The sequence below is a fragment of the Catenovulum sediminis genome (assembly GCF_007289895.1).
Lineage (GTDB): Bacteria > Pseudomonadota > Gammaproteobacteria > Enterobacterales > Alteromonadaceae > Catenovulum > Catenovulum sediminis.
This window is the reverse complement of record NZ_CP041660.1, coordinates 3,460,291-3,690,976: the sequence shown is the minus strand read 5'-3', so window position 1 is coordinate 3,690,976 and position 230,686 is coordinate 3,460,291. Positions and strand designations below refer to the sequence as shown.

Annotated in this window: 194 protein-coding genes, 7 pseudogenes and 2 riboswitches (2 of these 203 running past the window's edge); of the genes and pseudogenes, 130 read left to right on the top strand and 71 right to left on the bottom strand. The window is 39.6% G+C overall.

What is annotated here, in order from left to right; genetic code table 11:
- The 8 genes from rpsP to FNT16_RS15625 all read left to right on the top strand — a co-directional run.
- Positions 1 to 64: the end of a 30S ribosomal protein S16 gene (gene rpsP, locus FNT16_RS15660; RefSeq protein ID WP_143872463.1), read on the top strand. The gene continues 185 nt to the left of window position 1, outside the view; only the last 64 of its 249 coding nucleotides appear in the window; its start codon lies beyond the left edge, outside the window; it ends in the stop codon at positions 62 to 64.
- A 26-nt stretch (positions 65 to 90) separates the two neighbouring features.
- Positions 91 to 621 (top strand): ribosome maturation factor RimM, encoded by a 531-nt coding sequence (gene rimM / locus FNT16_RS15655; RefSeq protein ID WP_143872462.1) that lies wholly within the window; start codon positions 91 to 93, stop codon positions 619 to 621.
- Between the two features lie 3 nt (positions 622 to 624).
- Positions 625 to 1,392 carry a tRNA (guanosine(37)-N1)-methyltransferase TrmD gene (trmD, locus tag FNT16_RS15650; RefSeq protein ID WP_143872461.1) on the top strand — a complete coding sequence of 256 codons (768 nt, stop codon included), beginning with the start codon at positions 625 to 627 and terminating at the stop codon, positions 1,390 to 1,392.
- A gap of 15 nt (positions 1,393 to 1,407) precedes the next feature.
- Entirely contained in the window at positions 1,408 to 1,761 is a 354-nt protein-coding gene (gene rplS / locus FNT16_RS15645) for a 50S ribosomal protein L19 (RefSeq protein ID WP_143872460.1), read from the top strand.
- Between the two features lie 21 nt (positions 1,762 to 1,782).
- Positions 1,783 to 2,415, top strand: coding sequence for a DNA-J related domain-containing protein (locus tag FNT16_RS15640; RefSeq protein ID WP_143872459.1), 633 nt, complete (start codon positions 1,783 to 1,785; stop codon positions 2,413 to 2,415).
- A 113-nt stretch (positions 2,416 to 2,528) separates the two neighbouring features.
- The gene (gene fadD, locus FNT16_RS15635) at positions 2,529 to 4,187 is read left to right on the top strand and encodes a long-chain-fatty-acid--CoA ligase FadD (RefSeq protein WP_143872458.1); all 1,659 of its coding nucleotides are present in this window, start codon (positions 2,529 to 2,531) and stop codon (positions 4,185 to 4,187) included.
- Positions 4,188 to 4,339: 152 nt separating this feature from the next.
- On the top strand, positions 4,340 to 6,292 hold the full coding sequence (locus tag FNT16_RS15630) for a BRCT domain-containing protein (protein ID WP_143872992.1): 1,953 nt from the start codon (positions 4,340 to 4,342) through the stop codon (positions 6,290 to 6,292).
- Positions 6,293 to 6,348: 56 nt separating this feature from the next.
- The gene (locus FNT16_RS15625; protein ID WP_143872457.1) at positions 6,349 to 7,371 is read left to right on the top strand and encodes a GGDEF domain-containing protein; all 1,023 of its coding nucleotides are present in this window, start codon (positions 6,349 to 6,351) and stop codon (positions 7,369 to 7,371) included.
- 3 nt (positions 7,372 to 7,374) lie between these two features.
- Here the strand turns inward: FNT16_RS15625 and FNT16_RS15620 are convergent, their stop codons facing one another.
- Both FNT16_RS15620 and panB read right to left on the bottom strand, forming a co-directional pair.
- Entirely contained in the window at positions 7,375 to 8,148 is a 774-nt protein-coding gene (locus FNT16_RS15620; protein WP_143872456.1) for a YciK family oxidoreductase, read from the bottom strand.
- 23 nt (positions 8,149 to 8,171) lie between these two features.
- Positions 8,172 to 8,924, bottom strand: a complete 753-nt coding sequence (gene panB / locus FNT16_RS15615; protein ID WP_143872455.1) for a 3-methyl-2-oxobutanoate hydroxymethyltransferase — start codon at positions 8,922 to 8,924, stop codon at positions 8,172 to 8,174.
- Between the two features lie 265 nt (positions 8,925 to 9,189).
- Here panB and FNT16_RS15610 point away from each other — a divergent pair, with 265 nt between their 5' ends.
- Complete coding sequence (locus tag FNT16_RS15610; protein WP_143872454.1) at positions 9,190 to 10,374, top strand: BaiN/RdsA family NAD(P)/FAD-dependent oxidoreductase; 1,185 nt, start codon at positions 9,190 to 9,192, stop codon at positions 10,372 to 10,374.
- A gap of 70 nt (positions 10,375 to 10,444) precedes the next feature.
- Complete coding sequence (locus FNT16_RS15605) at positions 10,445 to 10,753, top strand: hypothetical protein (RefSeq protein ID WP_143872453.1); 309 nt, start codon at positions 10,445 to 10,447, stop codon at positions 10,751 to 10,753.
- Positions 10,754 to 10,814: 61 nt separating this feature from the next.
- On the opposite strand, the gene FNT16_RS15600 is transcribed toward FNT16_RS15605, so the two are convergent.
- A complete protein-coding gene (locus FNT16_RS15600; protein WP_143872452.1) occupies positions 10,815 to 11,459 on the bottom strand; it encodes a glutathione S-transferase family protein in 645 nt (214 codons plus the stop codon).
- Between the two features lie 164 nt (positions 11,460 to 11,623).
- Positions 11,624 to 12,088, bottom strand: coding sequence for a VF530 family protein (locus FNT16_RS15595; protein WP_143872451.1), 465 nt, complete (start codon positions 12,086 to 12,088; stop codon positions 11,624 to 11,626).
- Positions 12,089 to 12,190: 102 nt separating this feature from the next.
- On the opposite strand from FNT16_RS15595, the gene FNT16_RS15590 reads away from it, so the two are divergent.
- From FNT16_RS15590 to FNT16_RS15555, 8 genes and pseudogenes are all read left to right on the top strand, one after another.
- Positions 12,191 to 12,541 carry a Fis family transcriptional regulator gene (locus tag FNT16_RS15590; protein WP_143872450.1) on the top strand — a complete coding sequence of 117 codons (351 nt, stop codon included), beginning with the start codon at positions 12,191 to 12,193 and terminating at the stop codon, positions 12,539 to 12,541.
- A 37-nt stretch (positions 12,542 to 12,578) separates the two neighbouring features.
- Positions 12,579 to 13,355, top strand: coding sequence for a molybdate ABC transporter substrate-binding protein (gene modA / locus FNT16_RS15585; RefSeq protein WP_143872449.1), 777 nt, complete (start codon positions 12,579 to 12,581; stop codon positions 13,353 to 13,355).
- Positions 13,355 to 14,050 (top strand): molybdate ABC transporter permease subunit, encoded by a 696-nt coding sequence (gene modB / locus FNT16_RS15580; RefSeq protein WP_143872448.1) that lies wholly within the window; start codon positions 13,355 to 13,357, stop codon positions 14,048 to 14,050. The genes modA and modB overlap by 1 nt, the downstream gene beginning before the upstream one ends.
- Positions 14,051 to 15,193 (top strand): molybdenum ABC transporter ATP-binding protein, encoded by a 1,143-nt coding sequence (gene modC, locus FNT16_RS15575; protein ID WP_143872447.1) that lies wholly within the window; start codon positions 14,051 to 14,053, stop codon positions 15,191 to 15,193.
- A gap of 51 nt (positions 15,194 to 15,244) precedes the next feature.
- Positions 15,245 to 17,521 (top strand): putative bifunctional diguanylate cyclase/phosphodiesterase, encoded by a 2,277-nt coding sequence (locus FNT16_RS15570; protein WP_143872446.1) that lies wholly within the window; start codon positions 15,245 to 15,247, stop codon positions 17,519 to 17,521.
- 97 nt (positions 17,522 to 17,618) lie between these two features.
- A pseudogene (scpB, locus tag FNT16_RS15565) lies at positions 17,619 to 18,181 on the top strand (SMC-Scp complex subunit ScpB).
- Positions 18,182 to 18,215: 34 nt separating this feature from the next.
- Positions 18,216 to 19,091 carry a 23S rRNA pseudouridine(2605) synthase RluB gene (gene rluB / locus FNT16_RS15560; protein ID WP_143872445.1) on the top strand — a complete coding sequence of 292 codons (876 nt, stop codon included), beginning with the start codon at positions 18,216 to 18,218 and terminating at the stop codon, positions 19,089 to 19,091.
- A 28-nt stretch (positions 19,092 to 19,119) separates the two neighbouring features.
- Complete coding sequence (locus FNT16_RS15555) at positions 19,120 to 19,956, top strand: DUF3025 domain-containing protein (RefSeq protein WP_143872444.1); 837 nt, start codon at positions 19,120 to 19,122, stop codon at positions 19,954 to 19,956.
- A 541-nt stretch (positions 19,957 to 20,497) separates the two neighbouring features.
- On the opposite strand, the gene FNT16_RS15550 is transcribed toward FNT16_RS15555, so the two are convergent.
- The 5 genes from FNT16_RS15550 to FNT16_RS15530 all read right to left on the bottom strand — a co-directional run bounded on the left by FNT16_RS15550 (position 20,498) and on the right by FNT16_RS15530 (position 23,425).
- Positions 20,498 to 20,650 (bottom strand): DUF2897 family protein, encoded by a 153-nt coding sequence (locus FNT16_RS15550; RefSeq protein WP_143872443.1) that lies wholly within the window; start codon positions 20,648 to 20,650, stop codon positions 20,498 to 20,500.
- Positions 20,643 to 21,326 carry a M15 family metallopeptidase gene (locus FNT16_RS15545; RefSeq protein WP_143872442.1) on the bottom strand — a complete coding sequence of 228 codons (684 nt, stop codon included), beginning with the start codon at positions 21,324 to 21,326 and terminating at the stop codon, positions 20,643 to 20,645. The genes FNT16_RS15550 and FNT16_RS15545 overlap by 8 nt, the downstream gene beginning before the upstream one ends.
- A gap of 9 nt (positions 21,327 to 21,335) precedes the next feature.
- Complete coding sequence (gene dapE / locus FNT16_RS15540) at positions 21,336 to 22,466, bottom strand: succinyl-diaminopimelate desuccinylase (protein WP_143872441.1); 1,131 nt, start codon at positions 22,464 to 22,466, stop codon at positions 21,336 to 21,338.
- 105 nt (positions 22,467 to 22,571) lie between these two features.
- Positions 22,572 to 22,913, bottom strand: coding sequence for an ArsC family reductase (locus FNT16_RS15535; protein WP_185976613.1), 342 nt, complete (start codon positions 22,911 to 22,913; stop codon positions 22,572 to 22,574).
- Positions 22,910 to 23,425: a PTS glucose transporter subunit IIA gene (locus FNT16_RS15530; protein ID WP_143872440.1), complete on the bottom strand. Its 516-nt coding sequence runs from the start codon at positions 23,423 to 23,425 to the stop codon at positions 22,910 to 22,912. The genes FNT16_RS15535 and FNT16_RS15530 overlap by 4 nt, the downstream gene beginning before the upstream one ends.
- A 795-nt stretch (positions 23,426 to 24,220) precedes the next feature.
- Here FNT16_RS15530 and sohB point away from each other — a divergent pair.
- Positions 24,221 to 25,261, top strand: coding sequence for a protease SohB (gene sohB / locus FNT16_RS15525; protein ID WP_143872439.1), 1,041 nt, complete (start codon positions 24,221 to 24,223; stop codon positions 25,259 to 25,261).
- Between the two features lie 182 nt (positions 25,262 to 25,443).
- Here sohB and FNT16_RS15520 read toward each other — a convergent pair whose 3' ends face one another.
- Both FNT16_RS15520 and FNT16_RS15515 read right to left on the bottom strand, forming a co-directional pair.
- On the bottom strand, positions 25,444 to 25,668 hold the full coding sequence (locus tag FNT16_RS15520; protein WP_143872438.1) for a hypothetical protein: 225 nt from the start codon (positions 25,666 to 25,668) through the stop codon (positions 25,444 to 25,446).
- Positions 25,640 to 26,449, bottom strand: a complete 810-nt coding sequence (locus tag FNT16_RS15515) for a DUF2989 domain-containing protein (RefSeq protein WP_246072247.1) — start codon at positions 26,447 to 26,449, stop codon at positions 25,640 to 25,642. The genes FNT16_RS15520 and FNT16_RS15515 overlap by 29 nt, the downstream gene beginning before the upstream one ends.
- Before the next feature lie 40 nt (positions 26,450 to 26,489).
- Here FNT16_RS15515 and FNT16_RS15510 point away from each other — a divergent pair, with 40 nt between their 5' ends.
- The 6 genes and pseudogenes from FNT16_RS15510 to rmf all read left to right on the top strand — a co-directional run bounded on the left by FNT16_RS15510 (position 26,490) and on the right by rmf (position 33,399).
- Complete coding sequence (locus FNT16_RS15510) at positions 26,490 to 27,002, top strand: redoxin domain-containing protein (protein WP_143872436.1); 513 nt, start codon at positions 26,490 to 26,492, stop codon at positions 27,000 to 27,002.
- 49 nt (positions 27,003 to 27,051) lie between these two features.
- Positions 27,052 to 29,159 (top strand): annotated as a pseudogene (gene rlmKL / locus FNT16_RS15505) (bifunctional 23S rRNA (guanine(2069)-N(7))-methyltransferase RlmK/23S rRNA (guanine(2445)-N(2))-methyltransferase RlmL).
- Entirely contained in the window at positions 29,159 to 29,392 is a 234-nt protein-coding gene (locus FNT16_RS15500) for a glutaredoxin family protein (protein ID WP_143872435.1), read from the top strand. The pseudogene rlmKL and the gene FNT16_RS15500 overlap by 1 nt, the downstream one beginning before the upstream one ends.
- A gap of 1 nt (position 29,393) precedes the next feature.
- Positions 29,394 to 31,304, top strand: a complete 1,911-nt coding sequence (uup, locus tag FNT16_RS15495) for an ATP-binding cassette ATPase Uup (protein WP_143872434.1) — start codon at positions 29,394 to 29,396, stop codon at positions 31,302 to 31,304.
- Positions 31,305 to 31,306: 2 nt separating this feature from the next.
- Positions 31,307 to 33,025 (top strand): DUF3466 family protein, encoded by a 1,719-nt coding sequence (locus FNT16_RS15490; protein WP_246072243.1) that lies wholly within the window; start codon positions 31,307 to 31,309, stop codon positions 33,023 to 33,025.
- Positions 33,026 to 33,223: 198 nt separating this feature from the next.
- Positions 33,224 to 33,399: pseudogene (rmf, locus tag FNT16_RS15485) on the top strand (ribosome modulation factor).
- A 45-nt stretch (positions 33,400 to 33,444) separates the two neighbouring features.
- Here rmf and fabA read toward each other — a convergent pair.
- Both fabA and FNT16_RS15475 read right to left on the bottom strand, forming a co-directional pair.
- Positions 33,445 to 33,957, bottom strand: coding sequence for a 3-hydroxyacyl-[acyl-carrier-protein] dehydratase FabA (gene fabA / locus FNT16_RS15480; protein ID WP_143872433.1), 513 nt, complete (start codon positions 33,955 to 33,957; stop codon positions 33,445 to 33,447).
- An 84-nt stretch (positions 33,958 to 34,041) separates the two neighbouring features.
- Complete coding sequence (locus FNT16_RS15475) at positions 34,042 to 35,646, bottom strand: S16 family serine protease (protein ID WP_143872432.1); 1,605 nt, start codon at positions 35,644 to 35,646, stop codon at positions 34,042 to 34,044.
- A 180-nt stretch (positions 35,647 to 35,826) separates the two neighbouring features.
- Here FNT16_RS15475 and thrS point away from each other — a divergent pair, with 180 nt between their 5' ends.
- The 7 genes from thrS (at position 35,827) to ihfA (ending at position 42,851) form a co-directional block, all read left to right on the top strand.
- On the top strand, positions 35,827 to 37,740 hold the full coding sequence (gene thrS / locus FNT16_RS15470; RefSeq protein ID WP_143872431.1) for a threonine--tRNA ligase: 1,914 nt from the start codon (positions 35,827 to 35,829) through the stop codon (positions 37,738 to 37,740).
- A gap of 20 nt (positions 37,741 to 37,760) precedes the next feature.
- Complete coding sequence (gene infC / locus FNT16_RS15465) at positions 37,761 to 38,300, top strand: translation initiation factor IF-3 (protein WP_143872430.1); 540 nt, start codon at positions 37,761 to 37,763, stop codon at positions 38,298 to 38,300.
- A gap of 75 nt (positions 38,301 to 38,375) precedes the next feature.
- The gene (gene rpmI, locus FNT16_RS15460) at positions 38,376 to 38,573 is read left to right on the top strand and encodes a 50S ribosomal protein L35 (RefSeq protein ID WP_143872429.1); all 198 of its coding nucleotides are present in this window, start codon (positions 38,376 to 38,378) and stop codon (positions 38,571 to 38,573) included.
- Between the two features lie 14 nt (positions 38,574 to 38,587).
- Entirely contained in the window at positions 38,588 to 38,944 is a 357-nt protein-coding gene (rplT, locus tag FNT16_RS15455) for a 50S ribosomal protein L20 (protein WP_143872428.1), read from the top strand.
- A 215-nt stretch (positions 38,945 to 39,159) separates the two neighbouring features.
- Positions 39,160 to 40,140 carry a phenylalanine--tRNA ligase subunit alpha gene (gene pheS / locus FNT16_RS15450; RefSeq protein WP_143872427.1) on the top strand — a complete coding sequence of 327 codons (981 nt, stop codon included), beginning with the start codon at positions 39,160 to 39,162 and terminating at the stop codon, positions 40,138 to 40,140.
- A gap of 18 nt (positions 40,141 to 40,158) precedes the next feature.
- Positions 40,159 to 42,546, top strand: coding sequence for a phenylalanine--tRNA ligase subunit beta (gene pheT / locus FNT16_RS15445; RefSeq protein WP_143872426.1), 2,388 nt, complete (start codon positions 40,159 to 40,161; stop codon positions 42,544 to 42,546).
- A 2-nt stretch (positions 42,547 to 42,548) separates the two neighbouring features.
- Complete coding sequence (ihfA, locus tag FNT16_RS15440) at positions 42,549 to 42,851, top strand: integration host factor subunit alpha (protein WP_143872425.1); 303 nt, start codon at positions 42,549 to 42,551, stop codon at positions 42,849 to 42,851.
- An 82-nt stretch (positions 42,852 to 42,933) separates the two neighbouring features.
- On the opposite strand, the gene asnS is transcribed toward ihfA, so the two are convergent.
- Positions 42,934 to 44,328, bottom strand: a complete 1,395-nt coding sequence (asnS, locus tag FNT16_RS15435; RefSeq protein ID WP_143872424.1) for an asparagine--tRNA ligase — start codon at positions 44,326 to 44,328, stop codon at positions 42,934 to 42,936.
- A gap of 62 nt (positions 44,329 to 44,390) precedes the next feature.
- Here asnS and FNT16_RS15430 point away from each other — a divergent pair, with 62 nt between their 5' ends.
- A complete protein-coding gene (locus tag FNT16_RS15430; protein WP_143872423.1) occupies positions 44,391 to 44,789 on the top strand; it encodes a hypothetical protein in 399 nt (132 codons plus the stop codon).
- Between the two features lie 79 nt (positions 44,790 to 44,868).
- Here the strand turns inward: FNT16_RS15430 and bioA are convergent, their stop codons facing one another.
- Entirely contained in the window at positions 44,869 to 46,140 is a 1,272-nt protein-coding gene (gene bioA, locus FNT16_RS15425; protein ID WP_143872422.1) for an adenosylmethionine--8-amino-7-oxononanoate transaminase, read from the bottom strand.
- Between the two features lie 105 nt (positions 46,141 to 46,245).
- Here bioA and bioB point away from each other — a divergent pair, with 105 nt between their 5' ends.
- From bioB to FNT16_RS15395, 6 genes are all read left to right on the top strand, one after another.
- Positions 46,246 to 47,292 carry a biotin synthase BioB gene (bioB, locus tag FNT16_RS15420; RefSeq protein ID WP_143872421.1) on the top strand — a complete coding sequence of 349 codons (1,047 nt, stop codon included), beginning with the start codon at positions 46,246 to 46,248 and terminating at the stop codon, positions 47,290 to 47,292.
- Positions 47,292 to 48,461 carry an aminotransferase class I/II-fold pyridoxal phosphate-dependent enzyme gene (locus FNT16_RS15415; protein ID WP_143872420.1) on the top strand — a complete coding sequence of 390 codons (1,170 nt, stop codon included), beginning with the start codon at positions 47,292 to 47,294 and terminating at the stop codon, positions 48,459 to 48,461. The genes bioB and FNT16_RS15415 overlap by 1 nt, the downstream gene beginning before the upstream one ends.
- Entirely contained in the window at positions 48,449 to 49,222 is a 774-nt protein-coding gene (locus FNT16_RS15410) for a methyltransferase domain-containing protein (protein ID WP_143872419.1), read from the top strand. The genes FNT16_RS15415 and FNT16_RS15410 overlap by 13 nt, the downstream gene beginning before the upstream one ends.
- A gap of 3 nt (positions 49,223 to 49,225) precedes the next feature.
- Positions 49,226 to 49,909, top strand: coding sequence for a dethiobiotin synthase (gene bioD, locus FNT16_RS15405; protein WP_143872418.1), 684 nt, complete (start codon positions 49,226 to 49,228; stop codon positions 49,907 to 49,909).
- A 170-nt stretch (positions 49,910 to 50,079) separates the two neighbouring features.
- The gene (pgm, locus tag FNT16_RS15400; RefSeq protein WP_143872417.1) at positions 50,080 to 51,723 is read left to right on the top strand and encodes a phosphoglucomutase (alpha-D-glucose-1,6-bisphosphate-dependent); all 1,644 of its coding nucleotides are present in this window, start codon (positions 50,080 to 50,082) and stop codon (positions 51,721 to 51,723) included.
- 235 nt (positions 51,724 to 51,958) lie between these two features.
- Positions 51,959 to 54,502, top strand: a complete 2,544-nt coding sequence (locus FNT16_RS15395; protein WP_143872416.1) for a glycogen/starch/alpha-glucan phosphorylase — start codon at positions 51,959 to 51,961, stop codon at positions 54,500 to 54,502.
- A 5-nt stretch (positions 54,503 to 54,507) separates the two neighbouring features.
- Here FNT16_RS15395 and FNT16_RS15390 read toward each other — a convergent pair whose 3' ends face one another.
- The 7 genes from FNT16_RS15390 to FNT16_RS15360 are packed head-to-tail and all read right to left on the bottom strand — an operon-like array spanning position 54,508 to position 59,286.
- Positions 54,508 to 55,059 (bottom strand): cyclic nucleotide-binding domain-containing protein, encoded by a 552-nt coding sequence (locus FNT16_RS15390; protein WP_143872415.1) that lies wholly within the window; start codon positions 55,057 to 55,059, stop codon positions 54,508 to 54,510.
- Between the two features lie 22 nt (positions 55,060 to 55,081).
- Entirely contained in the window at positions 55,082 to 55,759 is a 678-nt protein-coding gene (locus FNT16_RS15385) for a TIGR01621 family pseudouridine synthase (RefSeq protein ID WP_143872414.1), read from the bottom strand.
- 7 nt (positions 55,760 to 55,766) lie between these two features.
- Complete coding sequence (locus tag FNT16_RS15380) at positions 55,767 to 56,183, bottom strand: DUF2069 domain-containing protein (protein ID WP_143872413.1); 417 nt, start codon at positions 56,181 to 56,183, stop codon at positions 55,767 to 55,769.
- The gene (wrbA, locus tag FNT16_RS15375) at positions 56,180 to 56,767 is read right to left on the bottom strand and encodes an NAD(P)H:quinone oxidoreductase (protein WP_143872412.1); all 588 of its coding nucleotides are present in this window, start codon (positions 56,765 to 56,767) and stop codon (positions 56,180 to 56,182) included. Before wrbA ends, FNT16_RS15380 begins: the two co-directional genes overlap by 4 nt.
- Complete coding sequence (gene arsC / locus FNT16_RS15370) at positions 56,760 to 57,116, bottom strand: arsenate reductase (glutaredoxin) (protein ID WP_143872411.1); 357 nt, start codon at positions 57,114 to 57,116, stop codon at positions 56,760 to 56,762. The genes wrbA and arsC overlap by 8 nt, the downstream gene beginning before the upstream one ends.
- 2 nt (positions 57,117 to 57,118) lie before the next feature.
- Entirely contained in the window at positions 57,119 to 58,579 is a 1,461-nt protein-coding gene (gene bepA / locus FNT16_RS15365) for a beta-barrel assembly-enhancing protease (protein ID WP_143872410.1), read from the bottom strand.
- Between the two features lie 29 nt (positions 58,580 to 58,608).
- Entirely contained in the window at positions 58,609 to 59,286 is a 678-nt protein-coding gene (locus FNT16_RS15360) for a hypothetical protein (protein WP_143872409.1), read from the bottom strand.
- 95 nt (positions 59,287 to 59,381) lie between these two features.
- On the opposite strand from FNT16_RS15360, the gene FNT16_RS15355 reads away from it, so the two are divergent.
- From FNT16_RS15355 to FNT16_RS15305, 12 genes and pseudogenes are all read left to right on the top strand, one after another.
- Positions 59,382 to 59,612 carry a sulfurtransferase TusA family protein gene (locus FNT16_RS15355; protein ID WP_185976612.1) on the top strand — a complete coding sequence of 77 codons (231 nt, stop codon included), beginning with the start codon at positions 59,382 to 59,384 and terminating at the stop codon, positions 59,610 to 59,612.
- 99 nt (positions 59,613 to 59,711) lie between these two features.
- On the top strand, positions 59,712 to 59,978 hold the full coding sequence (locus tag FNT16_RS15350) for a hypothetical protein (RefSeq protein WP_143872407.1): 267 nt from the start codon (positions 59,712 to 59,714) through the stop codon (positions 59,976 to 59,978).
- A gap of 67 nt (positions 59,979 to 60,045) precedes the next feature.
- Positions 60,046 to 61,983, top strand: coding sequence for a DNA repair helicase YoaA (gene yoaA, locus FNT16_RS15345; protein ID WP_143872406.1), 1,938 nt, complete (start codon positions 60,046 to 60,048; stop codon positions 61,981 to 61,983).
- 2 nt (positions 61,984 to 61,985) lie between these two features.
- Entirely contained in the window at positions 61,986 to 62,678 is a 693-nt protein-coding gene (tsaB, locus tag FNT16_RS15340) for a tRNA (adenosine(37)-N6)-threonylcarbamoyltransferase complex dimerization subunit type 1 TsaB (RefSeq protein WP_143872405.1), read from the top strand.
- Between the two features lie 289 nt (positions 62,679 to 62,967).
- Positions 62,968 to 65,055, top strand: coding sequence for an EAL domain-containing response regulator (locus tag FNT16_RS15335; RefSeq protein WP_143872404.1), 2,088 nt, complete (start codon positions 62,968 to 62,970; stop codon positions 65,053 to 65,055).
- A 94-nt stretch (positions 65,056 to 65,149) separates the two neighbouring features.
- Positions 65,150 to 67,840 carry a response regulator gene (locus FNT16_RS15330; RefSeq protein WP_143872403.1) on the top strand — a complete coding sequence of 897 codons (2,691 nt, stop codon included), beginning with the start codon at positions 65,150 to 65,152 and terminating at the stop codon, positions 67,838 to 67,840.
- An 8-nt stretch (positions 67,841 to 67,848) separates the two neighbouring features.
- Positions 67,849 to 68,505, top strand: coding sequence for a M50 family metallopeptidase (locus tag FNT16_RS15325; RefSeq protein WP_143872402.1), 657 nt, complete (start codon positions 67,849 to 67,851; stop codon positions 68,503 to 68,505).
- A complete protein-coding gene (locus FNT16_RS15320; protein WP_143872401.1) occupies positions 68,489 to 69,097 on the top strand; it encodes a Slp family lipoprotein in 609 nt (202 codons plus the stop codon). The genes FNT16_RS15325 and FNT16_RS15320 overlap by 17 nt, the downstream gene beginning before the upstream one ends.
- A 1-nt stretch (position 69,098) precedes the next feature.
- Positions 69,099 to 69,989 carry an alpha/beta fold hydrolase gene (locus FNT16_RS15315; RefSeq protein WP_185976611.1) on the top strand — a complete coding sequence of 297 codons (891 nt, stop codon included), beginning with the start codon at positions 69,099 to 69,101 and terminating at the stop codon, positions 69,987 to 69,989.
- A 145-nt stretch (positions 69,990 to 70,134) separates the two neighbouring features.
- Positions 70,135 to 71,537: pseudogene (locus FNT16_RS20865) on the top strand (hydantoinase/oxoprolinase family protein); the annotation flags it as partial.
- Positions 71,511 to 73,730 (top strand): hydantoinase B/oxoprolinase family protein, encoded by a 2,220-nt coding sequence (locus FNT16_RS20860; RefSeq protein ID WP_246072241.1) that lies wholly within the window; start codon positions 71,511 to 71,513, stop codon positions 73,728 to 73,730. The pseudogene FNT16_RS20865 and the gene FNT16_RS20860, both read left to right, overlap by 27 nt.
- A gap of 15 nt (positions 73,731 to 73,745) precedes the next feature.
- On the top strand, positions 73,746 to 74,456 hold the full coding sequence (locus FNT16_RS15305; protein WP_143872399.1) for a tRNA1(Val) (adenine(37)-N6)-methyltransferase: 711 nt from the start codon (positions 73,746 to 73,748) through the stop codon (positions 74,454 to 74,456).
- 70 nt (positions 74,457 to 74,526) lie between these two features.
- On the opposite strand, the gene FNT16_RS21090 is transcribed toward FNT16_RS15305, so the two are convergent.
- The gene (locus tag FNT16_RS21090; RefSeq protein ID WP_342779143.1) at positions 74,527 to 75,150 is read right to left on the bottom strand and encodes an alpha-amylase family glycosyl hydrolase; all 624 of its coding nucleotides are present in this window, start codon (positions 75,148 to 75,150) and stop codon (positions 74,527 to 74,529) included.
- Between the two features lie 5 nt (positions 75,151 to 75,155).
- Positions 75,156 to 76,247 (bottom strand): alpha-amylase family glycosyl hydrolase, encoded by a 1,092-nt coding sequence (locus FNT16_RS21085; protein WP_342779142.1) that lies wholly within the window; start codon positions 76,245 to 76,247, stop codon positions 75,156 to 75,158.
- Positions 76,248 to 76,581: 334 nt separating this feature from the next.
- Here FNT16_RS21085 and FNT16_RS15295 point away from each other — a divergent pair, with 334 nt between their 5' ends.
- From FNT16_RS15295 to tsaA, 18 genes are all read left to right on the top strand, one after another.
- A complete protein-coding gene (locus FNT16_RS15295; protein ID WP_143872398.1) occupies positions 76,582 to 78,207 on the top strand; it encodes an alpha-amylase family glycosyl hydrolase in 1,626 nt (541 codons plus the stop codon).
- Between the two features lie 201 nt (positions 78,208 to 78,408).
- Positions 78,409 to 79,377, top strand: a complete 969-nt coding sequence (locus FNT16_RS15290; RefSeq protein WP_143872397.1) for a GGDEF domain-containing protein — start codon at positions 78,409 to 78,411, stop codon at positions 79,375 to 79,377.
- A 158-nt stretch (positions 79,378 to 79,535) separates the two neighbouring features.
- Entirely contained in the window at positions 79,536 to 80,042 is a 507-nt protein-coding gene (iscR, locus tag FNT16_RS15285; protein ID WP_143872396.1) for a Fe-S cluster assembly transcriptional regulator IscR, read from the top strand.
- A 36-nt stretch (positions 80,043 to 80,078) separates the two neighbouring features.
- Positions 80,079 to 81,293: an IscS subfamily cysteine desulfurase gene (locus FNT16_RS15280; protein ID WP_143872395.1), complete on the top strand. Its 1,215-nt coding sequence runs from the start codon at positions 80,079 to 80,081 to the stop codon at positions 81,291 to 81,293.
- A gap of 18 nt (positions 81,294 to 81,311) precedes the next feature.
- The gene (iscU, locus tag FNT16_RS15275; protein ID WP_143872394.1) at positions 81,312 to 81,692 is read left to right on the top strand and encodes a Fe-S cluster assembly scaffold IscU; all 381 of its coding nucleotides are present in this window, start codon (positions 81,312 to 81,314) and stop codon (positions 81,690 to 81,692) included.
- 15 nt (positions 81,693 to 81,707) lie between these two features.
- Positions 81,708 to 82,031: an iron-sulfur cluster assembly protein IscA gene (gene iscA, locus FNT16_RS15270; protein ID WP_143872393.1), complete on the top strand. Its 324-nt coding sequence runs from the start codon at positions 81,708 to 81,710 to the stop codon at positions 82,029 to 82,031.
- Between the two features lie 20 nt (positions 82,032 to 82,051).
- Positions 82,052 to 82,570, top strand: a complete 519-nt coding sequence (hscB, locus tag FNT16_RS15265) for a co-chaperone HscB (RefSeq protein WP_143872392.1) — start codon at positions 82,052 to 82,054, stop codon at positions 82,568 to 82,570.
- A gap of 20 nt (positions 82,571 to 82,590) precedes the next feature.
- On the top strand, positions 82,591 to 84,456 hold the full coding sequence (gene hscA, locus FNT16_RS15260; RefSeq protein ID WP_143872391.1) for a Fe-S protein assembly chaperone HscA: 1,866 nt from the start codon (positions 82,591 to 82,593) through the stop codon (positions 84,454 to 84,456).
- A 3-nt stretch (positions 84,457 to 84,459) separates the two neighbouring features.
- A complete protein-coding gene (fdx, locus tag FNT16_RS15255) occupies positions 84,460 to 84,798 on the top strand; it encodes an ISC system 2Fe-2S type ferredoxin (protein WP_143872390.1) in 339 nt (112 codons plus the stop codon).
- Positions 84,799 to 84,899: 101 nt separating this feature from the next.
- On the top strand, positions 84,900 to 85,328 hold the full coding sequence (ndk, locus tag FNT16_RS15250; protein ID WP_143872389.1) for a nucleoside-diphosphate kinase: 429 nt from the start codon (positions 84,900 to 84,902) through the stop codon (positions 85,326 to 85,328).
- Positions 85,329 to 85,418: 90 nt separating this feature from the next.
- Positions 85,419 to 86,543: a dual-specificity RNA methyltransferase RlmN gene (gene rlmN, locus FNT16_RS15245; protein ID WP_143872388.1), complete on the top strand. Its 1,125-nt coding sequence runs from the start codon at positions 85,419 to 85,421 to the stop codon at positions 86,541 to 86,543.
- Positions 86,527 to 87,336: a type IV pilus biogenesis/stability protein PilW gene (gene pilW, locus FNT16_RS15240; protein WP_143872387.1), complete on the top strand. Its 810-nt coding sequence runs from the start codon at positions 86,527 to 86,529 to the stop codon at positions 87,334 to 87,336. Before rlmN ends, pilW begins: the two co-directional genes overlap by 17 nt.
- Positions 87,333 to 87,857, top strand: coding sequence for a helix-turn-helix domain-containing protein (locus tag FNT16_RS15235; RefSeq protein ID WP_143872386.1), 525 nt, complete (start codon positions 87,333 to 87,335; stop codon positions 87,855 to 87,857). Before pilW ends, FNT16_RS15235 begins: the two co-directional genes overlap by 4 nt.
- Complete coding sequence (ispG, locus tag FNT16_RS15230) at positions 87,850 to 88,968, top strand: flavodoxin-dependent (E)-4-hydroxy-3-methylbut-2-enyl-diphosphate synthase (RefSeq protein ID WP_143872385.1); 1,119 nt, start codon at positions 87,850 to 87,852, stop codon at positions 88,966 to 88,968. The genes FNT16_RS15235 and ispG overlap by 8 nt, the downstream gene beginning before the upstream one ends.
- A 101-nt stretch (positions 88,969 to 89,069) precedes the next feature.
- Positions 89,070 to 90,344 carry a histidine--tRNA ligase gene (gene hisS / locus FNT16_RS15225; protein ID WP_143872384.1) on the top strand — a complete coding sequence of 425 codons (1,275 nt, stop codon included), beginning with the start codon at positions 89,070 to 89,072 and terminating at the stop codon, positions 90,342 to 90,344.
- Between the two features lie 10 nt (positions 90,345 to 90,354).
- A complete protein-coding gene (locus FNT16_RS15220; protein ID WP_143872383.1) occupies positions 90,355 to 90,984 on the top strand; it encodes a YfgM family protein in 630 nt (209 codons plus the stop codon).
- The gene (gene bamB / locus FNT16_RS15215) at positions 90,984 to 92,183 is read left to right on the top strand and encodes an outer membrane protein assembly factor BamB (RefSeq protein ID WP_143872382.1); all 1,200 of its coding nucleotides are present in this window, start codon (positions 90,984 to 90,986) and stop codon (positions 92,181 to 92,183) included. The genes FNT16_RS15220 and bamB overlap by 1 nt, the downstream gene beginning before the upstream one ends.
- A gap of 23 nt (positions 92,184 to 92,206) precedes the next feature.
- On the top strand, positions 92,207 to 92,908 hold the full coding sequence (tsaA, locus tag FNT16_RS15210) for a tRNA (N6-threonylcarbamoyladenosine(37)-N6)-methyltransferase TrmO (protein WP_143872381.1): 702 nt from the start codon (positions 92,207 to 92,209) through the stop codon (positions 92,906 to 92,908).
- 2 nt (positions 92,909 to 92,910) lie between these two features.
- Here the strand turns inward: tsaA and FNT16_RS15205 are convergent, their stop codons facing one another.
- Complete coding sequence (locus FNT16_RS15205; protein WP_143872380.1) at positions 92,911 to 93,483, bottom strand: AhpA/YtjB family protein; 573 nt, start codon at positions 93,481 to 93,483, stop codon at positions 92,911 to 92,913.
- 105 nt (positions 93,484 to 93,588) lie between these two features.
- Between FNT16_RS15205 and serB the strand changes: the two genes are divergently transcribed.
- Positions 93,589 to 94,629: a phosphoserine phosphatase SerB gene (serB, locus tag FNT16_RS20855; RefSeq protein ID WP_246072240.1), complete on the top strand. Its 1,041-nt coding sequence runs from the start codon at positions 93,589 to 93,591 to the stop codon at positions 94,627 to 94,629.
- A gap of 34 nt (positions 94,630 to 94,663) precedes the next feature.
- Here serB and FNT16_RS15195 read toward each other — a convergent pair whose 3' ends face one another.
- Positions 94,664 to 97,180: a PilZ domain-containing protein gene (locus FNT16_RS15195; protein ID WP_143872379.1), complete on the bottom strand. Its 2,517-nt coding sequence runs from the start codon at positions 97,178 to 97,180 to the stop codon at positions 94,664 to 94,666.
- A gap of 118 nt (positions 97,181 to 97,298) precedes the next feature.
- Here FNT16_RS15195 and radA point away from each other — a divergent pair, with 118 nt between their 5' ends.
- The gene (radA, locus tag FNT16_RS15190; RefSeq protein ID WP_143872378.1) at positions 97,299 to 98,660 is read left to right on the top strand and encodes a DNA repair protein RadA; all 1,362 of its coding nucleotides are present in this window, start codon (positions 97,299 to 97,301) and stop codon (positions 98,658 to 98,660) included.
- 3 nt (positions 98,661 to 98,663) lie between these two features.
- Here the strand turns inward: radA and FNT16_RS15185 are convergent, their stop codons facing one another.
- The 5 genes from FNT16_RS15185 to FNT16_RS15165 all read right to left on the bottom strand — a co-directional run bounded on the left by FNT16_RS15185 (position 98,664) and on the right by FNT16_RS15165 (position 103,734).
- Positions 98,664 to 98,855: a CPXCG motif-containing cysteine-rich protein gene (locus FNT16_RS15185; RefSeq protein ID WP_143872377.1), complete on the bottom strand. Its 192-nt coding sequence runs from the start codon at positions 98,853 to 98,855 to the stop codon at positions 98,664 to 98,666.
- A gap of 137 nt (positions 98,856 to 98,992) precedes the next feature.
- Positions 98,993 to 99,865, bottom strand: a complete 873-nt coding sequence (locus FNT16_RS15180) for a fructosamine kinase family protein (RefSeq protein WP_143872376.1) — start codon at positions 99,863 to 99,865, stop codon at positions 98,993 to 98,995.
- 47 nt (positions 99,866 to 99,912) lie between these two features.
- Positions 99,913 to 100,296, bottom strand: a complete 384-nt coding sequence (locus tag FNT16_RS15175) for a SufE family protein (RefSeq protein ID WP_143872375.1) — start codon at positions 100,294 to 100,296, stop codon at positions 99,913 to 99,915.
- Positions 100,297 to 101,511, bottom strand: coding sequence for an aminotransferase class V-fold PLP-dependent enzyme (locus FNT16_RS15170; RefSeq protein WP_143872374.1), 1,215 nt, complete (start codon positions 101,509 to 101,511; stop codon positions 100,297 to 100,299).
- 6 nt (positions 101,512 to 101,517) lie between these two features.
- On the bottom strand, positions 101,518 to 103,734 hold the full coding sequence (locus FNT16_RS15165; protein ID WP_143872373.1) for a bifunctional diguanylate cyclase/phosphodiesterase: 2,217 nt from the start codon (positions 103,732 to 103,734) through the stop codon (positions 101,518 to 101,520).
- A gap of 258 nt (positions 103,735 to 103,992) precedes the next feature.
- On the opposite strand from FNT16_RS15165, the gene FNT16_RS15160 reads away from it, so the two are divergent.
- The 8 genes from FNT16_RS15160 (at position 103,993) to FNT16_RS15125 (ending at position 112,997) form a co-directional block, all read left to right on the top strand.
- Positions 103,993 to 104,619 (top strand): TetR/AcrR family transcriptional regulator, encoded by a 627-nt coding sequence (locus tag FNT16_RS15160; RefSeq protein ID WP_143872372.1) that lies wholly within the window; start codon positions 103,993 to 103,995, stop codon positions 104,617 to 104,619.
- 45 nt (positions 104,620 to 104,664) lie between these two features.
- Positions 104,665 to 107,028, top strand: a complete 2,364-nt coding sequence (locus tag FNT16_RS15155) for an acyl-CoA dehydrogenase (RefSeq protein ID WP_143872371.1) — start codon at positions 104,665 to 104,667, stop codon at positions 107,026 to 107,028.
- A gap of 131 nt (positions 107,029 to 107,159) precedes the next feature.
- Positions 107,160 to 108,173, top strand: a complete 1,014-nt coding sequence (gene nagZ / locus FNT16_RS15150) for a beta-N-acetylhexosaminidase (RefSeq protein ID WP_143872370.1) — start codon at positions 107,160 to 107,162, stop codon at positions 108,171 to 108,173.
- A 14-nt stretch (positions 108,174 to 108,187) separates the two neighbouring features.
- A complete protein-coding gene (locus tag FNT16_RS15145; RefSeq protein WP_143872369.1) occupies positions 108,188 to 108,670 on the top strand; it encodes a low molecular weight protein-tyrosine-phosphatase in 483 nt (160 codons plus the stop codon).
- Between the two features lie 75 nt (positions 108,671 to 108,745).
- Positions 108,746 to 110,116, top strand: a complete 1,371-nt coding sequence (locus FNT16_RS15140) for a class II 3-deoxy-7-phosphoheptulonate synthase (RefSeq protein WP_185976610.1) — start codon at positions 108,746 to 108,748, stop codon at positions 110,114 to 110,116.
- A gap of 112 nt (positions 110,117 to 110,228) precedes the next feature.
- Complete coding sequence (locus tag FNT16_RS15135) at positions 110,229 to 111,125, top strand: 6-carboxytetrahydropterin synthase (protein ID WP_143872367.1); 897 nt, start codon at positions 110,229 to 110,231, stop codon at positions 111,123 to 111,125.
- 18 nt (positions 111,126 to 111,143) lie between these two features.
- Positions 111,144 to 112,121 (top strand): M23 family metallopeptidase, encoded by a 978-nt coding sequence (locus FNT16_RS15130; protein WP_143872366.1) that lies wholly within the window; start codon positions 111,144 to 111,146, stop codon positions 112,119 to 112,121.
- A gap of 18 nt (positions 112,122 to 112,139) precedes the next feature.
- Positions 112,140 to 112,997, top strand: a complete 858-nt coding sequence (locus FNT16_RS15125; protein ID WP_342779140.1) for a M23 family metallopeptidase — start codon at positions 112,140 to 112,142, stop codon at positions 112,995 to 112,997.
- A gap of 21 nt (positions 112,998 to 113,018) precedes the next feature.
- Here the strand turns inward: FNT16_RS15125 and FNT16_RS15120 are convergent, their stop codons facing one another.
- The gene (locus tag FNT16_RS15120) at positions 113,019 to 114,845 is read right to left on the bottom strand and encodes a M61 family metallopeptidase (RefSeq protein ID WP_143872365.1); all 1,827 of its coding nucleotides are present in this window, start codon (positions 114,843 to 114,845) and stop codon (positions 113,019 to 113,021) included.
- Between the two features lie 316 nt (positions 114,846 to 115,161).
- Between FNT16_RS15120 and FNT16_RS15115 the strand changes: the two genes are divergently transcribed.
- The gene (locus FNT16_RS15115; protein WP_143872364.1) at positions 115,162 to 116,238 is read left to right on the top strand and encodes an aldose epimerase family protein; all 1,077 of its coding nucleotides are present in this window, start codon (positions 115,162 to 115,164) and stop codon (positions 116,236 to 116,238) included.
- A 54-nt stretch (positions 116,239 to 116,292) separates the two neighbouring features.
- Here the strand turns inward: FNT16_RS15115 and FNT16_RS15110 are convergent, their stop codons facing one another.
- Both FNT16_RS15110 and gshB read right to left on the bottom strand, forming a co-directional pair.
- Positions 116,293 to 116,604: a Dabb family protein gene (locus FNT16_RS15110; RefSeq protein WP_143872363.1), complete on the bottom strand. Its 312-nt coding sequence runs from the start codon at positions 116,602 to 116,604 to the stop codon at positions 116,293 to 116,295.
- 33 nt (positions 116,605 to 116,637) lie between these two features.
- A complete protein-coding gene (gene gshB / locus FNT16_RS15105; RefSeq protein ID WP_143872362.1) occupies positions 116,638 to 117,588 on the bottom strand; it encodes a glutathione synthase in 951 nt (316 codons plus the stop codon).
- Positions 117,589 to 117,775: 187 nt separating this feature from the next.
- Between gshB and FNT16_RS15100 the strand changes: the two genes are divergently transcribed.
- The 3 genes from FNT16_RS15100 to FNT16_RS15090 all read left to right on the top strand — a co-directional run bounded on the left by FNT16_RS15100 (position 117,776) and on the right by FNT16_RS15090 (position 119,568).
- Positions 117,776 to 118,156 carry a hypothetical protein gene (locus FNT16_RS15100; RefSeq protein WP_143872361.1) on the top strand — a complete coding sequence of 127 codons (381 nt, stop codon included), beginning with the start codon at positions 117,776 to 117,778 and terminating at the stop codon, positions 118,154 to 118,156.
- Between the two features lie 68 nt (positions 118,157 to 118,224).
- Positions 118,225 to 118,908: a hypothetical protein gene (locus tag FNT16_RS15095; RefSeq protein WP_143872360.1), complete on the top strand. Its 684-nt coding sequence runs from the start codon at positions 118,225 to 118,227 to the stop codon at positions 118,906 to 118,908.
- 36 nt (positions 118,909 to 118,944) lie between these two features.
- Positions 118,945 to 119,568, top strand: a complete 624-nt coding sequence (locus FNT16_RS15090; RefSeq protein ID WP_143872359.1) for a GNAT family N-acetyltransferase — start codon at positions 118,945 to 118,947, stop codon at positions 119,566 to 119,568.
- Between the two features lie 2 nt (positions 119,569 to 119,570).
- Here FNT16_RS15090 and queC read toward each other — a convergent pair whose 3' ends face one another.
- Entirely contained in the window at positions 119,571 to 120,233 is a 663-nt protein-coding gene (gene queC, locus FNT16_RS15085) for a 7-cyano-7-deazaguanine synthase QueC (protein ID WP_143872358.1), read from the bottom strand.
- 70 nt (positions 120,234 to 120,303) lie between these two features.
- Between queC and queE the strand changes: the two genes are divergently transcribed.
- Both queE and FNT16_RS15075 read left to right on the top strand, forming a co-directional pair.
- Entirely contained in the window at positions 120,304 to 120,969 is a 666-nt protein-coding gene (gene queE, locus FNT16_RS15080) for a 7-carboxy-7-deazaguanine synthase QueE (RefSeq protein WP_143872357.1), read from the top strand.
- Positions 120,970 to 121,200: 231 nt separating this feature from the next.
- Positions 121,201 to 122,106, top strand: a complete 906-nt coding sequence (locus FNT16_RS15075; protein ID WP_143872356.1) for a PhzF family phenazine biosynthesis protein — start codon at positions 121,201 to 121,203, stop codon at positions 122,104 to 122,106.
- A gap of 99 nt (positions 122,107 to 122,205) precedes the next feature.
- On the opposite strand, the gene FNT16_RS15070 is transcribed toward FNT16_RS15075, so the two are convergent.
- Positions 122,206 to 124,566, bottom strand: a complete 2,361-nt coding sequence (locus tag FNT16_RS15070) for a glycoside hydrolase family 2 TIM barrel-domain containing protein (RefSeq protein ID WP_143872355.1) — start codon at positions 124,564 to 124,566, stop codon at positions 122,206 to 122,208.
- A 353-nt stretch (positions 124,567 to 124,919) separates the two neighbouring features.
- Here FNT16_RS15070 and FNT16_RS15065 point away from each other — a divergent pair, with 353 nt between their 5' ends.
- The 13 genes and pseudogenes from FNT16_RS15065 (at position 124,920) to FNT16_RS15000 (ending at position 140,405) form a co-directional block, all read left to right on the top strand.
- Positions 124,920 to 127,679 carry a TonB-dependent receptor gene (locus FNT16_RS15065; RefSeq protein WP_143872354.1) on the top strand — a complete coding sequence of 920 codons (2,760 nt, stop codon included), beginning with the start codon at positions 124,920 to 124,922 and terminating at the stop codon, positions 127,677 to 127,679.
- Positions 127,680 to 127,765: 86 nt separating this feature from the next.
- Positions 127,766 to 130,141 (top strand): glycoside hydrolase family 2 protein, encoded by a 2,376-nt coding sequence (locus FNT16_RS15060; protein ID WP_143872353.1) that lies wholly within the window; start codon positions 127,766 to 127,768, stop codon positions 130,139 to 130,141.
- A gap of 91 nt (positions 130,142 to 130,232) precedes the next feature.
- The gene (locus tag FNT16_RS15055; RefSeq protein WP_143872352.1) at positions 130,233 to 131,255 is read left to right on the top strand and encodes a LacI family DNA-binding transcriptional regulator; all 1,023 of its coding nucleotides are present in this window, start codon (positions 130,233 to 130,235) and stop codon (positions 131,253 to 131,255) included.
- 54 nt (positions 131,256 to 131,309) lie between these two features.
- Positions 131,310 to 131,499, top strand: a riboswitch (cobalamin riboswitch).
- 223 nt (positions 131,500 to 131,722) lie between these two features.
- A pseudogene (locus FNT16_RS15045) lies at positions 131,723 to 132,453 on the top strand (ABC transporter ATP-binding protein); the annotation flags it as partial.
- Entirely contained in the window at positions 132,447 to 133,436 is a 990-nt protein-coding gene (locus tag FNT16_RS15040) for a FecCD family ABC transporter permease (RefSeq protein WP_342779139.1), read from the top strand. The pseudogene FNT16_RS15045 and the gene FNT16_RS15040, both read left to right, overlap by 7 nt.
- Entirely contained in the window at positions 133,433 to 134,533 is a 1,101-nt protein-coding gene (cobT, locus tag FNT16_RS15035; RefSeq protein WP_143872349.1) for a nicotinate-nucleotide--dimethylbenzimidazole phosphoribosyltransferase, read from the top strand. Before FNT16_RS15040 ends, cobT begins: the two co-directional genes overlap by 4 nt.
- Positions 134,533 to 135,327, top strand: coding sequence for an adenosylcobinamide-GDP ribazoletransferase (locus FNT16_RS15030; protein ID WP_143872348.1), 795 nt, complete (start codon positions 134,533 to 134,535; stop codon positions 135,325 to 135,327). Before cobT ends, FNT16_RS15030 begins: the two co-directional genes overlap by 1 nt.
- Complete coding sequence (gene cobU, locus FNT16_RS15025) at positions 135,324 to 135,857, top strand: bifunctional adenosylcobinamide kinase/adenosylcobinamide-phosphate guanylyltransferase (protein ID WP_143872347.1); 534 nt, start codon at positions 135,324 to 135,326, stop codon at positions 135,855 to 135,857. Before FNT16_RS15030 ends, cobU begins: the two co-directional genes overlap by 4 nt.
- Positions 135,850 to 136,506: a histidine phosphatase family protein gene (locus FNT16_RS15020; protein WP_143872346.1), complete on the top strand. Its 657-nt coding sequence runs from the start codon at positions 135,850 to 135,852 to the stop codon at positions 136,504 to 136,506. Before cobU ends, FNT16_RS15020 begins: the two co-directional genes overlap by 8 nt.
- A complete protein-coding gene (locus tag FNT16_RS15015; RefSeq protein ID WP_143872345.1) occupies positions 136,496 to 138,019 on the top strand; it encodes a cobyric acid synthase in 1,524 nt (507 codons plus the stop codon). The genes FNT16_RS15020 and FNT16_RS15015 overlap by 11 nt, the downstream gene beginning before the upstream one ends.
- Positions 138,019 to 138,624 (top strand): cob(I)yrinic acid a,c-diamide adenosyltransferase, encoded by a 606-nt coding sequence (gene cobO, locus FNT16_RS15010; protein WP_143872344.1) that lies wholly within the window; start codon positions 138,019 to 138,021, stop codon positions 138,622 to 138,624. The genes FNT16_RS15015 and cobO overlap by 1 nt, the downstream gene beginning before the upstream one ends.
- A complete protein-coding gene (locus tag FNT16_RS15005; RefSeq protein WP_143872343.1) occupies positions 138,625 to 139,491 on the top strand; it encodes an ABC transporter substrate-binding protein in 867 nt (288 codons plus the stop codon).
- Positions 139,492 to 139,631: 140 nt separating this feature from the next.
- Positions 139,632 to 140,405: a 3-keto-disaccharide hydrolase gene (locus FNT16_RS15000; protein WP_143872342.1), complete on the top strand. Its 774-nt coding sequence runs from the start codon at positions 139,632 to 139,634 to the stop codon at positions 140,403 to 140,405.
- 90 nt (positions 140,406 to 140,495) lie between these two features.
- Here FNT16_RS15000 and FNT16_RS14995 read toward each other — a convergent pair whose 3' ends face one another.
- Both FNT16_RS14995 and FNT16_RS14990 read right to left on the bottom strand, forming a co-directional pair.
- Positions 140,496 to 141,734, bottom strand: a complete 1,239-nt coding sequence (locus FNT16_RS14995) for a cadherin repeat domain-containing protein (RefSeq protein ID WP_143872341.1) — start codon at positions 141,732 to 141,734, stop codon at positions 140,496 to 140,498.
- Positions 141,735 to 143,750, bottom strand: a complete 2,016-nt coding sequence (locus tag FNT16_RS14990) for a TonB-dependent receptor plug domain-containing protein (RefSeq protein WP_143872340.1) — start codon at positions 143,748 to 143,750, stop codon at positions 141,735 to 141,737. It abuts the gene before it with no gap.
- A gap of 28 nt (positions 143,751 to 143,778) precedes the next feature.
- A riboswitch (cobalamin riboswitch) is annotated at positions 143,779 to 143,988 on the bottom strand.
- Positions 143,989 to 144,181: 193 nt separating this feature from the next.
- On the opposite strand from FNT16_RS14990, the gene FNT16_RS14985 reads away from it, so the two are divergent.
- The 5 genes from FNT16_RS14985 (at position 144,182) to FNT16_RS14965 (ending at position 150,721) form a co-directional block, all read left to right on the top strand.
- Positions 144,182 to 145,378, top strand: a complete 1,197-nt coding sequence (locus FNT16_RS14985) for an amino acid aminotransferase (protein ID WP_143872339.1) — start codon at positions 144,182 to 144,184, stop codon at positions 145,376 to 145,378.
- A 90-nt stretch (positions 145,379 to 145,468) separates the two neighbouring features.
- Positions 145,469 to 146,068 carry a hypothetical protein gene (locus FNT16_RS14980; protein ID WP_143872338.1) on the top strand — a complete coding sequence of 200 codons (600 nt, stop codon included), beginning with the start codon at positions 145,469 to 145,471 and terminating at the stop codon, positions 146,066 to 146,068.
- A gap of 144 nt (positions 146,069 to 146,212) precedes the next feature.
- Positions 146,213 to 148,099 carry an alkaline phosphatase PhoX gene (locus FNT16_RS14975; RefSeq protein WP_143872337.1) on the top strand — a complete coding sequence of 629 codons (1,887 nt, stop codon included), beginning with the start codon at positions 146,213 to 146,215 and terminating at the stop codon, positions 148,097 to 148,099.
- 70 nt (positions 148,100 to 148,169) lie between these two features.
- Positions 148,170 to 149,813 (top strand): hypothetical protein, encoded by a 1,644-nt coding sequence (locus FNT16_RS14970; RefSeq protein WP_143872336.1) that lies wholly within the window; start codon positions 148,170 to 148,172, stop codon positions 149,811 to 149,813.
- 218 nt (positions 149,814 to 150,031) lie between these two features.
- The gene (locus tag FNT16_RS14965) at positions 150,032 to 150,721 is read left to right on the top strand and encodes a MauE/DoxX family redox-associated membrane protein (RefSeq protein ID WP_143872335.1); all 690 of its coding nucleotides are present in this window, start codon (positions 150,032 to 150,034) and stop codon (positions 150,719 to 150,721) included.
- 181 nt (positions 150,722 to 150,902) lie between these two features.
- On the opposite strand, the gene yghU is transcribed toward FNT16_RS14965, so the two are convergent.
- Positions 150,903 to 151,763, bottom strand: coding sequence for a glutathione-dependent disulfide-bond oxidoreductase (yghU, locus tag FNT16_RS14960; RefSeq protein WP_143872334.1), 861 nt, complete (start codon positions 151,761 to 151,763; stop codon positions 150,903 to 150,905).
- A 72-nt stretch (positions 151,764 to 151,835) separates the two neighbouring features.
- A complete protein-coding gene (locus tag FNT16_RS14955; RefSeq protein ID WP_143872333.1) occupies positions 151,836 to 152,702 on the bottom strand; it encodes a mechanosensitive ion channel family protein in 867 nt (288 codons plus the stop codon).
- A 301-nt stretch (positions 152,703 to 153,003) separates the two neighbouring features.
- On the opposite strand from FNT16_RS14955, the gene FNT16_RS14950 reads away from it, so the two are divergent.
- The 5 genes from FNT16_RS14950 (at position 153,004) to FNT16_RS14930 (ending at position 164,188) form a co-directional block, all read left to right on the top strand.
- The gene (locus tag FNT16_RS14950; RefSeq protein WP_143872332.1) at positions 153,004 to 153,474 is read left to right on the top strand and encodes a (2Fe-2S)-binding protein; all 471 of its coding nucleotides are present in this window, start codon (positions 153,004 to 153,006) and stop codon (positions 153,472 to 153,474) included.
- Positions 153,474 to 155,720, top strand: a complete 2,247-nt coding sequence (locus tag FNT16_RS14945) for a xanthine dehydrogenase family protein molybdopterin-binding subunit (protein ID WP_143872331.1) — start codon at positions 153,474 to 153,476, stop codon at positions 155,718 to 155,720. The genes FNT16_RS14950 and FNT16_RS14945 overlap by 1 nt, the downstream gene beginning before the upstream one ends.
- A gap of 547 nt (positions 155,721 to 156,267) precedes the next feature.
- Positions 156,268 to 160,155, top strand: coding sequence for a hypothetical protein (locus FNT16_RS14940; protein ID WP_143872330.1), 3,888 nt, complete (start codon positions 156,268 to 156,270; stop codon positions 160,153 to 160,155).
- Positions 160,156 to 160,282: 127 nt separating this feature from the next.
- Positions 160,283 to 161,257, top strand: coding sequence for an XdhC family protein (locus FNT16_RS14935; RefSeq protein ID WP_143872329.1), 975 nt, complete (start codon positions 160,283 to 160,285; stop codon positions 161,255 to 161,257).
- A gap of 75 nt (positions 161,258 to 161,332) precedes the next feature.
- Complete coding sequence (locus FNT16_RS14930; protein ID WP_143872328.1) at positions 161,333 to 164,188, top strand: glycoside hydrolase family 2 protein; 2,856 nt, start codon at positions 161,333 to 161,335, stop codon at positions 164,186 to 164,188.
- A gap of 427 nt (positions 164,189 to 164,615) precedes the next feature.
- Here the strand turns inward: FNT16_RS14930 and FNT16_RS14925 are convergent, their stop codons facing one another.
- From FNT16_RS14925 to FNT16_RS14895, 7 genes are all read right to left on the bottom strand, one after another.
- On the bottom strand, positions 164,616 to 164,918 hold the full coding sequence (locus FNT16_RS14925) for a DUF2845 domain-containing protein (RefSeq protein ID WP_143872327.1): 303 nt from the start codon (positions 164,916 to 164,918) through the stop codon (positions 164,616 to 164,618).
- A gap of 171 nt (positions 164,919 to 165,089) precedes the next feature.
- Positions 165,090 to 165,389 (bottom strand): PilZ domain-containing protein, encoded by a 300-nt coding sequence (locus FNT16_RS14920; protein ID WP_143872326.1) that lies wholly within the window; start codon positions 165,387 to 165,389, stop codon positions 165,090 to 165,092.
- Between the two features lie 121 nt (positions 165,390 to 165,510).
- The gene (gene hrpA, locus FNT16_RS14915) at positions 165,511 to 169,407 is read right to left on the bottom strand and encodes an ATP-dependent RNA helicase HrpA (RefSeq protein WP_246072239.1); all 3,897 of its coding nucleotides are present in this window, start codon (positions 169,405 to 169,407) and stop codon (positions 165,511 to 165,513) included.
- 63 nt (positions 169,408 to 169,470) lie between these two features.
- On the bottom strand, positions 169,471 to 169,890 hold the full coding sequence (locus FNT16_RS14910; RefSeq protein WP_143872324.1) for a CBS domain-containing protein: 420 nt from the start codon (positions 169,888 to 169,890) through the stop codon (positions 169,471 to 169,473).
- A gap of 361 nt (positions 169,891 to 170,251) precedes the next feature.
- Entirely contained in the window at positions 170,252 to 170,701 is a 450-nt protein-coding gene (locus tag FNT16_RS14905; protein WP_143872323.1) for a flavodoxin, read from the bottom strand.
- Positions 170,694 to 171,428 (bottom strand): tRNA pseudouridine(65) synthase TruC, encoded by a 735-nt coding sequence (gene truC, locus FNT16_RS14900; protein ID WP_185976609.1) that lies wholly within the window; start codon positions 171,426 to 171,428, stop codon positions 170,694 to 170,696. The genes FNT16_RS14905 and truC overlap by 8 nt, the downstream gene beginning before the upstream one ends.
- Before the next feature lie 27 nt (positions 171,429 to 171,455).
- Positions 171,456 to 171,776 (bottom strand): YqcC family protein, encoded by a 321-nt coding sequence (locus FNT16_RS14895; protein WP_221935034.1) that lies wholly within the window; start codon positions 171,774 to 171,776, stop codon positions 171,456 to 171,458.
- Between the two features lie 90 nt (positions 171,777 to 171,866).
- On the opposite strand from FNT16_RS14895, the gene FNT16_RS14890 reads away from it, so the two are divergent.
- Genes FNT16_RS14890 through FNT16_RS14880 form a run of 3 tightly spaced genes read left to right on the top strand, consistent with a single transcriptional unit; the run spans position 171,867 to position 173,609 of the window.
- Entirely contained in the window at positions 171,867 to 172,907 is a 1,041-nt protein-coding gene (locus FNT16_RS14890; protein ID WP_143872322.1) for a DUF3549 family protein, read from the top strand.
- Complete coding sequence (locus FNT16_RS14885) at positions 172,891 to 173,202, top strand: DUF3301 domain-containing protein (protein WP_143872321.1); 312 nt, start codon at positions 172,891 to 172,893, stop codon at positions 173,200 to 173,202. The genes FNT16_RS14890 and FNT16_RS14885 overlap by 17 nt, the downstream gene beginning before the upstream one ends.
- Before the next feature lie 20 nt (positions 173,203 to 173,222).
- Complete coding sequence (locus FNT16_RS14880; RefSeq protein WP_143872320.1) at positions 173,223 to 173,609, top strand: hypothetical protein; 387 nt, start codon at positions 173,223 to 173,225, stop codon at positions 173,607 to 173,609.
- Positions 173,610 to 173,611: 2 nt separating this feature from the next.
- Here the strand turns inward: FNT16_RS14880 and msrB are convergent, their stop codons facing one another.
- The 5 genes and pseudogenes from msrB to malQ form a co-directional block, all read right to left on the bottom strand.
- The gene (msrB, locus tag FNT16_RS14875; protein ID WP_143872319.1) at positions 173,612 to 174,004 is read right to left on the bottom strand and encodes a peptide-methionine (R)-S-oxide reductase MsrB; all 393 of its coding nucleotides are present in this window, start codon (positions 174,002 to 174,004) and stop codon (positions 173,612 to 173,614) included.
- The gene (gndA, locus tag FNT16_RS14870; protein WP_143872984.1) at positions 174,004 to 175,530 is read right to left on the bottom strand and encodes an NADP-dependent phosphogluconate dehydrogenase; all 1,527 of its coding nucleotides are present in this window, start codon (positions 175,528 to 175,530) and stop codon (positions 174,004 to 174,006) included. The genes msrB and gndA overlap by 1 nt, the downstream gene beginning before the upstream one ends.
- Before the next feature lie 195 nt (positions 175,531 to 175,725).
- Positions 175,726 to 177,849: a glycogen debranching protein GlgX gene (glgX, locus tag FNT16_RS14865; RefSeq protein WP_143872983.1), complete on the bottom strand. Its 2,124-nt coding sequence runs from the start codon at positions 177,847 to 177,849 to the stop codon at positions 175,726 to 175,728.
- 25 nt (positions 177,850 to 177,874) lie between these two features.
- Positions 177,875 to 180,067: a 1,4-alpha-glucan branching protein GlgB gene (glgB, locus tag FNT16_RS14860; RefSeq protein WP_143872318.1), complete on the bottom strand. Its 2,193-nt coding sequence runs from the start codon at positions 180,065 to 180,067 to the stop codon at positions 177,875 to 177,877.
- 237 nt (positions 180,068 to 180,304) lie between these two features.
- Positions 180,305 to 182,493, bottom strand: a pseudogene (malQ, locus tag FNT16_RS14855) (4-alpha-glucanotransferase).
- A gap of 259 nt (positions 182,494 to 182,752) precedes the next feature.
- Between malQ and gap the strand changes: the two are divergent.
- A complete protein-coding gene (gene gap / locus FNT16_RS14850) occupies positions 182,753 to 183,751 on the top strand; it encodes a type I glyceraldehyde-3-phosphate dehydrogenase (protein ID WP_143872317.1) in 999 nt (332 codons plus the stop codon).
- 117 nt (positions 183,752 to 183,868) lie between these two features.
- Here the strand turns inward: gap and FNT16_RS14845 are convergent, their stop codons facing one another.
- From FNT16_RS14845 to zwf, 5 genes are read right to left on the bottom strand one after another with little or no spacing between them, the layout of a single operon-like run.
- Positions 183,869 to 184,507, bottom strand: a complete 639-nt coding sequence (locus FNT16_RS14845) for a bifunctional 4-hydroxy-2-oxoglutarate aldolase/2-dehydro-3-deoxy-phosphogluconate aldolase (RefSeq protein WP_143872316.1) — start codon at positions 184,505 to 184,507, stop codon at positions 183,869 to 183,871.
- Between the two features lie 17 nt (positions 184,508 to 184,524).
- Complete coding sequence (locus FNT16_RS14840) at positions 184,525 to 185,469, bottom strand: glucokinase (protein ID WP_143872315.1); 945 nt, start codon at positions 185,467 to 185,469, stop codon at positions 184,525 to 184,527.
- Between the two features lie 5 nt (positions 185,470 to 185,474).
- Entirely contained in the window at positions 185,475 to 187,295 is a 1,821-nt protein-coding gene (edd, locus tag FNT16_RS14835; protein ID WP_143872314.1) for a phosphogluconate dehydratase, read from the bottom strand.
- An 18-nt stretch (positions 187,296 to 187,313) separates the two neighbouring features.
- A complete protein-coding gene (gene pgl, locus FNT16_RS14830) occupies positions 187,314 to 188,003 on the bottom strand; it encodes a 6-phosphogluconolactonase (protein ID WP_143872313.1) in 690 nt (229 codons plus the stop codon).
- A 17-nt stretch (positions 188,004 to 188,020) separates the two neighbouring features.
- Entirely contained in the window at positions 188,021 to 189,484 is a 1,464-nt protein-coding gene (gene zwf / locus FNT16_RS14825) for a glucose-6-phosphate dehydrogenase (RefSeq protein WP_143872312.1), read from the bottom strand.
- A 283-nt stretch (positions 189,485 to 189,767) separates the two neighbouring features.
- Here zwf and FNT16_RS14820 point away from each other — a divergent pair, with 283 nt between their 5' ends.
- Complete coding sequence (locus FNT16_RS14820) at positions 189,768 to 190,625, top strand: MurR/RpiR family transcriptional regulator (protein ID WP_143872311.1); 858 nt, start codon at positions 189,768 to 189,770, stop codon at positions 190,623 to 190,625.
- A 105-nt stretch (positions 190,626 to 190,730) separates the two neighbouring features.
- Entirely contained in the window at positions 190,731 to 192,167 is a 1,437-nt protein-coding gene (pyk, locus tag FNT16_RS14815) for a pyruvate kinase (RefSeq protein ID WP_143872310.1), read from the top strand.
- Positions 192,168 to 192,234: 67 nt separating this feature from the next.
- Here pyk and FNT16_RS14810 read toward each other — a convergent pair whose 3' ends face one another.
- The 8 genes and pseudogenes from FNT16_RS14810 to FNT16_RS21160 all read right to left on the bottom strand — a co-directional run bounded on the left by FNT16_RS14810 (position 192,235) and on the right by FNT16_RS21160 (position 200,984).
- The gene (locus FNT16_RS14810; RefSeq protein WP_143872309.1) at positions 192,235 to 192,933 is read right to left on the bottom strand and encodes an alpha/beta hydrolase; all 699 of its coding nucleotides are present in this window, start codon (positions 192,931 to 192,933) and stop codon (positions 192,235 to 192,237) included.
- A 55-nt stretch (positions 192,934 to 192,988) separates the two neighbouring features.
- A complete protein-coding gene (locus FNT16_RS14805; protein WP_246072236.1) occupies positions 192,989 to 194,014 on the bottom strand; it encodes a M14 family zinc carboxypeptidase in 1,026 nt (341 codons plus the stop codon).
- 245 nt (positions 194,015 to 194,259) lie between these two features.
- Positions 194,260 to 195,297, bottom strand: coding sequence for a DUF4340 domain-containing protein (locus tag FNT16_RS14800; protein WP_143872307.1), 1,038 nt, complete (start codon positions 195,295 to 195,297; stop codon positions 194,260 to 194,262).
- 12 nt (positions 195,298 to 195,309) lie between these two features.
- The gene (locus FNT16_RS14795) at positions 195,310 to 197,145 is read right to left on the bottom strand and encodes a GldG family protein (RefSeq protein WP_143872306.1); all 1,836 of its coding nucleotides are present in this window, start codon (positions 197,143 to 197,145) and stop codon (positions 195,310 to 195,312) included.
- A 13-nt stretch (positions 197,146 to 197,158) separates the two neighbouring features.
- Positions 197,159 to 197,887: an ABC transporter permease subunit gene (locus FNT16_RS14790; protein WP_143872305.1), complete on the bottom strand. Its 729-nt coding sequence runs from the start codon at positions 197,885 to 197,887 to the stop codon at positions 197,159 to 197,161.
- Between the two features lie 3 nt (positions 197,888 to 197,890).
- Positions 197,891 to 198,814, bottom strand: a complete 924-nt coding sequence (locus tag FNT16_RS14785; RefSeq protein ID WP_143872304.1) for an ABC transporter ATP-binding protein — start codon at positions 198,812 to 198,814, stop codon at positions 197,891 to 197,893.
- A gap of 190 nt (positions 198,815 to 199,004) precedes the next feature.
- Positions 199,005 to 199,973 carry a sensor domain-containing diguanylate cyclase gene (locus FNT16_RS14780; RefSeq protein ID WP_143872303.1) on the bottom strand — a complete coding sequence of 323 codons (969 nt, stop codon included), beginning with the start codon at positions 199,971 to 199,973 and terminating at the stop codon, positions 199,005 to 199,007.
- A pseudogene (locus FNT16_RS21160) lies at positions 199,973 to 200,984 on the bottom strand (response regulator). The gene FNT16_RS14780 and the pseudogene FNT16_RS21160 overlap by 1 nt, the downstream one beginning before the upstream one ends.
- 227 nt (positions 200,985 to 201,211) lie before the next feature.
- Here FNT16_RS21160 and FNT16_RS14765 point away from each other — a divergent pair.
- From FNT16_RS14765 to FNT16_RS14755, 3 genes are all read left to right on the top strand, one after another.
- Positions 201,212 to 202,174, top strand: coding sequence for an acetylxylan esterase (locus tag FNT16_RS14765; protein WP_143872300.1), 963 nt, complete (start codon positions 201,212 to 201,214; stop codon positions 202,172 to 202,174).
- 19 nt (positions 202,175 to 202,193) lie between these two features.
- Positions 202,194 to 202,922: an esterase family protein gene (locus FNT16_RS14760; protein WP_143872299.1), complete on the top strand. Its 729-nt coding sequence runs from the start codon at positions 202,194 to 202,196 to the stop codon at positions 202,920 to 202,922.
- An 88-nt stretch (positions 202,923 to 203,010) separates the two neighbouring features.
- Positions 203,011 to 203,883: a DUF3014 domain-containing protein gene (locus FNT16_RS14755; protein WP_143872298.1), complete on the top strand. Its 873-nt coding sequence runs from the start codon at positions 203,011 to 203,013 to the stop codon at positions 203,881 to 203,883.
- A gap of 8 nt (positions 203,884 to 203,891) precedes the next feature.
- On the opposite strand, the gene FNT16_RS14750 is transcribed toward FNT16_RS14755, so the two are convergent.
- Positions 203,892 to 204,770: a general secretion pathway protein GspB gene (locus FNT16_RS14750; RefSeq protein WP_143872297.1), complete on the bottom strand. Its 879-nt coding sequence runs from the start codon at positions 204,768 to 204,770 to the stop codon at positions 203,892 to 203,894.
- Positions 204,770 to 206,383, bottom strand: coding sequence for an AAA family ATPase (locus tag FNT16_RS14745; RefSeq protein ID WP_143872296.1), 1,614 nt, complete (start codon positions 206,381 to 206,383; stop codon positions 204,770 to 204,772). The genes FNT16_RS14750 and FNT16_RS14745 overlap by 1 nt, the downstream gene beginning before the upstream one ends.
- A gap of 78 nt (positions 206,384 to 206,461) precedes the next feature.
- Here FNT16_RS14745 and FNT16_RS14740 point away from each other — a divergent pair, with 78 nt between their 5' ends.
- The 11 genes from FNT16_RS14740 (at position 206,462) to FNT16_RS14690 (ending at position 218,656) form a co-directional block, all read left to right on the top strand.
- Positions 206,462 to 207,688, top strand: coding sequence for a multifunctional CCA addition/repair protein (locus FNT16_RS14740; RefSeq protein WP_143872295.1), 1,227 nt, complete (start codon positions 206,462 to 206,464; stop codon positions 207,686 to 207,688).
- Between the two features lie 478 nt (positions 207,689 to 208,166).
- On the top strand, positions 208,167 to 209,318 hold the full coding sequence (locus tag FNT16_RS14735) for a PAS domain-containing sensor histidine kinase (RefSeq protein ID WP_185976608.1): 1,152 nt from the start codon (positions 208,167 to 208,169) through the stop codon (positions 209,316 to 209,318).
- A gap of 356 nt (positions 209,319 to 209,674) precedes the next feature.
- Positions 209,675 to 210,862, top strand: a complete 1,188-nt coding sequence (locus tag FNT16_RS14730) for a hypothetical protein (RefSeq protein WP_143872293.1) — start codon at positions 209,675 to 209,677, stop codon at positions 210,860 to 210,862.
- A 14-nt stretch (positions 210,863 to 210,876) separates the two neighbouring features.
- Positions 210,877 to 212,193: a histidinol dehydrogenase gene (gene hisD, locus FNT16_RS14725; protein ID WP_143872292.1), complete on the top strand. Its 1,317-nt coding sequence runs from the start codon at positions 210,877 to 210,879 to the stop codon at positions 212,191 to 212,193.
- Position 212,194: 1 nt separating this feature from the next.
- The gene (gene hisC, locus FNT16_RS14720; protein WP_143872291.1) at positions 212,195 to 213,268 is read left to right on the top strand and encodes a histidinol-phosphate transaminase; all 1,074 of its coding nucleotides are present in this window, start codon (positions 212,195 to 212,197) and stop codon (positions 213,266 to 213,268) included.
- A gap of 6 nt (positions 213,269 to 213,274) precedes the next feature.
- Positions 213,275 to 214,345, top strand: a complete 1,071-nt coding sequence (gene hisB, locus FNT16_RS14715; RefSeq protein ID WP_143872290.1) for a bifunctional histidinol-phosphatase/imidazoleglycerol-phosphate dehydratase HisB — start codon at positions 213,275 to 213,277, stop codon at positions 214,343 to 214,345.
- The gene (gene hisH, locus FNT16_RS14710; protein ID WP_143872289.1) at positions 214,345 to 214,938 is read left to right on the top strand and encodes an imidazole glycerol phosphate synthase subunit HisH; all 594 of its coding nucleotides are present in this window, start codon (positions 214,345 to 214,347) and stop codon (positions 214,936 to 214,938) included. The genes hisB and hisH overlap by 1 nt, the downstream gene beginning before the upstream one ends.
- Positions 214,935 to 215,672 carry a 1-(5-phosphoribosyl)-5-[(5-phosphoribosylamino)methylideneamino]imidazole-4-carboxamide isomerase gene (hisA, locus tag FNT16_RS14705; RefSeq protein WP_143872288.1) on the top strand — a complete coding sequence of 246 codons (738 nt, stop codon included), beginning with the start codon at positions 214,935 to 214,937 and terminating at the stop codon, positions 215,670 to 215,672. The genes hisH and hisA overlap by 4 nt, the downstream gene beginning before the upstream one ends.
- A complete protein-coding gene (gene hisF / locus FNT16_RS14700; protein ID WP_143872287.1) occupies positions 215,654 to 216,430 on the top strand; it encodes an imidazole glycerol phosphate synthase subunit HisF in 777 nt (258 codons plus the stop codon). Before hisA ends, hisF begins: the two co-directional genes overlap by 19 nt.
- A complete protein-coding gene (hisIE, locus tag FNT16_RS14695; RefSeq protein WP_143872286.1) occupies positions 216,424 to 217,047 on the top strand; it encodes a bifunctional phosphoribosyl-AMP cyclohydrolase/phosphoribosyl-ATP diphosphatase HisIE in 624 nt (207 codons plus the stop codon). Before hisF ends, hisIE begins: the two co-directional genes overlap by 7 nt.
- A gap of 229 nt (positions 217,048 to 217,276) precedes the next feature.
- Positions 217,277 to 218,656, top strand: coding sequence for a glycoside hydrolase family 2 TIM barrel-domain containing protein (locus tag FNT16_RS14690; RefSeq protein ID WP_143872285.1), 1,380 nt, complete (start codon positions 217,277 to 217,279; stop codon positions 218,654 to 218,656).
- A gap of 102 nt (positions 218,657 to 218,758) precedes the next feature.
- Here FNT16_RS14690 and FNT16_RS14685 read toward each other — a convergent pair whose 3' ends face one another.
- Together FNT16_RS14685 and topA are read right to left on the bottom strand one after the other, a co-directional pair.
- Entirely contained in the window at positions 218,759 to 220,417 is a 1,659-nt protein-coding gene (locus FNT16_RS14685; protein ID WP_143872284.1) for a sulfatase-like hydrolase/transferase, read from the bottom strand.
- A 302-nt stretch (positions 220,418 to 220,719) separates the two neighbouring features.
- Positions 220,720 to 223,350 (bottom strand): type I DNA topoisomerase, encoded by a 2,631-nt coding sequence (topA, locus tag FNT16_RS14680; protein WP_143872283.1) that lies wholly within the window; start codon positions 223,348 to 223,350, stop codon positions 220,720 to 220,722.
- Between the two features lie 193 nt (positions 223,351 to 223,543).
- On the opposite strand from topA, the gene FNT16_RS14675 reads away from it, so the two are divergent.
- Positions 223,544 to 224,758 (top strand): N-succinylarginine dihydrolase, encoded by a 1,215-nt coding sequence (locus FNT16_RS14675; RefSeq protein WP_143872282.1) that lies wholly within the window; start codon positions 223,544 to 223,546, stop codon positions 224,756 to 224,758.
- Here the strand turns inward: FNT16_RS14675 and FNT16_RS14670 are convergent.
- Complete coding sequence (locus tag FNT16_RS14670; protein WP_143872281.1) at positions 224,755 to 228,594, bottom strand: Ig-like domain-containing protein; 3,840 nt, start codon at positions 228,592 to 228,594, stop codon at positions 224,755 to 224,757. The genes FNT16_RS14675 and FNT16_RS14670 overlap by 4 nt on opposite strands.
- A gap of 126 nt (positions 228,595 to 228,720) precedes the next feature.
- On the opposite strand from FNT16_RS14670, the gene FNT16_RS14665 reads away from it, so the two are divergent.
- Positions 228,721 to 230,022 (top strand): dicarboxylate/amino acid:cation symporter, encoded by a 1,302-nt coding sequence (locus tag FNT16_RS14665; RefSeq protein ID WP_143872280.1) that lies wholly within the window; start codon positions 228,721 to 228,723, stop codon positions 230,020 to 230,022.
- Positions 230,023 to 230,604: 582 nt separating this feature from the next.
- Here FNT16_RS14665 and FNT16_RS14660 read toward each other — a convergent pair.
- Positions 230,605 to 230,686, bottom strand: partial view of an RsmB/NOP family class I SAM-dependent RNA methyltransferase gene (locus FNT16_RS14660; protein ID WP_143872279.1) — the end only. It continues 1,244 nt past the right edge of the window; the window shows 82 of its 1,326 coding nt (coding positions 1,245-1,326); the start codon falls outside the window, past its right edge; its stop codon occupies positions 230,605 to 230,607.

The window sequence follows — 230,686 nt, the reverse complement described above, 5'->3', positions numbered from 1 at the left end:
TCAAGGTGCACAAACCTCTGATCGTGTAAAAAACTTAATTAAAGACGCACGCGCTGCGGCTTAATATCAGATATTCAGAGATTTTGAAGTATGACTCAACCAGAGAATAAGATTGTTGTAGGTCGCCTAGGTGCGGTTTATGGCGTTAAAGGCTGGTTAAAAGTGTCATCTTTTACTGAAGACCCTGAAAATATCTTCAGCTACAATCCTTGGACTATCGGTCGAGGGAAATTGTGGCAAGAAGCAAAAATTGTCGAGTGGCGTCGACACAATAAAGGACTCATCGTTAAATTAGATAACGTTGATGTTCGAGAGAAAGCCCAATTGCTAACAGGAATGGATATTATTGTCGATTCTGAGCAGTTGCCAGATTTATCTCAAGACGAATTCTATTGGCGTGATTTGGTCGGTTTAAATGTAGTGAATGTCGACGGCTATGATATGGGCGTTGTCAAATCATTGATGGAAACGGGCTCAAATGACGTGTTAGTGGTTAAGGCAAATGCACGTGATGCTTTTGGCATTAGTGAGCGCTTGATACCACTAATAGATAACCAAGTCATCGAATCGATTGATTTGGATAAAAAATTGATCACGGTGCACTGGGACGCGGATTTTTAATCCATGGCTGCATTAAATTGGATTGGGGTGATTACCCTGTTTCCTGAAATGTTTGATGCAGTGAGTCAGTACGGTGTCACCGGACGTGCAGTTAAAAAAGGTATTTTTGAGTTTCAAAGTTGGAATCCTCGTGATTTTACCTTTGATAAGCACCGTACAGTTGATGATAGACCGTATGGTGGTGGTCCGGGTATGCTGATGATGGTTCAACCATTACAAGATGCAATCAGGACTGCAAAAAAGTCTGCAGGTGAGGGTGTTAAAACCATTTATTTGTCGCCTCAAGGTCGAAAACTTGATCAAAAAGGTGCAGCAGAACTTGCTGAAAACTCAAAATTACTCTTGGTGTGTGGCCGATATGAAGGCATTGATGAACGCTTAATTGAAGCGGAAATCGATGAGGAATGGTCAGTTGGTGATTATGTGTTAAGTGGTGGTGAGCTACCTGCAATGACACTGATTGATGCGGTTACGCGTTTGGTTCCGGGCGTACTCGGACATCAAATGTCAGCACAACAAGACTCGTTTCAAAACGGCTTGTTAGACTGCCCACATTATACAAGACCAGAAGTATTAGATGATAAGTCTGTTCCTTCGGTGTTGTTAAGTGGTGATCATAAAAGAATTGAGAAATGGCGAATGCAACAAGCTTTGGGGCGGACTTGGTTAAGACGTCCTGAATTATTAACTAACCTAGCTCTGACTGATGAGCAGCTTGAGTTATTGAAAGCGTTTCAAACTCAATACCGCAAGAACGGCAGTGAACTCTAGGATAAGAAGGTTATTATGAGTAATATCATTTTACAGCTCGAAAAAGAGCAGATGAAACAAGACCTTCCTGCTTTTGCACAAGGTGACACAGTTGTTGTCCATGTAAAAGTAAAAGAAGGTGATCGTGAGCGTTTACAGGCTTACGAAGGTGTAGTAATAGCGAAGAAAAATCGCGGTTTAAATTCATCTTTCACAGTACGTAAGATGTCTGGTGGTGAAGGTGTGGAACGTACGTTCCAAACACATAGCCCATTAGTTGCAAAGATTGATGTTAAGCGTCGTGGTGACGTGCGTCAGGCTAAGTTGTATTACTTACGCAACTTAACTGGTAAAGCTGCACGTATCAAAGAAAAGCTTGCTAAAAAATAATTGGCTGATGAAGGCTCGCAAATGCGGGCCTTTTTCTTATCTGCATTAACTTACCAAATGACGCCTGACGATAAACTAAACCTTTGGTTAGATAAACTTTTTGACGCACTAGAGCTGTTTTTTACTGAACAACCGCAAAGTTGCAGTGAACAAGCGTTGATTAAAATATTACAGCAGCCCCCTTATCAAATAATTCCACAATTTGATTCAAATGACGCCCATCAACTCTTTCAAATTCATTTTGCGCTTTATCACGCCCTGTATCGCCTGAGGCATAAACTGCTTAAAAACAAAAAAGCACAGTTAACTATGGGCTTAGCAAAAATTGATTATCAAATTTACACACAAGCGCCAAGTGGTGTTGTTTTAAAAGATCCACTAGAAGAATATTATCTTGATGTAACGCATTTAACATCCACCTCACAGGCTGATGTAGAGTCGTTGTTGGAGGGTTTTTGGCGTAAATACCAGCAGTATTCGAAAACTGAACTCTATCAAGCTGCGTGTCGCGAGCTGGGAGTTGAAATCAATGCTTCGTATCAACAAAAAAAATCTGCATACAAAGCACAATGCTTGCTTCATCATCCCGATAAAGGCGGTAGTTTACAAAAAATCCAACAGCTTAATGAAGCCTGGCAAATTATTAAAAGCTGATTAAAATTTAAAACAGGTGTTTGATAAATCTGTAACAAGCTGCAATACTCCATTTAAACTTTAAATCGTTATTCATCACATATCACTATAGCTAATTAATTTGTGAGTAGAGCATGGAAAAAATCTGGTTAAAGCAGTATCAAGATGGCGTACCTTCGGAAATTGATGCGGACTATTATTCGAGCTTAATAGAACTCATTTCAGAATCGTGTGAGCGGTTTGCAGACCGAACCGCTTTTATCAATATGGATAAAGGTATTAGCTACCGTGAGTTAGATTATAAAAGTACAGAGTTTGCGTCTTATTTACAAAATCAACTTGGTTTAGGCAAAGGCGATGTTGTTGCTTTAATGATGCCAAACTTGTTGCAATACCCGATTGCTTTATTTGGTGCATTAAAAGCGGGCTGCACAATTGCCAACGTCAACCCTTTATACACCCCACGAGAGCTCAAGCATCAACTCAATGATTCAGGCGCCACGAGTATTGTTATTGTTGCCAATTTTGCGCACACGCTAGAGCAAGTTATTGGCGAAACCAAAGTTAAAAATGTGATTTTAACAGAGCTGGGTGACCAATTAGGTGGACTCAAAGGTTTTGTGGTCAACAAGGTCGTTAAACACATTAAAAAAATGGTGAAGCCTTTCAATTTACCGGGTCATATTCGATTTAACACCGTGTTATCTCAAGGTGAAGCGAACCGCTATGTAAAACCTCAGTTAAGCGGCGACGATCTAGCCTTTTTGCAATATACAGGGGGGACAACAGGGGTTGCAAAAGGAGCAATGTTAACACATAGAAATATGGTCGCTAACTTAATGCAAGCGGGTGCTTGGTTAGATCCTTCTCTTAAATATGGTGAAGAGGTCGTTATAACCGCATTACCCCTTTATCATATATTTGCATTGCTCGCGAATTGTTTTAACTTTATGAAGTATGGTGCAACCAATGTTTTAATCACCAACCCCCGTGATATGCCAGGATTTATTAAAGAGCTAGAAAAATATCAATTCACTGCTTTAACTGGGGTTAATACGCTATTTAACGGCTTATTAAATACCAATGGGTTTTCAGATTTAGATTTTTCTCATTTAAAACTCTCATTGGGCGGTGGAATGGCCGTGCAAAGACCGGTCGCTGAACGCTGGGAGAAAGTAACAGGTACTCGTTTGCTCGAAGCTTACGGTTTAACCGAATGCTCACCTGCAGTGACAATTAATCCGCTTTCATTGGAGCATTATAATGGTTCAATTGGTTTGCCGATACCGTCTACCGAATGTCGTGTCGTGGATGAAGAGGGGAATGAACTTCCAGTTAATACAGCGGGCGAGTTACAGGTTAAAGGCCCTCAGGTGATGAAAGGATACTTTAATCGACCAGAAGCTACGGATGAGGTTATGAAAGGTGAGTGGTTTTGCACCGGAGATATCGCTGAATTTGATGAGCAGGGATACTTTCGCATAGTTGATCGTAAAAAAGACATGATTCTAGTGTCCGGATTTAATGTCTATCCCAACGAAATTGAAGAAGTTGTCGCGATGCACGACAAGGTATTAGAGGTAGCAGCTGTAGGGATGCCTCACGAAAAATGTGGAGAAGTGGTTAAAATATTCGTTGTTAAAAAAGACGACTCGCTTACAGATAGCGAATTGCTGGCGCATTGTAAAACCAATTTAACGGGCTATAAAATGCCAAAATCAGTTGAATTCAGAGACAGTTTACCTAAAACCAATGTTGGTAAAATATTACGTCGCGAATTACGTGATGCGTAAGTGAAGTTTCTAGAGTTCAAAGTTGGTGGCTTCTTTGTATGAGTAAACAAGCAATGAAGCCTTAATCTTTTTAATAATTTAAATTTGAGCCTGCTTAAGCGACGTTTTTAAGTTAAAATTTGCCATTATTAGAAGTAAATAAAGTACATGGCATGTCAGCAGTTAAATTTAATCAACAGCAATTATCCGTTCTTGACGAAGCGGCTTTTCAGCAATCCGCCTCTGAACTTGAATCTTTGTATCAATCAAACAATTTAAGTTTAGATAACCTTCTATTGCTTTTGGAAGTTTCAAATGCATTATATCGTGCAGGTTATCCGGTTATTGACGATCAAAGCTACGATCAATACCTCGATCAGTTAAAAGATAAAGACCCTGTTCATCCATATTTGACCACAGTCGAGCCTGAAGTGGTGGTAGATAGTAAAACGGTTCCGTTGCCACAAAAAATGCTGTCTACCGATAAAGCTTATTCGTTTGAAGAAATTAAAAAATGGTCCGATCGGATTTTAAAAGCCGCCGATGAACTAGATATAGCAGAATCAGAAATTCATGTTCGTGTTACGCCAAAATTAGACGGTTATGCTGCATTTGATGATGGAGAAACTTTATACACTCGTGGTGATGGTGTACGTGGTCAAGATATAACTAGAGCTTTTGCTCGAGGATTACAAGTTGCGAATGATGCTGAGCGTGGTTTAGGTCCAGGCGAAATAGTCATTAAAAAGAGCTATTTTGATGAAGTATTGAGTAAACATTTTGAAAATTCCCGTAATATTCAAGCCGCTATTATTGCTGAGAAAAAAATCGATGCAAATATTCAAAAAGCAATCGATGATGGCGCTTGCGTTTTTTATCCGTTTGCAGCAATAGAAAACTGGACCGGTCATTATCAAACATTACTCAATGATTTTGAAAAAATTGTAGAGAGTATATGGAATGCAGTCGATTTTGACATAGACGGTGTCATTATTGAAACGACAAATGAAGAAATCAAAGCGCATATGGGGGCAACCCGTCATCATCATAGGTGGCAAATTGCATACAAGGTTAACGACGAATCTGCTGAAGTTGAGGTTGTTAAAGTATTACCTCAAACATCACGTACCGGTCGAGTATCGCCGGTTGCTGAATTAATTCCGACTAAATTGAGTGGCGCGACCATTAGCCGTGTAACGGTGCACCACTATAATATGGTGAAAACCAATGGTGTTGGGCCAGGTGCAGTTGTTCAATTAGTGAGAAGTGGTCTGGTTATTCCAAAAATTGAGAAAGTGATCAAAGCGGCAGAGCCTGAACTTCCCGAGAACTGTCCGAGCTGCGGATCTCATGTTATTTGGGAGTCAGACCATTTAATGTGCCCGAATAAAACGGATTGTCCGGCACAAACAGAGAACACCTTGATTCACTTTTTCAAAACACTGGGCAATAACGATGGTTTCGGTCCTAAAGTTATCGAAAAAATAAGCGGCTTTAACATCAAACATATCCACCAAATCTATCAATTAACAACTGAAGACTTTGTAAAATTTGGTTTTGGCGACAAAACATCGCAAAATTTGGTTGATCAACTTAAAGCCAGTCGAGAAATTGAAATTGAAGACTGGCGTTTTCTAGCCGCTTTTGGTGTAAGCCGGTTGGGCGGCGGCAATTGTGAGAAGCTTTTGCAACATCACACGCTAACAGAATTGTTTGATATCTCAGTTGAAGATATGGTTAAAATTGACGGTTTTGCGCAGTTAAGCGCCGAAGCAATCTTTGAAGGATTGGCCAATATTCGGGAAGAGTTTTTTAAAGTATATCAGCTAGGTTTTAATCTAACTCAAACACCTAAACTAAGTGATGCTGGCAACTCTGACTCGCCGGTAGCAGGAAAAACGCTGGTATTTACCGGTACCATGTTACAAGGTTCCAGAGGAGATATGGAAAAGCAAGCTAAAGGCTTAGGTGCAAAAGTTGCTAAATCGGTAACGGGTAAAACGGATTATTTGGTTACGGGTGAGAAAGTAGGAGAGGCAAAGATTAAAGCGGCACAAGAAAAAGGCGTAACGGTTATTTCAGAGGGCGAATACCTTACTTTGATCAATACTGAATCCGGCCTGTAAATATTTAAAGATGGGCTATACTCTTCTGTAGAGAGCACTGATATAGCCCTATCATTATGAACCTCGACCCAATTCATTTACTAGAGCAAATTGTTGATATTACCAATGTTAATGACAGGCTCAGTTTAGATCGCATGATGATTCATGCGATCCATCATGTTGCTTCGTGTGAAGAAATATTTATATATGAAGCAATTCCTTATTTAGATACTTATCAGTTTGTGCGTAGTGAACTAAATGAACATAATAATGATTCACTCGAAGAGCGCGATCTTATTTCTGTAAAAAATGTTGATATCAGTTTAGTACCCGAACTGGAACTTGCTTTTCAGTCACGCAGAGTAGCAGAAGGTGATGAATATAAAATAATTCCTCTGCAATCAAAAAATAAATTATTTGGTTTGTTAGAGATGCGCGGCCAATATAATAAAGCTTACAATGAAAAAGCTCTATTAGGTTTAATCAACATTTACTGTAATTTAGTTGTTTTAATAAATGAAGCAGAAAAAGATAATTTAACCGGTTTATTAAATCGCAAAACCTTAGAAGTTCGGCTACTAGATCTAATCAAACAATCAGCTAATTTAGAAGTCAATACGCCTTTAGATCGCAGAGATACAGGCGCCAGCCGATATTACTGGTTGGCCTTAGTTGACCTAGACCATTTTAAAAGAGTTAACGACAAGTATGGGCATACTTATGGTGATGAAGTGTTAATTATGATTGCCAGTATTATGACGGCTTCATTTCGCAAAGAGGACATTTTATTTAGGTATGGTGGCGAAGAGTTTATTGTGGTTTTAAATGCAACGGATAAAACAAGCGCAACTGAAATTTATGAGCGTTTTAGAACATCGGTAGAGTCTTTTAAATTTCCAGAGGGTATCGCAATGACCGTCAGCATAGGAATGACTCATATTGAAGTTGGGGAACCTCCGGGTTTAGTGGTCGAAAAAGCTGATAAAGCTTTATATTACGCGAAAGAAAATGGTCGTAATCAGTTAGCCGATTATCAGCAGTTGTTAACCCAAGGTTTGATTTCCCCAATTGTTATCAAAAATGATATTGAGTTATTTTAAGCATTATTTCGGCTGAGCATCTAAAGACTGGCCATTCACTTTTTGGCTTTCATCGGACATTAGATAAAGATACACAGGCATAATTTCGTCTGGTTGCTTAAGCTTTTTCTGATCTTCAGCCGGGTAGGCGGTTTGCCTCATCTTAGTTGCAGTTGCACCTGGGTTGATGCAATTAAAACGCATTTTAGTATTGTCATATTCTTCAGCCAATACTTGCATCATGCCCTCAGTTGCAAACTTAGAAATAGCATAAGGGCCCCAAAATGCCCGACCTTTTCTGCCCACCGACGAGCTGGTAAAGATAATAGAAGCAGAATCGGCTTTCTTTAAAACAGGTATTAACGCTTGCATCATAATAAACTGTGCATTTACATTTACTTGCATGACTTCTTCAAGCATTTCTTGTGGAAATTGCTCAAAAGGCATGATGCTGCCTAGTGCACCAGCGTTGTTTAAAACGCCATCCAGTTTACCAAATGTTTGCTCAATGGTTGTTGTCATATCAATGTAATTTTGTTTACTCGCCCCTTTCAAATCTAATGGCACAATGGCAGGCTCGGCAATTGGATAAGTATCGGATAACGCCATGATTTCATCATACACTTTTTCAAGTTTGGCGGTGGTGCGTCCAAGCAAAATTACTTCTGCACCGTGTTTCGCGTAAGCAAGTGCTGCGGCTTTACCAATACCGGCTCCGGCACCTGTCACTAAAATTGTTTTACCTTTTAAACAATCAGGTGCGACTGCAAAGTTTAAAGTTGAGTTTTGATCTGTCATAAAGTTTAAGTATCACTTTTTAATTATTCGGGAAACTGCTTGTTTTCAACTTCGTGTCTAAATTGAGCACAAACTTTAGATATAGTATCTGTGACATGCGCATATTGTTTCGAAAAAGGCGGCCAATAATCACCAATGCCTAACGCATCGTTAATCACTAACACTTGCCCATCTGTATCGCCGCCAGCACCAATACCAATGGTTGGAATAGTCAAAGCGCCGGTGATTTTTAAACCTAATTCAGCCGGTATATGCTCTAAAACTAACATACCAGCACCGGCATTTTGTAATTGAATTGATTCTTGCAAAATCTGTTCGGCTTCTTGTGCATTTTTACCTACTTTTTTAAAGCTGGTTGCCTTTTGTGGGGTTAAGCCTGTATGTGCGACCACTTCAATGCCTTCTGCAACAATGGCTTTTACTGCATCAAAATAAGGGCCTTCCAGTTTTACACTATCTGCACCGGCTGCTACTAATCGTTTAGCATTATTTACCGCATCTTCGATGGTTTCATAGGTAAGATGGGGTAAATCACCAATAATATGCGTATCAGGGGCACCACGACGGACCCCACCAATGTGGTAAACCATATGGTCCATGGTGACATCTCGCGTGCTTGAAAATCCCATTTCAACCATGCCCACAGAGTCACCAACCAATATAATTGGCACGCCGGCTTGTTCAATGCTACGAGCGACAGGGCAGTTATATGCGGTTAGCATACTAATGCGTGTATTGCCTTTTAAAGTTTGTAATTGTTTAAGTGTTTGTTTCATTTTTAATCAACCAATTGGGTTAATTGCAATCGCGCTAGGATACTGCATTTTGACTGTTAAAAAAATCGTTAAGGTTCAGATATCCGCTAATTGAGGCGAACGGTCTCGTATAATGATATCAAGCTTACCGATACTCTAGCTTGGGTTTATTTGAATTTGTAATCGTATGAACGGTAATAAACGTTTATTTTTTATATGGGCTTTTTATTACAAAGTGAAATTATCTTGCTAAAATTCGCACAAATTTTTGATGTGGGAAAAACACTTGAAGCAGTATGATGTTGTGATTATAGGAGCCGGTGCCGCAGGACTAATGTGCGCTGCAACCGCAGGCTATCGCGGAAAAGGCGTCGCGGTATTGGATATGGGTAAAAAACCTGGCCGCAAAATATTAATCAGCGGCGGAGGTCGCTGTAATTTTACCAATGAAAATGCCAAACCGGAAAACTATCTTTGTCGTAATCCTCATTTTGTTAAATCTTGTTTAAGCCGTTATACCCAGCATGATTTTATTGAGTTAGTCGAGCGTCACGGCCTTGCTTATCATCATAAAACCTTAGGCCAATTATTTTGTAATAATAGCGCTCAAGACATTGTTGATATTCTAATGACAGAATGTGATTGGGCCGGCGTTGAGGTCATTTTGCGCAGTGAGGTGCTTAAAGTTACCAACATAGACTCAGGTTATCAGCTCGAAACATCAAATGGCGAGTTTCAGTGCCAGTCTTTAGTGGTGGCCAGTGGTGGCTTAACCATGCCGAAACTCGGGGCGAGCCCGATTGGTTATAAAATTGCTGAGCAATTTGGCTTAAAACTATTTCCAACCACGGCTGCTTTGGTGCCATTTACCTTACATGATCATGATAAGCAACGTTTTGACGGTCTATCTGGCATCAGTATTGATTGTTTGGTGAGCAGCGAAAGCGGACAAAGCTTTCGCGAAAATATTTTATTTACCCACCGCGGTTTATCCGGCCCAGCTATTTTGCAAATATCATCCTACTGGCAAGCTGGGCAGTCGGTAAGCATCAATTTATTACCGGATGAATCGCTGGCTGAACTGATTGAAAGCTGGCGACAAAACAATCCAAAAAAATCACTTAAAAATTGCTTGAGTCAAATTTTACCAAGTCGTTTTATCGATATTTTAACGAATGAACAAGCGATACCCGATAAAGCGGTTAATCAGCTAACGCATACTGAAATTAAACAAATGCATGATTATTTTCACCACTGGACCATTAAACCCAATGGCACTGAAGGTTATCGCACTGCTGAAGTAACTTTAGGTGGGGTTGATACAGATGAGCTTAGCTCGAAAACCTTTGAAGCTAAAAAAGCGCCGGGCTTATTTTTTATTGGCGAAGTGACAGAAGTTACCGGCTGGCTTGGCGGCTATAACTTCCAGTATGCATGGAGCAGTGGCGTTGCATGCGGGCAGGCAGTTTGATTTTGTGTATCTGTAAAACCAAAACCAAAACCAAAACCAAAACCAAAACCAAAACAGTGAATCACCAAACATGAAGAAATTATCAAAGGTTCAAATTAAACAACAAGCGGCTGTGATGTCGGCAGTCACTCAATTAGAAGAACAGGCATTTGTGCAGTTAGATGGTGTAGAGCAGTGTTGGTTTAGTATGGATTATGACGCATTCCCGGGGTCTTTGCTGGTGCGTATGCAGTTTAAAACAGAAGCTGAGTGTGAAGTTGCAACGCCTCAACTATTAAAATGGCAAAAGCGTTTGAGTGCGCGCTTGTTTAAAAAAGGCATCTTGTTAAAAGATATGCATAAACACTTGGTGTTTACGCTAGAAGGGCCGGATGACTGAAATTAACCGTCATCCGTTAAGCGCTTTTTAAAAATAGATCAACAGGTAAAAACTTGTGTCATTAGACTACATAAACGTTTAAATCGAGCTGTTCAACTTCACAGACAGCTTGAACGGATTGTTTTTGTATTAAGTTTTTAAAGTAACGATTCAGGTTTGGCATGGTTAGCGGTGATACTTTAAATTCTTCATGCCCCCACATGACCAGCATTAATAAAAAACAGTCGCATACTGTCATTTTATCACCCACTAAATAGTTTTGTTGGGCCAGCTCATTGTTTAAAATTTCGAACATTGCCATTAAACGTTGTTCTTGTCGCTCAGCAATCGCAGGCGCAGAGGTTGGGGCTGTCGTGTGATTTTTAGGGTAAAAAAGCATATCCATTTCGGTTTGTACTGTACTATTTAAATAAGCCAACCATTGATAACACTTTGCGCGCTCAACAGTCCCAACTTCTGGCATCATCTGTGTTTGTGGCTCTTTATCACATACATATAAACATATGGCCGCACTTTCAAATAGTGCAAGGCTGTTGTCTGTGAGTACCGGGATCCGCCCTGTGGGATTCAATTTTAAAAAGTCAGGTGATTTATGTTCCTTTGCTTCAACGTCTACCAGTTTTAGTTGAAACTCGACACCCATTTCGGCCAATAAAAAATGCGGTGCCATGCTAGACCAGCCAGGTTGATAATATAGTTTATACATATAACTTTCCTTGAAATGTGGGATTTGAATCTATACTCATTGAATCAATTTATCTTGGTACCTGAAGAGTATAGACAAAGATATTGATAGTCCAAAAACTATTGATAATTCAACTTAGCACAGATAGCGAGTTTAAAAAGTGACACAGATACCAAGTTTATGTGTTAACGGTAAGCTGCCCACGGGTCATCCTGATTATGAGTCGCTCTATTTTTACTTTGGCGTTTAGGCTGTCGTTTAGACTGCAAGTCTTTGTTTGCAGGTGCCCGCCCTTGTTTTGGCGGCGGCGCTTCACCTAGTTTTAATTCAACTGGTGATCTGGGTTTTTGGTGTGCGGGTATAATTCGATCTCGTGGTGGCAATGCATAATTTGCATCATCAGGTTTGGGTAGATTTTTAAACTTATATAAATAGAAAATCTCCAGTTTTTCTCGTGCCCAGTCTGTGTTGCGTAAAAATTTAATACTAGAGGCTATACTAGGGTTATTTTTAAAGCATTTAATATTGGTGTACTCAGCTAGAATTTCAAAGCCATAATGGTTTACGAGCTGCTCAATTAACACCTCTAGTTTAAGTCCGTGTAGCGGATTATTTTCGTATATGTTTTGCTTGCAATTTTCTGCAGACATGGCTTGAACCTATATTTTATGAGCACTTATCTAATTATACATGTCTTTTTGACTTAACCTAGCGCTATCCTGCTATCATATGCTTTTCAATAAGGGGGTATCGTGCGTAAAGCGGATAAAAATACTGAAAAACGAATCATCAAACAATTGACGCAAGTGTGTCATTTAGCACAGGCTGATATAGCGGGCTTCGTTTGGCTAACCCACTTAGTTAACTATCAATGTTTTCCGGATAGTTTGCAAATCGTATGTGTGTTTGATACTCAACAACACTTAGAAAATGCACTAAGTGAACAAAAAGAACAAGTTTTAATAAAGTGGATTACTCAATTTTTGTCAGCGGCTGATGTCAATTTAGTTAAGCCTGAAAAACAAATACACTTTGATAGTGAACAAGCATGTCAGTTGCATCATCAAGGCAATTGGCAGCTTAGATTATCCCGTTATCATTAAAAGAACGTTTATCTAGCGAATAAGGTGGTTGATTAAATTGCGATTTAAGATTATTTTTACATTTATATTATTTTTAACGGCCCAAGCGTCGTCTCAACTCTGCGCTCAGCAACTTAATATTGCGGTGGCTTCTAACTTCATCAATGTGATGCAGGAATTAGAGCGCGCATTTATCCTATCAAAAAAGCTGAACCCTCAGAGTGTTCGTGTTTCTTACGCATCTTCCGGTAAGTTATATGCACAAATTAAGCAAGGTGCACCGTTTGATGTTTTTTTATCGGCCGATTCAGATAAACCGCAGAGATTAATTGCAGACAATTTAACAGCAGGTACACAGCCATACCCGTATGCAGTTGGTCGATTGGTTTTATGGCGCTCTAACAATAATCGACAGATCTTGCAAACACCGGTCACTCAGCGCACGTTATTAAATGGTGAATACAATAAACTGGCTATGGCCAACCCAAAACTAGCCCCTTATGGTTTAGCAGCATTGCAAGTGTTAGAAAAATTGAAGCTCGAGCGCAAAACTAAAGCAGATTGGGTAATGGGCGAAAATGTTTCACAAGCCTATCAGTTTGTCGCAACCGGAAATGCTGAATTGGGATTTGTCGCTTTGTCTCAGGTTAAAGCAAGTAAGCAAGCAGAAGAAGCTTATTGGTTGGTACCAGCCTCCATGCATGAACAAATAGCGCAGCACGCTGTGACGTTAAAAAAAGCAAATAATAACCCGTTAGCGCAAGCCTTTATGTTATTTTTAAGCTCACAAACAAGTAAGACGATTATAGAATCGCATGGGTATGAGACAGATTAATGGCTTTTGACGACGCAGATTTAACGGCAATATGGCTCACTTTAAAACTCGCTTCGGTTGTTACTTTTTTGCTTATTATTATCGGTACGCCGTTAGCTTGGTGGTTAGCCAAAACTAAACATTGGCTTAAAGGACCTGTCAGTGCATTAGTCGCATTGCCACTTGTTTTACCGCCCACAGTCATCGGTTTTTATTTGTTACTGGCATTTAGCCCCGACGGGATCATAGGTCAATTAAGCCAGTTATTTGGCGTCTATACCTTAGCCTTTAGTTTTTGGGGGCTGGTCATTGCATCGCTTTTCTATTCTTTACCTTTTGTCGTGCAGCCGATACAAAACGCAATTGAATCTATCGGTGATAGGCCATTAGAGATTGCTGCGACACTAGGCGCCGGTTTCTTTGATCGCTTTTTTACCGTGGTACTGCCACAAGCTAAAGCGGGTTTTATCACTGCTGCAGTATTGGGATTTGCGCATACAGTAGGCGAGTTTGGTGTGATCTTGATGATAGGTGGTAATATTCCTGGTGAAACTCAGGTTGTTTCAGTACAAATATATGAATACGTCGAAGCGCTTGAATATCAAAAAGCTCACTGGCTGTCGGCCAGTATGTTGCTTTTTTCATTTGTTGTATTATTCATCGTTTATTCAACTCAACACAAAAAAGGTATTCGCCTGATAAAAACGGAGCATTAAGTGTTGGATAACCGAGACAATCAAATTAGCTTTACCCTTTCGTTTAATTCACAATTTTGTTTAAGTGTTGATTTGCGATTACCCGCATCAGGTGTGACAGCTATCTATGGCCCGTCAGGGTGTGGTAAAACTAGTTTTTTAAGAGTTGTTGCAGGGTTAGAGCCGTGTCCAGACGCGACCATTATTGTCGGCAATCAAGTATGGCAGCAAGGCACTTGTGTGCTTGCAACGCATAAACGGTCTTTAGCTTATATTTTTCAAGAAAATGCATTGTTAGAGCACCTAAATGCTGAACAAAATCTACAATATGCAATAAAAAGAACAAACAAAAAGCTTAAACCAAATGTTTACCAAGAAGTTATATCTTTGCTGGGGATACAATCAATATTGTCTCAACCGGTTGAGTCTTTATCTGGTGGTGAGCGTCAGCGCGTCGCAATAGCCAGAGCTTTGTTGGTTGAGCCAAAGTTATTATTGATGGACGAGCCATTTTCAGCTTTAGACTTGCAAAGAAAACATGAAATATTGGCCTATTTACTAAAAGTTAAACGTCGATTTAGCACTCCGATTATTTTTGTTAGTCACTCAATAGAAGAAGTTTCTTTGTTGGCCGATTATTTGGTTGTAATGGAGCAGGGGACCGTCGTTAAACAAGGCGCAACCGGTGAATTACTTGCTAAACATGAACTGAGTCGCTATCAGGACGAAGAAATAGGTGTCACTTTACAAGGCTTCGTCAGTGATATCTTACCTGAATGGAAATTGAATAAAATTCAACTTGCAGCGGGTGCTGTGTATCTACCTTTTCAAAACTCGTCTTCAATTGAGCAACCTAGCTACCGACTTGAAATAAATGATGCGGTTAGAGTAAGAATTTTGGCCAAAGACATTAGTGTGTCTTTAAGTTATGCCGAGGATAACAGCATTTTAAACAAATTGGCGGCGCAAGTTCTCGAAATAAAATTAGAAGAGGAGAGTGCGTCAGCATATATTCAGGTGCAGCTTTTGTCTGATAGTGAAAATGTAAATCAACAGGGTGCACAATTAATGGCTAAAATTACCCGATATTCTCTACACAAACTATCTTTAAAAAAAGGTGATCGAGTTTGGGTACAGATAAAGTCTGCTGCTTTGTTATCGTAAATTGCCATAATAAATCGAAAAATAACAAAAATAACAGAATGGAGTGCACGATTGAAAAGCCAAATTAAACAGTTACGAAATAAAGCTAATATTGTTCTTATTCTGTCAATTACAGCGGTATTTTTATTTTCTGGCTATGCCTACCTCACGATCAATCAGCTGCAAAATACGGCGAATCCGCTATTAGAAGAACACACTCCCGCCTTAGTACAAAGCCGTAAAGTAAGTGTGTTGTTAAGCGAGCAGGAAAGCTTGTTGTACAAATACTATGTAACACTCCAAACCCGTTTGTTTACACAGGACTACCAAACACGACGGAGCGAATTGGAAAAGGCGATGGCAGCACTGGCAACCAATTATGCTCAGAAAAACATAATTAATGCGTTGCAAAGCCAGCTCTCAGCTATGGAAAGCGGTGCCGTAAAATTAGATAAAACCTTATCATTGCAAGTGGTTGACTGGGATTTGGCACGCGAGCAATTAGCACAAATTAGTCAGTATCGAAAAAATGCATTGGTAATTTTGAATGCCTTTGAAACCACAGTAAACGACCTGAATACAAAGAGAGATAAAAATATCAGTAGTCTGTTTGGTAAAATGTTAATTCCGGTTTCTGTTTATAGTGCGCTGATATTATTGCTTATTTTAGCTTTTAGAAAATACCTTCAAAAAAGTCTTGAATTAAGTGCCACTAATGAGCGGCTGGCGATGTTCGCTAGCAGAAATCCCAACCCTGTATTGAGTGTCGATTCGCAAGGAGATATTCGCTATGCCAATCCATCAACGTACAGAATGCTTAGGGAAATAGGGTTAGTAGATAAACCGATTCTAATGTTAGCTGACAATTTAACTGAGCAATTGGCATTGGTTAAAAATAAACAGTCTTCAGAAACTTGGTTTAAACACCAAATCAACGGCTATTTTTTAAGTTATCAAATTCATTGGTTAGCAGATTTGGACGCATTTGATATCCAAATTAATAACATCACAGCGCAAAAAAAGTACGAACTACAAATGCATTTTAAAGCACACCATCATGATTCAACGGGTTTGTATAATGCAAGCAAGTTTAATGAAGATTTAGCTGCAACTATTCAACATTCACAGCACTTTTGGTTAATGTTAATCGAGTTACCCGATTATGGAAAAGTTTCCGAAAATCATGGCTTGTCCGGGGCGACTGACTATGTGCTTAATGTTGCGAAAAGTTTATCCAAAGTATTTGAAGATGCGAAACGTGAATTGTTATTGCAATCCAATATTTATCATATTGCTGATGCAAATTTTACAATTATTTTTAATACAGAGCGACAACATTCAAACATATTAGAAAGGGTATCCAATGCGATTAGCAAACGTTTTGAACAAAATATTGCGACTCAACAAGGTTTGATGCAGGTCGCGTTGAAAATTGGGGTAAGCGAGTTTCCACAATGTGGTCAGTCAGTGGAAACGCTGTTGCTACAAGCTAAGCTAGCCCTAGATGCCGCCAATGAATCTGAGCAGATAGCTAAATGTTTTGACAAAGATCTAGGCTTTAAACATGCTAGAAGGTTAGATATTACTCGAAAACTAATATATGCGCTTGAATATCGCCAATTTGAACTTTATTTTCAACCTCAATACGCTATTCATCATAAAAAAATGACCGGGGTTGAAACTTTAGTTCGTTGGTGTGTAGATGGAGCGTTCATATCACCCTCAGAGTTTATTCCGATTGCAGAACAAAATGGTTTAATTTTGCCACTAGGTAGTTGGATTTTGAAGAGCGCCTGCCAGCAGGCTGCAAATTGGCAAAATAACTTACCGCAAAATGCAAAAATTGCAGTTAACATATCGGCTAGACAGTTTTTACAACCCGGTTTTTGTGATGAAGTAGAGCGCGCCCTTCACGATTCAGGTTTAGCACCAGAGAGGCTGGCGTTAGAGATTACCGAAGGGGTAATCACGCAAAACAAGGACCAAGGTATTAAAGTACTACAAAAGCTCAAGTCTATTGGTATTGGTGTCGCGATTGATGATTTCGGTACGGGGTTTTCTTCTTTAGCCTATCTTAAACAAGTTCCGATTGATAAATTAAAAGTTGATCTGTCATTTATTCGCAATATGCAGAGCAATAAAGACGATCAGGCAATTGTAATAACGGTATGTCAATTGGCTAAAAACCTTAATCTAACAGTAATTGCTGAAGGCGTTGAATCAAAAGAGCAGTTAAAAATGCTAGAAACATTTGGCTGTGATGAAATTCAAGGTTATTGGTACAGTAAACCTCTAAGTCAAGCTGATTTTGAAGCCTTTGTGCATGCCGCCCAGTACTCGTTAGATTAATAGAGGGTTCGAATAGCTTAATCATGCAAGGGTTTATTTTAAGTTTGATTATCGGCATAATTCAGCCCACTTCGATAATCACTAAAGTGTATTGAACATGGCAAGAAAAAATAACGACCAACAATATATGCAAATTATAGAAGCCGCAATATTTGTATTTGGTCAGCCTATGACAGTTAAACAACTGGCAGAAACTGTGCTTGCCGAGTTCAAAATATCACAACGGAAAATTACGTCTTTAGTTAAAGAATTACAGCTTAAATATGAAGGCCATGGCATAGAATTAGTTCAGGTTGCTGGCGGCTACCGGTTTCAAACTCGCTCAATGTTTAGCCCATGGGTTAGCTTGTTATGGCAAGAAAAAGCGCCTAGATATTCACGAGCAATGCTCGAAACGTTAGCGCTAATTGCGTATCGCCAACCGATAACTCGGGGGAAATAGAACAAGTGCGAGGTGTTGCGGTCAGCAGTAATATTATTCGTTCGTTGCAAGAGCGCGGTTGGGTAAAGGTGGTTGGACACAAAGAAGTAGCGGGTCGTCCAGCATTATTTGCAACAACAGCATCGTTTTTAGATTATTTTGGGTTACAATGTCTCGAAGACTTGCCGCAGGTAACAGAACAACTGGCCGCGCAAGCTGAAAAATCAACTCTAAATTAATGTCGAAAGACTTAATCAGATTCGGGAGAATCAGATGTCAGAAAAAATTCAAAAAGTACTTGCCCGAGCCGGTAAAGGCTCACGTCGTGAAATGGAACGCGCTATTGCAGAAGGGCGGGTCAGTATTAATGGCAGTATTTGCTCCATCGGTGAACGCGTAACGACTTCGGATGAATTACGTCTGGATGGTCAGGTGGTTAAATTCACACATGCAGATGAAGTGCCTTGTCGTGTATTAATATACAACAAACCTTTGGGTGAAGTGTGCACGCGAAACGACCCTGAAAATCGCAAAACGGTATTTGAGCGTCTACCCGTGTTAAGGCAAGGTCGCTGGGTGGCGGTCGGTCGTTTAGATATTAACACAACAGGCTTGTTAATTTTTACGACAGATGGTGAGTTAGCCAATCAGTTGATGCACCCATCAAATGAAGTGGAGCGTGAATATGCAGTACGCGTGTTTGGTGATGTCACCGATGCCACGATTAACCGACTACGTTCTGGCGTTCAACTTGAAGATGGGCCTGCAAAATTTAATAAAATAAACTTTCAAGGTGGAGAAGGCATTAACCGTTGGTTCCATGTCACCATTAGTGAAGGGCGCAATCGAGAAGTGCGTCGTATATGGGAATCGCAGGAAGTACAGGTCAGTCGTCTATCACGTATTCGCTATGGTGATATTAGTTTACCTAGAACATTGCCAATGGGCGGTTGGGCCGAATTAGAGATAGCAGAAGTAAACTATTTACGTAAACTGGTTGGAATGCGCCCAATTGAAATGAAAAAAGAGATTAGTCGCAATGCCAAGATTAAAAATCTAAAAGCAAACCGTATACGTAAAGCCATTCGTCGAACTGAGCTTAGAGAAAATACCGAAGCACCTAAAAGTCGACGCAGTAAAAAGAAGTAAACGAAAAGACTTTAAATAATCTGTCATTATGAAAAAAAAGTGGTCCGCCGATTTAGACTGGCAAGTAGCGAATTTAACATCCGGAATTTACGGTGATCTAAATCAACTGCTGAATTTGCAAAAATTTACAGAGTTCCCAACAATTGCTCAAAGTAGTGAACTGGTGACCACTTTTAGTACTTTTTTTGCCCAACAAAACTATCAATTGATTGAACAGTTATCTGACGAAGTACTGCAGGGCTTGAGTTACGAAGCGTTTATTTTCCAAAACCATAAAATACCAACGCGAGTTGATAATTGGCACGACTTATTTAATGCTTGTGTATGGGCGCTTTTTAGCAAAAGCAAACAACAAATTAACCATCAACATTATGCAGATATTAGTGAGTTTGGCTTAAAAAAACGAACTAAAAAACGCGATGCGCTTACCTTGTTTGATGAATGTGGCATTGTCATCGCTTACACCAGTGAAGCTGATAAGCATGATTTGCAGTCGCATCTATGGTTACAAAGCTTCTGGCAAAACAGAGCTAAATGGTTTAGCAATATTCGACCATTTGTTTTTGGTCATGCCATCTATGAGATGTGTTTAGCACCTTTTATTGGTTTAACCGCCAAAGCGTATTTTATTAAAGTGAGCGATACTTTTTTTGAGCGATCGACAGTCGAACAATATCAATTGTTAGACAGCCAATTGGCGACTGAAATAGCGAAGCAAGGTACTTTAGACACAAATAAAAACCTTTCACCTTTACCTGTGTTAGGCATACCCACTTGGTGTGAGGATAATCAACAGCAAGCATATTATTTAAATACAGATTACTTCCGACCTAAACCACAGCGCAAAAACAAAACGCTAGCTTAAGATAAAAATAATACAAAGATTCACACGCCCTAGGGTCTGTTGATCTTTGTTTATAATTTGAGCTGAGAGAAAAAATGCTCTTAGGCAAGGCAGAAATAGTGAAGTTTAGTCATCTAAATAAGTTATTTCTAACGCTGCATAAGACCATTTTGGCCTCAGCCCGAAGGGCAATGGCTATTTTAACCCTTAACGGCATTAGAATTCGTTTATTTAGAATGACTAAACCCCACTCATTCTGCTTTGTTAATGATTAAAATAGCCTGTTGCTCAAAAATAATACAAAGATAAACACGCCCTAATGCTGGTATAAAACTTGCCGATAAAATAAGAGAGTAACAGGTGTCATAAAATTGGCGAGGTGGGTTATGGTGAGCGAACAATATTGCAGAAATTTAGAAAAATCACTTTCTGATAAAATGCATACAGTCAGCCGTTTAAAATCAAAGGCCTTTTATTTAAGTTTATTTGCAGCCGCAGGTTGGCTGCTATTTATCATTGCTCATTTAAATAATCTAACAACCTAACGGCTGTTTATGGTTTTTTAATCATCTTTGTCTTTGTCTTGGTCGTAACCTTGTGTGTTTTTAAAATCTTTAGGAATTTTAAATCCTTTACTACTTTTAAGCATTAAAATAGGCCCCAAGACAAATAGAAATGCGACCACGATAATTAAAATAATCATCCAACTAGACATGATAAGGCTCGATATAAGTTGCGTAAAAGTAGTCGAAGTTATTTAAAATAACGTCGGATAATAAAAACGGATTGTTTTGCCAACACCTGATAAGTGTATCAGGTGTTAGCAATTTTTGCGCACTTTGACTGACCTTAACATGGCTAATATGCCAAGGTTCGTATGCAACACCACATTTACCATCCACATGTAAATAAGGGAATGCAAAGCCCAAAGGTTGAGCATGGGCTTGTAACCACTGAAACATCGGATAATTCGGTCCGTTTAGCGTGTATTCATTTTTTATTAACTGTGGCTTATCGTTATTTTTAAAGCCATTTAGATCGTATACATCAAAATCACAGCCCCAGTGATGGCGGCTGCTCCCCGGTATTGCGGAAAAAAAACAGATATGATCAGCCAGTTCAAACGGGCTTAATACTTTGATATCAAGTACTGTGTTGTTGCGATCATAAACTGGACGCCGCCCGTTACACTTTTCATTCCAAATTGATTTTTGCCGCGCAAAGCTTCGAAAACTGCTGGCCAACCTTATGTCGAAGCCCGCTTTAATCGCATTGTTTTGTAACCCTTTAACTGCTTCACAGCTAGCGTGGTGGACAAAATGGTTTGGATATAATTCAACTAAAAGAGCGTCATCTAAGCCTGTGATTTGCTGATCAGTAAATGAATACATAACGAATCGTTAATCTACCAACAAGTTTTCTAAAAGTTTTTCATACATGTCTGTTAAAAGCTCAATATCTTTAATTTTGACACATTCGTTTACTTTATGAATCGTAGCGTTGACTGGACCTAACTCCAAAACTTGAGCACCAGTTGGGGCAATAAAACGGCCATCAGAAGTGCCGCCAGTGGTTAATAACTCGGGTTTGTAATGGACCGTTTCATCTATCGCTTTTACAGCCGCTTCCACTAATGCGCCTTCATCTGTTAGAAAGGGTAAGCCATTATATGTCCAGTCTAGTGTATAATCTAAGCCATGCGCATCTAATATGCCATGCACTCGGGCAACCAATTCATCTGCAGTTACTTCAGTGCTGTAACGGAAATTAAACTGTGCGTTTAATTCACCTGGTACGACATTTGTAGCCCCTGTTCCCGCCTTAATGTTTGAAACCTGAAAACTGGTTGGCGGAAAATAATCGTTGCCTTTATCCCATTGTATTTGTGACAGCTCGGTTAGTGCGGGTGCTGCTAAGTGAACTGGGTTTTTAGCCAAGTGCGGGTAGGCGACATGCCCTTGTATACCTTTTACAACTAAATCGCCACTCAATGATCCCCGGCGGCCATTTTTTATTACATCACCGACTTTGTGTGTACTTGAGGGTTCGCCCACTAAGGCCCAGGTGATTTTTTCATTGCGCGCTTCAAGCGTATCAATGACACGAGTTGTACCATTGATAAATGGGCCTTCTTCATCGCTGGTAATTAAATAAGCAATAGAACCTTTATGATTAGGATGTTTTTTTACAAACCTTTCTGTCGCAATCAGCATTGCTGCTAAACTGCCTTTCATGTCAGCTGTACCACGGCCATGCAAATAACCATCTATTTCAGTCGGTTCAAATGGCGGAGTGTGCCAATCTTTAAGCGGACCAGAGGGGACAACATCCGTATGACCAGCAAAACAAAATACTGGATCAGCATCCCCTTTGCGTGCCCACATATTGGTAGTGTCTTCAAATATCATAGGCTCAATATTAAAGCCTAAATTTTGCAGTTTTTCAGACATCAGTTTTTGACAACCAGCATCTTCTGGTGTTACTGATTCGCGTGAAATTAAATCTTTTAATAGGTTGATGACTTCAGACATGAATGACCTTGCGGAATATATTTAATAAATGAATATGTTATGCGTTCAGTTTAGCATTTTTCTGCTTTCGCTCTGATAACTTTTCTCTTTTTAGCAGCAAATCCGCTAAAATTTAATTTTCCATTCATCCGCTTTAAAACCGACGCTAATTTCACCTTCTTTGTTGACTACGGGCCGCTTAATCATCGAAGGGTAGTTAACCAATAAATCGGCCACATTTTCTTCGTTAACAGAATCTTTAATCGAATCGTCTAGTTTGCGCCAAGTCGTGCCACGTTTGTTTAATAGTGTTTGCCAGTCTATCTGAGTCAACCAGAGATCGACTAAAGATTTATCTAGTCCTTGCTTTTTAAAGTCATGAAATTGAAATTCAATTTGATTTTCATCTAGAAACTTTTTAGCTTTCTTAACTGTATCGCAGTTATTAATACCATATAAGGTGATCATCTACTTTCCTCACTTTCTTGTTGTGAATTTGGTTTGAAGACTTCTATTATTGGGTCGATTTTGGCTTGGGCCAAGCCCTGAAAAAATTTGAATTGATAATTGTCCGGTAAATTAACCAGAGAAATAAAAGACCAAAGAGAATCACAAGCCGCTTGTGTCTTATTCATGTGAAAACTAAAGATAGGTTGTCCACATTCTAACTTTTGTTCCTCGGGGTATAATTTTTTAAAACCGGCTGTCATCATATTTTCCACACCATTGGCAAAACCGAAATGCACCAACAAGCCACTGGTATGTTTGATGCGTAAACAATCAAAAGTTGGGGACATATAAATCAAAGTTCCATCAATCGGGCTGCAAATAACTTCATTTTTCGGTAAGAAGCTGACACCTTTACCATAATGGCCTGCGGCGACTGTAGCGCTTGGGTGCTTTTCAATTGGCCATACTTTACAGTTACTTGGCGCGTAAAGCGTCCAAATTGCTTGTGCATTCGGCTGCTGTTCAATCAAAGTGAAATACCTGTGTTATAAAAATTTGGGATTAGCCTTTAATCTTTTGCATAGAGGGCTATTACATCACAAATTTAGCAAATATAAATAGTGCATCTATGTATAACCGACACTATTTATTATTCACATAGAACTCTCAATTTTAATATGTTTGTGGATAAAAGTACTAATTTTATAGTTTTTTGTTTGTTTTATGCACATCTTAAGGGTGTCTTTTAGCCAGTTATTAGTCGCTGACATGTTGTTTTATAGTCTTCCACAGAAGCTGTAGATAACCTTGTTGAAGACTCAGTGGGTAACCTTTAAGTTATTGATATTTATATAAAATAAAACAGGTTAAAAAGTGTTCAATGATGTCGTTGTGATCACCTTTTGTATGCTTTTTAAACGCATTTTCGTGAGCTTTGCTTCTCTTGTGAATAACTCTTTGATCAAACTTTAGACTTGTTTGATCAAACTTTAATCCTTGTGTGTTTATTGTTCAAGTTGTTTGTTTCGATCCTGTTTTGGGGCCTGTTTTTGTTTTTTGTCTAACTTTATCTTAGGTTATCCACGCAATATGTGGATATCTATGTTAATTGTCTCTGTATTTGTTTTTATGTGACTGAATATAAAGGATTAATTTTTCTGATTATTTTTTGTCTAGTCTTGGATTTTGGCCTGTTTGGAGGGCTATGCTTACCTATTATACTGCTTTGTTGGGGATATCCTTGATAAGGGAATTAAAATACTACTTATCTGAAAACTTATAGTTGTGATAAGCTGCACTAAACTTAGTTTACAGGGTATATGTGTATGCAATTTTTATATGAATACGGTTTATTTTTCGCTAAAACTATCACATTTGTGATAGCCATTATTGCAATAATTGTGGCTGCTGCTGCAGCAAAAAAAGGTAAAGGAAATCGTAAAGGTGAATTAGAAGTGACTAATTTAACCGAACGTTTTAGTGAGTTAAAAGAGTCCATTGAATCTCAATTGTTAGATAAAGACGCGTTAAAACGTAAACAGAAAGCCCTTAAACAACAGGAAAAAAAAGCGGCTAAAGAAAAGAAAAGCAAAGATACAGATGAGCAAGCGGATAGCAAGTTATTTGTTATCGATTTCAAAGGCAGTGTTGATGCCCATGAAGTTGATAATTTACGCGAAGAAGTCTCAGCCATTTTAGCGGTTGCCACAGAAAAAGATGAGGTTCTGCTTCGTCTTGAAAGTGGCGGTGGCGTTGTTCATGGTTATGGTTTAGCCGCCTCTCAACTTGTACGTATTAGAGATAAAAACATACCATTGACAGTTGCGATTGATAAAGTTGCTGCCAGTGGTGGATATATGATGGCTTGTGTCGCGGATAAAATTGTTGCAGCGCCATTTGCTATCGTGGGATCTATAGGGGTGATCGCGCAGTTACCTAATTTCAATAAAGTACTTAAAAAGAATGATATTGAGTTTGAGCAAATCACTGCAGGTGAATTTAAACGAACCTTAACTATTTTTGGCGAGAATACTGATAAAGCGCGTGAGAAATTTAAGAGTGAATTAGAAGAGATTCATAGTTTGTTTGTACAACATATTAGCCAATATCGACAAGATTTGGATGTCGCTAAGGTCGCAACGGGTGAACACTGGATGGGAAGTCAGGCGCAACAATTAGGTTTGGTTGATGAATTGATCACAAGTGATGAATTGATCACTCAGAAGATTGCGAATATGCCGGTTTACCAGGTTAAATATTCCATTGCCAAAAGTTTTTTAGATAAATTGCCAATAGCTGCTGCAAGTAGCATTGAAAGTGTTTTTATGCGCTTAACAGGCAAAATGAATGAGATGAAATTTAAATAGAATTAATGGTGTTTAATGTTGTTTAAAAATGTACTTAAAAACGTCATTGCTATTCTCGTTAAATAGCTTGATTGTAATGATTAGGCAGCATTGAACAAACAGTTAATACATAAAAGAGATGCTTTAACTCATCTCTTTTATGTTTTTGAAACCAAGCTGGTCAGCATAGCTTAATTGCTCGCCTAACGCTCTATTAGTTGCTCTATTAGTTGCTCTATTAGTTGCTCTATTAGTTGCTCTATTAGTTGCTCTATTAGTTGCTCTATTAGTTGCTCTATTAGTTGCTCTATTAGTTGCTCTATTAGTTGCTCTATTAGTTGCTCTATTAGTTGCTCTATTAGTTGCTCTATTAGTTGCTCTATTAGTCGCGCTGTTAGTCTAGCGGCGAGGTGGTGTAAACTCTCCATTTTCAATTGCTGATCCGTAATCATCGGCAATATCATTAAGTTGTGCAATGCTGATACTTTGATTTTTCAATACGGCTCGAAGTGGCGCTAAATCAATATCAGTAACACCAAATTCTTTAGCAAGTTTACCCCAAACATATGCATGTTTATATTTTTCATCTTTAAGATATAAGGTACTGAGCGTTTTTAAAATTTCAGGGTTAACCGGTTTTTCACCATCATACAAGGTTAAAGCGTGATATAACGTATCAATGGTTAAATCTCTATTAAACTTCACATAGTAAGTCGCGAGTTTAAATTGCAACTCAGGTGTTTGTAGAATACCGCTATCGCGCAGCGCTAGAAATCTGCTCATCGCTTGTTCATCGCCATTACGTGACCAATGCCAATACAGCAAATGCGGGTGATTACTGTCTTTCGTCTGATTGGAAAGGCGTTCAAGTTCTTTAACTGAGGTTACAAACCCTCTAACGCGTCCTGTTTGTTTGTCTTTAAGTTTTATATGCTCGATAAATGAAGCTTTTTCGACACAAGTAGAATACGCCTCAAAATCCATGATGAGTTTATAACGAACATCATCGGTAGGATTCTGCATTTCTGCATAGCGACCTAATATCACGTCTTTACGTTCTTGTTTACACCAAGCATCTGTATTAAGGTCTTCACAAATCTGTGGTGTTGACTGACAAACCTCATTCAAACTTAAGCCTGAATCACAGGCAGATACAGCGATTGAAATACTTGTGGCAAATAGCAGGTCTTTTATTTTGAGCCTTCGCAACTGGCTATCCTCAAACATTTTTTATTTAGGATAAACTATATTGACTATAAAAAAAATCGTAAAATGGAGCGCAGAGTTAATAATCTTGATTCTCTTTGTCTGGCTGTTTAGCGAATTTCAGACAAGAAATATGTTGTCTGGCGAAAAGGCATTACCAAACAAACCTCTTGAGTTGGTTAATTTAGATACTCATCAAATAGTGCCCGTTGATTTGTACCAGCACAATAAGAAAACGCTCATCTATTTTTTTGCCCCTTGGTGTAACGTATGTCACCTCAGTATCGAAAATTTGGATACACTATATCTCGAGCATCAGGCTTCGTTAAATATTGTATTAATCGCTCTAAGTTACCAATCCAGCACTGAAGTTGAAGCATTCGTCAAACAACATGATTTAAATGTACCTGTTTACTTGGGCAACGAAGCAATACGGGCTCAGTTTAAAATCACCGGATTTCCCAGTTATTATGTTGTCGATCAAGTCGGCCAGATAACATACGCTAGTGTTGGTTTTACTAGTGAAACTGGAATGAAACTGCGCACTTGGCTGTGATATTTATATATTTCGTATATAATGCCGCCTCAACAATATGAGGTAATAAATGGCCAAGTTTTTAGTCACCACGTCAAAAGGTTTAGAAAATCTAATAGAAGCCGAATTACAAGGTTTTGGTATTACAGATATTAAACTTTCGGTATCTTCTGTTTGGTTTGAAGGTAGCATCGAGCAAGCTTATCGTGTTTGCTACATGTCACGTTTAGCGAATAGAGTTTTATTAGAGTTAGCCAGTGGAGAATGTCGTCACAAACAAGATTTGTATGATATTTGTCAGACTGTAGATTGGCCAATGCAGTTTAATGACCGCTCAACGATTAGCGTTGAATTTAATGGTACGACAGACTCTTTGCGTAACACGCAATTTAGTGGTCAAGTCGTGAAAGATGCGATAGTGGATACCTTTCAGGAGGAAGTCGGACGGCGACCCAATGTAGATAAGAGTGCAGCAGATATTCGTATCCAAGGTCGTTTGATCAAAAAAAATGCGCATATCTTTATCGACTTAAGTGGGGGGTCTTTGCATCAACGCGGTTATCGGTTGCAAGCTGGTAAAGCGCCATTAAAAGAAAATTTAGCAGCGGCTGTGATTATGCGATCTGGCTGGCTAGAGCACTGCGAACGACCTCTAGTCGATTATTTTTGTGGATCAGGCACATTGTTGATTGAAGCCGTGCAAATGGCACAAAAAATTCCCCCCAAATGTATCGACGAGAATGGGGATTTGACGCCTGGTTGGGACACAACGCAAAGTTATTTGAAAGTATCAAAAACGAATATGATCAACTAATTGATAATGACAAAACGCTGAGAGTGTTTGGCTATGATATTAGCAATCGAGAGTTAACGATTGCCAGACAAAATGCCATGGATGCAGGTGTTACTGAACAAATACATTTTGAACGTGCCGATGCAACTCAATTTGCCATAAATCTGAATGCTGAACAAGGGTATGTCGTTTCTAATCCGCCGTATGGTGAGCGTTTAGAAGATGAAATTAAGATTGCTAATCTCTATCTTGATTTTGGGCAAAGCCTTAAAATTAATCATGCAGGTTGGCATTTAACCGTTATTTCTTCAGCGCTTGAACAAATGCGCCAGTTGAAATTAAAAGCGGATAAAAAATACAAAGTAAAAAATGGCGCGTTAGACTGTGTGATTGCAAACTATCAAATAGAAGAAGCTGTTGAAGCTGGTGATCCAAGAGAACGCATCGCAACAGAGTTCCAAAATCGCTTACGCAAAAACCACAAGCAATTCTCAAAACTGGCGAAACAATATCCTACCGAATGTTACCGCGTATATGACGCTGATTTACCCAATTATAACGTCGCCGTTGATATTTATGGCGACCACTTGGTCGTTCAAGAATACGCTGCGCCTAAAGACATACCTTTTGAAAAAACACAGGCAAGATTGAATGACGTGCTGTTAACAGCACCAAAAGTTTTGACTATGGATCCGGCTAAGGTTGCCGTTAAAGTGCGCAAACGACAAAAAGGTAAAGAGCAATATAAAAAAGCGGCACAAACAGAACAGTACATGGTGGTGCAAGAGGCTAACGCGCAGTTTTACGTAAATTTATATGATTACTTAGATACAGGTTTATTTATAGATCATCGGGATATGCGCCTTAAAGTGCAGCAAAATGCAAAAGGAAAAACAGTATTAAATCTATTTGCGTACACTTGTAGTGTAAGTGTACATGCAGCTTTAGGTGGCGCCAGTCAGATCACTTCAGTCGATTTATCTAAAAAATATCTGGAGTGGGGAAAGCGAAATTTTGAATTGAATAATATCAATCCAACATGGCATCCCTTTATTGCGATGGACAGCATAGAGTGGTTACAGCGCAATAAAAACAAATTTGACTTGATATTTATTGACCCACCTAGTTTTTCAAATTCAAAAAAGTTAGACAAAGATTTTGATGTACAAAGAGATCACATTAAGTTGCTGTCTTTAGCACTCGAACATTTAAACCCAGGTGGTCAATTATACTTTTCCAATAATTTAAGAAGTTTTAAATTAGACGAAGAAGCATTACGAGCACTCAATGTAAAATGGCTCGATTTATCTCAACAAACGCTGCCATTTGATTTTAAACGTCGCAGTAATATACGTCAGGTTTGGGCATTGGAAGCGAATGAATAATGAGCGAATTGTTATTATATGGCACAGAGGGTTGCCACCTGTGTGAGTATGCTGAAAAGGTGATTCAAAATGTTGGTTTGGCAGAGCATGTTCGTCATCTAGACATTGCTGAAGATCCGGCACTGGTTGCACAGTTTGGTACGCTTATTCCGGTCATACTTGATAGCTCAAACAATGAATTTTTAAGCTGGCCGTTTGACGAGCAGCAATTGATAAAGTGGTTAGATAATTAGAATGAATTTATACCGTATAACAAATGGCTCTTTGGCTTTTGGTGACCATCCACTGTTAAATAAAGCCGATTTTCACATTAACAGTGGTGAAAAAATTTGTATTTTAGGTCGCAACGGCGCCGGAAAATCGACTTTATTAAAAGTGATTGGTGGTGATATTCAGCTCGATACTGGTGACATTAATTTAAGAGCCAATACGGTTATATCCAGGTTGCCGCAAGATCCACCTAGGGATACACACGGATGCGTGTATGAATATGTTGCACTTGCTTTAGGTGAAGCGGGTAAGGCATTAGCTGAGTTCTACCGACTTAGCCAACAACAAGACGCTGATCTAAATAAACTGGCAGACATTCAAAATAATATTGAAAAACTGGATGCTTGGTCACTCGACCCCAAAATTCAACAGGTCATTTCAAAGTTATCTTTGCAGCCTGATGCTCAATTGAGTGCAATGTCAGGTGGCTGGTTACGTAAAGTCGCACTGGCACAAGCTTTGGTCGTTGAACCGGATATTCTGTTGCTTGACGAGCCCACTAACCACCTAGACTATCAGTCAATTGAATGGTTGGAAAAGTTTTTAATAGAGTATAAAGGCGCGGTTGTTTTTATCAGTCACGATAGGGCATTTGTGCGAAATATTGCAAAACGAATCGTTGATTTAGACAGAGCTAAGTTAATCAGTTTTGAGCGGGGGTACGATCAATACCTGATAGATAAAGCTGAATATTTAAAAATTGAAGAAGAAACAAATAAGAAGTTTGACGATAGACTGGCACAAGAAGAAGTTTGGATTCGGCAAGGTATTAAAGCGCGAAGAACGCGTAATGAAGGTCGGGTCAGGCATTTGCAACAGATGCGTAACGAACGTGCCCAACGTCGTAACGTGCAGGGAACCGCTAATATAAAATTAGAGGAAGAGCGCAAATCCGGCAAGATGGTCGCTGAAATTACAAATTTAACATATTCATTTGAAAATTTAAAAATTGTCGAAGATTTTAATGCGCTTATTATGCGTGGTGACAAAATTGGTTTAATTGGGCCAAACGGTTGTGGTAAATCAACTTTTATTAAGTTAATTATGGGACAAATTGAACCCCATTCAGGTACGGTCAAATTAGGCACTAATTTAGATGTCGTTTATTTTGATCAGTACCGAGCACAACTAGATGAAGAAAAATCAGTCATGGATAATGTTGCTGATGGCAAACAAGACGTTATCTTTAATGGTAAAAGCCGCCATGCATTAGGCTATTTGCAAGATTTTCTATTTTCACCGCAAAGAGCCCGTTCGCCGGTTAAATCCTTATCGGGTGGAGAAAAAAACAGGCTGTTATTAGCCAAGTTATTTTTGCAACCTGCGAACTTATTAATACTGGATGAACCGACCAATGATTTGGACGTTGAAACTTTAGAACTTCTTGAAGAGCTTTTAGATCAATACCAAGGTACATTGTTACTGGTCTCACATGATAGAGAATTTGTTGATAACACTGTAACTTCGAGTTTCTTTTTTCACGGGAATGGGTATATAGAAGAGTTTGTTGGTGGTTACGATTCAATTATACCGACATTGCAAGAAAGAAATGCCAAGTTAGAATCGGCAAAAAGCTCACAAAAAAGTATAGACAGTGAACCAAGTGTAAATAAAACGGTCGAAAAAGCGCAAAATAACAAAACAAAGCTGTCTTACAAGCAAAAACGTTTGCTAGAATCGTTGCCGAAAACTATTGAAGAGCTCGAAGCAAAAATAAATGCTCTGCAAGAAGAGATGAATCAACCAGAATTTTTTACTTCAGCTCAAGAAGCTGTTGATAAAAAATTGAAATCTTTAGCTGAATTTGAAAATCAACTAGAAAATGCATTTGAACAATGGGAAGCGCTTGAAAGTCTGAAAAATGACGCTAACTAATTATGATGAATAAACTTACTAAACTAAGCACAATAATGATTGCTGTGTTGGGCATAAATACAGCTCTGGCCAACACCGTTAATTACCGGATTGAAGTGGTAGCAGCACCGGAAGAGTTTAAAAATAATTTTCCTGTTGATATTAATAATAAAAATGAAGTTGCCAGTGTATTAACGTACCGTTTTAACCACCCAATTGATGTTGACTTATTAGACTTTGATGAACAAGATTTTTCGTTGGCTGCAACCTTGGCTAATTTTGGTGAAGACAATGTGAGTTATCTAGAGTCAGTCCGTCGAGGCCGATTTTCGGCCACTAGCTTGGGGATTGTTTTAAGCTACTTAACAGATGGTTCTATCAGAAGTGATGGACAACACCAACAAGTTGCTTCCATCCGTACAGCATTTTCAGATGAAAATGAAAGTACTGAATTAGCAATAATAGATAAAATCAATAACAATACAGATGAGTTTTATTACCATAACAATGAGCATGTTAGAGCGATTAATGATTTGTCGTGGCTGACAGGGGATACGCAATCCTTTTTACAAGAAACACGAATTGATGGCGAAAACTGGTTAATTCCAAATTATATTCATCGTGGTTTTGTTAAAACAAGCAACAGTGTGATTGAATTGACACCTCCCTATGATGAAGTTTTAGGTGGATTTAGCTATGCAACAGATGTCTCCAATGAAGGCTATATTGTTGGTTATGGCTCGGTTGGTGACACTTTTGCGCTGCAAAATTTAGTCGCTTCTTGTGAAAACAATAACGATGAAACGCCGGAAGAAATTTGCTATTGGCGATTCTTAAATGGCAGTCTTGCTAATCAAACGAGCTATTTTAGATCGCATGCTTTGATGTGGAAAGTTAACTCAAATGGCGAAATAACAGAGACAATTGATTTAGGCATGGCGATTGACGATTCAGAATTGCCGTCTCAAGCGCGCTACGATAGCAAAGCTTACTCTGTTAATAACCTTGGATTGGCCGTAGGTGAAACTGATGTACTGAATATTAATAATAGTGTTCGTACTCAGGCAGCTCTGTTTTATCAAGACAATGTGCAAGTTTTGACGAATCCAAATAGTACTTTGTTTAGCCGAGCGGTGAAGATAAACGACAATAACATTGTTGTGGGGACTGTTTCAGATTCTGCTGGTTTGTCAGCTGTGATAAAAAGTTTCTATTACGATGTCAACTCGAACGCTGTCGATGTCACAATATTAGATGATTTTTTTGTCAGTGCAGAAACTAAAGTTAGAGATATCAACAACAGTAACCAGATTGTAGGTGTAACTGAAGTTGAAGGGCTATCCAGTGGAGCTAAGCCTAAGCATGGATTTATCTATGATTTAGATACAGAAGAAATGCTGGATTTAAACAGTTTGTTGAGTTGTGAAAGTGATTTTAGAATTGTCGATGCGGTGGCAATTAATGATGATGGTGTGATTCTAGCGCATGCATCATTAACACAAAATGCGCGTGACCGGATGGGTGATTTTATAGGCGAAGATTCTAATGGCGATCCTATAACTGAACAAGTTGAGTACACTGTTAAACTGATCCCTGATGCTGAAGGTCAAGTTGCTTGTCAAGCTCCAGCAGGCGAGACTGGCATCAAGCGAAAAGGTGCAACAATGAACGCTTGGTTACTATTTTCCTTCTTTATTACATTTTTGTTTAAAAACATCTTTTCTAATAGAAAATTAGTCTAAGGCGTTCTGCTACAACTGTAAAACCGGAAATCTCTGTTTAGTCAGCCATTTAGGGAACTAAACAGAGTTTTCCGTTTTTTTTTCGTCTATTAAAAATAGGTTGCAATCACAATAATATTTCGCTAATTTGAACTTGAGGTTAACGATTGGTTACACCTCAGATTCATCCAAAAACCAGAACGGATATAGGAAGGCTAAATGAAAAGACAAAAGCGAGATCGTTTAGAACGAGCCCAATCTAAAGGCTACCAAGCAGGTCTAACTGGTAAAGCAAAAGAATGTTGTCCGTATCATGAAAGTGATACGAGAGCTCAATGGCTCGGGGATGGCGAACCGCCGTTGATGACAGAGTTTCGCATTTTGGAGGAAAATAGAAAAAAGCCCTTAAGGGCTTTTTTCTTATCTAGCGTTTCTTTACTTTAGAAAGCTGAAGTATCCTGAAACAAGCCGACTTTCAAATCTTTTGCTTCATAAATTACTTTTCCGTCAACTGCTACACTACCGTCTGCAATACCCATGTATAACTTACGTTTAATGACGCGTTTCATGTCGATACGATAGGTTACTTTTTTCGCAGTGGGTAAAATTTGACCTGTAAACTTAACTTCGCCTACACCAAGAGCACGACCTTTACCCGGACCGCCACACCATCCAAGGAAAAAGCCGACTAATTGCCACATAGCGTCTAATCCTAAACAACCAGGCATCACTGGGTCGCCAGGGAAGTGGCAATCGAAAAACCATAGATCAGGCACGATATCTAATTCAGCTTCAATATATCCTTTGTTAGCAATGCCACCGTCCTCAAAAATTTGAGTGATGCGATCCATCATCAACATATTAGGCGCTGGTAATTGGCTGTTACCTGGTCCAAACAACTCACCACGGCTACAGGCTAATAAATCTTCTTTAGAAAAACTATTTTGTTTCATTTAAGTTCAAATCATATATTTAGGATAAAATTCGGCGCATACTTTAGCGAACAGGTGTTCGCTTAACAAGTCTGAACAGTTAAATTATCGTAAATTTGTGAAAAAACGGAGAAATCGAACAAATATTCCGGCTTTTTCTTCATAATCGGCACTAAATTTTTCCAGTTCAACACGCACTTTATCAAAAAGACCTGTTTGTTCTTCAGTTTCGGCTGGTATACCTGTTAAAATCTCACACGCCTGAGTGACATGATCAATTGCATGAATTTGCAATTTACCTTGCTCTACCGATGCGCAAACTTCACTGGATAAATTAAGATTGGCGATATTGGCTTTCGGGATAATCACGTGGTGCGTTTCAAAAGGCGCTTTTAATTTTGCCAGAGTATGATAACCCTCTATTTTCAAATCAACACCACCAACGGCCAACACATTACCCAACTGATCAATTGCGCCTGTTAAAGCCACATTTTGACGAATTGGAATATTGGCAATAGCAGACAACAAGGCATATAGCTCAGCAAGTGATGCACTGTCACCATCTACCTCATGATAAGATTGCTCAAAGACAACGTTAGAAGAAATAGGTAAAGGTTCATTTTTAGCAAAAACCTGAGAAACAAAGGATGATAGGATCATCATTGCTTTTGCATGAATATTACCACCTAAATCTGATTTGCGCTCAATATCGCTGATGTCGCCTTCACCAATAAAAATGTTTGCTGTGATTCTGGACGGTTCACCAAATTCAGCCAGCGCCGTCTCTACGACTGTTAATCCATTTATCTGACCGACCACCTCTCCAGTAAAATCAACTTTTACTGTGTCATTTCTAATTTGTTCAAAATTAAACAGGCGTGCAGAAGAATGAAAACCGCTGAGATCATGCACCGTCATTTCAACGTCAGCTTGAGTAAAGTTATCTGGCATGCGGCTAAATAATTTTTCTAAAAACATAACGTCGATTGAAAACCAATGTTGATCTTCAATATTTCGAGCTAAAGCCCAAATTATTGCGTCTAATTGAGGTTTGTTTAATGTTTTACCAAACTGCTGACTGATAAATTGATGTAAAGCATTAATGCTAATTTCGTTTACTTCAGCGACATAATCAGCTTCAAAAATATCGTCAAAAGTAAGGCGTGATAAAGCGGGGAGCAAATATTGAATTTGGCACAAAGCATCATAGTTGCCAGTAATGATGACTTTTTTGTCAAAAGATATTGTTTGATGTCGATATTGTTTGTGGGACACTTGGCCAGGTTCTGAAATCAACCATCGTGTATCAAGTTGCCGGTTTAGCAACATTTTTCCAACCAGTTCTAAGGTTGGAAAATCCTGTAATAAGATTGAAGCTGGGATAATGATGGTATTCGCTGTAGCATTAAACAATGCCCCTTTTTTAAAATGCAGTTTACCACCCGGCACACTATGGAAATCGCCAATAATTTTATTCGTAGAAATATGACTCACACTGTAAAAAGGAAGTGTTAACCAAGCCAATAACTTCTCTGGCTCGGCATTGGCGCACAACAGAAAAATGTTTTGATTGTGTTCAGATACACGCTTACAAAAAGCCGTCAGTTGTGGCATCAGACATTCAGTTTGCACCTTATGATCCGTTAGTTTTATTGTTTCTAGACGCGCTAGTATATTAAGCTGCGTCGGGTGCAATACTTTATCATTCATATCTAGATTAATATTCTGTCGAAAAAGGTGGGCTGCAAGTATATACCAGTTATTATAAATTTATACAATTTCGGTGCTTATCTAGTCGACAGAGGCATTCTATCCGAGTATGATCCACGGCCTGATTTTATTGTTGAACAAGTGGCATTTGGTAGGTGTCACCACTGGTAAGGATTTAAGATGCCAATAATAACCCTTCCTGACGGTAGTCAAAGAGAATTCGAACAAGCTGTTACTGTCATGCAAGTTGCAGAATCAATTGGACCGGGCCTAGCAAAAGCAACAATTGCTGGCCGTGTTGATGGGAATCGCGTGGATGCCTGTGATTTAATTGAATCTGATGCAAAATTACAAATTATTACAGCTAAAGATGAAGACGGACTAGAGATTATTCGCCACTCTTGTGCGCATTTGTTAGGCCATGCTATCAAACAAATGTTTCCTAATGTAAAAATGGCAATCGGTCCGACCATTGATAATGGCTTTTACTATGATGTTGATCTAGAACAATCTTTAACTCAAGACGACCTAGACGCGCTGGAAAAACGTATGCTGGCGTTGGCTAAAACCAATTACGCGGTGGTTAAAGAAACCGTTAGCTGGCAACAGGCGCGCGATACATTTGAAAAGCGCGGCGAACCTTACAAAATGGAAATATTAGACCAGAATATTTCTAAAGACGACAGACCCGCATTATATAATCACGAAGAATATATTGATATGTGTCGCGGACCTCATGTTCCTAACATGAAGTTTTGCCAGCATTTTAAGTTAATGAAAGTTGCCGGCGCATATTGGCGTGGTAACTCTGATAACAAAATGCTGCAACGTATATACGGGACAGCGTGGGCTGACAAAAAGCAGTTGAAGTCGTATTTGAATCGTTTAGCCGAAGCTGAAAAGCGCGATCATAGAAAAATTGGTAAAGCATTAGATTTGTTTCATTGGCAAGAAGAAGCACCAGGTATGGTGTTCTGGCATAATGATGGTTGGACAATCTATCGCGAGTTAGAAGATTTCGTACGGGTTAAATTAAGAGAGTATGATTATCAGGAAGTGAAAGGTCCATTAATGATGGATCGTGTATTATGGGAAAAATCAGGTCACTGGGATAAATATGCTGAAAACATGTTTACCACAGAATCTGAAAAACGTGAATACGCGATTAAACCGATGAACTGTCCTGGGCATGTGCAAATATTTAATCAAGGTTTAAAATCCTACCGAGATTTACCGCTGAGAATGGCTGAATTTGGGTGTTGTCACCGTAATGAGCCGTCAGGTGCACTACATGGTTTGATGCGCGTACGTGGTTTTACACAAGACGACGCCCACATATTCTGTACTGAAGAGCAAGTACAAGCAGAAGTGAGTAGTTGTATCAAAATGGTGTATGATACATACAAAACCTTTGGTTTTGATAATATCGCCGTTAAGTTATCAACACGCCCAGAAAAACGCATCGGTGATGATGCGATGTGGGACCGCTCAGAAAAAGCACTAACGGATGCACTACAAGCCAATGATATTGAGTTTGAGCTTCAACCGGGGGAAGGTGCTTTCTATGGCCCTAAGATTGAGTTTACTCTGTATGATTGTTTAGACAGAGCCTGGCAATGTGGTACAGTTCAGCTAGACTTTGCTTTGCCGGAGCGTTTGGGTGCAAGTTATGTATCTGAGAATAACGATCGTAAAGTTCCGGTGATGATACATAGAGCGATTTTAGGATCGGTCGAGCGCTTTATCGGCATTTTGACAGAAGAGTATGCTGGTCATTTTCCGACTTGGTTATCACCAAAACAGGCCGTAATTTTAAATATTACGGATAAACAGTCGGAATATTGCGAAAAAGTTGCTAAAATATTGAACGAAAATGGATTTAGAGCCTTTGCTGACTTGAGAAATGAGAAGATTGGCTTTAAAATCCGCGAGCATACTTTAAAACGTATCCCTTACATGTTAGTTGTAGGTGATAAAGAGTTAGAGAACGGTCAGGTCGCTGTACGTACCCGCAAGGGTGAAGATTTGGGTGTAATGACAATAGAAGAATTTACAGCTCAATTAAAAAGCGACATTGATACAAAGAAATTATAATTTTCGTGGAGGAATGAACCATTAAAGGTGGTAAAAAAGGCCCTGAAGCAGGCAAAGCACGTATAAACGAAGAAATTGATGCTAAAGAAGTGCGCTTAATTGGCGCAGAAGGTGAGCAAGTTGGAGTGGTGAGTCTGCGCGATGCGCAAGACAGAGCAGACGACGCTAAGTTGGATTTAGTCGAAATTAGCCCGAATGCAAACCCACCTGTTTGCCGCGTGATGGACTACGGTAAGTTCCTTTACGAAAAAAGTAAAACTGCTAAAGAGCAGAAGAAGAAGCAAAAACAGGTTCAGGTTAAGGAAGTTAAATTCCGACCTGGAACTGATGTGGGCGACTATCAGGTAAAACTACGCAACCTGACGCGCTTTCTAGAAGACGGTGACAAAGCTAAAGTAACGATACGATTCCGTGGACGTGAAATGGCACACCAAGACATCGGTATTGATATGATGAAACGTATCAAAGACGATTTACAAGACTTGGCAACAGTGGAATCTTTCCCTAACCGAGTTGAAGGTCGTCAGATGATCATGGTGTTGGCACCTATTAAGAAGTAGTAATGGCCTAAAGTGAACAGGCTTTGCCTGTTCCGCCTTGCTGCAGTTTATTAATTGACAATGCGGAGTATCTCAATGTCAAAAATCAAAAGTCATAGAGGCGCAGCTAAGCGCTTCAAAAAAACCGCTTCTGGTGGTTTTAAATGCAAGCAGTCACACTTGCGTCACATTCTGACCAAGAAAAGCTCTAAGCGTAAACGTCACCTTCGTGCGAAAACTCAGGTTCATCAAAATGATGTTCCATTGATCGTTCGCATGTTGCCATACGCATAAGAGGAGACTGAATAATGCCAAGAGTTAAACGTGGTGTAACTGCTCGCGCAGCGCACAAAAAGATTTTAAAACAAGCTAAAGGTTATTACGGTGCACGCAGTCGAGTTTATCGTGTTGCTGCACAAGCTGTAACTAAAGCTGGCCAATACGCATACCGTGACCGTCGTCAACGTAAGCGTCAATTCCGTCAATTGTGGATTGCTCGTATTAACGCAGCATCTCGTCAAAACGGTTTATCTTATAGTCGCTTCATCAATGGTTTGAAAAAAGCCTCTGTTGAAATCGATCGTAAGATTTTGGCTGATATCGCTGTTTATGACAAAGCAACTTTCACAGCATTAGTTGAGAAAGCAAAAGAAGCTTTAGCATAAGCCGATAAGGCATTGTACTAAAAGGGGCGCAAGCCCCTTTTTTGTTTGTTTTGTTTATTTACTTTTTACAGTCCCCTTTGTTGCTCAATCCATTGAAAAAACTTCCTTTCCTTGCAATTTGTTTGTTATTTCTTACTACATTTAAACTAAAAATCGGTTAGAATTATCGGCTTTAATTTTTGAACCAATAGCCACCAATCTGGGGATTATTCTAAATGAATTTAGATGGCATAGTTGCATCAGCTGAAGAAGCTATCGCTGCCGCAAATGATATCATTGCGCTAGATGAAATAAGAGTTCAGTACTTAGGTAAAAAAGGACAATTTACTGAACAAATGAAACAGTTAGGGAAGTTGCCAGCAGAAGAAAAACCAAAAGCAGGACAGGCAATAAACCAAGCAAAACAGCAAGTTCAAGCGCTATTAAATGACAAGAAAGAAGCTTTTTTACAAGCAGAGTTGGATAAAAAACTAAACGAAGAAAAAGTAGATATTACGCTTCCGGGACGACGTGCTGAAGTTGGTGGTTTACATCCGGTTAGTAAAACTATTCAGCGAATAGAATCGTTTTTTACTGAGTTAGGTTTTCAAGTTAGAACCGGACCTGAGGTAGAAGACGACTGGCATAATTTTGATGCTTTAAATATACCGGATAATCATCCGGCACGTGCTGATCATGACACTTTCTATTTTAATCCTAAGTTGGTTTTAAGAACACAAACTTCAGGTGTGCAAATTCGAACGATGGAAACTGAACAGCCACCGTTGAGAATTATCTCTCCGGGGCGTGTATATCGTAATGACTATGATCAAACCCATACACCGATGTTTCACCAGGTAGAAGGTTTGCTGGTTGATGAAAAGGTTAATTTTGCGCAGTTAAAAGGTATATTATTCGACTTTTTACAGAACTTTTTTGAAGAAGAAGTTGAAGTTCGATTTAGACCCTCATTTTTCCCGTTTACTGAACCTTCAGCAGAAGTCGATGTGAAAGGTCAAAATGGCAAATGGTTAGAAGTGCTCGGTTGCGGTATGGTACACCCAAATGTGCTCAAGGCAGTGAACATTGATCCGGAAAAATATAGTGGTTTTGCTTTTGGCATGGGGGTCGAGCGATTAACCATGTTGCGCTATGGCGTATCTGATTTGCGTGCATTTTTCGAAAATGATTTACGTTTTTTAAAACAATTCAAATAAGGTTTATTCGGAGCATTTATGAAGTTTAGTGAATCTTGGTTACGAGAGTGGGTTAACCCGAAAATAAGCCGTAATGAATTGGTAGAACAAATCACAATGGCTGGTTTAGAAGTTGACGCTGTGGAAAATGTAGCAGGGGCGTTTTCTGGGGTGGTTGTTGGCCATGTTGTGGAGTGCGGACCTCACCCTGACGCTGAAAAACTACAAGTAACAAAAATCGATGTTGGACAAGCAGAGTTGTTAGATATCGTATGTGGTGCCAAAAACTGTCGCCAAGGGTTAAAAGTGGCCGTTGCGACTATTGGTGCCGTACTACCAGGTAATTTTAAAATTAAAAAAGCAAAATTACGCGGCGTACCTTCATTTGGTATGTTGTGTTCTGAAGCAGAACTTGGGATGGCAGAAGAGGCACCTGGGATTATGGAGCTTCCATTGGATGCGCCGATCGGTCAGGACATACGTCAGTATTTACAATTAGATGATGTGTCTATCGAAGTCGACTTAACACCTAATCGCGCCGACTGTTTAAGCATTGCTGGCTTAGCAAGAGAGGTCGGCGTTCTGAATAATCATGATATATGTCAACCTGTTATTGAGCCTGTAAAAGCATCTCATCAAGATATTTTGCCGATTGAACTTACAGCTCCTGATGCTTGTGCTAAATATGTTGGTCGGATCATCAAAAATGTGGATGTAACTAAAGCTTCACCGCTATGGTTGGTCGAGAAGTTAAGACGCAGTGGAATTCGCTCAATCGATCCCATTGTCGATGTAACCAATTATGTCATGCTTGAGCTTGGTCAACCTATGCATGCTTTTGATTTAGCCAATGTAAGTGAAAAAATTGCTGTTCGTTATGCGCACGAGCAAGAAAAACTGACTCTATTAGATGGCCAAGAAATCAATTTAACCGCTGATACCTTGGTTATTGCAGACAGTCAAAAAGCGTTGGCTTTAGCCGGAATATTCGGTGGGCTAGATTCTGGAGTATCAGCCAATACGCAAGACATTGTCTTAGAGAGTGCCTTTTTCTCGCCTGACTATATGATGGGTAAAGCACGTGAGTATGGTTTACATACCGACCCTTCACACCGTTTTGAACGTGGCGTGGATGTGAACATCCAATTGTTGGCAATTGAACGAGCAACTCAACTGATTATTGAAATTTGTGGTGGAGAAGTAGGTCCAGCCAATCCGGTCGAATTGCCAACGACCGGTGAAAAGCAAGTTTCGGTTGAACTCCGTAAAGAAAAATTAGATGAGCGTTTGGGGGTTTCCATTGAAACCGCGATCGTACATGAAATGTTGCAACGGTTGGGAATGCAACCAGAGAAAACGGATAAAGGGTGGGTGACTCAGGTTCCATCCTATCGGTTTGATATCTCAATTGAAGTCGATTTAATTGAAGAAGTTGCAAGAATTTACGGTTACAACAATTTACCTACAGTTGCGCCAAGTGGCTATTTAAAAATGTCAGCGCAGCCTGAAAGTGTTAAAACGTTAAATAGCGTTAAAGCGAGTTTAGTTACTTTAGGATATCAAGAGGCTATCACTTATTCATTTGTTGATCCTAAAGTTCAAGCCGCCTTACACCCTGACCTCGAGGGTTTAACCTTACCTCATCCGATATCAGCTGATATGTCAGTAATGCGAGTCTCTTGTTTGCCAGGCTTGTTGTCATCTGTGATTTATAATGCCAACCGGCAACAAAACAGAGTGCGCCTTTTTGAAGCGGGTTTAAAGTTTATTCCAGATGAAAGTGCAGAAAATGGCGTTAAACAAACTCATATCATATCTGGGGTGATCACTGGATTAAAAGCGGGCGAGCATTGGGATATTGATAAATCACCGGTCGATTTTTTCGATATTAAAGGCGATGTCGAAGCGATTTTATCTGAAATTGACGCAACTGCCGAATATGAGTTTAAAATTCAATCGCATAGCGCCTTGCATCCTGGCCAATCTGCTGCTATTTATAAAAATAGTGAATATTTAGGATTTGTTGGGGCAGTGCATCCACAAGTTGCAAAAACGATTGGTTTAAAAACCAAAGCTTTTGTATTTGAATTGCAAACAGACGTTTTACTACAGAGTAAAATAACAACAGCACAAGCAATCTCTAAATATCCTTCAAATCGTCGTGATTTAGCTTTTACAGTTGATAAAGATAGTCAAATTGGGTTAATTTTAAATGAAATTAAAAAAGTTGGCGGAAATCAATTAGTTGAACTAAACTTGTTTGACGTCTATGAAGGAGCTGGCATCGCCGAAGAGAAAAAAAGCTTTGCAGTTTCATTGATAATACAAGACGTAGAAAAAACTTTGGAAGAAAAAGATATCTCAGCGATAACTGATGCAGTTGTTGCTCAACTAAAAGCCAAATTTGGTGCCACATTGAGAGATTAAGTATGGCGTTAACGAAAGCCGAAATAGCAGAACATTTGTTTGAAAAGCTTGGTATGAACAAGCGTGATGCAAAAGACTTGGTTGAAATTTTCTTTGAGGAAATTAGAGCCGCGCTTGAAGATGGCGAGCAAGTTAAATTATCCGGTTTTGGTAATTTTGATTTGCGCGATAAGAGTGAGCGGCCGGGTCGAAACCCTAAAACAGGGGAAGATATACCGATTACGGCGCGCCGAGTTGTGACCTTTCGACCCGGACAAAAATTAAAGAATCGAGTTGAATCCGCTGATTTGAAAAAGCCAGAATAAATAAAAAGGTGTTTTAGTTTTAAACTAAAACACCTTTGTTTTATCTGGCTTAGCGAGCTTGGTGAAAAAAAAGTGCTACTTATTAAAAAGTAGCACTTTTAGGTGTTCTTGGGAAAGGAATGACGTCACGAACGTTTTGCATACCAGTGACATATGCGACCAAGCGCTCAAAACCTAAGCCAAAGCCACCATGTGGTACAGAGCCGTATCTACGTAAATCTCTGTACCAGTAATAATCGTTTGGTGAAAGTCCAACTTCGATCATACGTTCGTCAAGCACATCTAATCTATCTTCTCGTTGGCTACCACCAATAATTTCGCCGATACCTGGTGCGAGTACATCCATTGCGGCAACTGTCTTATTATCGTCATTTAGACGCATGTAAAATGCTTTAATATCTTTTGGATAGTTTTGCAAGATTACCGGCCCACCAACATGTTTTTCCGCTAAATATCTTTCATGCTCGGAAGATAAGTCGATCCCCCATTCAACTGGGAATTCAAATTTTTGACCGCAATTTTTAAGAATTTCAATTGCATCGGTGTAATCCATACGGACAAACTCTTGCTCCGACAAGGTTTTTAGGCGCTCAATTAAACCTTTTTGGATCCGCAAATCAAAAAATTCCAGATCATCCATGCGCTCTGCCAGTACGGCTTTAAATACATACTTCAACATGTTTTCAGCACAAGAGGCGACATCTGCTAAATCTGCAAACGCTAGCTCTGGTTCGACCATCCAAAATTCCGCTAGATGGCGACTTGTATTAGAGTTTTCTGCTCTAAAAGTTGGACCAAAGGTATATACTTTGGATAGAGCACAAGCATATGTTTCTACGTTTAACTGACCTGATACGGTTAAAAATGCTTCTTTTCCAAAAAAGTCTTCAGCAAAATCAACTTTGCCGTCCTCTTTTAACGGAGGATTAACCATATCTAAAGTTGAAACGCGGAACATTTCACCCGCACCTTCACAATCACTGGCTGTAATAATTGGAGTTGCAATCCATTGGAATCCATTTTCATGAAAGTACCTGTGAATGGCTTGCGCTAAACAATTTCGTACACGCGTAACTGCGCCAATCATATTGGTTCTAGGACGCAAGTGTGCATGTTCTCGTAAGTATTCAACACTATGGCGTTTGGGGGCCATCGGGTAGGTGTCTGGATCTTCTACTATGCCAATGATTTCGATTGATTCAGCTTGAATTTCAAAAGATTGGCCTTTGCCTAAAGATTCAACCAGTTTACCCGTTACACTAAGTGAACAGCTAGTGGTAAGCTTACAAACTTCAGCATAATTAGACAGTTTATTATCTGCGACAATTTGAATCGGATCAAAACATGAACCATCATGTAAGTTAATAAAGGCAAAGTTTGGGTTAGAACGCACTGTGCGCACCCAGCCTTTTAAGGTTATTTGTTGGTCTACTTGGTGTTTACCCGCTAGTACATCACTAATTGCAGCGTGACTCATGTCAATTTTGCTCCGGCAGAATCTGATTATTAAAGTGAAAGCGATATGTTACCCATTGGAATATGATAAACAAGCAAAAAACGACGAAAAACAATGAAATTGAGCGCAGAAAAGGATCTGACGCATTGATTAAAGTCATTAGGCTGACAAATTTGTTAGCCTGGTTAAGTTTTATACTGGCCATGATATGGTTTCGTTTAGCGCGTCCAGAGAAAGTTCCTGGGTATGCAAAGTATAAAAAAATAGAAGACACCTATCGCGATGTCTGGCTTCAGGATTGGACTGATTTACTGTTTATTCAATTAGTCATTTGCAGTGTAATCACAGTATTCGCCATGGTTCTCAATCTTCGCCGCTTAAAGCGAAAGTCAGACCACTTCCACTACAATTTAATCTTGTTATTGCTGGTTTGTATTGCAGCTGTCTTGTATTTGTTATTTAACATATTTCCACAATTTTAAAAATGAACTGAGCTAATTTGTATATGTAGAGGGACATAGCAACCAACAAACAACTCAGCGCATTTGACAGTATTTTTGTTTAACCTTGTAGCCAGCTTTTAATTGCATTACACAGTTTAGTTATGTCCGATTGTTGGCTAATAAACGGCGGCATTAAATAAATTAGCTTGCCGAAAGGTCTGATCCATACACCTTGCTCTACGAAAAAAGCTTGAATTTGTTCCATTGGCACTGAAGATTTTAACTCAACTACTCCAATTGCACCTAAAACTCGGCAATTATTAACTTTTTCAAATTCAGCCAGTGGAAGTAAATGCGCTTCTAACCAAGCTTGAATATTCGATACTTGTAAATGCCAGTTGTTTTCTAGCAGTAATTCAATGGATGCGTTAGCCACCGCACAGGCAAGTGGATTTCCCATAAAAGTAGGGCCATGCATAAATACACCCGCTTGACCATTACAGATACCCGTTGCAATTTTATCGGTCGTCAATGTGGCGGCCAATGTCATATAACCACCTGTGAGTGCTTTCCCTAAGCAAAGGATATCGGGTGTAATACCTGCCCACTCACACGCAAACAATTTTCCTGTTCTGCCAAAACCGGTTGCAATTTCATCGGCTATCAGTAAAACCTCGTATTTTTCTGTTAAAAGACGTAATTGACGTAAATATTCAGGGTGATAAAAGCGCATACCACCTGCACCCTGAACGATAGGCTCTATGATTAACGCAGCGATTTGCTGATGATTTTGCTGCAATAAAGTTTCCATTTCTTGTATACAGCTAGCGTTAAATGGTTCATCAAATGGACAGCTTGGAGCAGAAGCAAAGAAATGGTTTGGAATAACCTGATTAAACAGTGTATGCATACCATTTACCGGATCGCAAACTGACATTGCTGCAAATGTATCGCCATGATATCCATTTTTAACGGTTAGCATTTTATGTTTTTGAGGTTGATTTTGGCTTTGCCAGTATTGAATGGCCATTTTTAGTGCGACTTCGACACTGACTGATCCCGAATCGGCTAAAAATACTTTATCTAACCCGGCAGGGGTTAACGCGACTAATTTTTTACATAAATCAATTGCGGGTTGATGTGTAATGCCACCAAACATGACATGCGACATTTTTTCGCTTTGTCTTTTTAACGCATCGTTTAGATACGGGTGGTTATAACCATGCACAGCCGCCCACCAACTAGACATACCATCAACTAATTCTTTGCCTGAATCTAACAGCAAACGATTTTGATAAGCTTCAATAACACCATATGTAGGTAACGGGTTAGTAAGAGAGGTGTAGGGATGCCATATATGTTCACGATCAAAGCGATAATCTAGCTGCATTGTATAAAAACCACCCAGTTGTCAATTTTTGTAATCGAAAATATTGACAGTGTAATGAACAGGCATAAACTATCAAGCCTAAATATACTAAGTGGGTTTTTAAACATGCAGGCAGTTATCCGTCACGATTGGACACTAGACGAAATTCAAGCACTTTTTAAGTTACCGTTTAATGATTTGTTATTTAAAGCACAAAGCATTCACCGACAGTTTTTTAATCCGAACGAGGTTCAAGTCAGTACCTTGTTATCAATCAAAACGGGTGCATGTCCTGAAGATTGCAAATATTGCCCACAAAGTGCTCGATATGACACAGGTTTGGATAAAGAAAAGTTAATGGAGGTTGAGCAAGTTCTTGAAAAAGCGAAACTTGCGCGCAAAAACGGATCAACACGTTTTTGTATGGGGGCAGCATGGCGTAACCCTAAAGATAGAGATATTCCGTACATTGTTGAAATGATCAAAGGTGTACGAGAGATGGGGATGGAGACCTGTATGACGTTAGGCATGTTAAGCCGGGAACAAGCGATAACTTTAAAAGAAGCTGGCTTAGATTATTATAATCATAATTTAGATACTTCACCTGAATATTACGGTGAAATTATTACCACAAGAACATTTAAAGACCGTTTGGATACTTTGGAAAATGTCCGCGCAAGCGGTATGAAAGTTTGTAGTGGTGGTATCGTTGGTATGGGGGAGAAGTCGCAAGACAGAGCGGGGCTATTGAAAAGCTTAGCAAACCTTGACGAACATCCGGATAGTGTGCCCATTAACATGCTAGTTCGTGTAGAAGGGACACCATTGGCTGATAATCAGGACTTTGACCATTTTGAATTTATCAGAACAATCGCTGTTGCCAGAATATTGATGCCTAAATCGCATGTTCGTTTATCAGCTGGACGAACAGAAATGAATGATGAAATGCAAGCCTTATGCTTTTTTGCAGGCGCAAATAGTATCTTTTACGGTGAAAAACTATTAACCACTGAGAACCCTGAAGGTAATAAAGATATGGAATTGTTTGCCAAGCTAGGCATTCAACCAGAACAGCGTCAGGGGTATTCTGATGATATAACTGAAGCGGCGATAAAAGAAGCGGTCGCTGAAAGTGAGACTTCGCCTTTATTTTATGATGCTGCTGCTAGTTAATGCTGCCCGAAAGTATTAAGCAGTTATTGGCTGAAAAACAGGCAAAAGATAGTTATCGTTCTCGGATGGTTTGTCGGCCTCATGACAGCTATGTTGAGGTTGACGGCAAACATTATGTAAATTTTTCCGGTAACGATTATCTCGGATTGGCTGTTGATACAAAGCTTCAACAAACATGGAGGGAGGTGCAGTTAAACTCAGGGAGTACCGGCTCGCCCTTAATCAACGGTTACCATCCTTCACATCAGGCGTTAGAAGAAACGATTTGTGATTGGCTCGGTTTCGAATCCTGCTTGCTCTTTACCAGCGGTTTTACAGCAAATAGCAGTATTTTGAAAAATTTAATGACAAATAAGCAGCATACGATTGTTCAAGATAAATTGAACCATGCGTCATTATTGGATGGTGGAAAAGAGGCAAATGCAAAAAATATTCGCTTTCAGCATAATAATATAGCGCACCTTAAAAAACGGCTTGAGTCTGTTGATAATTATAAATTGATTGTCACCGAAGGCATATTTTCAATGGACGGAGATCATGCTCCGATTGATGAAGTGATTGCTGCCAAACGACAACATGATGCAGGGGTTATGTTAGACGATGCACATGGCGTGGGGGTTTTTGGTAAACAAGGTGAGGGAAGCCTCTCATTATCAAATGCCAACGCAGCTGACATTGATATCTTTACCGCGACTTTTGGTAAAGCAGTTGGTACCAGCGGAGCGTTTGTCTGTGGTTCTCAGCAACTCATAGAATATCTAGTGAATCATGCCAGAGGTTATATCTACAGTACATCATTTTCCCCCGTGCTTGCTGAAATGACCCGTATCGCAATTGAAAAACTTCGGTTAGAACAATGGCGAAGAGACAAGCTAAGAGACAATATAGCCTATTTTAAAAACATCTTAGCCGAACTTAGCTTTGAAATGACAGGATCAGATTCGGCAATCCAACCGATAGTGGTAGGCGATAATAAAAGTACCTTGCTGTTGGCATCCGAAATGAGAAAACAAGGCTTTTGGGTTACTGCAATACGCCCACCAACCGTACCAGCGCATGCGGGTCGCATTCGAATCACATTGACAAGTTTACATAGTCATCAACAAATAAAAGCCATGTTGTTTGCACTCAAAGAATCTTGTGAGAGACTAAAAATATGCCAGAATTAAATGCTGAGCAGCTTTTTGTTGCTCGTCATTTTAGTAAAGCTGCGGCAAGCTATGATGCGTCAGCTAAACTGCAGAAACGGGTAATAAAACAAGCGAGCAATCTGTTGACTTTATCACCAGACTCGACTTTGCTTGATGTTGGCTGCGGAACAGGTAATCTACAGAAATTTGCAACATCAATTCGTTACATCGGCGTTGATGTTGCTCCTGGGATGTTGCAAATCGCTAAGGACAAAGTTGTTGACTCGAACCACACATTCGTTGCAGCCGATGCTCATCAGTTACCTTTTAAAGACCACAGTTTTACCCATGTTTTTTCATCTTTGGTATGGCAATGGTGCGAGTTGTCAAAAGTCGTACAGCAGGCAGCGCGCGTGTTAAAGCCTGGTGGGCAGCTGGTTTTTACCACATTAATCGATGGTACTCTAAAAGAACTTAAAACGGCTTACCAAAGTTTAGATAGTGCACCGCATGTAAATCAATTTATGCCTTATAAAACATTAAATGACGTTTTGTCACAATGCGGCCATTTGAAAATACAAAAAATTGATACTATTGAAGAGAAAACTTGTTATGGTAGTGCCCACGAATTATTACAAGAACTCAAAGCGATAGGCGCGAATACCTTAACTCAAACGCGTCAGGTAAAGCCGCTTACTAAAGACAGATTGGCTAAGCTCGAAGCGGCTTACCCTATCAATAAAAATGGTCAAAAATTTGCTAGCTGGTCTGTTGCGTATTGTGTTTTAAACAAGATTTAAATTATGACAAAACCTATTTTTATAACCGCAACCGATACTGAAAGCGGGAAGACCAAAATTGCATCTGCATTATTAGAAAAACTATCAAAATATGGCAAAACAATTGGATTTAAACCAATTGCAGCCGGTTGTGAAACCGATGAGGTCGGCTTAATTAATGAAGATGCATTAATCTTACAACAGTCAGCTAGTGTTCCGTTGACTTATTCAACAGTTAATCCAATCGCTTTAGAACCCGCTATTGCACCGCATATCGCTGCACAATTAGCAAATGTAGCATTAAACAAAGAGGTGCTTCAAAAGGCGTATCAAGACATACTCAAAACAGAAGCTGACTATTTGATTATTGAAGGGGCTGGTGGTTGGAAACTCCCATTGAATGAAAACGAGTTTATGTCAGATTGGGTGGCAGACAACAAGCTTCCAGTTATCTTGGTCGTTGGTATGAAACTGGGCTGCTTAAATCACGCATTGTTATCCTTGGATTCGATAAAACAGTCCGGTGTCACTTTGTTAGGTTGGGTTGCTAATTGTATCGAAGGTGAAATGCCTTATTTGGCAGAAAATATAACTACGTTAGAATCCTACATTGCAAAACATTTTGATGCACCTAAGTTGGGCACTGTACCTCGATTAACTCAGGGTCAGTCCGCACAAGAATATTTATCCATCGATTGTATTTTGTAGTGAATTTGGCGATTGTAAAATTTACGACATGCAGGTACATTAAATTATACAGAAGTTGTTATCTTTTTAGCTATGCGTAGATAAAGATAAATACGACCGAAGTATGATTTATAATAAAATGAAATAATAGAGACCCCTATTTTTCTTTAAAACCGTTAAGGATTAATAACATGGCGTTGCATGAAAGAGCAGGGCAGCCTGCACAAAAACAAGATTTGGTTAATATCCCACGTTTAGTTAGCCAATATTACTTAAACAAACCAAATGAACAGCAGTTAGTTAGCTTTGGTACATCAGGTCACAGAGGATCTTCTGTTAGCTCAACTTTCACCGAAAGTCATATTGCAGCGATAAGTCAGGCGCTTGTTGAATATCGAAATAGTCATAACATCAAAGGTCCTCTGTATGTTGGGATGGACACGCATGCTTTGTCAGAGTGTGCATTTGCAACCGCTATTGAAGTATTTGTCGGCAATGGTATCCAAGTCAAAGTTCAAGCGGGTCACGGATATACGCCAACCCCGGTCATTTCTCATGCGATTTTAACGCATAATCAAGATAAACCGGCTAATTTAGCAGATGGTGTGGTAATCACCCCAAGTCACAACCCGCCTCAAGATGGCGGCTTTAAATACAACCCACCGAATGGCGGCCCAGCCGACACAGATATTACGAATGTAGTTCAAGCGCGTGCAAACGAGATCATTTTAGCGGGTTTAAAAGATGTCAAAAAGACACCCTTTGAATTAGCAATGAAATCTGATTTGGTTGAAGAATATGATTTCATTCAACCTTATGTCGATGATTTAAAAAATGTGATCGACATGCAAGCTATTGCCGATTCAGGTTTGAAAATTGGGGTTGATCCACTGGGCGGCTCTGGTATTGCTTATTGGGACGTGATTGCAAAAACATATGGCATAGACATCGAAGTGGTTAATGATGCAGTCGATCCAACTTTTTCTTTCATGACATTGGATAAAGACGGCAAAATCCGTATGGATTGTTCTTCACCTTATGCAATGGCCGGTCTTATTAAGCTCAAAGACAAGTTTGATATTGCTGTGGGTAACGATCCTGACTACGATCGACATGGTATAGTGACACGTTCAGCTGGTTTAATGAATCCAAACCATTATTTAGCTGTCGCGATTCAATATTTGTATACTCACAGAAAAGAGTGGGCAGATTCTTTGGCTATCGGTAAAACTTTAGTTTCATCAAGCATGATAGATAGAGTCGCAAAAGCGCTCGGTAAAAATTTATCTGAAGTACCTGTCGGTTTTAAATGGTTTGTTGATGGTTTGTATTCTGGCAGTTATGGGTTTGGCGGCGAAGAAAGTGCGGGTGCTTCATTTTTAAGAAAAGATGGTACAGTTTGGTCAACTGACAAAGACGGCATCATATTGGCTCTACTTGCCGCAGAAATTACAGCGGTCACAGGAAAAGATCCAGCTGAACATTATCAAGCCTTGATTTCTCAATTCGGTGAACCCATCTATAGCCGTATTGATGCGCCAGCGTCGAGTGCACAAAAGCAGGTTTTAAAGAACTTGTCTGCTGACGATGTAGAAGCGACAGAGTTGGCAGGCGAAAAAATTATATCTAAACTGACACATGCGCCGGGTAATCAGGCAGCAATTGGCGGTTTGAAAGTGGTCACTGAAAATGGATGGTTTGCAGCCAGACCATCAGGGACTGAAGAGATATACAAGATATATAGTGAAAGCTTTTTAGGTCAGGCCCACCTAGAAAAAATTATTGCTGAAGCTCAAGCGATAGTAAATCAAACTTTTACTAAGGCGGGTGTTTAACCCGCTATAAGCATGATAATGCTTAGGGAACAGCAAAAGCTGTTCCCAATCAATAAAAATAATTCGCATTGCACGAGACATATTAAATAAATAATAACAATTGATTTAGCTCAGTTTGTCGACTGGGTTATCACATGCGGAGCGCGTAAGTGACCCGACAGCTTGCAGTTCACGATAAGTGATTGGCTTAGGGTTGGAACTTTAAACAACTGTATACCAGTGTGTAGGATTAAAGATGACAACAACTCGCCGTACTAGCAAAAATAAAACTAGCGCAAGCGCTAAAACAAGCCGCAAAAAAACGTCAGCGGTTTCTGATGACTTAAAACAATTTGAAGTGACGACTGAAGAATTCAAGGACTGCGTGGTCAAACACTTGCATGTTACATTAGGCACGGACGAGAACAAAGCCAGTAAAAAAGCTTGGTGGAATGCCACTTGTGCCGCGGTCAACGAAATTGTTTTTGAACGTGTCACCAAAACACAAAAAACACATTATCAAAAAGACACCCGAGCCGTTCATTACTTTTCTTTAGAATTTTTGATGGGCCGTTTTTTGAAGAATAACCTGACAAGTGTTGGTTTAACAGATATCGCCAAGCAAGCTTTAGAGCAGCTAGATTTGGATTTTAACGAGATCTGTGAAGAAGAACCGGATATGGCACTGGGGAACGGTGGTTTAGGCCGTTTAGCTGCTTGTTTTGTTGACTCATTAGCGACGTTAGGATATCCGGCTATTGGCTATGGTATCCACTATGAGCATGGTTTATTTACCCAAGAAATTCAGCATGGTCGTCAGTTAGAGCGGCCGGATTCATGGCGTGAATATGGTAATCCATGGGAAATCTGCCGACCAGAATCAATCCAAGAAATTCCCCTTTATGGTTATGTAGAAACCAAGTACGACGAGGGTGGACACATTCATAAAGAATGGCATCCGGGCCGAATTATTAAAGGTGTACCATGGGATATACCTGTGGTTGGTTATGGTGCTAAAACCGTTAATATTTTACGATTATGGGAGAGCCGCGCTTCGGACTTTTTCAACTGGGATGTATTTAATGCGGGTGGTTACCTAGATGCTCAAGTTGAAAACGTGCAGGCGGAAACCATTTCAAAAGTATTATACCCAAATGATAATACCGAAGCGGGTAAAGAATTGCGTTTAATACAGCAATACTTCTTTTGCGCATGTTCTATTAAAGATATTATTAGACGTTATAAACGTGCACATGGTAATGATTGGAGCAAGTTTACAGAGCAGGTCGTCATCCAATTAAATGATACTCACCCAGCGGTCGCGATTCCGGAGTTAATGAGAATTTTGGTAGACCGTGCAGAAATGCATTGGGATGATGCTTGGGCAATCTGCCAAAACGTATTCGCTTATACCAATCACACCTTATTACCAGAAGCTTTGGAAAAGTGGTCTGTTCGATTATTCGAAAAAGTATTACCACGTCACCTAGAAATCATTTATGAAATCAACAGTCGTTTCCTAGAAGATGTCGTTGAACCAGCATTCCCAGACAATGATGAGGTAAAAAGGAAGTTATCTATTATCGAAGAAGGTCATGAAAAAATGGTTCGAATGGGTAACTTGTCGGTTATTGCTAGCTTTAAAGTAAATGGTGTTGCTGAGATCCATTCACAGTTGGTCAAGTCTGATTTATTCCCCGAATTTAATCAAATCTGGCCTGATAAACTCACTAACGTAACCAATGGTGTTACACCAAGACGTTGGCTAAAATCTTGTAATCCGGCGCTATCAAAATTGATTTCCGAATATGTAGATGATGATTGGCCCGTACATTTAGATAAATTGCAGAAACTGAATGACTTTGCTGATGACAGCAAATTTCAAAAAGTCTTTATGCAGATAAAACATGACAATAAAGTTGAATTGGCTAAAGTGATTAAATCCTTAACCAATATTGAAGTGGACCCAACTGCATTGTTTGATATTCAGATCAAACGTTTACACGAATATAAGCGTCAACAGTTGAATCTGATACATATCATGGCTTTATATCGTCGTTTGTTACAAAACCCTGATTATGATATGCCAAAAAGAGTATTTATTTTTGGCGCAAAAGCTGCTCCTGGATATTATATGGCAAAGGAAATTATATATGCTATCAATAAAGTAGCGGATAGAGTTAACAATGACGCACGTATAAAAGATAAACTGAAAGTGGTCTTTTTACCGAATTATCGAGTTAGCTTGGCAGAAAAAATGATCCCAGCGGCGGATGTATCTGAACAGATTTCTTTGGCAGGCAAAGAAGCGTCCGGTACAGGTAATATGAAGCTTGCTTTAAATGGAGCCGTCACCATAGGTACACTGGATGGCGCAAACATCGAAATTGCCGAAGAAGCAGGTGAAGATAACGTGGTTATTTTTGGCCTAACGGTAGAAGAAGTAAAAGCGAAAAAGGCAGCTGGCTATAATCCTTGGGATTACTACTATGCGAACGAGGAACTTAAAGCCGTACTGGATTGGTTTGATACAGACTATTTTACACCGGGCAAACCGGGAGAATTAGCAGAAATCAAACGAAGCTTATTAGACTATGGGGATACTTACCTCACTTTGGCTGATTATGCTTCCTACTCTGATGCGCATAAAAAGATAGACCGTTTATACCAAGACAAACCAACTTGGGCGCGAATGGCGATAATCAATACTGCGACTATGGGTAAATTTAATTCGGATCGTTCAATTCAGGATTACGTGAATAATATCTGGAAACTCACTCCGTGTTTTATTGAAGAATAAACTAATTATCCAGTCTTGCCGGTGTTTTCCCAATCATCGGCGAGCTGGATCACAGCCTTACTTGAACCTTCATTAGTTTTGTCTGCTTTATTTTGAATTTCATGCGATTCAATTAACTCATCATTTAAATGGCTGATGCGTTCAACTAAACCTGTAATTATTTGGTCTTTTAGTTGGTCTCTAACCTTTATAGGTAAACGATTCATGATGTTGTGATCGATTTGTATGACAACTGATTTTTCTAACGCTTTGACATGAGCTGTTCGAGGTTGATTCGTGATAAAGCCAATTTCGCCTACAAATTGCCCCGGTTCGATATAAGCTATCAATGCATTATTGGCATTTTTCGTTACTTCTAAGTGGCCACTTAATAATATATAAAAATAATGATCATTGTCGTTCTGACGAATAACGTATTCATCTTTTTCAACAATAAAAAAGACGACATCATCGGTTAAAAAGCAACTGCGCTCGCTTGCACTAAGGGATTGGAAAATGGGTATACGTGAAAAGATTTCAAGCTCAGTGAGCGCATTAATTTTTTCAATTTTTTTCATTTAAATCACCTCCTGTACTTTATTACAGTTTAGGCCAATTTAAACTCCATGGTGCGTTAATCCACTTTTTATTTTCATCGGTTGCGTTTGCGATTTTAAAAAGCGGGTGGTCTGGATTAAGCTGAACTTCAATTATTTGTTGTTGGTAGTGAATGCGCAATGCTTGTGCATGGAGGTATAATCTATCAGCGGACTGACCTTTGTAAATATCATCACCTAAAATTGCGCTGCCAATTGATTTCATTGCAACACGTAATTGATGCGTTTTTCCAGTATAAGGTTTTAATAAATAGTGGCGATATCCATTTCCCAAGCCAAACGAATAAAAATAGGTTTTAGCTGGATTATCCGTGCTTTTTGCTAACATCCAGCCTTTGTTGCGTGACTTTTTCATATCACCGCAAATTCGACCTTGTTTTTGCTTTGGCTTATTACCGGCGATCGCCCAATAGTATTTTTCAATTTTTGAAGCTTGAAACAATTGTTGAATATACTGTTCTGCAGCTAAGTTACGCGCAACAATAATAAGGCCCGATGTTTCTTTATCTAAACGATGAACCGGGTAAAGTTTTTCACTCGGGTAGCTGTGTTTAATCTGTGAAAAAAAACCAGCAACACCATTATCATCATGAAAATCCACACCTTGAGTTTTATTGAAAACATAAAAGTCAGGGTGTGTGTAAATAAGTTGATGAGGCATCAAGTGTTTAATTTGGGGAATTGGGGGAATTGGTGTTTTTACGTTTTTTAATACCAATACCTAAATATTGACCTTGCCATCGCGCGTAGTAAGTACCTGCACCAAACCACAGAGACACTAATATAAACTCTATTATTGCTAAAAATCGTTCACTTTCTGAAGCATAAACTAAAGTTAAACTATGTAAAAAATACAACATGGCAATAAAGTTTGCCCATGCATAAGTGTAAGGTTTTCCCGTAATTAAACCTTTAAACGGAATTAATAATGGGATCCCCCAAAGCGCCAAGACAAACCATTTGGATAAACCGTCCATGGGGGGAGCTAACCACAAATGCCAAGCTGGAATGAGTGCAATTAAACCAAGATATCCTGCTAAGGCTATATACTTAGCACGTTTTATTTTACTCTGTTGATCAGTCATGAAGATAATTTTTTCGCTATATTGGTCATGCGTTTACCTAGGGCAACAGCAAGTTGGATTTCAGTTTTATCAACTTTTGTTGATTGTTTGTGGCTCCAGTGCGTTGCCCCATACGGACTCCCACCAGATTCTGTGTTGTGTAATGCAGGTTCGCTGTAAGGCAAACCCACTATCAGCATACCATGGTGCAACAGCGGCAGCATCATACTGGTTAATGTTGTTTCTTGTCCACCATGTAAACTACCAGTAGAGGTGAAAACCGCAGCGGGTTTCCCCTCTAATGATCCTTTTAACCATAAGGTACTGGTTGAATCTATAAAATATTTCAATGCTGCGGCCATATTGCCGAAACGTGTTGGTGAGCCCAATATTAAACCATCACACTCAATCAAATCTTGATGTTCGGCGTAAATATCTCCTTCAGAAGGCACTGGTGCAGCTGTTTGCTGATGATCAGCTGAAACAGACGGCACAGTACGCATTCGAGCAATGCCGCCAGCAGCTTCGATACCACTTGCAATATGCTGCGCCAGCTGGCGCGTACTGCCATTGCGACTATAGTATAAAACCAGAATCTCAACCATTAATGAGCTCTAGTACGTTTTCAGGCGGCCTGCCAATAATTGCTTTATTGCCTTTCACGACGATGGGACGTTCTATTAATTTGGGGTACTCATTCATTAATGGTAATAATTCTTCATCCGTCATAAATTCATCTAGGTCAAGCTCTTTATAGATTAACTCTTTCTCACGGATTAACTGATGGGCGGAATCCAATCCCAAAATATCAACAAGATTACGTATAGTTTCAACAGACGGTGGGGTATTTAGATACTCAACAACTTCGGGTTGAATACCATTTTGCTCTAATAATGCGAGCGTTTCACGACTTTTACTGCAGCGAGGGTTATGGTAAATGATAAAGTCAGCCATGTTTAAAGCCTTTTAATATTCTCTTGTTCATTACGCAACTGTTTAATTCTGGCAGAGATTCGCTTTTTGTCTGTCTCTGATTGCCTGTCAATATAATTAAAAGCAGTATGCAGTTCATCAATTGCTTTGGGATATGCTAAAACTAATGCATATAGCTCAGCCTGAGCCTGATGGTACATTGCTCGGTTGCCAAGTTGTTTATATGCATCTGACATCAACTGCCAAGCCAGATAATGTTCTGGTTGGAGAATAATAAAATCTTTTAATATTTCAACTGCTTTCTGCGCTTGTTTGGCAGAAATCAGTGCGTTTGCATAGTTTAAAACCAATACTTGGTTATTTGGCATCAATTCTAATTTCATTGCCAATAAATCTAGAATATCTTTATATCGTTTTAAGCCTAACTCTATGTCTGTTTTTAGATCAAGATAATATAAATTGTTGCCTTGTTGTTGTAACAAGTCATCTATTATTTTACTGGCCTCGGTAAAAGCATCGGTTTTCATCAGAGCAAGTGCTAAGCCGTATTTATAATATGGATTTTCGCTTTGCTCTGGCTCGTTTAATTTTGCTCTAAAGTGCTCTACATGATAACTCGGCACATGCGTGTATAGCACCGCTGTTCTGACTTTAGCAAAATGAAATGCCGGGTTAGGACGCACGAATTTAGGTTCTAAGCCGTCAACGCGCGCACGAATATCACTCACTCGAGAGTCTGGTAATGGGTGTGAATACAGCATAGCCGGCAGTTTACTTGAGTAGCGGCTTTGTTCTGCTAAGCGGACAAAAAAATCACGCGCACCATTCGGATCAAAGCCAGCATCAATCATGATCCGAAGGCCAATCCTGTCGGCTTCTTTTTCATTGTGACGATTATAATTAAGCGCCATTTGCTGGCTACTGGCCTGCGCTGTCGTGATAGCAGCAGCACCTGCGCTGGGATCTGCCATAGCGATTAATATAGCACCCAGTAATGAAGCAATTGTTAATGGCGCATTTCTTTGGTTTTCTTCAATGGTTCTTGCTATATGACGTTGTGTTACGTGCGCGATTTCGTGCCCAATAACAGAAGCCAATTCAGATTCGGTTTCTGATTCTAGTAAAGTCCGGGTGTGTAGTGCAACAACACCGCCAAAGGTCGCAAATGCGTTAAGCTGTGGATTTTTGATTAAATAAAAATCAAATGGGTAGCGAACATCATTGGCTTTGGAAACTAATTTGTTTCCAAGATCATTGAGATATTCATCCAATAACGGATCTGAAATAACGGGGGAGGTAGCTCTAAGTTGCCGGCGAATAACCTGACCAATCACTTTTTCTTTTTCGATCGTTAAACTACCGGCGGCAACGGTTCCCAAATCAGGTAATTTATTGCCATTTGACACCGCGTTGACAGAGACACTCGACAACGCAACAGACAAACTCAAACAAAGTACAGACAACTTTTTCAACAAATTGAACACCTATTAATATACGAATCAAACTATCTGGATTATTTATTAGAGTCCCCGTTTGATAATTCGTTTCCTTTCAAACCACCTAATAGCAAATCGTCGAAATCTGCTGTCGCCAGTTTTTTCTCTTGTAGTTTAAAGTATTGTTCGATTGATACGCCGTCCACTTTAACGACATCGACATGTTTTTGCATATATTCAATCAGTTTATTGACACAATGCATCGCATGGAAAATCACCGCCCGGTCTGCAACATCACCGCGCTGAAAATAATAGTCAATAAACTTGTGTAATTGGTTTACTCGACCTAGTACTTTCATGGTGCCTGGATCCCAGACTACAAATTCCATTAAACGATGATTTCGGACATATTGGTCTATTTCCTTGTCTCTTGCATAAGGAAAACAATGCAATTCAAACCCACGCTCGGTAAAAAGTTGGTAAATTGCTATACGCGGTTTTTTATCAACATGTATTTCGTTATTTGCGTCAATGTAGCCACCTAATAATTCAATATTCCAATTGGTAGGTTTACATATCTTTCTTAGAGCATTGTCAAACCCCATCGCATGAATACTTTCTAACTCACTAACTGATGAAGCAATCATATGATAAAAGGGCGGTAAATCGCCCCAATTAAGTTGGCGTTTAAACTTGTTAATGTCTTTTAGAGTTGGGTTTTCCGGCAAAGCAGATTTACCTAATGAGTTAGACATCGCTAGACACGTCCTCGTTAATGCCAATTGATATTAAATCATTGACTAAAATATTTTGTTACAATAAAGCATGCATTCTTTTTAAGCACCAGACAATGTTAATTAAATTAGACTGCCGTCATATGTTTTGTCCAATGCCGTTGCTGCAACTTAAACTAAAACTTAAAGATTGCCAAGCTAGCGATACGCTAGAGCTTTGGATCTCAGATAAGTCATCTTTAAAGGATATTCCAGCATGGCTTGAATTTAAAGGTTATAGCGTAGAAATTCTTGAAGTTGAACCACATCTATACCGATTACGTATTAAATTAGGCAAGGGTAAATAAAAAGGGTAAATAAAAATAAGTTTTTTAATATTTAAACAATTTCAATATCTAGCCGATAATAAAGATAGTCATTTAATCATTTAAATGAGGAGGCAAACGATGAACATGGACATGATTATTCCATTTATGCCACGTGTGGTTCAAGATAAATTGAAGCCACCCCGTTTAAATGTCGCCAAAATATCAAAAGAACCTAAAACGTCTCAAGAAACCCGCGAAGAAAAATATTATAAGCACCGTCTTGCACACAAAAGACACGAGCAGCTGTCTGATTCCGAAACCGCAACAGAGAGTGATGAAAAGGATACTCAAGAAAAACAAAAATCAAACGATGAGCGACATCACCATATCGATATTTTGATATAAGCTAAACTGGATATTTAGCGTAAAAACTGGATAATCTACGCCTCTTGAACAAACGAGGCGTTTTTTTTTGACAGAGCTAAGTCATATATTTTCTAATCAAGGTGCGTTGGCGAAAACAATAGATGGTTTTCAGCCGAGAAGCGCTCAGCTTAAATTAGCTCAGTCTTTTTTAGACGCTGTTGAAAAACAGAATTTACTGATAGCGGAAGCCGGTACAGGGACGGGTAAAACCTTTGCGTATCTTATCCCGGCTATCATCAGTGGCAAGAAAGTTATTGTCTCAACGGGTACTAAAAACTTACAAGAGCAATTATATCACCGAGATTTACCCATCGTTAAAAAAGCCTTAAAGTCGACGGTTAAAACTGCATTATTAAAAGGGCGGTCAAACTATTTGTGTTTACATCGCTTCAGACAGCATAAAGCACACCCAATGCTGCAAGATAAACAATTGCTTAGCGACCTAAAACAAATAGAAAAGTGGGCAAACCAAACCCAATCAGGTGATGTTGGAGAGGTCACGAAAATCGCGGAAGATTCTCAAGCGATTCCTATGGTCACCAGTACACTTGATAATTGCCTTGGGCGAGAATGTCCAGACTACGAAGATTGTTATTTAGTTAAAGCGCGTAAAAAAGCAGCTGATGCAGACTTGGTTGTAATTAACCATCATTTATACTTTGCAGACATGGCGGTAAAAGACACGGGATTTGGCGAAATTGTACCTGACTCTGAAGTAGTCGTTTTTGATGAAGCGCATCAAATTCCTGACATTGCCTGTGAATACTTTGGCGAGCGCTTATCAACTCGGCAATTGGTCGAGTTGGGCAAAGATATTGAGACTGTCTATCGCACAGAGCTGAAAGATGTGAAACAGCTAGGTAAAGCCAGCGAAAAGTTGATCACTGCGGCGCGTCAATTTCGTCTGGTTTTTCCACAAACGCCTGAAAAAGGAAATTGGCGTGAAAAAGGTCAATCAGAGATATGCCAACAAGAGCTGCAAACACTTGAGCAAACGATTGAATTTACATATCAAGTTTTAAAAACCCATATTGGTCGCAGTAAAGAGGCAGATCATTGTTTTGAACGTATATTTGAAGCTAAAAGTAAAATAGATAGGTTAACACAGTGGCAACTCAGTGATGTTAGTTTATGGTATGAGACGACCCCGCGCCATATCAGTTTAAATCTAACTCCCTTATCCATTGCAGATAAATTTTCAAGTTTAAGAAATGATAAAAAACAATCTTGGTTAATGACGTCAGCGACATTATCTGTTGATGGTAAGTTTGAACATTTTACCGAGTTACTTGGCTTAGTTGATTATCAATCGTTAGAATTGGAAAGTCCATTTGATTACCCTAAGCAATCGATGTTATGCATTCCTCGTTATATGCCCGAACCCAATGATAGAAATGTATTAAATGTATTGATTGAAACTGCATGCGAGCTAATCCAGGCGAGTAAAGGACGCTGTTTTTTCCTTTTTACCAGTTACCGCATGATGAATATGGTCGCTGCTCGGCTTAAAAAACGAATCGATAATCCGATATTTGTGCAAGGCGAAGTACCGAAGCGTAAATTGTTGGATTTATATTTAGCCGAACAAGATCCGGTTCTGCTGGCTACTGGGAGCTTTTGGGAAGGGGTAGATGTTCGAGGTGACGCGTTGCAATGTGTTATTATTGATAAGCTGCCGTTTGCTTCACCAGATGACCCATTAATTCAGGCGCGTATCGAAAACTGCAAACGAAAAGGGCAAGATGCTTTTGCAAAAATACAAATCCCACAAGCTGTCATTACCTTAAAACAAGGTGCTGGCAGGTTGATCCGCGATGTACAGGATAAAGGTGTTTTGGTGATATGCGATCCAAGGTTAATCTCTAGGCCTTATGGTGAAATTTTCGTACAAAGTTTACCTAATATGCAAAGAACGCGAGATTTAAAGAAAGCCTGCGCATTTTTGTTAAATGGCAATAAGACAGTAAACAAAGAGAGTGAATAATAATGACCCGTATACTCGCATTAGATACTTCGACAGAAGCTTGTTCGGCAGCTGTCATCGCCGATGGTAAAACTTTTGTGGAATTTGACGTTTGTCCTCGCGAGCACAACAAGCGTATTCTTGCCATGACAGATTCAGTACTCACACAAGCCAACTTAAAACTTGCAGATGTTGATGTGATTGCCTACGGACAAGGTCCTGGCAGTTTTACAGGCGTTAGAATCGCAACTGGGATTGTTCAAGGATTGGCTTTGGGGGCAGACAAAGCAACCGTCGGCGTTTCTTCATTGCAAGCCATGGCCCATAGTATTTTTCGAACCTCTGGGCAAACGCATATTATCAGTGCGATCGACGCGCGTATGAATGAAATTTATTTAGGCGCCTTTATCATTGAAGAACAGGGTTCTGTACAAACCGTTATTCAAGATACTGTGTGTGATGCCCGAAATTCACTGAAAGCGTTAGACAGTCAAATAGTATGGCAGGCAATTGGCACGGGTTGGCAAACATATCATGCAGAACTTAGCCAGCAAATTAACGCACAAGTAAGTACACAGTGTACCTTTCCGAATGCATTAGACATTGCCCTAATCGGATTAAAGAAATTCAGCGAAGGTGACCAGCAAAGTGCAGCACAAGTTTCGCCTGTTTATGTACGTGATCAAGTAACATGGAAAAAACTGCCGGGGAAGTAAATTCCCCCGTAAATAACTGTTAGAAAGTGGTATATAACAATCTTTTCTAATAAGGCATAATCACGATGTTTGCTGTTTACCTATACTAAATCATTAATTTAAATAAATATTCTATTTATCAATTACTTTCTGACTTAATTTTCACCAAACTTATGTCATTTAACTTGGCCGTTTTATTGACTATGACTATTAAATCTACTATTTCTAGTAGGTAGACAATTCCGTTAATTCAATATTTAAGTATGTAATTTAAAACATTCTGGGCGCTGTTCACTTGAAGGATTAAGATATGAAGAATGCATCAAGAGTTATATTGGTTGAGGATGATCGAGTAACTCGAGAGCTTATCGCTGGTTCACTTGAAGTATATGGTAACTATCATATATCTGCTTACGACAATATGACTGAAGCATATAATCAGCTGCTCAGCGAAAGGTTTGATCTTGCCCTGTTGGATATCGGTTTACCAGACGGTTCTGGTGTGGATTTGCTACGATTGATACGTGAACATGATACCCCTATATCATTGCCTGTTATCATCATCAGTGGAAGCCGAAATAACAAGCAAATAGTGGCATGCCTTAAACTGGGTGCCAATGACTTTATCGGTAAACCAATTGATATTGAGATATTAATAGCACGTATCCAGAATTTGTTAATAATTCGTCAGTTAGATGAAGATATTAACAAAGCAAACGAACGTTTCACGTTAGCGGCGAAAGGCTCTAATGATGGTTTGTGGGATTGGTTTATATCCAGTGGGGATGTTTATTTTTCTAACCGATGGAAAAACATGTTGGGCTATGATGCCAGCGAATTTCAAAATGAATTTGATGCGTTTTTAGACAGAATTCATCCAGACGATTTGATTGAATTCAATCGTTCAATGCGCTTTCATTTAGAAGGTATTAGCAATAATTTTGAAAAAGAATGTCGGATAAAGCATAAAGACGGATCATACCGTTGGATGATGATACGAGGCGCTGCAATCCGCCATGAAAATGGCAAAGCCTATCGTATGGCTGGTTCAATGACTGACATTACTAATCGCAAAATAATTGATCCTTTAACCAATACGTTAAACCGCTCCGCATTTTTAGACAGGCTAGAGGTTTTAATTCAATCAACGCTGGATAACCAAATTAAGCGTTTTTCAGTCATCATGATTGCAATCGACCGATATAAACTGATTAGTGATTCGTATGGCCATCATTTTGGCGACACCATGGTCTATGAGGTTGCTAATAATTTATCTGCGATTATTCCGCCATCAGAAGTCCTAGCACGGGTAGATACTGATAAATTTGCGATTACAGTTCAAAACCCGCAAAGTTTAGAAGCAATAAAAGACTTTCTTGAGCATAAGATCATGTTGCCACTGCGTGTGCCATTAGTCATTAATGACAGAGAGATTCATTTAACCTTTTCTGCCTCTGTTTTATACGATACCGACAGTTATACCAATGCGTGTGATATGTTAAGAGATGCGGATATTGCTTTGCATAATGCTTGGTTGTTGGGCAACCAACAAATCAATGTTTTTCAGCCTAAGCTGCAGATCTCATTAAAGGATAAAGTGGAATTAGAAGAAGATTTACATCGAGCAATTGAACAAGATGAGCTCGATGTTTACTTTCAACCTAAGGTAAATGCTAGCGGCCAAATACAGGGTGCTGAAGCATTGGTTCGCTGGCAACATCCAGTACGCGGTGTGGTCTCTCCGATCGAGTTTATTCCGCTGGCTGAAGAAACCGGCCTGATAAATAAAATTGGTTATCGTGTAATTAAACTCGTTTGCCAGTGTCTAGAAAATTGGCACACAAAGAATATTCAACTACCGGTTGCAGTAAACCTATCTGCACGGCAGTTTTTAAACCCTAGTTTATTAAAAGAAATTTGGAGTAATTTAAATACGCACTCGGTAATGCCAGAGTTATTGGAATTAGAGGTAACCGAGTCATTGTTATTAGAAAACTTAGATGCAGCACTGCCGGTGCTTAATTCATTCCATCAGGATGGAATCAAAGTATCTATCGACGATTTCGGTACTGGGTATTCTTCATTGGCTTACTTAAAAACATTACCACTCAGTACGTTGAAAATAGATAGATCGTTCATTAAAGACTTACCGCAGCAAACAGATGATTGTGCAATTGTTGAAGCGATTGCGTTTATTGCCAAAGCATTAAAATTACAAGTGGTTGCAGAAGGTGTAGAAACCATTGAACAGCTTAAGTTTTTATCGACGATTGGTATCACAGTTTTTCAAGGTTACTATTTTTATAAGCCAATGCCCGTTTTAGAGTTTGAACGGTTGCTTGTTGCGCAATCACAAAGTAAGTCCGCTATCAAAGAGAGCACTTGTCGTGAAAATTAAAGTAGATACACAAAATAATTTATAGAAAAGATACATGTTTACTTTTTAGCTTGCAGTAAGTTTTATTGGTTGTGCTAAACGCAAAAGGAAGGGTATGAATCCATGTTTCAAAGACAGTGATATTCATTTACTGATCGTAGAGCAAAATCATCAGGATTTAACTTTGGTTAAAGATTTTCTGCAACCTCTTGGTATTACCATGATTACTGCAAATAACTGCAGTAATGCGATTCAGTTAGCCGTTCAAACGCCAAATTTATGTTCAATCATTTTTACAACGCCTCTAGAGGATTTGAAAAGTCAAGAAATTGCTACTTTTGTTAGAAAAACGCCGGGTTTAGAAGTCACGCCGATAATTTTTCTCACCTCTTTATCAGAAAATTCAGACGAAGTTAAAGCAACGTCTAAATTTCAAGCAGTCGATTTTATTTTTAAACCAATCAAACCGCATCTAATACAAAATAAGGTACAAATACTCGTAGAACTTAAAAAGTCTGAACTATTGTTAAAACAGGCTGATGCTGAATTGTCCCACTGGCACCATTTATTTGAATCTGTTTTTAAATATGTACCAATTGCGATTGTGATAGCCGACATTAAAACGTCCATGATTGAATCCATTAATCAAACGGCAATGAATTGGTTTCAAACAATCGACAATACACGTGAACAACTCAAACAAATTGATAATACAATTGCTACACAAAAGTTTACTGCAAAACTTACGATTGACTTATTACTTCATGAACAGGTAAAAAAGTGTGAAATTACACGTGAAGAAATCAATACTCAGTCTGGAATAAAAAGGTTATATATCATAAATGATATTAGTCGAGCAGAAGCGGCGGATAAAGCAAATGAAGCCAAATCTTCTTTTCTTGCCAACATGAGTCACGAAATTCGAACCCCATTAAATGGAATATTGGGGATGACTTCATTACTTGGTAGAACTGAGTTACAACCAAAACAACAAGAATTTGTAAAAACAATCCGGCTGAGCGGTGAACATTTACAAGCATTAATTAATGATATTTTAGATTTTTCTAAAATCAGTGCTGGCAAAATGACATTAGAGTACACAACGTTTGACCTTAACGAAGTGATAGAAGATTTAATAATGACATTTGCTGCAAAAGCACAAGAAAAACACATTGAGTTAACTTACCTTATTAAACCTGAAGCGCAAATAAGCGTTAGTACAGATGAAACTCGCTTTAAACAGATTGTGGTAAATTTATTAAGTAATGCAATCAAGTTTACCGAGGACGGAACAGTACACTTACAAGTAAGATTAAAATCTCAACGAGCTCCAATGTTAAGCGTGTCTGTTAAAGATACAGGCATTGGAATTGCCCCAAGCCATCAAAAAGCGTTATTCAAAGCTTTTGTTCAAGCTGAAGACTCTACTTCTCGCAGATTCGGAGGTACCGGTTTAGGTCTTAGTATCTGTAAAAAGCTGGTTACTTTAATGGGGGGCGAAATAGGTGTTAAAAGTGAGCTGCATAAGGGATCAACTTTTGAGTTTAGTCTGCCAGTTGAAATAGTTAATCGTAATCCAAAACATTTTACCAAAGGTATTTTGCCAGAGTTGGTTGAGAAAAACATTTTAGTTGTCGATGACAATTCGACAAATCTAATGGTGTTGAGGCAATATTTTGATGGTTGGGGAGCAAGTGTAACCTGTATAGATAACCCCCAAGCGCTGATAGAAAAAGAGATACAGATAACGCATTTTCATTTGATATTGCTAGATTATCAAATGCCAGAATATAACGGCGTGCAATTAGCTAAACGATTGCGAAAGGAATATGGTGTTGATTGCCCTAAACTTATTTTATGTTCATCTTCTAATGACATAAAAATTACAGCCGATATATTTGATGCCATCATTTATAAACCCGTGCGTGCATCTATTTTATATGATTCTGTCATTAACACTTTGTACAATGGCTGGACAGCGGATGCGGCTAAAAAACAAATAAAACCGCGACGAAAATTGAAACAAATCGCCAACACGTTTCCTTTAAATATTCTGGTAGCAGAAGATCATCTCGTCAACCAAGAATATATGCGATATCTTTTAGATGAATTGGGCTATTCGTGCGAATTTGCTAATGATGGGCAAGCTGCATTAGAGCTAATCGATAAAAAGCAATTTGATGTTGTCTTAATGGATGTCTTAATGCCCGTTTTAAATGGTTTTCAAGCCACTCAAGAAATCAAGCAAAGATACAAAGAAAAAAGCCCTCAGATAATAGCAGTGACTGCAAACGCGCTTAAAGGTGATAAAGAAAGATGTTTAGCGGCCGGAATGGATGCTTATATTGTTAAACCCGTTGAAGAAGAGCAATTAATTCGATGTTTAAAAAAGGCCTATAAAAAACTTAACAAAAACAAAAAAATGGATTTGAGGAATTTGGATAGTAATCAAAACGTACAATTTGAAACAAACGAAGCCGTCTTGATAGATAAAGAGCGCTATTTACGGATTCCTGAGCCCGTTCGTATTAAACTGAATAAATTATTCATACCCGAAGCTGAAAAAGATTTATTTGCGCTTGAAAACGCGTTAAAACAACAACAGCATGATGTAGTACAAAAAATAGCGCATAAACTAAAAGGCTCGGCAGCCAACTTAGGTTTGGTCAAGTTATCTGAGGTTTGTTACGAATTTCAATTATTAGCAGAAAAACAACAGAATGCGAGTGTTGAATCCGTTGAGCAACTGAATCAGGTCTTCCTGCAAAGCAAAAGCGCATTAGCAAGTTTTGTTGACGAAAATTAAAAGGTTTTATGTTTAATTCTAAAAGGCACTGGTTTTATTTTAATTTAATTCTATTGTTGCTCCTGCATTTTATTCCTTTTCTGTCAGTACCAATAAAATGGTTTGAAACCTATTTCCATGAGTTAAGTCATGGTCTGGCCGCTATTCTAACCGGCGGGGAAATAGTTAATTTAAAAATCAGGTTAAATGGCAGCGGAGAGTGCATAACGAGAGGTGGAATGGCTTTTATTATTTCTTTTGCAGGCTACAGCGGTGCAGCATGCTTTGGGCTTTTATTTTCGAAAATATATTTGTCGTGCAAAAAGAATCTAGTTACGCTCGCTTCGTTGTTAGTATTCATTAGTTTAATACTTGTTACTATATTATACGTTAGAGATTTAATTACGTTCGCTATTTGTACGTTTATTCTGATCTTAATTTATTGCAGTATGCGATATTTAAAGTTAAAGCAGAAAAATATGCTAGGCTTATTTATAGCGATGAGCATTATATTTAACGCAATTAAAAGTCCATTATACCTTTTTGATGGTCAGCACAGAGGTGACGGCGCACGATTAGCTGATATGACATTTATCCCTGAATTTATCTGGATTGCAATTTGGTTTTCGTGGGGGGCTCTGATGCTGTTTTATTTATGGAGAAGTCTTTATGCAAAGCATTTGTAATCTCTGGCGCACGCTTACTGTGTTGCCTTTATTATGTTTATCTGCCTGCAGCATGGTGCCGGACAAGTTAAGGGTACCTGACGGTACGCAGTTGATTAACTATACAGAAGTTAGCCAAGCGCCAGAAAATTACTTGGGGCAGCAAGCAAGATGGGGCGGCGTTATTGTATCGGTTAATAATTTAGAAACTAAAACCTTGCTAGAAGTTGTGCACTTTGAAACCTATTCCAGTACAAAACCCAAACCCAAAGATGATTCTGCTGGCCGTTTTAGAGTTTATATCAATAGATTTTTAGAACCTGGGATTTATACAGAAGGGCGCTTAGTCAGTGCGCTGGGTAAGATTGCACCAGCAGAAACAGGCAAAGTAGACAAACACACTATCGTTTACCCTGTATTACAAAATGCTGAAATTCATTTGTGGCCAGAGCAAGACAAAGAGTTCAAACACGATTATTGGCGAGACCCATTTTGGCCATATTCAAGCCGCTGGTATTGGAGTCGTTATCACTACCTTCAACCTTATTATATTCCGTTAGATAAAAAACAGCGTAACCGCAAAAAGCGAAAAAAAGCACCAATGGTTCAATAAGTTGGATTTGATAGAACAAAAGGTCAAGTTGTTTGATGGAAGAGAAATCAGTTGTTTAGCTAATTTCTCTTTATCATCTGAGCAATTTGTGAATGAACAATCTACCAAGGCGGTTAACTTGTGTGTCCATGGTTGGTTGGATAATGCAGCAAGCTTTATTCCGCTTAGCCAATATTTAACTGAATTACCCTTGATTGCATTAGATTTAGCCGGACATGGATTAAGCGCTCATCGCAGTGCTGATGCGCACTACCATCTAATTGATTGGGTTTATGATCTTCATCTTTTTATAGAAGCTTTGAACCTCACGACAATAAATTTAATCGGTCATTCTATGGGCGGTATGATTGCTTGTTTATACAGTGCAACATACCCGCAATCTGTATCTAACTTAATTTTGCTGGAATCAGCTGGCGCATTTACACAAGATGAGCGTTTCTTCGTGGATAACCTAAGACAAGCATTTGTAAGCCGCAAAGAAACACAAAAAAAATACCAAACAAATAAAAAAAGAGATGTTTCTGTGTTGCAATCTCTATATAAAACTCGCGCAATGCACAGCAATCTTAATATTGAGTTGGCGCGTTTAATCGTTGATCGAAACATTCGTGTTTGTGCACAAAAGTTTGTTTGGAAAAGCGATAAAAAGCTTAATACTTTATCGCCTATACGTTTAACAGAATCTCAAGCGCAGGCTATTTTTCGATCTATTGTCAGCCCTGTACTTATATTATTGGGAGATAATGGTTACCCCGAGATCAAAAAAAGTGCTGCAGAGCGGTTGCAGCTGTTTAACCGTGGCAAGTTGCAGTTTATTAATGGTGGACATCATGCTCATATGCAATCTGCGAAACAAACAGCAAAATTGATCAGAAATTTTATTAGTCGTTAATCTTTGTTGGAGCCTCAAGATTTAATATAAATTGCAAACACGCGTAGTCAATCATCCATCCTTAGCCTTACCATAATTCATTTTATACCGTTCAACATAATGATAAACTTGATGTTTTGATAAATTGATAGTTAAGAGGTTGGTTGTGGCTGGATGGCAAATTTGGGTAGATCGCGGGGGAACATTTACAGATATAGTTGCAATTGCTCCCGATGGTGAATTTAAATCACACAAACTCCTTTCCGAAAACCCAGCACAGTACCCAAATTCAGCGATACAAGGCATTCGCGATATTATGGACTTACCGCGAGAACAGCCGATTCCACAGGCACTTATCGAGCATGTAAAAATTGGTACCACGGTAGCTACTAATGCCTTATTAGAACGAAAAGGGGCCAAAACAGCGTTAATAACAACACGCGGTTTTCGCGACGCTTTAAAAATTGCCACTCAGAACAGACCTAACATCTTTGCACTAGATATTAAATTACCTGAATCTTTGTACCAGACAGTCGTTGAGATTGATGAAAGAATTCTGGTTGACGGCAAAGTTGAAAAACAACTTAAAATTGAAGATATACGGACACAACTGCAAACATTGAAGTCCGAAAACTTCGAGGCGTTAGCGATTGTCTTGATGCATGGATGGAAAAACCCGCAACATGAATTGGCATTGGAATTATTGGCTAAAGAGGTCGGTTTTAAGCAGATTTCATTATCCCACAGGTGCTCACAAACTATCAAAATTATTCCTCGGGGTGATACCTGTGTCGCGGATGCTTATCTTACGCCAGTGATGCAAGATTATGTCAGGCAAATTGTCGATGCCTTGGGAAATGTGCCTTTATATTTTATGCAATCAAGTGGGGCACTTTGCTCCGCTGATATGTTTCACGGTAAAGATGCTATTTTATCCGGTCCTGCAGGCGGTATCATTGGCGCGAGTCGAACAACGCAAGCATTGGATATAAAGAAAATAATCGCTTTTGATATGGGCGGCACATCAACAGATGTTGCCCATTACGCAGGCTCTTATGAGCGCAGTTATATCACAGAGGTGTCAGGTGTCAGAATCGCAGCACCTATGATGAATATTAATACAGTGGCAGCGGGCGGCGGTTCAATATGTCGTTATCAGGATGGGCGCTTTCAAGTCGGACCTGAATCAGCGGGCGCTTTCCCCGGCCCCGCCTGCTATCGTAATGGCGGGCCTTTAACTGTTACTGATTGCAACTTGATTCTGGGGAAAATTATCCCGCAAGCCTTTCCAAATGTTTTTGGTCCGCAAGGCAATCAAGCATTAGATAAAAATGCGGCTTTAGATAAGCTTAACCAAATACAAGCACAGCTATTGCAAGACAAAATTGTAAAAAGCATTACGCAGATAGCACAAGGTTTTATAACAATTGCGGTCGATAATATGGCTAATGCAGTACGTAAAATTTCAACTCAAAAAGGCCATGACCTAAAAGAATATACCTTAACCTGTTTTGGTGGCGCGGGGGGCAGCATGCGTGCCTAATGGCCGACAGTTTAGGCATGAAAAGCGTGGTCATTCATCCCTATGCGGGTGTATTATCTGCTTTTGGTATTGGTTTGGCTGATCAAGGCATCACTAAAGAAGTCAGTGTTCAAAAAACATTATCTGATAGAACGCTCGAAGAAGTCTCGATATTAGCAGACAGCTTACATGCTGAATTTAATAAAACCTCGCTTAAAACCAGAAGCAAAGACACTCATCTTGCTAAGCCACAATTTAACGTTCGGTTGCTAGTGAAATACCTTGGTTCAGAGGTTAGAATTGAGCTGGCACTTGACGAGTATCGACTCCTAAAACGTGATTTTGAAACACAACATATGCGCCAGTTTGGTTATCTGCAGCAAAACTGCGAAATTCAAATTGATGCCATGGTTGTTAGTTTAGTAGAACCATCTGAATCGAACCTAAGTGCAGTTACTGTTGAACCTATAGTCAGTTCAGTTGACAAACATTTGCCGGCAGATTCGCAATACACAATTCATTATCGAGAAAATTTATCAATCAGTGAAATAGTCTATGGTCCGGCACTGATTATTGAAAAAACAGGTACAAATGTTTTAGAGCCCGGCTGGAATGCTGAAGTCCTTGCCGACTACTCATTGCGATTTAGTCAGACGGAACAGCTCTCTAGTGAACTATCGGTAACAAAAAAACAAAGTAGAAAATTGGCGTTGGATCCAGTTCAGTTAGAGATATTTAATAATTTATATATGTCGGTTGCTGAGCAAATGGGGGAAATATTGGCGCGCACGGCACACTCTGTCAATATTCGTGAAAGACTGGATTTCTCATGCGCTATATTCAACGAAAATGGTGAATTGATAGCCAACGCACCACATGTACCTGTGCACCTAGGGTCAATGTCTCATTCAGTAAAAGCGATTATTTCTAAGGTTGACAAAATTTCTGCTGGAGATAGCTATTTAATCAATTCGCCATATTCAGGAGGCACTCATCTACCCGATTTAACTTTGGTTTCGCCTTTATTTATTGCAGGCATTGAGCAGCCGGTTATGTACTTTGCTTCACGTGCTCACCATGCCGATATTGGTGGAATTACACCCGGTTCAATGCCCGCTGCCAGTAAACATATTAACGAAGAGGGCATTTTATTTGATGGTTTAAAAGTTGTTGAGAATAACCAACTTTTAACTCAGGTGATTGATGAATATTTTTCCAAGGGGGCTTTGCCAGCGCGCAATATTGCACAGAATATAGCCGATCTAGCCGCACAGCAAGCAGCTAATATTGCGGGTCAAAAAGAGATGAAAAAGATATTAGAAAAATATGGGTTTTCATATATTCAACAAGTGACCAATGCCATTTTAGACAATGGTGAATTGGCCGTTAAAAATGCGCTTAAAACTTTATCCTCGGGCGCTTATCAGCTCAAAATGGATAGTGGCGCTGTTGTTGCCGTTGATATTAAAATAAATGATCAACAAGCTGTTATTGATTTTTCACAGTCTTCGCTACAGCAAAATTCCAATTTTAATGCACCGCGCTCCATTACAGATGCGGCAGTCATTTATGTATTTAGAACATTGGTCGATAAAAACATCCCTTTAAATGCCGGTTGTATGCGTCCGCTGAAAGTGATTGTAAATAAAGGCAGTATGTTAGACCCAGAGTACCCAGCAGCGGTCGTGGCTGGGAATGTCGAAGTGTCACAGGCGATTGTAACCAGCTTATTTTTGGCTTTGGGTGTACAAGCGGCATCACAGACAACGATGAATAATCTGTCTTTTGGCAATCACGCATATCAATATTATGAAACTTTAGCCGGCGGCACGGGGGCTGGTCACAATTACCATGGCACCGATGCAGTACATAGCCATATGACAAATTCGCGATTGACCGATCCAGAAGTTTTGGAGCAAAGGTATCCAGTGATATTGCGGCAATTTGCAATTCGTCAAAATTCAGGTGGATTAGGGCGCTTTAATGGTGGAAACGGTTTAACCAGAACAATACAGTTTAATCAAAAAATGACAGTCAACATACTTTCAAATTCCAGAATCGTAGCACCGCCAGGATTGTTTGGCGGGCAAGCTGGAAAGTGTGGCAAAAATATGTTGCATACGATTGATGGTAATACAACCTTGTTGGCAGAAAACTGCGAGCTGGAAGTTAAAGCGGGTGAGTCATTAACCATAAAAACGCCAGGTGGTGGTGCTTATGGCGCTTATGAAAATTTATAAATCAGGATTCAGAACGTGGCTCAGTTTCGTTGTAAGCAATTTTTAGTCGAACAAAAACATTGTGGGATGAAAGTTTCCACTGATAGTCTAATCTTGGGCAGTTGGAGTAACGCTTCTTGCTTACCTGCTGGCAGAGTTTTAGATATAGGCGCCGGAACTGGCATACTTTCTCTAATGCTGGCGCAAAAAACAGCCGATAATGTTGAAATACATGCGGTTGAAATAGAAAAAAACGCGATATTAGATTGCCAGAAAAACTTTTATCAGAGCAAATGGTCGCAACGGCTACGCTTATTACATACCGATATAAAAGCGTTAGCTACAGATAATAAGTATCAATGGATTATTTCCAATCCGCCTTATTATACTGCGGGTCAAAAATTTGAAACACAACGGATGTTGGCAAGACATCAACAAGAATTAACTTTTCAACAGCTATTAACATGTGTCAGTGCTCTAATTACGCAACAAGGAAGTGCTGAATTTATCTTACCCTATGCCAATCTAGATTGCTTTGTTAAAGAAGCTTCAAAGCTTGAACTTCACCTAGTTGCCCGTTTAAACGTTAAAACAGTCGAAGATAAAAATGAGTATAAACTAGCTTGTCTAAGATTTAGCAAAAATAAAACTGAGTACAGCCAAGATGAATTGGTTATTTATCAACAGAATAAGCAGTATACGAAAGCATACAAAGCACTTTGTCAGCCATATTATTTAAATTTTTAAATAACTTTAGGGTATCAAAAAAGGTGCCTAAGCACCTTTTTGTTTAAATTAGGTCACGCACACCTAATGATTACATTGGAACGACCTGCTGCAATTTAGCTAACTCAGCCAATATCTTAGGGTTAGATATCGCAGTATCGTTTAACAACACAACCACACCATTCGCAGGTACAGGGTAAGATAAACCATTCGAGATGCTTGTTTGCTTTCCACTCATTGCGTCTGTGTAGGTACCGGCATGTAGCTTATCGCCTGAAAGTTCGATGCTTGTTTCTGCATCTCCTTTATTAAGCAATACTAGCGCGTTTTGAATGACACCATCATGTTGGTAGATACGATAAAACGCAGCCGTGTCTTGATTAAAATCAAGGTTTAGCTGTAAACCACGTTGTAGCGCGACCGACTCTTTTCGAATATGCGCGACCGTTTTCATCGATTGCGCGACAGGGTGTGTTTTTGCCTCAGCTATTTTATCGACCCCATAATAGTTTCTATTGCCTTCATGCTCAGCTGTACCTGCCATAAAAGCAGTTTCAGAGCCATAATACACGACAGGTATACCGCGGCTGGTAAATAACCAGTTATTTGCATTGATAAAACCTTTAATGTCCGCATTCATACGTGCCATATCATGATTGTCATAAAAGGTCATCAAATCATATGGGTTGTGGTAAGGGCTTTGCTCTAGATACAAATAGCTTAACAGATCTTGGTAGCCTTTAGCTGGCTCCCCTCTTTAGGTTTACCAAAAACACTGGTGATAGCAGCTTGACCAGGAAAATCTAAGACACTCACCTTACCGTTTTCAGGTAAGGTGTGCTGGGCAATAAAGTCCGCTTCATAGACAAAGCTTTCACCAAACATGAAAAAGTTAGGATGGTGTTCACGAATTCTGTCCGCAAATTTCTTCCAAAAATGATGAGGCATATGCCGAATGGTATCAATTCTAAAAGCTTCAGCACCTTGATCTATCCATTGCAGATAAGCTTCTACAAAATAGTCTAGTACCGCAGGGTTATCCGCATTGGTATCAGAAAGCTGAGCTAAATCCGGTTTTTTGTAAAAAAAGGTATGAAGTGGGTTGTCATAATTTAACTCGGTAGGGTGTAAATTTTGATGATCGGCTATCAGCTTGCCATCCTTGTCGTATATTTCACCATACATGGGTTGATCTTGAGGCATTGTATAAGAAGGAGAGCCGTGATTAGCCACTATATCTAAAACTGTTTTTAAACCTTTTGATTTCATGCCAGCGGTAAAGTCTTTGAACTTGAAGTTTTCAGATACAAGATGTTCATCTTCTACAAAAAAGTTCACGCCCCAGTACCCGTGATAGCCAGTTTTACCACCGTCTTTAAACATTTCACCGTAGTGAATTTTTTCACCTCCGGTAAAAGCTTCGTCTGGATTTTCAACTATCGGGGTCACCCAAACAGAGGTAAAGCCCAAATCTTTTATATAATCAGCATGCTGATATACACCGAGGAGATCTCCACCTAAATAACCAACATTCGCTTCTTTACCATCAGGACCTTTTAAAGGGCGGTTAAAAGTATAGTTCTCATCACCACCTTGCTCTGGGTAATTATTATTCGGATCGCCATCGACAAAACGATCGGTTAATACAAAATATAAATTTTCTTGAGCAAATGGCTCTAAAGTACCGTAATAAGAGTTTGTTATTTGAGCTGTACTATTCGAACTTTGTGTTGCACAACCTGTTAATAAAGCAGCACTTGTCGCTAAAGCTGCAACAACACACTGATGTATTTTGTTTCTTTTAATGGCCATTTTTTCTACCTAAAGATAATGAACTTAGATGTCCTGAATTAAAAACGTAAAACCTGCATACCTTGTAAAAAACAAAGGTAGTCAAGCATGGGTTAATACTAGTCATATATTTAAAAAAACGACAACATCTGCATACGTATTCAATGCGTTATTGCTACATAATATTCACATTTGCAATCACAATGCCTATCTAAATATTGCTTAAAGACTCGAATTTTGTTGGCTTTACTGCAAACGTATGCAACTGAATAAAGCTATTTATATGTGTCAAACGGGCTTAGAATGTGTGGCCTTGAGCAGGTCATAACGAATTAATCATTACCGAGGTAATCTCATGGCAAGTAATATCGATTGGTGGCGTGGAGCTACTATTTATCAAATTTATCCACGTAGTTTAATGGATTCAAATAATGATGGTATAGGCGATTTGCCTGGGATTATTTCAAAACTTGATTACATCGCAAGCTTGGGTGTAGATGCAATATGGATATCACCTTGTTTCAAATCGCCAATGAAAGATTTTGGCTACGACATCAGCGATTACCGCGCAATAGACCCAATTTTTGGTGATATTGACGACTTTGATCAGCTCATTGAAAAAGCACATGCTTTGGGCTTAAAAGTTATGATAGATCAGGTGTTGAGTCACACTTCCGATCAGCACAAATGGTTTGCAGAGAGTCGACAAGATAAGATAAACCCAAAAGCTGACTGGTACGTTTGGGCCGATCCTAAACCTTGTGGTGCGCCGCCAAACAACTGGTTATCGATATTTGGGGGACCAGCATGGCAATGGGATTCAAGACGACGTCAGTATTATTTACACAATTTTTTAACCAGTCAGCCAGATTTGAATTTCCATAATCCAGAAGTACAGCAAGCTGTTTTGGACAATATCGAATTTTGGTTACAAAAAGGTGTCGATGGCTTACGTTTAGACGCGATTACTTTTTGTTTTCATGATCAACAATTACGCGATAACCCAGCAAAACCAGAAAATGAAAGAGCAGGGCGCGGATTTAGCGAAGATAACCCATACGCTTATCAATATCATTATTACAACAATGATCGCCCAGAAAATATTGTATTTATTGAACACCTCAGAGCCCTTTTAAACAGGTACCCGGGTTCAGTTAGCCTAGGCGAAATCGCATCAGAAGATTCACTGGCAACGATGGCCGAATATACTAAAGGCAATAATAGGTTGCATATGACCTATAGTTTCGAATTGCTTACGCCAGACTTTAGCGTTGAATATGTGCGCAATACAGTTGAGACACTCGAAAATAGTTTAGGGGATGGCTGGCCATGTTGGGCTGTTGGAAATCATGACGTATCACGGGTCGTTAGTCGATGGGCTGGAAACGCAAATAGCGAAGCATTTTCAAAAATGGTTACCGCGATGCTTTGCTCTTTAAGAGGCAGTGTATGTTTGTATCAGGGAGAAGAATTAGGCTTGTGTGAATCTGAGGTTCCCTATGAAGCTTTACAGGATCCATACGGTATTGAATTTTGGCCAACTTTTAAAGGCCGCGATGGTTGCCGAACCCCGATGCCTTGGCACGATGATTGTGTAAATGGCGGTTTTACGAAAGGAAAACCCTGGTTGCCAGTATCTCCGGCACATTTGACTAAATCAGTTAAAAATCAAGAACGAGTAACTAATTCAGTATTGAACACCTATCGTCAATTTATGAAATGGCGAAAAGAGCAACCCGCTTTAGTTACAGGAGAGCTTGAATTTTTACCTATATCTAAAGAGGTTCTAGTACTTAAAAGAATGTCTGCATGTGGGCAGCAGGTTTTGGCTTGTTTTAATTTTACCAACAGTAACAAACAACTCGACCTAGGTGAGCTGTCTGTCGTTAAAAACATAACACCAAGCAATTTTGAACATAGTTCAATTGAATTTAATGAAGTAAGCTTAAAACCCTTTGGTGTTTTCTTTGGCTTACTTTAAATAAATCCTTTAACTTATTGATAGTAATAGAGAATGGTTACATATGGATGTGAATATGAATATGAAAGCACAGGCCATTCTCTGTCATTTTCCTGTAATATAAACCCGACTAAAAAAATAAAACTGTCATATTTCTTTGACACAATAACAGCTCAATCAAAGCCACACCGAAATTTGCATTAGCTAAAGAGAAATATCAAGATGGTGAGAGTTCGAGCGTTATTTGCATTTGTTATCGTACTGACTGGATGGTCAATACACCTCCTGAATACCAACCAACCAATAGAAAATAATGCGATAAACTTTTTTGATCTAAGCAGTGAAGTGTTTACCATTATTGTGATTTTCATGATGCTGTTTGTTAACCTCAGGCTTGCCTCTACAACTTCAGAATCAAGTATGTTCTTTATCGGCTTATTGTCTTTATTATGTGGACATACGCATGACCTGTTAGATGAGGTCATTAATATCCAACCACTATTCATTTCTTTAATTCTCGAAAATGCTGCTAACAACGTTGGCGTCTTGGTTATCATGTTTGCTTTATTTAAATGGTCTGGGCGCTATAAACAGCAGATTAAATTGCTACAAGAGCAGAAATTAGCTTTAACCTCGGTTAGCAATACCGATCCAATGACACATTTATATAACAGACGTTTTTTAAATGATGAATTCAAAACGAGGCTGCAATCTTTGCACCTAGAGCAAAGCCCTCATACACTGGCGATGATTGATTTAGACCGTTTCAAACACTTCAACGATACTTATGGACATTTGGAAGGGGATAAACTCATTCAACATGCCGCTAGGACAATTTTAAACGAAATTAGAGAGGTTGATTACGCTTTTCGGTTTGGCGGAGAAGAGTTTTTAGTCGTGATCAAAGGAAATATTACAACGGCACGACGCGTAGCACAAAGAATACACAAAGTGTATTATGACAGTTTATTTGCAGTAGATGGCCTGAAAATTGAGAAGTCTCTTTCGATAGGACTTAAACAATTAGACGACAGTTTTGCATTTGAGCAAGCTTTAAATCAAGCAGATTTAGCTTTATATCAAGCAAAAAAGCAGGGCAGAAACTGTATCATAGAATCAAGCACATGCACAAATAATGAACCAACAAGCTTTATACAAGTTACATTAAATAATGATTTAGCAACCTCTTAGTTGCACTATTAAACGCAGAGGTTATACTTTCCGCGCTAAAATTCCAGCCACATCATTTACCCTTTATAAACTTGAGTGTTTTACTCAGGCTTATACTTGACTAAATTACTCAGGTAATAGATAATAATGCATGTTGAATTGGGTAATTGAGATAAGATATGAGATTAACTTCAAAAGGCCGATATGCGGTAACCGCAATGTTAGACGTTGCTTTACACGCTAAAAGTGGACCTGTACCACTGGCTGACATCTCAGAACGTCAAGACATATCATTAAGTTATCTCGAACAACTGTTTGCACGATTACGCAAACAAGGTGTTGTCTCTAGTGTTCGAGGGCCAGGTGGTGGTTATCAACTCGGTCGAAAACTAGATGATATCTCGATTGGTCAAATTATCGTTGCAGTGGACGAATCAGTAGATGCGACCCGCTGTCAGGGAAAAGAGGCCTGTCAAGGTGGTGTGCAATGTCTTACGCATAGTTTATGGCGTGAATTAAGTGATAGAATTGCAACTTTCTTAAATGAAATCACCTTACAGGAGCTTGTTGAAAAACAAGAAGTTAAGTTAGTTGCAGAAAGACAAAATAAAAAACAACAAACCCATTCTGCATTTGCCCTTGGAAAAATTTCGTTAGATGAAATTGATGCTGACGCTCAGATTTAAGCCAAATTATTACAAATTTAGTACGCGGAGAAATAAATGAAGTTACCTATTTACCTTGACTATTCTGCAACCACTCCAGTCGACCCGCGTGTCGCTGAGAAAATGATGCAGTGTCTAACACCTGATGGCGTGTTTGGTAATCCCGCGTCACGCTCACACCGTTTTGGTTGGCAAGCTGAAGAGTTAGTCGATATCGCGCGCGGCCAAATTGCTGATCTGCTAAATGCTGACCCACGTGAAATTGTATTTACCTCAGGTGCTACTGAGTCAAACAACCTAGCGATTAAAGGTGCGGCTCGTTTTTACCAGAAAAAAGGTAAACATATTATAACGGTCAAAACTGAACACAAAGCCGTTCTGGACACATGTCGTGAACTAGAGCGTCAAGGTTTTGAAGTAACCTATCTTGACGTTAAAGAAGATGGTTTGATTGACTTAGATGTTTTCAAATCTGCACTTCGCGAAGATACTGTATTGGTTAGTGTGATGCACGTTAATAACGAAATTGGTGTCATTCAAGATATTAAAACCATTGGTGAATTATGTCGTGCAAACAAAACGGTTTTCCATGTTGATGGTGCGCAAAGTGCGGGTAAAGTCGACATTGATATGACTGAATTGAAAGTGGATTTAATGTCATTTTCAGCACATAAAATATATGGTCCAAAAGGGATTGGTGCTTTATACGTTCGTCGTAAACCTAGAATTAGACTAGAAGCACAAATGCATGGCGGTGGTCATGAGCGTGGTTTCAGGTCAGGTACCTTACCGACACACCAAATTGTCGGTATGGGTGAAGCGTTTCGCATCGCCAAAGAAGAGATGCAAAGTGAAAACGAACGAGTCATGGCGCTGCGCAACAAATTGTTAGCCGGTGTACAAAAGTTAGATGAAGTTTATATCAATGGTGATCTAGAGCAACGTGTTGCTGGTAATCTAAATGTAAGTTTTAACTTTGTAGAAGGTGAATCATTGATTATGGCGTTAAAAGATATGGCAGTGTCCTCTGGTTCTGCTTGTACGTCAGCCAGTTTAGAGCCTTCTTATGTTTTACGTGCTTTAGGGCGCAATGACGAATTGGCGCACAGTTCTATTAGATTCAGCATCGGCAGATTTACAACAGAAGAAGAAATTGATTACGTAATTAGCGTTATTCAGGATGCTATTGAGAAATTAAGAGAAATGTCTCCGTTATGGGAGATGTTTAAAGATGGTGTCGACTTATCTAAAGTTGATTGGGTACACCACTAAGAAGTGAGGAATTAAATTATGGCTTACAGTGATAAAGTAATTGATCATTACGAAAATCCACGAAACGTGGGTAGCTTCGACAAGAATGATCCAAGTGTTGCAACTGGTATGGTAGGTGCGCCTGCTTGTGGTGACGTCATGAAATTACAACTTAAAGTTTCTGATACGGGTGTAATTGAAGATGCCAAGTTCAAAACCTACGGTTGTGGCTCAGCGATTGCTTCTAGTTCGCTTGTAACAGAGTGGGTTAAAGGTAAATCTTTAGACGAAGCATCGAGTATAAAGAATACTGATATTGCTCAAGAGCTTGCATTGCCACCGGTCAAGATTCACTGTTCAATCTTGGCTGAAGATGCAATTAAAGCTGCAATTGAAGATTACAAAGCTAAGCGTAAATAAAACTGGAGTAAATTCATGGCCGTTAGTGTAACTGAACCAGCTGCACAAAGAGTTAAACACTTTTTAGAAAACCGAGGTAAAGGGATAGGGCTTCGTCTTGGTGTAAAAACTTCTGGCTGTTCAGGTATGGCTTACATCCTCGAATTCGTTGACGAATTAAATGAGGATGACCAAATCTTTGAAGAAAATGGTGTCAAAATAATTGTTGATGCTAAGTCTATGTTGTACTTGGATGGTACAGAGTTAGATTTTACCAAAGAAGGGTTGAATGAAGGCTTTAAGTTTAACAACCCTAACGTTACAGACGAATGTGGTTGTGGCGAAAGCTTCCACGTATAAATGAAAAGCTTGCTGACTAAATGAAATTTTTTGAAATTTTCAACTTAAAGCCCGATTTCGATATAGATGTATCGCTGTTGTCACAGAAGTATCGTGACTTGCAGCGAGCATTTCACCCAGATCAGTATGCCTCTGGTTCAGAAAGCGAAAAATTGTTGGCGCTCAAAAAAGCGACAGAGATAAATGACGCTTATACAACGCTCAAATCCCCTGTTTCAAGAGCTGAATATATTCTCAAAGAGAATGGTTTAGATATAAGCCATGAAACGACAACGATAAAAGACCCTTCTTTTTTGATGCAGCAAATGGAATATCGTGAACACCTAGAAGAAATAAGCGATATGACCGAACCTTATGACGCGATTATTGAATTCGAAGACACTTTGAGCGCAGAACAAGTCGAATTACAAGAAAAAATATCCAGAGATTTGCGTAATGCACATCATCAGGAAGCTGCATCAGCGTTACGAAAATTAAAATTTATTGTCAAACTTCAAGCTGAACTTGAACGATTAGAAGACCAATCTGGTCAACTTTAAATTAAATCAGGTTAAATTTAATGGCTTTATTACAAATTTCAGAGCCAGGTCAAACAGAAGCCCCTCATCAGAGAAGAATTGCGGTTGGTATTGATCTGGGAACAACCAATTCACTGGTTGCGACTGTACGAAGTGGTGAGGCACAAACCCTTGCCGATGAATTCTCACAAAAGATGTTGCCATCCGTTGTTCGTTATTTGAAAGACGATATCGAGGTAGGCGCTAAAGCATTACAAACTGCCGAGCGCGAACCGGAAAATACCATAGTATCCGTGAAGCGGTTTATGGGGCGCTCTTTAGACGATGTGCTTAAAACTTACCCTGAATTACCTTATCAGTTTATTGGGGAATCTAAAGAGCTTGTTAGAATTCAAACATCAGGCGGTGCAAAATCTCCTATCGAAGTTTCGGCAGACATTTTAAAAGCCCTTAAAAAACAAGCTGAAAATAACTTAGCAGATGAGATTCAAGGTGCTGTTATCACAGTACCTGCCTATTTTGATGACGCCCAGCGGCAGTGTACTAAAGACGCTGCTCGTATTGCTGGATTAAAAGTGCTGCGTTTACTAAATGAACCCACTGCGGCAGCAATTGCCTACGGTTTAGATTCTAAGCAGCAAGGACAAATTGCCGTTTTTGATTTAGGCGGCGGGACTTTTGATATATCAATCCTGAAATTAGAGAAAGGTGTATTTGAAGTACTGGCTACTGGAGGTGATTCAGCGTTAGGCGGAGATGACTTAGATCAGGCAATCGTTGACTGGATCAAAGAAAACTGCCAGTTACCCACCGTACTTTCATCTCGAATGCGCAGAGTGATTAAAGAGCATGCTAAAGCAGCTAAAGAAGCTTTATCAAGTAGCGATTTAACTAAGATACATTTCAAGCTAGATGATAATAACGAAGTTAATCTCGAGTTGACAAAAACGCAATTCGAAAGCTTGATTGAACCATTAGTTAAACGAACTTTGATAGCCTGTCGCAGAGCGCTAAAAGATGCACAGCTTAAAACTGCTGAAATAAAAGATGTAGTTTTGGTCGGTGGTTCAACTCGAGTGCCATTAGTTAGACAAAAGGTGGCTGAATTTTTTGCTAAAGAGCCTTTAAGCTCAATCGATCCAGATGAAGTGGTTGCGATTGGCGCGAGTATACAGGCAGATATACTAATTGGTAATAAGCCTGATTCTGACATGGTTCTTTTAGACGTGATCCCGTTATCTCTAGGGCTAGAAACCATGGGTGGACTATGTGAGAAAATCATTTCACGTAACACCACGATACCTGTTGCTAAAGCGCAGGAATTTACCACCTTTAAAGATGGTCAAACTGCAATGGCTGTGCATGTAGTACAGGGAGAGCGTGAACTGGTTAAAGATTGTCGTTCGTTAGCGCGTTTTGAACTTCGAGATATTCCGCCAATGGCAGCTGGTGCAGCACATATTCGAGTCACTTTCCAAGTTGACGCAGATGGCTTGTTATCTGTAACGGCGATGGAAAAATCAACCGGTGTGCAAGCCAGTATCCAAGTTAAACCTAGCTATGGTTTAGAAGAATCTGAAATATTGGAAATGCTAAAATCTTCTGTAGAATATGCGCAAGACGATGTTGAAGCGAGAAGGTTGGCTGAACAAGTTGTCGAAGCACAACGCATGCTGGAATCATTAAATAATGCATTAACAAAAGATAAAGACTTGCTATCTGCCGAAGAATATCAATCTTTAAAAGGTTCACTAGATCAACTTGCGACTTTATGTCAAGGCTCAGATGCAGATGCCATAAAAGCTCAAATTGAAAAAATAGACCATGATAGTCAGGAATTTGCTGCGGCTCGAATGGATAAATCTATTCGTTTAGCCTTGCAAGGTCAACAAGTAGACGAGATATAAACAATGCCACAAATCATTTTTTTACCACACGAAGAATTATGCCCAGATGGTGCAGTTGCCGAAGCTCAAGATGGTGATACTGTTTTAGATGTCGCGCTTCGCAATGGAATTGATATAGAACATGCCTGTGAAAAGTCGTGTGCTTGTACAACCTGTCACGTAGTTGTTCGTGAAGGTTTTGATTCGTTAGCCGAAAGTGACGAATTAGAAGATGATATGCTAGATAAAGCTTGGGGATTAGAGCCCGAATCTAGGTTGAGTTGCCAAGCCTGTGTAGCAGGCGAAGACTTAGTTGTCGAAATTCCTAAATATACCATTAACATGGTCAGTGAAAATCACTAATCTTCTTACTAAAAATTAACGAAATAAATTGATTAAAAAGGAGTTTTTCAATTATTTTGTTGTTATGATGGTGCAGAACATAGTAATTAAGGACTGAACTTATGGCTATAGAACGCACCCTTTCTATCATTAAACCTAATGCTGTAATTAATCACAACATAGGTCAAATCATCAACCGTTTAGAAACAGCAGGCTTGCAAGTTGCAGGTTTAAAAATGGTTCACTTGTCTAAAGAGCAAGCAGAAGGTTTTTACGAAGAGCACAGAGGTAAAGCTTTTTTTGAAATCTTAGTTGACTTTATGACCTCAGCTCCTGTTGTTGTTATTGCTTTGCAAGGCGAAAATGCAATCAATGCATATCGTGAGATTATGGGTGCCACGGATCCAGCTGCCGCAGCAAGGGGAACCTTAAGAGCAGACTTCGGCGGAGAAATTGTAACCTATAACGCTGTTCATGGTTCTGACAGTCCTGAAAGCGCAGCGCGCGAAATTGCGTATTTTTTCCCTGACACTCAAGTCTACAGCTATTAGATTGATTGTACGCCAGTTGACTCTCTGAGATTGCATTCGGCTGGGAATCCCGTAAAATTGCCAACCAATTTGTAGTATAGGTAATCTTTGATGTCCGCTGAAAAATCTAAAATCAATTTACTCAACTTAAACCGAGAAGGGATGCGCGAATTTTTTGCATCACTGGGTGAAAAATCTTTTCGCGCTGATCAGGCGATGAAATGGATTTATCACTACGGCATGGATGATTTTGATGAAATGAGTAATTTCAGCAAAGCATTGAGAGCCAAACTTAAAGAGCTTTGTGTGGTTGAAGGCCCTGAGATCGCAGTGCGCCAAGCCAGTTCTGATGGAACGATTAAATATGCAATGAAATTGGCTGGTGGACAGGAAGTTGAGACGGTTTGGATACCTGATGGGGAGCGCGCAACATTATGTGTTTCAAGTCAGGTTGGCTGTGCATTAGAATGCACTTTTTGTTCTACCGCACAACAAGGCTTTAACCGTAATTTATCTGTCGCAGAAATCATCGGACAAGTATGGCGTGTAGCCAAAGACATAGGACCTGTTAAAGTTACTCATAAGAGACCTATTACTAATATTGTTATGATGGGTATGGGGGAACCTTTGCTTAATTTAAATAACTTGGTACCCTCGCTTGAACTTATGATGGATGATTTAGCCTTCGGTTTATCAAAACGCCGGGTTACAGTGAGCACTTCAGGCGTCGTTCCCGCATTAGATAAATTAAAAGAAAAAGTAGACGTAGCGCTGGCGATATCTTTGCATGCGCCAAATGATACGTTACGCGATGAAATAGTGCCGATCAATAAAAAATACAATATAGAGGCTTTTTTAGCAGCTTCTCGACGCTATATTCAAGATTCTAAAGCAAACGAAAAAGTAACAGTTGAATACGTGATGCTAGATCATGTCAACGATAGTACCGATCAAGCACATGAGTTGGCAAAAGTATTAAAAGATACACCATCAAAAATTAATTTAATTCCGTTTAACCCGTTCCCAAATAATCCGTACGGGCGTTCAAGTAACTCCCGCATTGACAGGTTTGCCAAGGTTCTAACGGAATATGGCTATACCACGGTAGTACGACGAACTCGTGGCGATGATATTGATGCAGCCTGTGGGCAGTTAGTCGGTGACGTGGTTGATAGAACTAAGCGTATTTTGAAAAAACAACAAAAAGGTCAAAACCTGAATGTTAAAATGGTTTAAAAACACATATACAAGACTCGGGATCAGCTTAGTCTTATGTGCTGTTTTACCTGCATGTGTGAGTCAAAAATCATATATTGGCTCTGATAAACCATTTATTGAAAAAAAATCAACGCCTATAGAGGCAGCTAAAAACCGTATTGCCTTGGGGCTGACATACTTGCAAAAAGGCAATGCCGCGCAAGCCAAATTTAATTTAGACAAAGCACTTGAGTTCGCCCCTGATATGGCAGAAGCACATTATTCAATGGCTTATTATTATCAAGTTGTTAAAGAAACTGAAAAAGCAGAAAAGGCGTATCAAAAAGTCATTGAGCTAGATAGCAATAATGGTGATGCATTCAATAATTATGGTGCTTTTTTGTGCGACCAAGGCAAAGTAACCAAAGCGCGTGAAATGTTTTTGCAAGCTTTAGAAATTGACAGTTATATCCGCGTTGCACAAACTTATGAAAATCTTGGTTTATGTTTGTATGACACTGGTGACACATCACTTTATCCTGACGTGATTGATTATCTAGACAGTGCTCTTGGCTATAACCCTAGGCTCAACAAGTCTTTAAATGTACTTTTAGATATTTACCAGCAGCAAGAAAACTGGCAAAAAGCACTTGAAACTTTTCAGCAGTTAGAGGCCTATACAACTGCAACTGCAGAGTTGTATTTAAAGGGCTACCAAATAGCTAAAAAACTCGATAAAAAACGTGTGGCAAACGAATACGCAAGAAGAATTTTAACTCAATATTCTTCTTCTCCCCAAGCGAATCAAATTAGGCAGGCTTTGTTACAATGAATGAAATCATAAACCCGGAGGTTGAGCCTAAAGAAGAAAATATAACTTTAGGTGACGTGTTAAAAAAAAGCCGAGTTAATCAAGGATTATCTGAGCAAGATGTCGCAGATAGCCTAAATCTTAAAAAAGATATCATCCTAGCTTTGGAAGCAAATGATTTTGAAAAGATTTCAGTCGCAACTTACACCAAAGGCTATATAAAAGCCTATGCTAAATTGCTTGCTTTAAATGAAAGTGAATTGCTCCAAATGTTTTATCAGCAGCAACCTGTTGAGCATCATTCGCAGACTAAATTAAAAAGTTTTTCTCAGCGCACAAAACAAGAAGCACATGACAATAGGCTGATGTTTGTCACCTATTTAATTTTATTTATAGTGGTCGCTTTGATTGTCGTTTGGTGGTGGCAAAGAGAAAACTTAGAACAGACAGAGACCATTTCGCTTAACCATGCGGCGAATAGCATTGAATTTAATTTAACACATGAACCTTATTATCAACTGAGTCCGTATTCTTATGTTTAGTGAATCTCCTATTAAAAGAAAGTTAACCAAAAAAATATGGGTTGGCAAAGTCCCTGTAGGTGGTGATGCGCCTATCGCAGTGCAAACAATGACAAATACTTTAACAACAGATGTTGAAGCGACTGTGGCTCAAATTAAACGAATAGAGCAAGCCGGTGCGGATATCGTACGCGTCTCCATTCCCACGATGGAAGCCGCTGAAGCATTTCGCTTAATAAAGCAAAAAGTTGATATTCCAATTGTTGCTGATATTCACTTTGATTATCGTATCGCTTTAAAAGTGGCGGAGTATGGCGTTGATTGTTTGCGAATTAACCCCGGTAATATTGGGCGCGAAGATAGAATTAGAGCAGTTGTTGATTGTGCGAAGGATAAAAATATCCCGATTCGCATTGGCGTTAATGGTGGCTCTTTAGAAAAAGACATTCAAGAAAAATATGGAGAACCAACAGCACACGCTTTATTAGAATCTGCAATGCGCCACGTCGACATTTTGGATAGGCTCAACTTTGATCAATTTAAAGTGAGTGTTAAAGCATCTGATGTGTTTTTAGCCGTTGATTCATACCGTCTATTATCGCAACAAATTGATAACCCTCTACATTTAGGTATTACAGAAGCTGGCGGAGCACGAACCGGCGCAGTTAAATCTGCAATAGGGCTTGGTATCCTATTAAATGAAGGGATTGGCGATACCTTGAGAATTTCATTGGCGGCAGACCCAGTAGAAGAAGTGAAAGTAGGCTATGACATTCTTAAATCATTGCGTATTCGTTCTAGAGGAATAAACTTCATTGCCTGCCCAAGTTGTTCAAGGCAAGAGTTTGATGTTATAAAAACCGTTAATGAGCTTGAACAAAGATTAGAAGATGTTGTTGAACCTTTAACAGTGTCTGTTATCGGTTGCGTTGTAAATGGCCCCGGCGAAGCGCTCGTTTCAGATGTTGGCTTAGCAGGCGCACAAAACAAAAGTGGTTTTTATCTGGATGGTGAAAGACAAAAAGAACGTATTGATAATTCAGATATAGTCGATACTTTAGAACGCCATATTCGCGCAAAAGTGAATAAAGCAGATGAAACTAAACGCATCAAAATTCAAAATATTAGTTAACACCCATTTTACGTTTGCTGCCAAGTTGCCTATAATCTTGCGCTTCTTGGCTGCTGATACTTGGGATGCAGTAAAAATAAATTTTAAAGCAGGAATATAGCGTGTCAAAAAACATTCAAGCGATTCGTGGCATGAACGATTGTTTACCAGAACAAACACCCGTATGGCAAAAAGTAGAAAATGTATTACGTGATGTTGTAAGTAGCTATGGATATAGTGAAATTCGCATGCCAATCGTTGAAATGACTGAATTATTCAAGCGCTCAATTGGTGAAGTAACAGATATCGTTGAAAAGGAAATGTACACTTTTGAAGATCGTAATGGGGATAGTTTAACTTTACGACCCGAAGGTACAGCCAGTTGTGTGAGAGCCGGTAATCAACATGGTCTACTCTATAACCAAGTGCAACGCTTGTGGTATATGGGGCCGATGTTTCGCCATGAAAGACCGCAAAAAGGGCGCTATCGCCAGTTTCATCAATTTGGGGTAGAAACATTTGGCATGAATGGGCCGGATATAGATGCAGAAGTAATTGCTATGACGGCTCGTTTTTGGAAGCAATTTGGCATTCTCGATAAAGTTAGATTAGAAATCAATTCTTTAGGCTCTAATGAAGAACGTGCAACCTATCGTGCCGCATTAGTTGAATATTTGCAAAAACATGAAGCAGCGCTAGACGAAGATTCAAAACGACGAATGTTGACCAATCCGCTACGCGTTTTAGATTCTAAAAACCCAGATGTTCAAGCAATATTAGGCGATGCACCTAAGCTAGAAGCTTATTTTGGTGAAGCATCCACTCAACATTTTGAAAAATTGTGTGAACGTTTAGACGCTTTAGGTATCGAATACACTGTTAACCCAAGGCTCGTGCGCGGCTTGGATTATTACAACTACACTGTTTTTGAATGGATAACCGAAAGTTTAGGCGCTCAGGGCACGATATGCGCAGGTGGTCGATACGATGGGCTCGTTGAACAGTTAGGTGGCAAAGCGACACCTGCAGTGGGATTTGCCATGGGGATAGAACGCCTCGTCTTGATGATGGAAACATTGGGTCTAGACAAAGACGTACGTAAGCCTGTAGACGCTTATGTCGTTATGTTGGGGGATTTGGCCGAACAAAAAGTCCCCGCGCTCATCGAAACATTAAGAGACCAAATTCCAAACGTACGCATCCAGCTTAATTGTGGTGGTGGAAACTTTAAAAAACAGTTTAAAAAAGCAGATAAAAGTGGTGCAGAATTAGCGCTTGTATTTGGTGAAGAAGAAGTGAATTCAAACCAAGTGACGATAAAGCCTCTGCGTAGTCAAGAACAACAACAAACAATAGCTCAATCAGAATTAACGAGCACATTATCGCAAGTGCTGTAAGGGGACAGTCATGGAAATTTATTCTACAGAAGAACAACAAGTTGAAGCGATCAAAAAGTTTTGGTCAAAATATGGTACAGCTATTATTGTCGGTAGTGTGTTAGGTTTGGGCGGTATATACGGCTATAAAGTTTTTCAAAATAAACAAATTGAAAAGCTAGAAGCTCAGTCTTTAGCATATAGCAAAATTGAGTCCAATGAACAGCTAGATAAAAAGGCTGCTGAATCCTACATTCAGGAAAATACAGACAGCGGATTTGCTGTTTTGGCAGCATTTAAATTAGCCAAAAGTTTTGTCGCTGAACAACAATACCAACAAGCAGCCGATCAACTAAAATGGGTTACAAAAAACACCAGTGATTTAGCGTTGCAAGATTTAGCGACTGTGCGTTTAGCAAGAGTTTTAATCGCCTTTGAAAAAAGTGAAGAAGCATTGGCTTTGGTAGGGCAGCCTAATACCGAAGCTTTTACCGCTCAGTTTGCAGAAATTAGAGGTGATATTCATTTACAAAAAAATGACAAAGACAAAGCACGCACCGCCTATCAACTGGCTGCAGACAATGGTGGGTTAACGGCTAACCCAGCATTAAAAATGAAATTAGATAACTTAGCCGTTTCAAATGGTACGGTTGCATTGTAATGACAGTGTCGTTAAGCAAATTAACAAAAGCTTGTTTGTTATCCATTGTTTTGGTTTCCTGTGCTTCTAATGATGAAGATCCAGATCTATTGCCTGCGGATAGACCCGAAATCAAAAACACATTTAACACTCAAGTGATTTGGAGTAAATCGGTAGCTGACGGTGTCGAAAGTTATTATTCTCGTTTAAAACCAACTTGGGGATATGATAAAGTTTTTGCAGCAGATCGTACTGGAGCTGTCGTAGCGTTTGCAGCAGACACGGGTAAACAAGTGTGGGAAGTGGATATTCGACCACCAAGTGAAGGTTATTTGTCTTGGCTTGGTTTTAATACTTCACCTGAGAGTCGTGTCTCTGGACTCGTCGCTTCTTATGAAAAACTATTTGTTGGCACCGAAAATGGTGAAATAGTTGCGTTAAGTGTTGAAGATGGTCATGAAATTTGGCGTGTGTCTGTCGATGGTGAAGTATTATCTGCACCTATTGCAGAAGAAGGTAAGGTCATTGCACACCTAGGTTCAGGAACCACAGTCGCTTTAGACGCCAATGACGGTAAAGAAATATGGAGCTCAATTGCTGATGTTCCATCGCTTACCCTTCGCGGGGCATCGTCTCCAGCCTATGCACAAGGTGGCGTTTTTATTGGTGGTGCTACCGGTAAAGTTATGACTTATGCATCACAAAACGGTCAACTTGCCTGGGAAGTCCCTATCGCTAAACCGCAAGGCGCGACTGAACTGGCTCGAATCGCCGATATAGATGCAACACCGATTATTTCAGGCTTTAATTTATATGCTTTATCTGCAGGCGGATCATTAGGCATGGTAGATATTCGGAGTGCTAGATTGGCCTGGAAACGTGAATATCGTGGTTATCAAAACATGGTATTGGATGCAAACAAGCTCATTCTAAGTGATGATAAAAGCATCTTATATGCAGTTGATGCACGTACCGGTGTAGAGCTTTGGTCAAATAATCAACTCAGAAATCGGCATATTACAGCAGGTGCGATCTTAGGTGATTATGTTTTAGTTGGAGACTTCGAAGGCTATATTTACTTGTTTGATAAAGAAGAAGGTAAGTTAAGCTACGTACGCCAAATTAGTACGGATGCACTATTGGCTCAACCGATTGTTGAAAACGATATTGCTTATATTCAAACAAGAGACGGTGAAATAGTCGCACTAAAGCTCAACTAAAATAATTCCGATACTGGCGACAAATGGAAACATGGTCATTTAATGTGATAGGGCGAGTAATCTCGCCCTATAAAGAAAAGTTTGCTGTGCCACGGCAAGCTAATTTGGTTACAAAAGCCAGAGGGCAAATTGTTTTTACTTCGCCATACAATACCCCAGAAGCATTTAGCGGATTAGAAAACTATAGCCATATTTGGCTTATGTTTGTTTTTGATAAAGCGCTAAAAAGCGATTGGAACCCATCGGTAAGGCCGCCTCGTTTAGGAGGTAATAAAAAGATGGGATGTTTTGCGACCAGAAGCCCATTTCGCGCAAATCCAATCGGATTATCTTGTGTCAAGTTAGAGGCCATTGACATTAAAGGTCGAGATACTGTACTGCAAATCAGTGGATTAGACTTGGTTGATGGCACCCCTATCATCGATATTAAACCCTTTATTCCCTATGCAGATAATCAAATGACTGCAAGCAGCGCATTTGCCAGCGAAGCACCTGAACCATTACAAAAGGTCGTTTTTTCATCCGAGCTTAATATCGTGTTACAGCAATGCGAACAGGTTTATCCAGAGTTTTCGGCATTTTTAACTGAGGTTTTACTTCAAGATCCTAGGCCTGCTTTTCATAAAACTAATACAGAAGAACGTATATATGGTATGCACATAGTAGATTGGAACGTAAAGTGGTATGTTAAAAACGACATTTGTTATGTGACTGAAATCCAATAACTTTAATCTTCACCTTTAAAAAATGCTCGACTCATAAATAAACTGGCCAGCGCAATTAAGAAAAACAAAAAACGAGTAGTAGAACTGGTAATATCAACAAAATTGGCCTGATAATGAGTAAGTTGATCTGTATTTACGGTAACGCGTAAATATCCCAATAAATCTCCATTTTCATTAAAAATTTCTTTTACAATTGCGAGCGTTTGCAGCCCTTCAGTTTGCTCTAGTGCTGTTGTTTGTAAAATCGAATGTGCAGCTTCTGTTTTGTGTAACACATTGCCTTTATCGTCATATATACTTGCATCATATACCCAGTCATTATCAGTAAAAGATGTTAAATGGTACGCTTCAGGAGTGTCGCTAAAATATTCATGCGGGAAACTCGCGGCAATTAAATCTGCGAGCGCATGCGCGACTTGATAGTTGCTTTTATTAAAAGACGTGGCGACTTCACTTTCATAGCGAAACCAAAATATTAATGCAATGAATATAAGCGCAAAGCCACTGAACGCTTGTATCAGTTTTCTAATAATCCAGCGCTTTTGTATTTTTGCAGATTCCTGAACTTGTTCCATGAGGGGGGATACATACCTTAATTAGAATTGGCTTGTTTAAAGATACAATTATATTTTAAGATTCAGTACAATACACATAATTGTTCGTTTTTAAGAGTTAAATTAGTGAGCCAATATAATATTTATACTGCAGATGTCGATACAAAGTATACACATTTTGCCCGTGGTCTGTATGAGCAAGTTAAACCAGATCTCCAACACGCTGCATTAAACCTCAACCCAGATAATAGTCTAGAATATCGTTTAGAAGCAAATCAGAAAACACCTAGTGGCTGTGAGGTTATTTGTTATGGAAATGCGTTTTCAACACAAGACTTTGCTTATATAAGCGAGTCTTTGAAACCCTATTTAGCAAAGGATAAAGGGGTCCGTGTCCTGCATTATGAAGGGTTTGAAACAACAGCTTTAGCCTGGCCGGCACAAACAAAAATTCCTGCAGATCTATTTAATAAGTTACACAGTTGGGCCAGTGAAAAAAAATGTGAGTTATGGCAACTCAGCGAACGTCCTACATTACAACAGCCTGGTTTATTGTTGATGGATATGGATTCAACGACTATCAAAATAGAATGTATTGATGAAATTGCAAAACTGGCAGGTGTTGGTCAGCAGGTTTCGGAAGTGACTGAGTTAGCAATGCAGGGGAAATTAGATTTTGCCGAAAGTTTAAAAGGCCGAGTCGGAAAATTAGCCGGCTGCGACGTCAGTGTACTGGACGCTGTCGCTAATAATCTGCCCTTGATGCACGGACTTGAACATCTCATCGATTGTTTAAAACAGCATCATTGGCGAGTTGCCATTGCGTCTGGTGGTTTTACTTTTTTTGCAGATAAATTAAAACAACAATTGAATTTAGATGCTGCGGTCGCGAATACATTAAAAATAGAAAATGGTGTATTAACGGGGGAAGTAGTCGGTGAAATTGTTGACGCAAATGTTAAAGCCAGAACATTGGGCGAGTTGGCGGAAAAGTTTGATATTTCACAAACGCAAACCATAGCGATGGGCGACGGCGCCAATGATCTAACCATGATGGCAGCTGCCGCACTAGGTATCGCCTTTGAAGCCAAACCAATCGTGCAACAAAAAGCGGATGTAGCCATTAACCACTATGGTTTAGACGCGTTGATTTATATGCTGAAATAAAAAATTTTAGACCCATTAGTTGTGGTTATTTGTGTTAGTTGTCTAATGAATTTTGCAGCACAGCATACCTGTGCTGCATTTGCTGGTCGATAATCTCTTGTTTAAATGCATAACGTGTTAAAACTTCCTCTGTAATATCAACAATATCTCCAACGCCAGTGACAGACCATAACTCTTCTTCGAGCTGCTTTGCCTTATGGATAGCGTATTGACTTACATACGATAATTCAGATGCAATAAAATCAGTATCTGGACGCCCAGTACGCGAAATGAAAATTCGTAAAGCAAAAAATAATATATTTTTCTGAGTCGCTTTTTGAATAAAAATGCGTCGCGCTGAATCGTTTCGCATCTCAGATGCTAAAATGCTCTCAAACCGTTCAACGACATTAGTTTCACTTAACTTGACTCTCACCAGCAAATCTTCATGCATCGGGTGAGAGTGTCGTTGTAGTCTTCTTAGAATGTTTATAATGAAGGTGCTTAAATAATTATTCCTTAGCATCGGATACAGATTATATCCAGCTTCATGATCACTCTTAAAAATATTAATAACCGGATTAGGAGTGCTTGAGTGACCAATCGTTTTTAATTCGTGGCGAATACCGCGTTTATGAATAAAAAATGCCGTGTTCAAAGCACTTTGAACATATATATTACGCAGGGCTTCGGCTAGACCAGGTACAACATTTCCCATAAATGCCGCTTTTAATTTATTTTTATTTTTATCGATAAGTTGTTCGAAAAATGCCTTACCTGTATGGACACTGCCTCTTTCCTCAAATGCCTTTAAATGCACAATGGTTTTTGCTTTGTTAAAACCAACAACTTCGTAAATCAAATTTTTTAATTTAAACTTTGCCGAGACTTGTTGTAGATCCGGCAACGCAATTTTGATTTTTTCGTATCTATCAACATTAATAGAATCGCCACATTCAATCTGCATACCACTTATCGAAAAATCTTTGGTATATGCCTGTTTATCAATAAAGTCGGTAGATAATACGACACTGGTTTTATAGAGGTAACGTGTTTGCGATCTTAAATTGACATACCTAAAAGCAACTTCTTCGATGCTGGGTACTTTTTCAGTTTTACTATGACCAAATATTTTTAGATTGTTAACCTCAGTGAGCTCAAATTTATTGTTTTGATATTGTTCTTTAGCGAGCTCTGTTGTTAGTTCAGTCATTAACAGAACATATTTTATTTTACTAATATGACTCAATACACGCGGGGAAGGGGGTTTATGATCACGCGTAAATTTAGCATCTGTTTTACTCGGTTTGGGTAGTGTGAGCGGCAAATGCGCTTGCTCAGGCTTCACCTCTATCATTTGCACGCGGTACACCATCCAATGCTTTTTACTACTACCAAATGCTAAAAACACGCGCTTAAGTTCAGGGTTTTCGTTTAGTTCATCAATGCTTGCAGAATAGAAATAAACTCGACCTTTAGCGATATGTGTAAAACCGTAAAATATGGTCTCTTTGACCGTGCCGTTTGTTTGACTCAAAGCAGAGAGACGTTCGTGTGATAAAAGTTGAGCTAAGCAATTTTGGTTATTTTCATCTAGCCACTGACCGCTAATTTTTTTATTATTATCATTGGTTAGCATCATGGATGCTTGTAACAGATTATTATCCGTTTGGTTGATAAAGACCGGAAGTGAAGTTATGCGCGGTAAATAATATTGTTCGTACCCTTTGTTAATGATAGCACTCACTGTATTATCTAAATTCAGCTTGTAGCGCCGCTTATTTCCATTTATAAAATTAGATAAAAATTCATCAAACGAATGGGTTTCTAAATCATAGGTTCGCTGGCATTTCGGATATATATAACCTGATTTCTCTTCAATATTGGTGATTTTGTATTGAATTTTGTCTTTTAGGCCTAACGCAAACTCTTTTTCTAAACCTAAAAATTTAATATAAATTAATTGTCCGACTTGCAGTGGGTATTTTTTTTGTAATTTCAATCGGCACCCACTAACAGAAATATCCGTTGTTACTGCTTTAAAAAGATCGGTTAAACTGGCTTCAATCTCAACTTGCATTGAATAGTTCATTCGCTCTTCACTACGCAGATGCCGTTCTCCAAAATGAATGGCTGAAGCTGGATAGACTGAGATAGTACCATGCTCAGTTGTACTCATTGCTTGCGTTTCTTGAGCACTATTATTAGCCGATGCTTGACGCTTTTGATTGGTGACACTTTGCATAATGTCTTCATAAACGCCGGTGCAATACCAACCGTAGGTTTCGATACCTTTTTGAAAGCGTTCTATCGAGTTATCATCGAGATAGTGAGCGATGCCATTAAATTCAAACTCGCTACATTCCCCATCGACCATACCTCTTAAATCTATTCTCCGCGAGCTAGGCGCCGATAGCCGTTTCAGCTCCATTTTAATTAAAAATCGCTTAGGCTTAGGGATATCAGATGCAACATTATTTAACACTAGATCAAAATCAGGCGATTTGATGGTCGGCTTTAGTTTTTCTATTATTGGGCCATATTCGGCTAGTGTCGGATCTGTTTTTGTCATACTTACTTATAGTAGTGGATATCAATGATATCTTTAAAGAATTTAATTATATATCGCTTAATCACCCAATAAGTTTAATGTAAACTTCTGAAATGGGGAAATATTTTGGTAATAAATCGTGGCAAAATCAAAAACAGCTTGGGTTTGTAATGAATGTGGTGCCGATTACTCACGTTGGATGGGGCAATGCAATGAATGCAAAGCATGGAACACCATTAGTGAATTCAGAGTAACGAAATCTAAATCTAACAATGATAGATTAAGTGGTTACGCAGGCGAAACCATAGCAAAAATTGAAACCTTGGATAGCATAGAGTTAGCCGAGGTACCCAGAATCAGTTCTGGATTTAATGAATTTGATCGGGTTTTAGGTGGCGGAATCGTGCCAGGCTCCGCGGTCTTAATAGGGGGGTCGCCAGGAGCGGGTAAAAGTACGCTTTTATTACAGACTATGTGTCAATTAGCGCAGTCTATGAACGTTTTATATGTCACTGGGGAGGAGTCTCTACAGCAAGTTGCGATGCGCGCTGATAGGCTTAGCTTGCCCAAAGACAAACTCAAACTTTTATCAGAAACAAATGTTGAGTCCATTTGCCACTTGGCTGGACAGATGAAACCGCAAATATTAGTCATCGATTCTATTCAGGTCATGCATATGACAGATGTTCAATCGGCGCCAGGCAGCGTATCTCAGGTTAGAGAATCAGCTGCGTTTTTAACCCGCTACGCTAAACAAAATCAAGTTGCAGTTTTTATGGTTGGCCATGTAACCAAAGATGGTAGTTTGGCAGGCCCTAAGGTTTTAGAGCACTGTATCGATTGTTCTATATTATTAGATGGTTCATCAGACAGCCGATATCGTACACTACGTAGTCATAAAAACCGCTTTGGTGCGGTCAACGAGCTCGGTGTTTTTGCCATGACAGAGAAGGGGATGAAAGAAGTAAAGAACCCTTCTGCAATATTTTTGTCGCGAGCTGATGTCCCAGCTTCCGGCTCTTTGGTCATGGTTATCTGGGAAGGTACACGACCATTAATGGTCGAAATTCAGGCATTAGCAGATCATTCTCAGCTCGGTAACCCAAGAAGAGTTGCAGTAGGCTTAGAACAGAACCGCATGGCGTTGTTGCTCGCCGTCCTGCATAGACATGGCGGAATTCAGTTGGGCGATCAGGATGTATTTGTAAATGTTGTTGGCGGGGTAAAAGTAGCTGAAACCTCAGCCGATTTAGCCTTGTTGCTGGCCTTGGTTTCAAGCTTTAGAAATCACATTTTGCCGCAGGATTTAGTGGTATTTGGTGAAGTCGGTTTGTCTGGTGAAATAAGACCCGTGCAAAACGGTATCGAGCGGCTTAAGGAAGCCTCAAAACACGGTTTTAAGAAAGCCATTGTGCCAAAGCAAAACGCCCCTAAACAATCTATTGGTGAAATGAGTATTATTGGTGTTTCACAACTAAGTGAAGCGTTAGAGGCGATATAAAAACTATTCGTCAGCAACAGTTAAATCTAAATGACTGTCATATTCGCTTAAATGAAAACTAACATGTATTGCATTGCAGCATGCTGGGCAATCTTCATAATAGTCTTGATCACCGTTAGAATCATCTAACATTAAGTGAATGTGATGGCCACAATGTGGGCATTCAGTTGCTTTATCTTTAAGGCCTGTAGTCATTTTATTCTCCCATCGTAGTTGTAACGAATCCTAGATCAAAATGTCTGTCTATATTTAACTTAGGTTACCCAACGCTCTTTTCAAGGTATGACCTTGAACTAAATAGGGGGATGTTTGGGTTAGATGTAGGGGTTAATTTACAATTTTAGCTCAGACAAGGTATGTAAATATAAACGACACTGATCGATATACGAGCCACCAAACAAATTTGCGTGATTGAGTATATGATAAAAATTATAGATATGCTTACGCTGGTTATAGCCAGTATCAATGGGGAGAATTTGCTCATACCCTTGATAAAACTCACGTGGTAATTTGCCAAAGAGCTCTGTCATGGCTAGGTCTGTTTCATGATCACCATAATAACATGCAGGATCGTAAACAACCGGTCGGGACTTTATAAAGCTTATATTTCCCCGCCACAGATCACCGTGTAATAGCATTGCGTCTGGTTTTCTTGGTTTTAAGTGGCTATGCACCAAGGCAACAATGTCGTCAATATCACCTATTTTTACGCCTTTTTCATTTAACAATTCCAGTTGATGTCCAATTCTTTGTTCAGCAAAAAACGTTGACCAATTGTTGTGCCATGGATTCGGCTGAATTGTTTTACCGATATAGTTATTTTCTTCATAGCCAAATTGAGCTTGGGTGTCACCCATATGCATTTGCGCAAGCGCTTGTCCGGCTTGATGCCACTCTTGCATTTTTGGAGAGGTAAAATCCAGCCACTCTAAAACAAGGAAGCTATAATTTTTACTGGAACCATAGGTAATGACTTGCGGGCAGTACAAACTATCTGTACGGCTTATTTTTTCCAAATTAGCCGCTTCGCACAAAAAGTTTTCTATAAAGCTTAGCTTGTTTAACTTTACAAAATAAGATTGGCCATTATCACCCATAATTTGGTAGGCTGAGCTTATATCACCACCACTGATTGCCTGTTTGTTTGTAATATTAAACTCAGATAGTAAAGCCTGTTGAATACTTGTTTCTATTTGATGCCACATATCACGTTACTCACAAAACAACACTTTCCCTCGAGTATAGCTAGGCTTTAGCAATTTAGCTTCTTTATTTGAGAAATTACCGCATGTAATCCATTGCTGCGCGATTCGCTTAAATGTTTTTCTAAATTAAACTCTTGTAAAAATGTGCCTAGTTCAAAGTGTGCAACCTGATCTGATGGTAATTCATTTATTTTCGTTAAAATTAAACATAATAAGCCTTTCACAATCCGAGAATCACTTGTGGCATAATATTTACCAGCATTAATATATAACCAAACCTGACTTTCACACCCATCAACTAAATAGCGCTCGCTTCGATAACTTGAATCAAATGGCAAATTGTCAGGTGTACCCACTTTCATCAAATATCGGTATCTGTTTTCCCAACCATTTAATAGTTTAAATTGTTGCAGTACTTGTGTTTGTTGCATCTACAAAAATTCTCTTAATTGTTTCACCGCATTAATCAACTTATCGATCTCTTCAACCAAAGTATAAGCAGCGAGAGATACACGGACCGTGCCATTGGTATTGATACTGTCAACCAGAGGCATTGCACAATGTTTTCCGGTACGCACAGCCACCCCCATTTGGGCCAAAATTTCGCCTACATCATATGCGTGCCAGTCTTTCAAACTAAAAGAAACAGCTCCGCAAAAGCCTTCGGAACCATGTATTTTAATTTCGGGAAATTGTTTCAATTGCGCAATCAAATACTGCATCAGTTCATGCTCATAGGTGCGCAATTGCGTTAGAGCTTGTTTGTCTAAAAAGTTAAGTGTAGCCGAAAGCGCGTAAACACTTGCTATGTTTGGTGTACCGGCTTCAAACATAAACGGCGCTTGATTGAATTCAGAGCGGGTAATGCTGACAGAGCGAACCATCTCGCCACCATATTGATAGGGCGTCAATTGCTCCTGCACACGGCTACAGGTATATAAAACACCTAACCCTGTTCCAGCATACATTTTGTGTGCAGAAAAGTAGTAAAAATCACAACCTAGGCTCTGCACGTCAACTGGTATGTGATTAATCGCCTGCGCACCATCAACAACGGATATAATGTTTGCATGAGCTTTAACAAGCTGGCATATTTTTTCAATCGGTTGTTTCACACCGGTTGCATTTGCGACATGGCAACAAACGACAACCCGGGTATTTTTATTAATTAATTTTTTTAACTCATCAACATCAATTTTCATATGTTGATCAACCGGTGCAATACGTAATCTAAAGTTATATTTAAGAGCAAGTTGCTGCCATGTAACAAAACTAGCATGATGTTCAGTCATGCTTACTATAACTTCATCACCGGCTTGCAAAAACGCATGATGCAAACAATGAGCAACTAGGTTAGCAGCTTCTGTCGCGCCTTTAGTCCAAACTATGTTAGATTTTTCTTCGGCATTTAACCACTTCGCAACTTGCAGTCTTACCGCTTCAAACTGATTCGTATTTTCGGTAGCGGCAATATGCCCAGAGCGATGCACTGTTGCATGTTGAAAACTGTAGTACTCGTTGATTTTATCCAACGCGGGCTGACAAATGTGTGTCGTCGCTGCATTATCTAAATAACAACTGTCTGGGTTTTTCGTAAAATAAGGAAAGTTTTGTCGAAAAGACACGACATAATCAGGTGTCACCATATGGCATTAATCCCAGTTATGTAGGTGAATAAGTTTGTCGGTAAGCTCGCGTGCAGGCAAGGCTTTTGAATACCAGAATCCTTGAGCATAGTGACACTGAAGATGCTTTAAAAAAGCGACCTGCATTTTGTTTTCGACACCTTCTGCGACAATTTTTAACTCCATGTTTTTAGCTAGATCAATTATTGCTTTCACAATAGAAACATCATTCTCATTTTCAGGCACATCGCGAATGAAAGACCTATCGATTTTCAGTGTCGTTATCGGAAAATTTTTCAAATAAGCTAAAGAACTGTAACCAATCCCAAAGTCATCAATAGACAAAGAAATGCCTTGATCGGTTAATGAACGCATGAAATCTTCATTTTTTTTGATATTATCAACAAAAACTTCTTCCGTTAACTCTATTTCTATGTGCTGAGGGCGCAGTTCATATTTTTCATAGGTATTCACAATATGTTGATACAAGCGGTTAGACTTTAATTGGCGACCCGATACATTAATGGCTACATGTAAATGTGCAAAACCTAATTGATGCCAAATACTTAGTTGTCGGCATGCTTCATCTATTACCCATTCACCAATATCCAAGATCATACCTGATTCTTCAGCCAAAGGCACAAATTCGGCAGGCGGGATATACGTTTGCGTTTCAGTATCAAACCAGCGTAGCAATGCTTCAACCCCTATAATACTGCTATTATTTAAATTGATTTTAGGTTGGTAAAATAATTCTAATTGTTTATTTTCAACCGCACGATTGAGCTTTTTGAGCTTTTCAACTTTGTTTAAAATATCCAAATGGATATTGTCGGTGTACTGATACGTGCAATTTCGACCTAGAGATTTGGCTTGATTTAACGCAGCGTCGGCTTTTCTCACCAATTCATTTGCTGTTACGTCTTTAATGCCTGACAATACAAAACCGATACAAGCCGAAGTAATAAACTCGTAATGTTCTAACACAAATTTGGTATCAATCGCGTGTGTAAGCTTTTTATTCAAACGAGTGATTAACATACGGGCAGGCACTTCGTTGATAAATATTGCAAATTCATCACCACCTATACGCGCGAGATAATCTTTTTTATCAACAATTTTGTTGAGTCGAGCGGCAACCTTTTGAATTAGCATATCGCCGGCGTGGTGGCCAACCACGTCATTCACTTCTTTAAAGTTGTCTAGATCAATTAATATAACTGCTACGTCTCTGGGCTTTTTATCTTTCAGTTTTTCTTCAATATAATTGTACAGGGCTGAGCGATTGTTGAGCCCTGTCAGTTCATCACGGAATGCTAATTCAATTTTTTCTTGTTCTATTCGTTTCCGTTCACTCATTTCAGACTGTAAATGAAAGTTAACCTTGGAAAGATGATTGTTGAAACGGCGACCCGAAATAAATAGCTGCGATAACGCAGCAAGAAATGCAGTAATTAATAACCCAGTTATCGCAATAATGATAACAAGTTGTTGATCTTGCTTGTTTAATAATGATTGATTTGGCCAAATTTGAATGGCCCATTCTTCATCAAACGCAAAATATTTAACTTTAGCTAAAATATTTTGCTTATCAGTTGTATCAAATCCTCTGTTGACCGTACTAAAAATAACGTCTTGCGCGCGCGAAATGTGTATATGGTAACCCTTAGCTATCGTATCGTCTAAACTATGTTTTAGAAAACGGATCATGCGCACGACACCAATGACAAAACCTTGGTTTTCGCTTTTTACACCGATGGGGACGTAAAACAAAATGCCTTTTGTACCCTGTACCAGTTTCCAATTACTGATACCTACCCAGTTTCCAGTGCGCACAGCATAATCGAGTTTATTTGATATCACGGGTATTTTACTCAGGTCTAGACCAAATGCTTGCTGGTTGCCAATTAAAGGTTCTATCCAGCGAATGACTTTATTTGAATCCGCCCATTCGACCGCTTGTATAAATTCGTGATGCTCGATAATGTGTTTAGCTTGCTGATGCCATGTCACGGGCTCAGGTTGACCAAACTCTTGCCATTGTTTAGCCATCCAGTTAAACAAAAAAGCTTGATGAGAGAAGTTGTGATCTAGACGCGCAATTGCCTTATTCAGTTCCACTAAACTTTTAGACTGTATATTTTCGTCTACTTTTCGAGAAACAAATACGCTAACAATTATAGTAAGAGCAAGCCCGATTGTGAGTGAGATTAAAGCCGGTCTATATGTGATAAAAAAACGCATTGCTCATATTCTAATTGGGATTAAAAACAAGGCGATTATAGCCTATTTTTATATCTATGTGTTTTTAAAGACAAAAAAAAGCCCTGTTGTTTAAATAATCCAACAGGGCAACAAGAGCACATTTTCACTAGCAATAAATAAGACCATGTTATTTACACAATGTTCCATAGAATTCAAAATTTATTAAATAAAAGTTAATTGACAATTTATCTTTTTAAACATAAATTTTAAACAACCGTTTGAAAGTTTGGAGTTGCTGTGGCAAAAACAGATACAAAGCTGAGAATTTTAGAATCTGCTGAGCAGCTATTTGCTACGCACGGATTCACTCATACTTCTTTGCGCCAGATTACTACCGAAGCGAATGTAAACCTGGCTTCTGTTAACTATCATTTCGGTTCTAAAAAATCTCTGATCCAGTCAGTTTTAAAACGCTATCTAGAAATTTATATGCCATTACTGCACCAAAATTTGAATCAGATAGCACCACAAAAAAACGAAATAGAGCCAGTCTTGCAAGCATTTATAAAGCCATTGTTTGAACTCAATAAACTGGGCAAACAAAGCCCGAGAAATTTTATGATTATGATTGGCAGAGGCTATTCAGAAACGCAAGGACATTTGCGTAAATACATTGTCAGCGAATACGGGGAGACAGTTTTATTAATCACTCATAAATTTGCTAATGCCTTACCAAATATTAGCGCTCAAGAGCTATTTTGGCGACTGCATTTTGCGCTCGGGGCTTTAGTATTTGTAATGAGTTCAAGTAGCGCATTAGAAGAAATTGCCGAAGCCGACTACGCTGAATCGGCGACAACTGAGAAAATTGTAAACAAGATAGTCCCATTTTTGGCAGCAGGCTTAAGCTGTAAGAGCCAATAATGTTTCAAAACACCATAATCTAGCTGATGTTCTAGGGGTAATTTCATGACAGTTTTACTGATATTAATAATCGCTGTTGCCATTTTGTTTGGTGTCACCGATATACGTAAAAAATGGATTTCAGAGCCGATTTTTAAAATGTTTAAACGCATTTTACCGCCTATGTCGGAAACTGAAAAAGAAGCAATGGAAGCCGGAGATGTTTGGTGGGATGGAGAAATATTCTCCGGTAAACCTGATTGGCACAAACTACATAACTACCCCGACGCTAAACTGACCGACAAAGAGCAAGCTTTTATCGATAATCAGTTAGAAACACTGTTGGCCATGTTAAACGATTTTGAAATAGTACATGACAGTAAAGATCTACCCAAAGACGTATGGGATTACTTAAAAAGGGAAGGCTTTTTTGCAATGATAATTCCACAGGAATATGGTGGGTTAGCGTTTTCTGCAACTGCAAATTCAACTATCGTCGCTAAAATAGCGACTCGTAGTGTCAGCGCGGCAGTATGTGTCATGGTACCCAATAGTTTAGGACCTGGTGAATTGCTTACGCATTACGGCACGCAAGAACAAAAAGACAGATGGTTGCCGGGGTTGTCAAATGGTACAGAAGTGCCTTGTTTCGCCTTAACTGGCCCAGAAGCAGGCTCAGATGCTGGTGCTATCCCAGATAAAGGTATCGTATGCGAGCAGGAATTTGAAGGGCAGAAAACCCTAGGCATCCGTATTACATGGAATAAACGTTATATTACGCTAGCGCCAGTCGCCACGGTACTTGGCCTAGCATTTAAACTGTATGATCCAGATAAGCTACTGGGCGAGCAGGGCGAGCTGGGGATCACGTGTGCGCTGATCCCAACCTCACATCCAGGCGTGAAAATTGGCGACCGTCATATGCCAATGGGGCTTGCCTTTATGAATGGAACAACTTATGGCGAAGACGTGTTTATACCGCTAGATTGGGTCATTGGCGGCCCAAGTTATGTCGGAAAAGGGTGGCGCATGCTGGTAGAATGTTTATCAGCTGGGCGAGGAATTTCTTTGCCTGCACTTGCTACTGCTATTGGCCATTTAGGCACAAAAACAACTTCAGCATATTCATACATTCGTAAGCAATTCGGTTTGTCTATCGGCAAATTTGAGGGTGTACAAGAAGCACTAGCGCGTATTGGAGGGCATGCGTACACCTTAGAAGCTGCACGAAAATTCACCACATCAGCATTAGATACAGGGTTTAGTCCTTCGGTCGTAACCGCTATTTCAAAATACCACATGACAGAATTAGGCAGAGAAGTGGTCAATGACTCTCTAGATATTCATGCCGGTAAAGGGATTCAATTAGGCCCCAAGAACTATTTAGGTCATTTATATTGGGGCGTTCCTGTTGCCATCACAGTTGAAGGCGCAAATATATTAACACGCAACCTGATGATTTTTGGTCAAGGTGCGACTCGTTGTCATCCTTATGTATACAAAGAGATGGAAGCCGCAGCCAATCCAGATTTTAAAGCAGGATTAAAACAGTTTGATGCATTATTAATTAAACATATCGCTTTTACTATCCGCAATACAGGGCTGGCATTATTTCATGGACTCACATTATGTAAGTTTGGGGATACGCCAGTCGGTGGAGAAACTGCACAGTACTACAAGCAAATGAACAGATTGAGTGCAGGTTTGGCTTTATGCGCTGATGTATCCATGTTGATTTTAGGCGGCGCATTAAAACGAAAAGAGATGATATCGGCTCGTTTAGGCGATGTTTTTAGTCAACTCTATATGGCATCTGCTGTGTTAAAACGTTATGAAGAAGATGGAAGACAGATATCCGATCTACCATTTGTCCATTACGCTGTACAAAATTGTCTGCACAAAGCAGGAGTCGCTTTTGAAGGTTATTTTGATAACTTCAGACCTAGATGGCTCGCACACCTTATCAAGCGATTGATTTTCCCCTATGGTGTAAGTCTCAAAGCGCCGAATGACATTCTTGCGCGACGCGTTTGCCGAGCTTTATTAAAAACCGGTGAAACCAGAGATCGTATTACAAATTTATGTTACATGGGGGTAGATGATAATGACGCGGTTGGTGTGGTCGAAGCAGCGTTTATTGCAATGCATGCGTGTCAGGCTATCGAACTAAAAATTCACGGGGCACAAAAATCAGGTAAAATTCCCAGACGAGTACCACTTGAACAAGCGATTGCAGCGGCAGAAAAAGAACAGCTGATTACCGCTGAAGAAGCTCAGCAAATATTGCATGCAGATAAACTTAGAAAGCAAGCGATTGCGGTCGACAGTTTTCCGGCTGAATTCTTTACACAACAAAGTACTCAATCGAGCGCTCAATCGGGTACTCAACAAAATAGCAATTCGCCGAACTCTGCCGACACAGCGGCATAATATAAGGCGGCATTGGAAAACAATAAACCAGCAGCAATGCTGGTTTATTGTTTGCGCTCCATTTCAAGCTTACGTCTGACTATATAAAATGATAACCTAACTTAGTAAAAGTTAAATAAGAATAGAATGTTATGTCCTTAATGATCGACTTGAATGGTTACGAACTAGAGCCAGAAGAAAAAGACTTATTGCAACATCCATTTGTATCTTCGGTCATTTTATTTACCCGAAACTACGATAATAGAGAACAACTCTGTGCTTTGGTCAAAAGTATAAAAAGCTGTGCAAAGCGGCCAATTTTAATAGCGGTCGATCAGGAAGGCGGCCGAGTGCAGCGTTTTCGACAAGAATTTCAGCCGATTCCCTCAATGCGAAAGCTTGCGCAATATGCCGACTCAAACGATGACGTATCTGTCTTAGAGTCATTTGGATGGTTAATGGCCAGTGAGGTTTTGTCGTGTGGCATTGATATTAGTTTTGCGCCAGTTTTAGATTTAGAGGGTATTTCCGACGTAATCGGGGAGCGCAGCTTTAATTCAGTACCAGATAAAGTTGTTCAATACGCGGGCCATTTTATTAAAGGCATGCATAAAGCTGGGATGGCGGCCACTGGCAAACATTTCCCCGGTCATGGCAGTGTACAAGCAGATACACACCATAGCGCTGCAATAGACAACCGAACAAAAGCGCAAATTTTCAATCTGGATATACTGCCGTTTGAAAAACTTATTCAGAAAAAATTATTACAAGGTATTATGCCAGCACATGTTGTGTATCCGGATGTTGATCCAAACCCTGCTGGTTTTTCGCCTTTTTGGCTAAAAACGATATTGCGTGAAAAAATCGGTTTTGATGGCGTAATATTTAGCGACGATTTGTCAATGGAAGGGGCCAATGTTGCGGGTAGTTATGTGTCAAAAGCATCTGCAGCATATGCCGCAGGGTGTGATATTGCGTTAGCTTGCAACAATAGAAACGGAGCAATACAAATACTGGACAATTGGACGAACTTTGACACGGTTGAAGCTAACAATAACAAACACTTAAATTTGATAGCAAAAAAAACCATTGATTATAACGACATAATTACCAGTACAGTTTGGAAAACAACCTCCAACTTGGCGAAAAAATTAGAAACGAATTAGGAGCTTATTTTATAATGTCAAAAAGCGAGTCTATCCGTGCACGTTCTATACTTTTTGTTTGTTTAGGCAACATTTGCCGTTCTCCAACAGCACACGCAGTATTTAGACAATTAGCGAATACTAAAAGACCTGATTTAAAAATTGATTCAGCAGGTACAGCGGGTTACCACAAAGGTGCAAAACCAGACACACGGGCTCGTGCGGCCGGTGAACAAAGAGGTTATAATTTTAAAGGCCTTGCAGCCCGACCTGTTGTTGAAAACGATTTTCAAATATTTGATTTAATTCTGGCAATGGATGAATCTAATTATCAAGACCTCATGGCTGCTTGTCCGTCTGAGTTTCAATATAAAATAAAGATGTTTTTAGACTTTGCTGAGCAACACAAAGATGTAAATGAAGTGCCAGATCCTTATTATGGCGGCAACAAAGGCTTCGAATATGTATTAGACTTAGTAGAAGACGCTTCGCATGGCTTATTAAAGCGATTAGCTTAAACGGTAAAATTAATTTCTCAGACTATCATGTGTACGATACAGTAAATAGTCACTCTCAATAATAGGAAAATAATTGTGTCACAATGGTCACCAAATTCATGGCGTAATTTCCCGATACTACAACAACCAACGTATCCCGACGCCACACACGTTAAAAATGTAGAAGATCAACTTAAAAGTTTTCCACCTTTAGTTTTTGCAGCAGAGACTCGTGCCCTGTTTGATCAACTGGGTAAAGTGTCTGGCGGTGAAGCTTTTTTATTACAAGGTGGCGATTGTGCTGAATCTTTTGCCGATTTTAACGCGCCGAAGATTAGAGATACTTTTAAAACACTTTTACAGATGGCGGTTGTATTAACCTTTAGTGGCCGCTGCCCAATTGTCAAAGTTGCGCGTATGGCGGGACAATACGCAAAACCTCGCTCTGATGATATGGAAACACGAGATGGGGTCACTTTACCCAGCTATCGTGGCGACATCATTAATGGATTTGACTTTACAGAAGAAGCGCGCATTCCAAACCCAGAAAACTTAATTACTGCGTACCATCACTCTTCTGCAACCCTTAACTTGCTTAGGGCGTTTGCGCAAGGTGGCTTGGCAGATTTGCATGAAGTGAATCGCTGGAATATGGACTTTGTCGCTAACTCGCCAGTCAGTGAAAAATACCATGATTTAGCGATGCGAATTCAAGAATCGCTAGGCTTTATGGAAGTCTGTGGTATCACGGCTGAAAATACGCCTAAAATAAAAGAAACTGACTTATATACGTCACATGAAGCACTATTGTTAAACTATGAAGAAGCGTTGACACGTCGTGATAGTTTGACAGGCCTGTGGTATGACTGCTCTGCACATATGGTTTGGATCGGTGAGCGTACGCGCCAGCTAGACCATGCACATATAGAGTTTTTCCGCGGTATTAATAACCCAATAGGGGTTAAAGTAGGGCCGGGTATGCAACCGGATGAGTTAATCAAACTAATCGATGCGCTCAATCCAGACAACAAAGCGGGTCGATTAACTTTAATTACCCGCATGGGCGCTAATAATTTAGCGGATAAATTACCTGCTTTAGTCAAAAAAGTTAAAGAAGAAGGGCGTAATGTGGTTTGGATTAGCGATCCAATGCACGGCAATACCGTTAAAACCGACAACGGTTATAAAACGCGAGATTTCAACTCGATACTAAAAGAAATCGAAGCATTTTTTGCTGTTCATCGAGCTGAAGGCACATATGCCGGCGGTATACATTTAGAAATGACAGGACTAAACGTCACAGAATGTACAGGTGGCGCATACAAAATATCCGCCAGTGATTTAGAGACCTGTTACCGTACGCAATGCGATCCACGACTTAATCAAAATCAGGTATTAGAAATGGCATTTAATATCAGTGAGACGCTTAAAACAGCAAGAGCGGATTATTTAGCAAGTAAATCTTAACGCTTTAAGATCTTGAAATACGGCTGCTTGTTGCACTAGCTGGTGCAATTTAGCCGTATTTACGTATATAATGGACAGCTTATTAATCTTCTAGCTGGTGTAACCTGATTTCATGCATCTTTTTGTAAATGACTTAACTGTAATTGACTTTTCATACCTAGACGTAAATCGTGGGGTGGTGGGTGAAAGTTGGATTGTAGATGTCGCACTTATCGGCAACCTAAACGAGCAAAACATGGTGCTCGATTTTGGTGTGGTTAAAAGCCAAATTAAGCGAATTATAGATCGCGAATTCGATCATAAATTACATATTGCCGAAGACTCTGCAGCATTAATCGAAAAGGAAATCAAAGGTGATAATCTAGATATCCTATATAAAATGGCTAGCCTAGATTTAATCCACATGTCTGCCCCCCCCTCAGCTTATTGTTTTTTACAGGCAGAAAAAGTCGATATTGAAACGGTTTTACCGCTTATCCGGGCAACCGTCATGCGGCATATGCCAGAAAACGTCAAAGATATACAAATCACATTACGCGCAGAAGAAATTCCGCAAGAATATTACCATTACAGCCACGGCCTGAAAAAGCATGACGGAAACTGTCAGCGAATTGTACACGGGCACCGCTCTAAAGTGACCGTGATGGAAAATGGCGAAACTAGTCGCGATTGGCAGCAATACTGGCAACGCCGTTGGAAAGATATTTATATTGCAAGTGAAGAAGATTTAGACAGTACATTGTTACAACAATTTTCTGAACAGTATCACATTGCGCAAGATAACTATTTGGCCTTTTCATATACCGCTTCACAAGGTGATTTCCGCTTGGTTGGCCCTAAAAATTGTATCGATTTAATTGACAGAGATACAACAGTTGAGTGTTTAGCCGAGTTTATGCTTGAAGTTATGACGGCGCAATCTCCAGAATCTGAATTTAAAGTGATGGCATATGAAGGCGTTTCAAAAGGTGCGATTGCGCAAAACACTTTAAATACCCCTTCATTTTAAAGTTATAGGTCAATTATTGTGAAAGCTATACTAAAGTTAAGTTTATTGGCAAGTATCTGCTTGCTCAATAATAGCAATGCTCAAACGAAAGATGTTAAAGGCTACACAACCGAAAAAGCCGCTTTAGTGCAGGGCGGATTTGTACGCGGTCAATATCAATCGTGCATATCTGTCACAGTAAAAGACACACAAACAGAGCAGACAGGCCAGTGTACGGATGATGGGCGCTTTTTAATTGGATTTGGTCGTGATGCCGACACCAAACAAACGTTAATATTTGAAACCACAACAGGCCAAAAAGCCTTTACAGTCGAAATAAAAAAGCGGACTTATAAAACTGATAAAATCACCGGCGTACCGCAAAAAACAGTGACCCCTCCAGACTCTGTGCTGGCTAGAATTCGCAGCGAAAACGAAAAAATATGGGTTGCCAGACATCACAAAACGCCAAGACTCGATTTTTTATCCGACTTTATTTGGCCAGCACAAGGCCGAATTTCTGGTGTCTATGGTAGCCAGCGTATTTTTAATGGGACCCCCAAAAGACCACATTACGGATTGGATATTGCGGCAATAACGGGCACAAAGGTTATTGCACCGGCTGCCGGCATTGTCAGACTTGTGACCGTGATGGAAAATGGCGAAACTAGTCGCGATTGGCAGCAATACTGGCAACGCCGTTGGAAAGATATTTATATTGCAAGTGAAGAAGATTTAGACAGTACATTGTTACAACAATTTTCTGAACAGTATCACATTGCGCAAGATAACTATTTGGCCTTTTCATATACCGCTTCACAAGGTGATTTCCGCTTGGTTGGCCCTAAAAATTGTATCGATTTAATTGACAGAGATACAACAGTTGAGTGTTTAGCCGAGTTTATGCTTGAAGTTATGACGGCGCAATCTCCAGAATCTGAATTTAAAGTGATGGCATATGAAGGCGTTTCAAAAGGTGCGATTGCGCAAAACACTTTAAATACCCCTTCATTTTAAAGTTATAGGTCAATTATTGTGAAAGCTATACTAAAGTTAAGTTTATTGGCAAGTATCTGCTTGCTCAATAATAGCAATGCTCAAACGAAAGATGTTAAAGGCTACACAACCGAAAAAGCCGCTTTAGTGCAGGGCGGATTTGTACGCGGTCAATATCAATCGTGCATATCTGTCACAGTAAAAGACACACAAACAGAGCAGACAGGCCAGTGTACGGATGATGGGCGCTTTTTAATTGGATTTGGTCGTGATGCCGACACCAAACAAACGTTAATATTTGAAACCACAACAGGCCAAAAAGCCTTTACAGTCGAAATAAAAAAGCGGACTTATAAAACTGATAAAATCACCGGCGTACCGCAAAAAACAGTGACCCCTCCAGACTCTGTGCTGGCTAGAATTCGCAGCGAAAACGAAAAAATATGGGTTGCCAGACATCACAAAACGCCAAGACTCGATTTTTTATCCGACTTTATTTGGCCAGCACAAGGCCGAATTTCTGGTGTCTATGGTAGCCAGCGTATTTTTAATGGGACCCCCAAAAGACCACATTACGGATTGGATATTGCGGCAATAACGGGCACAAAGGTTATTGCACCGGCTGCCGGCATTGTCAGACTTGTCCATAATGATATGTTTTACTCTGGTGGCACTTTGATACTTGACCATGGTTTTGGTATCACCTCTACCTTTATCCATTTATCTAAAATTGATGTGATTGAAGGGCAAATAATTAAACAGGGTGAAAAAATAGCGGAAATCGGTCAATCGGGTCGTGCCAGTGGGCCGCATCTGGATTGGCGGATCAACTGGTTTAATGTCAGATTAGATCCCAAATTATGGTTAGAAGAAGGTGGCAATTTGCCACCTAAATAATCTTTTTACATGCAGAAAGTGCTAAGTGGGCGTTTGCCAATTGTTAGCTTTTTCTGCATCAATAACCGTCATTTGGCTCAGTTCGTTAACAGCGTCAATTAGCTGTATTACTGAGTTAAATAATTCACCATTTCTAATATAAGAAACTGTGTAATCCTGATTTAATGCCAGATTATTAACGACATTGGCAAAATTACCTTTACTCACCACAATATTATCAATCGCAATAATATTGTCCTGAACGCTTATACCTGCTTTTTCGGCAGGGGAATCTTCCAACACTTGCATTACATCTACCCCCAGTTTTGATTCTTTAAACATAAAACCAAGATAAGGGCTATGTGCATCTGGTGATTTATCTAACAAAGATGCAGCTTTAGAAGGGACTTGTTTTAGCTCAACACCAAAATCAGCTAATAGTTCAGTTAACGGAATAGGGGCTTTATCATTAAGTAACTGATAAAAGGTTTCTCGAATGTTCGTTGAATGAGCGTCTGAAGCTGTTGTATCTGAAACAATTAGGTCATCTACAATAGTAATGATGGTATCTAATTGAGTGCCTTTATAGTCAGCACCTTTATTTACAAATTCCGCCCATAAAGCACGCATCACATCATCTAATGATTTAGCCGCATTCGTCGCTTTACGAATGGTTAAATCAAGCCACAAGGCTAATAACGAGCCTTTAGTGTAGTAACTGACAATGTTATTAGCCGCATCAGGGCCTTGCTGATAAAACTTGGTCCAAGTATAAAAACTCGACTCTATTAAGTTTTGTTTTAACTGACCTTTGCCGCGGTTAACACGACTTATCGTTTGGCTTTTAAGTTTTAAATAATCTTCAAACGAAATGATGCCCGTTCTGAATAAACTCAAATCATCATAGTAAGAAGTGATACCTTCAAACGCCCATAATTGTTGAGTGTAACTTTCGCTGTTTAAACGATACGGAACAAATTCTTCTGGCTTGATTCTGCACACGTTCCAATTGTGAAAGTATTCGTGCGAAACCAAGCTTAGAAAAGTTTTATAACCATCTGATAATTCGTCTGGTTTGTTTACGTTTGGAAAATCAAAGGTTGAGCATAATAAAGCCGTTGAGTTTTTGTGCTCTAATCCACCAAAACCGCTCGGCAGAATATTGGTTAAAAACCAATACTCTTTAAAAGGCGGTTTAGCGCCCGTTTCTCTTTCAAATAAATCGATATGGTGCTGACAAAGCTTGGTAACATCTTTCACTAGGCGTTTTGTATCAGCATAATGTTTACCGTTTAAAATTAGATAATGCGGTGTGCCTGCAACTTCAAATTCCAGATGGGTAAAATCACCAATTTCAACTGGGCAATCAATTAACTGTGCATAATTATCACTGTAATATGTTCCGAAACGATAAACCGACGTTTCAGTTGCTCTTTGTAAACCCGTTGCGACTTTCCAGTTATTTGTAAAATTTGGTGCTAATAATTCAACTTCATGTTTTTGATCTTGAAACTCATTCACACAAATAAATAAACTAGTCCCGTTAAAAAATGCTCGACTTTGATCTAAATAAGCCGTTCTGACAGAACTGTCAAACGCATAAACTTGATATTCAACCGTGAATGCTTCACCGCCAGAATGTATTGACCAATTCTGTTTATCGATAAGCTTTATTGTTAATGCTTCACGGCCTTTATTGGCTGTTAAATTAATAATATTTTTAGAAAAATCACGGATCATGTATGAGCCAGGTATCCAAGCGGGTAAGGATAAATTCAACACTGACTGTTCGTGCTTGGGTATTGCTATTTTTACATTAAAAATATGCTTATTTGCTTCATCAAAATTGACGCTGTATTGAATGCTCATGATTAAAATTCTAATTATCTTGGTTAGTTAACATTATAAATAGTTTAATATTTATTTCTCTAAGCTTCTTAGCTTTCAGGTAGGCTAAATTTTTATTCTGTGTTTTGCAAATTAATGAAATTAATTTGGGGAGTTTAAGAGGGGCTTCGACCTTCTTACAAGATTATGTTTATCGATTTAATCTAATATTTAATCTAATGTTAGCGCAATAATATCCGCCAATTAAAAATTGTATAATAGTAAGACTTTTATTTTCCCTATTTGCCGTCATTTTGCGTTAAAATAGTCGTAATTGGATCAATCAAAAGAGAGATTTATGGCGATTAATCAGGAACAAAATACACAACCTTCAATAACGCGTGCTCAATTTGGCGTCACCGCAAATGGTGAAGAAATTAGCAGTTATACTTTAAAAAACAATAAAGGTACCGAAGCCGTTGTTATCAATTTTGGTGCAATACTACAAAGCTTAAAAACCGCTGATAAATCAGGGCAGCTTGCAGATATCGTACTAGGTTACGACTCGCTTGCTGAATACCAGAAAAATCCACATTATTTAGGTGCAACTATTGGCCGCTTTGGTAATCGTATCGCCAATGGTCGTTGCACAATAGAGGGTCAAGAATATACATTTGCCGTAAATAATGGCCCGAATCACCTGCATGGTGGTTTAGAAGGTTTTGATAAAAAAGTATGGTCTGCAGAAGGTGTTTTAAATGAAAGCAGTGCAGGTGTTATTTTAAAACTCACCAGCCCAGATGGTGATCAGGGTTATCCAGGTACGCTTGACGTAAAGGTAGAATATAAACTCACAAACGACGATGAGTTAATCATTTCTTACCACGCAACAACTGATAAAACGACCATCATAAACTTAACAAACCATAGTTATTTTAATCTAAAAGGTGAGGGCGACATTTTATCTCACCAGTTGTACATACCATCCACTCAAATGACACCCGTTAATTCAGCACAAATTCCAACAGGGGAAATTTGCAGTGTATTAGATACGCCTTTTGATTTTACCAATGCAAAAGAAATTGGCCGTGATATTGACGCAGATAACGAGCAAATTCATTACGGCTCTGGTTACGATCATAATTATGTCTTAAATAAAAGTGCAGATGAGCTAACATTGGCCGCTGAAGCTTACGAACCGTCAAGCGGAAGAGTATTAACCATATCAACCACAGAACCGGGTTTTCAACTTTATACCGGTAATTTTCTCGATGGGTTTGAAGCCAAAAGCAGAATTGCAGGAAAAAATTCGGCGTTTTGCATCGAGCCACAACATGTACCTGATGCACCTAACCAAAGTGTTTTTAAATCGACTGAGTTAAAACCAGGTGACGTTTATCGTAGTGAGATGCGATTAAAGTTTTCTGTAAAATAAAATTAGATTATTCGGGCGGCTGTATACAAGCCTGCCCGAATAACTGAGTTTAACTTATACCAAGTCATCTTGAGCATCGTATACCGTTACTTTTTGCCAAAATGCCGAACAATCTTCGATAAATTTCAAGTGTTCCGGGGCATCCTGATATGCGTCATGTGCTTTTAAATCATCAAAAGCGACCGTTAATTTATAATCAAAACTTGAGTCGACAACATCTCGTTGCAGCGAGTTAGCGGGTTTACCAATAAATCTAAATTTAACACTCGGATGGGCAGAAATCGTATCGAGTCCATTTTCAAACTGCGCGATTTCTTGAGTGGTTACATCACTTTTTAGCCAAAACAACACTGTGTGTAAAAACATTATTTCTCCTGTAAAACCAATCCGTTAGCCATTTTATTGTAAGCGTTTTTCTATTGCATCAAACAATCGCGCGCTGATGTTAATGTCAAAAGCGGCTTCTATTTCTCGAATACAGGTCGGGCTGGTGACGTTAATCTCGGTTAATTTATCGCCGATTACATCTAGTCCAACAAAAATTAAACCTTTTTCTTTTACAATGGGCCCAATTGCTTTTGCTATTTTCCAGTCTGAATCTGAAAGTGGTCTCGCTACGCCTTTTCCGCCAGCAGCTAAGTTACCACGGGTTTCACCTTGAGCCGGAATACGCGCCAAACAGTACTCTATCGGTTCACCATCCACGAGTAAGATACGTTTATCACCGTCTTTGATTGCGGGTAAATATTCTTGAGCCATCGCGAATCGAGTACCATGCTCGGTTAGGGTTTCGATAATGACTCCGACGTTTGAATCATCTTCTTTTAATCTAAAAATAGATGCGCCGCCCATGCCATCTAGCGGTTTTAAAATGACATCTTTATGGGATTTATGAAATGCTTTTAGCCTATCTTTACTTCTGGTTACTAACGTGTCAGGTGTAAATTCGCTAAACCAAGCTGTATATAGTTTTTCGTTCGCATCGCGCAGGCTTTGTGGTTTATTTACGATTAAACAACCTTCACTTTCAGCCCGCTCCAGTAAATAAGTTGCGTAAATATACTCAGTATCAAATGGCGGATCTTTGCGCATTAATATCGCATCTAATTCTGATAACGCGATATCGTTAGATGATTTTGATAACTCAAACCATTTATCAGGATTTTGCATAACGTTTAATAAGCGCGTTGTTGCAAAACTGCGGCCCTGGTGTAAATACAAGTCTTGCATTTCCATATAGTGAATTTCATATCCACGGGCTTGTGCTTCAAGCAACATTGCAAAACTCGAATCTTTCTTAATATTAATTTTTTCGATGGGATCCATCACAATACCGATTTTAAGGGCCATGATATTCTCGTTTTAATTAGGTTATTTTGAACTGTTTTAAACTGGTGTCATATTTAAGCAATTCAAGGTCTATAAATATTAAACAACACTATTAATTGCCAATCTTTTTATGGCAGACTAGCTTAAAGCCAAAAACTGCGTCCCTGACTGACACAAATACTCTAATAATTAAAAGATACAGCGAACTATGAAGCAAAAATCTTTAGATTTGCATGAATCTGCAACAACTCAATCAAATACGTCTGCGCAAAAGCCAAATAACCTGCTAAGTCGACGGTTAAATTTGATTGATTTATCGCTGATAACTGTGTTGCTATTAACCCTATATTTAATTTTTAGCAGTGGTCAACAAAAAAGCAGCCATCTGAGTTACTTTGCGGCGAGTGATAAACTGTCTGAATTTGTTGTCGAGTATCAAACAAAAATTTCATTACAGCAAAACGCCTTTACCATTGCACAACACACACAAGCGTTAGAAAAAACGAACGCTTTGCTGGCCGATACCTATGTTTCTGAATTAGCCAAAACGAATTACCAAGCCCCCAAGCACGCATTAATGCACTTTTAGATGACAAATTAGCTTTAGATACGCTCGAAGCCCAGCGACTTGAAGTAAATCAATACATAAGTCAACAGTTGGCCAATGTATCGCTTGCAAAAGTGAGTTTTCATCAAGCAATAAAAAAAACGGTAGAACGTTTTCAATTGTATAAAGCAGAAAATTCATTTGCAGAAATTACCGCTAATGCCAATCAAACGGATCTCTTTAACGCTTTAAATCAAAAACAAGGTGAAGAAAAATTTGAAGTATTACAAAGTTCTGCGCAACAACTTTTACAGAATATAGAATCTATTTATTACAGCCAGAATTTAACGCAACTCACTGAGTTTATAAACAAGGCTAAATCAAGTCAGTCACTATTTTTAAAAAATAATGCAGACTTTGCCGATATGCCAACACGGTTAGCATTGAAGGGCTGGTATAAAAAACAACAGGAAATAGGGCTGTTTGATTTAACAACGGCTGAAAACAAAATGCGCCAGCAGATAAAAAATATTAGTAATACAGAGAGTATTACAAAAGAAATTGCCGAGCTATTAACTGAAATTGGTAAAATAGAAAAGCGCCTATCCCTTCATATATTACAATCATTACTGAACGCTGGTGCTCCGAACTTTGTTTATTGGTCGATGTTGTTACTCCTTATTCTGTTGTTGGCATTGCGTTGTTTCAGTATAAATTTAAACTTTTCTCCATCTGAGACAAAAAATATTCAAGCGCAATTGAAATCACAGTTGAAAAATCTAAAAAATAGATAATGCTTAAAGCATAATTGACAATATAAGCGGGAAAGCATGGAAAATACGATAGAACAGCTTAGTGCAGCCTATTTATCGGGCGAAGATATAAATATCGCGAGTTCATTGTTGTATTTAGCATATCACGATGACCCTTTTTTTATGGATTGTTTTAAACACGAAGAAGAAGGTTACGAACAAAGACTCAGAGCTGCTATTCGGGAAGAGCTATCTATTTTTTGGGAACAAATGCAACCAATGATAGGGGTTTATGACGAAGACGATCACTTGCTCGCTGTTGCTTGTTTAATTGAACCAGATAGCAATTTTGGCTCTAAACGGTTTTGGCATTGGCGATTAAAAATGATGTTGACAGCCGGCTATTTATCAACAAAAAACTTAATCGACAAAGAAGAAAAGGTACGAGCTGCAATCCCTTACAGTTATTACCATTTATTAGCGTTCGTTGCTGTACATCCAAACCATCAACACCATGGCGTCGGCCATTATTTGATGGAAGCTATTGACTCAATGGTAACGGATGATGAACAAACAGATGGCGTGGGCGTCTTGGTGACCGTACCTAAGTACGAGCGTTTTTTTGATCACGCCAACTACCATTTAATCAAAACAATTAAAGTTGGAAATGTTGACGCGAGTTTAATGTTTAAAGAAAAATAACTTTATTCATAAGATAACGGATCTGGTGTATTGTTAAGTGAAAAAGCTTCTAGGCGCTCAGTACAGGCGCCGCATTTACCACAGGCTTTTTCTCTACCGTTATAACAGGTCCAAGTCTTACTGTAGTCTAGGCCCATTTTTAAACCATCCGTTAAAATTTCAGTTTTGCTGTGATGTAAATACGGCGTGACTATCTCAATCGGCTGATAATCTGCTATTGCACATACCGCTTTCATTTTTTCGACAAATTCAGGGCGACAATCTGGGTAAATGGCATGGTCACCAGCATGCGCACCATAAAATACTTTTGCCGCTTTTAACGATACCGCATAGGCTGTGGCCATGGATAATAAAATCATATTGCGATTTGGCACAACCGTCGATTTCATATTATCTTCTTCGTAATGGCCTTCCGGGATTTCAATATTGTCGGTTAAAGAAGAGCCACCTAAAAGTTGATTGATCGCAGATATATCGATGACTTTATGTGGTATATCTAACTGCTGACAAACCGATTTTGCATACTCGACTTCTTTCACATGTTTTTGCCCATAGTTGAAAGTCAATGCAAAAACTTCATACCCTTGTTTACGGGCAAGATTAAGCACGGTAAAAGAATCCATTCCACCAGAATAAATAACAACTGCTTTTTCTTTTTGTGACATGCTTTCCTCGAGAATTAGCCTATAATGCGGCGTTAAGTGTACTTATTAGGTTAAAGGTTACAAGCCAAATATGAATTATCCGGTAAACGAAATTTTCGAAACCATACAAGGTGAGGGCGCTAAAACCGGCGTACCATCAATATTTATCCGACTACAAGGCTGTCCAGTTGGATGTTCATGGTGTGATACAAAGCATACTTGGGAACTGAACGATAATGAAAAAGTAAGTGTAGAGAACATCATAAATATCTCGAACGCTTCATCTATGTGGGCCGAGCTTGACGAAATAAGTTTACTGGCAAGATTAAAGCACTACTCAGCTAAGCATGTGGTCATCACTGGCGGCGAGCCTTGTCTTTATGACTTGCGTCCACTTACCGAAACGCTGAATAAAAACGGTTATACCAGTCAAATTGAAACAAGCGGTACTTTTGAAATTTTTACCGATAATTCCACTTATGTGACTGTTTCTCCAAAGGTAGGGATGAAAGGCGGATTTAAAGTATTGCAAAGCGCGATTAATCGCGCCGATGAAATAAAACACCCGATAGCAACAGAACAACATATTGAAGATTTAAAAGCGTTACTAAAATTAAGAAACAGTTTAGATGATGTATGCGTGTGTTTGCAGCCAATCAGTCAAAAACCAAGAGCGACTGAACTGGCGATTCATCATTGCATTAAAAATAACTGGCGATTATCTGTGCAAATGCATAAATATTTATCGATTGATTAAAGCGACCTTTCTGTTTGTTTATTGGCCTTTAAAAGACTACAAATAGCAAGGCTGATTAAGCATAAGTTTTTGTATATGCTACGCTTAAAACGCAATATAAGTGTGCAACCATGCCCAAATCAAGAGCACTAAATTAGGGATCTAATTCATTAATTTTAATAAACATACAAAATATCGTATTTGGCGTAAATTTTGTATGCATTTTATCGAATTGTATACAATGGAGTATTCATGGCTATTAAATTTTATACGGTTGACGTATTCACCAAAAAGCGTTTTGAAGGCGCGCAGATTGCCGTCGTACCAGATGCAACCGACTTAACAGAACAACAAATGTTATCTATCGCTGAAGAATTTAACCTTTGGCGTACCGTTTTTATAACCCCAAGTGATAAAGCCAAAAAGAAAATACGCATTTTCAACGGCAAACGAGAATTTGAATTTGGTGGTCATCCAACAATAGCCGCTATATATACCCTAGCTAAAACGGGTGAATTAGCTTTAAAGGAAGGTGAAAATCAATTCACGTTAGAAGAAGTAAACGGCAGTGTAGAATGCATGGTCAAGGTTGAAAATGGTGAGCCTGTTTTCAACCAGTTTACGACAAAGGCACAACCAGAATTTGATCGTTTTACGCCAAGTGCCGAAGAATTAGGCGAGATGCTGTCAATCGAAAGTTATCATTTTAACGTAAATGGTTTCACGCCTTTGCTGGTTGCCACTCATATGCCATATTTAATTGTACCGGTTGATAGTTTTGAATCACTCAAAGCGGCGCGATTTAACTATGATGCTTGGGCGCGATCAGCAGCACCTGCGACCTGCGCAAATGCAATTCTTTTGTTTAGTGGGAAAAGTGCATTTTCAACCTCAGATTTTCACTGTCGACTCGTTGGGCCTGTTTTTGGTATTCATGAAGATCCACCCATTGGAGCTGCGATACCTGCTTTTTCTGGTTATTTAAATCAATTTCCGATTTACTCAGAGTTGCCAGCTAAATATGTTGCAGAGCGTGGGGCTCACCAAGGTCGCAGAAGTTATTTACATGTAGATCTGGTGAGTAATGTAGAAGGTGAGCTTACGGTCAAAATTGGTGGTAATGCAATATTATCTTCCGAAGGCCAGCTGTTTATTTAATATCATACTTAATATCATATTTAGTATCGTTAGATTTATCGGCTAGAAATTGCTAGCCGATTGTCTTAAACCTAATACCTAATATCTAATACTTAACACTTAATAGAAGACACGCTTTTTAATATTTTGACCACTTTTCGTTTTACCCGTCAGCTCAAACGAAAATTGAGCTTTTAACGAATCAGCTTTGATTACCGCAACAGCCTGTCCTTTAAAAGTGCTACGGCTATTTTGTTTAAAGCTTTCATCTATCGCAGGGTGTCCGTTACCAAATCCAATCAACTCAACATCACCATCAATCTCTAAATTTACCACCATATCCTTTGACCAATGGGTTACCGGATTAGCTTTATCATCGGCAAGTTGAACGGTGATATAAAAAAGTGTTTCGTTATAATCAGGGTGTTTATAAGGCTTAACCTCCGTTAAAAATTGTGCGACGTTATCTGCGGTAACAAGTTGATAGGTTTTCTCTATTTTACCATTTTTCAAACCGCGTACTTCTAGCGTGCCTTGCAAATAATTAACCTGATAAAGCGTTTTAAATTGGCTTTGCTCTGAAACGGAGTGCACGCCCTGAGATTCTCCATTGAGCACCAATTCAACTTGTGGGTATCTTGAATACACCACAACATCCAGTGTTTTGTTTTGCTGTTCGGGCCAATACCAGTTCGCGTGTAAATCTTCCTGTGTCCACATTAAAAACCAATCTTCAATGGGAGCTGGCTGCAACGATAACTCAGGGCTTTTAACAAATGCGGTGAGTTTATTTTGTCCTGTATCCCATAAAACATCCCGATAAAATGCTGCCGGTCGCTTAAACCCTAAAGCGTCCATTTCACCACAATATGCTAAATGCCATGGATAAGGGCCGATTCCTTTCCATTCAGGTTTATACCCGGTCCAACCGATTGATGCTTCGCCTAAATAGTCCCAGCCAGTCCAAACAAAATCTCCAATCACATAAGGATGCTGCAAAACATATTGCCAGTTTTCAAATGCTTTATTCGAATAAGATTCAGACGCATACATTAAGCGTGATGGGTTTCGTTTTCTATCTTGCTGATAATTATGTTCTTGATAGTTGTAACCGACAACTGAAAAAAGTGAAAGAATGTCATCTGAGGCTTCACCAGAAAAATTAGCGCCTATAGTCACCGGGCGTGAGATATCTAATTTTAAAATTTCATCTCTTAGCATTTTAGCGGTTTTAGTACCAAGCGGCTTCCATTGTTCTGGTATTTCATTGCCAATGCTCCACATAATAATGCTGGGGTGATTAATATCGCGCAAAATAAAGTTATGCAAATCTCGCTGCCAGTCTGAAGAAAAGACAGATGAATAATCGTTCACATGATCCCATTTTTTTTCGTTCCACGAATCAAACAGTTCTGTGATGATTAAAAGGCCAATGCGATCTGCGGCTTGTAAAAATGCTTTTGACGGTGGATTGTGTGAAGTGCGTACCGCGTTATAACCTGCATTTTTTATTAAAAGCGCTTTGCGATATTCTGCTGCAGGGTGGGCGGCAGCCCCCAACATATAATTGTCATGATGGATATTCATACCTTTTAATAAGACGGGTTCACCATTTAGTAAAAAGCCAGATTTGCCATTAAATTCAATTTCTCTGATGCCAAAATCATAACTTTTACTTTGCACTTTTTTGCCACCGACAAACACGTTTTGTATCAAAGTGTATAATTTCGGGTTGTCTAAATCCCAACGTTGAATATCGGATAGTTGCAAACGAGTGTTAATTTCGGATTCACTCGCAGCCTGTCTAGTCACTCGCGATTTAACTAATTTATCGCCGTCAAATACATAGTGTTTAATATAAATAGGTTGTTGATTGTCATTTACAATAAGCGTTGATATGTCTAATGTTGCCGAGTTATTTTGTATCGCGTGCGTTAGGATCTGGCTACCTTGATGCGCAATATGTGTGTTATTTACAAACTCTAAGGTTGCAAGCCGGTAAATACCCGAACCTGAATACCAACGGCCATTTGAATGATTGTTTTCAACTCGCACCTCGATATGGTTTTTGAATCCGAAGCGAATATGTTTTGTGATATCTAAAGTAAACGAAGTATAACCATTGTATTGACCACCCACCACTTTACCGTTGACATAAACTGTAGACTGCATATAAATGCCGCCAAAACTAAGATAAGCAACTTTATCCGCGAAAACCTCGGGGATATTAATGCTCTTACGATACCAGGCAACACCGCCTACAGTATAACCCGTGTCATACGCATCAATAGAGTTTTTATCAAAAGGGCTATTTGTACCTGGGATATCTTCAATTGACCAGTCGTGTGGTAAATCAACCAGCCGAGTATCATTTTGTTTATTTTCGCCTAAAGAAAACAACCATCCTTTATTGATATCGATAGATTCAGCAAATAAAAAGGAGGACCAAAATAGCGTCAACAGAGATAAAATTTTATGCATGTTTTTTATGTTCTCTAATTATTAATTCGGTTGATTTTTACAAACCCGAATCAGTTTTAATTTGTCTTAACAGTGACACAAGGTAATCGATTACCCAAAAAAACCACAATCCCAAACAAATAAAAACCCAATAAAAAACAAATTTTTAACAATATAGTTCCAAAAATGGTTTTTAAGGCGCTTAAAGTAAGCAAAAACTTATATTGCTCAGCTCTAAATTACAAAAAAACACAATTTGTTAAAAAACAGATGGAAAACGCTTACCCTTAGTGTTATAAAGTAAATAGAAGATCCATTAAATAATAATAACAACGGATTTGACACACTTTCTCAAACAAATTTGTGAGGCTTGTATGAAAATTAATTTAAAGAAAACAGCAGTAGCGCTCAGTATCACTCAGCTTTTATGTGCAGGGAACGCATTGTCAGCTGAAAATAGCGAAAATGAAATGTCTTCGGATATCGAAGTAATAGAAGTAAAAGGTTTTGGTGCCACGTTAGGTAAAGCTTTACGTGAAAAACGATATTCTCAATCAGTGGTTGAAATTATATCTTCAGATGATTTGGGTACTTTGCCCGATGTCAGCATAACTGATTCATTGGTTCGTCTGCCTGGCATTGCTGCATCACGAGATAGAGGTAATGCCAGTCGTATTTCAATTCGCGGGATGGGACCTCGTTTAAATGTTGCAACCATGAATAACCGCGAAATTGTTTCAGCTGAGCCAAGCCGGGATGTGCGGTTTGAACAATTTCCGGCTGAGTTAATAGATTCAGTTGAAGTTTATAAAAGCCCGATTGCTAGCAAAGCAGAAGGGGGTATTGCGGGTTTAGTTAATATGAATTTTGTTAGCCCGTTATCTAAAGATAAGCGCATCATTAATATTGGTGCAAGTATGATGAAAAACCAATTAGGTGACGATTTACCCGGCACCGATGGTAAAGGGTACAAAGCTAATTTCAGTATTGTCGATCAAGTTTCTGATTCATTTGGTTATGCCTTTGGATTGACGTATCAAGATCAACCTTCATTAGAGCGAGGCATTGAATCTTGGGATTATAATAATGCTGCAGATCGCGGCGATTTAAATGACAATCAAATTCTAGAAGATGCGCCTTGGGGCATGATGGTTAAAAGCAAACGCGGTGAAAATGAAAGAACCGGTGGTTTATTAATTTTAGAGTGGCAACCAAGCGACAGACTCAGCATTAAAACAGATTTGTTTTATTCTCAATTTGACATCCGTGAACTGGATGATCAAATGGGCGCGGGTGACTTAGGTAATTGGCAAAATGGTGGTTCAGATGCATACAAGGCTTCAGCAGTCGAGCCGCTAATTGTAACTAAAGCCAATGGTGAAGAGCACTTAGTCGCCGGTAGTCAGAAAAACAATGGATTGGATGTTTCTACGCCGACTTGGTTTCAAACCAATGAAATGTTAAGCGCCGGTGTGAATGTTGAGTATGTGGGAGATGTGTGGACGACAAAATTAGATGTCGGTTTTTCCGAAGCGAGTATTGAGTCGGTTTGGGTGGATGTTAATCCGGTTTATGTGGGTGGGGATTACGATTTAGGTTTTGATATTCAAGATCCGCAAACGCCCAAACTAATCGTTCACAGTGGTGATATAAGCAGTCCAGAAAAGTATAGTTTAGGCGTTGTGCAGTCCGTCGATAATTGGGTTGAAACCTCTCCTGGGGTGTGGGAAAACCTACCCGTTGAAACTTATGTCGGAGCAACTATGGAAGGTAATAACGACAGAGTGCTCAGCGATGAAATGTATAATATCAATTTAGATTTTTCACGTGACTTGGATTTGGGTATTTTCAGTCAGCTCAGTTTTGGTGCGCGTATCACAGATCGCAACAAAGAAAATGACGAAATTAACACTTGGGTGCGTACTGCAAAACAAGACCATGGTTTAACAAATTATGGTACGAGCTATTCAATTGGCGGTGGCTACCACGCACCGGATATTTATACATTTAACAACTGGAACCTCGTTGCGAATCAAGCATTTGGTGGCGCAACGAACCCAGCGGATAACCGAAGTGATAAAAACTTACTCGCATCTTGGTTATTAGAAGAAACCAATACAGCCGCTTATGCAATGTTAAATATGGTTGGTGATATTGGCGATATTCCATTTAGCGGTAACATCGGTATACGCTATGCGAAAACTGAAGTCACATCGACTGGTCATCAAAACGAAGGTGGGTTCTGGACGCAAGACCAAGATGGAAATTGGTATGAAGTGCCATTAGTAGTAGCGCCTGTTTCAATCGGTCATGACTATAGTGAATTTCTCCCCTCATTTAACATGATCTTAAATCTGACGGAAGATTCGCAAGTGCGCATCGGTGCTGCACGTACTATGTCACGTCCACCATTATTGGAAATGCGAACCGGTTATACCATTGATCCAACGACACAACCACCGTCTGCAAGTGGTGGTAACCCTAAACTAGACCCATATATAGCTGACCAGTTTGATATCGGATACGAATATTATTGGGGTGAAAGTTCAGCTGCTACCATCAACTTTTTCTACAAAGATTTAAAATCACATATCGGCATTGATTCAGGCACTATTAATGTGGGCGACGACAGCTATGCCTTTACTGGTACCGTCAATGGTGATGGTGGGGTTATCAAAGGTCTTGAAGTTTTATATCAACAATCTTTCGATATGCTGCCAGCGCCGTTCGATGGCATGGGTATCTTCGCTAACTACTCATATACAGATAGCGGGGTACAAGAGTTTAAACCGGACAATAACCCTTACAATTTAGGTGGTTTATCTAAGGATATCGCCAGTGCAACACTGTGGTATGACAAAGATGGTTTTGATGCACGCGTTTCTGTTAATTACCGCAGTGAATACACAGGGATTAATAGTTGGACACCTTCAAGAGTGAATTTAAACTCTTCAGAAACAACTGCTGATGCAAGTGTTGGCTATTTTGTAACAGACAATCTTAAAGTGACGTTACAGGCACAAAACTTAACAAATGAAAAATCCGTTACTTATTGGGATAACGATTATTCAAAACTTGCTTTCAATGTTGAATGGGGCCGTCGTTACTTAATTGGTTTCCAGTACACACTGTAACTCGCTAACGAATCGAAAATAAATAAGTCGCTCTAAATTCTAGTCTAAGACGATTAGGGCGCATTCTAAGTTTTTATAAGAGGTAAATGATTTTGCGTACAGAACATAAAATATACGGGCTTGTCTTGTCACTGTTTTTGTCTGGTTGTAACTTAACTCAAGAAGTATCAGAGACAGCCGAATTAAATAATGTCAGTGCTCAGGTTATTAATATCAACAAGGGATGGCAGTTCACAAAAAGCGAGCAGGACATCAAATTTGATACTTTGCCAACACAATCGTGGGACGAAGTAGACTTGCCACATACGCCCAAAATAGAGCCTATGGTGGTCAATGATCAGTGGCAAGGGTTTAGTTGGTATAAAAAAGAAATCGATATTCCTAAACATTGGCAAAAGAAAAAACTTATTATCCGTTTTGAAGGCGCTATGAATGCTGCCAACTTATGGGTGAATGGCGAAAATATTGCCAGCCATCTAGGTGGCTATTTACCATTTGTAGCGGATATTACTGACCATGTGGAATATGGTAAAACCAACCATATTTTTGTTAAATTAGATAACAGAGATAATTATATCACCGGACCGAAACCTCTTGAGTTATTAGATTTTAATACCTACGGTGGTTTGTATCGTGGTGCAACCTTGCATGTTAAAAACTCTGTATTTATTACCGATGAAATTCTGGCCGATGAAATAGCCTCCGGTGGTATTTTTGTTTCCTATCCAGAAATAACAAATGACAAAGCGATTGTCGCGATTCAAACGCATATTGAAAATATTGAATTCTCAGCGCAGACGATCGATGTGGTGCAGAATTTAATGTTTGAAGGTCAATTGGTCGAGAGCACTAGACAAACAGTCACATTGGATGCCAATAGTCAAAAGACAGTTAAACAAACGGTCAGTGTAATTAACCCTAAATTATGGCATCCAAACAATCCTAATTTATACTCATTAGAAACTGAAATTAAAAACCAGCAACATAGTTTAGAAAAACAACAAACTCGAATTGGTATTCGCAGCTTTGCTTTTAACGATAAACATGAGCTGCTGATCAATGGTGAGAAAATCTTCTTGCGTGGTGTTAACCGACATCAAGAATATCCGCATGTCGGTTATGCCTTATCACCTCAAGCAGATTATCGTGATGCAGTAAAAATTAAATCTGCAGGTTTTGATTATGTGCGTTTGTCGCACTATCCACACTCAAAAGACTTTATAAAAGCGGCAGATGAATTAGGTTTAGTCTTAGTTGATGCGATATTAGGCTGGCAGTATTTTTCGCCATTCCCAGAATTCCAAGAACAAATCGTGCAAACCTGCCGAGATATGATTCGACGAGATAGAAATCACGCGAGTATTATGGCGTGGGAATGTTCACTTAACGAATCCTGGATGCCTCCATATTTCACTAAAACGTTAAATGACGCGGTACATTCTGAATATCCGGGATCTTACTCTGCAGGCTGGCAAACAGATTTTGATATTTTCTTTCAGGCAAGACAGCATAGATTGCAACATTATGATGAGCCGAGCCAACCCTACAATGTTTCTGAATATGGCGATTGGGAATACTATGCTCAGAATGCAGGATTGAGCCAAGATTCATGGGCTGATTTAAAGTCTGAAGAACGTACAAGCCGACAATTATTGAGCCATGGTGAAAAACGCTTATTACAACAAGCGAGAAATATTCAAGAAGCGCATAACGATAATTTAAAATATCCAGCACATGCAGATGGTTATTGGGTCATGTTTGATTATAACCGAGGATATGCAGATGATTTAGAATCATCAGGGGTAATGAGTCTTTTCCGTTTACCTAAATACAGTTACTATTTTTATCAAAGTCAACGCGCTCCAGAGATCCGTTCAACTGATTACCAGTCTGGCCCAATGGTTTTTATTGCCAGCGAATGGACGGAAAAATCCAGCATTCCAGTCAGAGTGTATAGTAATGCAGAAGAAGTTGAACTTTGGTTAAATGGACGTCTAGTTAGTCGCAATAAACCAACAATCAATAAATTATCAGATGAACTACCGCATCCGCCTTTTGAATTTGATTTGAACAAATTTATTGCAGGTGAGTTAGTTGCAAAAGCCTATATTAATGGCGTACAGGTTGCTGGGCATACGGTAAAAACACCAAAAACCGTTACTCAGATTAATCTGCGATTAGACAAAAGTGGTGTTGCGCCAACAGCTGGTGTTAAAGATACCGTATTTATTTACGCACAGTTAAAAGATGATGCGGGTACCACTGTTCCTATAAACCACGAAAAAGTTATGTTTGAAGTCAGCGGTGACATTCAATTTATTGAGTCGACCAGTCGAACGACAGAGCAGGGGATTGCCGCAGGCTTATTGCAAATGGGCAATAATTTAACAGATGCAAAAATTCGCGTGAGCTACCCAGCGAAAAACATAACATCTAAATGGGTTAGAATATTAGACCTATAAAAAGGTAACCCTTTACCTTATCGTTTACCTAATTTATGATTGCACTTATATTAATTTTATAAGTTAGGTAAACGAAAAGGGTTTACGTTAAATGGTCACAATAAAAGATGTTGCAAAAGCGGCAGGTGTTTCTACTGCCACCGTATCGCGAGTGGTGCATAATGGTGGGCAAGTTGGAGACGAATGTCGGGCGCGCGTTAAAAAAGTAATAGAAGAATTAGATTACCGCCCCAACGTTAACGCGCAGGCATTGGTTAAACGCACAACCAATACAATTGGTTTAGTGACCCCCAAATTGTCGATGTCATTTTTTGGCACGCTGGCGTCTGGTGTTGAAACAGCCGCGCGCGACAATGAATATAAACTATTAATGTCTAATTCCTTATATGAAACCTCAACTGAGCTGGATGCGATAAATTCACTGCGAGAACATAATTGCACTGCAATCCTATTGCATAGCGAATATTCAGATGAGCAAACCCTGATAAAACTCACTAAAGACATTCCCGGACTGGTTATCATCAATCGTTTTATTCCACAAATTGGCGATCGCTGTGTTTGGTTAGACAATAATTCAGGTGGTATACAAATAGGCGAATATCTGATTGAAAAGGGACACCAAGAATTTGCCGTAGTGACCAGTATTTACCAGAATAAAGATCCAGAGCTCAGAGTTCAGGGATTAAAAACCGCATTAGCAAACCATCAGTTAGAACTCGACACAGATTTAGTGGCTGAAAGTACGGCCAATATAGAAGGCGGTGAAATTGCAGCCAAAGCGCTACTTGAATCCGGCAAGAAATTTACCGCGGTGGTCGCCTATAACGACTTAATGGCAATCGGTGCGATGAATGTTTTACAAGATGCTGGCGTCAAAGTACCAGAAGAAGTCTCGGTAATTGGCTTTGATAATCTATTTGTTACCCAAGCCTGCCGCCCTAAGCTGACCACCATGAGCTATCCGGTAGAAGAAATGGCGGCTTACGCCACCGAGCTGGCTATAAATTTAAGTCAAAACAAAAATAAAGTTAAGAACCGGACGCATTTATTTATGCCGTATTTGGTCGAAAGAAATTCTGTGGCGCAAGCAAAGGTTGTCGATCAGACACGTTAAAACTGAAAGCACAAAACGAGCTTCATTAAATCGCATTAATAAAACAAACTAGGCGCAAAGCAGGTTTATTGCTAAAATGCGCCGCTTAGATTTAGGAATGCTGTGCAAATCAGCAACTGTACCCGCAACTGTAATCAAGGCTGGTAACAAATAAACCACTGAATTGTGAGGTTTCACATTAAATTCGGGAAGGTCTGTTATCGGGTTATCTTTGAAAGTCAGGATACTAAATCAAACAAAATATGTTCAACTACAGGTTGAGCCAGATTTCGTGCGGGAAAACACGAATATCGGCAGCTACTTATTTATCAGTATCTTATTTAAGCCGGTCGAAATGTTTCCCTAAATTTTTATATTTATATGTTTAAAAGTGTCAGTTATCTGGCTAGGTATTCATGAAACCGTTTCTTCAAGTAGACAACTTATCTTGGCATATTCACAATCGCCCACTGATTAATCAGCTGAGCTTTGAATTGCCCGAAAAATCTGTGACCGCGATAGTGGGTCCAAATGGAGCGGGCAAAACCAGTATTTTACGTTGTATTTATGGGGCGATTAAACCCTCGTCCGGCGAAATAAGAATGCAAGGGGAAAATATTATTGCAATCCCCGACGACGCCGAGCACAACAGATTGCCGTTGTCAGCCAGCATATTGAACACTGGAGCCATATGAAGGTGATAGAGTTAATTCGTCTAGGTTTAATACCACATTTAAACTCTTGGCAAAAAATCACCTGCTCGCAACATCAATTTGTCGATAATATTATTGAAAAGCTAGATATCGAGTCGTTAAAAAATCGATACTTTGACAACTTATCCGGTGGTGAACAACAGCGTGTATTAATTGCAAAAGCATTGGTACAACAACCTAAATTACTGATTTTGGATGAACCCACCAATCATTTAGATGTGCACTATCAGCACCAAATTTTATCGTTATTAAACCAGTTAGATGTAACTGTATTGATGACAGTGCATGATCTGAATCTGGCGTCGCAATATTGCGAATTATTGTTACTGCTTAAAAAAGGAGAATTGGTCGGCTTTGGTGCGCCAGATCAAGTGCTGACACAATCAAGGGTGCAAAATACCTTTGCTTTGCCAGTTAGAATGGGAACCAATCCAATGACTGATGCGAAACATGTTTTTTATAGTTGGAATGATAACGCTCAACAAGAGGCGAATAAGCAATGTTAATGTCGCCGATGATAAAAGTCACACTCAGTACCGTGGCTCTTTTTGCCAGTTTGTTATTCTCGATGACAATGGGCGCAGCTGAACTTGATGCCGCCACGGTATTTAATTGTTTATTCGTGCAATGCAGTGACCCGTTAACAGAAACGTTAATTTGGCAAATACGTTTTCCGCGCGTTGTTATCGCCGCATTTTGTGGGGCTGGGCTTGCCGTTGCCGGCGCTGTTTTGCAAAATACGACCCGAAACCCGCTGGCCGAACCCTACTTATTTGGTGTTGTCAGCGGTGCCGGCTTAGGTGCAACTATCGTTAGTATTTGGTTTAAAGAAAGTGCTGGTGCATATTTGCCAATCGCCGCATTTCTTGGCGCATTGTTCGCCATTACAATTGTGATGTTTGTTGCGCTTTCAGGCCATGCTAAACGCATCGAATCATTATTATTGGGCGGCGTTGCAGTATCATTTATGTTAAGTGCCGTGAGTCAATTTTTGTTGTATATGGGCGACCCTTTTGCCTCAAACCGGGTCATGTTTTGGCTAATGGGCTCTTTATCTAATACAGAAACAACCCATCTATACTGGATAATTCCGGTTATCACGATCGGAGTTTTATTAGTTTATGCTTTTCACCGACAATTAGACGCAATTTTACTGGGGGATGAACACGCATACACTTTGGGTGTTCCCGTTAACGCACTGCGTATTTTAATGCTAGCTATATGTGCCGCCATTACTGCGACTTTAGTTGCTTATTGTGGTGGCATTGGATTTGTCGGTTTAATGATACCTCATATCGTTAGACGGTTATTTGCTGTGACCTCAGCAATTTTAGTGACAGGTTGCTTATTTATCGGTGCGATTTTTTTAGTTTGGGTCGACGTACTGGCCCGCACGTTAGTCTTAGGACAAGAAATTCCAATCGGGGTGATTACTTCAATTTTAGGAAGCCTATTTTTCTTAACTTTAATGCATAAAAGGCACGCATGAACACATTTACAATTTCAGCTTTAGACACTTTAGTAAACGAAAAAGTAAAAGCTCAAATTAAAGAAACCATAGATCAAAAAACCAAACCTTTAGGATCGCTCGGTCAATTAGAAGCATTAGCCTTTCAGTTAGCTTGCGTGCAATATGCTCAAACAGGTCAGCTCAAGATACAAGCAGATAAAGCGCAAATGCTTATTTTTGCGGGTGATCATGGCATTGCTCAGCATGGCATTAGTATCGCGCCCAGTGAAGTCACCAGCCAAATGGTTTTAAACTTTATAAATGGCGGGGCAGCCATCAATTGTTTTTGCAGGGTAAATAACATCGACTTAAAGGTTATTGATGCCGGTATAAAATTACCGGTAACAGCAGACCATGCTAATTTTATTGTTAAGCGTATCGCAGCCGGCACAAATGATATAACTCAACGCGCAGCAATGACAATTGAACAAGCCGAACGTGCAATCCAATATGGCGCGGAAATTGTTCAACAACAAATAACAAATGGTGCTGACCTCATGGCGTTTGGCGAAATGGGAATTGGTAACACATCGTCAGCCGCTGCATTATTATCAACACTTACAGGTGAAGCCGCAGAATTATGTGTTGGCAAAGGCACAGGCATTAATAACGAACAATATAAGCTTAAACTCACTTTGATAAAACAAGCAATCGAACGGTGCAACCGAACACAAACTCAAGCCCAATCTCAATCTCAATATCAAACAAAAAAAACACCAATAGAAACTTTGGCGCAAGTCGGTGGATTTGAAATTGCGCAAATGGTAGGGGGTATGCTGGCAACAGCACAAGCTAAAAAGTGCATTTTAGTCGACGGTTTTATCTCAAGTATTGCGGCGCTTACGGCAGTCAGTTTATATCCGGCAAGTAGAGACTATATGGTTTTTTGTCATAAAAGCGAAGAGTTTGGCCATCAACTCATTATCAACAAATTAAATGCTAAACCCTTATTGGATTTATCTCTCCGCCTAGGCGAAGGAACCGGCGCAGCTCTGGCTGTACCACTGATTAGAAGCGCCGCTGAGTTTTATAACAACATGGCCAGCTTTAGCCAAGCGAACGTGACGCCCGTTTAATGCAATTTATTAAATATCAACTAAATCTGTTTTTCTTAGCGCTCGGATTTTTTTCCCGACTCCCAATCCCTAATTGGGTTACCTACTCCAGTGACAAGTTAAACAAAGCAAATCGTTATTTTACCTTGGTAGGCTGGCTACTCGGCGGCATTTTGTCACTTTTCTATCTGTTATTTTCTCTGCTGTTTGCAGTTGATATTGCGGTATGGCTTACCTTAATCGTAAGTTTATTGTTAACAGGGGTATTTCACGAAGATGGATTGGCCGATACCGCAGATGGTTTTGGTGGTGGTTTTGAAAAAGATAAAAAACTGCAAATAATGAAAGACAGTCGACTGGGTACATACGGTGCTGCTGCTTTATTTGTGGTTTTAACGGGCAGGTTATTGTTGTGGGAAAATTTAGCACAACAGCTGGTGTATATCATTCCTTGTGTATACGCTATTTCACGTGCGTTTGCAGCGAGTTACCTGTTTGACACAAAATATGTCACCGAAACTGGCAGCAAATCAAAACCATTGGCTCAGCAACAAAACATTTATGAGTTGTTGTGCAACCTGATATGTGTCGTACCTGTATTATTATTTTTATCCTTACCTGCTTTGCTATTTATCCTACTTGCTTTACTTATATTTCGTGTTATTTACAAACGAATACTCATAAATCAAATTGGTGGTTTTACCGGCGATAATCTTGGCGCAGCGCAGCAAATATCTGAATTAATTTGTTATTTAGCCATCATAGCTTCAGTTAGTTTTTCAATGCAAAATACAAACATGATGAGTATATTATGATCCATTTAGTTTTGGGGGGTGCGCGCTCAGGAAAATCAGGTTTTGCTGAAAAAATTGCCAAGCAATATGCAAAAAATGGCAAACAAGTTGTTTACATCGCCACCGCCGAACAAACCGACGACGAAATGATGCAAAGAATACAACACCATCAACAACAGCGCCCAAACGATTGGGCAATAGTAGAAGAAGCTGTTGAAATAGTGTCTGTTTTACAATCTTACAACGATACTCATTTTGTCATTTTATTAGACTGTTTAACCTTATGGCTAAACAATTTGTTGTATTACAAGCCTGACCAAGTGTTGCCAGACTATTACAATCAGTTAACTGAAACTTTAATTTCACTTAAATCTGATGTAATACTGGTCGCAAACGAGGTTGGCTTAGGCATTATTCCTGACAATGCGCTAAGTAGACAATTTGTAGATGAAGTAGGCCGTCTAAACCAAAGGTTGGCACAAATCGCGCATCATTCTGTATTTATGGTAGCGGGTTTGCCGATGAACCTAAAAGGAGCGCTGAATGACTGAAAACAATACAGCAGCAAGATTTACCTTATTACGCCATGGCGCAGTTGCAGGGCGTGCTGCATTATATGGACAAACAAACATAGAGTTATCTGAACTCGGTTTAATGGAAATGCAACAAGCCGTACAACTTGTAAACCAGCAAGATCCAATAGATAGAGTGGTGTCTTCACCGCTACTACGTTGTGCGACATTTGCTGAAACTTACAGTGAGAATAATGAATTAGACATCATTTTAGAATCACGTATATCAGAGATGGACTTTGGCCGCTGGGACGGGATCCCGTTTGATAGGCTACGCCCACACTGGTCTAAATTAGAAGCTTTTTGGGAAAACCCGTATAAAAACACGCCGCCGCAAGGCGAAACCCTTAAACAGTTTGGCATACGCGTAAAATCAGTCTGGCATGAATTATTAGAACATAATCAAGGACAACATTATTTACTGGTATGCCACGCAGGTGTGATTAAAATGCTTTTGGCCATTATTTTAGATGTAGATTGGCGAAATTCACTCTGGTTTAGTCAATTAAAAGTAGACTACGCCAGTGTCACAAAAATTGAGGTTCCAAGCCATAAAAATGCACTCCCAATGATAAAAACAATAGGTTGTAAACCGGGCTGCTTTTTTGGCGACATCAATGATAAATAAAACAATTATGGTGCAAGGCACCAGCTCAGATGCAGGAAAAAGCATGCTGGTTGCAGCATTATGTCGCATTTTTGCCCGTCAAAATTTTAAAGTTGCGCCCTTTAAACCGCAAAATATGGCATTAAACAGTGCAGTAACCCCTTGTGGCGGCGAAATAGGCAGAGCACAAGCAGTTCAAGCATTGGCTGCTGGCGTTGAATTAAATGTGCATTTTAACCCAATTTTGTTAAAGCCCAGTTCAGATACTGGCGCTCAGGTTATTATGCATGGCAGGGCACTGAGTCATATGCAAGCAGCGGCTTACCATGATTATAAAAAAGTGGCGATGGAAGCCGTGTTACAATCGCACCAATATTTAAATAGCAATTATGATCTTATCGTGGTTGAAGGAGCGGGCAGTCCTGCAGAAATTAACCTACGAGAAGGTGATATTGCGAATATGGGGTTTGCTGAAGCGGCAGATTGCCCGGTTATTTTAGTTGCGGATATTGACCGCGGAGGCGTTTTTGCACAAATAGTCGGCACACTCGATTTGCTTTCCCCCTCTGAACGAAAGCGGGTTAAAGGATTTATCATTAATAAGTTTCGCGGTGATATCAGTTTATTACAATCGGGTTTAGATTGGTTGGAAGCAAAAACAAACAAACCTGTATTGGGTGTATTACCGTTTTTAAAAGGCTTAGACGTTGCTGCTGAAGATGCCATCGTAACACAACAAAATCTAAGCGATGCCAAGCTTAAAATCGTCGTACCGGTTTTTCCGCGTATCAGTAACCATACCGATTTTGATGCTTTACGTTCACATCCACAAATCGATTTACAGTTTATTGCCCCCGACCAACAGCTGCCATCCGCTGATTTAATTATTTTACCCGGTAGTAAAAATGTCAGAGCCGACTGTCAGCACCTTAAAAATATGGGCTGGGATAATCAAATTAATAAACATCTGCGATATGGTGGAAAAGTGTTTGGCATTTGTGGGGGCTACCAGATGTTGGGACAGAACATTTCTGATTCACTGGGTATTGAAGATACGCCCGGCACAATACAAGGTTTAAATTTACTGCCGATAACGACAGAGTTAAAAGCCGGCAAAACACTCAAACGTAAAAGCAGCGTTTTACAATTGGCCGGACAAAAAGTCAAAGTAAGCGGCTATGAAATCCATTGTGGTGAAAGTCAACTAAGCAAACATCATCTATCTGTTTCACACTTATTAACCAATGAATTAGCCAATGAATCAAATGAGACAGATGGTTTTATCACAGCAGACCAACAAGTTGCTGGTTGTTATTTACACGGTATATTTGATTCGCCTGAGGCAATAAAACTGCTGGCGCAGTGGTGCAATCAAGAGGTTTCGGCCGGAGAGGATCATCAAACACAGCAGCTCAAAGCACTTGATATGCTGGCCGATGCTTGTGAAAAACATTTAGACATCGGCAAAATTAAACATTTTATTTCTAATCAAACTAATCAAACTAATCAAACAGGCGAGGAAAGACAAATATAATGGTGGATGAAAACCGAAAAAACGAAAGACACCAAGCGCGAATGCAACGCATTAAAGAAAAAGTCGACGCCAGAATTAATCAGGCGCAAGAAGAGCGGGGCATTGTGATCGTAATAACGGGCAACGGTAAAGGTAAAAGTACCTCCGGATTTGGCACCGTCGCGCGCGCAGTTGGCCATGGCTTAAGTGCATCCGTTATCCAGTTTATAAAAGGCACATGGGCCTGCGGTGAGCGCAATTTATTAGAACAAAATCGCTGTCAATTTCATGTTATGGCAACTGGTTTTACCTGGGAAACACAAAATAGAGAAGCGGATATTGCAGCAGCACAAAAAGTCTGGCAAGAAGCAAAACGTTTATTAGCCGATCCAAAAACCGACCTGATTTTATTAGATGAATTAACTTACATGGTTAATTACGACTACATTGATTTGGATGAAGTGATAGACGCGATAATAAACCGTCCGATAAATCAGCATGTCGTCATCACAGGACGCGGCGCACATCGCAGCTTGCTGGAAATCGCAGATACTGTCAGCGAAGTTCAATCGGTAAAACATGCTTTTGAAGCCGGTATTAAAGCGCAAAAAGGGGTTGATTGGTAAATGCGATCGTCCTCTTATACTGCTCTATCACTCGCTTTATTACTGGCGTTGATTTTAGTTATGACGCCAGCTTTAATTAAAGCAGAAGAAAAAAAGCTTAAACTCATTGCGCTCGCACCACATATTGTTGAAATGCTCTATTCAATTGACGCAGGTGATATGATTATCGGTACGACAGAGCATTCTGATTATCCGGAATCAGCTAAAGATATTCCACGAATTGGCAACTATGCGGGTTTACAAATTGAAAGAATATTGCAACTAAAGCCAGATTATATCATCGCATGGGCGACAGGAAACCCGCCGGATGATTTAGAACGAATCAAAAAACTTGGCATTCCGGTTGTTTACTCTAAACCTAGCGATTTAAAAAGTGTTGCGCAAGAATTGCAAATGTTAGGCAAAATAACAGGCAAACAACAACAAGCGAAAAAGGTGATTGCAGATTATTATGCCAAGTTAAAAGTATTACAAGCAAAATACCAGCAAAGGGACAAAGTTGACGTGTTTTATCAACTATGGTCGACACCTTTAACCACCATTGCAAATCAGGCGTGGCCACAAAAACTATTAGAACTATGCGGAGTGAACAATCCATTTAAAAACCTAAAAGGTGATTACCCACACATCAGTCTTGAACATGTTTTACTTGCTAAACCACAAATGATTATCATCCCGACATCGGCCAGTGAACCCAATGGTGCGGTACAATATTGGACAAAATATAAAACGCTACCTGCCGTACAAAACAATCAAGTTGTATTGGTTAACTCTGATAAGCTGCACCTTATGACACCAAGAGCTTTAGATGAACTTGCGATCATGTGCGAAAAAGTAGAGCAAGCACGGCAAACATATCAACATTAGGTTTCAACATTAGGTTTCAACATTCGGTTAAAGCGTAATTTTGCTTTTTTAGGTTGGTATTGTTAGAGATTTAGCGACGGACTTTGTTATATTGTTAACTGTTTAATAATAAGTAACGCTTAACACTCGTAGAGTCTTACATGAAACTAAAACAATTCGCCATACTGAGCTGTCTAGTATTAACGCAAATTTCGCTTGCGAACGAAACATTTACCTCCTTGTACAATGGCAACGATTTATCGGGTTGGACAGTCAAAGTGCACGGTCATCCAACTGGCGATAATTTTGCCGGTACCTTTAAAGCCCAAGGGGATCGCATCGTGGTTGATTACACGGATTACCCTAGGTTTAACAACCGATTTGCACACCTGTATACCAACAAAACTTATCAGAACTTCCATTTAATATTGGAGTATCGTTTTTTGTCTGGCTTTATGTCAGATGCCCCCTCATACGCAAAGCTTAATAGCGGAGTCATGTTTGTCAGTCAAAGTCCAGAAAGTATGCCGCCACAACAAAACTGGCCAGTGTCTGTTGAAATGCAATTTTTAGCCGACGATCCAGCTAACCCAGGTAGGACAACGGGCAATATGTGCTCACCGGGGACGGATGTCGTTTATAATAATAAACTTTTTACCGAGCATTGTTTACGTTCAAGCTATCCGGCTGTTCCAGCAGGGAAGTGGGTTAAAGCAGAGCTTATCGTTAAAGACGGCGTGGTCAAACAAATAATAAATGGCCAAACCGTACTCGAATATAAAAATCCGACCATCAATATTGGTAAATTAATAAAAGGCTACAATGCTTCGTTATTTAAAAATAAACAGAGCCAAAGGTTAACGCGGGGTCATATTGCGTTACAGAGTGAAGGGCATCCCATTGAGTTTAGGAATATTATGATTGCAGAACTTTAATGGATATAAAAAAAATAGCCCAGTCAAATAATGAGCAGGCTATTTTTTATTCGGGCTTAGTTTTTACTAGGAGTTAGTTTTTATAGCTTTTTATTTTCTAATAAAACTAATTTTACCCGGATTCAAAGTGGTTGAAATTCGGTTTTCAACTAATGAATGATCGGCCGTACTGTACACTTCAATACCTGGATTATTAGTACTGTTTACACTGATCCATAATTGATTACGATCATCCAAAGCAATATCACTAATCCCCTCGTCATCCGCTAAACCGGATGCGACATTTGTATTGATAATATCACCGGTCGTTGGGTTAAATTGGTATAAAGCGGAAACCGTCGGCCAACCAGAGCCGGCATAAAAATAACCGGTTTGATTATTTAAAATCACAGCTTCTGTAATTTTGTCCGTTGTATTGCCATCAATGTCGGTTGCATTTAATACCTCTGTTAATGCGTAATCAGCTAGGTTTATTTTTTCTATTTTACTTTCTGATACATCAACAGACGAAAAGCCTGATTCAGTAGTCACATATAAGCTATTATCATAAACATACAAACTATCGCTCTTTGGATTAAATCCAGCTAGCGGAATCCCTTTTACTGAATCAGAACTATCGGTATTGGTTTCGAGTTCTTCACCTGTTTCTGTATCAAATACTGCCAAGTAGCTTGTTTGCGGAGCCCACGAAAGCATACGCTGCATAACTACAAATAACTTTCCACCGGCAATAATGGCATCCGAAGCATAAGGTGACGTTTCAATTGAATCGTCCGTTATGTAAGCAGATATGTCAATTTCACCGGTTATAAAATCAGCCGCACTTGTCGCTTGAGGATTAACAATTAATACCTTGTCAGAACCATAACGTACGATAAATGCTTTTGAGTCGTTCAAAAATACAATTTTATAAGGGTTGCCAGAAACTTCTTCACCCGCTTGTTGAGTTGAATAATTATATATTTGCTGTTCAATATCAGCTGCATCATATTTTTCAATGGTGTCGATAGTGAATTTACCGATATGGTAGATTTCAGATTGATAGGTATTAATGGTGTAATCTGATTTGTCTTTTACGTATAAACCTTCCGTTAATTCGAACGTTTCAGTATCAATCAATACCACCTGAGACGATGAATAATCTGGCGCTACGGTTTGCACCACAGCACCACTCACTGGCGACTCTTTTGCCTGTTCGTCATTATCGTCACTATTAATATCGCAACCTGCTAGCGCGATAATAGAAGCCAACAGGCTGAGTTTTAATATTCCTTTTTGTATTACACCCTTTTTTATTAAACCCTTTTTTATTGCGCCATGTTTTGTCATTTATATTTCCTCGATTGATAATTTAATTTGAAAACTTCGACCTACAGCAGGCCGGTTTGCTAAATCTTGATAAGACTCGTCAAATAAATTTTTAATTGCCAAACTTGCATGGATATTGTCTTTTTCCCAATTCAGCATCAGATCAGACACCCACCTGTCAGCTGGATTACCTTTTTTGTTTTGTTGATTAGTTTCAATTAAATTTGTACGCGAATAATAAAGCGCAGCGTCGTATGCACTGACAAAACTGGCAGACCAACTATTAGATATTTGATAATGCATGCCCAATTGGTATTGCTCGTGATAAATGCCAGGCAGTTTTTTATGGTTAAACGCTGGAGTAGGTGAGTGCGTAGTACTGTCGATAAAATGGCTACTCGCCGAAAGTTGCAATGCTTTAGATAAATCGTACTGTAGTTGCAACTCAAGACCGTATACATCTGCCTGACTTACATTTTCGTACGAACCAACATTGCGAGCGTTATAAATAGCGACAATCGCATTTTCTACATCTTGTTGGTAAAGACTCGTCTGCCATTCAAATGCGTTGAATGCTTGCGCGAAAGAAACGGATAGACTATTGGATGTTTCGGCCAGAAGATCTTCATTACCTTTTAATAGGCCTCTGTCACCAAATCGTTCAAATAAATTAGGTGTACGCGCACCTTGGCTCAATTGCGCTGAGATAGTGAGCGGGGATAACCAAGTATTTTGCAAATCGTATGATAGACCTGTTTCAAAGGTAACATAGCTTTTATTGGCTGTTTTATCGGACACATCCTGATTGGTTTCAGAAACCAATTGATTGATCTGATTGTCATTAGATTCATTCAATTGGTTTAACAATAAATAACCGGTTAGCGTGTTGGGCAATATCATCCAGTCAAATCGGCTGCCCAAATGTATTTGTTGCTGTCTGGCTTTAACATCACAGCCAGATCCCCCATTACATGGTCGGCTTTCGCCGTTATATATTGAGTTAGATTCGAATTCTTGATGGTTATACTTTAAATAAGGTGTGATTGTGAGTGAGTCAAATATCCAAAAAGAAGTTAAATTAACAGCAAATTTATCGGTTTGATAATCAAAAACTTGGTTTGTGTTACTATTTGCCCGATTAATAAAACGCTCGTTTTTATCTTCAAAATAACTTTCAATATTAATTGAATTTAATGCCCCATTAGCAAGCAACCAATCATCATTAACAGAAAAACGCCGGCTATTGCTCTTTAAAGCTGAGTAATTTGTAGCTAAATTGCTTTGATAATTAGGCAGGTTTTTATCCTGCTGGTTAAATTGAAAACTCAATTTAAATTGATGTGCAGACCAGTTAAAACTGTTATTAATATAAACACTCAACTTTTCAAATTGATTATTTTTTAACGGCTCATTACGTGGATTGTTCGGATCATCTATTGGTTGCGGGACTGGGTAGGTATAGTCATTGTCACTCGTGAGGTAATTTATCCCCGCCGTGATTTGCTGATTAGCAATAATATTAGAAATTAAAAGGGATCCCTGATAAAAGCCAAAACGACCAGCGCCAGCCGAAACACGGGTTAATGCTTTGTTTGGATCATAAGTATTGATACGGATCACACCACCAATCGGTGTACTACCTGTACCTAGGGCTTGGTTTTTACTGATTTCAATACTTTGTATATGTTCGGTTGGAATTTGGTTTAAATCAAAACCACCAAATTGGCTATCGTTAATCAGTTGACCGTCAATATAAAGTTGAACTTGTTTGCTGGTAGAGCCACGCATGGATACATCAACCTGATTACCTAAGCCGCTGACTTCACGAATTTGTAATCCATTGGTTTTCTTTAAAACATCTGCAACAGTGGCGCCCGCTTGCAAAAGCTCATCACGCTGAATCAGTGTATAATTGGCCGGATTAGAGTAAGCAAAACCTGAAATTTCAATAACTTCGGTTTGCGCAGCGTTTGCTGCAACACAACTAACAAAACAAACGCTTAAAAGAGTTTTACTGAAGACTTTTTTTATAAACATTTTTACCCCTGGTATTGCCCGCCGCAATACGGTTGTTCTGTTGTAGGCCGGTATCCGGGCTCTCAATGGATAAAATATCCAACTTGCATCCTTCCCATGTTAAACACAGTGGATTGAGTTAACTCAAAAGCAAGCTTTCATTGATTACCGTTGCGGGGGCAGCGATGGGATTACACCATACTTCCCGTTTAACTTTAGTGAAAAAACCACGTAAAGCACCTATAACGAATGGCGCGCACTTTAATGCGATAATCGCATTTCGTCAAATATAAATTATCATTCGCCTAGAATTAATGAATATTTATTCACTTTTTATAAATATATATCCATTTATTTTGCTTAAATTTGTCTAAATTCTGTTAACTGCCCAAAGTCTCGTGTATTATATGTGCAGTTCATTTTTAAGTAGACAATATTAGGAAGCTCATTACATGTTTCAACAAATAACTGCTTTACCGCCAGATCCGTTATTGGGCATTGCTGCTGCATTTAAACAAGATACAAACCCTAAGAAAGTAGATTTAGGTGTTGGTGTTTATAAAACAGAAGATGGCAAAACGCCTATTTTGACCAGCGTGCAAAAAGCACTGCAGATTCTATTAGATACCGAAGCGTCAAAATCATATATCCAGCCTCGTGGTAATCAGGCATTTTTAGATGGCATGGAAAAACTGGTTTTGGGTAATGATAATCCATTAATCAGCTCTGGCCGTGTTGAAAGTGTTCAGGCGCCAGGTGGTACAGGTTCATTAAAATTAGGTTTCCAGTTAATTAAACGTAGTAATCCAAATGCTAAAATTTGGGTTAGCGGTCCAACTTGGGCAAACCACGTTGCACTCATAAAATCAACAGGTTTAGACCACGCTGAGTATCCTTATTACGATAAGAAAAACAACGCATTAAAAGCAGATGAAATGCTTGAAGCGTTAGCGCAATTAGGTCCGAATGATGTGGTGTTATTACATGGTTGTTGTCATAACCCAACCGGTGAAGATTTAACACCTGAGTTGTGGAGTAAAATTACCGAGTTAGCTTTAGAAAAAGGTTTTTTACCTTTTATTGATATTGCTTATCAAGGTTTCGGTCAGGATTTAGATACAGACGTAGCTGGCGTACGTGAATTATTAAGCAAAGTACCAGAAGCTTTAATCGCAACTTCATGTTCTAAAAACTTTGGTTTATACCGTGAACGTACTGGTTTAATAACAACAGTAAGCGAAACACCTGAGCTTGCAGCTGCAGCTTTATCGCACGTTCTTAATATAGCGCGTGAAATTTATTCAATGCCGCCTTCATACGGTGGTGCTGCAGTCGGTATCATTTTACAAGATCAAGCGTTAACCACCGAATGGAAAGGTGAGCTTGCTGAGATGTGTGCTCGCATGCGTACATTACGTTCAATGCTAGTGAATAAAATCCACGAACGAGGTGTTGACGAAGATTTCAGTTTTATCAACCGTCAAAATGGTATGTTTACTTTCTTAGGGATTACTCCAGAGCAAGTACAAGCCATTCGAGACGAATATGCAATTTATATGGCGGGTAGCAGCCGTATCAATATTGCAGGTATCTCATCTTCAAATGTTGATTATATTGCAGATGCAGTGGCCGCAATTTTGAAAAAATAAAAATCTGTTAATTTTTCAAAATTATATTGAAAATGCCTGTTTTTACAGGCATTTTTGTTTTATGGCTCGGAAAAGTACAAAGGTTAAAAAATGGATAGGTTTAAATCACTCATATGTTTATTACTTGTCACTCTGACATTATCGGCTTGCTCTACAAGACAAGCGGGTGAGAAATTCTCGGGATCTACGGAACAGCGACTGGTGACCTACAGCATTAATGAAATAGCCAAAGGTTTTGCGAAAGAGCCATTACAGTTATTAATTGAACAACCTATATTTATTGAAAGCCATTTTGTCGTTAAAAACGAAGTTGTCAATTACGCAGAAGCGCGAATTAAAAGCCAGTTAGCAGAGTCATTTAAAGTTAAGTTTGTTGATGGCAATCAGGCAAACACCTTAATAGATTATCAACCGGCGAATTATAAATTGGATTTATTTTTTACTTCGCTTGGAACGGACAGAGATCAAGCTGGCTTTTCATTTCCGATCATTAATTTAAGTGAACCAGAAAGAAGCACCTCAATCAGTGTACTGGCCGTCGATATGTACCACGGTATCTCAGAATGCCATTATGTATTAGTCGATCTAAAAACGCAGGAAATTATGTTGCGCGGTAAAGTATCTTCTCGCGTGCGCACGGATAAATTTACAACACCCATATTCAGTTTTCCTTTGTCTGATTTAGATTAAGCGTCTGTACTGGATTAATAATACGAAAGATTAAGTTTTTATTAAACTTAACGACTTAAAAAAAACTGTAAACAAAACTACTTTTTTCTCCTGCATTCTTCCCGTGATTTTTAATTAACTATTAGAAAAGTCACGGGGACATACATGTTACAAAAATCAAAAATTACAAAAGCAATTCTAGCATCATTGTTTGCATCCACTTTGATGACGGCTTGTACTATTGAAGGCGACCTTGAAGAAGAGCAAGGTCCAAAAGGTGAGCAGGGCGAACCGGGCAGAGACGGTATTGATGGGCAAGACGGTGCAGATGGACAAGATGGTGTAGACGGCCAAGACGGTTTACCCGGCGTTGGCAGTTCAACGATTGGCTTAACGCGCTTTGCAACTGTACCTTTAGGTGCTGAAGTAACGGGTGCATATGTAACTTCAGAAGGTGATTTATTTTTCAACGTACAACACCCAGACGACACCAACACGACAGAAGATCACAACGGTGATGTGATTAACCGTGGTACGGTCGGTGCGGTTTATGGTATCAATGTCAACAAGTTACCGATGAGTTTTGCGTCATTGCCAGTTGCACAAACACAAGAAGAAATGGAATCGGTTCGTGTTGCAGCAGGTGAATATCACGTATTGGGCCAAAATGGTGATACATTTGATGGTACTTTACCAAATGGTTTAGGCGTTATCATGGATATCCAAGGTCAACAAAAAGTGGTTGAAACAGATATGCCTGACTTTAACGGCTTCATCGAAACGGGCACAGATGAAGGTTATTTGTATACCAACTGGGAATATATTCCGGGTGGCATGAGTAGAATGCAGCTTAAGAAAAACGATGATAATCAGTGGGATATCTTAGATGTTGAAATGATCGATTTCTCAAGCGTGCATGGTACGGCAGCAAACTGTTTTGGTTCTGTTACGCCTTGGAATACACCATTGACATCAGAAGAGTGGACAATTGATGACGACAATGGCCGCACGTCTGCTGGTTGGAATACACGCGCTGACTCGTTTGCTCAATCTGGTTTAAATGGCTATTTAAATGGTGATTCTGTTTTCCCTAATCCATATCGTTATGGTTACATCGTAGAAGTAACAGATGCAGCAGGCGATACACCAACTCCGGTAAAACATTTCACAATAGGCCGTGTTGAGCATGAAAACTCGGTTGTTATGCCTGATGAGCGCACTGTTTATACCACACAGGATGATACGGGTGGTTTGTTATTGAAATTTGTAGCTGACCAAGCGCAAGATTTATCATCTGGTACTTTGTACGCAGCTAAGTTAACTCAAGATGCTAACTCTAATGATCCACTGGTAACAGGTTTTGACGTAACTTGGGTTGAACTAGCGCATGGTACTAACGCCGATATCGAAGCTTGGGTCGCGCAGTTTGATAATATTGCAGCAGAACCAGACAGTGACGCATACGTAGAAAAATACCTAACTTTAGCTGATGTGCAAGCATGGGCGGCAGGTGAAACCAATTACCCAACGATTGAAAACGGTGGTAATGCAACCACTGCGGGTATGGCTATGGATAACCGAGTTGCGTTTATCGAAACACGTCAAGCGGCTAAAGCGAAAGGCGCAACGGCAGAGTTCCGTAAACTTGAAGGTATCAATGTAAACTACAACCGTGCGTTAGAAGCGGTTGAAGGTGTTGATATGGTTGCTGGTGAAGACGTAACGGATGCGTACGTATATTTCGCAATATCAGACATCGATAGCACAATGACAGACGGTCAAGGCGACATTCAACTAAACACACGCGTTAAAGATTGTGGTGGTGTTTACCGTATGCGTTTAGAAGCAAATTACAATGTATCTCGTATTGAACCTGTATTAATGGGTGCAACTATGACCTCAGGTGTAAGTGGCTCTATGAAGTGTAATGTAAATGAAATTGCACAACCAGATAACGTATTGGTTTTAGACGACGGTCGCATCATGATTGGTGAAGATGGCTCTCAAACGAACAACACTTTATGGTTATATAACCCTAAAGCTGCTCGTTAATAAAAATAGTCGTTTTTTGAAAGGGCTGCATTTGCAGCCCTTTTTGCGCTTTAAAAAGAAAGATAAAAATATGAAAACATATAAGTTAGTGACATCACTTATCGCCATACTCTGTCTGCAAGCTTGCACAGATCCTCATTCTACAGATAATTTAAAGAGTAACATTCAAAATAAACCGGTAGATGAAAGTGTAACGAAAGAACAAGAATATCCCGCAACTGCTTATCTAAGAGAGGGTGAGATATTTAACCCTGAATCAGTTATTCCACCTCAATGTTACACAAAAACAGAAGGTGTGAATAATCCCTGTTACGTCTGTCATCAAACTTATCAAGACGAAAAACGACCAAATACAATGAATGACGGGGCTTTGCAGGGCGAGTATGCATTTTCTGATGTGGGTGCAAGTAATAGTTGGAAGAATCTATTTGTCGACAGAAGACAAAGCATTGCCAAAATATCAGATGATGTAATTAAAAATTATATTGCGCAGGATAATTACACCCCCTTTATCGAAAAATTAAAACAAGATACGAGTTGGCAAGGTATTGTGCCCGAGATACAAGATTTAGAAAATGCTGAAAAAGCGTTTGATGAAAATGGCTTAGCAAAAGATGGTAGCCATTGGGTAGCGTTTAATTACAAACCCTTTCCCAGTACCTTTTGGCCAACGAATGGTTCTACCGGTGACGTAATGATACGACTACCAAAAGAATTTAGAGAGATAGAAGGGCAATACAGACGCGATGTTTATTTTGCTAATTTAGCTTTGCTAGAAATTGCGATAAAAGATTTAGCACAAGTAAGCGTACCAGAAATTGATGAGAATATTATTCAGGTAGATTTAAATAAAGATAATAAGCTAAGCAAAATTTCCACTGTACTGTCACAAGAAACTTATGTCGGCGATGCCAAAACAGTTGATTTGTATTCAATGTTATATCCTGAAGACACTGAATTATTACACACGGTCAGGTATTTAGGTTTTGATGAAAATGGAGAAATTACGTTATCAAAACGCATGAAAGAAGTACGTTATATGCGTAAATATAGATTCCGCAATAGAGATTCATTAAAAAGTGCGTATTACAAAGAAGTTAAAGAGAAACACTTTGAAAATCTGCCCATTACAACACCGGCTGGCTACAAAGGCATAGGCAATGGATTTGGTTGGGCATTACAAGGTTTTATTGAAGACCAAAACGGAGATCTGCGCCGCCAGCAGCATGAAGAATTAGCTTATTGCAACGGCTGCCACAAAACAGTTGGCTCGACGATAGATCAAACTTTTTCTTTTGCCAGAAAAGTAGAAGGGGCGCAAGGATGGGGCTATATTAACCTCAAAGCAATAAAAGATGTTCCGAATGTTGGCGAGGAGCAGGGCGAATACTTAACCTACATGCAACGTGTGCGCGGCGGTGATGAATTTAGACAAAACAAAGAAATGCTTGCACTTTGGTTTAACGATAACGGGCAGGTTAATAAAGACAAAGTTGCAGCGCTAGACAATATATATCAGCTAATAATGCCCAGTACTGAACGCGCACTTAAACTAAATAAAGCTTATTTTACGATTGTACAAGAGCAAAGCTTTATATTTGGTCGCGATGCAACCATAACGCCTGCAACCAATGTGCTAAAAGAAGTAGATGGCAGCATGCCACCATTACACGCAGACAGTAGGTATAATTGGGATCTGCGTTTAAACTGGTAGTGAGCTGACAGTGAACTGTTAGCTTCACGCACAATCGTTTGTCTTGCGATAATTTATCCCCTTAGGTATCCACTTAGGACACTAAATTGTCGTAAGATAAACTCCAATTTTTTGTAACACAGACTTCTAAACACCCGCTAATTTTGCGATTACATTCTTAACAGTGTTAACATAAACTCTGCATCGATATTTAATAAGCTGCATGGGAGGGATCTGAAATGGCAACCGAAATAACGATTTACCGCAAACGCATGTGTCCATATGGGCAACGTGCTGCCGATTTATTGCGTAAACAAAAGTTAGATTTTCAAGATCACTTGTTCGAAGACAAAGATGAAGAAATAGAATTTAAAGAAACACATAAAGTAAAAACTACACCACAAATTTTTATCGGCAACAAGCGGATAGGCGGCTACCAAGAGTTAGCTGAGTATTTTAATGTTTTGCCAAAACAAAGCTCTAAATTAAATCCATACTTGCCTGTTATCGCTATCTTTTCTATTACACTATTAATGGCGATTGCCACTGAAACTGCTTTACGCGGCTTTATGGGATATTCTTTATGTGTCTTAGCCTGTCTTAAACTAATGGATATTCAAGCCTTTGTAGAGGGCTTTAAACAGTACGATTTACTTGCTAAACCTGTACCAATATATGCCAAAATTTATCCTTTTGCAGAACTTGCCGTAGGTTTAGGGTTACTGGCTAAAATACTGCCGATTGCCGTTGCCTTTATTGCTATCTTTATCGGTACAGTTGGCGGCATTTCTATTATTAAAGCAGTCTACATTGATAAAAAAGATTTGAATTGCGCCTGTGTGGGTGGTAACTCAAACGTGCCTTTAGGTTTTGTAAGTTTTACCGAAAATTTGATGATGTTGTTAATGGGTTTAGTGCTTATTATTTAACGGTCAACTTGAAAAATGTTACCTGTCACATTTTCTTGATATTTTTAGGTTCTAACTCAGGTCTAATTCAGGCCAAGCAATACTGGCATTGCTAATGCCAATTCGTCCTAAGGCGCTTGATTAAATCAAAGCGCCTACAAAAAAGCTTGTGAGTACACTCGCTATTACACTAATACAACACTTACAATTTATCTAAAGTTTTAGTTGCAAAATCACTGGCATCATGACGCTCGTGTAATTGTTCTTCTGGTTCACCCCAGGTTCGGTTAACCTTACGGCCTCGGATAACGGCGGGGCGCTGACAAATTTCTTTAGCCCATCTAACAACATTTTTATAACTCTCTACCTGTAAAAACTCTGCAGCCTCGTACAACTTGCCTTCAACCAATGTGCCATACCATGCATAACAAGCGATATCGGCAATTGTATAGTGAGTACCACAGATATATTGCTTGTCTGCCAGTTGTTTATCTAATACATCAAGTTGTCGTTTTACTTCCATCGTGAAACGGTTGATCGGATATTCATATTTCTCGGGCGCATAATTATAAAAGTGCCCAAACCCACCGCCTAATAAAGGACCGGTACCGATTTGCCAGAACAACCAAGACAAACACTTAGCCCGACCTAAGGTATCTTCGGGTATAAAGCGATTAAACTTTTCAGCTAAATAGAGCAAAATAGCGCCAGATTCAAAGACTGGAATTTCAGTGCCGTCACTCTTATCCACCATAGCCGGTATTTTGGAATTGGGGTTGATTGAAACAAAACCAGAACTAAATTGATCGCCATCTAATATTTTAATTAAATGCGCATCATATTCTGCATCTGTGACACCGGCTTCTAACAGCTCTTCTAACATTATTGTGGCTTTTATCCCATTCGGTGTCGCCAGCGAATAAAGCTGAATAGGGTGTTTACCAACGGGTAATTCTTTTTTATGGGTAGCACCAGAAACAGGGCGGTTAATATTGGCAAACTGACCACCATTACCTTGCTCCCATTGCCAAACTTTAGGTGGGGTATAAGTTTTATCAGACATATTTAACTCCTTTTTGTTTTTATAATAGGTACGGTTTCAGTCATGAATGGTTTCAGATTGAAAGGCAATAAGTTATTCCGATGTCGTATGTATATTAACTGTACCATCTAAATGAATATCTCTTTGAGGGAAAGCTATAGTGATTTCATTTTCTGCAAACAACTCATATATTCGATATCGTAAATCACTTTTAACCACACGAACTTGCTGAGACGAACTGGCTTCGGTCCAAAACATAATATCGAAAATTAGCGCATTATCTCCAAAATCTTCAAAGATAATAGCAGGCTCAGGCGTTTGCATAATGACAGTATGCTCATTGACAGCTTTTTTTAATAGAGACGTTGCTAATATTACATCTGTTCCATAAGCAACCCCCACACGTACAAATGATCGTGCTTTTTTATCTATCAGTGTCCAGTTAACCACAGTATTTTCTAACAAGAAACTGTTTGGTATTAACATTGAAACACCATCACTTCGTTTTATCAGGGTAGAGCGTGTGTTAATGCACTCAACTACACCTTTAGCATCCCCCACCTCTAAAAAATCACCAATTCGTATAGGCCGTTCCCACATTAAGATCCAGCCACTTATAAAGTTATTGATAATGTTTTGTGCACCAAAGCCAACACCAATTGCAATTGCGCCAGATACAAATGCAAAAGCTGTAATGGGTATATTTAGCACTTCCATGGTGGTAATCAACAAAATGGCAATGGTGATAACTAAATATATGCGCGTAAACAAATGAACTGCATCCGCATTGACATGACGCTTGGTGAGGATTTTACGAATAAGAATGCCAATACGTGTAACGATAAACCATGCCAGAAAAAGATATGCAGGCACTTGTAAGATTTGTCCAAGCGTGACCTGATATTCATTAAAGCTAAATAATACAAATGAGAAAAATTGATTGATTTGATTTAAATCCACATTAAATACCGCCGTCAGTTTTTTATAAGTATAGCGACTGCTTGATAAATTATGTTGTTTTTATTGCGCGTTAAATTGCCCCACAGTAAGCTCGTTAATAAAGAACGTTAATAAAGAATAGAGACTCCAAATACTTAATGGATTTTTTAAAGCAAAAGCGTACAACTCAATTTTTAGCATGTTTAACAACTATCATTTTACACTATACTTACAAAACGTTATTGTATGGAATAATTGTAAACAATACACATGGTACAATAGGTATTGTATTTTGAGATTAGCAAAAACATGAGACTAAAATATGGAACTGAAAATTAATAAGCAAACTCATCAAGTAGATGCCCCGGACGAAATGCCTTTGCTTTGGGTGCTGAGAGATTTACTCGGCCAAAAAGGTACTAAATTTGGATGTGGAAAAGGTCAATGTGGTGCTTGTACTGTTCATGTTAATGGTCATGCGATGCGCTCATGTATAACACCGGTTGCCGTTGCTAAAGATGCAAACATAACAACAATTGAAGGTGTTGATGAAAGCGGCAATCACCCAATTCAAATCGCGTGGCGAGAAAATAATGTCCCCCAATGTGGTTACTGTCAGTCGGGGCAAATAATGTCGGCGTTAAATCTATTACATAATAATCCAACACCCAGCGATCAAGACATCGACAATGCAATGTCTGGCAATATCTGTCGATGTGGGACTTATCCAAGAATTAAACAAGCTATAAAAGATGCATCAACAGTAATGAGCCAAAATAAAGGAGTTAAATAATGAATACCTTTAAATTGGATAGACGTGAGTTTTTAACCCTAACAGGAATAGCTGGTAGTGGTTTATTACTGGGATGTTCTAGCACTGGAGAATCTTCAAATACGCCTTTTATTAAAAATACGGGCCCGCAGCAGTTAAATATTTTTGTATCGATCCGACCGGATAACCGAGTTGACCTTGTTAACCACCGCTCAGAAATGGGGCAGGGAGCTAAAACTGGCGTTATTCAACTCATCGCTGAAGAGCTTGATGTTGACTGGGAAAAGATTAACGTTATTCAAGGTCTAGGTAATAAAGAGTACGGTAGCCAGAATACAGATGGCTCTACGAGTATTCGCAAATTTTACTCTAAATTACGTGAAGTAGGCGCATCGGCGCGCACTATGTTAGAACAAGCGGCCGCTCAATACTGGCAAGTTGACTTATCTAAAGTTCAAGCAAAACAACATAAAGTATATAACCTGACAAATGGTAACAGCCTGAATTATGGCGATTTAGCTGAACTAGCCGCCAGTCAAGCTGTGCCTGATGTTGCCAACCTTAGATACAAAAGCAGTGATGAGTTTAAATACATCACCAAACCTGTACCTATTGTTGACTTGCATGATATGACAACAGGTCAAGCAGTCTTTGGTATTGACTTTGAACTAGATGGACTTTTAGTCGCAAGTATTGAGCGCTGTCCTGTACTTTACGGAAAGGTAAAATCTTTTGATGCCAGCGCAGCTAAAGCCGTTCCTGGTGTTGTCGATGTAATAAATATGCCCGACACAGTGAAACCTGTGGTATTTAGCGCAGGTAGTGGTGTTGCCGTTGTCGCAACCAATACATGGGCGGCCAATCAAGGACGCAAAGCTTTAAAAATTGAATGGGATTTGGGCGAAAATAAAGATTTCGAAAGTGAAAGTGCATTTGCTGATATGGCAAAAATCGCGCAAAGTCCAGCCAAACGCAGTGCAGAAAAAGGCGACATTGAAGCTGGGTTTGCCAAAGCGAATAAAATTTTAGAAGCCACTTATAAAACACCATTTTTAGCACATGCACCAATGGAGCCACCGGCAGCAAGCGCTTATGTTACAGATAGCAGCTGTGAAATCTGGGCAGCAACACAAAACCCACAAGCAGTTATGGATAATGTAGCGGGTTTAGTCGGATTGAAGCCAGAACAAATCAAAGTAAATGTAACACTGCTGGGTGGTGGTTTTGGGCGAAAATCAAAAGCTGACTTTGTCGCCGAAGCGGTCTATTTATCAAAGAAAACCGGTAAACCCGTAAAGGTAGTCTGGACAAGAGAAGATGATTTGCGAGCCGGGTACTTTCATGCGGGGGCAACTGCATATATAAAAGCGGGCGTAGATAAAAACGCGAATATCACCGCATGGCAACAACGCTCGGTGATGCCCAGTATTAAAACAACTTTTGCGCCGACGACAGAAGAGATGTTAGATGTTGAACTTTCGCTGGGTTTTAATGACATTCCGTTTGAGCTTGAAAGCTTACAAAGTGAATCATCTGGCTATCAAAATCCAGTGCGGATAGGTTGGTTGCGCTCAGTTAGTAATATTCCACATGCTTTTGCTTTACACAGCTTCGTAGATGAGTTGGCACATGCTAATGGCATTCCAACGCATAAATATTTACGTCAACTGTACGCAGCAGACAGGTTTGTGAATCCACCAGACGATTATGGCTTTAAAGGCTATGCCAACTATGATGAAAGTTTAGAAAAGCACCCGATCAACATTAAACGTTTCAAAAAAGTGTTAGATAAGCTAGAAAAGCAGGTTAACTTCGACGAACCATTACCGCAAGGCCAGGCTTGGGGGTTAGCGATTCATCGAAGTTTTGTCAGTTATGTTGGTGTCGCCAGTAAAGTTAAAGTACAAGATGGCAAGTTAGATGTATTGCAAATGCACGCTGTGATTGACTGCGGTGTTGCGGTCAATCCAGATAGAGTCCACTCGCAAATAGAGGGCGCGATGATATTTGGTTTATCCTTGGCGTTGATGGGACGCATAGACATTAAAGACGGCGCAGTGACCCAATCAAATTTCCACGACTATCCAGTTTTAAGAATGCGGCAATGCCCCCCCATACAGGTAGAAATTATGCAAAGTGACGCATACCCGGGTGGTGTCGGTGAACCGGGTGTTCCACCGGTTGCACCGAGTTTAGCCAATGCGATTTTTGCAGCAACAGGCAAACGCTACCGCGAGTTGCCATTAAACCAGTACTTAACTGTTTAACACCTGCGATTTCAACCACTGAGCCAAAGTAAAGCAGAGCCATTTAGCTTTACTTTGGTTGTTCCAACGGCTCATATTATAAACCGCATTTATTATTACCCGCTGTGCCAACCACCCGAATAAAAAGACAATAATCAACCATCAATTCAATACAGAACATTGTTAACAGTTACCTTTAAACCAAAACAAAAAGGTTTTGAATATTTTTTATAATATAAAAAACAACAACTTAAATAATTGTTAGTAAAAAGTTAAGTAAACATCATTGTTCTTTTTAAATAATTATTCTACTCTAACTATGCAAATTAAATGAATTATCAATGAATACACAACGATGTTAGTGAAAGCTAGCTGGTCATTGATTTTCAACTGCGGTGACCGTTTTATACCTTATGAAAAACGTTACTGCTTTTTTGCTGATTACAGATTGTAATCAATCAACAAACTTTCTGACGTCATTATCAGCAAGGAGTAGATTGAATTGATAATAAAATATACACGTCAGTAAGCACCACTTACATAACACAACATTATTTTGGAGAGTAAGATGTTTAAAACTAAACGTTCTCTGCTGAGCTCTAGTATTGCGCTTTCACTGGCTTTACTTGGCACAAAAGCACATGCAGAGACTATAGTCTTGCAAGCTGAATCATTTGATAACTCTGGCGGTACGTATGACGACGGCCAACCCACTCCAGTCACGATATACAGCGTAAATGGACAAAACGCGATTAACTTTGTTAACGCGGGTGATTTTGTCGATTTTAATATTAACGCTGAAGGGGGCGAATATGACATTGAGTATTTAGTCGGTACCAGTGTTCAGTCTGGTCCTGGTATTGAAGTGCTTGTTAATACTAATGGTACTTGGGACAGTCAAGGTACAGTCGCCGTTCCGTTAACCAGTTGGGATGATTTCCAGCCTCTCAAACCCAGCCACTCTGTAACCTTACCAGCAGGTGCTTCAACGATTCGCTTACATGCAATTGGTTCGACTTGGCAATGGAACATGGAGTCTTTTTCTTTAACACAAGTCGTACCTCTTGAGCCTGAAACGCCAGTTGATGTAGACGATATTGTTATTAACCTAGAAAACTTTATCTTTACAGACAAAGAAGGAGCAGCTGTTTCAGGAGATACCATAGTCGGTTTTGGTGTAACAAACTCAGGTATAAATTTTAATACGGTAGGCGATTATGCCGACTATACAGTAAATTTTACTGAAGCGGGTACATACAACGCGACACTGGCAGCTGGTTCACCTATGACGGGTCAAATCGGTGCACAAATTATCATGGATAATTCGGTTGCCGCGTCATCATTACTGACCTCTACGGGAGGCTGGGATAACTATGTCGACTTTGATCTCAGTGGCGACATTATTATACCAACGCCCGGTACTTACACGGTACGATTACAAAGTTTTGGTAGCGCGAATTGGCAGTGGAACGCAGATACACTAACGCTTAGTTATATATCCGGAGAAACCGGCAGCGGCGGTGATAACGGCAGTGGCGGTGATAACGGCAGCGGCGGTGATAACGGCAGTGGCGGTGATAACGGCAGCGGTGGTGATAACGGCAGCGGTGGTGATAACGGCAGCGGCGGTGATAACGGCAGCGGTGGTGATAACGGCAGCGGTGGTGATAACGGCAGCGGCGGTGATAACGGCAGCGGCGGCATTGCAGGTTTAATGTATGGTGAAGTTTCTGGTGCAATGAATGAATCAGATGCAAACCCTAACTGGGAACGCACAACTACCTTAAGCCAAACCGAAGATTCAATTAAAGGCAATACAACGGAAATTTATACCGGTGTCATTTACGATGCCGATGGCCATATTTCATTTTATGAACATATCGATGATAGTGTTCGTTTGTACATTGATGGTAATCTAGTACTTTCAAATGACAGTTGGGAAAATTCTTCTCAAACTCAAGATCTTAATCTAACACCGGGTACGCATGCGTTTGAACTTCGCATCGGTAATGCAGATGGTGGCAGTGGTGCCGTTGATGGCATTGGTTTTGGGATCGACATTAATGGCGGAACAAACTTTGTTCATCCATCGCAATTAAGCGAAAACATTTTTACATCCGAAGGTGAAGTAACAGGCAATCCAAGTCCACCACAAGAAGGTGATTTGATTGTTGAACTAGAAGACTTCGTTAATACAGGTACAACCGGCCGCGTTGGTGGCGATAGTGTTGAAGGGTTTGGCGTAACAGCAACTGGCGTGAACTGGGTCACTAATGGTGATTATGGTGACTACAACATAACCTTTGCAGAGCCCGGTACCTACCGAGCGTTTTTCACCTACTCAGCGGCTAGTGCAGGTAGTTACGGTGCACGTGTAGATGTAAATGGTGAACCCGTCGCATGGGGCTATTTTGCCGAAACAGGCAGTTGGGATATTGCGTCGGAAGTTGAGCTTTATGGTGGATACTTTGTAGTTGACCAATCAGGCCAAGCGAGTTTACGCGTAGAAGCAATTGGTGGATCTGATTGGCAGTGGAGCGGTGATAAACTACGGATAACCCGTGTAGGTGATGTTTCATATGTCCCTGAACGTCACTATAATCCGAACGATCACTATGTAGCTGAAGTCGAAGGACCTAAAACGCAAATAACGCATCTTAAAAAGCCAGTTGCAATACCACAACATAAAAAGGTATTAAAATCAGATGTTTGGTATACGTATCCACAAAACCGTGAACTAGAAGGTTTTGACGACTTTGGGGCAACGGGTGCGTTTTGGGGACATCCGCCAGAGCATGACTTTTATGACGAAACCGTTATTATGGATTGGGCAGTTAATGTTGTAGATACATTCCAAAGTGAAGGTTTTGAATACACAGCTCGCGGCGAATTCGATTGGGGGTATGGCTGGTTTACAGAATATGTGACAAATCCTCAGCCACATTATGTACAAACACTGGATGATCGTAATGTTCGCATGACCTTTATGGGTTACTTATCGCACAATGGTTATAACAATCACTGGTTAAGTAATCATAGTCCAGCATTTGTACCATTTATGAAATCCCAAGTTGATCAAATATTAAAAGCAGATCCGGACAAGCTGATGTTTGATACACAAACCAACTCAACCCGTTCGACCGACATGCGTACCTTTGGTGGTGATTTCTCGCCATATGCCATGGAAAACTTCCGCATTTGGTTAGATAAAAAATACAGTAGTAACGAGTTGGCCAATATGGGTATTAATAATATTCAAACGTTTGATTACAAACAGCACTTGTTAAATGCCAGTGTGACACATCAATCATTCATGAATGCCGCAGATACATTATCTGGCAACGTACCATTACTTGAAGATTTCATTTATTTTAATCGTGATGTATGGAATCAAAAATTTGGTGAAGTATTAGATTATATTCGCCAGCAACGTCCAGACATAGAAATTGGTGCGAGCACACATTTGTTTGAATCTCGTGGTTATATATTTAACGAGAATATCACCTTTTTGTCAGGCGAGCTCAACTTAGGTGCGAGAACCACTATCTCTGAACTACCAACCAATATCCTTGTACACTTAAAAGGTGCACAGGCAGTAGATAAAACGTTAGCATATTTCCCGTATCCTTGGGAGTTTGACGAACTTCGTTTGCAAGACGCACCGCGTTTTGGCCGTGGTTGGGTCGCGCAAGCTTATGCTTACGGTGGTTTATTCTCGATTCCTGCTAATGTTTGGGTTGGTGGTGAAGTTTGGACTTGGTCTCCGGGCGCTGATAACTATCGTGATATTTACCAGTTTGTACGCGCGCAAGCAGACTTGTTAGACGGTTATACCTCATATTCAAAAGTAGGTCTTGTGCACGCGATGTTCTCATCGATGAAAGCGGGCTTTATTGATGGTGGTAACCAAATTCAATCAAGCGTTAAATTACTGACTGAAGATAATATTAACTTTGATTTATTGGTGTTTGGTGATGCGGGTTATCCGGTTGTCCCACGAGCTGAAGACTTTGATAAATTCGAACATATCTTCTTCGATGGTGATCAACAATACTTAACCGCTGAACAACAAGCTATATTAGATGCACAAGGTAGCAAAGTAAGACATATTGGCCAGCGCGGTACTTTAAGCAGTATCGAAATTGATGTCAGTATCAATGGTAGTGTTTCTAACGAAACAGTATCTGCGGTATCTCGCATTCATGAAACCAATGCAAATGCGCCATATGTTGTGCACTTGGTTAATCGTCCATTTGCAGGCGGCGTAACGCCAACATTAAATGGCGTAGAAGTGGCAATTCCGCAAGGTTATTTCCCGGATACAGTAACATCGGCGACATTACACTTACCGGATGGTACCAGTACCAACCTAAGTGTTTCGACAAACGCCGAAGGTGATGCTGTCGTTACGGTAAATAACTTAGAAGTTTGGGGTATTTTAGAATTAGCGCACTAATTTTAAATCGCCAACCTTGAATATAAAAGGGGCTTCGTTTGAAGCCCTTTTTTGCGTTGTTAATGTTTCCAGTTAATGTTTATAGTCAATGTTTACCATCAAGTCCAAGTCACTAACGGAGAGAAGTATGAATAACCAATTAACAAATCTAATAAATAATTGGTTTGAACACAAAAATGATTATCAATGGGTGCTGGGCACAATCATTGAAACACAAGGTTCATCTTATCGAAAAACGGGTGCAATGTTGTTTATCAACAACCTAGGCCAATACTTTGGTTTACTCAGTGGCGGCTGCCTAGAAGCGGATATTATGCGACAAGCGCAAAAAGTAATGGATACCAATCAGGCAATTGTCATTCAATACGACATGCGAGAAGAAGACGATATCAGTTGGGAATTAGGCATTGGTTGTGGCGGTATGGTGCGCATCCTATTACAACCATTAAATAAACAGAATCAATATCATCAACTACCGCTTGTATTAGAATTATTGCAAGCCCGACAAAAAACATATTATCAACTTAACTTAAATGCCCCAGACCAAACTAACCTAGTGGCAAATACATCTGATGAATTGGATTCAGCTTTAACGATAGAGCTGAATCCAATCCCACATATCGCAATATTTGGCGCAGGCATTGATGCCAGACCATTGGTCGCGATGGCGGGTACTTTAGGTTGGGAAATTACCTTAATCGATGATCGTACCAACAACGCCAGAGCTCAATATTTTCCGGCAGCAACACGCATCATTCGTCAATCTGCTGAAACTTTAAAATCACACCCGCTATTAAATAATATAGATGCGGCTGTCATTATGGGACACAATATTTCTTTTGATGCACAAGCACTTAAAACACTACAAAATTCCAGTGCCAGATATATTGGTTTACTGGGGCCTGAACATCGTAAACAAAAAGTACTGAATTGTGCATCTATAAGTACCTTAACCAAACCAGTCAGTGGCCCGATTGGGTTAAATTTAGGCGGTGACTTACCTGAATCTATTGCATTGTCAATATTGGCAGAAGTACATGCGGTATTAGAACAACGTGACGCCCGTTCATTTTCAGGGATAATAAAAACAGAACAAACATAAAATTTTCGCAGTTAGTGTCATACCGCGCTGTTTATAACAATAGCTTGTGTAGAGTTAACTAACTGGAGAAAAATAATGATAAAAACTTGTTTTCGTTTTATTTACGCAGGGGGATGGATATTAACCCTATTGGCGCTTAACGCCTGTAGCCTAATCAATTCACCGCCAAATATGAGTGCAGAATTGCCAGTGAAAGAAACCAACCATATTTCGTTAGCGGGGCAGTGGGGGTTTAAAGTAGATCCGTACAATAAAGGGAAAGATGAAAACTGGTTTACAAATTCTATAGATAAAACCCGTTGGGATAGAATTGACGTTCCAGGGGTGTGGGATACTTATGACAGGTACAACGACTATACTGGGACCGCTTGGTATCACCACACGTTTGAGCCAAACGCAAAATGGTCTGAAAATCAAATTCGGTTAGTATTTGAAAGTGTCTACCACGATTCTGAAGTATGGTTAAATGGTGAATATTTAGGTGAAAACAAGTTAGGTTTTTTATCCTTTAACTTTGATATAACCAGCAAATTAAAATACGGCCAACAAAATAACTTAGTCGTTCGTGTAAATAACCGTTTTAAACGCGGTGCGGTATGGAATTGGGGTGGCATCCGCCGACCGGTCACGCTTGAGATTTCACCTAAAACACGCATAGAGCGCGTTTATGTAACTGCTATTCCAAACCTACAAACCGGCACAGCCTCTTTAGACATCAAAACGAAAGTTTCTAGTATAGAAGATACGCAACCTTTGAGCGTTAATATCCGCATTCTTCGCAACAGCCAGCCGGTTTTAGAGTACAAAAATGGCATACAGCAACCAGTATCACCTGCCGAAATGACAGTCTTTATAGACAAGTTAAAGCTGACGGCGGAACAAGTTAAGTTGTGGCATTTTAACGATCCAAACCTTTACTATATCGAAGCATCATTAATGCAAGACGGCGAAGTTATTCATAGATTAACGGACAGATTTGGTATTCGTAAAATTGAAGTGGATAAAAATGGATTGTATTTAAACGGTGAGCAAGTGCGTTTAAACGGGTTTAATATGGTACCGGAAGACCGGTTTGACGGTAACGCTTTGCCATTATCCAGAATTAAAGAGGACGTTGATTTATTAAAATCACTCAATGGAAACTTGGCGCGTTTATCTGGCCCCATCTTGCCAAAAGATTATGTTAACTATTTAGATGAAGTCGGATTTCTCTTAATAGAAGAAGTCGGGCTTTGGGGAAAAGACAGGCTGGTCGACCCAGATAATCCTTTACCAAAAGAGTGGTTACGTCGTTTAGTGGATGACCATTATAACCATCCGTCTGTCATTGCATGGAGTGTGGGTAATGAAATTGGCGATCTTGAGAAAAATCCAAAAGTATTAGAGTACGTATCAGGCGCCATTGAGCATGCAAAACAATTAGATCCAACGCGTCTTGGGGTATATATTTCATATTCAGCAGATTATCAGGAAAGTGACCCGACCCAATTTTCAGACATGGTGCTATTTAATAAATATGGCGATCATGAAGAACGTTTAAAAGTTGTGCATGAATATCATCCGAACAAACCGATATTTTTCTCGGAAATAGGTACCAAACTTGATGGCGTTGACCCGAATGAATCAACTTTAGATCCAGAAGCGCTATTTGGTTCACTACACAAATATCCTTACCTGATTGGCATGTCTCACTTTGCGTTCAGCGATTACCGAAGTGACTGGATAGATGAAAAAGCGTCGTGGACAACAGATTTTTCGCAAAACCGAGCCTGGGGCGTGTTAACTTCTTATCGTCAAAAGAAACGCTCATTTAAACGCATTCAAGACTTTTATGCACCCATTGAGAATATGCAATTAGATACGCAAAATAATGGGTTTGTATTAAAAATAACGCCCAGAACATGGAACACTTTTCCGGCTTTTATCATGCGAAACTACCGGGTAGCTTGGGCAGCTGAGCGAGCTGATGGCACGTTATTGGATGCAGGTGTTATTGAATTACCTACAATTACACCCGGTGACGATACTTTTGCACGTACAATAAAAACGACTGCTGATTTTGCAAAGCTAAATGTAAGCTTATTAGACGCATCCGGTTTTGTGTTAAAAGAGGTTGCACATGTTGCTCAGCCGCCTGCAAAACCTAAAGTAAAAAGCGTTTATTCATCACTAGGGACAGTGCGCGTTACCTTTGAAAAATCGTCATTAGCAACTGAGCATCAACTTGTTGCAATTGCGCCAGATGGTAAAAAAATCTTAGGTAAATCCACTATTAATGATTTTGCAGAAATAAATAACATCGTATCGGGTATTAACTATAACCTTGAATTGCGAGCGACTAATGCGAAAGGGCACTCAGTTGTTAAGCTTGGTGAGATAAATACTAAACCGGATGAATTACCGCCCATAATATGGGAAGTTAAAGGCAAAAAGGATGCATTTCATGTCGGCTTTAGTGTACACCGAAAAGATTTTCGTTATGAGATCCAATATGGTTTAGCATCGGGGCATTACACTGAGCAATTTTTACTGAATGTAAAAGGTGCAACTCGTATTCCTGCGATTGAAGAAGGTAAACCGCATTATTTCCGTATGCGCAGGTTAGTCACCGGCAGTGTCGACAGCGAATGGACGGATGAACATCGTGTAGAGCTGCGTAGTGAGCAAGGTATTTCACCCCCTAAAAATGCAAATATGATCAAAGCCACTGATTATGTATTGTTAAGAATAAAACCCGTCGCAGGCGCAACAGGTTATCGCATAACAGCGCTCACGCCACAAGGTAAAGAAATTTCGACAGATACCGCATTGGCGTATTCTGAGTATATCCTTATCAAGGATAAACGACTGTTAAACGCGACTGACATTAACATTGCAACCATAGATGTTGCGGGTGTTGTAGGTAAAACTGCGCCAGTAATGATTAAATAAAGAAAAGAAAAGCCTTGTATACCTTGTATACTAAGGTAGCGGAATACCCACAGAACAGGATATTCCGGCGCTTGGCATAGCGAGTTGTATTTTTATTTTTTGGCGAAGCAAATTATACCAACTCGTTATGCTGTTTAAAAAACTTACACGAAAGATCAACACGCCCTTGGTACAAGGCTTTTTTATCTGTTGACTCAAAGAACAAATAGCGACAACGCAAAAATGCATGACGTGAAAAAATTTAATCATGACACAGTGTAACATGGGTTACATAAAAGCTTTATGCTGGTGTAAACGGTGTAAGTGGTATAAACGGGGTAAGCAGAATGTTTAACTCTGATTTCAAAACACCACATTTAACATAATATACATTATCGGATATTAAATATTATGTTTTATAAGTGATGGTTTGTTTTGTGCGCTTAAACTATTTAATTCTAGCACCACGTTCAATGGCTGTTACTTTACGGTTATATATCGTCAGGTGTTGTTCAAATTGAAATTTGCCAGGTTTGTATATCCAAATAATTTGTTTAAGCTTTTTTACTTTATCTCTCTTTACCACTTCGACATATTTGAAGGATTTATCGTCCGGTTTGCCGCATTTAGCAATAACGTCTTTTACCGTATCGCCCGTTTTAATAAACTGACCAGTTTTGCACCTAAAGCCTTCAGCAAAGCTCGTGGGAATAAAACACAAAAAGAACAAAAAAGTTAAACGTAAATGCATCCTACACAAAATAATCTATCCCTATTTGTTATGAGTGACTAAAGTGAAAACGGGTTAAAAAACAATGTCGTTACTTACAGCAATAATTGACGGGATAGCAATAATAGTCAGGCCTTGTCAGGCCCATCTATCGAATTCATTTAACCTAATTCATTTGAACGTCTATTAAAATTACGCCATATCAATTATTTCTATGCCACAAATGAAACTATTAGATGTTTCAGGTGCACAACGCAAAACTTTACCTTTCGCTGTTAATGATGGGATTTGTTCACTGGCAGAACTGATTCTGACACTGACTTCCTTGCCGACATCTATCGATTCATCTAATTCAACCGCCATCCCATTTGCGCTTAAATCTCGACAGATTGCGTTGTATTCTTGCGGCGTTTCTATTGAATTGACAACCACTAGGCAGTCGGCATTCACTAGCATACGGTAATAAGAACGCTGATCATCTCTACCAATCATTGTGTTTCTCCTGCTTTTCACTCGATTAATACATTAGAGTTCGCCATCAGGCCAAGTTTCATGTTAGTGAGTAAAGTCTAATATGTAAATAATTATTATCCCAGTTACGCAACATTAACAATTAAATTTGCCCTTGTTTTTGTGATTCTTGAATAAATTGGCTAATTCTTTTCGCTGAAATTGGCATACTGGTACCCAATTGTTGTGCAAACAAAGAAATTCTAAATTCTTCAAGCATCCATCTCAATTGTTCAAGTGTTTGATTAACCGGTCCTGCTTTTAAGTTTTGCTGCAGAGCGTTCTTATAAGGCTCAGCAATTTTTGCAACTTGATCGCGATTTAACCGATCGCGAACCGGATCTACCGGCAATTTTTCTAGCCTTTTTTCTATACCTATCAAATAACGTTCAATATCTTTTAAATTTTTAACCCCAAATCGCGTCACAAAGCCTTTAAATATCAGGTTATTAAGTTGCTCTTTTATATCAGATTGCGCCTGAATCAGTTCAAAACTGCTTTTACCTTTGAGTTTTTTGTTTATCCGGTTTCCACTGGTTAGGATTTTCTCAACTTGCTTGGCAACTTCCAGTACTTTATCGGCTAATTCACCGCGTAACGTTTCTCTACATTTATTAAACTCTGTTTCATTACGTGGCAACTTTGTTCTGTTTAATAAAAAGTCCTGTATTGCGGCTTCAATACAATCTTGAATCAAATCTTTTATTTGCCCAAACGGATTAAAATACAGCCCTAGTTTTGCTTTATTCGGTAACTTATCTTGTAGATAACTGCGTGGTGATGGCAAGTTCAGGTATAACAATCGTGTGACCCCCTGCAACATCGCCCATTCAGCTTGTGGCTGAGTATCAAATAATTTAATGGATACCGTGCTTGTGTTGTCAGTGAGTGCCGGAAAGGCTTTAATTTCATATCCTGCTTGTTTTTTTGTGTACTCTTGCTGTAATGCACCAAAATCCCACTGAGTCAGATTTTCTTTTTCTATTCCTTTTTCTGCAACTTGAGTCAGCGTATCGGCAACTTTGCCTTGTAACTTTTCTTTAATGGTATTTAGGTCTTTGCCAAGCGCGAGTACTTTTTCGTTTTCGTCTATTACTTTGAAATTAATTCGAAGGTATTGTGGTACTTGCAACCAATCCCAATCTTCCTTTTCAATTTTGACACCTGACATACGCAGTAATTGCTTAGCCAGCGCTTCAACAAACAAGCAATCCGTTTTATCGATTGCTTGTAAACAGGCTGATGCATAATCTGGCGCAGGTACGAAGTTTTTACGCAAGCTTTTAGGCAGGGATTTAATTAAAGAAACAGCCAACTCATGCCGATAGCCTGGGATGGTCCAATCTAAGCCTTGCGCTTCAACTTGATTTAATAGTGCCAGTGGAATAATTAAGTTTACGCCATCTGCTGATTGACTAGGCTCAAAAACATATTCTAATGGTAAGGTTAGATTTCCTTGTCGCCAAACATCCGGAAATTGCTCTGCAGTTACTTGTTCTGCTTCATGGCGCATTAAATCTTGCATTTGCATATGCAAATATTGAACGTCAGTCTTTTGTTTGATTTTCCACCACTTTTTAAACGTGACTAAGTCAACAATATTTGATGGTATTTTACTGTTGTAAAAATCAAACAAATCATCTTCGTCTGCCAGTATGTCGCGACGCCTTGATTTAGCTTCTAATGTTTCTATCTCTTCTATAAGATCGGCGTTATGCTGAATAAACTTTTCATTTAGCTGTACATCCATATTAACTAAAGCTTCGCGAATAAAAATTTCGCGACTTAATACTGGATCAATTCGACTAAATTGAACTTTACGTTTATGTACTATGGTTAATCCATAAAGCACCTGTTTTTCATACGCGATAACTGAACCGCGTTTTTTTTCCCAATGCGGTTCATCGTATTGTTTGTTCACCAAGTGTGTGGCAAAAGGTTCAATCCACTCTGGCTCTATTTTGGCAACTGTACGGGCAAATAAACGACTGGTTTCAACCAGCTCAGCCGCAATTATCCATTTCGCTTTTGTTTTGGCGAGTGCCGATCCGGGAAAAACAACGAACCGAGTATTTCGAGCCCCCAGATAACCTTGTTGGTTATCTTTGTTACCTATGTGACTTAACAGGCCCGATAATAAAGCTTGATGAATTTGCTGGTAATCAGCTTGTTGGTCAGTTATTTTCCAACCGATCTCTTTTGTTGATTCTGTCAACTGATAAACAATATCTTGCCATTCACGTACACGCAGGTAGTTTAAAAACTCTTTTTTACACCGTTTTCTAAATTGATTTTGTGATTCATTTTTTTGTTGTTCTTCAAGGTAGTCCCACAAATGCAGATAACTTAAAAAATCCGAACTTTTATCTTCAAATCGCTCGTGCGATTCATCTGCCGCTTGCTGTTTATCATTCGGCCGCTCCCTTGGATCCTGAATGCTTAGACCAGCAACGATAATTATTACGTCTCTTAGGCAATTTAATTCATTTGCAGTTGCGACCATTTTGCCTAGTCTGGGATCGACCGGTAACCTTGATACGTGACGCCCGACCGGAGTCAAAGTGGCTTGTGACTTTTTGGCTTGTTGGTTGAGAGCCCCAATTTCTTGTAAGAGTAAAATACCATCATTGATCGCCCTGCTATCGGGCGGTTGAATAAATGGGAAAGATTCAATATCGCCTAAGCCTAAAGCATGCATTTGTAAAATAACAGATGCCAAATTGGTTCTAAGTATCTCAGGGTCTGTAAAATCTGTTCTGTTGATAAAGTCATCTTCGTCATATAAGCGAATACAGATACCTGCTGCAACCCGACCACAGCGCCCTGCTCTTTGATTAGCACTGGCTTGAGATATTGCTTCAATTGGTAAGCGCTGAACTTTAGTGCGTGCACTGTAACGGGATATCCTGGCGGTACCCGGATCAATTACATAACGTATACCGGGAACCGTCAGTGAGGTTTCTGCAACGTTAGTTGAAAGAACAATACGCCGACCAATATGAGATTGAAATATTCTGTTTTGTTCACTGGCTGATAGTCTCGCATAGAGCGGCAGTATTTCAGTATCACGTAAATTTAATTTTTGCAGCCCATCCGCGGTGTCGCGGATCTCCCGCTCACCATTCATAAATATTAAAATGTCACCCGGACCTTCCTTGCACAACTCTTCGACAGCATCAAAAATGGCTTGTAGTTGATCTCTATCGTTGTCTTCAGCATCTTCATTAATCGGTCTATAGCGAATATCAACTGGGTAAGTACGACCAGACACTTCAAATACGGGAGCTTTATCAAAATGTTTAGAAAATCTGTCAACATCAATGGTTGCTGAGGTAATGATAAGTTTTAAATCTGGTCTTTTGGGTAGGAGTTGTTTGAGGTAACCCAATATAAAATCAATATTTAAGCTACGCTCGTGCGCTTCATCTATGATAATTGTGTCGTACTGGTTTAAAAATCGGTCTTGCTGGATTTCTGCCAGTAAAATACCGTCAGTCATCAATTTTATATAAGAATTCGGAGAGCTTTGATCACTAAACCGAACTTTAAAACCAACATCTTTGCCAAGCTCAGTGTTTAATTCTTGTGCTATGCGTGTCGCTACGCTTCGTGCTGCAAGCCTACGTGGTTGTGTGTGGCCTATTTGTCCATTTAAACCACACCCCGCTTCAATACACATTTTAGGCAGCTGAGTGGTCTTACCCGAACCTGTTTCACCGGCAATAATAACCACCTGATTGTTTTTTATTGCATCAATGATTTCAGTTCGTTTTTCTGAAACGGGTAAGTCTGGGTACTCTGGTACCGGCTTGTTTTTAATACGTGCTTTAACAAACTGAACCGAGGTTTCAACTTGCTGCAACCAACTATCAAAAGCGACTTGCTGTTTTTCAGCATCTTTGATTTTTTCGAGTTGGAAAAAACGTTTTTTAAGGCGAAAATAATCTGGCTTATAAACCGATTTAAGCAGTGATAAAGACTTGCGTGTTAGTTCAGACAAAAACAAAAACCCCCGTAGTTACAACGGGGGCTAATGCTATCAAAGGCTTAGCGTTTTGGCGAGCTAATCCGGCATGTTATATGCCTCATGTAGATGTTGATCGATTGCGCGCATAATTTGATGGCGTGTAATTGTCCCCAATAAATGACCGTCATCGTCAATAATAGGATAAATTCTCGGCCTGCTCAGCGCCATTTTTTGTGCAACTTCTAACACCGAACTGTATGGCTTTAAAGATTTTACATCGGTCGACATGATATCTCCCACTTTAGCAACCTGCTCGCGAAAATAGGTAGATTCAATCATATGGGTAATACAATCTTGCTCTGATAAAAACCCAACTACTTTTCCATTTTGATCAAGCACTGGACCACCCGACTGGTCTATTTTTAGTATACGCTCAACAGCCTCTGCGATGTTCATTCCAACAGAAAAGGTGACTGGGCGCGATGTCATGTAGTCTGCTACTTGTAATGATTTCATATGTATTCCCCACTCATCATCCAACGACTTGCACTTTTAATAGTAGACTAAAGTACTCATTACACTAACTTTTTTTCAATAATTTTAACCGATAAAAAACTATTTTCTTGTTGAATACATGACAGCCTGTAATTTTATTACAAAAACAAATATATAGTAATACTATTTAAAAACACACATAGAGTTATCCACAGGGTGATGAATTTGTAATGTTCTTGTGGATGAAATTCAATGTGAGAAATACAAAATTATCAGTTGTCGCCGTTAGTGGATGTAAATATAGGAGTTGATTCAGTCAACAGTGGTTATTTTAAATGGCATTAGCACGAGCAATAAGGATATTGCTCGTGCAGTATCTAAGTTAAAGCTGAGCAATATAATCGCTAAACCAAGCCTCAGAAGCTTCGGCTGTATCCATTGTTTCGCAGGCATCGATTTCTAATCGCTCGATAATACGTTTTGCCATGCTCTCTTGCATTGCTTCATCAAATTGTTTACCCGCTTCGCAAAATGTGTCTACATACGAAGAGTCACCCATACAAATTACGGCATAACGCGTTTCACTTAAATTTGGTACTGTGTCTTTTAATGTAAAAAATACATTTTCTAAATTTGGCGGCACATCACCAGCCCCGGTTGTGCTGGTAATGATTAGCCAGTTTTTACTGTCTGCGGCGAGGACGTCAGAAAGCTCTGCATCAATAAAAATCTGAGCTTCATGTCCCGCTGCTTTTAATCTACTTTCACAGGTTTCTGCTAACTCTTCTGCGCCCCCATAAACAGAGCCAACTAAAATTGTGATTTTACTCATACCTATCCCCTTCAATATGTATATTGACATGCTCGAGCATGTTTTTAAAACTTTGATCTAATGGTGCTTTTATTTTTACCATCTCTCCATTTACCGGATGAGGCAATTCTATTTTATGCGCATGCAAAGCCAACCTAGAATTGCTAATTTGCTGTCTAAAATAACGGTTGTATTTATTATCTCCGTAATTTACATCCGCAATAATTGGATGTCGCAAATGCGCTAAATGGCGTCTTATTTGATGTTTTCTACCATGTACAGGCTGTAGTTGAATTAGGCTAAAGCGTGACTGTGGATAGCGGTTGATTTCAACATCAATTGTACTGGTTGCAAGTGACTGGTAAGCCGTAACCGCTTCTTTAGCTTCAGGAGCTTTGCTCATATGGCGATCTGCGATTTTGTCAGGCTTTTCAGCTAATGGATAGTCGATAATGCCATTACCTACAAGGTGACCACGTACAATAGCCAGATAAGTTTTATCAACTTTGCGGGCTTCAATAATCGCCGAAATTAAACGCGCACTTTCTGAAGATAAGGCCATTAACAACACACCCGAAGTGGGTCTGTCTAAGCGATGCACGGGATATACCCGTTGACCAATTTGATCGCGCACCAGTTGCATAGCAAATTCGGTTTCGTGTCGATCAATCATAGAGCGATGCACCAATAAACCAGACGGTTTATTCACAGCAATCATAATGTCATCTTGATATAAAATATCTAACAAAGATTTTTCCTTTTTATCGTGCAATTTTTAATGCGCAAATAACTCGTCAATATTTTTTAATATTGATAATAAACGTGAAACATTTTTTTTGGATGTTTTATAGACTTCTTCTGCCATGGGTAATACACACAATGCATCTGGCAAGGGGTGTTTATGGCGTATTAGCATGTCTAATTTCTCGATAAATACGAACTGTAACCACTGATGAAAATCTAAAGTATCCAGACAAAAAGGTTGTTCACTTCGCAGTTTATATGCAGCTGGGCGATTGTCTTGCCATAAATCCAACGATTTGAGCTCGGCTTCCAACTCAGTTAGTAACTGTCCGAGTGTTATAGATTTACTCAAGTTTATGCACTCCAAGTAAAAAACAGTTATTATAACGCTTTTTACAGCTTGGTTATAACAGACCTTTGAAAATTTAGGGCCGATTTATTTATGAGTGAAGTTTCTAGTCTATTTCAATTAATTCAATACGCTGGTTGTGATTATTGCGTTTTCGATACTGGTAGACGTGTAAGTGAAATAAATAAAGAAACCTTTGAACAGTTTGAAAAAGGGCTGATTCCCTACCCAACCCCGATTCAACAATCAGCGCGTTTCGCATTAGTTTATTGGCCATTGGCAAACCCTAGCAATCCATTTATCTGGTTTTTAAATTTACCATTAGATGAAGAATCGCAGGTCATCGCCGGATCACGAAATCATTTTGTTGCAATAATACAAGAAGCAATGGGGCAATCCTTTGCTGAAAACTCAAATGAAGAACAGCAAAAGTTACCAGATAACCCTTATATCAAATTGCCAGATAGTAATAAAATTGCTGTGGTGAATGCAGCTGTTAAACGTAAACTTAATCAAGATACTTCGACACAAATGCAAGCTTGTCTAGATTACCTTATGCACGAAAAGCTCGAAAATTGGCGAACTCTGAGTGTTCAAGGATGGGCTGATTTACTGAGCAAATTAGACGATCCTAAAATACAATCTTTGTTTGATAAACATTTTTTCGACTTGCCTGATGAAATGTTACAGGAAATTACACCTTTGATTGAACATCACAGACTATCTCGTGCCCTGAATAATCGTCTACTTAAAACATTAAAATCTACTTCTGAATTTAACGTACAGTCTATCCAATATTTGCGTTGTATTTCTGCTTACAGTGATCTTCCCCCATTTATAGAGTGGTTGACTGAACAATTGCAATCTAATAAAGAGAATCTGACAGATGATTTTTACGCATTAATCGCGGGGCGCTGTTGGAACGCTCTACAAGACCCACTTGTTTTATCAATGTATCTGGAAAATATAGCTGAATTAAAACAAGCCTCATTCAGTGCATTATTCAAAGATTTAGTGTCTTTACCTGCTATTAGGCGTCCTATATTGGCAATGATGCAAAACCCTAATGCCCTGATTAAAACTCGCAAGGCAGTAACTACTATGATTAGAGAGCAATATGGTACAACTCATTGATATCGTTATTTTACTGATTATTGGCATTGTCATATTTCAGTTTTGGCAACTGCGTAAACAATCAGAAGCCGCAACACATTATGCGCAAGATTATTGCGAGAGAAATGATATACAGTTTATATCAGTTTCCAGAGCAAAAACCCGATTAGTGTTTTTTAAACGTAATTTACTTGAATGGCATTCTACTTTTAATTTTGAATTTAGTGGTAATGGCGAAGATGCAAACGCAGGTCAACTTTTGTTAATAGATCAGCGTTTAGTCAATGTAACCACTGAAGTTTATCGCACTCTTTAAAGCATTATATTTATAAATGTATGCGTCAACATAAAAAGCGAAATTACAGGGTAAAAAAGACCAGTCTGGCAGACGAAAACATCGATCGCCAAATACAAGCAATCCACTTTGCAATTGCAAAAAAGCTATTGGCACACCCCAAATGGGTAGAGTTTGCCCGTGACAATATTGAAAGAAAACAAAAACTTGGGCAACTGACGTATGGTGCTTATCTACACTGGATAAGCACATTAGATAACATCGCAAATGAGAAACTATTTGTTCTTGGGTTAACCGAGTATTCTGCAAAACTTAGAAAATGGCGCAGGCAAACGCCTTTTACCGGAATTTTAACTGAAGATGAACGCGTAAAAGCATTAGAAGCAAATAGTTTAGGAGCGTTAGATTCTATCGTTTTAAATTTTTAGGCTTAGTTTGATTGTTCTTCTGCACTAAAATCTAACGAGACAGAATTCACACAGTACCTTTGTCCTGTGGGTTGAGGTCCGTCATTAAAAACATGCCCCAAATGGGCATCACAATGCGCACAGCGAATTTCTGTTCTCACCATTCCATGACTTTCGTCAACTAAAAATCGAATGTTAGCGTTATTTATGCTGTCAAAAAAAGCGGGCCAGCCACAGCCAGAATCGAACTTTTGTTGAGAGGTAAAAAGTGGCTGTTTGCAACAAACACAAGTATAAACACCGGCAGCATCATGGTGCAGATATTTCCCCGTGTGGGGATATTCTGTTCCGCCTTGGCGGGTGACTCGATAAGTTTCCTCATCGAGTTTTTGCTGCCAGTATTTATTATCTTTCATTATTTAATTCGAACCAAATCTCGCTCACCAGACCAGTTTAAATGATAGAACTGACCACGCGGTTCGTCAACACGCTCAAACGTATGTGAGCCGAAGAAATCACGCTGCCCTTGCAGTAAATTTGCAGCAGTCGTTTCTGAACGGTACGAATCGTAATATGATAAAGATGAAGTAAAACAAGGCATTGCTACACCTAAACGCACACCATCTACGATAGCTTCACGCCAGTTTGACTGGAACTTTTCAATTTGACCGGCAAAGAAATCATCCATCAATAAATTAGGAAGCTCTTTATCTTTGTTAAACGCATCTGTAATAGATTGTAAGAATACCGCTCGAATAATACAGCCCGCACGCCAAATTTTAGCAATTGCAGCAAAATCTAAATCCCATCCTTGAATCTCGCCCGCTTTTTTCATCAACTCGAAACCTTGTGCGTATGCACAGATTTTTGAGCAATATAACGCATCGTGTACACGTTGGATATAGGCTTCTTTTTCACTTTCTTCAACTTTACAAGTCGCTGGACCTTTTAAGATAGCAGATGCTTTAACACGATTATCTTTTAAACCAGACAAGGCTCTAGCGTATACGGAAGCGGTTACAGCCATAGCCGGTGAACCAATTTCTAAACTGCCTAAAGCAGTCCATAAGCCAGTACCCTTTTGGCCAGCCACATCTAAGATTTTATCAACCAAAGGTTCGCCAGTAACAGGATCATCTTGCGCTAATACATCGGCAGATATTTCAATTAAGTAGCTATTTAAAGGGCCTTTGTTCCACTCACGGAAAATTTCAGCAATCTCTTTTGGAGACAATCCTAAAGCACTACGTAAACTCTGATATGCCTCACAGATTAATTGCATATCTGCATACTCTATACCGTTGTGCACCATCTTGACGTAGTGACCAGCACCCGTTGGACCGATATAGGCTGCGCATGGCTCACCTTCTTTGACTGGGTTGCCAGGTTCATTATTAACAAGCGGTAATCCAGTTTTCGCATCAACTTTTGCTGAAATAGCTTCTAACACGGGTTCTAAACGAGCCCAGCCAGCTTTATCACCCGATGGCATTAAAGAAGGTCCAAATCGAGCACCTACTTCACCACCTGAAACAGCACAACTGAAGAACGTAAACTTACCATGATATTGTTTTTCACGTTCAACGGTATCTGTCCATAAGCTGTTTCCTGTATCAACAACAATATCATCCTGCGATAAGCCTAACTCTAATAATTTGCCACATACTATATCGACAGGTTTACCTGCCGGTATAGATAAAATAATAAGGTAAGGTTTTTCTAATTTGCCCAACATATCTTCAAATGAAGAACAGCCATGAATTCGGGCAGGTTGACTACCTCGCTCTATTTCATCTTGGCTTAATATGCTTTGTACTTTATCGTTGTCTAAATCAAATGCGGCTACTGAGTAACCGTTATCAGCCAAATTTAACCCTAGGTTTTTACCCATTACACCTAGACCAATAAGGCCTATTTGACATTGTTGTGTCGTGCTCGACATATCTGCTGTTCCTATTATTGCCTGCTTCATAAGTGCCGCGTATTCTAGCTAAAAAGGGGGGTAAGGGCTACCGAAGTGGGCCTTTATCGGGCTCTGAATGGATAAATTAAGGTTATAAGGATAATAAATACTATAAATAAACGTGATAATAGTCAGGAGAGACTTTTCTCTCCTGTTTTTCTCAAATTAAAGTTTCTATTTTTTTCGGCCACGAGCAGGAATATGCCGTCTAGCCAATATACTTAAACCGTGACTTTCTTGCCAATAGCCAGCCTCAAGCTTAGTTTCTTTTGTCGCTAAACCATCATCAACCGAAGTGTCAAATATTAAGGACCAATACTGAGATTTTGGCAATGGAGGCAGTTTAAAACGTACATCAGTGTGATCTGCATTGATCAATATTAAAAATTTGTCTTTATCGGCGTCATGTTCATAATCCTGCCAGGCTAGCTCTACAGCGATCGAACAATTATGTGCAGCTTGCCATGCTGCATCGTCCATAAACTGTCCATCATGTTTATACCAATTTACTTTATGATTGTTTATTTTTCCAAAATAATGGTCATCGGCAAGATTTAATGAATGCAATAAAGGACTGCTGTGACGCAATTTAATCAGTTTTTTAACAAATTCTAATAACTTTCTATCTTCAGGCTTTAACTGCCAATTCAACCAGCTAATCGGATTATCCTGACAATAAGCATTATTGTTACCTAATTGACTGCGCCCAATTTCATCACCTGCTAAAAAATGAGGTGTACCTTGTGACAAAAACAATGTGGCGAGTAAATTTCGTTTTTGCTTCTGCCTTAGCTGATTAATTTTATAGTCATCTGTCGGGCCTTCAATACCATAATTTGCAGACAGGTTATGGCCATGACCATCACGATTGTTTTCACCATTTGCATCATTGTGTTTTTGCTCGTAACACACTAGATCGTGTAAGGTAAATCCATCATGATAGGCGATATAGTTAACACTGGTATTAATAGAGCGTAAACCTTTTAAAAAGACATCCCGAGACCCCATTAACCTAGTTGCTAAATCACCGATGAGTCCGTGATCTCCGCGCCAAAAGCCACGTACCGTGTCTCTGAATTTGTCATTGCACTCGTGCCAGTTTTCTGGAAATTGACCCAAGCGGTAGCCTCCCCAACCAATATCCCATGGTTCGGCAATTAATTTGACTTGCGATAAAACAGGATCTTGAAAGAGCACTTTAAAAAATGCAGAGTAATTATCAAAATCATTACCTTCACGCGCTAAGCTAACCGCAAGATCAAATCTAAAGCCATCAACCTGCATCTCTTCAACCCAATAGCGCAATGACTGAGTCACTAATTGAAGTACATAGGGGTTATCCAGATTAATGCTGTTACCGCACCCCGTATTGTTAACGTAACGGCTGTAGTCTTTTTCTCCGTGAACTTCTTCAAACATGTAGAAATTACGGTTATCAAATCCTCTAAAGGATAAAACAGGTCCGTCAAATCCCCCTTCAGCGCTGTGATTAAACACAACATCTAAAATGACTTCGATTCCATTTTTGTGTAATTCCCGAACCATGGTTTTAAATTCAAGTGTAGAATCTTCATTGGCATAGCGCGGGTCTGGTGTGAAGAAATTAATTGGGTTGTATCCCCAATAATTAGCAAGCCCTAAATCATTTAATCTGGGCTCTGACATAAACGCCATAACAGGCATTAATTGTAAACTTGTGACACCTAAAGATTTCAGATAATCAATCACCTCAGGCTGAGCAATACCAAGGTATTTACCTTTGTATTGGTCAGCGACTTGAGGGTGCATTTTTGTAAACCCTTTCACATGTAATTCATATAAAACCGTATCCGAATCCGGAATTCTGGGCTTATGGGCATCTTGCCAATCAAACCCCATGCCATCTTCAACAATACATTTTGGCATCATGTATTGTGAATCTCCCTGATACAGTCTTTCTTTGAAGTGCAATGCTCTGTTAAGCCCCTTGGCATAAGGGTCAATCAGTAGTTTTTGCTCATCTTGGAAATAACCATGTTCAGGATTGAATTTGCCAGCAACCCGATATCCATATAGCTGCCCAGGTTCTACCCCATAAACAAATGCATGCCAAACCCTACCCTTTTTTCCGGGCATTTCAATACGGCATATCTCATTTTCATCTTTATCAAAAAGACATAAATCAACTCGCTCTGCATCCGGCGAATACACCGCAAAGTTAGTTCCTTTTCCTTTGATGTAACTGGGCCCTAAAATATCAGCAGAGCCCAATGATACTTCAAAGCCGTGAGTGTTATGCAATACAGTTTGTTTCGGCAAATTCACGCTTGTACTCCAGCCTTATTTATTCATCAAAAACGATATATACAGTTGCTAATGGTGGAACATCGATCATGATTGAATGATCTTGCCCCTGCCAAGTTTGCGCTTCTGATTTAAATGTGGCGTTTTCGGTATAATCACTTCCCCAATAATTATTACTATCTGTCGACAATAATAATTTATATTCGCCAGCGTCTTTAACCCCTAAGCGATAACCATCTCGCGGTATTGGGGTAAAGTTACAAACAACATATACTTTCTGTTTGCTTGTTTCAGCTTTGCGAACAAAAGATAGAATACTCTGACCTGCATCTTGATGCTCTATCCATTCAAATCCGCCGGGTTCGTGATCCTTTTCATATAAGGCTGGATAAGTTGTATAGAGTTTATTTAGATCTCGATATAAGTTTTGAATGCCTTTGTGCTTCGGAAAGTCTAACAAGTGCCATTCAACTGAAGTTTCATGATTCCATTCATGCCCCTGGCCTATATCATTCCCCATAAAGTTTAGTTTTTTACCTGGATGTGCATACATAAAGGCAGCATAACACCTGTGATTAGCAGCCGCTTGCCACTCATCCCCCGGCATTTTGGTCAGCAACGAACCTTTACCATGTACAACTTCATCATGAGAAATAGGCAATATAAAGCTTTCGTTGTATGCATACACCATAGAGAAAGTGATTTCATTGTGATGGTATTTACGATATGCAGGATCTTTAGAAATAAAGTGCAGACTGTCATGCATCCACCCCATATTCCATTTAAAACCAAAACCTAATCCACCTTCAAATACTGGGCGTGATACTTTTGGAAACGCAGTAGACTCTTCGGCAATGGTGAATGCATGTGGGAAGTTTTTATATACTTCTTCGTTAAACCAGCGCAACAAACTAACCGCTTCGTAGTTTTCGTTACCACCATCTACATTCGGGACCCATTCGCCTTCATTTCTTGAATAATCCCAATACAACATACTTGCAACCGCATCTACTCGCAGTGCATCGACGTGGAATTTATCTAACCAAAATAATGCGCTAGCCACTAAAAATTGGCGCACATTGTCTTTACCGAAATCGTAGATGCAAGAATTCCAATCCGGATGCCACCCTCTTCTCGGATCTTCATATTCATAGATATAGGTGCCATCAAAACGCGCCAAACCATGTCCATCTTCAGGGAAATGTGCAGGTACCCAGTCAACAATGACACCTATTCCGTTTTGGTGACACTGGTCTACAAAATATTTAAAGTCATCAGGCGTACCAAAGCGGCTTGTAGGTGCAAATAACCCGACCGGTTGATATCCCCATGAACCATCGTAAGGGAATTCTGATACTGGTAAAAATTCTATGTGTGTGTAACCCATATCTTTAACATAAGGGATTAACTCATCCACCATTTCGCGATAGCTTAGTGGTGTACGACCTTTGTTATCGTAATGCGCTTTCCAACTACCCGCATGTAATTCGTAAATAGACATTGGGCTTTTGTAGCGATCAACTTTTGCTTGCTCTTTTAACCAAGCTTCATCATTCCATTGATAATTATCGTGATTATAAACAATCGAAGCATGAGACGGATATTGTTCTGCACAAAAACCAATTGGATCCGCTTTATGGGGTAATCTATTGCCCATTGGATCTTTGATTTCATATTTATATTTAGTACCAGCAGCGATGCCCGGAACAATTAAAACCCAGTGACCACACTCAGTTTTTTGCATAGGATGCAATCGGCCATCCCAATAGTTAAATTCACCAATCAGGCTAACAGCAGTCGCATTCGGTGCATACACAGCGAATCGTGTCGCACTCACTTTAGTATCATTAACATCGATTTCCAGTAACTGTGCACCTAACTGCTCATACAAATTTTGTGGTTTAGTCGCGACATAATGTACTGCGTGATAGGCTAAATCTCTAAACTGATACGGGTCTATTACTTCGTAAGTATGTTCCGTATTGGATATTTTGAATTTGTAAGCAAAGTCATCAGTCAATCCGTCAAACTCAGATTCGAATAATGCCCCTTCACCATCAACTTTCTGTAAAAAGCCGACACTTCGCTCTGTGCCGAGTTCGACCACTTCGACTTTAACGGCATTCGGCGCCCAAGCTCGAATGACATGTCGTTTGTCATCTTCACTTGTTTGTAAACCTAGGTGTTCAAAGGGATTATGCAATCTGGCTTGTTCGAGTCTATTTACGAGCATACAAAAGTCCTGTTGTACTGAATGAAATGTTTAGTAATTTTAGCCCATTATTTATAATAACTCGTTTAATTCCTTAAACGGTGTTGGGCAAAATCCAGTTTGATTGAAATTTCTTTCGCTTTCAATCTTTAATTACTTCTTAATTTCGCAATTATTGGTTATAAAACGTTTGCTAAAACTGCGTGAACACTTTTTATACATTAGGTTCACGCAGTTAGCGTATAGAATGTACAATTATTACATATTTAATGAACGCGCTTGATTCAACCCCAGAGTGAGCGTGCTGATCTCATCCTGAGCGAACAACTCCTCAAGATTAGTTGATAACTTCCGGCGCCAGTTTGGATATTCATCACAGGTGCCTGGTACATTGACCGGCATATCCATTTCAAGCCAATCTTCTAATTGCAAACTAAGCAATGCACTATTGGCTTTAGCCATATGAATTTGCATTGAGTGGTTAAGCTCTCTGCTCATGCCAACCTGATGAGCATCGCGTGAGATATTTGAAGAAACAGACTCATGTCCATGCAAACTGTCTAATATACGCTGTTTAGCAACATGACGAGCATGGAATAACCCTTCCAATTCGTTTTCGTCTGGATAAATACCTAAAGTGTGCCCGAGTTTTAAATCATCACAATGCCAAAATCCTTTCAAGGTTGCCATATCATGTGTCGTCAGTGTTGCCATGGCTTGACGCGGATAATGAGAAGGTGAGTAAAACCCACCATCAGGCGCGGTTTCAAAGAAAAATACTCGATAAGAAAGGACGCAATTTTCGGCAAAAATTTCACGAATGCCTTCAGGGACCGTACCTAAATCTTCGCCAATAATCATACATTGGTTGCGTTGACTTTCTAAACACAACAACGCCAACAGATCATCAATTGGGTAATACACATAGGCGCCTTTTGTTGCGTGTTCACCACCTGGCACCCACCATAATCGCAATAATGCCATAACATGATCGATTCTGAGTGCACCACAAGATTGCATATTTGAGCGATACATATCGATGATAGGCTGATATTTTTGACTATATAGTCTGTTTGGCTCCATCGGTGGTAAGCCCCAACTTTGCCCCTGAGGACCAAGTGGATCAGGTGGCGCGCCAACACTGACATCAGCACAATATAAATCTCGATTAGCCCAAACTTCAGCACTTCCAGAGCTGACCCCTACAGCAAGATCCCTGTATATCCCTAATGTCATACCTAATTCTTTTGCTTTAGCTTGGCAAGCATCCAATTGTGCAAATGCGATCCATTGGCACCAAGCGTAAAAATCAACTAACGATTTATTCTCCTGTGCAAATTTAGCGACATCCGGTTTGTGATATTCACTTAAATTTTCCGGCCAACTTGGCCATCCCCAAGCTAAAATTCCCTGTTGCTGCAGAGAGTCCTGTACTGCATCAAATATCGATTGCTGACGAAGAGAATCTCCACCTTTACGAATGAAATCATCAAACTCCTTTTTCATTTCATCTGAAGCATTATTTTCAAAATGGGCAAACAAAGCTTTTAAAACAGGTAATTTTAATTTAGCTATCGCATTGTAATCTACATGATCGGTATTTCTGGCATGTGCTTTTAGATTTTGATGTTCTTCTGACTGAACAATGGCTTGTGCGCTTTGTTCTGCAGCAAAACCATATACTTTAGTGACATCAATATACAACAAATTTAGCCAGCGACGCGATGATGGACTATAAGGACTACAGGCATCTGCATTTGACGGATAAAGCGCATGAATTGGGTTTAAGCCGACAAAATCACCACCATTTTCTGCAATTTTTTCGATTAAATATTCAAGATCTGTAAAATCGCCCATCCCCCAATTTTTTTCTGTACGTAAACAATACAGCTGGACACTTGTCCCCCAAACTTTTCGACCACTTTTGATATCATCTGGCTGGTAACACTGTTTAGGCGCAACTATCAGAGATTGTTCTGTGATAAATTCACCGTTTTCGTCCAACAAGGTCAACGAATGGTAGCCACACGGAAACTCACCCGGTATTGTCACCAAATATTCCTGAAATTCCAGTTCGTCGATCACTTCAACATCTAACATTGCACCATCAATAGGTTTAACATCAAGATTCGATTGAACGCCCTGCTCTGTTGTAACCTGTACTTTAAAAATACTGTTCGCCGCTGAAATGGGTACTCGAATTTCGATTTCAATGGATTCATCAGTGCGAATAATTTTGACAGGGTCAATATAATTTAACCAATAATCTCTCCGTTCATCTTCAACTTGTTCTGCAAGTTTTGCTTCTTCATCTACCGCATACCCCATCGCTTTTAATAATTTAGCCTTGCTATCCGGGTCGACAATTGCATCTTGCCCCAAGCATTAAGGTATTTAGTTTCGATGCCTCTAGCTTTGGCAATTTGATCAATTAATTCATTATTCATATTGAGTCCTATTCGTTTGATATGACATTAGCATAAACGAAAATCCATATTTTTCACGGTTTTATCGTGTTTCGCATACGAATTCAAAAATAGTTCAAATATTGACTATTCACGAGAGTAGATTAAAAATAATTGAGTTTTTGTATTATAGATTTTGTATAATACCGCCAGTTTATTAATCATAAATAATATAACTTGAACGCTAGCGAATGCTAAATTCAGCAAAGCTTAATTATTAAAAAACAGTTTAGGAACAACTATGACTATTAAAGTAGGTATTAATGGTTTCGGTCGTATTGGCCGTTTCGTTTTTCGCGCATCAGTAGAACGTGACGATGTTGAAGTTGTTGGTATCAATGACTTGATCGATGTCGAATACATGGCTTACATGCTGAAGTACGACTCTACTCACGGTCGTTTTAAAGGTGAAGTTGAAGTTAAAGACGGAAACTTAATTGTTAACGGTAAATCAGTACGTGTGACCGCAGAACGTAACCCAGCAGACTTAAAATGGGATGCAATTGGTGCAGATGTTGTTGTGGAATCAACTGGCTTATTCTTAACGGATGAAACTGCTCGTAAACATATCGAAGCTGGCGCTAAAAAAGTAGTTATGTCTGCTCCTTCTAAAGATGCAACACCTATGTTTGTTTGTGGCGTTAACTTGGATGCATATGAAGGTCAAGATATCGTTTCTAATGCTTCGTGTACGACCAACTGTTTAGCACCTTTAGCTAAAGTATTAAACGACAAATGGGGTATTAAAGACGGTCTAATGACAACGGTGCATGCTACAACTGCAACGCAAAAAACAGTAGATGGTCCTTCAGTTAAAGACTGGCGTGGTGGTCGTGGTGCTGGCCAAAACATTATCCCATCATCAACAGGTGCAGCCAAAGCCGTGGGTAAAGTTATTCCGGCATTGAACGGTAAATTAACGGGTATGGCATTCCGTGTTCCAACACCTGACGTTTCTGTTGTTGATTTAACAGTTAACCTTGAGAAACCAGCAACTTATGAAGAAATTTGTGCTGAAATGAAAGCAGCTTCTGAAGGTGCGTTGAAAGGTATTTTAGGTTACACAGAAGATGATGTCGTATCAAATGACTTTATCGGTGAGACTTGTACTTCTGTATTTGATGCTAAAGCAGGCATTGCTTTAACAGATACGTTTGTAAAAGTTGTTTCTTGGTACGATAACGAAATTGGTTATTCAAACAAAGTATTAGACTTAGTCGCTCATATCGCGAAAAACTAAGGCTAGCTTTCATATAGAATCAAAAAGCCCTCTTTAATAGAGGGCTTTTTTATATCTAGGTTTTTTCTTTCACCAAACTTTAAAAATAAGAGGAATCTCCCCCTCTTATTTATCCATTTAGCTTTGTGATGCTGCTTTTGCTAGCTCTGTGATTTTTTTCCAATCACCGGCCTCTACTGCATCTTGTGGAACTAACCATGAACCGCCAGCACAACGAACATTAGGTAAGGCTAAATAATCTTGTAGATTCTTAGGGCTAATACCACCTGTTGGACAGAAATTGATATGCGGGAATGGACCACCTATAGATTTAAGTGCATTCACACCACCATTCGCTTCGGCCGGGAAGAATTTGAAACTGTCATATCCGTGCTCAATACCTACCATCAATTCTGAGATAGTTGCAATACCTGGAATTAAGGCTGTTTTACTCTTATTAGCAGCCTCTAACAAGTCAGGTGTCAAACCTGGGCTAATCGCGAATTTAGCACCATTATCTTCGACTGCTTGTAATTGCTGGGCATTGATTACCGTGCCCGCACCAGTAATTGCTTCAGGTAACTTTTCAGAGATGAGTTTTATCGCATCTAAGGCACATTCAGTACGCAAGGTAATTTCCAATACACGAATACCACCTTCTAACAAAGCTTCTGCAACTGGAAGTGCATGTTCTAATTTTTTAAAAACTAAAACAGGTACAACCTTGCCGGCGTTCATCACGTCAAGCGGTTGCATAGACCAATTTCTTGTTGTCATATTTGTAAACCTTTAATTTAATTCTGAGCAATATAGGCTGCAGCGCCTAATAGGCCAGGTTGCTCTTCCGTGACTATATATACAGGAATCGACTTGTTTAATTTTTCAAAACGCCCTTTCGATTCAAATCGTTGGCGGAAGCCACTTTGTTTTACATAATCGATAAAACGAGGAACAATTCCGCCTGCAATATACACACCGCCTTGCGTAAGTAGATTAAGCGCTAAATTGCCACCAAAACTGCCCATAGTTTCGCAAAACATATCCAGCGTGCGTTTACAAAGTTTGCATTCACCTTTAATGGCTTTTTCAGTGATTTCTGAAGGCTCTAAAGCTTTAATCTCAGCATCATTGATATGCGCTAAAGCACGATAAATATTTGCAATGCCCTGCCCAGAGATTATGCGCTCAGCAGAAACGTGTCCAAGTTCATTTGCTAAGAACTTAAGCACTTGCGCTTCTTCATCGTTATTGGTTGCAAAATCAACGTGACCACCTTCACCGGGTAAAGGGATCCATTTGCCCGAAACCGGCACTACATGGGCAACACCAAGTCCGGTACCCGCACCATATACTGCTATCGGCTTACCAGACACAACTGTTTCGCCGCCCAGTTGTACTTTCTGATCATCTGCCAAAAACGGTACCGACAAAGCAATCGCTGTAAAGTCATTAATGACATGCAAAGCTTCAACACCCAATTCTTTCTGACTTTCTTTAATCGAAAAAGACCAGGAGTGATTTGTCATGGTTATCTGATCACCAGATACCGGACAAGCTATTGCTAAACAGACATGTGTTGGCTGAGCACACCCAGTATCATTTAAATACGCCTGGATGGTTGCAACAGGTGATGCATAATCTGTTACTTTATATTTTCTAATCTCACTGATGTTGTTTACGCCATGCGTTTGCGCAATGCGCATATTGGTTCCACCAATATCGGCAACTATTTTCGTCATTTATTCTAGTCCTGATAAAATAAGCTACATGCACCTTCTTCGGCACCAGTCATTCTTGATCTTAAAGCACCAAAAAACTCTCGTCCCATACCAACTCTCTCACTTTCTACAAGCGAAGGTTTAGCATTTTCACGACTTGCAAGTACATCTGGCTCAACTAACAATTCAACTTTGCCCTTCTCAGAATCGATTAGGATCAAGTCACCTTCTTCAACTTTGGCTAATAAACCACCGTCGATAGCTTCAGGTGTCATATGAATTGCTGCCGGAACTTTACCAGATGCACCAGACATACGACCATCAGTTACCAATGCAACTTTCTGACCTCTGTCTTGCAATACGCCAAGTGGTGGTGTTAATTTGTGCAGCTCAGGCATACCAATGGCTTTAGGACCTTGGAAACGAACTACAGCAACAAAATCACCTTCTAGCTTACCGTCCTTGAACGCTTTTTCTAATTCGTGCTGACTTTCGAACACGCGAGCTGGTGCAGTAAATGCGACATCTCCCTCAGGCAATGAAGATGTTTTCATTACGCTACGTCCTAAATTACCTTGCAGTAACTGTAAGCCACCATGAGATTTAAATGGTTTTGCTGCACTTGCGATAATCGTTTTATCTTTAGACTTTGAAGGCTCACTGACCCATTCAAGCTCACCATCGTTTAAAACTGGGGTTTTTGTGTATTTTTCAAGCCCTTGACCACAAATTGTATGCACATCATTGTGAATAATATCTGCGTCTAAAAGTTCTTTAAATAATACAGACATACCGCCAGCATGGTGGAATTGGTTAATATCGGCAGAGCCATTTGGATAAATACGCGTTAACAAAGGCGTTGCATTAGATAAATCAGAGAAGTCAGTCCAATCTACTATAATGCCAGCGGCTCTTGCCATAGCAACCAAGTGCATGGTGTGGTTAGTCGAACCACCTGTTGCTAGTAACGCAATAATACCGTTAATAACCGATTTTTCATCAACAACCTTGGAAATCGGTGTGTAATTAGTTCCCAAGTGCGTTATTCTTGTTGATTGTTTCGCGGCAGCTCGCGTTAACGCTCTTCTCAATGATGATTCTGTTTCAACAAATGAAGAACCTGGTAGATGCAAGCCCATCATTTCAACCACTAACTGGTTGCTGTTGGCTGTACCATAAAAAGTACATGTTCCCGGCGAGTGGTAAGATGCGGATTCAGATTCTAAAAGTGCATCTTCGCCAATTTTACCTTCTGCATATAACATACGAACTCTGGTTTTTTCAGAGTTCGGGATACCTGAAGGCATAGGCCCAGCGGGGATAAATACAAACGGCAAGTGACCAAATGAAAGCGATGCCATAACCAAACCGGGTACGATCTTATCGCAAATACCCAGCATTAAAGCACCGTCAAACATGTTATGAGACAGCCCGATACAGGATGCCATTGCTATCACGTCTCGACTCAAAAGGCTTAGGTCCATTCCTGGTTGCCCTTGCGTCACACCGTCACACATAGCGGGTACACCGCCGGCAACCTGAGCGACACTACCAGTTTCCGCAATTGCTTCTTTAATAATTTTCGGATAATGCTCATATGGTTGATGAGCAGATAGCATGTCGTTATATGAGGTGATAATACCAATATTGGCTTTATTAAATTGCTTTAGTGTGTTTTTTTCGTTTTTGGCACAAGCGGCATAGCCATGTGCCAAATTACCGCAGGATAATACTTCTCGATGCGGGCCTTTAATACGGGCACGTTCAACTTTATCGAGATACGCTTTACGCGTATCTCGGCTACGTTCAATTACTCGTTCTGTTACTTCCTGCACTATGGAGTTCATAGAGTGTTTGTCTCCTGCTTATTTAGCAGCCCAGACGACTTCGACAGGTGTATTATTTTGCTTCACAATTGCTCTAATCGGCATTTCTGAAACTTGCTCACCAGCGAGTGCTTTATCGAGTACAGCCTTTTTGCTTTCACCAACCAAATGTACAAATATTTGTTGGCTATTCAAAAGTGACTTCAACGTCAATGACATACGTTCATGTGGCGCAGTAGTCGGCTGAACTGCAATACACACTTCTTCTGAAGTTAAACCTTGTTGAATTTGCTCTGAACACGGGAATAAAGATGCTGTATGACCATCTTCACCCATCCCCAAAATCAATACATCAATTGGGAAAGATAGTTTTTGCAGGTTAGCTTCAACTGAAGGCTCTGCGCCAAACGCACTTTCTTCTGATGTTTTCAATTCAACAAAGGTTGCGTCCGCAGCTTTGTTTTGAATTAAATTATTTAATACTAAAGCAGTATTGCTTGCTTCGTGATTTTTATCAACCCAACGTTCGTCGGCAAGCGTAATCGCAACTTTATTCCATGCGATATCCGCTTGAGATAATTTTTGGAAAAACGGCAATGGTGTACGGCCACCCGACACCACCAAACTAGCTCTTCCATTTTTTTCTATAGCAGCACTGAGTAAGCCTGCAACTCTTTCAGCAAAGTTTTCATTTAGATCATTGCTCGAGTTAAATTCGGTAAATTGCATGTTAAAATCCTTATTATTTAATCCCACTCTCGTTCATCTTTAGCCATCAACAATGCCGACGCTTCTGGCCCCCAAGTACCTGCTGGGTAAGGTTTAGGTTTATCATTGGTTTCTTCCCAAGCTTGGAAAATACCATCAACCCAAGACCATGCGGCTTCGACTTCATCTCGGCGAACGAATAAAGACTGATTACCTAACAATGCTTCTAACAATAATCGCTCATAAGCATCCGCTATGCGTTGGTCTTTGAAAGCCTCAGAGAAACTCAAATCAAGTTTAGTTTCCTGAAGATTCATATGGTCATCTAATCCAGGGACCTTATTTAACATCTGGAACTCAACACCTTCACGAGGCTGCATACGAATTGTCAACACGTTAGCAGGTAATGTCCCAAAGCTCTCTTTAAAAATATTGTGTGGCATATTTTTAAAGTGAATGACAATTTCTGTCAACTTTTCCGGCATTCTCTTACCGGTGCGCAAATAAAATGGCACACCAGACCATCGCCAGTTATCAATATCTACTCGCAATGCGACAAAAGATTCAGTATTACTTTCAGTGTTCGCACCCTCTTCTTCTAGATATCCAGGTACAGCTTTGCCACCAATAACGCCGGCTGTATATTGTCCACGAACCGTTTTTTCTGCAACATTTTCTTTAGTAATAGGTCGAAGACACTTCATTACTCGAAGCTTTTCGTCACGGACACTGTTTGCATCTAGGCTGACAGGCGGGTTCATAGCAACTAAGCTTAAAACCTGAAGCAAATGGTTTTGTACCATGTCACGCATTTGGCCTGCATCATCAAAATAACCCCAGCGACCTTCAATACCAACTTCTTCGGCCACAGTAATTTGTACGTGGTCGATACAGTTATGATCCCAGTTTGAGGCAAATAATGAATTAGCGAATCTAAGTGCTAATAAATTTAAAGTGGTTTCTTTACCAAGATAGTGGTCGATGCGATAAGTTTGGTCTTCATTGAAAAACTCGGCAACTTGATCATTGATCACTTTAGACGATTCTAAATCGTGACCAATTGGTTTTTCTAAAACGACACGCGTTTCATTATTGATTAAACCGGCAGCATTTAAACCCTTACAAATAGAGCCAAAGATAGACGGTGGTGTTGAGAAATAATTCACCATTACTCTATTTTCTTGGTCAACAAGATCTTTTAACGCGGCATAAGCGTCTAAATTGCGCATGTCTATCATGCAATAATCTAACTTAGCCATAAAGCGCTGCCAAGTCACTTTACATACATCTTCTTTCATAAATGTATGTAATGCCTCTTCAACTAAACTCACGTATTCAGCTTGCGACATTTCATGACGTGCAACACCAATGATTCTAGTCTGTGGGTCTAACAACCCTGATTTTTCTAATTGAAATAATGACGGTAATAATTTACGGCGTGCCAAGTCCCCTTTGGTGCCGAATAAAACTAGATCGCATGGCTTATTTGATTGCGAGACCATGTTTGCTCCCCGTTTAAGTCGTGTGGATATTAATTTTACCAGAAGCGCCTAAGCGCAATTTAAGCGCGGTATTGAACACCAAAAAACATATTTTTACAACTCACTAGACGTGCAACAGACTGCGAATACGTATTCAACCGTTTTATAATCTGTATTGTACCGGAAAATGTAGTTGAATTACATAATAATATAAAAATTGTGTTATTTTGTAGTTAAATTACGACCAAGCATCAGGCATAATAGATTTTTTATACGAATATTATTACGCCAGTTGGTAACCAGTATGAATATTTTGGAACAAATCGCTCTAAATCAACATACCTTTAGTAAATCAGAACGCAAAGTAGCAGAAGTAATAATGTCGGCACCACAAAGTGCGATGCACAGTAGTATCGCAACTTTAGCAAAAGCAGCTGACGTGAGTGAACCGACTGTAAATCGATTCTGTCGACGCATGAATACCAAAGGGTTTCCCGATTTTAAACTGCACTTGGCGCAATGTCTTGCTAGCGGGACGCCTTATTTAAACAGGCATGTTGACGAAGCAGATGGTCCAGATGCATATTCATCTAAAATTTTTGATTCAACCATGGCAGCGCTTGAAACGGCAAGGCAACACCTTGATACCGTCAGCATAAACAGAGCGGTTGATATTTTAACTCAAGCCAAAAAAATTTCGTTTTTTGGTTTAGGTGCATCTGCTGCGGTTGCTCACGATGCTCAAAATAAGTTTTTCAGGTTTAATGTACCTGTCATTTGTTTTGACGATGTTTTAATGCAGCGAATGAGCTGTATTAATAGTTCTGAAGGCGAAGTTGTCGTTTTTATTTCACATACAGGACGAACTAAAAGCCATGTAGAAAGTGCCGCATTGGCAAGAGGAAACGATGCTACTGTCATTGGAATTACAGATGCAACGAGTCCTTTAGCACACGAGTGTAATCTCGTGTTATCATTAGAAGTTAGCGAAGACACTGATTTGTATATGCCAATGTCTTCAAGAATAGCTCAATTAGTCCTGGTCGACATATTAGCGACCGGTTTTACTTTGAGGCGCGGGAGCAAGTTTCGTGAAAACCTGCGTCGAGTAAAAGATGGCTTGAAAGAATCCAGATATAATAAAGGAATGAGAGATCACTAATTTGTTATGTCATCAATGTTTAACTAATCATCTGAGGTAATTCAGTATAATTTCATCAGATGTTAATTTATCCCACACACTATCGCATATTTGGGAGCCAAGCGAATGTTTAGAAGAACGAAAATTGTAACAACTTTAGGTCCAGCAACAGACAGAGACGACAATTTAAGAAAAATTATCGAAGCTGGAGCAAATGTTGTTCGCATGAATTTTTCACACGGTGTTCCGGAAGATCACATTCAACGTGCTGAAAATGTAAGAGAAATTGCAAAATCATTAGGCCGTTATGTTGGTATTTTAGGTGACTTACAAGGTCCAAAAATCCGCGTGTCTACATTTAAAGATGGACCAATTCATTTAACAGTTGGTGAGCAATTTATCCTTGATGCTGATTTAGGCAAAGGTGAAGGCACTAAAGAATCTGTTGGTCTTGACTATAAAGACTTGGTAAATGATGTTGTTAGTGGCGATACACTATTGTTAGATGACGGTCGTGTCCAGTTAACCGTTGTTCAGGTTGAAGGCAATAAAATAATCACTAAGGTAAAAATTGGTGGCAAGCTTTCAGATAAAAAAGGCATCAACAAACTAGGTGGTGGTTTATCTGCTCCAGCATTAACTGAAAAAGATAAAGACGATATTAAATTAGCAGCTAAGATTGGTGTCGATTTTTTAGCTGTTTCTTTCCCACAATCCGGTGCAGATTTAGTTTATGCGCGTCAACTCGCTCAAGAAGCGGGTTTAGATGCACAAATCGTCGCTAAAGTAGAACGTGCTGAAACAGTAGAGACAGACGAAGCAATCGATGACATTATTACCAACTGTGATGTAGTCATGGTTGCCCGTGGCGACTTGGGCGTAGAAATTGGTGACCCTGCATTAGTAAGCAAGCAAAAGAAACTGATTTCGCGTTCACGTCAGTTAAATCGAGCGGTTATTACTGCAACTCAAATGATGGAATCCATGATAGAAAATCCGATGCCGACTCGTGCAGAGGTTATGGATGTTGCAAACGCAGTGTTAGATGGAACTGATGCGGTTATGTTATCAGGTGAAACTGCTTCAGGTGCCTACCCGCTTGAAACGGTTGAGTCGATGGCTGGTGTATGTGTTGGTGCCGAAAAACACCCTAGTGTGTTAGCGTCTAAACATAGATTAAGTGAAGAATTTACATCTATCTCAGAAACAACGGCGCTATCGGCAATGTATGCTGCAAATCATACCAATGATGTTAAAGCGATTGTCTGTTTGACAGAGTCAGGTAGTACTGCGAAATTGATGTCTAGAATCAGCTCAGGCATTCGCATTTTCGCTTTGTCTCGTCACGAAAAATCACTCACAACGTGTGCATTATATCGTGGTGTTCAACCATACTTCTTCGATTCAACTAAATCAAATCCTGCGTCTCTAAGCAATGATGTATTAGCAACATTGAAAGATGCTGGTCACTTAGAAAAAGGTGACTTAGTGATTATCACGCATGGTGATGCAATGGAAACAGTTGGCGCGACCAATACATTAAAGTTAGTCCGCGTGAGTTAATTAAAACTTATTCTATTGAGTGAATGACTGGCCGTATTAATTTAAGTTAATACGGCTTTTTTCTAACTTAGTTTAAGCCCTTATAAAAAATTAGGAATTGCTGCAGTACCCAATCAGGATTATCCAAGGTTAAGTCGTGTCCCCCATCGCATGTTTCAGCTACTTCAACGCCCCACTCTTTTGCTAGCACCATTGAACATTTAGGATCAACCAAATTATCATTTTTTGAATATAAAATTTGTATTGCAACGTCTGGCTGTTTACAAATTTTAAACCGTGCAGCTGAGATTAACTGACGAATAAAGTTAATACGCTTGACCGGAGCTGACTTCGCTATATTGACCCGCTCGTCTAACCGTTCTGGTATTATTTTTTGGTTACTGGTCATTTCTAGTATTAGTCGTTCTCTTTGCTCAATACCGCTAAACAAAGCTTTTAATATCTTGTAATAATTTTGGCTTTTCAGTCTGCGATAGAAAGGCAAATAACCGGCAACGCTGGTGTTAATTAAAGTGATCGCTAAAACATGCTGTCGAAAACTGTTTGCCCAATCCAATGCGACCATCGCCCCCATAGAAATAGATACTATGGCAACTTTATAATTTTTGCCGTAGCGCTGCTGCATGCACTGATGCAAAAACTCACTCACATCATGAATATTAAGCTTAGATTTTTCTTCATTAAGATCGCCATTTCCAGGAACATCAAGCGCTACGATAGGCAAACCCGGTAAACTTTGTTTTAGTTTCTCACTAAAGTCCCCCAATGCCTGTGTTCCCGCATTAACCCTCTAAGTAATACGATGGCATTTATCTTGTTCATTAGTTGTCATACCATAACTGGGTTGCTTTTTGGTCCATGTTTAAACTTTTGCCATCTTCTAACCAATTGGGGTAAGAAGCGACAGCTCTAATTAGAAACTCCATTAAAACTAGGTGACTACGTAATACTCTTTTCACTCTATGTGGTTTAACCGGATGAAATAATCCTACACTTTTCAATAATTGCAGTGGATTTTTCTTTACCCAACGCCAAGATCCCATCTCTAAAGTTAAAGGTAAAAAGACAGTATTATGCTGCAACGATTCTTCGTACAAATAGTCCCATAAGTCACCGTGACATAGATAATGTTTTGCTTGCGGTTCAAATTTATACGTATGATATGGGTAGGCTTGAAATAATAAATCACGTAAGTGAAAAACTTCACCTATATGTTGAATCGGCTGAAATTTGCTTTTTGCATACGGAAACCAAATTCTATCATGTAAACCAAACCCACTATGACAATCTAACACTAGGCTGAAAGGCGCGTGAAAAGAATCATCACGAATAAAACTGCTTAGAGCTTGTGCTTCGGTTTGCATCGGTTCGCCACTTTTACCGCGATACCAAGGTATACGCGGTGAAATTCTTTGACCTCCAACTAAAAACGCAGTTTTTTCATCACTGTTAACAGGTGCATTTCTCATAAGGTCTACCCCATTACCATTCGAGCGCTTATGACACGCCATGCCAACCGGATTAACCAAAGGTACAAAGTTCAGGCGCACATTTTCCAATAAAAAATTTAAGCTTTTGTCCCACGCAAGACGCCCGATTACACTTTCTAAAAATGCTAACAGAACTTGTGTGCCAATCCGTTCTAGACCATGCACCCCACCAACAAATGTAATAACGGGCGCATTTTGCTTTTCACTGCCTAATGACAAAGCGTAAATTGGAAACAAGTGTTCATTGTAATTAACATGAGCAAGTGTTTGCTGTCGTAATTGAGTATTTGATAACTCAATAAGGTGTTCGAGCTGTTTAAGTTCAGGAAGGTAATTATCGACAAATTTCAGACTCACTATAATCCTCGTACTGTTCACCATAACTAGGATCCTGACGCGCTTGACTGTTTTTATGTAAATTTTAGTGGAAAGAATCGAAAGCCACTAGAAAGTCACGAGTCAGTAAAAGCTTTCAGGTTTTAGTGATTGCAGCACATATATAAGTCAGTTTAATTACATAGAAAAAATGAGGTTGTTTTTTAGCCGTTTACTCATGTACATCAGTAAACGGCTATTAAATTAGAGTAATGATGCCAAAATCATTACTTTTCAGAGTCGACACGCCCATTCGTGTTTTCGTCGGTTTCGTCAGGCAAGGGTTTTAAAAAATCTTCCATGACTTTGTTTAAGTTATTAAATTGATAAGTGGCTAACGTAAATTGCCAATTATTAAATTTATCATCTAACCCTTCAACTTTTAACCACCGAGTCTCCTCTTGCTCTAAAAAGTGCAAAGTGAAATTTCTGTTGTCGGATAATTCGACATCCACCGTAAAGGTATCTAAATTCTCCCATAAGGTATTGTCTTGCGTTGAGACATCTTCAAACCGCAAACTCAATAACGAGTCCAGATAGCTAGGCACAATAGAAGCATATTGTAATTCTCGGTTTGGTGGAATATCTAATAGCACGAAAGTATCGCTCGCACTTTTAGCTTCTTCCGTTTCTTCACTAGGCGCTTGTGCGGTAATCGTCCAACGTAATTTATCATTTTCACTGGCTGAAACTGTAGCAACTTCGTCTTGCTCAAGATCAAAAACCTGCTTATCTAACCAAGTTTGTGCTGTGTTTGGTACATTGATAGCAGTATCTAACAACCAAGTCTGATTTTTACCGCTTAAACGCGCATAACGCCCACTATTTGCCCGTTTACCCAACAAAAATGAAATAGATTTACCACTTGCAAATTCTAGCTCAACTTTTCGCCCATTTCCCTCTGTTTCTGACGCATTCTCCGCTAAGCCTAAAACTGCAAAATTTTCTTGCTTGCTGGTTTTAGCTTCAATATTTACCGCGGATGAAACATCTTTAAACCATTGAGCCAGCTGTTTTGCATCTATTGGGTAATTCGCTTTGTTGTACATTAACCAATCACCGTTTATTAGCTGTGCATCTATCATCAATTGATGACTTTCGTCATAGATGCGAACACCTTTTAAATTGTTTGTTTGTTGCTCTGAAATATTAAGCCAAGGCGTTTTAACTTGTGCATCAGAATTTTCAGATTGAGGATAAAAAATGCCTACGGCGATGACTGCTAAGCCAATTAATAACAATAAAATTGCTTTATTCAGATTCATTGCATTACTCCATTAAGCTATTTTTCTTCTTTTAAAAGCTAGGCTTAAAAAGTACAACAGAATAGTTAAAAACAATGGCGCCACTATCACATTGATAAACTTTAACCAACTGCCAAGCGCTTCTATATCTTTGTTTAATTGATGTTGAACTTCACGCAAAGACTTACGGATTGATAATTTTTCGGCAATAAAAGAATCAATGGCTTGTTGCTGCTCTTGATTCAATACTAACTTACCGCCTTCACCAATTTGACTTTGAAGCTCAGATAATTTTTGCTCTGTCTCACTCAGTCTTGCTTGTAATTCTTGTTCTTTTTCTCTGAATTTAGCTTCAGCCTGAACTTCGATTTCATTGACTCGTGTAAATGGCCGAGAAAACTTGCCGCGCGCTCTGATACTAATAAGCTCTGAACTACCACCTAAATTTTCTACTGAATTAGCTACAAAATCACCATTGTTGGCAAATGGCGTTGCGATGCTTTGACCGAAGAAGCTACTTTTTTGTACCCAAAATCTATCTGCTAGTAAATCGGCATCCGCAACCAAAATAACATTGGCTTCACTGGTTTTGTCTACGAAACCCGCTGTGTTTTTATATTCTTCATTATCCTTAAAAACTGAGGTTAATTGACCGCTAATGCGAGCAGCTAGCACTTTAGTTTGGTTGTCCGGTACAAAGTTTTGCTGCAACCTTTGTGGATCACGCATGCTAGAATACAGCATACTATTTGTAGTATTTGTATATGGGCTCGATTCAAACAAAGGTTCAAAATTAATATCTGCATCTTGTTTTTTGGCTAAATAACCAAATGAGGCGCCATTAATGGATTCAAGTTGTCCAGTTACCGTATCTTTTTCAGAAATTAACTGTCGATTTAAACCAAGATACGCAAAATGTTTACCACTGCCACCAGATGGCATACGGATCTCCAACGCAGCAGATGCATCAAGGACAATTTGACTGGCGTCAAACTCAACACCCCAAGTGTCTAAAAAAGCCTGTAAACCACTTTGCTGACTTACACCAGCCGGACTTGATTCAGTATGCGGATCGATAAATGCAAGTACATTCCCACCTTGCATAATAAATTGATCAATAGAATATTTTAACGCATCACTAGGCTCTGTTGGATTAATTAACATTAATACATCCGTCTGAGCTGGTATTTCCGATGCATCGGCAGCCAAAACTTCCGTTTCATACAATTGCTGAAGTTGCTGATAAAACACCCAAGGCTGCTGTGCTTGATTCATCATCATTGGGTTCATCATCGCCGGATCAGATCCACCGGCAATTGGTAGATCAGTTATTATGCTCACTTTAATCGCATTGGGATCAACTAGACTGTTAATCAATTTACTAATGTCGTATTCAAGAAATTCTTCTTTTGACGGGTCAAAAAATGCAATAATTTCTTGATCATCGAGTGCATTTCGACCACCTAATCCAAAATATAAGTTATCTCCCAAATTACCTACGGGAGCCGCCGTTAGTCCAAATTCTGCAGCCATGTCTTCATTTTCTGAAAAAGGCTCTGGATCTATGACATGCAACTTAATTTTACCATTGCTGTGCAATTGATATTCTTCTAGCAGGTTTTTAACGCGTTCGGCATAACTACGAATTTGGGTGAGCCCTTCGGACGTTTTTTCTGAAAAGAAAAAATAGAGATTAACCGGTTCGTCTATCTTTTTTAGGACCGCTTTAGAACCTTCCGACAAGCTAAAAACTTTATTTTCAGTTAAGTCAATGCGATACGGATTTAATAATAAGTTGTTTAATAAAACTGCGCCGAAAAATATGAGAGCCAACGCAAACAAGCCAATTGATGTGTTTAATTTTTTCATCTGCAAATCTCTGTTAGTCCGCTTTTTTCTGTTCTACCAAAATATGACACGCAAATAGCCATATAAAAATAACCAAAACAAAATACATAATATCTTTCAAGCTCAACACACCTTTTGAAATAGCTTCAAAATGCGACAAAAAGCTGAATGAGGCAACTGTGTCCAACACTATGGCTGGTACATATCCTTTTAATGAAGATAGAACCATAGTCGTTCCACTTAAAACAAAAGCAAAGCAAACCACTACGGTTAGAATAAATGCTACCACTTGATTTTTACTCAGTGCTGACATGCAGTTACCAATGGCTAGAAAAGCGCCGGCCATCAACCAACTACCGATATATGCGGCTAATATGCTGCCATTATCTGGCTGTCCTAAATAATTTACGGTCACCCATAAAGGAAATGTCAAAATTAGAGAAAGTCCTAAGATAGCCCAAGTCGCAAAAAACTTGCCTAACACAGCCTGCCAACAGCTAATTGGTAAAGTGATAAGCAGTTCAATGGTGCCGCTTTTTCTTTCTTCAGCCCAGCTTTTCATTGCGATTGCAGGCACCAGAAATAAATATAGCCAAGGTAAAAAATTGAAAAAAGGTTGCAGATCAGACTGTCCTCTTTCGTAAAAATTACCTAAATAAAAAGTAAAAACACCACTTAACATTAAAAACATAAAAATAAATACGTACGCAACGGGTGTTGCAAAAAAACTGCAAAATTCTCTTTTAAAAATTACTGTGGTCATCTTTTATGCAACCTCTTGTGTAAGCTCTCTAAATACATCATCTAGTTGCCCCTGTTCGTTATACATGGCTTTAATAGACCACCCTTGAAGGTGAATTAAATCCATAATTTGGGGGAATATATTGCCATAACTTTCGTGTGATAAAATAGAAATCATGGTATCTGTCCGTTGCACAACGTCTGTGACTCCCGGTGCCAGTTTTAATTGTGATATATCCGGTAATTGCCCTTCAAACTCAACATTCAATGCTTGGTTGTATTTAGATTTCGATTGAAGCTCAAATGGCGTACCATCAAATACTTTTTTACCTTTCGCGATAATTACCGCTCTATTGCAAACGGCAGAGACCTCTTCAAGAATATGAGTTGAAATAATAACGATTTTATCTTTAGAGAGATTTTTGATTAACGCTCGTACTTGGTGTTTTTGATTTGGGTCTAATCCATCTGTTGGCTCATCTAAGATTAATACCTGAGGATCATGGATAATCGCCTGAGCTAAGCCTACTCGACGCTTAAAGCCTTTAGATAGGTTATCAATTTGTCGATTTAGCACAGATTGCAGTTCTACTTTATCGACAACTTCTTGCAGCTTCTGTTTTTTTTGTGCTTTTTTTAGGCCACGTGTATCTGCAATAAAAGATAAAAATTGTAATACCGTCATGTCACCATAGGCTGGTGCCCCTTCCGGCAAATAACCAATTTTTTGTTTAATTTCAATTGGCGCGGCTTTTAAGTTTTTATCATTAATTTTAATTTCACCAGAGGAAGGTTCTAAAAAGCCAGTGATCATTTTCATCGAGGTTGACTTACCGGCCCCATTGGGTCCTAAAAACCCAACAATATCACCTGCTTTAATTTCTAGGTTTAAATTATCGACTGCTACAAAATCACCAAATTTCTTTGTTAAATTTGTTATTTGGATCATAGGCGCATCTCTCCATAGTTTATCGCAAATTAATAAATTAAATTAAGTGGTTATACCACAAAGCAGTTACATATGTGCAACAGTGGTAAAAATCAAGTAGTAAGAGAAGTAATTTAACGCGAAACCAAAAATTACTTAGTTTCGCACAGAGGGGAGAATATTGACCTTTGTTTTGCTAGCTGGGCATATGTTATTTACCCTTGTAGACACTCACGCAATTTCGACCGCCTTCTTTCGATTGATATAAAGCATGATCGGCTGCTTCCATCCATTCTTCATGATTGCTAATCCCATCACTGAGCTCAGCAATCCCTAAACTTACAGTGTATTGAAATGAAATATCCTGATAATGAACAACAGATTCTTCAATATGCTTACGCAAGCGTTCGGCAAATATTTTGGCTTGCTCAGCACTTGTGTTAATTAACACTATCGCATATTCTTCACCACCGTAACGACCTGCTACATCTGTTTCCCGCATGTTCATGATTAATGCATCAGCGGTGTTTTTTATCGCGGCATCACCCGCTGGATGCCCGTATTGATCATTTACATGTTTAAAATGATCAATATCAAACATAATCAGTGAACTGACCTGCTCATACCGCTTCGCTCTTTTAAATTCTTTACTTAAACATTCTTCCCAATATCCGCGGTTAAATAAACCGGTAAGCTTATCTGTGCGCGACAATCGTTTTAATTCATCATTTACCGCTTTTAATTCAATTCGGTTAACTGCAACATCTGTTACGTCGTAAACAATAATGCCTATTCTTTCTACCACACCGACGGACGAATCAAGTGGAATAATAGTCACATTTTGATACATGAACTCTGCAGAGCCTGTGATGGGTCGATAATTTTTAAACTTAAACAAATAGGGCCTTTGTTCCCATGTTGTAAAAGCTCTAGTGTTTAGTTGAAAAACACATTCAGCTTTATGTCGAAACCATTCCTCATTTATTTCGGTAAAAATATCAAATAATAATTGATCTCTTACCTCATAAGGGTGCAACCCACTATGGCTTTCCATAAAGTTATTCCACAGCTGAATATTGTACTCTCTGTCTAACACAACTAATCCAACATCTAGGTTTTGCAACATTCCCATAAAGGAATGAAATTCTTTAAAATTGTCAGAGGAATTATCTGTAGTCATTAATCTTCCAGCAAATAGTTAACTTTTTCGTTCAATACACCAATGGCATCTTCAGTAAATAACAGTAGCAAATCACAATTGATGTCATAACCTTCAATTTTATAGTTAATCTCAATCGCCAATGTTTTCGTCCAGCGGTAATTTTTTGCTTTAATTAAATCTGTTAAATTGACATGCTGCCCCAAAACAACAGGATGACCTTGACTAAACCCAACATCGAGTTGTTCGCCAACCCCACGCAAACATGCACCAATTAAAATGTTAGCGACATCCATAAGTAGTTCTAATTCTAAAGAGGAATCAGTAATACCACCGTACTTTAATAAACTGGATATATCTGCAAAGCTGGTGTCATTAAAAATTAACAAGGCTTCACCTGAAATGCCGTTGCCAATAAACCCCTGACAAACGCCGGATACGCTCTCGGTATTTTCAATTCCACTGAGCGCCATTCTTAGTTCGTTTACTTCTATTAAATTGACAACCGGAATCGGTAATATCACTTTGACGTCAAGTAGTCGAGCCAATAAATCTGCAGCTTGCCCCATTGCAACATTGCTAATTTCTTGGTAACAATCTCGTTGATCTTCAGTAATTGATACTGTTACAGTTTGATTCACAAATAAATTCTCTGCTTTTAGCTACTTATAAAATACCAAAGCGTGTTAGTACTTCTTTAATTTTATCTTTGGATGCTGGCTTCTTAATAAAATCAAGTGCGCCTAACCCCATGACCTCTGCATGCGCCTCAGGTTGAATATCTCCCGATACGACGATTACCATGGTATTTAGATCTTCCTTGCGAATTTGAGCCAAAGTGCCAAATCCATCTAACACAGGCATCGTAAGATCGAGGAATAATATTTCCCCTTTGCCATCTTTAATTGCTTGAATGGCTTCTTCACCATTGCACGCAAAACTTAACTCGACATCCCATCCTTCAGGGAGTGAACGAGCCATCTGTTTTCGTGCAAAACTTGAGTCATCACAAATTAAAACAGGTATCGCCATATTTATAGAGTCTTAGTCTTTACATTATCAGTTAGTTTAGACCTTAGTGTTGGCCACAATTAAAATTTTCGCAACTATATTTTCTTATATTTTTAACTTAACGTAATATTTTAAAGCTTCAGCCATTTGTAAAAGGTTAAATTATTTCAAATGGTTATTAAGTACTCGCCTCTAAAGCAAACTCTCTGTTATGCTAAAAACATAGTGCAACAAACAGCGGATAAAGCATGCCGGTTAACCGTTCTGACTACAATTTTGATCCGACGTATGGTTATACATTAAAAGAGTTGTTTCGGGTAAAACAAACTGCAGAGCCCAGTGATTATGAAAGCTTTTGGCGTCATAGGTTAAGCGAAGCACTGAGTATCGCGCCTCACCCTGAAATAATTGATACAGGTATTACACGAGATAATCTTCGCGTTTTCACTCTGTATTATCGCTCTACAAATCAAGCAAGAATCGGTGGTTGGTTATGCCTGCCTGCATCGGGTGAAGTGAAGAGAGGCTTTATCATAGGCCACGGATACGGCGGCCGGGAAGAACCCGATTTTCATTTGCCGTTTAATCACGATAGTGCGCTGTTATTTTTATGCTGCCGTGGCATCTCAAAAAGCCCTTACCCCTCAGTTTCTTCCCAGCCACATTGGCATGTATTACACGATATAGATAAACCGAAACATTATATTTTACGCGGCTGTGTTGAAGATACCTGGATAGCGGTGAGCTCCTTACTGCGTTTGTTTCCCCACTTAAGTGGTCATATCGGCTTATTAGGTATCAGCTTTTCTGGTGGTATCGGCGCGATGGCGCTTGCTTGGGATAAAAGAATTCAAAAAGCACACTTTAATGTACCTAGTTTTGGTAATAATCCACTTAGGATGGCGCTTAAAACAACCGGCAGCGCGGCTTCAGTACAACTGTATTGTAAAAGGCACCCAGAAATCGTTTTAAACACTTTGTCATATTATGATGCGGCAATAGCCGCTAAATATATCGATGTACCGACACATATCGCCGCCGCAAAATACGATCCGGTTGTAGCCCCGCCTGGCCAGTTTGCAATTTACAATGCGTTAAATACCAGTAAAACTTTATATGTGCTTGAAGCAGGTCATACTGAATACCAAAACCAGTCATTGGAATCTGAAGAGCTTCTAGAAGAACTCAGCGAGTTTTTTGCCGACTTATAACAAGGAAAACATCGCAGGTATGAATAGAGAGTACCATAAATGGTGGAGCAACCATTTAGAAAGAGAAATGGAAATTTTGGTGTTTGGACACGCAGGCCAAAGGGTATTGGTATTCCCCACGCGCGGCGGCCGCTTTTACGAATACGAAAATTTGCGCATGCCCCAGCAACTTAAGAAAAAAATTGAAGAAGGTAAGCTACAATTATACTGTGTAGATGGAATAGATGGTGAATCTTTTTACTGTTTTTGGGCGCATCCGTCAGGTCGAATTGCACGATATATCGCATATGAAAACTATATTCTGCAAGAAGTGTTGCCTTTTATGGATAAAAAAAATCCATCGCAAGACACGGTTTCTCACGGTTGTAGCCTGGGCGCTTTTCATGCGGCTAATATCGCTTTTCGACATCCGGATAAGTTTAATAAACTGGTCGCTTTTAGTGGACGATTTGATTTAACCCTAAATGTGGAATACTTCCGGGATCTATTTGATGGGTATTACAGTGAAGATGTGTATTTTAATACTCCAACGCACTTTCTACCCAATTTAGAATGTGAAAAAACGCTCAATCAATTAAGAGAAATGGAAATTACTTTAGTCATTGGTGAAGAAGACCCCTTTTATGAAAACAATCGAGTAATGAGTAGCATTTTAGATAGTAAACAAATTGACCATTGTCTATATATTTGGGCTGAGCGAGCGCATAGAGGGTATTATTGGAGGCGTATGGCACCCTTATATTTATAGATTTTATTCGTTTTGCCGGAACTAATGAAATACAGGCAATTCTTACTAAAATAGTTCTAAGATAGTTCTAAAACTTTTGGAGACAACGATGAATTCAGCATTACAAAACGAAAAAAAAGGCTTACCGGTTGCGCTTATCGGAGGCATTATCGCGGTGATAGCTTTAATATTTGGTATTTTCCTATTCACCTCTGACGATAACGAAGCCTCAAAACCAACACCTGTCAGCGTTGAAGTGGAACCACCGAAACCAATTGAAGAACAACCACCAATTGTTGAACAACCGCAATTTACACCGCCCGTTGAAGCACCAGAACCTTCAATCAAAGAGCCGCCGATGGCCACTGAAGTTGAAAAACCACTCAAGCCTGAGTTACCAAGCTTAAATAAAAGTGATGATTTGGTAAAAACAGATCTGGATAATCTATATCAAGATACGCAGGCACAGAAACTTTTTGTTAATCAAGACCTCATCCGAAAATTTGTGGTTTTTGTCGACAATGCGGCCAAAGGTGAGTTGATTCAAAGACATAGCCCCGTACAAGGCCCTCAGAGCGATATTAAAGTCAATCCTGTAGAAGATAACGAATATGTTCTAGACCCTTCTTCGTATGCACGATACGAGCCTTACGTCGAATTATTCAGTATGGCCAACACAAATACATTAATTGACCAGCTAAAAAAGTTTGAACCCTTGGTTCAACAAGCGCATTCAGAATTGGGCTATGGAGATACAAATTTCAAAGAAACGCTAATTGAAGCAATAGACATAGCTTTAGCTGCGCCTTTAGTTGAAGATGAAGTTAGACTCGTTGCGCCCTCTGCAATGTTTAAGTTTGCAGATCCTGAGCTTGAAAACTTGCCAGCAATACAAAAGTTGCTGATTCGAATGGGCCCTAAAAACCAATTGAAAGTTCAGGCCACACTCGAAAAACTAAGAAAAGAATTGGTTAAAAAATAAGATTCAACTTACCAATTTGTTAAGGCCGGCAGCATGAACTGCTGGCCTGCAAATTGTAAAACAACATGCTGTTGTGCGATAGCATCGACCACAAGCCCGTCTAAAATTGCTTGTCCTTCCCTTATAATGCGGCCATTTACTTTAATCCAACGCTGCTTTGCCTCTGTTGAATAAATATGCGTTTGAAAATTCAAAGCCGGGATTTGGTTTTGATATGCGGGTGACAACTCAGTTAAAAACGGAACCTTAGCACGCTTTGCTGGCTGACGTTTAATTTCTTCATCAGACATTGCCATGGTCTCTGACACAGCTAATTTAAATTTAGCCAGTAATGCATCGTCAACCGCATCAACCCTCACTTCTTCAGACGTTTTGTTAGCAGCTGCTAGGTTAATGTTTTGACTGATACCATCACTACTACCATCAGTACTACCATCACCAGCTTCTTGATTCGCAACAGTCTTACTACTAACCTTTTTTGCACTTTCATTAGGCTCTACTTGTTTGGCCGGCACATCATCTACGCGCACTTTGTCTTTAGATGCTTGTTGTGTGCTAAAATCTAATTGCGCTAAAGTAAGCTGATTCGCAAGATCCGCATTTTGTGCTTCAACACCGGTATGTTTCTGTTTAATTTGGATGTTAGGCTGATTTAACTCTACCACAGGTGTTGGTGAATTTTCCCTGTCAACTTGACTTGAAGTTTTTTTCGCCAGCCAAAAACCCATATAAAAAACCAAGCCAATCAAAACCAGACTCATTAGCACAATTAACACAATAGCCGGAAACTTATAGTTAATATCAGCTTTGCTTTCTGGTGCATACAGCGAATCTTGAGACCCAATATTATTATCTTTTTTATTTAAAGCATCTAACAAAAATGACATTAAGCTCCCCTTTCCAACTTAGGCACATTTGATAATAAAAGTTGCTGCAAAAGAATTAAGCTGTCTTTATCTGCATATGGTGACAAAGGTAAATTATAACGATTTTGAAAGCGGCTCAGTTTATTTGCTAAAGTCGCATCAAATTGCTCTACATTTCTACGTGGCATTTGCAAAACGGCTGATAAACTTGTATCTAACCACTGGATCTCGCTTTTATCAGACTCAAAATCAACTTGAGAAAGTAAATTATGTGGTGGTTGCCAGATCAATAAAGCTTGCCCTCTCCAGCGTTGAGCAAACCATTTTTCGCTTACCTCAATGTTATGTTCTGCTAACTGGATAGTATAATTTCCCTCAGAAACCCCTAACAACAAAGCATAAAAAACTTTTCCGCTGGTTTCATACAATTCAATGACTGCAGGTATATTTAACGCAACCAGTGTGCCCGCATCACCTTTCCATTTTTCACATTTTAATGCATAGGTTGTTAAGTTTTCACAAAAATCTTGAGCGGGTGCCGAATATTCTACTTTCCATAATGTGGATAAATTGGCCAGCGCAACATGAATATCGTTTTTAACTGTGTCAATTGTGTCTGGCGTTTGTAAGCGATTGCCTGCGCCTGAATTGTGCAATCCAACAAGGGAAGGCTTACCCGTCAGTTGTACTTTAGAGATGGGTTCGTCTGTTAGCTCTGGCTGAGTAATATAAAAGAACGCTCCGGCTAACAGGATAGCTGTCAGAGTCGCTGCACCAACACTGTATTTAAATTTATCCGATTGCCAAAAAAAGCCCACTGGTTGCTCATAATCGAGTGCTTCTTGTGCGGCTTTTTTGACAATTGTAGCATCCACTTTCTGTTGCTCTTTAACATACGCGCCCATCAAAGCTCTGTCACATAACAGGTTGATAATTCTTGGAATACCACCACTAATTTTGAATATTAAATCAACTGCCTTTTTGGTAAAGATCGCTTTGTTACAACCTGCGATATTCATCCTATGATTAATATAAAAAGCCACTTGCTCTTTGTTTAATGGTAGTAAGTGATAGCGTGCAGTAATTCTTTGCGCAAGCTGTCTAAGCTCTTTTCGCTTCAATAGAGCCTGCAGCTCAGGTTGACCAATGAGAATCACCTGCAATAACTTTTGAGTATTAGTTTCTAGATTTGTTAAAAGTCGCAGTTGTTCTAACACTTCAGCACGTAAATGCTGTGCTTCATCTATTATTAACAAACAACGCTTTCCAGCTTCGTGCTGAGTTTGTAAATAACCTTTAATTGCATCAGTAAGTGCTTTAATACTGATATTCTCTTTATCGTATTTAATATTAAATTCATCACAAACAGAAGCCAACAACTCCCATTCTGATAAACTAGGGTTGAGTACAAAAGCAACCTGAGTTTGTTCAGGAATTTGTGCCAACAAACGGCGGGAAACCGTTGTTTTTCCGGTACCTACTTCACCTGTTAATAAAACAAAACCGCCGGTTTCATGTAAGCCAAACATTAAATGTGCAAGGGCTTCTTTGTGCCTTTCACTCATGTATAAATAGTCTGGATTTGGCGCAATTGAAAACGGGATTTCCTTGAGACCAAAAAATCCTTTGTACATAATACCTATTTCAGATGTAATGTGTGTTGGCGCTATAGTAAGTTGGATACCAACAAATTCCAAGGGGCGATTGATTATATGAAAGTGTTTCTGGTAGGTGGAGCAGTCCGCGATGCACTATTAAATATTCCGGTTAAAGATCGGGATTGGGTTGTCGTTGGCAGCAGTGAATCAAAAATGAAATCGCTCGGCTATCAACAAGTAGGCAAAGACTTTCCTGTTTTTCTACACCCGAAAACACAAGAAGAGTACGCGCTTGCCAGAACAGAACGCAAAGTATCGGCAGGTTATACAGGTTTTGTCTGCGATAGCTCCTCAGATGTTACGCTAGAAGACGACCTAAAGCGTCGAGACCTAACTATAAATGCCATTGCTCAAGATGCCGAGGGTCAACTTATCGACCCTTTTAATGGGTTGCAAGATATAAAAAGCAAAACCATTCGGCATGTGTCTGACGCATTTATCGAAGATCCGTTGCGCGTGCTAAGAGCGGCCAGATTTGCCGCTCGTTTTGCACATTTAGGTTTTACAATTGCACCAGAAACCATGACGCTAATGGAAACTATGGTTAAACAAGGTGAATTATCCAATTTACAGGCCGAGCGCATCTGGCTTGAAATAGAAAAATCATTAGCTTGCAAATCACCTTGGATATTTTTTCAAACACTTAGAGAGTGTGGCGCGTTAAAAGTTATCCTGCCTGAATTAGATGTACTTTGGGGTGTACCCAACCCAGCGAAATGGCACCCAGAAATTGATACTGGTATCCATACCATGATGGTATTAGAGCAAGCATCTATCCAAACGGACGATATCAGAATTAGATTTGCCGCCCTCGTCCACGATTTAGGTAAAGGCTTAACACCAAAAGATAAGTGGCCATCACATCATGGCCATGAAAAAAGCGGCGTTCAAGTTATAAAGAAACTCGTGCAACGTCTGGTCATCCCAAACAAATTTAAAGATTTAGCGATGCTGGTCAGTGAATTTCACTGCCATGTTCATAAAGCTTTTGAGTTAAAAGCCAGTACTATTTTAAAAGTGTTTGATAGCTGTGATTTATGGCGCAAGCCTGAAAGATTTACCGAAATTTTAAACGTCAGTGAAGCTGACTTTAGAGGTAGGACCGGTTTTGAAAAGCGCCCTTACCCACAGTCTCAGTATTTGCAGCAAATAGCGGACGCTGTTTTGAAAATAAAAGCAAAACCGTTTTTAGAGCAAGGTTACACAGGCCTTGCACTTAAAGAGCAAATGAATATCGCAAAGCTACAAACCATTGAAAAGATAAAACAAGCGCACCAATGAAATCAAGTGAAGCGCCCACTAAAAATCAATACATTGAGCAGGTTTAACAAACCACTGCCGATAGATGTTAGATAGATACTAGATAGGTGTTAATTACAATAATTACAGCTGTCGTGTTTAAAGCCGCTTAGAGGATTAAATGCGCTAAACAGGCAATTTGCACACGTTTCTTTAAACAAAATAAGTCAAATGACACTGCAAATTGTCAGATTGAATATCTAGCACTACACTTACTAATTAGTTTTAGTGATTAAAAGTTGGGCCTAAAGTGTCAGTTTCGATTTTGCTGTTATTGTTCACAATACTTCTACTGATAACCATTTTGGGTGCTGTCATATATTTTTATTCTAAAAGGCACAAACAATATAAAGACTATCATCACGCTTTACTCTGCTTATATGAAACCCTTTCGCAAAACCATGAACAAATTTGGCGCCTTGATTTACAAAACAGAGAATTAGTTTACTACGATGCTAATTTGTCACCAACGCCCGTCACCACGCTTGATTGGGAAAGTGAAGAACACTTAAAAACTTGGGTTTACGCTGACGACATTGAACAATTACAAAAAAAATTCAAGGACTTTCTAGCTGGCAAAGAGAATAGCTTTTGCGCCGAGTACAGACAAATGCTTGCGCCCAAGAAGTGGCGCTGGGTGCAATTGCGAGGTAATGCCTACACCTCAGCTAAGGGTGACAAATTTATGTATGGTTTGCTACTCAATATTGAACACTTAATCAACACACAACAGCAACTTGAACGTAGCTTAAGTGAATTAACTGAAGCCAAATCTGAACTGAGTTTTTCAGCCGACATTACTGCAAATGCGATTAGTGAAATGGCTTATTATCAAGACGAAATGCTCATACACAAACAAATGGCCGATATCGCAAACCGAGTTCCTGAATTTACCCATGAAATCAATACACCTATTGGCATTTGCGTTACGGCCATTAGCCATATGCAACAATCGCTGGAGCAGCTTACAGATAAAACTCAAACCAATAAGCTGACTAAAAACGCACTTACGCAGTATCAACAAGAGTCAAAAGAAACCTTTGAGTTAATCGAATCGAATATTCAACGTGCAACAAATCTGATCCAAAGCTTCAAACAAATTACAGTTGATCAAACCAGCGAGCAACTCAGACACTTTAAACTGTTAACCTTAATTCAAGATACTCTCAATACACTGCACCCCAAATTGAAAAAAACTCAACACCAAGTAAAACTGGATATTTCGGAAAATGTCGAGTTGTATTCCTATCCCGGACCATTAAGCCAAGTTTTCATAAATCTTGTTAATAATTCACTCTCTCATGGCTTTAAAAACATTGGATCTGGTGATATTACGCTAACACTTTTTGATTACGCCAGTGGAGATGATGAAGTATTGATACTGTACCGTGATAACGGCTTGGGCATTTCACAACAAAATCAAGAAAAAATGTTTGACCCTTATTTTACGACGAACCGCAGTGAGGGCAATACCGGCCTTGGAATGCCAATTATTAAGACCATTATTGAAGAAAAATTAGCAGGCGAGTTGTTGTGCAACTCACTTGAAGGTGCGGGAGTTGAATTTTATATTCGTTTACCTGTTAATATTGAAAAAAAGATTAGCGCTTGATTTTTGAAACGCTTTAGGATATTTTTCGTGTCATAAATCTTCATTTTTAAAATATTATCTGTCACAGATTAAAGAGCGTTATAAGTATGACTAACTTGCAGGCAAATCATCACCATCTATTTCATTATAAGTAGCCTTCGAGTATACCGGGGGCGCTTTATTTGCCTTTCGGAAATCAATATTTTTAATAAAATGAGCCCCCGGAAGGTAACATCCGGGGGCTTTTTTGTATTAAATCAGTGGTTTTTTTATCATGAACAACGGACAATTTGATAACTATGCCGTATAATTACGGCCTTTTTTGAGTCCTTTGATTCAGTTCGTATTAATTTTTAAAGAAGAAAGGATAACAACAGATGTCAATCTACGACGCTGTTATGGCAATTCCACGAAGTGGTCGCACATTCGAGAACTTTATCCAAAAGCTGAATACCCGAGCAGATGGCTTGGTTGATTCAAAAGCTTTGATTAGCGCCGTAAAAGCAGGCAAAAAGCATAAAAATCAGAACTATAATCTAGCTAAAGCCTATTTAGATGAGCTCCAAAATCAAGAAATTTCGAATCACCTCGGCTTGTTTATTGACAGAAAGCGAGAAGAACGCCCCTATCGAGTTGGATTTTTAGGTGCAGATGTCAAAATTGATAATCTAAATGTACGAATTGAAGGTGACGAGCCTCACAACTGTTCTTCATTGGTTGGCTTAGGCGAAGCTGATATCGCTGTTGCAGGTTTAGATGAATTGTTGGCTGTCACCCATAATTCATTAAACGCATCTGCAACTAAATGGGGTATGTACAACTACAACTTAAAAAAAGAGCACAAAGTACGTATCGCAGGCTCAGCAATGTTGACCCGTTATAATGATGTGGTTTCTCGTGAAGTTCAGGATATGGTTGGCTTTTTCCTAATCGCTAAACAAAAACCAAAAGACGATGTATCTGCAAACTATCCAAAAGATTACCTGCAGCATCTTGAACACCATAAAAACCGTGTTTTTGTAAAAGGCAGATATGCTGAAAAAGTTCACAAAACCTATCCTAAACTGAATATTGAACCCGTGCATGATGTAGAAGATGCGGTCAATGACAGTGAAACCGGAGACGTTGGTTTAGAAATTGTGCAAACAGGTTCAACCTTAAGACGCAAAAATTTAGTATTACTGGGTGCGCCATTATTTCTGTCAGAGAGTTTATATGTTGTAGATTATTACAAATATAACAAAAAGAGTGATGAAGGTTTAATTCAATTGTTAGATAAGCTGCAGCCTGTAGGTTATTTCGAGCAAGAACGTTTGATCCAATTCTCCTTTTGGTACCACGCTTTACAAGAAAATTTAGGTGATAACTGGATCAACAAACCCGATATCATGGATATTTTCTGTAGCCAGCAAGATGCGATTAGGGGTTTGCGTCCGTATAGTTTGAAAACCCGCTATTGGACACCTTCAGATAGTTATAAACGCGATGATGCGTTTCGATTTGTCGAAGATTCACTCAGTCAGCTAAAAGATGTATATAGCCAAGTCCTGAACGGACGTTTGTAAGTGGAGTTTAAATAATGAAGACAGTTGTTTGGAATAATTTAAGCGCAGAAGAAAAGTCGTCTATTTTAGCGCGTCCGGCACTTGGTGATAGTGAAAAGCTAAAAACACTGGTACAAGACATTATTCAGCAAGTTCGCGCTAAAGGCGATCAAGCCTTATACGAACTTACCGAAAAATTCGATAAATTAAAATTAGATACATTGCGAGTATCTCAAGCTGAAATTGCATCATCAGCCTCAGAACTCGGCGACGAAATTAAAAATGCGATTGAACTAGCGCATCAGCAAATTAAAACCTTTCACGAAGCTCAAATAGCGCCGGTTATCAAAGTAGAAACTACACCTGGGGTGGTATGTGAATTACACACTCAGCCGATAGACGCCGTTGGCTTATATATTCCTGGTGGCACAGCGCCGTTGCCGTCAACAGTATTAATGCTCGCGACACCCGCTCGTATAGCTGGCTGCAAAAGATTAGTTTTGGCCACACCACCGGGTAAAGACGGTAAAATTAAAGCAGAGATTCGCTACGCTGCAAAAATATGCGGTGTGGACGAAATCTATCTAGCAGGTGGTGCGCAGGCCATCGCAGCATTAGCTTACGGCACACAAAGCATTCAAAAAGTAAATAAAATCTTTGGTCCGGGCAATAGCTTTGTGACCGAAGCAAAACAACAAGTTAGTCAGGACCACAATGGCGCGGCAATCGATATGCCTGCAGGCCCGTCTGAGGTTTTAGTGATTGCTGATTATAAAGCAGATCCGGAATTTGTTGCTGCGGATTTGCTGTCTCAGGCTGAACACGGTAAAGATTCACAAGTAATCTTGGTCACCAGTTGTGAAAATCACGCAAAAGCGTGTGAAAAGGCTGTTTTGCAGCAGTTAGAAAAGTTACCACGCAAAGATATTGCCAGCGGCGCGTTATCACACAGCCGAATTATCGTCACAGATTCGATAGAACAATCGATAGCGGTTAGCAATGAATACGCACCCGAGCATTTAATTGTACAAACGCAAGATCCGCGAGCGCTATTACCAAAGCTGGAAAATGCTGGCTCAATTTTCCTCGGTGCCTATTCGCCCGAATCAGCTGGTGATTATGCAAGTGGGACAAACCACGTATTGCCCACATATGGGTATACTAAAACCTATAGCAGTTTGAGCTTAGCGGATTTTAGCAAACGATATACGGTTCAAGAACTAACAGCACAAGGTTTACAAGCGATTGGTCCGGCTATTATGGCACTGGCAAGTGCAGAAAGTTTAGAAGCACACAGAAATGCAGTAGCGGTCAGATTAGATAAACTAACAAATTTAAACAGTGAAAAATAACATGAGTCTAGCGGAAAAGTTAACCCGGAATAATATTCGCGATTTAGTTCCGTATGCATCGGCGCGGCGCAGCATGTCTGGCGGTAGAATTTGGCTAAATGCCAACGAATCACCTTACGCTAACGAATATCAGTTGGATTGCTCGGTGCTCAATAGATACCCTGATTTTCAACCAGCCAGCTTAATACAAGCTTATGCTGATTATGCTCAAGTTGAAAAAGAACAGGTTTTAGCCAGTCGAGGGGCGGACGAAGCTATCGAGCTATTGATCCGCACCTTTTGTGAAGATGACGACCAAATATTAATCTGCCCACCCACCTATGGTATGTACGCAATCAGCGCGCAAACCTGTAATATTAGGGTAAAAAAAGTCCCTTTAAATAGTGACTTTACGCTGGATTTACCTGCAATTGAAGCGGCCAAAGACAAGGTTAAAGTGGTTTTTATTTGCTCACCCAATAACCCGACAGGTAGCCTAGTTGCGCCTCAACAACTAAAAGCCGTATTAGATATTTTTAAAGGGCAAGCAATTGTTGCCGTCGATGAAGCATATATAGAATATGCCATTGAAACTTCGGTGGCTAGCTGGCTCAATGAGTATGACAATCTTGCTGTCATGCGGACAATGTCTAAAGCCTTTGGCCTTGCCGGTATTCGATGTGGATACACTTTAGCCAATGCCGATATTATTCAGGCTATGAGTAAGGTGATCCCGCCCTACCCAATCAGCTGGCCCGTTGCACAAATTGCAGTCCAGGCACTTTCAGCAAATGAGCCCGATTCCGGCTTAGTTAGAATGCAACAACAATTGCAGCAAACGATGGTACAAAAACAACGCATCGTTGAAGCACTGGAAAAATTGGAATATGTTTACGAACAAGTTCCAAGTGCATCAAACTTTATTATGTTTCGAACTGAAAAGAAAAAAGCATTGTTTCAAACATTAGTTGAAGCAGGCATCTTAATTCGAGATTATTCAAGCCAAATTATGTTGGACAACAGTTTAAGAATCTCTGTTGGTTCAGAAGCAGAAACAGATGCTTTACTGTCTGTTTTAAATGAGTTTAAAGGTTAACCAAACATGAGTAGACAACGTATACTTTTTATTGACAGAGATGGCACATTGGTTGCTGAGCCGCCTGTAGATTTTCAATTGGATTCTTTAGAAAAATTAGTTTTCGAGAAAAATGTAGTACCGGCATTGTTAACATTAAAAGCTGCCGGCTACCGTTTTGTTATGGTCACCAATCAGGATGGTTTAGGTACAGACAGTTTCCCAACTGTTGACTTTGAGCTGCCGCATCAAAAAATGATGGACTTGTTTACCTCTCAAGGAATCGAGTTTGATGATGTTTTAATTTGCCCTCATTTCCCAACGGATGATTGTAGCTGCCGCAAACCCAAATTAGGCTTAGTTAGCGACTATTTGCAGCAAGGCAAAGTCGATTTTCAAAACTCATATGTTATTGGCGATCGAGAAACAGATATGCAACTGGCTGCCAATATGGGTATTCAAGGTTTCCAATATGGTCAGCCGGGTATAGACTGGGATCATATTGTCGAAACGTTAACGGTAAAAGCCAGAACGGCGTCTGTTGAGCGCAACACCAGTGAAACTCAAATAAAAGTTGAAGTAAATCTGGATAAACAGCAAAAAGCAGATATCAGTACAGGCGTTGGATTTTTTGATCACATGTTAGACCAAATCTCCACGCATGGCGGTTTCTACATGAATATTCAAGTGAATGGTGATTTGCACATCGACGATCACCACTCTGTAGAAGACACAGCTCTGGCATTAGGTATGGCATTAAAAGAAGCGCTGGGTAATAAAAGAGGCATAGGTCGTTTTGGTTTTAGTTTGCCAATGGATGAATGTTTAGCGCAATGCGCAATTGATATTTCTGGCCGTCCATATTGTAAAGTTGAAGCGGATTTCACCCATGCAAAAGTAGGTGAATTAGCGACAGAAATGGTACCGCACTTTTTCCGCTCTTTATCTGATGCCATGTTAATTACCCTGCACCTTTCAACCAATGGTGATAATGATCATCATAAGGTAGAAAGTTTATTTAAAGTGTTTGGACGCGCATTGCGTCAAGCGATACGTATAGAAGGTACAGAGTTACCCAGTAGCAAAGGGGTTCTTTAATGGACGTTGTCATTATAGATACCAGTTGTGCGAATTTATCTTCACTTAAGTTTGGTATTGAAAGATTAGGATATAAAGTCTCTGTAACAGATAATGGCGAACAAATTCGCGCTGCAGATAAAGTGTTTTTGCCTGGTGTGGGTGCTGCGGGTGCTGCCATGGAAATAATTGAAAATAAACAAATTCCGCAATTAGTACGTGAGTTAACTCAGCCGGTACTCGGCATTTGTTTAGGCATGCAACTAATGACAGAGTTTTCTGCAGAGGGTAATGTCGCTTGTTTAAATCTAATTCCAGGTCAGGTTAATCCTATTAAAGCAGATGGTTTACGCTTACCACACATGGGTTGGAACACTTTAAGTGAAATAAAAGACTGCCCAATTTTTGAAGGCATCGGTAAACAAGATTATTTCTATTTTGTGCATAGTCTGTGCGTTGCCCCTTCAGAATTCACGATAGCAACTTGTGAGTATGGTCAAACATTTTCGGCAAGTTTAAATAAAGATAATTTTTACGGTGTGCAATTCCACCCTGAACGTTCAGGCAAACCGGGAGCACGCGTCATTCAAAATTTCTTGGAGATGAAATCATGATCATCCCTGCGATTGATTTAATAGATGGTAAAGTTGTTCGTTTATATCAAGGCGATTACAACCAAAAAACGGAATACAAATTGGATCCTGTCGATGTTTTAACCGGTTATGCCAAAGGTGGCGCAAAGTGGTTACACATTGTTGATTTAACAGGGGCTAAAGATACAGAAAAGCGTCAGCTAGATTTGATAAGAAAAATGGTTGATACCGGCTTAATGCGCTTTCAAGCAGGTGGTGGCATTCGTCGCAAAAAAGACGTAGAGCAATTATTAGAAGCCGGTGTAGAGCGTGTTGTGATTGGTTCTTTAGCGGTCAAACAACCGGCACTGGTTAAAGAGTGGGTTGATATATACGGGCCTAATCATATTGTACTGGCACTTGATATTAATATTGATGAAGCTGGCAATAAATGGATTGCGACCCATGGTTGGCAAGAAAACTCAGGCGTTAAACTAGAAGATTTACTTGCCGATTACGCATCCGTTGGTATAAAGCACGTTTTGTGTACCGATATCAGCAAAGATGGCACGTTATCGGGCTCAAATATCGACCTATATACTGAAGTAGTTCAACAATTTCCAAATATCCATTGGCAAGCATCAGGTGGTATTGGTCAGCTTTCCGATATAGCGGCTTTAAAACCGAGCAAAGTAAGTGGTGTCATTTTAGGACGCGCTTTACTTGAAGGGAAGTTTACCATTGAGGAGGCGATTAAATGCTGGCAAGGCGAATAATTCCCTGCTTAGATGTGCGTGATGGTAAAGTGGTAAAAGGTGTTAAATTCCGCAACCATGAAATCATCGGCGATATCGTTCCATTAGCAGAAAAATATGCCGAAATGGGTGCAGATGAGCTGGTTTTTTATGATATCACAGCATCCAGCGATAGCCGTGTGGTCGATAAAGCATGGGTTACACGCATTGCCGAGAAAATAGATATTCCATTTTGTGTCGCAGGTGGTATTAAAACCATCGAAGATGCACGGATTATTTTAGAGATGGGTGCAGATAAAATATCAATTAACTCACCTGCCCTAGCCAACCCAAAGTTAATTTCAGAGTTAAATAAAAGATTTGGTCAACAATGTGTTGTTGTTGGTATTGATTCGTTTTTTAACAAAGAAACTGGACAATACGAAGTTTACCAATTTACCGGTGATGAAAAACGCACGCAAAAAACAGCGTGGACAACGATGGACTGGATTAAAAAAGTTCAAGAAATGGGTGCAGGTGAAATTGTTTTAAACTGTATGAACCAAGACGGCGTACGTCAAGGCTATGACATTGAGCAATTAAAATTAGCGCGCGCTGTTTGTACTGTGCCCTTGATTGCATCAGGTGGTGCCGGTGCAATTGAACACTTTATTGATGTTTTTCAGCAAGCTGACGTCGACGGTGCATTGGCGGCAAGTGTATTCCACAAAGCGGTTATTGCGATGGATGAGCTAAAACAAACCTTAATAAATAACAATGTGGAGATAAGACCTTGTTAGTAACCCCTGAAAATATCAACGATTTAGCTTGGAATAAATCGCAGGATGGTTTATTACCAATCATTGTGCAACATGCTTTTTCAGGCAAGGTATTAATGCAAGGCTATGCTGATAAAAGTGCTTTGGAAAAAACCTTTAAAACTGAACTAGTGACCTTTTATAGTCGCAGTAAACAAAGACTGTGGACCAAAGGCGAAGAATCAGGAAACCACCTGAAGCTAAAAGAAATATCTGTAGATTGTGATAAAGACAGCTTAATTGCCCTCGCGTATCCAGTTGGGCCAACTTGCCACACCGGAACTGAAACCTGTTGGGCTGATAATGCACAACCAGATTTAAGCTTTTTATCTGATTTGCAAGATGTCATCGCCAGCCGAAAAGGTGCTGATGCGAATTCAAGCTACACAGCTAGCTTATACGCAAAAGGCGTTAAGCGAATTTCGCAAAAAGTTGGTGAAGAAGGTGTTGAAGTGGCATTAGCTGCAACCTCTGGCGATAAGGATGAACTTATTTGTGAATCGGCAGATTTGCTGTATCACTTAACTGTATTGTTGCAATCCATGGATCTTGAATTAAATGACGTCATTAATAAACTAAAAGAACGTCACGCAAAATAATCAGTAAACGATAACAAAGCCGGTATTGTTCCGGCTTTGTTTTTTAAACTTCATTTTTCACTTCATTTTTTTTCACTTCACTTTTTATTTTTTCTGACTCTCGCACGGCTAAACAACAAGATGATTCAAAGTGTGCTATGTTTATAATGGCAGAATGATAGCGCTTACATCTCATTCCTGTTTCGCTATAGAGAAATTGCATGGTTAAACCAAAATAAGAGGACCAGTTGTGAAACCTTTGATAAAAATTACCGCTACTACATTTTTTATTTTTACTTTGTTAGCTTGCAGTGAAAAAAACCAGCAATCCCACTTAAATTTAGACGAAATTGATTCAGATAAAAATGCTGCGCAATTTTGGCAACCTGCTAAGGTTAAAATCAAAAAGCAGAGTAATAAATACCAATTGTATGTAAATAACAAGCCATACGAAATTAAAGGTGCTGGCATAGGCTCAAGCAATGAAATGTATTTTAAAACCTTAGCTCAAGCAGGTGGCAATACATTTAGAACGTGGAATACAGATGATATTGAAAAGCAGCTAAAATATGCGGAAAAATATAGTTTAATGATGCTGGTTGGTCTGGATATCGAAAAAGAGTTACATGGTTTTGATTACAATAACGAAAAATCGGTAAAAGCCCAATTTGAAAAAGTTACAACAATCATAGATAAATATAAAAACCATCCGAATATCCTCGCTTGGGTCGCGGGCAACGAGCTAAACTTATTGATTGAAGAAGATGGCTCTATGGGCCATGTAAACCCTAAAGTCTATCAGGCAGTCAGTGATATTATCGATTACATTCATGCCGTTGATCAAAATCACCCGGTTACCTACACTTTTGCAGGCGTTGAACCTTCTCACATTCATACTGCACTTAAATACACACCTCAAGTAGATTTCATTTCGGTCCAGGTATACCAGGATTTGCAAAAGATGCCTGAACTTATCAACGCGATTAAAGTTGATAAGCCTTACATGATCACTGAGTATGGAGCGGTCGGTCATTGGGAAATGCCATCAACTGAATGGGGAAGAGAAATAGAGCAACCCAGTGGACCTAAAGCAAGCGGTTTAGCACAGCGTATAAAATTGGGTATAACACAAGAAAACAGTGGTCAACAAATAGGCTCGTTTGTGTTTTTATGGGGACAAAAACAAGAACGCACGCCTACCTGGTATGGTCTGTTTAATAAAGATGGGTCAGCTACCGCGCGCGTAGATGAAATGACCTTATATTGGGCAGGTGAATACCCAGACAATCGCGCACCACTTGTAAAATCCATCACCCTGAACGGTTTACCTGCTAGTGACAGCGTCTATTTATCTACTGAAGACACATATACGGCAAAAATTGAGGTTGAAGATCCAAATGGTGACGAGCTGCAGTATAAATGGGTTTTACAAAAAGAAGTGGACGTGCGCAGTCAAGGTGGTGCGTTTGAGCAAGAGCCTGAAACCTTAAAGTTGGATATAAGGGAAAATAGAGGTAATGAGATTCAATTTAAAACGCCGGCTGAAAAAGGTGATTACCGACTCTACGCATACGTGTATGATGGACGCGGTAAAGTTGGAAACGCCAACTTTCCGTTTTACGTAAAATAAAAATTTTTCTAATAGCTTGATCTATTAATTGGCAAACCCGCTTATTAGCAACAGATAATAAGCGGTGCTTCAAAAGGTGGCTCCAGCCGAAAAAATTTTAGCTTATTTAATGACCGGATCATGTTCCGTATGATAAATATCATACTTAGGTAAAACAGATTTCAATTTATCACGCTCAGCTCGGTGAGCTTCGGAGACTGCAGACCAGTCCATTATTTTGCTGAAACTATCTAAATCATCAGGCGTTTGGCTTACGTCCCACCAAACATCATCACCATCTTTCATGACTTTATGACCACGTATTAATGTTAAATCTTTTTTGTAAGCATAAATCCAATCTCTGTGTTTGTTTTTATTGGTCGTTAAGTATGGCCATAAAGAGACGCCATCAACAGGGTAATCGTCAGGGATACTGACCCCAGCGATATCCGCTAAAGTAGGCATTATGTCGGCAATTGACGCAATAATAGGCTGTTTACCTTGTTTTGTCATTTTTGCACCCGGAGCATAAATAACCAGTGGAACATGGGTACCCCGCTGCTTATGATGGACGTGTTTACCATACCCACTTGTTCCGTTGTCGGCGGTGAAAATTAAAATGGTATCATTTTCAATGCCCATTTCTTTGAGTTTATTTAAGTACTGCCAAATTTGATAGTCGAGGTATTCAATATGCGTATCAATGCCGCTTTCTGTTACGCTACCGTTTAGCTCGTAGTTTCCTTTAGAGCCTGTGATATTAGGTTCAGTCCTATGATACTGCTTACCATCCCATTTTATTTTAGGTGTGCCAGGCCATTTATCTTTAGATTCAGGGTTTAAATAGTCAAATGCATCGTGTCCTAAATGTGTTGTGTGGTAAACAAAAAATGGTGTATTGGCTTTATGTTGTCGTTCCATAAAGTCGAAAATAAAATCCAGCTCGATATCTGGCCCATAACTGTTTACACCAAAGTTTTTAATGCTTTCTTTGGTATTCGGCCAATACTCTAAACTGCTTTTTGCGTTAGGATGATTCATCAATTGTACGTTAGGCATCCAGTACCAAGGCTGCTGCACATACCCCCACTCTTTCAATGCATCACCTGAATCATTGTTATATAGAACACGTTTACCATTGATTTTTTTCGCCAACACACCAAAACTGGTATGCGGCGATAACTCAGGGTAATTGATACCGGGTGTAAATACCCCTTCATCGAATCCATACAGAGCATGATCAGTAGAATGCCCCATTTGCGTTTTCCCGACCCAAATACTTTTATAGCCGGCCTTTTTTGCTATGTGTCCAATTTGTAGAGGAGAAGTTTCGTATAAACGGACAGAGCGCATTTTATTGCCCTCTTTTATCTGCCCATAATCTTTATTGTGCCACCATTTATGCTCTGATGCATATTGACCCGTCATCATCATCGCGCGACTGGACGAACAGACGGTTGCAGCCCAAGCATTTTCAATGTACACCCCCTGCTCAGCAATTTGATTTAGAACAGGTGTTTTTGCCAGCTTGTCAGGATCATTGACTGTCTTCCCTCTAAAACCAGACCATTTCGATGATTTATATATTTCAAATTCACGCGCACTGATATCATCAGCAAAAATCAAAATCACATTTGGTTTGTTGATTCGTGATGCTGATTGTTGTCCTCTAACTGCCGCGTTTTCAACCTTAGTTTGGCTAGTACATGCAACCAAATAGCCGATTGCCGAACTCACCAGTAAAACCAATGAATACTTGTATAACCCGTTCAAAAAACGCATAAATAATTTTCACACTTAAATTCAATTATTCACATACTAACCAACATTAATTCATAGTCAATAGAAAAATATTTACAACCACGCATACCTTTAGCGATTAGTACTACCGCAAAGGAGCAATAATTACAGACCAAACAATTGTTCTACGAATCAATTCTCGAATTTTTCTTATCGTCAAATAAAAAAAGCCAGTGACATAATGCACTGGCTTTTATTATCTGTGAATTTTCTAATTTAAGTAGCTATGGTCTGTTGATCTTTTGGAAACCATTTTTGTACACCAAAGGTCAACGGATTCTAAGCTATTTTGCTTTTTTTAGTTTAGACGCATCTTCAACCCATTTACCATCAATATAATGCGCAATCCATCCTGAGGCTTTACCGTCCATTTCGGAGGCGACATATTGCTCTTTGTTTTTCCGGCTAAATTTAATAATTGCCGGATTGCCGTGCGGGTCTTTTTCAGGTGCATCAGCTAGGTATTTAAATTTGTCGTGCAATCTATCTTTAAAACGTTTTAATTCGCTTACCTTAGGTGCTCTGGTTTCCCTTGATTTAGGGAAATTATGCGCTGCTAAAAAGATACCTGAAGCGCCATCTCTTAAAACAAAATAAGCATCAGATTTTTCACACTCTAATTCGGGTAGCGGAATTGGATCTTCTTTTGGTGGCGCAGGCTGGCCATTTCTTAACAATTTACGCGTGTTTTTACATTCTTCTGCCGTACAGCCGAAATATTTACCAAAACGTCCATTTTTGAGCTGCATTTCTGCGCCGCACTTATCACATTCAATAACAGGTCCGTCATATCCTTTTATTTTAAACTGACCTTTTTCAATTTCGTAGCCATCACAACTTGGATTATTACCGCAAACGTGCAGTTTTCGCTCAGTGTCAATTAAGTAGCTATCCATCGCTGTACCACATTTTTGACAACGCCGTTTTGCACGCAGCGCATTGGTTTCTGCCTCTTCATCATTGGCATCCACCGCTTCTTCGCCCGAAGTCAAATTCATGGTTTTGGTGCACCGCTCTTTTGGTGGCAAAGCGTAACCAGAACAACCTAAAAACACACCGGTGGACGCAGTTCTGATCGTCATATGGCGACTACACTCAGGGCAATCAATATCAACCGGTATCGGTTGATTGGGTTTCATGCCACCCTCATCCGGATCTTTTTCAGCCAGCTCTAATTTCTTTTTAAAGCCGTCGTAAAACTGATCTAATACCGCATGCCAACGTAAATCACCGTTAGCAATATCATCCAGATGCTTTTCCATATTCGCGGTAAAATCAAAACTCATCAAATCGTTAAAATTATCCAACAATCGACCGGTTACGATTTCACCCATTTTTTCGGCATAAAAACGCTTATTTTCAAGCCTGACGTAGCCCCGATCTTGAATGGTACTTATGATGGCTGCATACGTTGATGGCCGGCCAATTCCTCGTTTTTCAAGTTCTTTAACCAATGCAGCTTCGCTGTAACGGGCAGGTGGCTTGGTAAAGTTTTGTTTAGGATCTAACTTAATTAAGTTAAGCTGATCCCCTACCGACACTTCGGGTAACAATTGATCTTCCTGACCTTTTTTCCCCGCAGGCGGCTGAATACGAGTCCACCCGTCAAAAACCAAGACGCGGCCTTTCGCCCGCAATTCATAATCATTCACTTTGACCGTGATAGTACTGGCTTTATATTTAGCAGGCGTCATTTGACAGGCGACAAACTGTCGCCAAATTAAATCATATAATCGCTTAGCTTCCGCTTCAACGCCATCTAAACTATCGGCTGTCACTGTTACCACTGATGGGCGAATTGCCTCGTGCGCTTCTTGTGCATTGTCTTTACTACCATATTTAACCGGTGCATCAGGTAAGTATTTTTCGCCCAGTTCAGATTCTATATACTGGCGGCAAGCATCTACAGCTTCTGCACTTAGATTGGTCGAGTCGGTACGCATATAAGTAATATGGCCCGCCTCATACAAACGCTGCGCGAGCATCATGGTCTTTTTAACGCCAAACCCTAAACGGGTACTGGCAGACTGCTGCAAAGTTGATGTAATAAAAGGCGCGCTCGCTTTGCTAGAAGTAGGCCTTGTTTCACAGTCGCTTACCACAAAGTCAGCCTGTTTCATTTCGGCTAACGCTTTGTCTGTCTCTGTTTTATTCGTTGGCCTAAATGTTTTGCCGAGATGTTTATTAACATCTAATTTTAGCGCGGTTGCATCAGACGTTTGCGTATCCGCTTTAACTTCCCAATATTCTTCAGGTACAAACGCTTTAATATCATGCTCTCTGTCAACAACTAAGCGCACTGCCACAGATTGCACCCGACCTGCAGATAAACCGCGGGCGATTTTTTTCCACAACAGTGGAGAAACCATAAAACCAACAACACGATCTAAAAAACGTCTAGCCTGCTGCGCATTCACCCTGTCTATGTTTAAATCATCAGGTGTTGAAAACGCGGCTTGAATCGCCTTTTTGGTAATTTCGTTAAAGACAACGCGTTTATATTTTGTATCTTCGCCGCCAATGACTTCACGCAGGTGCCAAGCAATCGCCTCTCCTTCTCTATCCAAATCCGTTGCGAGATAAACAGTATCTGCTTTTTCGGCCAGCTTTTGCAGCTCAGCAACGACTTTTTCCTTACCGGGCAATATTTCGTATTCAGCCTGCCAGTTGTGCTCAGGATCAACCCCCATGCGGGCGACAAGTGCAGCTTTTTCTTTTTGTTTTTTATAAGCGGCTTTCTCTTCTGGTGTCATATTTTTAGTAACACCCGGTTTACTCGCTGTTTTCCCTTTGGAGGAAGTTGGTAAATCGCGAATATGACCAACGCTCGATTTTACTACATAATCTTCACCAAGATACTTATTGATCGTTTTGGCCTTGGCTGGAGATTCTACAATTACAAGTGATTTTCCCATTAGATATCAGTAACTATTCGTTGTTTTTTAAGGATTGCCACATTATGTAGCACGATTTCTTTTTAGGTATATCGACAAAATGGCGCAGTAGCAAGTAATTTTATCGACAATTTGTTTATCGCCGCTCAATTGAACGCTTTTTCAACTATAATCGTGACTATAGTGCTTTTTTTTGATTTTAAAAGGGCGCGGTATGAAATATTACGAAGTTAACTTTGATGGACAAATAGCAAAGACACACCGTTTTTCAGGTTTATCTGCTGGTAATCTTGCGTCGGCAAAAAATAAAGACAAAGCCTCAGACGTTAATGCAGCGCGCTCTGAATGCAGACAGAAACAAGAACGACTCAAGTCTCTTGGAATACCACAATTCGAACTACCCATGGTAAATCGTCCCTCACTAAAGCTAATGACACAATTAGGTTTTAACGGCGATATACAGACACAATTAAAACAACTAAAACAGTGCTCAAATGAGCTCTATTCTGCTTGTTTATCAGCTTCTGCGATGTGGGCGGCCAACGCGGCGACCGTCTCCCCCTCACCCGATACAGCAGATGGGAAAGTGCATATTACACCGGCAAACTTAAACACTTTTTTCCATCGTCAAATAGAGACAGAAGACACTGCACAAAATTTACAAACACTTTTTAGCAATAGCCAGTATTTTACACATCATATGCCTTTGCCAAATCACAACTGGTTTGCCGATGAAGGCTCAGCCAATCATTTACGCATTTGCCCACAACACTCAGCTAAAGCGATTAATATATTTGTGTATGGATTTGATCCGTTTTACTTATCCTTTCAACATGCAGTGACTGAACAAGCGTTAAATACCTCAGAAACCCCTACAAAATATCCAGCCAGACAATCACTACAGGCCAGCATGGCAATTGCAAGGCTACATCAGTTAGATCCGGACATGACACTTTTTGTACAACAACATCCTCAAGCGATTGATGCCGGTGTATTTCATAATGATGTTATATCTGTTGCTAATGAAAACGTATTTTTATATCACGAGCTGGCGTTTGTAGAGCCTGAAAAAACAATTGACCGCATAAAAGCCTTGTATCAATCTCATTACCTCACGAGTTGTTTATTTTTAATAAAAATAACCAATCGCGAACTTAGCCTAGCTGCGGCTGTGCAAAGTTATTTGTTTAATTCACAGTTATTAACTCTTGCAGATAAAAGTATGTTGCTGCTGTGCCCGATTCAATGTAAACAAAATATGGCGGTTCAAGCGGTTATTGATCGCATTCTGGCGCAGCACAACCCGATAAAACGCGTTGAATATGTAAATTTGAGCCAGAGCATGGCAAATGGCGGTGGCCCCGCCTGCTTGCGTTTAAGGATGGTTTTAAGCGAAGCTGAATTAGCTTCGCTTAATCTGCCGGATTAACCAGCATCAACAACTGGTATAGAGATAGATTGAGATATCCCTTTAGGTGTGGTTACCGTAATAGTTGCAATACCTTCAGATACCGAATTAACTTGTGTTTCTTGTCCTAAAGTAAAGGAGAATCCCGTTGGTATTGAACTGGTTGAATTTACAAATTCATAGCCAGAAGTACCTTGAATTGTCCCATTATCCGTTGTAATACTGACAGAGGTACCCACCGGCATTGGATTACCATTAATATCAGTGATATAAGCTGTAAAAGTAACGCTGGCATTATTAACCAAGTCAATTAACGTTAAATCAGATTCCGTTGCTCTATCTATTACACGAAAGACAGCATTACTGCCCGACAATATCATTGTGATATCACGTCTGACGTGAATAAAGTTTTGGTTGCAACTGTCATCATCCAGTTCACATAAAATTCCGTTAAATTTGCCATCACCTTTATCATAAGTTTGATTAGCAACATCTAAAGTGCCGTTCGCTGTACCACCAAAGTCGATAAACTCTTCATCATCACCACCGGGTAAACAAGGGCCATCAGGTGTTGCGTCTGCTTCAGGTGTAACCGGATTAACCGTTGCTTCAGCCCCTGGAGATGCAGAGCCATCTGCCAAGCGGCCACAGAATAAATTATCTTCATTCCAATCTAAAAATGCTTCAGCCATATCGCCGAAATATTCTTTTCCATCGAATTTTCCATTGCCGTTTGTATCTACAAAGCTCTCACCAAGATCGTAAACATCGTTCAGATTTTCATCAGTATACGTTTCTCCATCATATTTACCATTAGCGTTTGCATCTACAAAACTCTCTTCCCCGACAGCGTATGCTAAAATGCTTAATCGGCCTTTTTTATAACCCGTTAATTGGAGTGGTCCCAAAATGTCTTCATCATTATCTGGGTTCAAATCATCCGTATCACCTTTTTGGACGACACCAAAACAAGGCAAACCAGCAGCTGCGTCTGTATCATTTGCTGGGTCATTATCATTGCCAACATCGCACATGCCATTGGCTAAACCAACACTGATTGCATCGACTCTGGACATTTTATCAGGGTCAGTCTCTTTACCCGGTTTAGCCTGAGTTACCGTATATTCTACTGAACATTGACCATTTGTCGTGATACAAGAATCCTGTATTTGTCCGTGTGAAGTTATAAAACTGACAGCTGTCCCGTTAGGTACCGGGTTATTAAAATGATCGGATAGATAAGTCGTAATATCGACTGTATCACCAATATAATCCCAAGCTTCAATATTGTATTCAGTTGCCGCTAAACTAAAGCTGTTTTGATCCGGCAAACCGGTCGAGACCGTTAATAAATCTGACGTCGCTTGAATTTTTGGTTGGTATGAATTGCCATTTTCATCCACAGCTTCTGCAATAACACGCACAGGTGTCGGCGTGCGCCCAGCTGAAACAGCTAAAGTTACTAAACCATTTGAATCTGTTTTCGCGGTTGTTGGTGTTACTTTAATACCCGCTCCCTCTGCAGTAACAGAAAATTTCATATTTTCTGACGCTTTCGGATTATTATTTTCATCTAAAACCTGAAATACCACATCCGCCTGCTCGGTTCTACCTGTGCCCGGATACGTGATAATTCTGGCTTCGGTATCACCGTCAACGGCAGCACTGACAAATTTAATATAAGAAGTGGGTACTTCAGCTATTTTAATCGATAAAGTAGAGCTTAACGAACTGGTACCCGCTGATGCAGTTGCATTTATTCTGTCTGTACCGCGGCAACCATCCGCTCTATATATCGCCGTCGCCATACCATTTATTGCAGTGACACTCTGGTCAATAAAGGCTTTTGCAGGTGTTTCACTGGCACAGGCTGAGGTCAGCGTAATATCGACCGAATCTGTATATAAAGCGTTATTATTATCTTGATCAACAATATTTAACATTAATATCGTGGTATTCCCAACTGCCAGTTCACCACCGTTTAAATCAGATTTAATAACACCTTCAACAAAATTTTCGCCTTCGCCATTACCCATTGCAATGTTAACTGTATTAATGGTAAAGACAGTTGATTTACTGCTATTGACACTTTCTATCGTTAGTTGACCCGCGCCATCATCTTCACCTGCTAATAAAGTTAATACCGCATAACCGTTCTCATCGGTTATGACTCGTCCATTACTCGGGCTCAACGAACCTGCATCTACAGACGCGGTTATCAAGGTATTGACTATCGGATCGTTACTGCCCTGACGCGTTACTCTAACCAAAGCTTTTGCTGGATTGGTTAATGACAGGTTGCGATTTTCTGTACAGTTATTGAAAGGCGGTACGGGTGAGTCAATACCATTACAATTAAACAGTTGAATGCTTATATCAAATTCTTCATTTTCAATGTTTGCGTCCCCTTCACTGGTAAATGAAACCTGTGCAGTGGCGTCCTGATATGTGACAGTTGCGGTGCCTGCCCCTTTTACTTCACCCGCAGTTAACTCTACTTTTGCTTTGCCGTCGGCATCTGTTAACGCGGTACCTAAGTTTGGAAAAACTTGACCTAGCGTACTTTCAAAAGAAACGACTTGATTAGCCAAACCTGTACCGTCAGAGCCTAATAATGTTGCCTCCAACACCCCTGAATTCGCTTCGCTAATATGAGTCGTTTGTGTAACTTCATCCGATGCAAATAAATTCACTGATAAGGTAAAGCTGGAAGGTGCTTGTTCAATGTCATCACCAGCTGTTGCAAAGTTTAAGGTTTCTTCCAATTCGATAGTTTGCGAACCATTTTGAATATCTGAGGAAATCGTTAACGTACCACTACTCTCGATATTGCCAGCACCTATAACTAATTGGGCAACGCCGTTTACATCAGTTAAAACTGAGCCAGTGGCCGGTCGCAGTACACCTACATCAGTGGTAATTTGAATAATTTCTCTGGCGACCGGATTACCATCAAGCGTAAGGGTTGCTTGCACAACTCCGGGAGTATCTTTTGCTATATTTGTGATTGTAGTGCCATTAACATTGGTTAAATCAGCGGTTAAGCGGTAGCCGTGTGTAGGTGTCACTTCAGTTGTTGTAATTTGATAAACTTGATTATGGGTTTGTTGATCATAAGTGACCGTTAATTGATCCGAACCTGTGCCACCGTCGCTAAACAACTTAAAAATAGCATTTCCTTGCGCATCTAATATTGCGTTACCATTTTCCGGTAGTAAAACCCCAGTCCCAACTGTCGCAGAAACCAATTGGTCAGTGACTACGGCTTGAGTGGTATTAGAAAAAACATTAACAACAACATATAACGGCATCGCTTGGCTAATTAAATTGCTCTGCGTACATTGCGCGGTTATATCCGCTACGGTTGTTAGATTGCTTGAGTTACACAAATATGTTGATGTGGTGATAGTGTAAGGATCTTGTGTAACATCCTGTCCATCACCTTTACTGGTGTAATTCAGTGTTTTGGTGATGTCGCCATTTTCACTCGAAAACGTTGCAACCAAGGTATCGCCTGTTAGCTCAGTACCGGGTTTGAGGGTGACTTGTGCTACCCCTTGCGAATCAGTAACAACAATACCACTTGCCGGCACTAACACCCCATTGGTTGTTGCAAAAGTGATAATCTGAGATTCAGCTGGTTGCCCTTCACTCATAAGTGTTGCAGACACTGTTAGCGGATCAGCATTAGAAGTAATATTTGCGCTTGTTCCGGCAGAATTAACCGCAGATAAAGTAAGTTGGTATTCTGAATCGTTAGTTGTTCCATTGCCATTATCCAGGTTGCCACCACCGCCGCACGCGACTAAAAACAAAGTCAGTACAGCAGCGAACCAGTAGCGATACAGCTTTAGCATTATTTTGCACTCCATGGTCTTTAAGTTTTAAATTGTTTTAACCTCGCTAATCTTAGCCCAAAAAATTGACTTCTCACAATCTTTGCTTGTGATTTAGGGTATAATTTTTTACAAAATGATAAAAAGATGGAGCTAACTTTGCAAAATACGAATAAAAACCTTACTTTTCAGATCTTAATTGCCATGATTGCTGGCGTGTTAGTGGGTCGTTTATTAAGTTTTGGTGTTTCTGAAAACGAAGATATAACAATCAATTTATTTGTTTTCACCCTGTCTCTTAAAGACTTTTTAGTAGAAGGATTGTTTAATATAGGGGGAGAAATTTTTATCACCAGTTTAAAAATGCTGGTTGTCCCTTTAGTTTTTGTGTCCCTTGTTTGTGGTACCTGCTCACTGAATGATTCAGCAAAAATCGGCCGACTGGGCATCAAGTCTATTGTTTTGTATCTAATAACCACAGCTATTGCGATTACGCTTGCACTGACAATCGCGATCTTTGTAAGCCCGGGAGAAGGTACCAGTTTGCCAACAGATGCTAACTTTGCGTCAAAAACAGCGCCAGGTTTTGCAGACGTCATAATAGGTATGTTTCCACCTAATCCGATAGATGCTATGGCAAAAGGGAATATGCTACAGATTATTGTTTTTTCGATTTTATTTGGCATCGCAATGGCATTAGCCGGCAAGCCGGGGCAACGTTTAGCGTCCGTATTTAATGACTTAAATGACGTTGTAATGAAAATGGTGGGGATCTTGATGAGCCTTGCACCCTATGGTGTGTTTTGTTTGATGGCAAAGCTTTTTACTTATATTGAGTTGTCTGAAGTTTTAAAACTGGGTAAGTACTTTTTTACTGTACTGATTGTTTTGTTTGCTCATGCATTAATTACCTATCCATTGATTTTAAAACTACTCGCTCGTCTCAACCCTATTATCTTCTTTAAAAAAATGAAAGATACACTGATGTTTGCTTTTAGCACAGCCAGTAGCAACGCCACTATGCCTATTACTTTAAATACCGTTACTCAAAAGTTAGGCGCCGGAAATTCTGTCGCCTCTTTTACAGTGCCTTTAGGCGCGACTATTAATATGGACGGCACAGCGATTATGCAAGGTGTTGCAACTGTGTTTATTGCTCAAGTATATGGCATTGATTTAGCCTTTTCTGATTATGTTGCGGTGCTATTAACAGCCACACTTGCGTCGGTTGGCACTGCTGGTGTCCCCGGTGTCGGGCTGATTTTGTTGGCGATGGTATTTCAACAGGTAGGTTTACCGGTTGAAGGCATTGCATTAATTTTAGGTGTTGACAGGTTATTAGATATGACACGTACTGCGGTTAACGTTACGGGTGATGCGACTGTATCTTGTGTTGTTGCCCGTTCTGAAAAAGCGCTAGATGAAGAGGTGTTTAAATCGAATAATTGATTTTTGGCGACGAGCTATAAGCTTCGAGCTTCGAGCTTCGAGCGACGAGCGATGAGCTGTGTAGGTCGTCCCTTTAGGGCGACAAATTTTAAGCTACGAGCTTTAAGCCTCGAGCTACGAGCTGTGTCGTCCCTTTAGGGCGACAATCTTAATTCCGATTCCGCAATTGTGCGTTATGCCTTTGTCGGGCTGAAGCCGCGACCTACATTATAGTTTTAAGTAACGAGCTGTGTGGGTCGTTCCTTTAGGGCGACAAATTTTAAGCTACGAGCTTTAAGCCGCGAGCTGGGTCGTCCCTTTAGGGCGACAATCTTAATTCCGATTCCGCAATTGTGCGTTATGCCTTTGTCGGACTAAAGCCGCGACCTACATTATAGTTTTAAGTGACGAGCTGTGTAGGTCGTCCCTTTAGGGCGACAAATTTTAAGCTACGAGCTTTAAGCCGCGAGCTGGGTCGTCCCTTTAGGGCGACAATCTTAATTCCGATTCCGCAATTGTGCGTTATGCCTTTGTCGGGCTGAAGCCGCGACCTACATTAGCTCTAAGCTCTAAGCTCGTAGCTCGTAGCTCGTAGCTCGTAGCTTACTTTACACGTTCCATCACAGCGACAAACATAGTATCAGATTGTTGCGCGATACCACCTAATAAAGTTTGCGACTGTAAC

What these genes read in the sequence shown, in the direction of transcription:
- rimM (WP_143872462.1), top strand. Translation starts at nt 91, where the DNA reads ATGACTCAACCAGAGAATAAGATTGTTGTAGGTCGCCTAGGTGCGGTT.
- trmD (WP_143872461.1), top strand. Translation starts at nt 625, where the DNA reads ATGGCTGCATTAAATTGGATTGGGGTGATTACCCTGTTTCCTGAAATG.
- rplS (WP_143872460.1), top strand. Translation starts at nt 1,408, where the DNA reads ATGAGTAATATCATTTTACAGCTCGAAAAAGAGCAGATGAAACAAGAC.
- FNT16_RS15640 (WP_143872459.1), top strand. Translation starts at nt 1,783, where the DNA reads ATGCGGGCCTTTTTCTTATCTGCATTAACTTACCAAATGACGCCTGAC.
- fadD (WP_143872458.1), top strand. Translation starts at nt 2,529, where the DNA reads ATGGAAAAAATCTGGTTAAAGCAGTATCAAGATGGCGTACCTTCGGAA.
- FNT16_RS15630 (WP_143872992.1), top strand. Translation starts at nt 4,340, where the DNA reads ATGTCAGCAGTTAAATTTAATCAACAGCAATTATCCGTTCTTGACGAA.
- FNT16_RS15625 (WP_143872457.1), top strand. Translation starts at nt 6,349, where the DNA reads ATGAACCTCGACCCAATTCATTTACTAGAGCAAATTGTTGATATTACC.
- FNT16_RS15620 (WP_143872456.1), bottom strand. Translation starts at nt 8,148, where the DNA reads ATGACAGATCAAAACTCAACTTTAAACTTTGCAGTCGCACCTGATTGT.
- panB (WP_143872455.1), bottom strand. Translation starts at nt 8,924, where the DNA reads ATGAAACAAACACTTAAACAATTACAAACTTTAAAAGGCAATACACGC.
- FNT16_RS15605 (WP_143872453.1), top strand. Translation starts at nt 10,445, where the DNA reads ATGAAGAAATTATCAAAGGTTCAAATTAAACAACAAGCGGCTGTGATG.
- FNT16_RS15600 (WP_143872452.1), bottom strand. Translation starts at nt 11,459, where the DNA reads ATGTATAAACTATATTATCAACCTGGCTGGTCTAGCATGGCACCGCAT.
- FNT16_RS15595 (WP_143872451.1), bottom strand. Translation starts at nt 12,088, where the DNA reads ATGTCTGCAGAAAATTGCAAGCAAAACATATACGAAAATAATCCGCTA.
- modB (WP_143872448.1), top strand. Translation starts at nt 13,355, where the DNA reads ATGGCTTTTGACGACGCAGATTTAACGGCAATATGGCTCACTTTAAAA.
- rluB (WP_143872445.1), top strand. Translation starts at nt 18,216, where the DNA reads ATGTCAGAAAAAATTCAAAAAGTACTTGCCCGAGCCGGTAAAGGCTCA.
- FNT16_RS15555 (WP_143872444.1), top strand. Translation starts at nt 19,120, where the DNA reads ATGAAAAAAAAGTGGTCCGCCGATTTAGACTGGCAAGTAGCGAATTTA.
- FNT16_RS15550 (WP_143872443.1), bottom strand. Translation starts at nt 20,650, where the DNA reads ATGTCTAGTTGGATGATTATTTTAATTATCGTGGTCGCATTTCTATTT.
- FNT16_RS15545 (WP_143872442.1), bottom strand. Translation starts at nt 21,326, where the DNA reads ATGTATTCATTTACTGATCAGCAAATCACAGGCTTAGATGACGCTCTT.
- dapE (WP_143872441.1), bottom strand. Translation starts at nt 22,466, where the DNA reads ATGTCTGAAGTCATCAACCTATTAAAAGATTTAATTTCACGCGAATCA.
- FNT16_RS15535 (WP_185976613.1), bottom strand. Translation starts at nt 22,913, where the DNA reads ATGATCACCTTATATGGTATTAATAACTGCGATACAGTTAAGAAAGCT.
- sohB (WP_143872439.1), top strand. Translation starts at nt 24,221, where the DNA reads ATGCAATTTTTATATGAATACGGTTTATTTTTCGCTAAAACTATCACA.
- FNT16_RS15520 (WP_143872438.1), bottom strand. Translation starts at nt 25,668, where the DNA reads ATGGAGAGTTTACACCACCTCGCCGCTAGACTAACAGCGCGACTAATA.
- FNT16_RS15500 (WP_143872435.1), top strand. Translation starts at nt 29,159, where the DNA reads ATGAGCGAATTGTTATTATATGGCACAGAGGGTTGCCACCTGTGTGAG.
- uup (WP_143872434.1), top strand. Translation starts at nt 29,394, where the DNA reads ATGAATTTATACCGTATAACAAATGGCTCTTTGGCTTTTGGTGACCAT.
- FNT16_RS15490 (WP_246072243.1), top strand. Translation starts at nt 31,307, where the DNA reads ATGATGAATAAACTTACTAAACTAAGCACAATAATGATTGCTGTGTTG.
- fabA (WP_143872433.1), bottom strand. Translation starts at nt 33,957, where the DNA reads ATGAAACAAAATAGTTTTTCTAAAGAAGATTTATTAGCCTGTAGCCGT.
- FNT16_RS15475 (WP_143872432.1), bottom strand. Translation starts at nt 35,646, where the DNA reads ATGAATGATAAAGTATTGCACCCGACGCAGCTTAATATACTAGCGCGT.
- thrS (WP_143872431.1), top strand. Translation starts at nt 35,827, where the DNA reads ATGCCAATAATAACCCTTCCTGACGGTAGTCAAAGAGAATTCGAACAA.
- rpmI (WP_143872429.1), top strand. Translation starts at nt 38,376, where the DNA reads ATGTCAAAAATCAAAAGTCATAGAGGCGCAGCTAAGCGCTTCAAAAAA.
- rplT (WP_143872428.1), top strand. Translation starts at nt 38,588, where the DNA reads ATGCCAAGAGTTAAACGTGGTGTAACTGCTCGCGCAGCGCACAAAAAG.
- pheS (WP_143872427.1), top strand. Translation starts at nt 39,160, where the DNA reads ATGAATTTAGATGGCATAGTTGCATCAGCTGAAGAAGCTATCGCTGCC.
- pheT (WP_143872426.1), top strand. Translation starts at nt 40,159, where the DNA reads ATGAAGTTTAGTGAATCTTGGTTACGAGAGTGGGTTAACCCGAAAATA.
- ihfA (WP_143872425.1), top strand. Translation starts at nt 42,549, where the DNA reads ATGGCGTTAACGAAAGCCGAAATAGCAGAACATTTGTTTGAAAAGCTT.
- asnS (WP_143872424.1), bottom strand. Translation starts at nt 44,328, where the DNA reads ATGAGTCACGCTGCAATTAGTGATGTACTAGCGGGTAAACACCAAGTA.
- FNT16_RS15430 (WP_143872423.1), top strand. Translation starts at nt 44,391, where the DNA reads ATGATAAACAAGCAAAAAACGACGAAAAACAATGAAATTGAGCGCAGA.
- bioA (WP_143872422.1), bottom strand. Translation starts at nt 46,140, where the DNA reads ATGCAGCTAGATTATCGCTTTGATCGTGAACATATATGGCATCCCTAC.
- bioB (WP_143872421.1), top strand. Translation starts at nt 46,246, where the DNA reads ATGCAGGCAGTTATCCGTCACGATTGGACACTAGACGAAATTCAAGCA.
- FNT16_RS15415 (WP_143872420.1), top strand. Translation starts at nt 47,292, where the DNA reads ATGCTGCCCGAAAGTATTAAGCAGTTATTGGCTGAAAAACAGGCAAAA.
- FNT16_RS15410 (WP_143872419.1), top strand. Translation starts at nt 48,449, where the DNA reads ATGCCAGAATTAAATGCTGAGCAGCTTTTTGTTGCTCGTCATTTTAGT.
- bioD (WP_143872418.1), top strand. Translation starts at nt 49,226, where the DNA reads ATGACAAAACCTATTTTTATAACCGCAACCGATACTGAAAGCGGGAAG.
- pgm (WP_143872417.1), top strand. Translation starts at nt 50,080, where the DNA reads ATGGCGTTGCATGAAAGAGCAGGGCAGCCTGCACAAAAACAAGATTTG.
- FNT16_RS15395 (WP_143872416.1), top strand. Translation starts at nt 51,959, where the DNA reads ATGACAACAACTCGCCGTACTAGCAAAAATAAAACTAGCGCAAGCGCT.
- FNT16_RS15390 (WP_143872415.1), bottom strand. Translation starts at nt 55,059, where the DNA reads ATGAAAAAAATTGAAAAAATTAATGCGCTCACTGAGCTTGAAATCTTT.
- FNT16_RS15385 (WP_143872414.1), bottom strand. Translation starts at nt 55,759, where the DNA reads ATGCCTCATCAACTTATTTACACACACCCTGACTTTTATGTTTTCAAT.
- FNT16_RS15380 (WP_143872413.1), bottom strand. Translation starts at nt 56,183, where the DNA reads ATGACTGATCAACAGAGTAAAATAAAACGTGCTAAGTATATAGCCTTA.
- wrbA (WP_143872412.1), bottom strand. Translation starts at nt 56,767, where the DNA reads ATGGTTGAGATTCTGGTTTTATACTATAGTCGCAATGGCAGTACGCGC.
- arsC (WP_143872411.1), bottom strand. Translation starts at nt 57,116, where the DNA reads ATGGCTGACTTTATCATTTACCATAACCCTCGCTGCAGTAAAAGTCGT.
- FNT16_RS15360 (WP_143872409.1), bottom strand. Translation starts at nt 59,286, where the DNA reads ATGTCTAACTCATTAGGTAAATCTGCTTTGCCGGAAAACCCAACTCTA.
- FNT16_RS15355 (WP_185976612.1), top strand. Translation starts at nt 59,382, where the DNA reads ATGTTAATTAAATTAGACTGCCGTCATATGTTTTGTCCAATGCCGTTG.
- FNT16_RS15350 (WP_143872407.1), top strand. Translation starts at nt 59,712, where the DNA reads ATGAACATGGACATGATTATTCCATTTATGCCACGTGTGGTTCAAGAT.
- tsaB (WP_143872405.1), top strand. Translation starts at nt 61,986, where the DNA reads ATGACCCGTATACTCGCATTAGATACTTCGACAGAAGCTTGTTCGGCA.
- FNT16_RS15335 (WP_143872404.1), top strand. Translation starts at nt 62,968, where the DNA reads ATGAAGAATGCATCAAGAGTTATATTGGTTGAGGATGATCGAGTAACT.
- FNT16_RS15330 (WP_143872403.1), top strand. Translation starts at nt 65,150, where the DNA reads ATGAATCCATGTTTCAAAGACAGTGATATTCATTTACTGATCGTAGAG.
- FNT16_RS15325 (WP_143872402.1), top strand. Translation starts at nt 67,849, where the DNA reads ATGTTTAATTCTAAAAGGCACTGGTTTTATTTTAATTTAATTCTATTG.
- FNT16_RS15320 (WP_143872401.1), top strand. Translation starts at nt 68,489, where the DNA reads ATGCAAAGCATTTGTAATCTCTGGCGCACGCTTACTGTGTTGCCTTTA.
- FNT16_RS20860 (WP_246072241.1), top strand. Translation starts at nt 71,511, where the DNA reads ATGGCCGACAGTTTAGGCATGAAAAGCGTGGTCATTCATCCCTATGCG.
- FNT16_RS21085 (WP_342779142.1), bottom strand. Translation starts at nt 76,247, where the DNA reads ATGGCCATTAAAAGAAACAAAATACATCAGTGTGTTGTTGCAGCTTTA.
- FNT16_RS15295 (WP_143872398.1), top strand. Translation starts at nt 76,582, where the DNA reads ATGGCAAGTAATATCGATTGGTGGCGTGGAGCTACTATTTATCAAATT.
- FNT16_RS15290 (WP_143872397.1), top strand. Translation starts at nt 78,409, where the DNA reads ATGGTGAGAGTTCGAGCGTTATTTGCATTTGTTATCGTACTGACTGGA.
- iscR (WP_143872396.1), top strand. Translation starts at nt 79,536, where the DNA reads ATGAGATTAACTTCAAAAGGCCGATATGCGGTAACCGCAATGTTAGAC.
- FNT16_RS15280 (WP_143872395.1), top strand. Translation starts at nt 80,079, where the DNA reads ATGAAGTTACCTATTTACCTTGACTATTCTGCAACCACTCCAGTCGAC.
- iscU (WP_143872394.1), top strand. Translation starts at nt 81,312, where the DNA reads ATGGCTTACAGTGATAAAGTAATTGATCATTACGAAAATCCACGAAAC.
- iscA (WP_143872393.1), top strand. Translation starts at nt 81,708, where the DNA reads ATGGCCGTTAGTGTAACTGAACCAGCTGCACAAAGAGTTAAACACTTT.
- hscB (WP_143872392.1), top strand. Translation starts at nt 82,052, where the DNA reads ATGAAATTTTTTGAAATTTTCAACTTAAAGCCCGATTTCGATATAGAT.
- hscA (WP_143872391.1), top strand. Translation starts at nt 82,591, where the DNA reads ATGGCTTTATTACAAATTTCAGAGCCAGGTCAAACAGAAGCCCCTCAT.
- fdx (WP_143872390.1), top strand. Translation starts at nt 84,460, where the DNA reads ATGCCACAAATCATTTTTTTACCACACGAAGAATTATGCCCAGATGGT.
- ndk (WP_143872389.1), top strand. Translation starts at nt 84,900, where the DNA reads ATGGCTATAGAACGCACCCTTTCTATCATTAAACCTAATGCTGTAATT.
- rlmN (WP_143872388.1), top strand. Translation starts at nt 85,419, where the DNA reads ATGTCCGCTGAAAAATCTAAAATCAATTTACTCAACTTAAACCGAGAA.
- pilW (WP_143872387.1), top strand. Translation starts at nt 86,527, where the DNA reads ATGTTAAAATGGTTTAAAAACACATATACAAGACTCGGGATCAGCTTA.
- FNT16_RS15235 (WP_143872386.1), top strand. Translation starts at nt 87,333, where the DNA reads ATGAATGAAATCATAAACCCGGAGGTTGAGCCTAAAGAAGAAAATATA.
- ispG (WP_143872385.1), top strand. Translation starts at nt 87,850, where the DNA reads ATGTTTAGTGAATCTCCTATTAAAAGAAAGTTAACCAAAAAAATATGG.
- FNT16_RS15220 (WP_143872383.1), top strand. Translation starts at nt 90,355, where the DNA reads ATGGAAATTTATTCTACAGAAGAACAACAAGTTGAAGCGATCAAAAAG.
- bamB (WP_143872382.1), top strand. Translation starts at nt 90,984, where the DNA reads ATGACAGTGTCGTTAAGCAAATTAACAAAAGCTTGTTTGTTATCCATT.
- tsaA (WP_143872381.1), top strand. Translation starts at nt 92,207, where the DNA reads ATGGAAACATGGTCATTTAATGTGATAGGGCGAGTAATCTCGCCCTAT.
- FNT16_RS15205 (WP_143872380.1), bottom strand. Translation starts at nt 93,483, where the DNA reads ATGGAACAAGTTCAGGAATCTGCAAAAATACAAAAGCGCTGGATTATT.
- FNT16_RS15195 (WP_143872379.1), bottom strand. Translation starts at nt 97,180, where the DNA reads ATGACAAAAACAGATCCGACACTAGCCGAATATGGCCCAATAATAGAA.
- FNT16_RS15185 (WP_143872377.1), bottom strand. Translation starts at nt 98,855, where the DNA reads ATGACTACAGGCCTTAAAGATAAAGCAACTGAATGCCCACATTGTGGC.
- FNT16_RS15180 (WP_143872376.1), bottom strand. Translation starts at nt 99,865, where the DNA reads ATGTGGCATCAAATAGAAACAAGTATTCAACAGGCTTTACTATCTGAG.
- FNT16_RS15175 (WP_143872375.1), bottom strand. Translation starts at nt 100,296, where the DNA reads ATGCAACAAACACAAGTACTGCAACAATTTAAACTATTAAATGGTTGG.
- FNT16_RS15170 (WP_143872374.1), bottom strand. Translation starts at nt 101,511, where the DNA reads ATGGTGACACCTGATTATGTCGTGTCTTTTCGACAAAACTTTCCTTAT.
- FNT16_RS15165 (WP_143872373.1), bottom strand. Translation starts at nt 103,734, where the DNA reads ATGCGTTTTTTTATCACATATAGACCGGCTTTAATCTCACTCACAATC.
- FNT16_RS15155 (WP_143872371.1), top strand. Translation starts at nt 104,665, where the DNA reads ATGACAGTTTTACTGATATTAATAATCGCTGTTGCCATTTTGTTTGGT.
- nagZ (WP_143872370.1), top strand. Translation starts at nt 107,160, where the DNA reads ATGTCCTTAATGATCGACTTGAATGGTTACGAACTAGAGCCAGAAGAA.
- FNT16_RS15145 (WP_143872369.1), top strand. Translation starts at nt 108,188, where the DNA reads ATGTCAAAAAGCGAGTCTATCCGTGCACGTTCTATACTTTTTGTTTGT.
- FNT16_RS15135 (WP_143872367.1), top strand. Translation starts at nt 110,229, where the DNA reads ATGCATCTTTTTGTAAATGACTTAACTGTAATTGACTTTTCATACCTA.
- FNT16_RS15120 (WP_143872365.1), bottom strand. Translation starts at nt 114,845, where the DNA reads ATGAGCATTCAATACAGCGTCAATTTTGATGAAGCAAATAAGCATATT.
- FNT16_RS15115 (WP_143872364.1), top strand. Translation starts at nt 115,162, where the DNA reads ATGGCGATTAATCAGGAACAAAATACACAACCTTCAATAACGCGTGCT.
- FNT16_RS15110 (WP_143872363.1), bottom strand. Translation starts at nt 116,604, where the DNA reads ATGTTTTTACACACAGTGTTGTTTTGGCTAAAAAGTGATGTAACCACT.
- gshB (WP_143872362.1), bottom strand. Translation starts at nt 117,588, where the DNA reads ATGGCCCTTAAAATCGGTATTGTGATGGATCCCATCGAAAAAATTAAT.
- FNT16_RS15100 (WP_143872361.1), top strand. Translation starts at nt 117,776, where the DNA reads ATGAAGCAAAAATCTTTAGATTTGCATGAATCTGCAACAACTCAATCA.
- FNT16_RS15090 (WP_143872359.1), top strand. Translation starts at nt 118,945, where the DNA reads ATGGAAAATACGATAGAACAGCTTAGTGCAGCCTATTTATCGGGCGAA.
- queC (WP_143872358.1), bottom strand. Translation starts at nt 120,233, where the DNA reads ATGTCACAAAAAGAAAAAGCAGTTGTTATTTATTCTGGTGGAATGGAT.
- queE (WP_143872357.1), top strand. Translation starts at nt 120,304, where the DNA reads ATGAATTATCCGGTAAACGAAATTTTCGAAACCATACAAGGTGAGGGC.
- FNT16_RS15075 (WP_143872356.1), top strand. Translation starts at nt 121,201, where the DNA reads ATGGCTATTAAATTTTATACGGTTGACGTATTCACCAAAAAGCGTTTT.
- FNT16_RS15070 (WP_143872355.1), bottom strand. Translation starts at nt 124,566, where the DNA reads ATGCATAAAATTTTATCTCTGTTGACGCTATTTTGGTCCTCCTTTTTA.
- FNT16_RS15065 (WP_143872354.1), top strand. Translation starts at nt 124,920, where the DNA reads ATGAAAATTAATTTAAAGAAAACAGCAGTAGCGCTCAGTATCACTCAG.
- FNT16_RS15060 (WP_143872353.1), top strand. Translation starts at nt 127,766, where the DNA reads ATGATTTTGCGTACAGAACATAAAATATACGGGCTTGTCTTGTCACTG.
- FNT16_RS15055 (WP_143872352.1), top strand. Translation starts at nt 130,233, where the DNA reads ATGGTCACAATAAAAGATGTTGCAAAAGCGGCAGGTGTTTCTACTGCC.
- FNT16_RS15040 (WP_342779139.1), top strand. Translation starts at nt 132,447, where the DNA reads ATGTTAATGTCGCCGATGATAAAAGTCACACTCAGTACCGTGGCTCTT.
- cobT (WP_143872349.1), top strand. Translation starts at nt 133,433, where the DNA reads ATGAACACATTTACAATTTCAGCTTTAGACACTTTAGTAAACGAAAAA.
- FNT16_RS15030 (WP_143872348.1), top strand. Translation starts at nt 134,533, where the DNA reads ATGCAATTTATTAAATATCAACTAAATCTGTTTTTCTTAGCGCTCGGA.
- cobU (WP_143872347.1), top strand. Translation starts at nt 135,324, where the DNA reads ATGATCCATTTAGTTTTGGGGGGTGCGCGCTCAGGAAAATCAGGTTTT.
- FNT16_RS15020 (WP_143872346.1), top strand. Translation starts at nt 135,850, where the DNA reads ATGACTGAAAACAATACAGCAGCAAGATTTACCTTATTACGCCATGGC.
- FNT16_RS15015 (WP_143872345.1), top strand. Translation starts at nt 136,496, where the DNA reads ATGATAAATAAAACAATTATGGTGCAAGGCACCAGCTCAGATGCAGGA.
- cobO (WP_143872344.1), top strand. Translation starts at nt 138,019, where the DNA reads ATGGTGGATGAAAACCGAAAAAACGAAAGACACCAAGCGCGAATGCAA.
- FNT16_RS15005 (WP_143872343.1), top strand. Translation starts at nt 138,625, where the DNA reads ATGCGATCGTCCTCTTATACTGCTCTATCACTCGCTTTATTACTGGCG.
- FNT16_RS15000 (WP_143872342.1), top strand. Translation starts at nt 139,632, where the DNA reads ATGAAACTAAAACAATTCGCCATACTGAGCTGTCTAGTATTAACGCAA.
- FNT16_RS14995 (WP_143872341.1), bottom strand. Translation starts at nt 141,734, where the DNA reads ATGACAAAACATGGCGCAATAAAAAAGGGTTTAATAAAAAAGGGTGTA.
- FNT16_RS14990 (WP_143872340.1), bottom strand. Translation starts at nt 143,750, where the DNA reads ATGTTTATAAAAAAAGTCTTCAGTAAAACTCTTTTAAGCGTTTGTTTT.
- FNT16_RS14985 (WP_143872339.1), top strand. Translation starts at nt 144,182, where the DNA reads ATGTTTCAACAAATAACTGCTTTACCGCCAGATCCGTTATTGGGCATT.
- FNT16_RS14980 (WP_143872338.1), top strand. Translation starts at nt 145,469, where the DNA reads ATGGATAGGTTTAAATCACTCATATGTTTATTACTTGTCACTCTGACA.
- FNT16_RS14975 (WP_143872337.1), top strand. Translation starts at nt 146,213, where the DNA reads ATGTTACAAAAATCAAAAATTACAAAAGCAATTCTAGCATCATTGTTT.
- FNT16_RS14970 (WP_143872336.1), top strand. Translation starts at nt 148,170, where the DNA reads ATGAAAACATATAAGTTAGTGACATCACTTATCGCCATACTCTGTCTG.
- FNT16_RS14965 (WP_143872335.1), top strand. Translation starts at nt 150,032, where the DNA reads ATGGCAACCGAAATAACGATTTACCGCAAACGCATGTGTCCATATGGG.
- yghU (WP_143872334.1), bottom strand. Translation starts at nt 151,763, where the DNA reads ATGTCTGATAAAACTTATACCCCACCTAAAGTTTGGCAATGGGAGCAA.
- FNT16_RS14950 (WP_143872332.1), top strand. Translation starts at nt 153,004, where the DNA reads ATGGAACTGAAAATTAATAAGCAAACTCATCAAGTAGATGCCCCGGAC.
- FNT16_RS14945 (WP_143872331.1), top strand. Translation starts at nt 153,474, where the DNA reads ATGAATACCTTTAAATTGGATAGACGTGAGTTTTTAACCCTAACAGGA.
- FNT16_RS14940 (WP_143872330.1), top strand. Translation starts at nt 156,268, where the DNA reads ATGTTTAAAACTAAACGTTCTCTGCTGAGCTCTAGTATTGCGCTTTCA.
- FNT16_RS14935 (WP_143872329.1), top strand. Translation starts at nt 160,283, where the DNA reads ATGAATAACCAATTAACAAATCTAATAAATAATTGGTTTGAACACAAA.
- FNT16_RS14930 (WP_143872328.1), top strand. Translation starts at nt 161,333, where the DNA reads ATGATAAAAACTTGTTTTCGTTTTATTTACGCAGGGGGATGGATATTA.
- FNT16_RS14925 (WP_143872327.1), bottom strand. Translation starts at nt 164,918, where the DNA reads ATGCATTTACGTTTAACTTTTTTGTTCTTTTTGTGTTTTATTCCCACG.
- FNT16_RS14920 (WP_143872326.1), bottom strand. Translation starts at nt 165,389, where the DNA reads ATGATTGGTAGAGATGATCAGCGTTCTTATTACCGTATGCTAGTGAAT.
- FNT16_RS14910 (WP_143872324.1), bottom strand. Translation starts at nt 169,890, where the DNA reads ATGAAATCATTACAAGTAGCAGACTACATGACATCGCGCCCAGTCACC.
- FNT16_RS14905 (WP_143872323.1), bottom strand. Translation starts at nt 170,701, where the DNA reads ATGAGTAAAATCACAATTTTAGTTGGCTCTGTTTATGGGGGCGCAGAA.
- FNT16_RS14890 (WP_143872322.1), top strand. Translation starts at nt 171,867, where the DNA reads ATGAGTGAAGTTTCTAGTCTATTTCAATTAATTCAATACGCTGGTTGT.
- FNT16_RS14885 (WP_143872321.1), top strand. Translation starts at nt 172,891, where the DNA reads ATGGTACAACTCATTGATATCGTTATTTTACTGATTATTGGCATTGTC.
- FNT16_RS14880 (WP_143872320.1), top strand. Translation starts at nt 173,223, where the DNA reads ATGCGTCAACATAAAAAGCGAAATTACAGGGTAAAAAAGACCAGTCTG.
- msrB (WP_143872319.1), bottom strand. Translation starts at nt 174,004, where the DNA reads ATGAAAGATAATAAATACTGGCAGCAAAAACTCGATGAGGAAACTTAT.
- gndA (WP_143872984.1), bottom strand. Translation starts at nt 175,530, where the DNA reads ATGTCGAGCACGACACAACAATGTCAAATAGGCCTTATTGGTCTAGGT.
- glgB (WP_143872318.1), bottom strand. Translation starts at nt 180,067, where the DNA reads ATGCTCGTAAATAGACTCGAACAAGCCAGATTGCATAATCCCTTTGAA.
- gap (WP_143872317.1), top strand. Translation starts at nt 182,753, where the DNA reads ATGACTATTAAAGTAGGTATTAATGGTTTCGGTCGTATTGGCCGTTTC.
- FNT16_RS14845 (WP_143872316.1), bottom strand. Translation starts at nt 184,507, where the DNA reads ATGACAACAAGAAATTGGTCTATGCAACCGCTTGACGTGATGAACGCC.
- FNT16_RS14840 (WP_143872315.1), bottom strand. Translation starts at nt 185,469, where the DNA reads ATGACGAAAATAGTTGCCGATATTGGTGGAACCAATATGCGCATTGCG.
- edd (WP_143872314.1), bottom strand. Translation starts at nt 187,295, where the DNA reads ATGAACTCCATAGTGCAGGAAGTAACAGAACGAGTAATTGAACGTAGC.
- pgl (WP_143872313.1), bottom strand. Translation starts at nt 188,003, where the DNA reads ATGCAATTTACCGAATTTAACTCGAGCAATGATCTAAATGAAAACTTT.
- zwf (WP_143872312.1), bottom strand. Translation starts at nt 189,484, where the DNA reads ATGGTCTCGCAATCAAATAAGCCATGCGATCTAGTTTTATTCGGCACC.
- FNT16_RS14820 (WP_143872311.1), top strand. Translation starts at nt 189,768, where the DNA reads ATGAATATTTTGGAACAAATCGCTCTAAATCAACATACCTTTAGTAAA.
- pyk (WP_143872310.1), top strand. Translation starts at nt 190,731, where the DNA reads ATGTTTAGAAGAACGAAAATTGTAACAACTTTAGGTCCAGCAACAGAC.
- FNT16_RS14800 (WP_143872307.1), bottom strand. Translation starts at nt 195,297, where the DNA reads ATGAATCTGAATAAAGCAATTTTATTGTTATTAATTGGCTTAGCAGTC.
- FNT16_RS14795 (WP_143872306.1), bottom strand. Translation starts at nt 197,145, where the DNA reads ATGAAAAAATTAAACACATCAATTGGCTTGTTTGCGTTGGCTCTCATA.
- FNT16_RS14790 (WP_143872305.1), bottom strand. Translation starts at nt 197,887, where the DNA reads ATGACCACAGTAATTTTTAAAAGAGAATTTTGCAGTTTTTTTGCAACA.
- FNT16_RS14785 (WP_143872304.1), bottom strand. Translation starts at nt 198,814, where the DNA reads ATGATCCAAATAACAAATTTAACAAAGAAATTTGGTGATTTTGTAGCA.
- FNT16_RS14780 (WP_143872303.1), bottom strand. Translation starts at nt 199,973, where the DNA reads ATGACTACAGATAATTCCTCTGACAATTTTAAAGAATTTCATTCCTTT.
- FNT16_RS14765 (WP_143872300.1), top strand. Translation starts at nt 201,212, where the DNA reads ATGCCGGTTAACCGTTCTGACTACAATTTTGATCCGACGTATGGTTAT.
- FNT16_RS14760 (WP_143872299.1), top strand. Translation starts at nt 202,194, where the DNA reads ATGAATAGAGAGTACCATAAATGGTGGAGCAACCATTTAGAAAGAGAA.
- FNT16_RS14755 (WP_143872298.1), top strand. Translation starts at nt 203,011, where the DNA reads ATGAATTCAGCATTACAAAACGAAAAAAAAGGCTTACCGGTTGCGCTT.
- FNT16_RS14750 (WP_143872297.1), bottom strand. Translation starts at nt 204,770, where the DNA reads ATGTCATTTTTGTTAGATGCTTTAAATAAAAAAGATAATAATATTGGG.
- FNT16_RS14745 (WP_143872296.1), bottom strand. Translation starts at nt 206,383, where the DNA reads ATGTACAAAGGATTTTTTGGTCTCAAGGAAATCCCGTTTTCAATTGCG.
- FNT16_RS14740 (WP_143872295.1), top strand. Translation starts at nt 206,462, where the DNA reads ATGAAAGTGTTTCTGGTAGGTGGAGCAGTCCGCGATGCACTATTAAAT.
- FNT16_RS14730 (WP_143872293.1), top strand. Translation starts at nt 209,675, where the DNA reads ATGTCAATCTACGACGCTGTTATGGCAATTCCACGAAGTGGTCGCACA.
- hisD (WP_143872292.1), top strand. Translation starts at nt 210,877, where the DNA reads ATGAAGACAGTTGTTTGGAATAATTTAAGCGCAGAAGAAAAGTCGTCT.
- hisC (WP_143872291.1), top strand. Translation starts at nt 212,195, where the DNA reads ATGAGTCTAGCGGAAAAGTTAACCCGGAATAATATTCGCGATTTAGTT.
- hisB (WP_143872290.1), top strand. Translation starts at nt 213,275, where the DNA reads ATGAGTAGACAACGTATACTTTTTATTGACAGAGATGGCACATTGGTT.
- hisH (WP_143872289.1), top strand. Translation starts at nt 214,345, where the DNA reads ATGGACGTTGTCATTATAGATACCAGTTGTGCGAATTTATCTTCACTT.
- hisA (WP_143872288.1), top strand. Translation starts at nt 214,935, where the DNA reads ATGATCATCCCTGCGATTGATTTAATAGATGGTAAAGTTGTTCGTTTA.
- hisF (WP_143872287.1), top strand. Translation starts at nt 215,654, where the DNA reads ATGCTGGCAAGGCGAATAATTCCCTGCTTAGATGTGCGTGATGGTAAA.
- FNT16_RS14685 (WP_143872284.1), bottom strand. Translation starts at nt 220,417, where the DNA reads ATGCGTTTTTTGAACGGGTTATACAAGTATTCATTGGTTTTACTGGTG.
- topA (WP_143872283.1), bottom strand. Translation starts at nt 223,350, where the DNA reads ATGGGAAAATCACTTGTAATTGTAGAATCTCCAGCCAAGGCCAAAACG.
- FNT16_RS14675 (WP_143872282.1), top strand. Translation starts at nt 223,544, where the DNA reads ATGAAATATTACGAAGTTAACTTTGATGGACAAATAGCAAAGACACAC.
- FNT16_RS14670 (WP_143872281.1), bottom strand. Translation starts at nt 228,594, where the DNA reads ATGCTAAAGCTGTATCGCTACTGGTTCGCTGCTGTACTGACTTTGTTT.
- FNT16_RS14665 (WP_143872280.1), top strand. Translation starts at nt 228,721, where the DNA reads ATGGAGCTAACTTTGCAAAATACGAATAAAAACCTTACTTTTCAGATC.